The organism is Chryseobacterium daecheongense (assembly GCA_027920525.1).
Classification (GTDB): domain Bacteria; phylum Bacteroidota; class Bacteroidia; order Flavobacteriales; family Weeksellaceae; genus Chryseobacterium; species Chryseobacterium proteolyticum.
This window is the reverse complement of record CP115858.1, coordinates 115,343-346,028: the sequence shown is the minus strand read 5'-3', so window position 1 is coordinate 346,028 and position 230,686 is coordinate 115,343. Positions and strand designations below refer to the sequence as shown.

Genomic DNA, 230,686 nt, shown 5'->3' with positions numbered 1-230,686 from the left:
AATATTCCCAGAATTTTTACAATCAATGAAATCCTGTTCTACATCAACTTTACCACAAATAAAGTAGAAAAAATAGAAAAAGGAAAAATCACAAATTCCTATCAGGTCCCTTTGCTAACTGACAAGGATAGTAAGATTTTCTGGAGCAGAATAAACAATCAGCTTTTCGTGTTAAGCCATAATAAGTTTTACCTCTGCACCTATGAAAAGGAACAATTTATCATATCCGAGATCGTCAAAATGGGCGATATAAAAAATGACAACCTGATCAGTGTATATTATGATAAACGGTACAAGAAACTTTATCTCGGGAGTAGTACGGAAGGATTGCAGGTTATCAATCTTCATGATTTCACTACCGTCAAAGGATCTTCGCCGAAAGCAGAATCCGTCTTTTATGCTACCCTTCCTTACGACAGCGCTTCGGTCATTAATCCCTTTGGTGAAATCTACACCCGTAATGGAATGGTCCGTCAGAAGCATTTTAAAAATACAGCTCCTTTTTTTATGGCATACGACCGGCATGAAAACCTTATGATACGAAAAGACCGGGATTTAAGGATCTATAAAAAATCAAATTCGTACCGGGACTTCACTGTTTTAAAAGAGTTTTTTTTAAAAGATTTCTTTTTCGATGCAAAAAAATCTTATGCATTGGTTGCAAAACCCAAAAAGAATAGTGTTTCTGAATTTAGCGGAACATTTGAGATATACAAAGACAACTCCCTGCTATCTTTGGAAAGAAGAATTGTATTGGAAAGTGAGCCTACCAAATTTTTAAAGGTCGATCCTGATCATATTTTAGTCGGTACGGTAAAGGGTTTATACAATATCCGGTTGAGCACAAACCAAATGCATCCGGTAACCGCTGACCAGGAATTGTCTATCCGTAATATCATAAGGTCAAAAGACGGTAACTTGTGGATCACAACTTTGGGAAAGGGATTTTATTTACTAAAAAACAACAGGCTTATCAGGATGCCTTATGATGCTGATGGTAATATTTCATCTCCTCATACCATTCTCGAAGATCAAAAAGGTTTTTTCTGGATCCCTACCAATAATGGCTTATATAAAGTTCATGAAAGCCGGCTTCTGAAATTTGTTCAGGCCCCGGATTCTAAGGTTAATTATTACAGATTTTCAAAAGATTCGGGTTTCTTCACCAATGAATTCAATGGTGGCAGCAATGTAAGTGGCAATAAACTTAAAAATGGGGATTTTGTGCTACCTTCTCTGAATGGATTAGTATTTTTTAACCCCTTAAAAATCGAAAGTTACTACTCTAAAAACATCTACATCGAAAGAGCAATGATAGATAACAAAGAAGAGTCCTTTCATAAAACTCTTTTTCTTGAACAGAAATCCAGCAGATTAGACCTCTTTATAGACGTTCCTTATTATGCAAATCCCGACAATATTGTGATAGAAGCTAAAATTATGGGGCTTCCCAACGCAAAATGGGAATCCATCGGGAAAGACAGGAAGTTTTCCATTTCGAATCTGAGGTACGGGAATTATTCTTTCATTGCAAGAATGCTTGTTTCCGATAAAGGAAAATACATCTATAAAAAAATCAACCTCATCGTAAGACCTTATTTTTATCAGACCTTATGGTTTAAGATAGTGATGATATTATTACTATTCTTTGTGTTATACCTCCTTCTCAAATGGAGGATCCGGTTTTTGCAAAAGAAAAATCTGGAACTGGAAAAAATTATCACCGTACGTACCGAAAAACTTTCCGCTACCGTCGAAAAGCTTGAAACAACAAAAATTCAGCTTCATAAGGAAATCGAGCAGCAAAAAAAACTGATAGGTACCATAACACATGATATTACCACTCCTGTAAAATTTATTGCTTTAACTGCAAAGGAAATATTAGGGAATAAAGAATTCAATCAACAACGGACTGAAAAAGTGCTCGCTTCAATTTATAAATCCTCCGATCAGCTGTATAATTTTACGGCAACGCTCAAAGAGTATGCTGATATCTACAGCCACCACAGAACCGATAAAACGGAAACATACTCTCTGCATGATCTGATCACAGAAAAAATAGTGCTTTTCAGTACCATCGCTGAAAGCAATCATACATCCATTATTAACAATGCTGATCAAAAAATACATACCCGGATCAGTAAAAATATTCTGGCAGCCATTATCCATAACCTTCTGGATAACGCAGTAAAATATACAAGAGAAGGAACCATAACCATAGATGCTTTTACCGAGTACAGAAGCGTTATTTTAATTGTAGAAGATACCGGTTCAGGAATGGATCAGCAAAAAATAGATTATTATGAAGAGCTTCAGAACAACATCGAAAATGAAAAATTATTACTCCAAAAATATGGGATGGGAATCCATCTGGTGCTACAACTACTACAAATGATAGAAAGTAAAATAATCTTTACCAGAAACAAGACAGGAGGAACTACCTGCCGATTGATTTTAAAAAATAAAAAAAATGATTAAATACATTCTTATAGCTGATGATCATGATGTGGTTCTTACGGGAACAAGCCTGATACTGGAGTCCAGAATCCCTGATATATCCGTTGATCAGGCAGAAGATTACCCGGAAACTCTGGAAAAAATCTCCCAGCGAAAGTACGACCTGATTATTCTTGATATCAACATGCCTGAAAGTAAAAATAAAAAAATGATTTCTGAAATTAAAGAAATCGATCCGGATGTAAAAATATTGATATTTTCGGCCTATGAAGAAGAGATTGCCGTACAATACATAAAAGAGGGAGCCAACGGTTACCTCAGTAAACTGAGCAAAGTGGAGGAAATATCAGAAGCAGTAATCAGGATTTTCCGTGAGGGCTACTACTACCCTTCCGGTATTGTTAATCAATTACTACAGGACTCTCCGCTAGATTCCATAAAGAGGTTTTCGGAAAGAGAATATCAGATTTTTATTTTAATGGTGAAGGGATATGGAAATTTAGAAATTTCCAATGAGATGAACATTCAGATGAGCACCATAAGCACCTATAAAAAAAGGATCCATAACAAACTGAAGACCAATCATCTTGCAGATCTTATTAAACTTTATCAAAATTATACTTCCTGAAGTAAAATTTGCAAACACTGACAACTGATTCTTTTAGTTCTGCTTAAAAAAGAGTTAGTGATCCTGAGAATCGTGTAGAAAATTTTCTACACGATTCTTTATTTCATTCTACAGTCCATTACAGGCTCTTGTGGAAGTATTCCTATAATTTTACGCCTTGTAAATGATACTTTAATATCACGGACTTTTCCTGTTCTGATATAGGATTATTGACACATCAAAACCATAACCATAAACATTTAATAAATGAGTAAAAATTTTATCCCACTAGTATTATTCTTATCAACTATCACCTTTGCGCAAACGGGAAATGTTGGAATTAATACGGTAACCCCTGGCTCTACATTAGACATTAACGGATCGGTAGCGGCAAGTTATAAGACAGTTAATACGGCATCTTACAGTTTAACCGCCACTGATTTCCATGTTTCATATAATGGTAGTACGAATACGACATTTAGCCTTCCTCCCGCAATTAATGGCACCGGAAATTTTAAAGGACGTATGTATAGGATTACCAATAACAGTAATTTTACGATAACCATAAGTTCTGCTTTACCTGAAACAATTAATGGGAATACAAATATTCTGGTCCTTCCCAATCAAAGTGCACAGTTGATCAGTACAGGACTTATCGGAGCAAATTCCACATGGGAAAGCATAAGTGGAGTAACAAATACGGCCAGTAACGGTCTAAACCTTTCCGGGAATGATGTTAAGTTAGGAGGTACACTTTCCCAGGCAACAGACATCGTTACTACAGTAGGAAATAATCTGAGTATCACCGGTACTGGTAAAGTTTTATTAGGATCCAATACGATCCCGGCTGGTGCGGCTGATGCGAAAATTGTTATTGATAATGGCACAACAAACGGAGCGCTGCAGATTAAGGATGGAACACAACAATTAGGCTATGTATTAACCAGCGACTCTAATGGATTAGCTACCTGGTCATCTACTGTTACTACTGCGTTTGCCAATAACTGGACTTCTTATACGGGAACATTAGTAAATCCTTTCACAGCACCTACCGGCGGCGGCGGCCTGGTTACCGGAATATCACTGACTATCCCTGCAAAAGGATGGTATTTTATCCGAAGTGGCGTGGCCATCAATTCTGAGTGTAATGATTATTTCTTTTATATCAATGGTATTGGAGACGTATGGAGAAGTTATTGTGGCTCTAACACGGCAGCTTTTATGTTTCCCCGGGATCAAAATCGTGTCTTGTACTTCGCAACACCAGGAAATTATACCATTTTGGCCGGTAAAACAAATTTTATTATCCCTGCCAGTTTTAATGCGGGTAATCCTTCTTTTTATCTTGATTTTGTAAAGTTTCAGAATTAACAGTATAAATAATCAATAAATACATTCATCATCCAACTAACTTTTTGATCATTTTAACCACAATTTATATGAAAAGAAATTCAATTTTCCTGACTTTACTTGCCGCCATGAGTAGCACTCTGAGCTATTCGCAAACAGGAAATGTGGGTATCAACACTACCACTCCCGGGAGCACACTCACTGTGAACGGTTCATTTGCCGCTACGTACAGATCCGTTACAGCAAGTGGAAATGTCGCCCCTACGGATTACTATCTGGCCTACAGCAGCAATACGAACGGAACTTTGACGCTACCTGCCGCCATTATTGGTTCCGGTAACTTTGCAGGACGAACCTATCATTTCAAAAATACAGGGACAGCCGTATTATCTATTGCAGCCAACGGAGCAGAATTAATCGACAATCAAACAGGAGCAGGCGTTGGCACTGTTAATGTTCCCGCAGGTTACTATGCATTTTTTATAAGTAAAGGAACAACGACAGGAACAACATGGGAGCTTATTTTGCTTTCAAGCTCTGACAGCTTGCCCGCAGCCACCACCAGTTATCCGTTTTCTACAGTAAGCACCACAAGCAGACAGGATCTTACCGCCAGCACCGGTCCTTACATCAGAAGGGAAATCAATTATCCTCAGGGAACAGTAATCAACACGGGAAATGTACTGAATATCAGTAACGGTCGGTTTACTGCACCTTCAAACGGATATTATATGTTTTATGGTTCCACCCAATTTGATAACGGAAATATTCCGGGTACACCAAGTTTCGACTGGGTTGTATTGTATCTTATGAAAAACTATGCGGTGAGCACAGACAATATTTTGGTACAATCTTTCCAACCTGCTCCGGGTACACTGACGGGAAGAAATGTATCGTGTATCACGTATCTTAATAAAGATGAAACCGTAAGCATGGCAGCCGCCGCCGGAGTAACCGGCAGTCCAATATACCAGGTTGTCGTAAGCTCCTTTTACGGATATAAAATCGCGAATTAATTTATACAAAACCGCGGATAGATTCTAATAACACAACTGAAACTTAAACATGTAGAAATCCCTCATTTTACAAGGTTTCTTATTAAAAAACGACTGTCTCATTAGTAGACAGTCGTTTAATTTAAATCTCTTTATGGTGAAAATTTAACACTTATTGTGCAGTACCTTCAATTTATAATCTTAAATTTATTGACTAATCCTTAAAATAAATCAATTATGAATAAAACATTAACAGATACTTCATGAAATTTAACAAATAAAACTAAAACATAAAAAAATATGACTCCGTGAAAAAAATTTCACATTTAGTTTATTCTAAATTTTATAACCCAAAATAACAACCATGCCATAAACATTACAACATACAACCAAATCAAAAAAAACTAATATGCCAAACACAAACTTAACATCACAAACCCGAATCAACACTATCCTTCCTTTGTCCTCAGAAGAAAGGAACAAAATTTTGTACGAGTTCAATAAAACAAATTGGGACTACAAAAAGGAACAAACATTGGTTTCATTATTTCTCAAACAAGTTTCCCTACATCCGGATAACGTGGCTGCTGTTTATCAGGATCAGCATATAACCTACCGTGAGTTGGATGAAAAAAGCAACCAGATCGCCAATACACTCATTGCAAAAGGGATAACAGAAGGAATGTACATCCCTGTATGGCTGGACCGCTCCCTGGAATGGGTCATTGCAATTCTTGGAATATTAAAAACAGGTGCTGCTTATGTTCCTATAGATCCTGCCTATCCGGTAAAACGCGTAGAGTATATTCTGAATGATACTAAAGCAGAAATTATAATCACCAATCAGGTCCTCTCTCAAGATTTATCTAAAGACCCAAACTTCCACATATTTTATCTTGACCGTAAGGATGACCTCACTGATTCCTCCGTTCAGCATCCGGAGGTGATTACTCATCACAACACTCTTGCTTATACCATTTACACCTCCGGCTCCACAGGCAACCCTAAAGGAGTAATGATCACTCATGAAAGTATCCAGCATCTGGTAACCTGGCATAATGTTTATTTTAATGTCACCCCCACTTCTCATCTCAGCCTGGTGGCCGGTTTGGCATTCGACATATCTGTATGGGAAACCTGGTCGGCATTGACTTCCGGAGCGACCCTTTTTATAGCGGACAGCGAAGAGAGAACTGAAGCTTCCGCCCTGGCCAGCTTTTATCAGAAAAACAAAATTACCCACGGTTTTGCCCCTACTGTTTTGGTTCCGGCAGTCGTGGCACACACCAGAAATCATAATGATCTTCAGCTGGAATATCTTTTTACAGGAGGTGAAAAACTAAAGCCTGTACTCACCGATGGACTAAACTATGAACTTATCGATTATTATGGTCCTACAGAATGTACCGTATATGCTACTTTTAAGAAGGTTAAAGATCTTCACGGAAAATATGTTTCTTCCATTGGCAGGCCTATAGCAAATGCTAAAGCTTACATATTGGGAAATCAAATGGAACTATTACCCATAGGAGCAACCGGAGAATTATACATAGGCGGCACCTTACTGGCTAAAGGATATTTAAACAATGAGGAACTCACAGCTTCAAAATTCATTATTAATCCTTTTATGGAAACTGAAAAACTATACCGAACGGGAGACCTTGCCCGATGGTCCTCCGATGGAGAAATCCAGTTTCTGGGAAGAATGGATAATCAGGTAAAAATAAGAGGATTCCGAATAGAATTGGGAGAAATAGAACGCACATTCGATCGACTGGCAGGAATACAAGAAGCTGTAGTAATCACAAAAAATACTTCAGGGAATAACAAATATCTTGTCGCCTTTATTGTTTTAAAACCCGGAACATCAAAGGATATCCAGCAAATCAGGAGTTTTCTCAAAGAAGAATTACCCGGATATATGATCCCCGCCCAGATCATCTGTATCGACAAAATACCATTGACCGCGAATGGAAAAACCAATACGGACCTCTTAAGCAGCCTTGCAGAAAAAGAGGCAAAGGAACTTATCTCACACGAACCGCCAACAAATGAAACCGAGAAAATAATAGCTGACATCTGGTCATCGGAACTGGAACTTCCGGTTATCAATATCACTGATAATTTCTTTGATATCGGAGGAAATTCGCTTCTGGTTGCTGTTGTTGCGGTAGCTTTACAGGAAAAATTAAATATAAAAGTATATCTGCGCGATATTTATCAATACTCTGTTCTGAAAAAACTCAGCGATGTGCTTATAGCACGTGCTCACGAGGCAAGAGAAGCAATTCCTTCTGAAGACGTAGAACCTTATGTTGAATTACAACAGGACGTCTACCTGAATCCCGGCACCCGATTCAAGGATAATTTTGATCCAGAAAAACTGGAAAATCCATCTGCCATATTTCTCACAGGCGCCACAGGGTTTGTAGGAATCCATCTTCTTCAGGAGCTTTTAGATACAACGGATGCAGATATATACTGCCTGGTAAGAGCACAGGATGAATTTCATGCCATGGAAAAAATCAACCAGTGCTTTATTCAGTTTCATATCCCGCAAAATCACTCGCAGAGATCAAGGATTATTCCGGTTTTAGGTGATCTGGCAAAACCTTCTTTGGGTTTATCTGAAGAAAAATTCGATCTGCTTGCCACTGTTATTGATGTGATATATCATTCCGGAAGTTCGGTCAATTTTATTGAGCCTTATTCTTATATGAAAGCACCCAATGTAGATGGAATAAGGGAAATTATACGTCTGGCAGGAACAGAAAGAACAAAGTGCCTGGCTCTTTTATCTACAATTTCAGTTTATAGCTGGGGACATCTATTTACCGGAAAAAAGATCATGCTGGAATCTGACGACATAGAACAGAATATCATGTCGGTAAGTAAAGATATTGGCTATGTGCGAAGCAAATATGTAATGGAAGCTATAGCGGATCTTGCAGCCCGGGAAGGTCTCCCGCTGATTACGTATCGTTTGGGATATGCGATGTGTCACAGTAAATCCGGAGCGAGCGCACCTTATCAGTGGTGGTCCGGACTGGTAAAAAACTGTATAGAGTTTAAATCTTACCCTGCATTAACAGAACTTAGAGAAGGCCTGATCACCGTAGACTACATGACCCGGTCAATGGCTCATATCACGAAAAATAAAAATGCAATCGGCAAGAAATTCAATCTGATTGCCAGCCCTGAAACTAATCTGACGCTGGAGGATTTCTTTGGCCTGCTCAAAAAGAATTACCCTTATGAACTTACTCCCCTTCCCTATAAAGAATGGCGTAAGCATTGGGAAAATGATACCAAAAACAGATTGTATCCATTAACAAGCCTGTTTAAAGATAATATGCATGAAGGCCTGTCTACTGTGGAACTTTACCAGCATACTTACATTTGGGACTGTTCTAATGTAAAGGAGTTCCTCAAAGACTCAGACATTAAAGAACCTGTATTCAACAAACCTGTCCTTGATGCTTATTTAAAGTATCTGGGCATGCATTCTTAGTTTTTAGTTATGGTGTATCCCCGGCCAAGGCCGGGGATTTTTAATATAAAGTTATCTGAAAATCTGTTGTGCAAACTCATAAAGGCATCTTCTCCAGGTAAGCCATTCGTGATAAGTTCCTGCGGATCTGTATGAAGTATAGGGGTAATTATTCTGAGTAAAGAAATCATGCAGAATCTCATTGAATCCAAAGAATCGTGCTTCTTCTTTTTCCCCGATCCCGACAAAGAAATAAGGCTTTTTCCGTGACTTTAAAAGATGATCAACCGGCAGCTCCTTAAAAGGCTCATCTTCAGTTCCTCCATAAATTACAGGACTGAATGACCCGATGGCTGTAAACATTTCAGGATGACTTACCCCTATCAGCATCGCCTGATAGCTTCCACGGGAAAGTCCGGCAATCGCTTTTTTACCATTGGTTTTATACTTTTTTTCTACATAGGGAACCAGCTCCTCGATAAAAATCTTATCCAGATTTCGGGATGAAATGACTGTTTTGGAAGAATTATCCGCTAGTTTTTCTTCTTCCGGATTTAATGCCACTCCGTAATCCATTACGACAATCATTTTCTCTGCTTTTCTTTCTGCCAGAAGAGTATCAAGAATCCAGGCAATATGCCCCTGTCTTTCCCAACCCGTTATATCTTCTCCTGTTCCGTGGTATAGATACAATACCGGTAGTTTCTCTGATCCGTATCCCGGAGGAAGATAAACCTTAAAATTTCGCTTACCTTTTGTTATTCTTGAATTAAAACCATCCTCTATAATCTGTCCATGTTTTACATTCTTCTCAAAGAAAAAATCTTCTCCTGATGGAACTTCGATCCCGCTGGTCGGCTGACCGTAGCCAAAGTACAGCTGAGTATCCGGATCATTGACCCGCTTTCCATCCACGTTCAGCCAGTAATAATGAAATCCAATTTCAAGAGGACTTGTTGAAATATTCCAAAAACCGTCTTTATCTTTTGAGGCGGTAGATTTTATATTTTTCATACCATCCCCCCCCTCTAAAGTTACAGATTGAGCATCCGGAAAATACACCCGGAACTGAGCCTTCTTTTCAAAATCCAGCTTCGGAAAATCCTTTCCCGGTAATGCCGTTGTTGAAACACTGGAATTCTGACAAAATAGCATTGACGAAAACAAAACAGAAATGAGAAATATCTTTTGTAAATATTGCATTATTTTGATTTTAACATAAGAAAAATACGAACACTCATTTCTTACATTCCGTGTAAAAATCAAGTTTTTCTTATAATTTAATTCAATAATAAGAAAATATTCTTCTTAAATAAGTAAACAACAGAAAAAAAATCTTTTATTTTTTTGAAAAATTAGTTTTAATTCAAACTAATTTTAAGTATATTTGTTATACAACAGCGATTGATCAAACCTCCACTATACGTTAATATTCATCATATGCCCGTCACACAAAACAACATATCAGAATTAGCCCTGGAGCTTGGTTTGGCAATGAGTGAAATGAAAAGCCGTTTGCGACAGAAAATCCAGACCAGAATCAACGAGTATGATCCGGATCTTTCTTTTGAGCTTATAGAGATCCTTGGAGTTTTATCCCGGAATGACGGGATCAATCAGCAGGAGATAAGCAATAAAATAAGCAAAGACAAATCAAGTGTTACCTACCTGATCAACAATCTTGTAAAACGGGAATTGGTTGAAAGAATAGAATACAGCAATGACCGAAGGAATAAACAGATATTCCTTACCGCAAAGGGAAAGGAAATTGTAGAAATTGTTTATCCGTGGGCACTGGAACTGTATGAAAAAGCAGCCGGCAACCTTGGTATAGAGAAAATACAGGATGCTCTTTTCCTGGTAAAAAAAATGACAACAAATCTTGAATAACTGAGTTTAAATTTACTGATATGAGAACAATACTTGTACCTGTTGACTTCACATCAACTACCGAAAATGCTGTAAAACTTGCTGCAGAATGGGCCACACAATATCAATACACACATATTATTCTTTTAAAAACGTCACAGGAATCTGAATTTGACTATCTCCACATAGCCGAAGGTCATCTGCTTGTGAATGAAGAAAATGTAAACAGCCTCATTAAAAGTACAGAATTACTCCTTAGCAAATTAACAGGTATTATCACTGAAAAATCACCTGAAGTAACTGTTCTAAAAGCGGTAAGCGAATGGACACTTACGAGAAGCATCAATGAACTGCTGAAAGACCAGCCTTCTGTAGAACTGATCATTTTAGGAAGTGACGACCAGGCTTCTTCCGGTAACAGCTTTGTGTCTGAAAATATTATAAGTATTGCCAGAACCAGTCCTGTAAAAGCATTGATCGTTCCTAACGGTTACACCTACAGCACGATTAAAAATATTTTAATACCCTGTGATATAAACAGCATAACAAAATTAGACCGGCTGTTTCACCACAAATCCATCATCGAGCAGATGGATGTTCGCCTTATGTTTCTCAATATCAACACAAGAAAAGGGATCGATGATAATGAAGATAAAAAGAGAGACCTGGAAAAGTACATCCACCAATATTTAACCAAGATTCCGAGTACTATTCATTATTATTACGACGAAAATATTATCAACGGAATTCTGACTTTTGCCTCATCAAATAAAACGGATCTGATTATTGCGCTACCGGGAAGACATAGTTTCCTTTATTATCTGGCAAGCAGAAGTATTTCTGAAGGAATTTACCAAAATGTAAATCAACCTGTTTTGATATTAAAATAACTTCTATCTTCTATCTTTTATTTTCAAAAGCTGACTTAATCACATTATAAACAACAGAAAATAAGCAAACTAAAATAACGTAATGTATTTTTGATATAAAATAGTTGACAAAGTCAACTATTGATGTATATTTACATCATGAAACAACATTATATTGAACAAATAAGAGCCTTCAACAGGTATTATACACAGGTACTGGGATTACTCAACAAGGGTATTCTTGATGGAGACCTGGGTATTTCGGAAGTCAGGGTTATGCGTGAGATTTATTTCAATGCTGATGTAAGACCTACTGAAGTGGCCGCTACTCTGGGATTGGATAAGGGTTTTCTAAGCCGCATCCTTAAACGTTTTGAAAAATTAGGACTGACTATTAGAAAAAAATCAGGAGAAGACAACCGTTCCAGCGTGATTAGTCTTACAGACTTAGGACGCAGCACTTATGAAAAGATCAACCGTGATTCAGACATTCAAATAGAAAATTTATTTTCAGATCTTTCCGAGCAAAATCTGAAAACGGTCATTCGGAGTATGACCACGATTGATTCTCTACTTCATCACAGAGATAATCATGCAGTTATAGATCCTGTTATTATCCGACCTATTGAAGAAAAAGACAATAAAGCCTTAGCAGATATTATTCGTACAGTTTTTGAAGAGTTCAACGCTCCTCAAGAAGGAAGTGTATATGATGATCCCAGAACAAACCAATTATATCAGCTTTTTCAAGATGTAAACGCAGAATATTGGATAGTAGAATCTAATGATGTAGTTTTAGGTGGATGTGGCTTCTATCCTACCATAGGGTTGCCTTCTGCATGCGCAGAGATTGTTAAATTTTATCTTTCCAATCAATTGAGAGGAAATGGTGTTGGACAATATTTGCTAAAAATGATAGAAAGGAGAGCAAAAAAAGCAGGTTATAAGCAACTTTATTTAGAATCTTTTGAGGTTTTTAAGGGAGCAATATCAATGTATGAGAAATTGGAATACAAACATTTACACAGTTCCATAGGAGATTCCGGGCATTATGCAACAACTATTCATATGTTGAAGGATATCTCCTAATTTAAATATTAAAATTAGACAGTGGTGACATAGGCTATCGAAGTATGCTTGCATTAGTTCCTGAAATAAAATCAGGAATTGTTCTATTAAGCAACACTGATAATATAGATATTAATATTCGATATCCTATTGGATGAAACGGATCAATAAACATCAACGATCTTCTCAAAGACCTGCCTTCTGTGGAATTGATCATTTTAGGAAGTGACAACCAGGCCTCTTCTAGTAAAAGCTTTGTATCGGAAAATATTATAAGTATTGGCAGAACCAGTCCTGTAAAAGCATTGATCGTTGCTAACGGATACACCTACAACACGATTAAAAATATTTTAATACCTTGTGACATTCTCTTTCTATATCAATAAGTCAGACAAAAAACTATACGTCATAAGAACTAAAGTAATATAAATAAACATATTATATAAGTCCGGATTTATTATTTGTCTGATTTTTTTCATCTTATTAGTCACTTGCAATTAAAAAATAATTATATTTGCGATTCAATTACTACTGCATATGAAAGTGATAGTAGCCCTCACCAGTGTAATCATTGGTTAATCACCGGGCTTAAAACATAAGAACACTTTAAAGAACGAAGCCTCTTCGTTCCATATTACTATTACTTACTTTTAATTTTACATTTATGTCATATCATAAGAAAACCCCATCGAAGGGTTTGCGCTATTTCACATTGTTGAAACAATCATTACTGGGTACCGAAATGGATTATACGACCGGTAATATTAATAAAGCTGTTATTTTACTCGCCATTCCCATGATGCTTGAAATGATCATGGAATCGGTATTTGCACTGGTAGATCTTTATTTTGTAGGGCATCTCGAAAACAGCAGCTATGCCATACAAACAGTGGGCTTAACGGAATCTGTACTTACGGTAATGTACTCTATCGCAATTGGTATGAGTATGGCAGCCACAGCGGTGGTTTCACGACGGGTGGGAGAAAAAGATCCTGATGCAGCAGCACATGCCGGTATGCAGGCTATTATCGTAGCTTTTGCCGTAACCCTTGTCTTAAGCATCGCGGGGATGATTTATGCCGGGGATATTTTACGGATCATGGGAGCAAGCAAGGAAACCGTTGATGCTGGAGTAAACTTTACCCGGATCATGATGGGAAGCAGCCTTGTCATAATGCTATTATTCCTGATCAATGGTATATTTCGTGGTGCAGGAAACGCTGCTATTGCCATGCGGAGCTTATGGATTGCCAATATCTGCAATATCATCCTGTGTCCTATATTCATTAACGGCTGGGGTATCATCCCTGCATTCGGACTAACAGGAGCGGCTATGGCAACGGTTATCGGACGGTCAATGGGAGTGGTTTACCAGCTATTTTGCCTGTTTAACGGAAAGCATCAGCTAAAAATCAAGCTTCATCATTTTCGTATTGACTGGCCGGTAATAAAATCATTGGTTGGGATTGCAACTCCTGGTATACTTCAGTTTGTTATCGGGTCATGCAGCTGGATATTTCTTGCTGAGCTGGTAGCAACCACGGGTGGTGATCATGGATCTGCCGGTTATCAGACCGCATTGCGATTGATGATGTTCTTTATGCTGCCAGCCTGGGGTATGAGTAATGCTGCCGCTACCCTGGTAGGGCAAAACCTTGGAGCCAAACAATTTCAACGCGCTGAAGATTCTGTCCTGGCTACTGTAAAATACAATGTCATCTTCATGATCATTGTCACCATATTATTTCTCTTTTTTGGAGATTGGCTGGTTTCATTTTTCACCAATGATATCCAGATCAAAGAAGTTGCCCAAAAGGCTATGTGGATTATGAGTACCGCTTTTGTCTTTTACGGCATTGGTATGGTAATGATGAATGCCCTTAACGGAGCCGGTGACACAAAAACCCCGACATGGATCAATTTCTTTGGCTTCTGGTTTCTTCAGATCCCATTGGCCTATATCCTTACCAAACACGTAGGCATGGGACCAACCGGTGTCTTTATCGCAATACCGGTTGCGGAAACGGCCATCGCAATTACGACATTTATCTTTTTCAAAAGAGGTAAATGGAAAACGGTCAATGTATAGTCCCGGACTTATTATACCATAATTTTCTAAAATGAAGAGGCCACTCTATTGAGTGGCCTCTTTTAGTTAGGTCCAGCTGTTTTTAATTTGTAAATTAATGCTTGAAAAATTGAAGTATGGAAAATTTTTTAACCAAAAAATTTGGAAAGATCTTTAACCTCCAATTTATTGCTGAAGGATGGTGGTCTAAGGCATATAGTTTTACTGCTGAAGGGCAGCAATACATTATCAGAACAGGCAATCATGTACAGGATTTTATGAAAGACCATTGGGCTTTTATACATCTGAATAATACGAAAATTCCTATTCCTGAAGTTTTGGAATACGGAAATTATCATGATAATGTATACTACTGTATTTCAAGAAAGGCAAATGGTGATCCTTCCGATGAGATCATGGACCATCTTGATCATTATTCGCAAACAGAGCTTGCAAAAATAATCATCCGGCAATTGGAAAATATCCACCTGAGCGATACCACGAACCTCAGCGGTTGGGGCTTTACCGATCCCCAGGGAAAAGGTATGTTTCCAAGCTGGCAGCATTTTCTCTTATCATTTTATAATAGCAAAACGACTGCAAGCTGGCAACATCTTGCCCAGACCTCATGGCTTAACAGACAGCTTTTCACACATCTTATCGAAAAAATGAAAAGCTTTTTCCCTTATCTGCCCAATGAAAAATATATCCTTCATGGAGACTTCGGGTTTGATAATCTTTTACTGGACGGAAACCGAAAAGTAACCGCTGTTCTGGATTGGGCCGAAATGATGCTTGGCGACCCGCTTTATGATTTACTGCATATGAATGAACCCTGGATAAGGGATACTGGTCCTGATTTTCTTTCGATCTGGATGAATATGAAACCCGGGTATATCAATTTTGAGCATGTAGAAGAACGGCTACAATGCTACCGTATCCATTATACTCTTTTCCATCTGTATATTCATACTGTACGAAAAGAGCATGATGATTACCAAAAAATTGAAAACTGGGCCATAAACAATTTATAATTTTTAAATATTTAGGTTAAATTAGTTCAATAAAAAGGTCATTATATTTCAACATTACCCGTTACGATGTCTCCGTCACGTTGATAAGCTGCGATCATAACCCCTTTCGAAGTCACATGATTTTCTGTTAGTTTAAATGCTGAAGGAATTCCATTCTCATCAAAAAGTTTTTTTCCCTTGCCAAGGATCAACGGGTAGATTTTAAGCCTTAGTTCATCTACCAGATCATTTTCAAGCAACAGGTGAATTAGCTCGCTGCTTCCCCATACCTGAATATCCGATCCTTCTGTATTTTTAAGCATTCTGATATCTTCCAAAGTTTTTAAGAATACGGTATTTTTCCAATCAGATGTCTCCCTCTCTTTAGACAGGACATATTTTGTCCCTTCATTAATTGCAGTCCAAAAGTTTGCATGCTCAGGCCAATAGGATTCAAAAATTTCAAATGTTTTCCTTCCTAAAATATAATCTGAAGGCTTCATCTCTTCTTTCATAATCTCTCCAAAAAGCTCATCTCCATAGGACACTGTCCATCCTCCATATCTGAAGTTTCCGGAGGTATCCTCTTCAGGTCCTCCGGGAGCCTGCATAATACCATCCAATGTTATCATGGATAAAACGGTTATTTTTCTCACTTTATTAATTTTTTATGATGTATTAAAATTATTACGCTGATCCTTTAATTAAATTACTTTAAAAAAGCATTAAGGTAATTCAGTATGGTCGAAGTCTGCATCATAAGGCTGACATGGTTTTGACCCGGTACAATGGCTAATTGTGATTTTGGCAAGGCTCCAAAGTCTCCTGCAATACCTCCACCTAATAACTTATAGGTTTTTACAAGCTCAATTTTATCGAGGCCGTCGTTATCCCCAGCTATGATCAGTACAGGAGCTGTAATTTTTGCGATATTCTCATCTCCCATATTATAAGATTCCGATGCAGAAGCCATCATTTGCTCAAGAAATTTGGTCCATTTTGTCTTATCAGGAGCTACAGCATCATAAGCAGTTTGCATAGGACTACCATTAAAAACATCCGGTTTCATTCCCTTAAAAGCATTATTAATTTCCGGTAGCCAACCCGCGCTTTTATAAGTAGCAGAAATGATGACAAGATTTTTTAATCTCTTTGGACTCTGGATAGCAAACTCATAGGCGATGGCACCTCCAAAACTATAACCTACTACATCAGCACTCTCAACTTTAAGATAATCCATTACTTTTTCCACATCCTTTGCTAATGTAGCATGTGACAATTTCCTGTCCGAATAAGGTGTATGACCATGTCCCTGCAATTCTATAGCAATCACTTTCCTGGTTTTTGATAATTCAGGGATCAGTTGTCCCCAATTCATATCAATGGTCATAAAAGCACCATGCAATAAAACTACCGGCCTGCCCTCTCCGTATACTTCATAGTAAACCTTAGTTCCTTCTACCGGAACATACCCGCTTCCGGAAGGCTTGATTTTCTGTGCATACAAATGCGAAGCCGTTAACATCATAATTACAATCATGATCAATGGCTTACGAAACGTATCAAATTTGAATAGATTTTTCATAGTAATATTTTAATTTGGTTTATTTTTTTTGATCTTATCTCAAACAGATCAAAAAACTTTTATCCAAAATTACTAAGCCATTAGAAAAGTTCGCTTGCCATAGGGCAAGATTTTACTGGGGTAAACAGTTTTCTTTGCTGATCCTGTTTTTTGCGGGAATTCCTGTTATTTCTTAAATATTTTTTTTACTACATATCTATAAAATCAATGTAAAATCAATAGACAAATCATATTTTACCTGAAAATTTATCAGATAATTTTAGTGATGTAAATGAAATTTGATTAATTTTAACTCGAACTAAACTTAATTTATTATGAAAAATTTACAAAAAATCAAAAGAGAGGATTTGAAAACAATTAAAGGAGGAATTAACTGTCCTGGTGGCCAGATCTGCTTAATCGGTGGAAAATGGCAATGTATGCCATTCGATGGATGCGGTGGAGGAAACCAACCTTAATTTTAATTTTATCCAAATTTTATTATTATGAAAAATTTCACAAAAATTACAAGAGACCAATTGAAGAATATCAATGGCGGAGCAGTAGGTTGCTCGAATGATTGCTGCCCTCCTCCGGGAATTAAAAGATGTCCATCGGTAGTATGCTTTGCACCGTGTGAAATATTAAGTTAAAAGCTGAAAGGTGATCCGATCAATACGGTTCAATAACTTTAATAAAAAGCATCCTTTAGAAGTATCTAAAGGATGCTTTTGCTTAATCATCTGCACTCAATCATTTTTTCAGAGGGTATAACTTCTGTTTCCACAGACTATTCATTGACAAAAACAGAAGAAGTTCCAGGGCTAAGCTATTGTATTTTCATTCAAGATCATCGTTTTTATTTTTTTGTTAGCGGCTTCTAATGAGCTCCCTTCAAAATCTACTCCATTGAGTGTCATACAATTGATGTTTTTTATCCCCATTATGCTTAGTACAGTCTTAAGATAAGTAGTTTGAAAATCCATATGTTCATAAAATTCTCCAGGATCATACCCTGCATTTCCGCGAACCATCAACAGATAAGCCTTCTTATTTATCAATAGGCCCGTATAGGGATTTTCTGGTTTGTTTTTATTTACCAAAACCGTTTCGTTCACTCTTACCACCTGATCTATATATGCTTTTAGCACGCTGGGTACCGACCAATTATACATCGGGGCTCCCAATACGATAACATCAGCATTTTTCAGTTCTGCGACCAGCTGATTACTCACTTGTAATGTTTCTATATCTTCATCTGTTCTCAGTCCGGCAGGTTTAAAAGCTGCTGCAATCCATTTTTCCGTGACGTGTGGAATATTTTCCTGCCCTATATTCCTATAGACAATATGATCTTCAGGATGCCTTTCTTTCCATTCTTTAGTAAATACCTCTGAAAGATGACGGCTTAATGACCGTTCTTTTCTTGCACTGGCGTTAATAATTAATACATTGCTCATAATCTAAATTTAATAAGCTAATTAGTTTCTTTTATATTGAATCCTTTATTCAACTCGTGGATCCATCTTCTACGCAAAGGTATTTTGCTTTACATCCCCATTAAGGTACCAGACATACATATATAAGTAGTCCAGATAAATTACGATCCAGATCCCGATTGACCACATTAAAACAGTCGGTCCGTAAAGCATAACAAATTATTAATGATCCGTTTAAATACAGATAAATTAAATCACTTTTCTTTGTTAAAGTGAAAAGTACCGGGCATTTATTCTTAACGCAATCATTGGGGCATACTGCACGGATATCTTTTTACTTAAATAAAAATATTGTATGCTTTTAAACACTACCCTGCCTTTTTCTGGAGAATCAGAATTAACCATAGGCTTAGTGATCGTTTTTGCTTTATCCTTATTTGCTGTAGTTGTCTTTGAATTTGTAAATGGCTTTCATGATACAGCCAATGCAGTTGCCACAGTTATTTATACCAAAGCCCTTAAGCCCGTTATTGCCATCCCCTGGTCCGGTCTCTGGAATTTTCTCGGTGTTTTCACGGGTGGGATTGCTGTAGCGATGGGAATCCTGAAACTGGTACCCATGGACACGCTTATGACACTTCCCATAGCTGTCGGGGCAAGCCTGGTACTTGCTGTGCTAATTGCATCCATCATCTGGAATCTTGGAACATGGTACCTGGGTATTCCCTGTTCGAGCTCACATACCCTCATCGGTTCACTGATTGGTGCCGGTCTTGGTTTCAGCTGGTATTATGGAGGTGGTGTCAACTGGGAAAAGGCAAAAGAAATAGGACTGTCACTCATCCTTTCTCCTATTGTGGGTTTTGGACTGGCTATTCTGATAATGTGGTTCTTTAAATATGTTCTCCGCTATAAAGCATTGTTTCATATCCCGGAAGGAGAAAATGACAAACCACCTTTGGTGATCAGGGGCATTTTAATTACCACCTGTACTTTGGTCAGTTTTTTTCATGGAAGCAACGACGGGCAAAAGGGTGTCGGTCTTTTTATGCTCATCCTTATTGCATTCCTTCCTGCCAAATTTGCGATCAATCATGATATTCCCAATGACAGGATCATCTACACCCTGAATCATACAGAAAAGCTCGTACAAGGCATAGCCGATGCATCTATTGAAAACCGAAATGAACTGGTTTCCATAAGTCAACAGATCGAAGCTGTAAAAAAACAGCTGGCTTATAAAAGTGAAAAAGATAAAAAGGGGACCTATGCCTTCAGAAAACAGGTTGAAACCCTCGTAAAGTCCATTAAAATGATCAATGATAATAAAAAAATAATCATTGATGATACGAATAGGAGCCAACTTATGCATCAGGCAGCTGAGTTAAATAAACTTACTGAGTTTGCACCGGTATGGGTTATTATTATCATATCAGTTTCATTGGGATTGGGAACAATGATCGGCTGGAAAAGAATTGCAGTAACCATTGGTGAAAAGATTGGTAATGAACACCTGAATTATGCGCAAGGAGCTTCAAGTGAAATTGTAGCGACCTCAACCATCGGTATCAGTACATTTTTGGGGCTACCTGTTAGTACCACCCATGTATTGTCAAGTGGAATTGCCGGATCTATGGTAGCATCGGGAGGCAAGAATAACCTGAATGCAGGCACATTGAAAAATATCGGGATGGCCTGGATTCTTACTTTACCTGTTTCAATAATATTATCTTTGTTATTGTTTACACTCTTTCACCTGTTTATTTAATTTAACATGGTCTCCTTTTAGATTAATCAAATTATCATCAAAAACAAAAAAATGAAAAAAATACTGGTTGCATCCGATTTCTCTCACAGTGCCGGGAACGCTATGCTTTATGCATTATCCTTTGCTAAAGCTTTAAAAATGGAGATAACAGTTTTAAATGCCATACATCCCACAGAGGGAATCAATAATAATATTTACAATGTTGTCTTTATCGAGGATTATTATGCGCGAAAAAGAAAGGCTCTTCAGGAATGGACAGAAAGTTTTATTCAGAGTGAAGAATATAAAGACATTCCGGTTAAAACAATCTGTGATGTGGGTTTTCTTCGAAATGTGGTGACCAAATATGCAGAATACCATGAAGTTTCATTTTTGGTAATGGGGATTACAGGTGCTACGGGTATCAAGGGAATTGTAGGTAGCAACACCAGTATGGCGCTATCTAAAATCCGGATCCCTACTTTAATTGTTCCTATTGAAAGTGCAATGCCAGAAGTTCCTGTCATTACGCTGGCCACCGATTATAAAACAACAAAATTATCTGTAAGGGATGTTAAAGCTTTAAATCAGATTCTGAAAGTTTCTAAGCCTAAAAAACTTGAGGTTCTTCATATTTCTGAAAAAGAAACCAACCCTAAGGTTATAAAGAATGGTGAAAAAAAGCTCACGGCACAATTTCCCTCCGTAGAAATTAATTTCAATTATATCGATGAGGAGGGTAAAACATCAAATGGAATTATAGAGTTTATTGATAATAATGAAACAGACATTTTGTGTCTCGTTAAAAGAAATCATAATATTATTTACCGCTTATTTAGCAGCAGCACTGTAGAAGAAATTCTTAACAAATCCGTCAAAGCAATATTGGTACTTCATGCTTAATTAATATTGTTCATTTTTCATTTGTATCAAACCATCCTTTAATCTGCATAAGGTTAAAAGAAAAAATTAATATTAGTTCGCAATTATACAATTTTCATTTTCGATCAATCGGTTACTTTGTAAAAAAAATTAAAATGAAAAAAGTAGTTATGGTAAGCGTATTCATAGCGTTTGCCGGTTTTTGCAAAGCCCAAAATACAGATATGGTATCAAAAAGTGCCAGGAAAGCCATAGAATCAAGCAATGCCATCTATGCAGATCTCGCCAATAAGGACGATGGATCTATTCTTACCAGATATACTGAAGATGCATGCCTGTTCCCTCCCGGCGCTTCACCCGTGTGCGGACGGGAGCAAATAGCTTCATTCTTTAAAGGTGGACCTAAGGTACATGTTACATTTACAATTCAGCATTTATATGGGAATGATAAAACATTCATTACTGAAGAAAGCTTTTATGAAATGAGAGATCTTGACGGTAAGAAAATAGACGATGGAAAAGTAATGGTCATCTGGAAAAATACAAAAAACGGATGGAAAATGCATCGCGATATGTTTAGCAGTAATCATCCAGCGAAATAGGCTAAAAGCCTACATTGACAGCCTCTTGAAAATCTTTCCCGTTTTCAATTAGGAAACTCCGGGATTCTGAGGGAACAATACCCGTAAATCTTTTAAATTCCCGGATAAAATGTGCCTGGTCATAATACCCGCAATCATAAGCGATAGAAGTCAGTGATGACCGGGTATTAAGCACCAGATGCAGGGATCTGTTAAATCGGACGACGGAAGTAAAGGCTGCCGGACTGATACCGATATTGTTCATGTAAAGTTTTTGAATATATCTTTCCGATAGTCCGGAGCCTTCAGATAACCGGTTTAAATTTAATGGCTGATTATCAAAGGAAATCCGCTTACTAAGAGCCAGAACCATCGTCACTTTTTTCAATCGGTTTTCATTTTTTTTCATTTGCTGCAACAAAAAATCTTCTACTATTTTAATCTGGCCGGACAAGTCACCCGCCATTATAATACGATCATACAAGGTTTTACTTTCTGCTGTTACATCATACATATCAGTGGCATAGTTTGTAAATTCAGAGACCGGATCATCAAAAAATAAAGTGCTGGCATGAGGATAAATTCTTACGATCAGCACCGTCGTATTTTTCAGGACCGTAAGTCTTGTTGGAAGTGTAATATGCCCCAGTAACTCTACGGACGGGGTATCTTTTCTTTTGCCATTAATGATAGTCGCAGCTGATCCGCCAGAGATATTAATAATCAAATCGATATAACCACTGGGATAAAATACAGCATCCGTGATATCTTTACCAATCGTTACAACCGTATAATTCTTTACGTAAGGCGCTAAAACAGCTGATGGCAAAATCTGCATAATCGGAATAAATAATTAAGTAATTCGCTAATACAAAGCCTGTTAAAGTTATAAAAAAACATGACAGATCAAAAGAAAAACACATACTTTTTGGCCCTGGCTGAGATATATGATATTTGCGAAATTTTCATTGGTTACAGTAAAATAAAGATCCTGCAATTTTAAAAACGACAGGATTCTTTATCATCTAAACTATATACTTATTGATTTTTTTTAAAAAGTCCTGCTTTTAGGTTTGAGCCCAACGACCCCTCCGCCAGCTGAAGATAATTACGCTTACTCTGATCTTTTTCAATTTGTACAGTTCCTGTAGTCTGCACGTTTTTCATATCCAGAAAATCTGAGGAAGTTAAATCATTACCACCTATCGCACCGTCACCAAATCCTGCCATATTTTTATAGTCTGTAAAAATGCAATCAGAGGCTTTGTATCTGAGTGTACTTCCTTTTTCCCTTATCCATACCGTAGTCGTATTTGCAATGACATTATGATGAAAGTCAAAATAGTCACCATCAGTACCTTTTGTAGTCCAGACCCCACTGAAATACCCTCCATAAACCAATGAATAACGCATGGCACTTCTGCTTCCCTTAGGTCCTTCATTTTTCCAGAAAACAACAGGATTTTTGCAATTGAAAAATACACAATGATCAACCACCAGACCATATCCATTAGCTATAACTCCTACATGCAACGGCAATACATCCGGATTTCCGGTAAAAAGACACTGCGTTACCAGAAGATCATCTAATTTTTTGCCATCCCTCCAAATGGGATAAGACCGGCGTAAGTTTTTACCATCTATATAAGAATAGTCTGGGCTTCCCGTAAATCTAAGACCTTCAATAGTCACATGACTAACCTCCGGTTGTATGCCTCTTGCCTCTTCTCCTCCCACACCCGGTACAAGGGGTGCTGCTGTAACGACAACCGGCATTTTTTGAGGCCCCCAATGTAAATCATCAGGCATAATCTCCGCACGAATAACCAAACGGTTTTTAGGGGTATACTTATCGTTACTGAATACAACAGTCTCGGTGATCAGATGGATACCTTCCGAAAGAATGATTGTAGTGGATTCCTTTTCCTTATTTTGGTTGACGCGTCTTGCTGCTTCTGCAATTGTTTTCAGAGGTTGTTCTTTTATTCCGGAACTGGTATCGTTGCCGGTCCTGGGATTAACATATAATTGTTCTGCCTGTACTATCGCTACACTTATTATAAAAAGCAGAAAGCTGAGTATGTATTTTTTCATATTCCTTTTTTGGGTAAAATTAGGAACAATCTTATACTGCAAAAAGGTCATTTTAATTTTTAAATGGTCATTTTACAAACTCTTCCGGTATTGTTGAGGAGTGCTCCCCGTAAGTTTTTTAAAGAAGCGGTTAAAATTAGAAGGATCAGAAAAACCAAACCCGTAAGCAATCTCTTTTGCAGATTTGTTTTGATACAGCTCTTTCTTTATTTCTGAAATCAGTTTATGGTGAATCATTTGTTGTGCTGATAGCCCACTGAATTGCCTGCATATTTTGTTCAGAAATCCCGGACTGACATTAAGTATTCGGGTATAAGCCTCTACAGTCCTGTCATTTATAAAATTATTTTCCAGTAAAGATCGAAACCTGTAAAAATCCGGATGAACATAGGTATCCCCCTGAATATGATAAACACTTGCATAATAACGATTGAGAATGACAAGCAGCTGATATAAGACGGACCTGATCAGATGGCCACTGTCATTCTGGAGCTGCCCGAACTCCCCTTCTATTTCATGTAAAAGGTTCATACATTTCTCAAATGATACTTTCGGTATCTTCATCCCGGTTGGAAATGAATATTGATGAAAATATTGAAATCTATACAGGAACAGCTCGTCTGAAAAAAAGAGATAGAGAAAATCTTTATCAAAAAATAAAGTATATCCTTCTACCTTTTCTTTGATTTCCCAGCACCGAACTTGTCCGGGGCTTGTGAAGATAGCAGTTCCAGGAGTGATGGGAATCTTACTTTCATCCAATGTAAAGGTACCGGCTCCCTTTTCAATAAAAAGAATTTCGTAAAAACTAAGCTGGTGCAATGTGCTATCTAATACAAAATGATTTAATGTTTCAATACGACCAATATCTAAAAGCAACTCTAAACCATACTTGTAGGGAAGAAAGTGATACGTTTTAATTTTTGTGACCGGTTCCATTTCTTTTAACAACTTTTTCTTGCACCAATGATGGATTAAAAATACAAATTTCCGGAGTGTATATGGTAATGAACAAAAAATTATAATTCTATGATCAAAGATTATAGTATACAGCCAACCTGAAAAAAGCCCCTCAAAATTATTTGAAGGACTTTCTTCCTGAGTTATATGTCACATGATTTATGGTAAAAATGAAGAACCTATAGCTCCGGTTACAGCTCCGTATACAAGTCCACTAGCACCAACCGGTCCTAAAAAAGCACTAAAAGACCATGCAACCATTCCATATCCTGCACCACGCATATCTTTCTTGAATCGTGTATCACCACCTACTTTTGAAGTACTGTTTACAACGGAAAGATAATGATAGCCAACTCCATCGCCTTCCAATTCTGTAGGAAGCCAGAATTTTGATGAAGCTAATCCTGTTTCTAAACACGTTAATAGGATGTCTCTATCTTTCTGATTAGAAAGAGAATTGATTTTTAATCTAGTGTCATCCATTTCTTTTGATATTGTGGAAAACGATTTATTATCCCCTGATAAATCATCTAATATTTCATTATAAAGACCCACGGCTCTATCATCACTCAAATTGCTCATGATAACTTTATCCATCTCATCATCTGAAGTATTGGATATTCTGGTCGATATGCAATTCATATAGTCACTACTTACATTCGGAATATCCAGACTTGTCAAAATTTCTATGTCAGATTTACCAGGATTTTGAAGTGCGGTATTCACAGCCACTTCTAAAAATTTATTATGAAGTATCGCCACTTCCACAGGATCTATAGCCTCCCACTTTTGATCATCTCCTTCTGTTACTAATCCACAATCACCGGCTTTGTTACTTAAATTGGAATGTAAAGCTGATACAGAGTTGTTCTCTGTAGATTGTGAATCATCATTACAGGAAAATGAAATCATAAACATTGATATCAGAAGTAATGGTCTAAAGAATTTTTTCATGTTGTTTAAAATTTTAATGTTATTTATTTATTTTTATTTATAGTCATTAGTGTATTTTTTCTCAATCGCTTCTTCTATTTTCTTTGAGTAAATCGACCTTTGTCGTTTCTCAAATGATATTCTAAAACGAACTAATGCCACATTTACTTCATCAGAAGGTTTAGAGATATTCTTTGAAAAATTTGGTTATATTTTCTATCAGGCTTTTCGTGTTATTATTAATTCCATGATTGGCATCTTCATAAATCAGTAGTCTTGTTGAAAAATTATTTTCCTTTAAATTTTTAAACAATACAATTGCATTTTCAACATTTACCCTTTCATCATTGGCCCCATGGATAATCATATTTTTTACTTTTTTATTTTTGATCATAGGAATAGCAAGAACTGAAGAGCGCTTATCCATTTCTTTTTTCGAATTTTTCTCAAAATCAGGAATGAGTTTTTTGTAAAGCTCCAACATTTCCGGTCTGTCTTTTTGATTTAAATCAGCAATGCCTCCTACCGTAATATTTACGTTTACTCTGTCTGTTTCTTTTAGGACTAAAAAGTTGGTCATTGCTCCTCTGCTTACACCCAGCATTCCAACTTTTTTGGGATCAATAGTCTCCTGATGATCAATAATTTCAAATAATTTTAAGACATCTCCAATATCTTTCCCCCCAAATTCATCTTTTCCTTCACTACGGGCTCCTCCCCGTAACTGAGAGCCTATTACCACAAAGCCTTTAGCCGCAATTTTTGATAGAAAATCCGTTAATACTGGTAGAGTTACAGCTCCAAGTTCACCATTGCCTCCACGGTTGAAAATAATTACGGGATACTTCCCTTTTATTTTAGGCTCTATAAGAAACCCTCTTATTTTAAGATTGTCTTCTGATAAATAATTATATCCGAAAATTTTTACTGAGTCAAGATGTTGATATTCCGTTTTATAAACCTCTTTCCCTTCAGTATTTTTTACGGTGTACCCCCCTATTTTTTCCGGTTGTAATTCCTCAAAACCATTTGATAAATTTTGAGAGAAAACCAGATTCGACAGGATCAGTAAACAGAAATAAATAATTCTTTTCATTTTCTAAGTTTTTTTATTTGCTCTGGAGAATATTTTTGAGGATATTCTTCATACCAGGTTAGTAAGGTCTCTTCTCCCAGATTATCATACACCCTTTCATATAAACTTTTTAATCGGTCTGTATGGCTTTCAACATTAAATGTGTCATTATACCACTCCTGTTGTTTTCTTTTTTCAGGCTGATGATGTATAAAACGTCCAAAATGTGCAGAACAAAAGGCTTCATAGTCCTGAGTAAAAAGAATAAAGTTATGCCACATCTCATCAATTATTAAGGTAGAATCATCAATAAAAACATCATCAACGTGGTTACCCAGCCATAGCCATTTCAATGTTTCGTTAAATATCTTTAAAGCTTCTTCCTTCTCAATATTGTACATGGTTAAAAAACGATCAATAACATCATCATTTCTGTAGGCCAGCACATCATGTAAGCTTTTGTTTATCATAGTAAGTCTAGTTTTAGATAAGAAGGAATGATTGCTCATTCCTTCTTTTTTTAGTAATTAAGGAGCAATTGCAACAACTGGTCCGCTCGGATTGGTCGGGGAAGTTACTGTACAGATGTAGCATTGAGTAATAACAATCGGCTTAGGAGGTGCCGTGCATGCAACACCACCATAAATTCCTTTAAGACCTTCGATTTTCTTCTTCAACAAATCATCAATAACTTTCTTTTTTCTGTTACTTTCAGAACTCATAATTAATAAACAGTTTAATTTTCTCCTACTCTATTAAGCTTTTCGGATTTCGCTTTTTTTAACAGGGCAAACATAAATTTTAATTAGATATATTCATAGCATACACTATTTATATTTATAAATTTAGAGCATATTAAAGCACCACAACTATCTTAATTACAGAACGTTGATTTTTTTATAAAATGAAATTAGATCATTGTAATCATCCATGTTAAAAACTATCCTAAACAATATTGAAGAGAACAAAAAGTCCGGTTATAATAAGTGTAAATATGCAAATTATATAAAAATGGCTCTATGCGGCTGGATTAAAGATAATCTATAAAAAAGCTACACCGTTCAACCGATATAAAAAAATGACACCATTCATCTTCAATGGTGCCATTTGGTTTTTAGAGAATAAAGGTTTACTCCCGAATATCAATCCATCATCCGTTTTTTAATAATAATCAAAGATGGGTCTCTGGTTCAATTATTTTGAAAATAAGGCCTTTTTAAGAGCTAAGGCTCCCTGTTGCGAAGAGAACCTGATCGCCTCAATGTGATCAAGAGGATTAAGTAATCCGTAGTCATGAATAAATCCGTTATAGGTTTCGATAGTTACAGGTACTCCTGCCTCATCTAATTTTCTTGCATAGGCCAAACCTTCATCATGCAGAATATCATTTTCTGAAATCTGTACCAATGCAGGCGGAAGCCCTTTCAGTTTTTCCAGTGATGCCTGGAATGGTGAAGCATAATATTCTTTTCTTTTTTCCAGATCCGGAAGGTAATTATTCCACATCCACTTCATTAATGAAGCAGTTAAAAAACGACCATCCGCATAATTCTGCCATGATTCCCGCGTAAAATCAGCATCTGTTACCGGCCATAATAATAATTGGAATTTAATCTCAGGACCTCCTTTATCTTTTGCCATCAGGCAGAGTACAGCTGTCATATTTCCTCCTACACTGTTTCCTGCAACTGCCAAATTTTTCCCATCAACACCGATTTCAGCGCCATTTTCGGCCACCCATTTTGTAGCGGCATATATCTGGTTTATAGCTACCGGATATTGTGCTTCAGGAGAGGGAGTATAATCTGTAAAAACAGCAGCTGCATCACTGTTGACCACCAAATCCCTAACTAATCTCCTATGGGTAGGATAATCACCCAAAACCCAGCCCCCACCATGGGTAAACATAAATACAGGAAGCTTATCAGAAGAGGCATTGGCAGGCCTTACGATGTGGATGTTTACTGTAATACCATCTTGTGTAATTTCTCTTTCTGTCTCTACAATGTCAGAAAAATCGAACTCTACTGATTTTTGAGCGTCTATTAAAACTTGTCTCGCATCCTGAGGTGTCATCGTTTCCAAAGGTTTACCCCCGCTATTGTTAAGCGCGTCTAGAAATTCTCTGATTTCTCTTAAGATTTGCGGATCTTTTTCCGCAGGAAGAAATTGTGCCATAATAAAAATTTTAGTGATTAATATGTAAATAATAAAGACCTATCCGCGTATTTATTTTTGTGTTTTCACAAGCTCTTTTACAACAACTTTTGCCATTTCCTTAGAGCTGAATGGATTTTGCCCGGTCACGAGATTATTATATACGACAACATTAGAAGTCATGGGTATAAAAGCTTTTTTTAGATTAGCTCCCCGTTCTTTAATCGCTGCTTCCAAATTAAAAGGAACTTCTCTTTTTCTTCTCGCTATCGTTTCTTCAAACCAATCAAATCCAGTGATTGACTTGCCTTTGATCAGATAGTCACCATTGGACAGTTTTACGTTAAGCAGCCCTCCTACTCCGTGGCAAATAGCAGCTACCATTTTACTTTTTTCATACTGGTTTTTAATGATAACCTGTAAGGTTACATCATCTGGAAAGTCGTACATCGTAGCATGACCGCCCGCCAGATAAATACAATCAAAATTTTCGTTTTTTACTTCATTAAGACTTTTAGAGCTGTTTAATTCTTTCATAAACAAAGGATCCTCGTGGTAATTCCTGGTGATTGTATCCAAAACCAAAGGTTTTAAGCTTTCTGGATCAATAGGTACATCTCCTCCTTTAGGACTGGCAATAGTGACGGCCCAGCCTTTTTCTTTTGCAGCGTGATAAATATGAGTAAGTTCACTTAGCCATAACCCTGTTGCCAATCCGCTTGCATATTGATTTACATTTGTTACGATCAGTAAGAGTTTTTTCATCAGTATTTTTTTACTTTTAAATCTGCCTTCCAAATCCATTCTCTATAATTTATATTCAGCAGATTATTGATATATATGTGTTTTTTTAATGCCCAACAGAATATAATATCCTGTTTGAGAGACTAAAATATACAAAAAAAATCTGCTCACTGTAACCGAATCCATACAAAATGTAACCGAATCTCTGTTTATGAACAAAATTATATGACTAACTAAGATGATGAACACTCCAATAACAGTATTTGTTATAGATAATAATGAAACATTATTGCATGTTATTATTGAACTTTCACCTGTGCTGCAAGTATTCTTTTTGCCCATTCCTGATAAAGAGTATACCACACCCGATCACCGTTGGTACTATTACAGAGTATCACTATACCACTCTTGGTTGGTACATGTAAAAACATTGCAGCGCTCCAACCTTCATTTTCTCCGGTATGTCCTATAGTCCTTAATCCCTCGTAATTCATAAAACGATAGCCCAGGCCACTCTCTCCCTGGTCAGAATATGGTAAAACAGGTTGCTTCATTAATTCCAGCGTTTCTGGTTTTAAAACATTATTCAGATCATTTCGATTAGCTGTAAGGGATATTACGGCGAATCGGGCCAGGTCAACAATTGTTGTTTGCAGTCCTGCAGCGGCCTGCTCTGTGAAAATACGGTTATGTATCGGATTTCCTGATGTATCGTAAGCTGTGGCAGAGGTTTGTAATGTATCCGGCCATTCATAATCTGTATTTTTTAATCCAAGGGGCTTAAAAACATTCTCCTTCATGTAATATGCAAACTTCTCTTTTGTCTTTTCTTCAAGAAGCAGTTGTGCTAATGTATAACCTCCTCCCGAATACTCCCATTTCGTTCCGGGTTCACTTATCAACCGGACACTTTCACCATTTCTTTTTGTCTTTCCTGAAAGCGACTCTTCCAAACTCATTAAAGGTGTTCCCTGTTCCGCACCTCCATATCCATGTACCGAAAGACCGGCTGTATGACTAAGGATACGCCTTAATGTCACTTTTGAAACATTGTATTGGGATTCAGGCAATTTCCATCGCGTTAAATACTGATTTACAGGTTCATCTAATTTTAGATATTTCTTTTCACTGAGTTGCATAAATCCCCACGCAGAAAATACTTTTGAAACAGAACCAATATTAAATACGGTTTCCCTGCTGACAGGTTTCTGTCTTTTTACATCAGCAAATCCAAGATATTGTATCCATTTTACTTTTCCATTTTCAATAACGGCCACTGCCGTTCCGGGAACATTATTTTTTTTCATAGACTCCAAGCCTAATTTCTGGATTTTCATGTAGAGGGAGTCTGCCGGATTATTTCCAGTTGTTTCATTAAGCCGCCCGGTACCATACTTGCTTGAGCAGGAAAGAAAAAACGGTATAATTACAATAAATAAAAATTTGACATTCTTGATGCTTATATACATGTCGGTAGAATTATAAATTTTGTTTCGATTAAGCCAAAGTTTTTGGCAATCATCCGGTCATTTTTTGTATCCGGGGAAAATATATTAGTATGTACTATGAAAAATATAAATATTTGAAAACCGAAAATTCAGTAATTGCGATCAAAATCAAATATACTATTTAAATACACTATATTACTATTTTTTTAGATTTTTAAAGACAGGCAATACTATCATTCCAAAACTATTGATTCCAAATACAGGAAAACCGCTCTTTTAAGCGGCTTTTTGATTACTTTTTATGTTTGTAGTGAAGTTGTACCAAACCGGTTTCAAATGTTTTTACGGTAATAAATTCAAGTACCTGTTCTGGTCTTCTGTCATTAAAAAGTCTTGTCCCATCACCTAACAAAACCGGGACAACCGAAATTACAAACTCGTCTATCAGGTCTTGCTTCAATAATTCATTAATTATTTCCGCCCCGCCGTCGCAATAAATATTTTTACCGTTTTCTGATTTTAAACGCTCAACCAATTCGGTTAAATTACCCGTATAAAAAATCGTTCTGCCTACTTGCGGCCTTTCTGTTCTGGTAATTACATAAACATCCCGTTCCCCATTATCATAATGAGATGCTCCGATTTCATTTACTACATAATCATAGGTTCTTCTACCAATAATTATGGTATCAATTTGAGAAGTAAATTCCGTATAGCCATAATCTTCGCCTTCTTTCTCTACAAGTTTTAAAAAGCTTAAATCGTCATTGGGTTGCGCGATATAACCATCTAAGCTCATCGCAATAAAAAGTGATATTTTTCGCATTGTTTGAATTTTAATGTCTCTGCAAATTTACTTTTACCCAGCCTGGTATACTTTGTAAAAATGCGACAAATCAAAGTAACGATGGCAAAAGTCCTGTATTTCTTTTGATTTCATGGCTAAGGTGTGAATGGTCATAGTATCCACATTCAAATGCAATATCTAAGAGACTCCTGTTTTGATCCGGATTTCTGATCAGGTGCAAAGCATTCTGAAATCGGATTATATTGGTATATTCTTTTGGTGATATTCCGATAAGTCTTTTAAAATCCCTTTCCAATTGTCTTACGGACGTGAAATTCCTTTTTGCAAGCTCAGATATGCTGATTTTTCCTTTTGCAGAATGTATCTCGTTAAGTACAGGTTGTAACTTGTTGTTCTTATTCTGTAATCTAGCGGAAAAGAATTGATCAAAATAATGGAAAGTATTCTCTAATGCTTTGTCAACGTTAAAGGAATTTGATTTTTCAAATTCAATCGTGTCGTCTACCAGCTCATTCTGTGAAGTATAATTATAGAAATTGGCAAAAGCTGCCGGCTTCAGGCATGCACCGATTAAATGAGTATCGGTATCAATAAAACTATCTTTGAATGAAGTCATCGCTCCCACTACATAAGTTTTTCCGAACTCCATTACGACCGAACCGTTATCCGTCAAACAAGGATCTCCTACATTCATTAGTATACCGGCACAGCCATCCGGAAAAACTCTTTCCCACTGCTCTTCCTGTTCATTTCCTTTCAATTCCCAATAGAAATGAATGAAGGGTTCTAACGCTTTATGCGGATGTGCTTTTTTATACTCCATGGGTTTATTTTATAGCCCGATATTCTATTGCATTTCTTACTACCAATGCCTACAATCAGTCCAGATAGCCCTTGATTGTTTTTAAAACTCCAAAGCTGTCATTGGTACACGCTTCAAAATTGGCCACTTGCTTTACGTTCGGGTGTGCATTTTTCATCGCGTAAGAATATTTGGCATTCTTCAGCATTTCTATATCGTTCATATAATCTCCGAATGCCATCGTATTTTCAGGAGAGATTCCCAAAGATTTCTGAAGGATTTTCAAAGCGTTTCCTTTATTGATATCCTTATTCATAATGTCCAGCCAGTATTCTCCCGAAACAACCACTTCCAGACCAAATTCTTCAAATCTTTTCAAAACCGGATACAGATATTCTTCAGAGCCTTCAGGATGATAGACTGCTATTTTAAAGGCTGTATCATCAATTCTTTCAGTAAGATCATCCTTTTTCATATTTTCGGTATAATACTTTGAGAAAAAATCTACAAACTGCTGATCTTCGGTTTCATAATATGCCATTTTTTTAGCTGAGAGTACCGCTTTCGCTCCCGGTATTTCCCGAACCGCTTTGATGATCTCAACAATATATTTATATTCCAATATATCAGCAAAAAGCTCCTGATCTTTATAGATCACATAACCTCCATTTTCAGCGATAAAGCCGATCTCACTCTCTATATCCCCGAAATAATGGGTAATTCCCGGCATCTGCCTGCCACTCGCGGGAACAAATACAATATTTCTTTTTTTCAGTTCTTTATAAATATCCGAAAATTCAGGGCTCATTTCATGGTTGGAATTCAGAAACGTCCCATCCATATCCGTCACAATTAATTTAATTTGTTCCATAATTTTATTGAGAAAAAGAGATGTTATATTCTGTATGTATCAGAATTACCATCTGCATATTCTTTCCAAAGGTATTGATTTTATTATTTTTTCTTGTAATGAATCCGGGGCAGGTTTCTTAATATTGCCGCGCTTTGTTCCGGGGTAATGTCTCGCTGAGGCTCTGCAAGCATTTCATACCCTACCATAAATTTCTTTACTTCCGCACTCCTGAGCAGCGGTGGATAAAAATGCATATGAAAATGCCATTCCGGATGTTGCTTTCCGTCCGTAGGTGACTGATGAATTCCCGCAGAATAAGGAAATGACGTTTCAAAAAGATTGTCATAAATTGTAGTCAGTTCCTTGAGTATGGCTGCAAGTGATTCTTTTTCATCCTCAGAAAATGCTGCAATATTTTCTCTTTGTTGTTTACTGATAATCATTGTTTCATAAGGCCATGATGCCCAAAACGGCACTAATGCTGCAAAATTTTCATTTTCTGTGACCATACGTTCGCCGGCCGTTATTTCCTGCTCAATATAGTCCTCCAGCAATGTTCTTTTATTCTTTTCAAAATAAGATTTCAACTGATCCTGGGTTTTCTGAACCATTGCCGGAACTGATGACTGTGCCCATATCTGGCCGTGCGGATGAGGATTGCTGCATCCCATGATGCTTCCTTTATTCTCAAAAATCTGAATATAATTAATATGGTCGAAAGCTGCTAATTCAATGAACTGCGCCTGCCATGCATCCACCACATTTTTTATTTGTTCCACGGACATTTCCGGTAAGGTAAGGCTGTGGTCTTCAGAAAAGCAAACAACCCTGTTGATTCCACGTTCCGGAAGCAGGGTAAAAAATCCTGAATGTCCTTCTGAGAAATCAACCTCTTCATTAAGCAACGCCCCGAAATCGTTATTAAAAACGTAAGTCCCTTTATAGTCAGGGTTGCGGGCTCCGTTAGCACGAATATTTCCGGAACAGAGATAACAGTCCGGATCATAGGCAGGACGATTATCTGCTGCGGTCTTCTCTCTCTGTCCTTGCCAGGGCCGGTTTGCCCGTTGGGGAGAAACCAGTATCCATTCATTCAGGAGAGGATTGTATCTTCTGTGGGGATGTTTAGTACGGTCAAATGATGTATTCATTGGTGTATTCTTTTATCCCGTCTGAAATTTTAACTTGATACACTTTCATCTGAATATTAAAATGTTCAAGATATTTTTCACTGATGGCTTTAATCACTTCTTCAGCTCTGTTTTCCTGAATCAGGTTGATGCTGCAGCCCCCAAAGCCGCCTCCCATGATTCTTGCTCCCAGCACCCCTTCCTTTTGCAATGTGTTTTCAACCAAAAAATCAAGTTCAATGCAACTGACCTCAAATTCAGTGGACAGCCCCGTATGAGTTTCCGTGAGAAGTGTTCCCAGATATTCAATATTTCCTTCCGAAATTGCTTTGGCCGCCATTTCTACTCTTCGGATTTCTTTCAACAGATAGAGACATCTTTTGTATGAAATATCTCCCATTTCTTCCTTTGTATGATCAAGCATAGACAATGTAAAATCACGGAATTTTTCAATCTCAGGGAAATTTTTCCATAAGACTTTTTTCCCGTGTTCTACATCTCTACGTCTTTCGTTATAGCCGGATGTCAGATGACTATGCTTTACACAGCTGTCAAAAAGCAGCAGGCTGTATCCTTTAAGGTCGGCATCAAAATATTGATGCTCCAAAGAATTACAGTCGAGCATAATGACCTTATTTTCCTTTCCGAAAACGGAGGCAAACTGATCCATAATTCCGCACTGAACTCCTGCAAAAGTATGTTCTGATTTTTGCCCGATCACCGCGATTTCTTTCTTGGTGAGATGAAGGTCAAAAAGTCCATTGAGGATATAGGCAAAGCCACATTCAAGGGCTGCCGAAGAAGAAAGTCCGGATCCCATTGGAATGGTACTACTGAAGACAATTTCCATTCCGCAAAACTGGTTTTCTGACTTCTGCAACTGGCTGAAAACGCCCAGAATATAGTTCATCCACATTTGCGGTACAGGTTTTACCTCTATTGTGACATCAAATGTATATTCTTCTCCGAGGTCTTTGGCTATGATGGTACAAAAATTAGACTGTGGCAGCTTGCGGACGGCAAAACAAATGTATTTATCTATGGCAGCAGGTAATACAAAACCGTCGCTATAGTCTACATGCTCACCGATAATATTAATTCTCCCGGGAGAAAGGAAGATGTGTTCAGGTTCTGCTTTGAATTCGGTCCTAAACTTTTGTATGGTTGGGTTGATTAACTGTTCCTGCATATCAATCTCATTTGATCAACAGATCTGGGCTCATCTAAAGTATAAAACTACTGAATTTTAATAGAGAAGTTATACTTTTTATGCCCAATCTTATTTCATTTTTTGTGAATCTTTAATAAACTGGTCTAATCCTGAATCTGTAAGCGGATGTTTAAGAAGAGAAAGTATAGGAGCCAAAGGACACGTTACCACATCAGCACCAATCTTTGCACAATTGATAATATGCATGCTGTGTCGGACTGAAGCAGCAAGGATCTGTGTCTGAAAAGCATAATTGTCATAAATCTCCCGGATTTCCGATATCAGATGAAGGCCGTCCGTAGAGACATCATCCAGTCTTCCCAGAAACGGAGAAACATAGGTGGCTCCTGCCTTGGCAGCCAGCAATGCCTGTCCGGAAGAGAATACAAGCGTACAGTTGGTCTTTATTCCCTTTTCAGAAAAATAGCGGATGGCTTTAATCCCATCTTGAGTCATGGGTACTTTTACAACAATTCTCGGATGTAGTGCAGCAAGCTCTTCACCTTCCTTAACCATTTCTTCAAAAGTAATTCCTAAAACTTCAGCACTTACATCGCCATCCACAATGTTGCAGATATCAAGATAGTGTTGGTGTATGTTTTGTTTTCCGGAAATCCCCTCTTTCGCCATCAGCGAAGGGTTGGTGGTTACTCCGTCAAGAACTCCAAGGGCATGGGCTTCTTCTATCATCGCCAGATTGGCAGTGTCAATAAAAAATTTCATAAAAAGTGATTGTTATTTTATAAGTGTTAAAATTACACTTATATTTTAATAAATCATCATATGATTACACTTTTTTATTGTTTTGCTAAAAATTATTCCATGAAATAATTAAACTCTTTCCTGTATTGAGAAGGACTTTTTTGGATGTATTCCTTAAACGTTTTATTAAAATAACTGAAATTATTAAATCCGGATTCAAAGCAGACTTCTGTAATGCTTAAAGGCTGTTCAGCAAGAAGCTTGAGGGCATGGGTAATTCTGTATTCGTTAACAAACTGTGTAAAGGTCTTATTTGTGATTTTTTTAAAATAACGGCAAAAAGACGGTACTTTCATATTGGCAAGATCAGCCATTTCTTCCAGGGTTATGGCTTCTTTAAAATGATCTTTGACGTAATTGAATATAAGATTGATTCTTTCATTATCTTCAATCTGTGTCTGAAGGTAATATTTTCCCGCATTTAAAATCCTGTAATCCTGAGTAACAGCCAATTCATCCAATATTTTTAAAAATCTGCATAATCTGTCCAAAGAGGAAGCTTCATGCATCTCAACAATCTCTTTCCCGATTCTTTTTTTCACATCCTCCCCAAATACAATACCTGCTTTTGATTTTTCAAGCAAAGAAGAAATCCTTTGCATTTCCGGTATGTCCCAGATAGGTTCTCCTAAAAAATCAGGTTTGAACTGAATAACCATTTCATACTCATTATGCGTACTTTCATTGGTGAGTCCGCAATGCGGTAGATTGCTTCCTATAAGTACAAGATCTCCTTCTGAAAAATAAGTGATACTACTTCCAATCTGTCTTTTCCCGGAACCTTTGCATACAAAAATCAACTCAACCTCGGGATGGTAATGCCAGACATGTGATTTTATATTCTCATTAGTCAGAAATTTAAGGCTGGTAAAGCTGCTTCCTATAGTAGGTCTTACCGCCTCAAAAGAAGGATTTACATGTTTCATAGGCCAAATACAAATAATTTCATATGCAAAATTAACAAATAATATACTAATATCATTAAACAAGGTTAATATAGCACATAAATATGAAAATTTAATTATAGCCTGAGAATTATTGGTGCCCTAGCTTTGCAGTATTAATCCTAAAAGCCTTAACCCATGAGCACATTATTAAAAGCCGTATTTTTTGCAGGAGCCTTGTTGTTTTCAGCAAATGTAATGAGTAAGGATAGAGATTTTTCCCTTTCCTTTGGAAACGTACAAGCCAAAACATTAAATTTTGAGCTGTCGAACGCCAGAAGCGTATCTGTTTTTGTTTATAACAGTGCACATGATGAACTATTCTCCGAAAATCTTACGGATGGGAGCCATGTAATGAAAACATATGATTTTCAAAGCTTTGAACCCGGAACTTATTATCTGGTAGCAGAATCAGAAATGAAGATAGAGAAGTATAAAATACAAATCAGTTCCGATAATGTAATGGAAGTGGAAAAAAAGCCTGTGAGCTCAATCAATAAGCCTGAATATACCATTTCCGGTAATATGGCCAAGCTGCATATGTCGGATGTAAAGGGTCCCGTAAATATTTCAGTATATGATCTATCCAATACGACGTATTATACATCCACCAGAGAATATGCTGACGGCAATGTAGATATTACCTTTAATCTTAACCCACAAACAGCCAACCAATATATCATCCAGGTTGAAGAAAACGGAAATATTTTTAATAAAATAATTTCCCTTAGATAACCCGCTACATTTAAAGATCATTCATTCCAATTATTTGGATTTAAAATTTTACATAGCTATTATTATTTGAGGCCGCTCTTCTTTCCGATCCGGAAAAAGAACGGCCTCATTTTTTTAATTATGATGTCCCATATTCAATTTAATTTTTTTCAGATCTTCCAATTCGTGAACAGGGCGTTCGATGTCATAAGGAATCGGTTTTTTGGAAAAAGTCTGGAAATACAGCAGGCAGGCATCCTTCCACCAGACTGCATCTTTTGACTGAATCTTGAGTTTTGACTGAACATCAGCAAATCTTTGTTCATCTATATAAGGTTCCATCTTATCCCATACTTTCTGATAGTCCCTTACTTTTTTTACTCCGGAATCATACGTATAGCACAGCTCATCCCACAGTGTTTTTCCGTCTTTCATTGTATAATCCCACGGAACATGATGAAACCACAGGATAAGATTTTCCGGACAGGTTGAGATATTCCCATACCTTTCATTCAATGGTGGAAAATATTGCGAAACAGCATTACTTCCTGTTTTTGTTCTGTTAAAGCCCAATCCCTGAGCATCAGCTTGATGATAATAGACAGGTGACCAGTCCGGTCTTCCGCCTTTATAATCTCCCCATGGCTCTGGCCCATAGTGATGTCCGCCTGCAAAAATATGGTGAAGTCCCAAAGGCATCATATAATCCACAGCAGTTTCCCTGGAAGAAAGCATGATTTCCTTTATTGGATCCAGGAATTTCTGATTGTCTGTGAAGGTCATTTTAATCCATTCATCCGCAATCTGCTCTGAACTCAGCTGATGGTTCCATGCTAATCTTCCGAAGGCATACCAGTTGGCCTGTGCAAAATGATGCCCTGTCCAGTTGGTATCTTCTCCGATATTGGCAACAGCTGAAATGGCTGTCAATTTTGCGGGTCTTAACGTACCGTCTGTTATTTTAGCAATCGTAGATCCCTGACCGTCCGAGTAAGTATCACTTTCCAGTGTTTCCTTGAATAATGGAGCCAAATAAACCAAATGATTTGAAATGCCCAGGTATTCCTGTGTAATCTGAAATTCTACCATTTCGGAAGTTTTTCTTAATGCTCCAAAAAGTGGATTAAACGCTTCGCGGGGCTGAAAATCAACCGGACCGTTTTTAATCTGAATAATCACATTATCCCTGAATTTACCATCCAGAGGAACAAATTCCAGATAAGCCTGTTTGGCTCTGTCGTCTTTGCTCGGACTGTAGACAAATGCTCTCCACATCACGATTCCATGGTAAGGTTTCAGGGCATCAGCCATCATATTGGCTCCGTCTGCATGGGTTCTTCCGTAATCCTGAGGACCCGGCTGCCCTTCGGAATTGGCTTTCACCAAAAATCCACCGAAATCGGGAATTAACTTATAAATTTCAGCAGCTTTATTTTTCCACCACTTTTGTACATCCTTATTCAATGGATCTGAATTTTGCAATCCGCCAAGCACTTTGGGGGAAGAAAAATTCACGGAAAGATATACCTTGATACCATAAGGCCTGAAAATATCAGCCAGAACTTTGACTTTCTTAAGATAATCTTCCCTAAGCATATTGGGCGATGCATTCACATTATTCAAAACAACGGAATTGATTCCTACAGAAGCATTCGCTCTCGCGTATTCTTCATAGCGCGGAGAAATTTTCCCGGGCAGATCTTCCCATTTCCAAAGCGATCTTCCGGCATATCCTCTCTCAATGCTTCCGTCCAGATTATCCCAATGATTCAGAATCCTTACATCGTATGATGGCTTTTCAATACTGTTTAAGTGAGACAGGTCGGCTTTTATCTGCTGTAATCGCAAAATATGATAGACTCCATACAACAATCCTATTTCTTTCCCTGCAGAAATAACGATTTTTTCAGGGGTGGAAACAATTTTGTAACCGTCTTTCATATTTTTCTCTTTGTTTTCTGTACGAAGTTCCACCGCCTGCCCCTGCCAGTGGCTGCTCAGCTCTTTTCTGGCAATGTTCAGCGTGGGACTGTTCCCTTTGGAAGTAATTTTATCTGCCGATATTCCGTTTTTGGCAGGAAACCGGAGCCATAGCTGATTTCCGTCCTCCGCGAAGGCCAGTAACGGCATGATCAGAAAAAATAGAATGTTGAGTCTCAGATATCGCATTGAAAAATTTTAAATTATTAAAGATAACTATGATTGGTCTTCCAGACCTTCAATCGTCTTGATTTTCCCTTCCTGATCGTATTCCAGTTCAATCACTTTCATACTTCTCAACCATGTTTTGCCGCCACTCGGAACAGAATCATGGAAAAACAAATACCATTTCCCTTTGAATTCCACAATACTATGATGAGTAGTCCATCCTACCACCGGAGTAAGAATTTCACCCTGAAAAGTAAACGGCCCGTAAGGATTATCCCCGGTTGCATAGCAAATCAGGTGGGTGTCTCCTGTGGAATAAGAAAAATAATATTTCCCGTTGTACTGATGCATCCATGATGCTTCAAAAAAGCGGTGTTTATCTCCATGAAGCAGTGGTTTTCCGTTTTCATCAATGATGACAACGTCTTTAGGTGCTTCAGCAAATTCAAGCATATCATCGCTCAGCAAAGCTACCTTTGATTGGATTGCGGGTTCATCATTTTCTGGAATTACAGGAGATTCAAGCGCTTTATTATCTCTGTAACGCTGTAATTGTCCGCCCCAGATTCCTCCGAAATACATATAATATTTTCCGTTATCTTCAAAAATGCACGGATCGATGCTGTAACTGCCCATCATCGGATGCTTTTCAGGAATGAAAGGCCCGTAAGGTTTGTCGCTCACAGCAACCCCGATTCTGAAGATATCATTCTGATCCTTCAGAGGAAAGTACATATAATATTTACCGTCTTTGAACGCAACATCACAATCCCACAGCTGTCTTCCCGCCCATGGAATATCTTTTACCGAAAGTACTACGCCATGATCTTTAATTTCTCCATTGTCCACATCATCCATTGAGAAAACATGATAATCATTCATATCAAAGTGATCCCCGTTATCGTTTTCTTCAATTCCGCTTTCGCGGTCATGAGAGGGATAGATATAGATTTTATCTTCAAAAACGTGAACGGAAGGGTCTGCCATATAATCTTCCGGGAATAAATATTTTGATTTTTTCATTAAGTAAAAATTCTATTGATTTTAGTTTTTCTCTGCCAATTTTATTATTTTTTGTACTACTGGTTTCTCCTGGTCTTTCCTGTCAAAAAGTAACGGGTAATCAGTTCTTCCTTTCACTGGGAAATCGTTTTTCCAGGATTGCTTATCGGTAACACCCCATAAGGTTACTCTTCTTATTTTGTCTTTATGTTTCAAAAACAAACCAAAGAAATCAAGATAGCGCTTTTCCCATTTCGCTTCTACTTCCTTGGGAAGACCTTTGGTGTAAGGATTCATTTCTTTCTGATAGGCAAAGGTATCCGAAACATTGGCAGAGCTTCCCCACGGAGAAGGCAGCGCACTTATTTCCAGTTCTGTTATATTAACTTTAACTCCGGCATTGGAATAATCTACAATTGCTTTTTCATACTCATCCATAGAAGGGTTATCCATCCCGACGTGAGACTGCATTCCCACCCCATCAATGCGGATACCTTTTGATTTAAGCTTTTCAACCATTGTAATGACTGCTTTTACCTTTTCAGGATACCATTCATTATAATCGTTATAGTATAGTTCTGCATTGGGATCGGCTTCCTGTGCATACTGAAATGCCAAAGGAATAAAATCTTCACCCAGGATTTCGTAAAATTTACTTTTTCTGTAGGTTCCGTCTTCCATAATGGCTTCATTCACCACATCCCATCCTTTTACTTTCCCTTTGTAACGGGAAACTACCGTTGTAATATGGTTTTTCATGCGTTGTTTCAATACTTCCGGAGAGACATCCTTCCCATTTTTATCTGTAAAAAACCATTTTGGAAGTTGCGAATGCCAGACTAACGTATGCCCGATGATGAACATCTTGTTTTTTATTCCAAAATCGACAAATTTATCGGCATCGTCAAAGAAGAACTTCCCTTCCTGAGGCTGAAGGAACATAGATTTCATGCAGTTTTCAGCAACAATAGAGCTGAATTGGTTTCTGATGATGGCTACCGCTTTTTTATCTGTACCGTCAATCTGGGGAAGACTCATCGCCGTTCCGATGTAGAATTTATCCTGAAATGCTTTTTTTAAAGTACCCTCAGACTTCTGCGCCGACAGACCGGCAGCGGTAAGAGCCGCCAAACCTAGTAAAATACGTTTCATAGTAATCGTTTATTTTCTTCTTTCAGCCAGATCTTTTTCAATCTGAACTTCCATTTTTTTGTTGATTTTGTAGAATAAAAGCAGTCCGCAGGCAATGAAAAACGGTATGGATGGAAATATGCTCACAAGCATTTTCGCTCCTGCAGCCACTGTTTCAGGCTGAATAGCCTGTTCGCTCCCGTGTACTGAAATGTATCCGTATTTCCCAATGATCAAAGCGACCAGTGAGCTTCCGATGCTGAGACCTACTTTTAAGCCAACCATCATTGCGGAAAAGATAATAGCCGTTGCCCTGCGGTTGTTTTTCCATTCCGAATAATCGGCAACATCAGCAATCATGGCCCACAAAAGCGGCGTACTGATTCCGTAAAAGAATCCGTGTAAGATCTGTGACAAAAACATCACTTTTACTGCTTTCGGAGGGTAAAATATAAACATCAGGATGAACAATGTAGAGATAAATAATGAAGCAATAAAAGTATCACGCTTTCCAAATCTGTCTGCCAGCCTTTTAGAGAAAGTAATCCCGACGATCATCATGACAATTCCTCCTGCATTAAATAATCCGAATCCCGCAGACTTTGGATCTTCTCCGAAGAAATTCATCCCTGCAGAATTAAAAAATGCGGTAATCGGTGAGATAAAGCTCTTCAGGGCATTTTCATCCACATAGTTGTTAAAATAATATACATAAGATCCTCCTTTCATAGCCAATGTGATAAATATAAATGCGGTCACGGTAAGCATAATAATCCACGGTCTGTTCTGGAATAAATCTTTTAAATCTTCTTTCAGACTTGATTTCTGCTCCGGCTTGGGAATGATTCTTTCTTTGGTCGTAAAAAAAGTAATCAGAAGCATTATGGATCCGATCACCGCCAGCCATGTCATAACAGTTTCAATTCCCTGAGCTTTATCTCCGTGTCCTACATATAAAATGATGGGAAGCATAAATACCTGTACAAAGAACTGTGCAAACATCACGGCTACAAAACGGTATGAAGAAATACTGTTCCTTTCTCCCATATCTCCCGTAATAACACCGCTCAACGCAGCATACGGCAAGTTATTGGATGCGTATAATAGCAACAATAATGAATAGGTAACCGCTGCATAGATCATTTTACCCTGATAGGAAAAGTGAGGCGTGCTGAAAGCTAATAGTGCTGCAATACCAAGCGGTACGGCGGTAAATAAAATCCATGGACGAAATTTTCCCCATCGTGAGCTTGTACGATCCGCCAGTGCTCCGATAAGCGGGTTAAAGCCAAACCCGGCAATTAAACCTACGGTAAGGGTGATGACAGAGGCATCTTCTGCCTTGAGTCCGTAAATATCCGTATAAAAATAGGTTAAGTAGGTTACCAGGGTCTGAAAAACAAGATTGGCTGCCAGATCTCCCAGGCTATACCCTACTTTTTCTATTACCGATATTTTTTGCGGTTGATTATCCATTGATTGTAATAAGGTTTTCTATGTTAAATTAATTTTTTTCTGTTGTAAAAGGTGAAGCAGGCAGCCCATTTTTGTTTTTAAGATTTCCATCCGGGTTGTCTGCCCAGTCGTAACGTACATTGATAGGGCTGGTGACCTGGTCATTCCAGACAATGACTTTACTACCTTTAGCTTCTGCTTTGGCCCATTGGTAGCTGCCATCTTTCTGCTGTATGGCAAAACCTTTCAGTTCTCCCTGTACCAGATCATCTGTTCCGGGTTTAAAGGATAAAATAATGGTATTCCCTTCTGTTTTCATGGACTGATAAACGGGTCCGTCTGCAATAATCTTTTTACCTTCTGCAATTTTCAGGGCTTGTAAAGCCAATCTGTCACCTACTGTTTTTTTATTCAGCGGATGAATATCGTTCCATTCTCCTAAATCAATAGCTACTGCAAGCCCTGCGTAAGGAACATTGAGGGAAACCTGTCTCTGCTGCTCTCTCAGCTCAGCCCAGCCACTATCCAGAGGTTCATCTTTTTTCTCCATGAAATTAGCCAGCTGTACAATCAGGAACGGCAAATCATTCTTGTTCCATTTTGAACGCCAAAGTGAAATCATTGTTGATAGCAAATCTCCATATTCATTAGGTTTTCCTGTATTGCTTTCACCCTGATACCAGATAAATCCTTTGATTTTATAATTGATCAGCGGGTTAATCATGGCATTATAAAGTCCTAACGGTTTCCACCGGATAAAAGTTTGTCCGGGAGCCATTTTTTCCATTTTTGCTCCTATTTTATATTTCCACTCGCCTTTAAGATCTGTTTTTTGTCCGTCAATTTCGAGGTAATACGGTTTATCGGCAATAAACTGTCCCTTACCGCTTCCATTGATTACTCTTAGGGTAATGATATTCTTGCCTTCTTTTAAAACGCCTTTGGGAATGTCATACCAGCGTGGCGGATATTCATAGGTGACATTTCCTACTTTAATTCCATTGATGTAAGTAACATCAGCATCTTTTATCCTTCCCAGATTCAAAAATGCTGTTTTCTGATCCACTCCTTTTGGAAGAATAATTTCTTTGCGGAACCATACCGAACCGTCAAACGAGCCTTCCTGATCCTCCCACGATCCCGGTACCACCATGGTTTTCCATCCGGAATCATCCCCATTGTCTTTCTCCCAGTGCTGGTTCAACCCTATATCACTCTGATCAAGCTCTGCATACCATGCTTTGCTTAGGGATCGTTCCTGAGATTCTGTGGTTTTTATCAGGTCATCATTTTTCCATCTTTCTGCTTCAGTAAGATATTCCGGATATTTTCTCAGTGAGTTTTCATCCATCCAGGCCTGAACCGGAGAGCCTCCGAGACTGGTGTGAATGATTCCTACCGGAACTTTGTTTTTTTCATTCAGTTCTTTGGCAAAGAAATAGGCAACTCCTGAAAAATCAAGAATAGTCTGAGGGTTGGTACTTTCCCACTTCCCGCCGTCAAGATCATTTTGAGGCGCTTTAAAATTATATTTCTGCGGGACAGTAAAGAATCTTATATTCGGATTATTGGCATTTTTAATTTCATTTTCATACAGAGGTGTCAGCCTGCGCATCGGAAGTTCCATATTGGATTGCCCTGAAGCCACCCATACATCTCCAATAAGGATATCCTTAAGGGTGATCTCATTAATCGTCATGCTATATGGACCACCGGCATTAAGCTTTGGAAACATAAGGGTCCAGTTGCCATTCTGATCAGCCGTGGCATGATAGGTTTTACTGATAAACTTAACCGTAATTTTTTCTCCCGCATCTGCATATCCCCAGATTTTCAGATCCTGGTTCCTCTGAAGGATCATCCCGTCCGAAACCAAAGCAGGGAGCCTTACTTTTGCATGAAAACTGCAAATGGCTGCCAGAAAAAATAATAAGTATAGGGTTCTGTTTTTCATGGGAAAAATCTGTTTTTATTTTTAGTTCAGCTTGTATTGCTTTTCGTATTTTCCTTTCAGCAAACGGACTTCGATGATTTTAGCGGTCATCAATTTTTCATCTGCCAGGAATTTTACCGTTAGATGTTCTTTATTCTTTTCTGAATCCGGTATCGGAACAACCAGATATTGAGATAAGGCTCCGGACTTTCCGTTCAAATTCTGAGTAATGATGTTTTTACCGTTGATTTCAATATTCAGTACTCGATTGGCATTGGCATCAAAATAAAGCAGGTAAAGGAATGAAGCATTTTTTTCGTTATTTTTCATCTGATAGCTAAACCAGCCTTTGGCATCTCGGAAGTGCCGGTCTTCCATATAGCCTGTACCTGAGTCTTTGCTTTCTATAAAATGATCTGATTCCGGCTGCTGTTCTCCTAATTGGATTCTATCAGTTGTGATGACATCCAGTTCTTTGGTTTCCGATTCCTCTTTCGCCTTCTGTTTCAGCATATTTTCTATCCCGTTTTTGTCGGCCTGCGGCCAGTACAGAATATATCTTTCTGCCTGGATACTGTAAAACGGTACAAGCTCTAAACCTTTCCCGAATTTTTCCGACGGATAAAGCCCTGTAACGGCAAAGTTGAGCGGTTTACTGTTCAAAGGTGAAACATGGCTAACCACCTCGGAAGAATTTCCAAGGATAACTGGAATTTCGTTTAAAGGAATCTGCGGACCATGAGCAATATGGCCGCCTCTGCTATCGTCCGCAAGAAGTCCCTGTTGGTTTTCGGCACCGTATGTTGCGGCAAGCACTACAGGACCGTATTTAAATGCATAATAATTGGAATGGTCAGGAAGTTGTTCTGCAGAAAGATGCATCGGCAGGGCCATTTTCACAACATCTCCTTTTTTCCATCTTTTAGTCAGTGTAAAATAGCCATCGGAACCTCGTTGTACTTTCTCCTGTTTTCCGTTGATCAGAATTCTTACTTCCGAGGCTGTGGTCCATTCCGGACATCTTAGTTTTAAACCAAATTCTGATTTTCCTGCGGCATCAAAGATCAGTGTTGTTTCAGGAACTTCCGGGAAGTTGTTCACCTGACGAACTATCACTTTTTGCTGTTTCCAGGTCAATGTGGAAGGAATAAACAGGTTCACATATAAATCCTTATCCGACCGGGCATAAATCATTTCCCCGTATTTGGCATGATTTTCTATCCCTGATCCTACACAGCACCAGAAGCTGGTCTGAGGCTGTGAATAAACACGATAGTGTCCGGGACGCATCGGGGTAAAGTACACGAAGCCTCCCTGGTTATAATTTTCCGTGGAAAGGATATGATTGTATAATGCTTTTTCGTAATAATCGATATAATAAGATTCAGGCAGCGTTGCATAAAGCTCTTTCGTCAGCTTGAGCATATTATAGGTATTGCAGGTTTCCGGACCTTCTATACTTTTTATCATGCTGCTGAAATCATTGACAGGGTTAAAATGCTCACTGACACTATTTCCGCCAATAACAGACGATCTTTTCTCGGTAATATTATGCCAGAAAAAATCAGCGGCATTACTCCAGGAAGTATTATTTTCAAGATCAGCAATGCGTTTGTAGCCGATTACTTTTGGAATTTGTGTATTGGCATGAAGACCTGTAAGCTTATCTTCTCCCGCCAGAAGAGGATTAAGAATAGCCTGATGGGAAAAGCGATGAGCCAGTTGCAGATATTTTTTGTCATGGGTAATATCGTAAACATCCGCAAAAACTTCGTTAAGTCCTCCATGCTCACTGCGCAGCATATCCTGTATCTGTTCATCAGAAAGGCCTGACACTTCATTCAGCATCCAATCCGTAAGTCGGATCAACATTGTCTTTGCTTTGTCACTTTTTGCGTGCCAATAGGCATCGCGTAATCCTGCATATAACTTATGAATATTATACAAAGGAACCCAGCGATCATTCAATCCAAAACCTGAGGCGTGTATATTCCCCTGCTTTATTTCTTTCCAGATCTTTTTCCCGTTGGGAACCCCAGAAATGTATCCGTCCGGAGAGGCTTTCTGGCATCGTTCCAGCTCACTGATCATATAATCAATCCTCTGCTTGATTCCGGAATCACCTGTGGAAGCATACATTAATGATAGTGCAGAAATGTAGTGTCCTCCTATATGACCATCTAATCCGGTCTTTTCCCAATTGGGATAATTATCAGCTTTTGGCTTCAGCCCGGCTTCCTTAAGATAGGGAGCCAGCAATCTGTCCGGCTCCATCTCCATAAGGTATTTCCGGTCTGCTGTCATGGCTTTATTGAAAACACTCTCTGATAACCTTACAGTTTCCAAAGGGAAATAATGAATTTTCTCCTTTACCTGCGCTGAGGTAAATGAAGTGAAACACAATAAAATAACTGAAAATTTTGGTCTCATGAATAAATGTTAATTCAACATTTCTAAAATAATGGAAACAATCTATATACGAAACTTTTTTTGAGTCTGTTTTAGTTATTTTTTTATTTAAAACCTTTCACAAAGCCCGGAAAATAAAAGAAAAGCCACTACCTTATCATAAAAAATAAGATAATCAATTCACAGAAAAAGAAAACTTTGCAATCACAGGATTCCCTATGAAAATGAATTAAGAATACGTTTTAATAAAAATTTCAATGATATAGTGAATACCTTATCGTATTTTTAACGTTAAGCTATTTTAATTAATAATAATAAGTGTTAATTCTAATTTTAACACAATTTTAACATTAAATTCATATACATTTAACTGGATTTCATTGCTATTTTTCATTTTTAATCCCAGTTTTAGCTCCCAAAATACCTTTGTAGAATCGTTTTAATAAAAATAATGATTCAGATTTAAAAGTGTAAGAATTACATTTGTATAAGATCGTAAGTATAAAAGTTTTACCTTTGCATCAAAATATAAAAGATGACTGAGGATTACTCCCAATATCCCAAACACCTGGTTGCTGTTGACTGCATTATTTTCGGTTTTGATGGCGAAAATCTTAAAATCCTATTGGTAAAAAGAAATTTTGAACCCCAGATGGGCGAATGGTCCCTCATGGGTGGATTCATTGGCAGTGAAGAGACATCCGATGAAGCGGCCAACAGGGTTCTGTATACATTAACCGGTCTTGAAAATATTTATCTTGAACAGCTGAAATGTTATACGGAAATTAAACGTGAGCCTACAGCCAGAATCATGTCAATCTCCTACTATGCATTGATCAATATTGAAAAAGATATTCAGATCAATGAACAGTACAGTGCAGAATGGGTTGAGCTTCAGAAAGCACCGGATCTTATTTTCGATCATAACGATATGGTAAAGGATGCTGTAGCCAGGCTGCGGAGAAGAGCCTCCACCGGACCTATTGGCTTTGAGCTTCTTCCTGAAAAATTCACCATGAAGGATCTTCAGAATCTTTATGAAGCCATTTTTGACGAAAAATTCGATAAGCGTAATTTCACAAGCAAGATCAATAGCATGGATATCCTTGTCAATACCAATAAAAAGGATATGACCTCATCCAGAAAAGGTTCTTTTCTTTACCGCTTTGACGAAAAAAAATACACCAAGAAAATATCGCGCGGGTTTATGTTTAAAATGTAATTGTTTTTGATATTATGCAAATCATCTATTTAATATCTATACCCTGCACCTTTCCACAAATCTTCTATGACCTTAAGATAAATGAAATCTCGTTTTTTACGGGATTTTTTTTTGAGCTAACCTGGAAATTTCAGCTGGCAAATAAACATTTGCGCCTTTTTATAGAAGTATCATAAAGAAAATTTATGATAAGCTTTTCTATTTTCCCTTTCAAATAAAACAATTATAACTATTTGCCAATTATTATATTTATGATATGATTTTTTTATGTTAATTTTAACTAAAATATTACCATATATTTAAATAAATATGTATTTTTATACAAAACTAACAACAACAAATATCATTTATTTGAATTTTCATCATATCATGCTTCATGCGTGAAAAATGGAGAAAAAGAGAATAAGGGTTTTCATATCTGAAACCTGACAGAGATAGTCCTGTCATTTCCTCCCCGTGATTAATGCCGAAAAACCGCAACAGATTATAACACTTTGAGATAAGCAGTTTTTAGTCAATACGCCCTGTCCAGTCAACTATCCCATTAAGATTTAAAAAAATCGAGTATCTGCCTGATCCTTCTAAGGGTAAAGAGGAAAAAATCGATCACCAAAAACAAAATTAATAACCCTTTAATATATAAATTATGAGAACAAACACAATGTGGCTATTTATGGCCTTTCTGTTAACCATTCTTTCGGGCTGCTCCCGGATGGAGAAAACTTTACAAGAAGAACCTGAAAACAATGTAAGCAACAGCGCCAGCGCCAGGGCATTGGCAGCAACTCCAATGCTGCATGTTGGAGGCAGATACCTTAAAGACCCTTGTGACAATAACGTTATCTTACATGGGGTTGCCATAACCCCAAGCCCCTGGTTCAATGGATGTCAATATGGTGCGAATTCCGGCTACTGTACCTGGGATAATTACAATGTACAGGGTGCTCTGAACTACAACAAAGCTGTTATGAACAAGCTCAGCAGCGCTTCCGATGGCTGGTACCTCAATTACATCCGCCTTCATATTGATCCGTATTGGACCAATGATCCCGGACCGGCTATCCCGGAGAACGATATCTCAAGATTCAATTACAGTCGCCTGGTTACCTACACCGATCAGGTAATTATCCCACTGATCAACCATGCCCGCAGTCTGGGAATGTATGTCATCCTTCGCCCACCAGGTGTATGCCCAAATCGTATTGCAGTCAATGATGCGTACCATAGCTATCTGAAGACCGTATGGACTTTCCTGTCTCAGCATCCCGGATTAAAGAATGCTGACAATGTGATGTTTGAATTAGCTAACGAACCTGTTGAAATCCTGGGAACAAATGGTGCTTGGGGTAGTACGGGAAATGAGCATTTTGCAGCACTCAAAAACTTCTTTCAGCCACTGGTTAACATCATACGTAACAACGGAGCCAACAATGTTTGCTGGATTCCGGGTACAGGCTGGCAATCGCATTATCAAGGCTATGTCAATAATCAGATCACAGGTGGTAATATTGGCTACGCTGTTCATATTTATCCCGGTTACTGGGGTGGTCTCAGCAACTATCAATCCTTTCAGAACGCATGGAATGTAAACGTTAAGCCGATTGCAGACATTGCACCGATCGCCATTACCGAGACCGACTGGGCTCCACAAGGATATGGTACCTTCGGCATTGGTAATACCGGTACGGCAGGCGGAAGCGGATTTGGTGCCAATTTAAAATACATCGTGGATCAATCCGGCAATGTAAGCTGGAATGTTCTTGCCCCGGATAATCTCCTCCACAAAGGCGATCCTAATGCAGGAACAGCTTACAATAACGATTGGGAAGCCTGCGCTGCCCCGGTTAAACAGTGGTTTCAGCAATATGCATCCTCCAACTACCCCGTTGCCAACTGCAACACAAACAGTAGCCTGGTTAATAATGGTATTTATGAGATCGAATTTCAGACTGATGCCAACAAAGTAGTTGATCTGAAATCAGGAGAAGACGCCAATGGTGCAGTATTAAGGCCATGGACAAGGAATGGCGCTGCTGCCCAGCGCTGGGTTGCCATTGACGCAGGTAATGGCTACTGGCGTTTTGTATCCAAAGCCAGCACAACCAATCGTTGTATTGATCTGGCCAGCAATAGTAATACATTGGGAACTTCGATCAGGCTTTGGCAGAACTATAGTAATGACGCACAAGCCTGGCAGGTAGTTGCTGTCTCTAATGGTTATTACAAAATACTATCCAAGGTGGATCCTACACGCGGCTGGGATATTCCCAACTGTACCATGGATGGTAATTCAAACTTACATCTTTGGGATTATTATGGTACATCCTGCCAGCTGTTTAAGTTCAAATTTATTGCAATGAATTAAACATACATAACCAATTCTAAGATCAAAAAAAATAGGATGCTTTTTCAGCATCCTATTTTTTTGTTATGTATAATAATTTCTACCAAAACCTTACATACAAAGCCGTCAGTAAAAGCAGCGTCATTACAATCAATACTAAAGTTCTGTTGTCCACTTTAAACATCGTCACATCAATGGCAAAAGCTTTAGGATTTACTTTCGGACCTGCAAGACTGATCAGGATCATCGCGATTATCGTGATAAAGAATGACCATCCCATATTGATCAGGAAAGGAATCTCGGTAATGGTATGAACTACACCATTCTCCAGCTTTTCATAAGTGAATGCAGTATACAACCATGTTTCTTTCCCGAAAATCTCTACAGCAAAACTGTTGAAGAAGATCGCCAGGACAAAACCTAAGATAACTCCTACCAATGCAGCTGTACCGGTTGTTCTTTTCCAGAACATTCCCAGAAGGAACATGGCAAAAACTCCAGGACTGATAAAGCCCGTATATTTCTGGATGAATGTGAAACCGCCTTCACCACCAATTCCTAAAACGTCTGTCCAGGTAAAAGCCAATGCAACCATCATGGCAATAATAATGACCCAACGGCCTGTTCTCACCATCTGGATTTCGGTGGCATCTGTTTTAAGGTATTTTTTATAGATATCCAGCGTAAAAATAGTTGAAATACTGTTCACTTTTCCTGCCAGTGAAGCCACAATCGCTGCGGTCAAAGCGGCAATAGCCAATCCTTTCAATCCTACTGGTAAAAATCCTAATATTGCAGAGTATGCTCCGTCTTTTACCCCGTTGAATCCCGGAAGGTGTCCTTTTGAATATAAAACATAAGCGGCAATTCCCGGAAGCATTACGATCACAGGCATGAATAGTTTCAGAAAACCGGCAAATAAAATTCCTGTTCTTGCCGTCTTCAGATCTGCCCCTAAAGCTCTCTGGGTGATGTATTGATTACAACCCCAATAGTTCAGGTTAACAATCCACTGACCGGCAAAATACATTGCCAAACCAGGTAATACGACATACTTCTGTACATCCAGATTCTGAGGCATTGCCAACGTAGTTGTGGTGGTTGTTGGTTTTTGAAGAATCAGCTTAAAGTGCTGCGGAGCCTCATTGATCAGGGTATTGAATCCTGCCAGTGCATTTCCTACAGCCGCTCCGTTGATTCTCTGGTCTACAATCTGCAGCGCCATATACACCGTTGCAAAACCACCAATGATAAGAACTGCCACTTGTATAACGTCTGTATATCCTATCACTTTCATTCCTCCAAGACCGATCAATAGTGCCATAAGCAGAAGAGCGATCATAATCCCGTGAAGATGTTCTCCTCCCAGTAAAGTATCGATGGCAAGAGCACCCAGATAAAGGATGGAAGTAAGATTCACAATAACATACAGAAACAGCCAGAATACAGCCATGATCAGTGAAACCGATTTATTATACCTTCTTTCAAGGAACTGGGGCATGGTATAGATCTTATTCTTAAGATAGATCGGAATAAACCAGACCGCAATAATAATCAACGCAAGAGCAGCGATCCATTCGTAAGCGGCAACAGCGATTCCGACAAAGAAACCTTCGCCACTCATTCCGATAAACTGTTCAGCAGAAATATTGGAAGCGATTAAACTGGCTCCGATAGCCCACCAGGTCAATGACCCTTCGGCAAGGAAATAATCTTTACTTCCTGTAGATTCAGACTTTTTCTTTTTATAGATCCATAATCCGTAGGAAGCTACCACTACGAAATAGATCAGAAATATGATGATATCAATAGTTGCTAATTTTCCCATAGTTTATTTTTTAACGGAGAATTTATAGATGGTTTTTGACTGGTACTTCTGTCCGGGCTTCAGTTCTGTAGAAGGGAAAGAAGACTGGTTTGGTGAATCCGGGAAATGCTGGGTTTCCAGACAGAACCCTGTTCTGAATTCATTTTTACCGCCAGTTTTGGTATCAAACTTTCCGTCAAGAAAATTTCCGGAATAAAACTGCACACCGGGTTCATCTGTGAAGACTTCCATCAGTCTTCCTGTTCCCTGATGATAAACTTTGGCGATGCTTCTTAATCCTTTTCCATTTAGAATCCAGTTATGGTCATACCCTTTTCCTTTTTTCAACTGATCGTCGTCTGCATTGATATCTTTTCCGATGGCTTTTGATACCGTGAAATCAAAAGGAGTTCCTTTTACTGCTTTCTGCTCACCAGTAGGAATCAATGTTTCATTTACCGGAAGAAAATGATCTGCATTAATCTGCAGTTCATGATCAGTAATCGTTTTAGTAAAATTCCCGGAAAGGTTAAAATAAGAATGCTGGGTAAGATTTACCACTGTAGGCTTATCCGTCTCAGCCTCGTAAGAAATTTCCAAGGCGTTATCGTCTGTAAGCGTGTAGAAAACGGTTGTTGTTAATTTTCCCGGATACCCTTCTTCACCGTCTGCACTGGTATAAGATAATTTTAATGTCGGAAACTTTGCATCTTTTACTACCTCAATATTCCAGAATCTGGTATGAAATCCTTCTTTTCCTCCGTGAAGGCTGTTGGGACCGTCATTTTTATCGATTTCGTATGCTTTACCTTCCAGTGCGAATTTGGCATTGGCAATTCTGTTGCCGTATCTTCCGATCAAAGCCCCGAAATAATAAGGGTTGCCATCGAAATATCCTTCGGGTTTTGTAAAGCCAAGCACTACATCTTCGTATTTCCCATTTCTGTCCGGAGCGGTTAAGGATGTGATAATTCCCCCGAAGTTGATGACCTCAACTTTCATCCCGTTTTTATTGGTCAACGTATATTTTTTAATAGAATCGCCATTTGGCGTCACTCCATAGTCTGAAGTAGAAATGTTCTCCATTTTTCCTGAAATATCCTGTTTATTATTTTCTTTTTTGCAGCCGAAAATAATTAAAAATAATAAAATAAAAATGCCGTTATATGTTGTTTTTTTCATAATTATTTACATATTTTTTAAAATTAATTAACGATAATACATTTCATTCCAACGAAGTGTATTTTTAAAGTCACGCATTCTGGTATCTTCATCAATGACTAATGATTCAATTCCTGCTATCTCAGCAAAATCTTCCAGCTGTTCTGCTGAAATATTTTCACTGTAACATGTATGGTGTGCCCCTCCTGCCAGTATCCAGGCTTCTGCGGCCGTATATAAATCAGGAAGAGGTTTCCATAAAACCCTTGCTACCGGGAGTTTTGGCAACTCTTCTGTAATTTCCAATGCTCTGGTTTTATTGATCAGCAGTCTGAAATGGTTTCCAAAATCCATCAGGGCAGCATTCAGAGAATCAATATTTCCTCTGGAGTTAAAAACAAGACGAACCGGATCCGCTTTTCCTCCGATTCCCAGCGGATGGATCTCACATGAAGGTTTTCCGGCGGCCAGCACAGGGTCTACTTCCAACATATGGGAACCTAAAATAGAAGGATTGGAAGGGTCTAAATGATAGGTATAATCTTCCATAAAGGCATTTCCACCTTCAAGGCCCTGCCCCATTGTTTTCATCGCACGTACGAGTGCTGCTGTTTTCCAGTCTCCTTCGCCTGCAAATCCGTATCCTTTCTGCATCAGGCGCTGTACTGCAATTCCCGGAAGCTGCTCCAGCCCGTGAAGGTCTTCAAAGGTATCTGAAAATCCTTTAAATCCTCCGTCTTTTAAAAATTTTTCAAGTCCCAATTCAATTTTTGCGGCGGTGTGAAGTGAGCTTCTGTTGGCTCCTCCTTCCAAAAGGGAAGCTGCCATATGATAAGAAGATTCATATTCTTCCATAAGGCTTTTTATTTCTCCTTCGCTTACAGAATTGATAACGCCTACAAGGTCACCGATTCCCCAGGTATTGACTGAAAAACCGAACCGGGTTTCGGCTTCCACTTTATCTCCATCTGTAACGGCTACAAACCGCATATTATCTCCGAAACGTGCAAATTTAGCTCCTTGCCAGTCGTCCCAGCCTGCAGCAACGCGGCTCCAGTCACCGATCTGTTTCTGAACTCTTTCTTCTGACCAGTGCCCCACCACTACTTTTCTGTTCTTTCGGAGCCTGCTTACCATAAAACCAAATTCACGGTCCCCGTGAGCCGCCTGGTTAAGATTCATAAAATCCATATCCATCGTGGACCATGGAATATCTCTGTTGAACTGGGTATGCAGATGCAGAAGAGGCTTCTGTAAAATTTTTAGTCCTCTGATCCACATTTTAGCGGGTGAAAAGGTATGCATCCACGTGATTACTCCTATACAGTTTTCTGCATGATTAGCGGCTGCAATGGTTTCAAATATCTCTTCGGTAGTTTTTACCGTTGGTTTTACAATGACTTTTACCGGGATGAAAGAAGATTTTTCAAGTTCTGCCACAATTTTCTGTGAATGGTCTGCCACCTGGGCAAGTGTTTCAGGTCCGTATAAATGCTGACTTCCTGTGATGAACCAGACTTCTTTGGTATTGAGAGGTGTTAACATAATTTTGTTGATCGTTAATAGTTGTTATGTTGAAGTGTTTAGTGTTTAAATTCCTGTCCGTAATAAGCATTCTTGCCGTGCTTACGTTCATAATGTTTTTTGATGAGTGAGTCTTTCAGTCGTTCCGCATCAGGATTGATCTGTCTGGTGAGATAAGCCATTTCGGCAATGGTCTCCAGTACTTTGCTGTTGTAAACTGCTTTCTCTGCATTTTTCCCCCAGGTAAACGGACCGTGATTGCCGATCAGAACCATTTCTACTTCTTCCGGAGAGATCTGTTTTTCTTTAAAGCATTCCAGAATCTGTATTCCTGTATTGTATTCGTAGTTTCCTTCAATCAGCTCATCCCGCATAGGTGGAGCGCAGGGAATATCTGTCGTAAGATGGTCCGCATGAGTGGTCCCGAAAACAGGAATATCCATTTGTGCCTGTGCCCACGCCACGGAATAGATCGCATGAGTGTGGGAAATTCCACCGATGTTTTTCCAGTTTTTATACAGATAAGCATGGGTCTTGGTATCGGAAGAAGGTCTGAGTCTGCCTTCAATGACATTGGCGTCAAAGTCCAAAATCACCATGTCTTCCGGCTTTAAAATGTCGTAGGGAACACCGCTGGGTTTAATGGCAAAAATCCCTTTATCGCGGTCTACAGCGCTTACATTTCCAAAGGTATAGACCACCAGCTTCAGGGCATCCAGCTGCATATTCGCTTCATAACATTCTCTTTGGAGTTCTTTATAGGTATTCATTTTGAGCGTAATTCAAAAGGTTAATATTCAGGAGTTCTGAAGTTCTTTTCTGTTGTTTTTCAGTTTGGTACTGTATTCTACAAAATCAGCGAGCTTCTGGTATTGCTGCATTAATTCTCTGTAGTGCTGTACTTCTTCCGCTTTCGGCTGGTATTCCGCTTCAAATGCGGAGCCCATTTTCATGCTTGCTTCCTGTACGGTCGGATAAATTCCTGCTGATACAGCTGCATAAACAGCAGCCCCTAACGCAGGAGTCTGATCCGAAGCGGCAACAACAATCGGCATATCCAGAACATTAGCGAGTGTCTGCATGATAAACGGCGATTTCCTTGCTACTCCTCCGATTCCGATCACTTTATTGATTTTCACCCCTTCCTCTTCAAAACGGTCAACGATCTTCTTAGCCCCAAAACAAATGGCATTCACCAAAGCTTTGAAAATATGGGGTGCTTTTGTTCCCAGAGAAAGCTGACTGATCGCTGCTTTAAGTTCCTGGTCTGCATCCGGCGTTCTTCTTCCGTTTACCCAGTCCAATGCAATCGGAACAGTATCTGAAAGAGGAATTTTTTCTGCTTCAAGGGTTAGTTTTCTGATAAGTCCTGCCTCCATTTCATCTGCGAGCTTTGTCTTCTGTTCATCTGAAATATTTTCGGAATGCATCATAACCTGGTGAACCGGCCACATCAGGATATCTTTATACCATGCGAGCACATCTCCAAAGGCAGACTGCCCTGCTTCAAGCCCTATCAATCCGGGAATTACGGAACCGTCAACCTGTCCGCATATTCCTTTAACGGTTGTATCTCCAATAGCTTCTTGTGGGGCCACCATAATATCGCAGGTAGAAGTTCCCATGATCCTGATCAGTGTATTTTCTTCCACCTTTGCTCCTACTGCGCCTGAATGGGCATCAAAGGTTCCTACGGTAATAATAGTTTTGGTGGTAAGACCGGTTTTTGCGGCCCATTCTTCATTCAGATAACCAGCAATTTCATCTGAAGTATAGGTTTCCCTGTATAATCTTGCTCTGAGCGCTCCCAGAGAAGGATCAAGCCTGTTGAGGAATTCTTCTGAAGGCAGACCATCCCATGATTCATGCCACATGGCTTTGTGGCCAGCTGCACAACGGCTTCTTTTAAAGGTAGCCAGGTCTTTATGATCTGATAAAAGGAAAGTCAGATAATCACAGTGCTCCATCCAGCTATAAGCCGCATTTTTTACTTCTGCATCAGCTCTGCTGATGTGCAGTATTTTTGCCCAGAACCATTCTGAAGAGTAAATACCGCCTTCATATTTTGTATAATCTTCACCACCCCAGGTTCTTGCAAGGGTATTGATTTCTTCAGCTTCGCGGATAGCGGTATGGTCTTTCCATAAAACCATCATGGCATTGGGATTCTCTTCAAATCCCGGAACCAGTGCTAAGGCTACTCCATCACTTGTTACTGGTAACGGTGAAGAGCCTGTAGTATCAATGCAGATACTAACGATCTGCTCTGCTGGTATCCCGCTTTCTCTTACAACTTCTGAAATGGTTTTCTCCAGACCTTCAATATGATCTGAAGGATGTTGTCTGAAACTGTTGGCTGAGGGATTACAGAATTTACCTTCTTTCCATCTTTGATAATAACTGACTGAAGAAATTATTTCGGAACCGTTTTCAGTGTCAATAAGGACGGCCCGTACGGAATCTGTACCGTAGTCCAGTCCGATAACATATTTTTTCATGGTGGTGAAACGTTTTGATTATTGAGATTTTAAATTCTCGTGATGAGATAAAAACAAATATAAGATTCTATTTTAAATAAATGTAAAAAACACACTTATTTTTTATAACACACTATAAAACAGTTCATTAACTTGTTTTCACCTTTAAAATAACCAAAGAATTGGCCGGAATTTCTGTTGAAATTTCACCTTTTTTAGCTTCTGAATTCTCCTCTTTGGGTTTCACAGGTTCAGCATCGAAATTATTTTCACTGGAAAGCTGCGGGGCAGACAGAAGAATTTTGGTTACTTTTTTACCGATTTTCAGAGTTCCGGGGTTGATATTTACTGTTTTAGCCTGAGTATCAGCATTGACGATTTTAATAATGATTTCATAAGTTTTCGCGTCTTTTACTGCAGTAGCGTATAATTTTTCCTGGCCGGATACTGCTTTTCCGTTGCTTTCTATTTTCAGTACATCCGTTCCTTTATTGTTGGAGAATAATTTCTGAACATAATAATTCGGGGTTGCATAAGATTTCAGATTATTGAACCAGATGAGATCGGGTGTCCACTGCCAGCCATCAGCATGGGCAAAAAGTGGTGCGTAGGAAGTCATATAGACCACATCTGCGTTTCTTTCAAGACCGGTCATAAAAGCGGCTTCTGAAAGGGCCGTCAGCCAGTTATTTTTGTTATCAGGCTTTACCACACCTACAGACTGGGCTGCATATTCTCCGGCAAAAACTTTTGGCCCGGAGCGGTCATACTGGTCGTATCTGCCTGCATTTTGCATGAACCATTCGGGAGAATTGTAATAATGCTCATCGACAATCTGCGCATTAAGCTGCTTTAGTTCTTTCCAGCCATACTCGAAGAATTCGCCGTCAGGTGACGGTCCGCTTCCGGAGATGATCTTCATGTCAGGATATTTTGCATGAATGGCTTTTTCAAATACTTTATAGCGTTCGATATAATCCGCTCCCCACTGCTCATTTCCCACTCCGATGAATTTTAAATTAAAAGGCTTTGGGTGCCCCATTTCAGTACGGATTCTCCCCCATTTTGTTCCAGAATCTCCGTTGGCAAATTCAATCAGGTCAAGGGCATCCTGAACGTAGGGATCAAGGTCTTCCATTTTCACCAGTTCTGCTGTATTGAACTGGCATGCCATTCCACAGCTCAGAATAGGAACAGGTTCTGCACCCAGATCTTCGGAAAGCTGGAAATACTCATAAAATCCCAGTCCGAAAGACTGTCCGTAATCCGGTGTAAGCCGATGTGGAAATCCTGTGCTCCATTTATTGATGAGATATTCTCGGTCTGCAACTTTTCCAATTGTTTTTTTCCACTGATACCGCTCAGCCAACGTTCTTCCTTCTACAATACAGCCTCCAGGAAATCTCAAAAATCCGGGCTGCAGATCATATAATTTCTGAACGAGGTCTTTTCGTAAGCCGCCTTTTCTGCCTTTCCAGGTATCCTGCGGGAAGAGTGAGATCATATCCATGTTCACGATGCCGTTTCCGGTAAATGTAATCCGCAGCTTTGCTTTTTCTACAGTTTGTGGTGCTTTGAAAACGGCTGTATATTTCTGCCATCCCTTTCCTTTTATGAGCGTGGAAACTGATGAAATTCCCTTACCGTTTTCATCAACAAGACTTGCATTTACTGCAGCAATATTTCCTGAAACATTCTCCAGATCAAAACTGAAATCATATTGTTCTCCCTGATGAAGGCCTATTCCCCTGAATCCTTCATTTTCCAGAATATAATTTTTATCATTCAGAACAGTAATTCGTGCATAATTTTTATTGGTTTTGGCAGGGTCGGAATAAATGGTCAGAAACCCCGAATCCAGATTAGGAGAAAGTGTTTTTGTATTGGGCTGTTTCCAGCCTGTAAATGGTTCGTCAAATTCAAAGCTGCGGTTTTTAATCAGTTCCGCATACAATCCGCCATCAGCTGCAAAATTGATGTCTTCAAAGAAAATCCCATACATGGTGGGTTGTATTTTAACAGGTGCAGGAGTTTCTTTCAGATCCAGGTTATAGGTACGGACCGTATTATTCTGAGCTGAAAAAAAAGCAGCACTTAGGGAAATCGCGATGGAGAATATTTTATTTTTTGTTGTCATAGATCGTATATTTTGAAAGCTACAGTAGGATCCTACTTATCCCAATGAGCCCTGAATCAATTTTTATTTTACTTTTAACGAAACATTTTTCAATCCTGCATCATCAGAAGTTCCGCCATAAAAAATAGTATACTCGCCGGGTTTTGAAACCAGATCATCTGCTTTTTCATCATAGAAGGCAAATGACTCTTTGGAGAGGGTTAGCTGAATATTTTTTGTTTCTTTAGATTTGATTAAAGCTCTTTCAAAAGCCCTTAATGTTTTTACCGGTGCCTGGGCATCATTATTTCTTTTGATATAGACCTGAACCACTTCTTCTCCATCCCTTTCTGAAACATTGGTTACCGGAATTGTGATCGTCAACATTTTCGTTGGTACTGATCGTATTTTTGCTCAGTTTTGAATCTCCGTAAACAAATTTTGAATAACTCAGCCCATGTCCGAACGGATAAAGAGGCTTTTCCGTCATATAACGGTACGTTCTCCCCTGCATATCATAATTTTCAAATCCTTCGTGCTTGCTTGTCTTTGAAAGGGCGTTATCCAGCTGTTCAAGGTTTTTGTAAAAGGTAATGGGTAATTTTCCGGAAGGGTTATAATCTCCTGCCAAAACATCTGCTACGGCAGTTCCTCCGGATTGCCCGCCATACCAGGCATTTAGTAAAGCATCATAATTTTTCTCGTCCTGCTCCAATCCCAGCGCGCTTCCGGTGCAAAGAACAAAAACAACAGGTTTTCCGGTTTTTCTAAGCTCCGCCAACAGGTCCCTCTGGACTTTAGGAAGGGCAATCGAAGTTTTGTCACCTCCTTTGAAGCCTTCTGCATTCACCATCATCTCTTCACCTTCCAGACTCGGAGAAAGCCCGCCTGCGAAGACAATGACGTCCGCACTTTTCACCTTTTCCCTCACCGAAGCAAAATTAACAGGGTCTTTTCTGTAGACCTCAAAGCTGATGCTTACATATTTTCCTTTTTGTGTATGACGCAGTTCTATCTGATATTCTTTTCCTTTTTCCATTTTTACAGGAAACTCTGAAGGGTGTCTTGCATCAGGTCCTTTTCTTGTTGCGATTTCTTCTCCGTCCACGAAAAGGGTATATATATCGGAAGTGGAAGCAGAAAACACAACCTCTCCTGTATAGGTACTTTTGAAAATCCCTGAAATGATGGCTGAGGTATTTTCTCTTCCTACATTGGGTGCAAGCTGGGTTCCTCCAAAGCTGTTATAGCTGATGGCAGTAGAATTTACGGAAGTATTGGCCGGCTGCCCTTTGAATTCATTATTATTGAAAAACTCTACTTTCATTCCTTTTGCGCCGTTTTTCTGACTGATAAAATTCTGGTATAATGACGTTCTGGAAGAAGGATCTGTTACTTCGCTTCCTTTTTCGTAAATAATTTCAGCATTTGGAAATTTGGTTTTGATTCCGCCTAAAATCGTTACAATGGAAGAAGGGGTTCCATTATAGTTTCCTAACTGCATCAATCCGTCATCAGCATTCGGGCCTACGACGGCAATTTTTTTAATACTTCTGCTGAGAGGCAGAACATTGTTTTCATTTTTCATCAGCACAATTGATTTTTGTGCCATTTTCAGTGCCTGCTTTTTATGATCTTCAGAATCGACTACAGAATACGGAATGGTATTCCAGTGAACGGAAGATTTCGGATCAAGCATTCCCAGCTCAAACCAGCCTTTAAGAATTCTGCGCATCGACTCATCAATATCCTTTTCGGTAATCAGTCCGCTTGCCAGAGATTTATTCAGATTGTTATAGGTATCTCCGCATTCCAGATCCGTAGAATGTTTCAGGGCATCTGCTGCGGTTGTTTTTTCGTCAGGATGGGTGCCGTGGTATTTTTTCTGAAAGAAATCGGCCAGTGCCCAGCAGTCTGAGACCACCATTCCGTCATACTTCCATTTTCCACGGAGAATTTCAGTAAGTAAAGTATTGTTTGCACAACATGGCTGCCCGTCAAAAGCATTGTAGGCGCACATCACTTCTCTTACATTTCCTTCCTGAACCAATGCTTTGAAAGCGGGAAGGTACGTCTCATACAGATCTCTTTTTGAGATTTCTGCGTTATAAGAGTGGCGGTTCCATTCCGGTCCGCTATGTACTGCAAAATGTTTGGCGCAGGCGTGGGTTTTAAAAAATTTCGGGTCGTTTCCCTGCAAACCCTTTACTGCAGCAACGCCAAGAACGGAGGTAAGATAAGGGTCTTCACCATAGGTTTCCTGGCCTCTTCCCCATCTTGGGTCACGAAAAATATTGATATTGGGAGTCCAGAAGGTCAATCCTTCGTACCGCCCTGTTTTTAGAGCCTCATCAAAAGATCTGTTGTATTTTGCCCGTGCTTCATCAGAAATCATTTCAAAAGTTTTAAAATGCTCCGGAACATCCCATGTGGCCGCCATCCCGATTGCCTGAGGGAAAACAGTAGCTGTTCCTGCTCTGGCCACTCCGTGAAGTGCTTCATTCCACCATCCGTAGGCAGGAATTTCCAAACGGGGAACTGCCTGGGAATTGTCCATCATCATTCCTATCTTTTCTTCTGTTGTCAGCAGAGTAAGAAGGTTCTCTATTCTTTCATTAACCGGAAGATCCGGGTTTCTGAATGGGTATTTATAATGGCTCTGGGCAAAAAATAAAGGTGCTGTCAGTGTTGCACATAGCATTAATACAATTCTTTTCATAGGTAGTATAGTTTCAATAATGTCCGAAAAATGGTTGTTGATTTTGTGATTAATCATTTTCAACCCACTGATTTTACAGATTTTTACGGATAATTATATTTTCATTCTTATTTTATACAAATTGCCAGTATTATTCAGCAACAATGCAATGAAAAACAAATATAACGTTCTATTTTAAATAAATGTAAATAATACACTTAAATTAATAGTAAATCCTACTTACTTTTGGTTTTCATCTACCAAATTGTAGAAATAAAGCCACCATAAGCAGTGCTCATGATGGCTTTGGACTCAATTTACTCTTTGATCAATTTTTGTTTCACTACTGTATTATTTTTTTGAGTAACCTCAATAAAGTAAATACCGGCCGGGAAATCTCCCACATTAATTTGGTTTTTTCCTGAGTTTATCTTCAATCCGGACCTGATGACACTTCCTCTTCCATCAAAAATGGTGGCAGCTGCTTCTGACAAATCAGAATCAATGAAAAGGTCTGCTTTTACCGGATTAGGATATATTTTCACAACATCTTTTTTAGCTTCAGCAGAGATATTTCTGGCACTTAACGATCCGAAATTTAAAGGAAGAACATTGGCAGAATAGCCATTTTCTTCTGTAAGATATGCTTTGAAAGATCCTATTGCAGGCTCACTTCCGGCAGTTACTTTATAGAAGCCTGTTACTCCGTTTTCTGTTTTCAGCATATAAGCATTCGCCGGAACTTTGATGCCCTGGTAAACTCCGTTCATTTGATTGACCGTGATTGCTTTGGGTGTGGAAACATTTCCTGTACCGCTGAAAGTAATATTCCCTGTCGTATTGACGATTACCGGAGTGTTTGCAGGAATGATTCCGTTTGAAATTGCGGTACAGCTGATATTATTGGCATTCGGAGACATCATATAAGCAGTAACTCCGGAAGGTATATTAGCCTGGAATGGCAGGATCAGCACATCGTAACCATTAAATGTACGGCTGTAAGAGGCAGCATTGGCTGTGAAGTTAAACGGCACCTGAAAATCCATACCCTGACCGGAAAGGACAAGATTTGGACAAGCTGTACCTGAAATCACATTATTGGCGGATGAACTTACGTTTGAATTCACATAATAAATGCTGTTAGAGTTAGCACTCATAGGCTGCCAGTTATTGGAGGAAGTAACTCCTGCTGCATTTCTGAAGTCTACAGAAGTGTAGTAGCCATTTTCCAGTGCATCCATCAGATAGCTGTCGCTTGCGGAATAGGTTCCGCCGAATTTTGAGGCAATTTCATTACCCACATTGAAATAGACATCTCCCAGATTAATTGTAAGCACAGAGCTGTAATTGGAATTTCTCAGTCCTAAAATTCCTTTGCATCCATCTGTAAGCACCTGTCTTGAAATATCTAATGTGATATCGAAGTTTCCTCCCTGCGGAAAATTAATCTTGCCGTAGTTATATGATTTCGTTACCCCCTGGCTGTTGATGTAATATAAAGTCGTATTGTCCGAATAACTTTGTCCCGCTGTTGTATAGCTGTTTACATGCAGGATCAGTTTATTGTATCGGTCATTAAGCTGAAGATATCCGTTAGCCGCAGTCATATTATTACTGATAAGAGGGCTTGGATTGGAGAACGTCACCGTTGTATTGCTTATATTGAACCCTGTACCAAAAGCCATACTGGTAGGAGTCAGTGTTTCAATTTTATTATAATGGATGTCACCGCCTGTCATCAGAGAAGCAGATCTGTCCCCACTTTTATTAAAAACGAAAGTCATGACACTGGAAGGGCTGATATCAGCCGTTGGCCGAAACGTTGCTGTACTCAAAGAAATAGGTGTGGTAACCATATTGGATTGTGTATTGGTCAATACTTTTGTTCCTGAAGTTGTGTAAAAAGGCAAGTCAACCTTCAAGCTATACGTGTTCTGAGAAGGATTGATGACCATAAGAACAACCTGATTTCCATCCTGGGAAATATAAGAAGAGCCTTGTAAAACTCCGGTTTTGTCATCCCATTTAGCTTCTATTCTCGTCTTTCCTGTTGTGTACTTGGCATAATGTGAAAGAATATAGCCTCTTTTGGTCATTACACCTGCGGGAGTTCCGTAAGTTCCGTCACCCATTAAGCCATAATAGCGTTTGGCAGAGTAATGGATCCATGCATTGATATTACCCAATAAAGCATTGTTGACGCTGCTGGCAAAGGTAAATGCATCGGTATTCCAGCTGAAATCTCTTGCCGGCTGGGTAGATGATGAGTTCCAGTTGATCAGATATTCTGTCTGCCAGATTTCTTTGTTATAATTCTGAAATTGTTTGTAAGTAGACTGCATAAGCCCATATTGATGCCCGCCATACACTTCAAAATTAGCCATTGCTGTAGGATCCAGCAAAGCACTGGCAAAATTATCCGTAAATCCCACACTTTCCGGGGCAATCACTTTACAGTTGATAAGCTGTCCGTAATTTTTGATAAAATTAGTAATCTGTGCAGGAGTCCAGATGCATCCTTGATACTGTGCCATCTCATCCGGTTCATTTTGAATGGAGATATAATCAAGCTCTACTCCGTTGTTCTGGAGATAGGTAACAAAGCTGTTAAGATAAAGGGCATAATCCTGATAATTTTCCGGCTTTAAATATCCTACCTGCTGTACTCCGTTCGCATCAGTATACACTGCATTCACATGGTTATTGGTTTTCCAGGCTGCGGGCATTGTCCAAGGCGAAGCAAAAATGGTAAGTCCCATAGATTTGGCGAGCTGTGCTGTAGCCAGTACTGAGCTCCAGTTACTGCTGTTTTCGGGAATATACAATCTCATAATATTATATCCACCTTCACTGGAAGCGCCCCAAAGCGTCTGAATTTCTGAGGTAGACATATGGTTATAGGCAAACTGGGGACTGCAGACAAATCCTCCGAATCCTTTTATTTTCTGATAAGGAATATTCTTATCAATTTTTACGGTTGTAAGCTGCCCATACACCAGACAGCTGAAAAACAAACATATAGAATGAATGCAGAGAAGACTTAAATTTTTTTTCATAATGGTTTAGTTTTAGATAGTTGTGATTTTCGTAAACAATTAAAGTAAGGGCAATAGATTCCCCATCAAGACGGTTCATTTTCAAAAACCGTCAGGAAAATACCCTGAATGATATCAGGCAGCGATCTGTTAAATAAAGTTGCTTACAAAATCATTCGCTGTTCTTTCTCTTCATTCTCTGTGAGGGAACTGTATTTCAGATTGGAATGTGAATTAAGATTAGTGTTTCATAATTAAAGTGTTGTTTGTGGTGAGTATTGGTCACTCAGTGAAGCATTTCGCTTTCCGGAGCGCCCAGGTAAGAGGGTTTTAATCCTCCGGTGTTGATCAGGAGTTTTTCAAGGACAATACCGGGTTCCAGCACTCTGAAACGTAATGTATGTTTTCCAGCCTGCTGAACCGAATGTTTTGTAACAGATTTAATAATATGTTCTGACTGCCATCTTCCCAATTCTCCTTTGTAATGGCCATTGAAGTTGACAATTTGCGGAGTTTCATTGTCAAAAGAAATTTCATAGCGAAGTCCTTTATTATGATTAAAATTTAAAGTCGGGGCTAATAATAGCTGGACTTCAAACTCACCTTTTGATTCAAAATTGATATCATATTCAAGCCAGATATTTTCATCGCTTTTAGGATATGCATTCTGCGGAAAGGTTGTCACTCCCGACTTTGTTTTTCCAAAATCAGGAATCACTTCCCAATGGATTCGTTCAGAATTGCTCATTCTTGCAAAATTTTCTGCTTCAATGGAAACATAGCCGTTTTTCTCCTGAAATATCTTTTCTTTGGGAACCTCAGCTTCAGAAATATAGGTGACTTCAGGCATTATATTTTCTTTTCCGTCTGCCCAGCTTTTATATCCTATCCTCATCTGATCCATCATATGCTTCCATTTTCCTCCGGCAATCACATTATTGTATTGATTATCCAGATAAGCGTTTCTTTCAAAACATGCCTTCACTTTATCTGCGTAGAAATTGGCTTCCGAATCTTTTTTCGCTGCCAGTTCCCTGTTTTTTGCTACCGCATAATACATTTCGTATAAATTACTGCATGCATCAATCGGATACAAAACCAACTGATAATACGCATCCTGGTACTCAGCCGGAATCTGCTCTTTTAACCGTAAAGCTTCTACGGCCAATGCTCTGTAATCATTTAAAACCGTTTCAAATTCATGGTAATTCTCAAGGCTGTACGTTTTACTGTCAAGGGTTTCAGGAGTTACTCTTCTGTTGTATTTGGCATACAGATTAATCATCCCGGCAATTTCTTTGGCGTGTTTTCCACCAAACTGCTGAGCAGCCCATTTCTCAGTATATTCCAAAAGGTTTTTAGCATTAAACTGCTTCGGATTCCAGGCCATTTCCAGGAAAAAACTGATCGGAAACTCCATGGGTTTTAAATCTCCTACATTCACAACCCAAAGCTTATCTACTTTATGTTCGTAAGAAAGATTCATCTGTTCCCAGACTCTCTGGATGGGACTGATGTTGATCCATTTGGAGTTTCTCGGGCCGCCTACATAATCAAAGTGGTAATAGATTCCATAGCCTCCTTTATGCAAAGGTTTTGAAAGATCCGGAAGCTTTCTTACATTTCCCCAGTTATCATCACAGAACAGCAGGATTACATCATCCGGAACCCGCATTCCTTTATCATAATAGTCCTGAACTTCTTTATACAATGCCCACACCTGAGGTGTTTTCTCCGCTTTTTTACCTGTAACATCAGCAATGATTTTGCGCTGATCTTTTACAATTTTCTCGAGCAGGGAAATATTGGTTCCCTCTCCCATCGCTTCGTCGCCGTCACCCCGCATTCCCACTGTAACGAGCTTTTCCCAGTTTTTGCTTCTTTCGAGTCCGGATTTCCAGAATTTTTGCAGCACTTCTGTGTTTTTAGAGTAGTCCCAGACATTCGGGAGGTTATTTTTTTTGATATACCTGTGCCAGTCGGTTTGTGCCAAAGCCATAGGCTCATGGTGAGAAGTTCCCATCACAATACCCATTTCATTTGCTAAAGGGCCGCTCAGAGGATCGTCGTCATAGAATGCTTTCCCCCACATTGCCGGCCATATATAGTTTCCTTTAAGACGCAGGATCAGTTCAAAAACTTTTTCGTAAAATTTAGAATTAACCCCGCCAAAAGTTGCTCTTGCCCAGCCTCCAAGTGAAGGTTCTTCATCGTTAAGAAAAATGCCACGATACTCTACAGCAGGCTCACCATCGGTATAGATCCCTTTTTTAAAGTATACATTTTCTTTTTTCTCAACCGGAACATCTGCCCAGTAGTACCAGGGCGAAACACCTATCTGCTGAGACATTTCATAAACTCCGTAAATGGTTCCCCTTTTATCGCTTCCTGCAATCACAATGGCTTCGGAAATGCCCGGAAAAGGATTGCTGACATTCTGAATAATATATTTTTCCCTTTTCCCTGTTAATGCTTTTCCATCCAGCTTTTTTTGACGAATTAGATCATCAATAGTTTTGCTTTTACCTGCTTCACCAATAATGATGATCATTCCGTTCAAGCCAGAGTTTTGGGAAATAAGATGAGGCTGAACACCGGTTACTTTTTGAAAATCAGATTGAAGATTCGCAACGGCACGCAGAATTCCTTTATCCGAATCACTGTCTGAAAAAAGCATCAAACCTGAATTACGCTCTTTCAACACCACCGAATTTTCTGTCTTAGCAAAAGAAATAAATGGTTCGGTTGCTTTTACAAAAAATATAAACAACAACGTAAGAAACAACGAAATGTTTTTTGTAAAATTCATACTATATCTTTTTGATTTTAATTTTTAAATAAGTTCAGATCCACAAATTCTCCCATTCTCCTGTAGCCGATCTCATTGGGGTGAAGAAAATCATGATCGTGCATATCGTTTAAGATGACTTCCGGATTTTCACTTTGCATGTGTGTTGCAAAATCGATGACGGCATCAAACTTCCCGCTGTTCCTGATCCAGTCGTTTACTTTTTTCCAGGCCTCAATACGGAAAGGTTTGTCGTAAAATGACTTTCCGAAAGGAAGAATCGTTGCTCCGTACACTTTAATTCCCTTAGCATGTGCCTTATCAATCATCACCTGGTAAGCAGCAATCAGTTCTTCTGTTCTTTTGGAAGCGTCATCAGGATCTCTTGTTCCTCCTAGATCATTCACTCCTTCCAGAATGATCAACCATTTTACGCCCTGCTGATTGAGGATATTATAATCGAAACGGTCTAATGCCGTAGGGCCTAAGCCACCGCGCACCACACAATTCCCTCCAATCCCGAAATTAAGAACACTTACATTCCCGGTAGAAGGATTCGCCAGTAACCGCTGCGAAAAAATATCCGACCAGCGATTCTGTCTGTTGGTTCCCGATCCTCTTCCGTCGGTAATGGAATTTCCCATAATAGCCACCGCATACGAGGGTTCACCGGTCTTTACATCGATGTTAAAAAGCGAATACCAATGATCTGTTTTTACAGGATCTTTAAATACTGCTGAACTCGCCTGCTCACCTTTAACAATAAAAGAGGTTGTTCTTGAACCCGGATGTCCGGTGACAGATTGGGTTACTTTTGCATAGGAAATTGTAATGGCCAGCAGCGAATTAGGCTTCATATTAAAGTTCACTTCATCAGAATAAATATCAGAACCGGGAGCAATTTTAAAATTGTTTTTATTCTCAAACGTTAATGTCCTGATAGTGGCTGCATCCACATTGCTGCTATCGGACGGCACAGCAATGGAAACCGCTTTTACCGCCAGACTATCCATGGAATATTTGTTGGAAAAACGTAACCGCAATTTTTTTCCACCCACAGATACACGCACAATCTGACGCAAGGTATTTCCTGAAAGCCCCGGTTCCGGCGGAAGATTTTTGGGTTCCACCAATTGGGGAGCCGTTGCCCAGGTAGTGAGCCACTGGTCTTTGGATGACTGCTTTTCCAGACTACGGGAGGAAGAGCAGGAAACCAAAAATCCCGAAATGATGAAGAGGTATAAGTTTTTGAAGCGCATTTTTCCTTTTTTATTTTATTAATCTCTAATTTCTTACTACAAATCCTCCGTCGGGGATTTTCTCAGTACTGATAAACGGTTCTGCAGCATAGATCTGCAGGCAAAACCCAAACAACACAATAAGAAAAATATTTTTAAATGATTCATAATCAGTTTTTATTTAACCTTAAAAAAACTGTATTCTTTTAATCTCTTCAAACCTTATAGGTTTTAAAAACCTATAAGGTTTACTTCTTTAATTTTTCAGTACAAAACCACCCTGCGGCTGAATTTCAATCGTAAAATCACCTTTTGCATTTACTTTTACTTCTTTCTCTGATGTATTTCCTTTTGCATCATCATTGATAAGTTTCAGGTTTTTCCCGGCGAACATCGGAAGCTTTATTTTCAGTTTTTGGGATTGCTTCTCGGCATTTACGCCAGCCACATACCATTGATCCGCATGTCTTCTCGTAACCACAGCATATTTCCCGGGATAGCCGTCTATGAAAACTGTTTCGTCCCAAAGTGTTGGAACTTCTTTCATAAAGCTGAGCTGAAATTCCGGAGCATCGGTCAGGTTATTCGGCATGATGCCAAACATCTGAACGGGATTCTGAAACAGGACTGCCGTAGCCAGCTGAAAGCCGTCCGTAGTATGTCTTTTATTTTTATCCCTGTTGGATTTCGTTAAATATTTGTTGAGGAAAGTCCCGCCAAACTCCATGCTTCCCACTGTATTTCTGATGAAAGGATGAAGTGTGGCAAAAAAAGCTTCCTGTTTCCGTACATCTTCTGAGAAATAGAGCATTTCTGAGGCAAGAACGGCCTCACTTCCAGCATAATTCGGGTACATTACTTCCCAGCCTCTCGGTACAGTGGCTCCATGGAAAATAATGGTTAATCCAAAATCGTTGGCATCCGACAGAATATCTTCGTAAAGACGCATGGTTTCCTGTTTGTCTCCTCCAAAGAAATCCACTTTCAGTCCTTTTACACCGACATCTTTCAGCCATTTCATTTCTTTTTTCCGTTCAATGGATGAATTCATTTTGTTTCTCGGTCCCATCGGTGCATCATTGGCTGCTCCATTGGAATTGTACCAAAGCAATACCCCGACATTTTTCGATTTTGCATATTGAATAAGCTCTTTCATACGGTCTTTACCTATATTTTTATCCCAAAGCGCATCGATAAGAATAAACTGATATTTCAGCGCAGCAGCAAGGTCTATGAATTTCACCTGATCATCATAGTTCATACTGTTATCCTGCCACAGAATCCAGCTCCAGGTAGATTTTCCGAACTGATACTCCTGTGAAGGCTCGTACATCGGATCTACCACATCAAAAGGAATTGTGGTCTCCACAACAGGTCTTAAAGAATTCCCCACTGTAATTGTTCTCCATGGTGTCTTTCCGGGAAGAGAGACGGCTGCTCCGGTACTTCCGAAACCGTTATTTTCAGCAATATTCGGATACGCTACTTTGTAAAGATTTTTTTCTGCTGTGGTTTCAAGGTGTGAAGCACAATACGTACTGTTCACTCCTGTCTCGGAAAGCAATACCCAGCCCTCATTTCCAATATGGAACAGGCCAGGGAAAACGTATCCATAATCGGATGGCATTCCCAGCTCAGCATCAGCTTTATAACCACTTTCATAACTTGGCCCTGTACGGGCAAATCCCGTCATCGGCTTCATCATAGGTGAAAGAAAAGTGGTCGTCTGTGACGGGAATCTGTATCCTGTAGTTTCTGACTGTACCACAACACTGAGCCGTTCTTTCATCGGTGGAATATGGTAGCGGAAAGCAATATTGTTGTTGCTGACCTGAAATTCGATACTGATCTGATGCTGGTCTGCATTACTGAAGTTAACCAATAAAGTATTGGCCTTATAATCAATCTCAGATTTTTTGATTTTTTCATTCGTATATTTCTTAGCAACAATATCCTTTTTGCTGTCCACAAATTTCAGATCCTTTGAAAAATCGGACTCATTGGTTACCACGCCCAGCGGGGATTTTTCAAGCATTGCTTTTCCCTGAAGGATAACATCATATGACGTTTTCCCGTCTTCTGAAAAAACATGAAGCTTCAAATCTCCATCCGGACTTGAAATTTCTGCTACCTGCGCAAAGCCTTTGCTGATCAGAAACAGGCTGAATACGATATATAAAACTTTTTTTCTCATAACTCATTATTTTCAAGAAAGGTCCAGTAATCGAAATACATAATATCTGTTGAGGCTTTTCCATTGAATACAAAGTACAGATCATGAATGCCGGTAATCTTTTCAGCCATCTGAACTTTTACGGTTTCCCAGCGGTCATCTCCACCCGTCAGTGGAACCTTTACCGTTGCGGCAACCGGACCGTTCACAGCATCCAGATGAACGGTCATTGTGACGTCACTATTATGGGTAGTTCCTACTCTTGCAGAGAAGGCAGCAGCTCCTTTTTTCCGGAAATCAACATTCTTTACACTGCTATAAGCCCCATTTTTCTTTGCTTTGATAAAAACACCAGCCTCTTTATTCTGATAGGATTTTACATTTTCCGACCAGGCAATCATTTCTGCCTGATTGAATGAATAAGGATTAACTGTTGCTATAGCTTTTGTAATTCCGTTGGTCATTTTAAGCGGTGAAATGGAACCGTCTTTATTGAATGTAAGTTCTTCCAGACTTACCGATCTTGTAAAACCGCTTCCGCCCGGCAATGCCCCATTGTGATAAAAGAAATACGTTTTCCCGCGGAAATCAATAACACCGGGATGATTGGTGAATGACTTCCCTTCTGTAGGCATCACAATTCCTCCATATTTCCAGGGGCCCTGTGCTGTTTTACCTGTAGAATATCCTATGAATTCAGGAAGCGGACCGCCCGGCCAGAAAAGATAATACAGGTTTTTTCTTTTGTACAGCCATGGGCCTTCTTCGTATTTTGTAGGTCTTTCCGGGTTAGGTTTGCCATCCCTTTTTCCAAATGATTCTTCGGTCATCGGAACTTCTGTAATATTCCCGGAATAGGAGATCATATCTTCATTCAGCTTTACGTATTTAAGCTTAGGATTTCCCCAGTACATATGGGCCTGTCCGTCATCATCCACAAAAACCGTGGGATCAATATCCCCCCATTCGCTCTGAACAAGAAGTTTTCCCAGCGGATCATGAAAAGGTCCAAACGGACTGTTGCCAACGGCAACCCCTATAGCGCCTTTGTTATTGGTTTTGGACCACATCGGAACGTATAAAAAAAACTTTCCGTTTCTTTCTACACATTGTGCGGCCCAGGCATCACGTTTTGCCCAGTCGAAATCTTTATACGAGAGAATTGTTCCGTGATCTGTCCAGTTGACCATATCATTGGTGGAATATACTTTCCAGTCGTTCATGGTAAACCAGGTGGAATCATCCTCATCATGTGTCGTGTACACATACAGCCTGTCATTGTACACCATTGGTGCCGGGTCTGCAGTATAATTGGTCTGAATAATAGGGTTCTGCGCTGATAAGCCTTCGGAAAAGCCTATCAGACAAAGCCCCAGTATATATTGTATTGTATTTTTCATAGTCAGTTTTATTTTTTCTGAAAGCTCCAGTAATCGAAATTAAATAACTTTCTTCCTGCCGTAATATTTTTGCCCTGGAACACAAAGTATACATCGTGAACACCGGAAACAGATTCTGAAACTTTTGAGATGAGGGTTTTGAACTCTTCCCAGCCACCGGTTCTCGGAATTTCAATCTCAGCTATTTTTGGCCCTTTAATATCATCCAGATGAACTTCCAGGATACCGCCATCAATTCCTGCGGCAACGGAAGCTGAAAATGCAGAAGCCCCTTTTTCAAAATCTACCGAACGGACCTTGATATACCCTCCTGCTCTGGCATCGGAGACATACACTCCGGTTTTCCTGTTTTCGGAAGTGCTGCATTTTTCCGACCATGCCATAGTTTCGGCTTCGGTTCTCTGATATGGATTTAAGGTTCCAGCCGGAGCTACACCTTCTTTGGTCATTATAATCTTCGGAATAGTCCCGTCAGCAGTATATCTGAATTCTTCTACAGCCGTTGAGCGTCCGTAGCTTCCTCCGGCCGGCAATAATCCGGTATGGTAAAACAGGTAGGACTTTCCTTTGAAATCGATAATTCCGCCATGGTTGGTAAAGCTGTTAGTAGGCTGATCGGTCATTATTTTTCCCTGATATTTCCACGGCCCGGTTGGCGATGGACTGATTGAATAGGATAAACATTCTGTTCTTCCGGTCATTCCGGCGTACATCATATAATATTGATTGTTTCGCTTGTAAAGCCATGGTCCTTCTACATACACATCATCAAATTTTTCCTGTTTTTGCAGAACTTCATCACTTTTCCCGGGACGTCTCAGTCCACCGAAAGCTTCTACCGATTGCGGAATTTCTGTGATTTTCCCCTGATAGGAAGTCATATCTTTATTGAGTTTCACATAAAATAATTTACTGTTTCCCCAATACAGATAAGCCTGTCCGTCATCATCTGTAAAAACCGTAGGGTCAATATTATCCCAGGTTCCGGTTGAAATCAGAGGTTTTCCCAAAGCATCTTTGAAAGGCCCGGTAGGACTGTCAGACACCGCAACACCAATAGCCATATTGTTGTCAACAGTCTGTGCACAGATATACCAGTAGAATTTGCCATTTCTTTCAATACACTGCGCTGCCCAGGCCCTATCCCGCGCCCAGCTGAAAGACTCTAAAGAAATAGGCGAACCATGGTCTGTATAATTGACCATATCTTCCGTGGAATACACCCTCCATTTGGTCATCGTATAAAAATCAAATCCCGGCTGATCATCCCCTGTATAAACATACATTTTCCCTTTATAGACCATGGGAGCAGGATCTGGTGTAAAATGGGTCTGAATAACCGGATTCTGCGCAGAAATACCAATCCCTGCCAACAGAAAAGAAAGTGCGATATATTTTAAGTTTCGTTGATTCATATCTTAATCTTATTTATTTGAGTGAAATGAATTTATAATAAGCAACACCATGTGCCGGAATATCCAATGGAAGACTTTTTTTGTCTGTGTTGATTTCTGCAATATCCTTCTGTCTCCAAAGGTCACGAACCGTCTGAACACCTGAAATCCCTAATTTTTTGAAATCTTTATATGGCAGCATCACTTTTTCTCTTCCGAAATTGGCAAAAGCCACAGCTTTGCTTCCGTCCTCCAATTCTTTGACATAAATTCTGAGCTCACCAATGGTCTGCAAACAAACACCCTGTTTTCCCAAAACATCCTGATTGACGGCGATAACCTCATCATTCGTCAGAAGGTTTAAGGTAAAATCATCCAATTTCTCAAGATCACAGCCAATCAGCAACGGGGCTGAAAAAATGCTCCACAGACTCATATGAAGATACTGTTCATCAGGCTTCAACCGGCTCTGATGTGGATTTCCCCAACCGACAACGCCAACAACCAGCATATCCGGATCGTTCCGGTTTCCGGGTTTCGCAAAAGGAGCTGCCTTGTCCTGAACAAGGGCAATATTCTTTACGCTTGACCAGGTATCTGTAATATCGTTGGTAGTACGCCAGGATTGTGCATTGACCTCATCACCCCACTTCCATACATCACCCATTCCGTATTGGCAGAGGTTGTACACGATGTCTCTCGGCTGCTGTTTCAAAAGGTTTCCCATCAGTTTGAATGGTTTAACGCCTTTATCCAAATCCCCACCACCTTCAAAAGCAAGAGAAGGAACTTTATTGGGATCATTATCCGGCAGCCCGTCAATTACACCGCCATAGCTGCACCAGTCATATTTCAGGTAATCAACGCCCCATTTGGTGTAGCTTTCAGCATCCTGTTTTTCGTAGCCGTAGCTTCCGGCACATCCGCCACAGGTCCATGGACCGGGGGAAGAATAAATTCCCATTTTCAAGCCATTGTTATGCATGTAGTCTGCAAGACCTTTCATATCAGGAAATTTGGAATTGGTCAGAATATAACCGTTTTCATCACGCATTTTTCCCTGGAATGAAGGGTCTTTTCCATCTCTGTTATACTGCCAGGAATCATCGATATTGATATAATTCCATCCGTGATTGATTAGTCCCGACTTTATAAGGGCATCTGCTGCACGTTTCACTTTGTCGGCAGAAACTTCATGTCCGAAACAGTTCCAGCTATTCCAGCCCATTGTAGGCGTGAGAGCGATTCTGTCCCCACATTCTATTTTTAATTTTTTTGAAGCTGAACCTTTTGCATTCTTAGCATTCAAAGTCACTTCATAACTTCCTTTAGAATCTATTTTTCCAGTGATGATTCCGGTCTGTGAATCTATTGTTAAACCTTTCGGAAGGTTTTTCGCCATAAAAGTCATTGGTCTGTCGCCCGTTGCTGCAACCCTGAACAAAAAAGGTGAGCCAGGACGAACTCCATAAACGCCTGCTGAATTAATTTTTGGAGTTGCCGCAGGTTTTGGCGTTAAAATATAAGGTACTGACGAAATCGGGTTAAATGTTATCAGTTTTGCACCGTCCGCTGTTTCAAACTTAGCATCTGCCCAATCGGCGTGGTCATAATAAGGTCCGTTTCCGCCGTCTGTTACGACTAATTCTAATTGTTTTACACCTTCCAGCGAAACAGAAACAGGCTTTGCTTTATCGCCTAATTTCATGACCCCGCTAGACCAAAGTTTTTTGTTGTCGCCATAAATTTCAAATTCGGCAGCGGGATTCTGCCCTTTGATTTCATCATCCATTCCCACCATTGCGGTAAAGCTTTTTGCTTTCCCGTTTAATCTAATCAACAAAGAACTTTCAGCGTGAGTTCCGAAACCTCTTTTGAAAACTTCGCCGGCAATGGTTATAGGTTTTCCGTCTACCGAAGTATTGATGCCCGGTTTTCCGTGCCCCTGTGTTACAACGCTCAAATCCAACTGATCTAACCAAACAGTTGACTGCGCCTTGAAAATATTTCCCGACAGCAAAAATGTTACAGCAATTAAAAGTATTTTCGTCTTCAACATTATTTAAAAATTTGGATTTAATTAAATTTCCACCAATCGAAATAGAAAAGGTCTTTTTCTTCTTTAAAAACAAAATATAAATCGTGAATTCCTCTTACACTTTTCAGAGGTGTATTAATGGTTTTATATAAGTCGCCATCACCTTTTCCTGTAACGTTAACAACGCCAAGCACAGGTCCATTAAGAGCATCTGAACGTACTTCTATTTTTCCTCCATAGAGAGAAGCAACATTCACATCTAAAGATTTTACGCCTTTGGAAAAATCTACTCCCTGGATTTTAATATAATCACCATTGTTAATTGAAGTAACGATGATACGGTCTGTGATTTTTTTACCTCTGTTATAGGGTTGATTGCGTTCCCATTCTGTGACCATTTCTGTTTTAAGGCCTTCGCTGTAAGCCATCGTTTCTGCTTCAACTTTTTTATAAGGATTCAGAGTACCTACTCTTTTTGCGCCATCCGCAGTCCAGAAAGGAAGCCTCTGAATGGTTCCATCTGCATTGTAGGTAATTTCTGTGACACTGACAGACCGGCGTTCGTAATGCTTGCTCATGGTCTGCATCCTAAGCATATGATTGAATCCGAAAACATAAGATCTGCCTTTGAAATCTATAATACCGGGATGATTTCCGCTGGATCTCTGGTCGCCATCCATAATCACGCCTCCATAATTCCAGGGTCCTGTAGGTGATTTTGCCATGGCGTAACCAATCCCTTCCGGGCAACATTTTGATGCGTAAGCCATATAATAATGGTTATTTTTTTTCCAAACCCAAGGTCCTTCCTGATATTTGAAAGGATCTGGCTGGTCTTTCACCTTCGCAAACGAAGGGTCTTTGGTGATTGGTCCGGCAAGAGATATCATATCTTCATTCAGTTTAGCATACCAAAGATTCGGATTTCCCCAGTACAGATAAGCCTGCCCGTCGTCGTCAATTAAAACTGTGGGATCGATATCATCCAGAGAATTTTTGATCAAAGGCTTACCAATAGGATCGGTGAAAGGACCATACGGACTGTCCGCCACTAAAACACCAATCCCCATATTGTTCGGCATTGGACAATACATATAGAATTTACCGTTTCTTTCGACAACCTGTGGTGCCCAGGCACCGTTGTCGGTATTTACCCATTTAAAATCTTTGAGCGAAGCCACTACACCGTGGTCTGTCCAGTTGACCATATCTGTAGAAGTGTATAATAACCAGTCTTTCATTTTGAATCCGAAAGCATCATCCTCATCATGGCTCGTATAAAGATAAACCGTATCCTTATAAACCATCGGGGCCGGGTCTGCAGTATACTTGGTTTGGATAATCGGATTTTGAGCGAAAGAAATCTGGAAAAATCCCAATGCTAATATCAAACTTAAATTTTTCATACTCCTATATTTTAAGTTTATTTAAAATGGATATCTGTTTTTCCCCCGGAATAATCCACTGTTTTCTGCTGACCATCAGGAAGAATCAGGTTGAAACTCCTTGTCTCAATCATTCCTTTGTATTTACCTTTCCGGTCACCTATCGTTAGTGTTTTTGATTTTTCGTTCCAGTGAAAAGGTATTTCTGTATAGAATCCTTTTTCGTAATTATAGTTATCGAATTCATCTTCGTATACAATGAAATCGGTATCGCTTCCCGGATAAACTTTTATGGTAAGATGATCCCATTTTTTCTCCGTTGCATATTGTACATCGGGGCCTAACGGAATGATACTTCCTGCTTTTACATACAAAGGAATAGTCTGAAGATTAACAGATTTCTGAATTTCTTTCCCTCCACTGTATTTTTCATTGGTCCAGAAGTCAAACCAATCTGTTCCTTCCGGGAGATAAACTTTAACGGTTTTATTTTGGCTAAAATCTATGTTGGTAACGGAATTATCCTTATTGCTGTCGGTTTTATTCCAACCTTCATTTTCGTCAGTTTTAACTGCTTTTTCAGGGGTATATTGGGCATTGAGAACCGGCGCCACCAGCAATGATTTTCCAAAAAGATATTCGTTATTCATATCCCATGTTTTTTTGTCTGAAGGAAAATCCATGGAAAGGGCTCTCATAAAGCTGGACCCGTTTTTTGAAACATCATGGGAAACAGAATAGATATACGGTAACATGCTGTAACGCAGTCTGATGAATTTTTCTATCGCATCATAAACAACGTCTCCTTTATTCCCAAACTGATAAATTTCTCTCGCAACATCAGTTCCATGTGAGCGCATCATTGGTGTAAAGGTTCCATACTGCAGCCATCGGACATACAGTTCCTGGAACATTGGATTTTTTGAACCTCCATTTCTTTTGTAAGTACCAGCAAAGAAACCGCCGATGTCAGAGTTGAAATTCGGATTTCCTGTAAGACTGAAATTCAATCCTGCCGGCACCTGTTTGCGCAATGTTTCCCAGGAAGAATTGACATCTCCGGACCAGGTGTTGGCGGCATATCGCTGCTGGCCTGCAAATGCTGACCTTGTTAAAATAAAAACCCTTCTATCACTGGTGGTTTCACGCTGATGATCGTAAACACCACCTACCGTCATCAGCGGATACGCGTTTCTTACTTTTCTGAATGAGCCAAGATAGGTTTTAGTGTCCAGATCTTCCGCTTTCTGGCTGAGATGATCAGGTTCTGTTGAGTCCATCCACCAGGAATCTACACCAAGGCTGAAAACGCCTTTGTTCAGGTATTTCCAATATATATTTCTGGCTTCAGGATTGTACGCATCATAAACACGGACACCGGAAGGATAATTCATATCCGGAGGCCAGACCTCGCGGCCTGATTCAGGCCACGTGCTGATGTTAAAAAGCATTCCCTTTGAATCCATTTCACGGTACTGTTTGGTCATTGGTCCGAATGACGACCAGATGGAAACCGAAAGATGGGCATTCATATCATGGATCTCCTGTATCATTTTTTTAGCATCCGGAAAATCGGGGCTGATGAAGTCCATGGCATTCCACTGGTAATTATTTCCCCAGTATTGCCAATCCTGTATGATTCCGTCTAAAGGAACTTTCAGATCACGGTATTTTTTAACCACCTCTGTCAGTTCATCCTGGCTTTTATAACGTTCTTTACTTTGCCAGTAGCCATATGTCCATAAAGGAAGCATGGGTACGGTACCTGTAAGATCACGCATTCCGGCAACGACTCCATCGGCATTTTTTCCGTAGATAAAATAATAATCTATACCATCTCCCACTTCTGATGAGAAAGAGGTTTTCTGAGGTGTATCCGTAAATTGTGTGGGTGAATAGTTATCCCAAAAAACACCATATCCTTTTACAGACTGGAAAAAAGGCACAAAATCCCAGGTATTATTCTGAATCATTTTTACATCGGTATTCCGCTGGGACATTTTTTCATTTTGCAGAATTCCCAGACCGTAAATAGGTTCGTCTTTTTCAAGCTGAAAATCCTGTCTTACAGAATAAGTCTGCGTTCCGGCATCATTGAATGGCTTGAAGTCATTTGCGGTTTCTTTCAAAAGCTCTTTTCCGGATGGTAATGTATAAGTGATCACTCCATTTTTAGTATTAATAGAAAGCAGGAGGTCATTTGTTGTTAATGAAATAATATTATTTTTTTCTGAAACTGAGAATTTGATTTTCTGCTCCTGTTTAATGACCGACAAACTATTTTTGACAAATAATCTGCCTGCGGGATATTTAATAACCCTGATCGTATTTTCTCCATAAAATTTCACTTCAACATTCATATGATCAGCAGAAAACTTCAATCCTGAATCTGTTTTCTGATAAGCCTGTGCACTGACATTTACCATTCCGGAAAACATGATGACCGTAATGATAGAAGTTTTGGTGTTTATCTTTGTAAAGCCCATTTTATTTCAGATTTGAATTACTTTTCTTTATGCCTTTGACTTAAAAACATTATTTAAAAAGTACCTGGGCAAACTGATGCAGACTATTTCTCCAAACCGGCCATGTGTGGCCTCCCGGATAATCTGTGTACGTATATTTAATTCCGGTTTTATCCAGTTCTTTCAACATTTTCTGACCGTTTTCATAAGCAATATCATCTTTTCCGCCCATTGAAATCCAGAAATTTCTGATGTTGGATGAAAAAGCAGATTTATTTTCATTTAAAAATTTGTACTGTTTATCAGCAACATCCTGAAGCATTGGCAACATATATCCTGAGCTGAAAACTCCCAGACCGGAAAACATATCTGAATTCTGAATTCCGGCATACAGTGTATAAATTCCACCCATGGAAAGTCCTGCCAACGCACGGTTTTCTTTACCTTTTTTTATCCTGTAATTAGATTCGGCAAACGGAATGATGGATTCCTTCAGCTCTTTTTCAAACATCTGAAGATTGCGTTCTCCAAAGTTCCGGATTCCGCCCTGTCCGATATTCGCATCCGGCATAATGATGACCATTTTTTTTGCCTTTCCTTCCGCGATGAGATTATCCAGAATCAGATTAGTTTTGCCTTGGTTGGCCCAGCCGCTTTCATCTTCACCTCCGCCATGTAAAATATACAGTGCGGGATAAGATTCAGCAGGATTCTGGTCGTAACCCGGCGGGGTGTAAATAAAAACTCTTCTCCATGAGTTAGTGACTTTGGAATAGAAATTTTTAATACGGATATCTCCATGAGGGACGTCTTTTAATGCATAGAAATCATCTCCTTCGAAAGGAATATCTATTCCACTGGCATACCTTCCCATTCCGTAGAATGTTTCGCTGGATGGGTCAGCAACCGCAACCCCGTCAATCAGCAGGGAATAATAATGGAAGCTTCCGCTTTGCGCATCAGTTGTACCTTTCCAGAAGCCGTCAGCATCTTTTTTCAGGTCATATTTTTTCCCTAAATCGATCTGAACTTTTTGTGCTTCTGGTGCCTTCACTTTGAACATTACTCTTCCGTCGGGAAGGATTTGAGGATACTGGGCATTTCTTATATTAGTTGCTGCGGGAGTTCCCAAAACGGTAAATCCTTCAAACTTAGTTTTGTCAACAGGCTTAAACAACAGCTGTGAAAAGATGTATAAATCATTTTTCCAAACCTTAAAATCGTGGCCGCCTGGTTCTATATAAAAGATATGAGGGATTTTATTTTTTCTCAGATAATCGCTGGTTCTCTTGCTGAAAGGCATCAGCCCGTCTGCATCACCGCAGGAAATAAAAATCAGCTTCATCTTTAACGCATCCTGTGGATTGGGTAAAAGCTTATTGGGCTCTTTTGTATTGGGTGCAGAAGAAAATGCGCCGAGCCAGGCAAACTTATCAATGTTTCCGAAAGCAAAATTCTGTGTCTGTCCGCCTCCCATTGACAGTCCTGCCAAAGCACGGTTGTCATGGTCTTTTTTAACCGGATATTTTTTCTCTACAAACGGAATCAGGTCATTCAGCAGATCTTTTTCAAAAGTTGCGAAAGCCTCAACTTTATCCTGAGCCATTATATTTCCTGTCGCCCTGTCATCCTTCATCGCACGGCCGTTGGGAAGTACAACAATCATTGGCTGCAGTTTTCCCTGGGCATACAGATTGTCCAGAATAATATTGGGTTTTCCCTGATTGAACCACTCTTTTTCATCCCCGCCAATTCCGTGAAGAAGATAAAGAACAGGATATTTTTCATTTTTTTTGAAACCCGGCGGTGTGTAAATCAAAGCTTTTCTTGTTGTTCCAACAGTTTTTGACGGATATTGAATCGTGTCAATTTTTCCGTGAGAAATAGCAGCATTTTCCACATCGAAACCCTGCGGTGCCTGTTGATCAAGGGTTTGCGCGGAAACAAACATTCCCGACAAAACAAGTCCTAAAGCCAATATAACTGATTTATTCATGATTTTTATTTGTATTTTTCACACTTATTATTTCAGATAAAAAAATAATAGCGTATATTTTACTTACTGTTTACAACAGACTTTTATCTACTTCTGATTCTTATTTTCCGGCTTCATTGACTCTGAAAAAATCTACATCTACGAAGCCTCCGGTATTTTTAGTGGCATAATTGAAAACTGCGAATTTTGATCCCATAAAAAATCTACGGTAATCAAAGATCATTTTGTAATCTTTTGCCATTTCCGTCCAGTTCTTCTGATCCGTACTGTAATAAAAGTCTGCAAGATCTTTCCCGAGGTTAAAATCAGCATCGATACGAAGAAAAACTTTATCAGAATTAAGAGGAATCCGTTTTTTTTCTTCTTTTTTAACCCCTGTAATGGCTTTTGTTTTATTATCCAGGCTCACTTCGTTGGTTGAAAAAACAATGAATTTTTCTTCACCTTCCTTTACTACTGACAAAATCCCGGAATCCCCGTTGAAGGCACTGAAACCAGCTACATCTCCATCTTTCATTCCTTTAAGGTCCATTGCGACAACTGCTGAAGAAGTCGGCCCCTCCATTCTCTGGGTCAAAGTGTTGGGAGCCGCGTACAGATTGTCTACCACTCTGCTGGTTTTCAGTCTCAGAAAGCCTTTTCTTTCAGATAAAGACCATGCTTCATTCACCGGATTATGATTCCATTGCCACTGGATTTTCATTGTTTTACCAGAGAACTCATCGCTTTCCACCAGATGATTTTTGGGTTTGAACGGCGGAAGCGGAACTTCTCCTTTTAAAGGAACTTTTCCGTTATCTCCCAGTACCGGCCAGTCGTTTTCCCATTGAACAGGCAGCAGCAACGGAACGCGTCCCACTCCGTTTCTGTCCTGGAAAATAAGGGAATACCAGTTTCCGTTTTTATCATCTATCAAAGCGCCTTGCCCTGCATAGGAAAATCCTAAAAAATTATCTTCCAGAATTACTTTTTTCTCGTAAGGACCTGTCACTTTATCTGCCCTGTAGACTACCTGACGGCGTTTCCCGTTTCTTGGCCAGGATATCATCATCATATAATATTTTCCGTTTCTTTTGATAATCTGATTACCTTCCAGAAGTCCGGTTTCCGAAGCATCTTTCTGAAATACCTCAGTTCCATCCTGATTTCCGATCACTTCTTTAAAATCAGGACTCAGTTCAAAAACTTTATTGGAAGTGAAAACATATATCCTGTCATCATCATCAAAAAACAAAGACGCATCATGAAAATGCCGTGTTCTGGTGATGAGTTTCCATTTTCCCTTTTCGGGATGATCAGTCACATAGAAATAGGATTTGAAAGGTTCATCATTCGGAGAAAACAAAACGTAATATTTCCCTTTATGGTAGCGAATTGATGAAGCCCATTGGCCTCTGCCGTAAACGGTTCCGTTCAATAAATCATATTTCGAGTTGTCGTTCAAAGTGTCAAAAACATACCCGGACATTTCCCAATGTACCAGATCTCTGGAATGCATTACCGGAGCTCCGGGCATCAGATGCATGGTGGTACTGATCAGGTAAAAATCATTTCCGTTTCTGGTAATGGATAAATCCGGTGCATCTGCCCAGATGATGGGATTGGTAAAAGTTGTACTCTGCTTTCCGGAAGAGTTTACCTGGGCTGAAAGAAGATTCAGCCCGATAAACCCCAAAAAAGAAACTATATAAGATATTTTGATTTTCAAAATGTATGTGATGTTTGGTTTTACTCTTAGTTTTTCATTTTAAAAGGAAACACTTCGACGAGCTCAGTGTGACATTGCTAATACTAACTTAATTCGGGACAATATCATTGGAAGAGGTGCTGTACAGTCCGATAAGACTACCCGTAAAACCTCCCGCTACATCCGTAGAAAGTATATCTCCTGAAACTTGTCCTCCCAGATTTTTGAAATTTTTGCCGTCCAAAGAATAATTGAAGCTGATTTCATCTTTTTCTCCTGTAGCCTGAAATTTGATACTCTTTGAAAGTGAAATTTTTTCACTTGCAATCAATTTTGACTGTCCTTTTTCTGTTCTTTCCAATACGATGTAGAAATCTTTATCTTTTTTGGTAATTCCGAAAACGTAATTGAATGTTTCGCTTTGGTAGAGGGTAATTCCAGCCAATTCTTTTTCCGATTTTGGTTTATAATCCAAGGTTACGGAAGTTTCAAAATCTTCGTGCTGTAATCTGTGGAACAAAGATGAAACCGGAGCCAACGCTTTGATATTCGTTTCCATTGGGTTCACTTTTACACCATTTTTTGTTGCTGTAATGAAGTTTTCACGAGGACCACGCATCGCAATCCAACGGAAATCGAGGTTTTTATCGGTTAGTTTATCGTTGTATTTAAAGTTGCCGTTCGGGAAAAATCCGTTTTGCCCGGTTTGATTCTGAACGCCTTGTGGCATTTTCAATTTTGGTTTCATCGGAACCAGACCATTTTGGAAAACAGGATACGTTCCGCTCCAGTCTACAGGAAGAATGAAAGTTTCGCGGCCTTTGGTAACACGGTTGTTTACATTCGGACGAATTGCTAAAAATACGCCATACCATTGTCCGTTCGGACCTTCTACCAAATCTGCATGACCTGCCCAATCCACTTTTTCCTTTCTGTCTCTCGGAAAATATCTTTGCGTAAGAATCGGATTATTTTTAGCGGGAACAAATGGTCCTTTCGGAGAATCTGCCATAAAAATCACTTCGCTATGGTTGCCTCCGGTTCCGCCTTCTGCACACATCAGGTAATATTTCCCTTTGTATTTGTACAAATGCGGACCTTCAATCCAAATGGGTTTTTGAGAAAGGTCGACTCCACCGTTTACAATAATTCTGTCTGAACCTGCCACAACCTGATCTTTTTCAAGGTCGTAATCCCACATTTTAATAACACGGTGACCTTGATACTGTTCGGTTCCTTGTGGTGGCGCGTCGTTGTGAACGATGTAAGCTTTTCCGTCATCATCAAAGAAAATGGCAGGATCAATACCATCAAAATTCAGTTTCTGGACTTCGCTCCACCCTTTTGCCGGATCTTTGGTTTTTACGACCATATTTCCGATACCGCCTGCAATCTGGGTAGTGATCATATAAAATGTATCGTTGTGTTTATTGTATTTGATATCAGGCGCATAAATTCCATGAGAAACACCTCCTTTTTCCACCTTTAACTGAGAAGGTCTGTCGAGAACGTGTCCAACCTGCTTCCAATTGACCAAATCCTTGGAAGTGAAGATCGGAACACCAGGAAACATTGAGAAAGAAGAGTTTACCAGGTAATAATCATCACCTTTTTTGGTAATGCTGGGATCGGGATAACAACCCTGCAAAATCGGGGAATAGAACTCATCCTGTTTAAGAGGGTTGTCATTATATATTTTATCGTTTCCACGGTAGTTGAAGTCGGAAAAAGTCTGTGCAGAGAGGTTACTGATGGAAAGTAAAGCCGCCACTGCAATGACGTGGGTTTTATTTCTTAAAAAAACAGGATTCATTAGACTCTTTTTCATATATAGATTTTTTTAGTTTTTATTGTAATTATTTAATTTTAAATTGTTCCTTCAGAGCTTTTATTACTCCATCTTAATGTATACACCTTCCCTGCTTCTGTCGGGAAATCATAGATAAGATCAGTTTTAATTTCAACAGGATTCAATTTTGCTTTGTCAGAAATCAGAGGTTTCGGAGTTTCCGGAATTTCAAAAAAGGAGTTCGGGTTTTTACCTTCTGCTTTTTTCAGTTTTATATTTCCGGAAAGTTTCATTTCGTTCGGAAGTCTTATTCTGCAGTTTCCTCCCAATCCTGATTTTATTGTAATTTCTTTAGCTTTGTTGTTTTCCCAGATCATGCTGACTTCGAAATCTCCATAGGCTTTCAGCCCTGAAATGCTGCCGTTTTTCCACTCACCCGGAAGTGCGGGAAGAATATCTATGAAACCATTTTGAGTCTGCAGAAGCATTTCGGTAATCCCGGAAGTACAGCCGAAATTTCCATCAATCTGGAATGGCGGATGGGCATCGAAAAGATTCGGATATGTTCCACCTTTGCTGCCCCAACCGTCTTTTTCCACCAGCGTTAACTGATCTTTGATTAATTTATTGGCGTGATTTCCGTCTAATAACTTAGCCCAAAGATTGACTTTCCATCCCATTGACCAGCCCGTGGATACGTCTCCCCGGTGAATGAGTACGGTTCTGGAGGCGTCCAGCAATTCCGGTGTGGTAAACGGACTGATCTGGTTGGAAGGAAATAATCCGTATAGATGCGAAACATGTCTGTGGTTATCTTTAGGATCGTCCAGGTCTTCCATCCATTCCTGCAATTGTCCGTAACTTCCGATTTTCATCGGTGGTAATTTTGAAATAATAGTGTTCCAGACCTGAATTTTATCTGAATCTGTATTGAGAATCTGTGCCGCCTTTTTTGTTTTGGTGAACAGGTCGAACATCAATTGGTTATCCATTGTATTTCCTGCTGCCAGAGCACTTCCCTGGTGTCCCTGCGGAATATTTTCGGGGGACATTGACGGGCTTGCCACCAGCCAGTGATGCGCAGGCTCTTCAATCAGGAAATCTTCATAGAACTGTGCTGCAGATTTCAGAACAGGATAAATGGTTCGCAGATAGTTTTTGTCTCCGCTGTATAAATATTTTTCCCACAAATGCTGTGAAAGCCAGGCGCCTCCCATGGGCCACATTCCGGCGTTTGCAAAATCCACTACCCCTGTTATTCTCCAGATATCGGTATTATGATGTGCTACCCAGCCACGGCTGTTGTACATTGTTTTTGCCGTTTCTTTTCCTGTTTCGCTCAAATCTTTTATCATCCGGATCAATGGTTCATGCATCTCAGGAAGATTGGTCTTTTCTGCCGGCCAGTAATTCATTTCCGTATTGATGTTAATGGTATACTTGCTGTCCCAGGCCGGTTTATTGGAATTGTTCCAGATCCCCTGCAAATTCGCAGGCTGCCCACCCGGCTGAGAGGAAGAAATCAGGAGATAACGCCCGAACTGATAATATAATGAAATAAGCTCCGGGTCATAACCCGTTGCAAAATTTTTAATACGGACATCTGTGGGATTTTTTGCTGCTTCGGAAGTTCCTAAATCCAGATCTACTCTTTTGAAATAATTCTGATAAGCATTCAGATGGTTTTGAACTAAAGTTTTGAAACTCTTATTTGCTGCTGCTTCAATATACTTTCTGGCTTTTGCAACTTCATCTGTATTTAAATTTTTATAGTCTGTAAAATTAGTGGCTATGGAAATAAGAATCATGGCCTCATGAGCATTGCTTACTGAAATTCCGGCCTCTGAGACCTGAGTTTTGCCGCCTTTGGTCATGAGTTTTGCCAGTGCATTGAATTTCACCTGCCCCTGAATGCCGTCTAATGTGGAAGAAATCCCATCCATCTGTAAAGTAGTGGCATCAATGGCTTTGACTTCCTTTTTGAGCTCGCTGTTGAATTTTGCTGTAAAGTTCAGTGCATTCCTGTGATCTGAACTTAATTTAATGACAATCACATGGTCAGGAATTGAGACAAAAACTTCTCTTTTAAAATTAATGCCACCAGAGGTAAATGTAGTGGTTGCTATTGCTTTTTCAATGTCCACTTCTCTGTAATAATTTCTAATATCCTTAAGGTTATCCATATCCAGCATAAAATCACCAATATTCTGGAATGCTGAGCCGTGAACTGTTTTTGCTGTTAATCCTTTATCCGCAAGGATCTGGGCTCTTTTATAGTTTCCGTTAAATAAATAATATCGGATGGAATCCAGGACTTTTGGAGCATCCGGATTATCATTTCGGGAAGGGCCTCCGGACCAGAATGTCCCTTCGTTCAGCTGAAGCTTTTCCTGATAAGGGTCTCCATAGACCATAGCTGCCATGTTTCCGTTTCCTATCGGTAGAGCTTCCACCCATTGTTTTGCGGGTTTATCATACCACAGCTTATACTTTCCTCCTTTCTGGGCAAAGGAAAATATACTGATCAGAAGACCTATGGTGATGTAAAACCCGGATTTCATTTTTACTTTTTAAACTTCAAACTATATTATTGTTATACTAAACTGTTTTCTTTCTGTTGATCAACGAAATGAGTCCCCAGGCTGCAACATATGAAATTCCTGCAATAAAGAAAATAATATTGTAACCACCATTGACATTTCCTGCCTTTTTGAATGTGTCCAAAACGATCCCGATGAACAATGGAAAAATAATTCCTGCCGCTGAACCGAGCATTCCGCCAAAACCAATGACAGAACTAACATAGCTGTTGGGTAACTGGTCTCCGACCGTGGTCATAAGATTGGCTCCCCATCCCTGATGTGCGGCTGTTGCAAAAGCAATAATGATCGTAATCATCCACATATTATCTACGTATTTTGAGAACATGACCGGAACCACCATCAAAGCAAATAATAACATTGTAAAACTCCTGGCTCTTCCGATGGCCCAGCCTTTTTTGATCAGAAATGATGAAAGATATCCTCCGCCGATACTTCCGATCGTCGTTCCGCTGTAAATAATAATCAATGGAAGGGATGGTTTTGTTAAATCCATTTTGAATACATCCGAAAAATACGCCGGCAGCCAGAACATGAAGAAATACCAGATAGGATCAGTTAAAATTTTACCGATGGCAAATGACCATGTTACTTTATATTTCAGTAATTCCGATAAAGGAATTTTGGTTTTCTCTTCTGCTTTTTCAGCCTGATCACTTTTTATATACTGCAGTTCTTCTTTGCTGATATTTTTTGTTTTTTCCGGTACAGCATAAAATTTCCACCAAAGAACAATCCAAACCATACCTAAAGCACCGATCCATACAAAGGTCTGTCTCCATCCGTAATGTCCGAGAATGAACGGAACCAATAGCGGCGCTAAAATAGCTCCCACCGTTGCTCCTGAGTTAAAAATACCCGTTGCCAATGCTCTTTCTTTTTTGGGAAACCATTCAGCCACTGATTTGATGGCGGCAGGAAAGTTTCCTGCTTCACTGATTCCCAACGTGCTTCTCGCAATGATAAACCCGATGGTATTTTTAACAAAGCCATGTCCTATCGAGGCAAGGCTCCATACAATCAAGGAAACGGCATACCCTATTTTGGTTCCTACCCTGTCTATAAACCTTCCCATGGCCATATAACCTATAGCATAAGTCGTGGTAAAAGCCATGACGATATAACTGTAATCTTTTTCATCCCAGCTGAATTCTTTTTCCAGCACAGGTTTCAGCAAGCCCATTACCTGACGGTCAAGATAATTGATCGTAGTGGCGAGAAAGACAAGAGACAGCATCCACCATCTTATATTGCGGTTTTGAGGAGCCTGCATTGAGTTATTGATTAAGTTGTTGTAATAATTCTTTTGTTTTCAGCGTCAGTTCTTCTTCATTAACATCTTTTCCGATGAGAGAGCTTCCCAACCCTGCTGCTATGGCACCTCCATTGAGCCATTCTCTGATATCTTCAGTTTCAGCATGGATTCCTCCGGTTGGCATAAAATTCATTCCCGGAAAAACAGGTTTCACAGATTTGATGTAGTTCTTTCCTAAAGCATCAGCCGGAAATATTTTAACCAGTTTTAAACCGTTCTGAAATGCAATATTGATATCGGAAGGGGTCAAACAGCCCGGAATCAAAAGGATATTTCTTTCAAGTGCATGTTTTACCAATACTTCACTGATGATAGGTGTAATGATGAAATCTGCTTTTACGTTAGCATAATCATCCATTTCTTTTATGTTTTTTACCGTTCCGATTCCTAGCAGAAGTCCAGGAAATTCTGTATGGGAAACTTCTTTCAGTCTGGTAAAATTTTCCAGTGCCTGATGGCCGCGGTTGGTATATTCTATCACACGGATTCCTGCTTCGTATAAAGCTTTTATGATATTTTTTGAGACTTCAAACGATTCGTTATAAAACAACGGAACGATTTTCTGGTCTTTTATTTTTTGTACTATTTCACTCATAATGTTTCGATATTAATGCTTTCATCAATGGTATCTCCTTTTACAAAAAGCTTTTTAAAAGCAACTTTTGTCGCATCTTCCAGGATCTGCTGATCAGGATTTCCTTTTAAAATTCCATGAATTAGGGCGGCCATAAAAGAATCACCGCTTCCTACTCTTTCTTTAATGGTATCTGAGTTATATTTTTTCGAAATCAAAAGCTCATCAGTAAATAAGGTGGCAAAGTAATTCACCTGTTCTCCGTTTGTAAAACGGAAGGTATTCGCAATTTTTTCCACCTCAGGGAATTGTCTTCTGATTTCCAATGCTGTTTTTTCGGCCTGTTTAAGAAGGTTTTCATCATCGAAATTTCCGTTAAGCTCATATTCAACAGGAATATTGAGAAACTGCTCCACAGACCAGATATTTCCCATAAGAACATTCACAAAAGGCATCAGCTCTTTAATTTTGTGAGGATTCTGGTTTTGCCAAAGCAACGCCCTGTAATTCAGGTCAAGAGAAACCGTAATATTTCTTGTTCTGGCTTCCTTCATGATTTGCAGACATTTGTGGAATGCCTGGTCACTCAAAGCCGGTGTGATGGTACTGATATGCAGCCATCTTACCTCTGAAAATATCTCATCATCACTGAAAGTTTCAAAATCCGACTGGGTAAAAACAGACGGAAAACGGTCGTAAACCACTGAAGCGTTCTGCATATCTCCATCAGAAGAAAGGTAAAATGTTCCCATTCTCCCTTGAGTTTTTTCTGCAAGGATTTCTATTCCTTTATTGTTAAGCTGTGATTCCAGCTGGTTTCCTACGAAATTTTCAGGCAAAGCTGATAATAATTTCACACGATTCTTCCACTGCGAAAGTGCAGCTGCTACATTGTATTCTGCTCCGCCTATATACATCTTCAGAGACTGCTCATTCAGCCAGTTTCCTTCGGAATCCGGGGCAAAGTGGAGAAGCAGTTCCCCGAAACATAATATTTTCGATGAATCCTGCATGGTTTTATATTTCAAAATAATTTTTTGTATTGTGATAACAGATATCCTGGATGATCTTTCCTACCCATTTTTCGTCATCGGGAAGAAGACCTCTTTCCATTTCACTTCCGAACATATTGCATAAAAGCCTTCTGAAATAATCATGTCTTGAGAATGATAAAAGGCTTCGGGAATCAGTCAGCATGCCGACAAAAGTGCTGATAAGACCGATATTGGAAAGCGTATTCATCTGCTTGGTCATCCCGTCAAGCTGATCAAGAAACCACCAGGCTGCTCCAAACTGTACTTTGGATTTTATGCCTCCTTCATTGAAATTTCCGGCAAGAGTAGCCAGAACTTCATTAAATGCCGGATTCAGATTGTAAATAATGGTTTTGGCCAGTTTTCCTTCTGAATTCAATGCATCAAGCAAAACGCTCAATCGCTGTGCGTAATATGGTTCTCCAATGGCATCATATCCTGCATTGGCACCCATTTTCCTGAACATTTCTGAATTGTTGTTTCGTGTTGCTCCTACATGAAACTGCTGTACCCAGCCTTTTTCTGCATACATTTTGCAAAGTTCTTTCAGCAAATAGCCGCATAATGCATCCGGATTGGAAAATGTCGAAATATTTCCTTTCAGAAATTCTGAAAACTCTTTTTCAAGGCTATGATTCCATTTTGTAGTATCCGGGAAATATTCAAAGCCGTGGTCAGCTACTTTAGCCCCTGCTTCCACGAAATAGTTGATTCTGGACTGAAGTGCATTCAACAAGTCAGAAATTGATGCGATGGAAAAACCACAGACTTTTTCAAGCTTTTTAATTCCTGAAAGATATTGTTCAGGATTGATCATATTGATATAGGTATCAGGACGGAAAGCCGGAAGAACAGCTGTTTTAAACCCACTGTTTTTTAATGCTTTATGATGAACCAGATCATCAGCAGGATCATCTGTAGTACATAAGGCTTCTACTTTAAAATTTTCAATAATGGATTGTGGCAAAAAACCAGGTGTCTGCAAACTTTCATTCATGTGATGATACACTGCATCTGCATTATTGGATGATAAATATTCGCTGATTCCAAAAGGATTTTTGAGTTCCAGATGGGTCCAGTGAAATAACGGATTACGAAGGGTATAAGGTACTACCTCTGCCCATTTCCTGAATTTTTCCTGATCTGAAGCATTTCCGGAAATAAACTGTTCATCAGTACCAAAGTTTCTCATGGCTCTCCATTTGTAATGGTCACCATCCAGCCATATAGCGGTTGAAGAACGGAAATTCTGATTGGCAGAAATCACATCCGGTTCAAGATGATTGTGATAATCGATCACCGGCATATCTTTGGCATATCCGAAATACAGATTTTCTGCCTTTGCCGATTCAAGCAAAAACAATTCTCCGAAAACGTCTTTATTTTTAATGGAATTACTCATGATTTATTTTTACAACCCTGAATTTTAATTAACTTGTTTAAACTCTGCAAAACCACAAAAGTCACAAAAGCCTTATTTTAAAACACTTTAGCTCACTTAAGAAAGTTTAAAATAATTCTGCAGAAAAGTTCACATAAGATGAAAATCAAAGATTTTCACAACACTTAGGTGTCTACTTTTTAAAAACAGGACCTTGAATGAAACCATTAAGGTCCTGTTTACTGTATATGAAAAAATTAGTTTTTTTTATACTCCACTGAATGCGCTGAAGCCTCCGTCAACAGGAATCAATGCTCCCGTGATAAAACTTGCGGCATCTGAACATAGAAACTGTACAACCCCGTTCAGCTCTTCTACTTCTCCAAATCTCTGCATCGGTGTTTTGGCCATTACTTTTTTACTTCTCTCCGTTAAGCTTCCATCCGGATTCAGAAGAATTGCACGGTTCTGATCTCCAATGAAAAATCCTGGTGCCACGGCATTCACACGTATCTTATCTCCGAATTTTAATGCAAGATCAGAGGCCAGCCATTGGGTAAAATTGGTGATTGCTGATTTGGCTGCAGAATATCCGGCTACTCTTGTAATCGCTGAATAAGCAGCCATGGAAGAAATATTGATAATGTTTCCGCTCCCCTGTTCAGCCATTGCTTTTCCGAAAACATAACTCGGGTAAACGGTTCCGTTGATATTAAGATCGGTAACCTCTGCCCATCCTTTCATATCCATATCAAAAAATGACTGTTCGGGAGATAAGGTTGCTGCCGGAATATTTCCACCCGCTATATTGAGCAGAATATCAATACGGCCATACTTTTCCTTTATTTTCACTGAAGCGGCTTCAAGGCTTTCAATATCCATCACATTGGATTCTACAGCGAGTGCCTCTCCTCCTAAATCCTTAAGTTCTTTTACCCGGGCATCCAGTGTTTCCTGGTTTCTCCCCAGTGCAACAACTTTGGCTCCGCCCTCTATAAAACTTTTGGCAAGACTTCCTCCCAAAACGCCTGAAGCCCCTGTGATGACTGCTACTTTGTTTTTAATACTAAACAGGTCTTTCATTTTACTTTTTATTATTTATTACAAACGCAGTTTAATTTTTCTGTAATTCCGATTGTACTGTGGCCATTACTCCTTCTATCTGACCCAATGCCAGCATTCTTCCTAAAAATGAATAGCCGGGATTATAACCTTTGTCAATATCTTCGGTTAAAAGCCTTCCATGATCAATTCTCATAGGAAGATCAGGGTTTTCTTTTTCGAATACACGGATCACTTCAATAAGCTTTCCTCTTCCTCCCAGGTGATGAGCCTCGATGAAGTCACCGTTTTCAAAAACATTTGTACTTCTCAGGTGAACGAATTTGGTACGGTGGGCAAACTTCTTTGCAAGCTTAGGAACGTCATTCTGAAGATTAGCACTTAGAGATCCGGCACAGAACGTTAAACCGTTGTGTGGGTTATCAACAGCTTTCAGAAGCCAGTCTATATCTTCTTCATTGGTCACTATTCTTGGTAAGCCCAATAGTGAAAATGGAGGATCATCTGGATGTACGCACATCTGAATATTCCATTTTTCACAGACGGGCATTATTTTTTCAAGGAAATATTGCATGTTCTGGCGAAGTCTGTCTTTATCTATTCCATCATACAATGCCAATAAACTCTTGAATTTTTCTACAGGATTCAATTCACCTTCTTTGATATTTCCGTTTACGAATCCCTGTGTTTTTACAATGACTGAATCTATCAGGTCATTACTATCTTTTTCCGTTAAGGTATTTTTTAATTCTTCTACCTTCTGAAGGATCTCCGGGTTATAGTCGTTTTCTGCCCCTTCTCTTTGAAGGATATGAATTTCAAAATACGCAAACTTGGCTTTGTCAAAATAAAGTGAGGACGAACCGTCTTCCCACTCGTGAAAGAGGTCGGTGCGTGCCCAGTCGAGAACAGGCATAAAATTGTAGCAAACTGTTGTAATGCCTGCTTTACCCAGATTTTCAAGGCTTGAGATATAATTTTCTATTAAAGAGTCACGGTCTTCACCTCCGTATTTGATCGCTTCGCTTACGGGAAGACTTTCCACAACAGACCAGCGAAGTCCGTGGCTTTCTATATAGTTTTTATAATCATTGATGGCCTCCAGATTCCAGATTTCTCCGTTTGGGATATCATGCAGTGCAGAAACAATTCCTTCTACTCCTATTTGACAAAGCGTACTCAGTTCTATTTTGTCTTTTTTTCCAAACCAACGCCAGGTTTTTTCCATAATTTTTAAATTTTAATTCAGATAAACAAAGCAGGTGCTTTCACACCTACTCTGTTGCTGATATGAATGTAGAATAAAATTAATTGTATCCGGGGTTCTGATATTTTGCCTTGATATCTGCAGATACTTCCATCGCATCAATCTGATTCTGAGGAATAGGTCTCAGATAATGAAAAGGTTGTATCGTTCTTGTCACCGTTTGCGGATCATGATCTCCATAAGAAGCTCCCCCGATCTGATAGGTAGCCGCATAATCTCCCCACTTCTGTGTACGTACCAAGTCATACCATCTGTAGAATTCGCCGTAATATTCGCGGGATCTTTCTGCAAGGATATAATCAATGGTAATTACCGCTGGTGTAGCCGCAATCATAGCAGCACTGTTATCTGCTACATAAGCAGTATTCTGGGCATTATTGAACTTCCATTTTCCTGCACGGGCACGGATGACATTAATTAAACTTCTGGCTGTCATAGCACCTGAAGCTCCTTTTACTGCTGCTTCTGCTGCAATAAAATAGAATTCTGAAAACTTGGCAACGCTGAAAGGACGGGTTAATCCCGCATTCGGATAGCCTAAGCCATTCGGATCATCGGTACGATAAGTTCCAATTTTCCATAAGCCAGGGTATACAATCCTGCTGATTCCATTCGGTGCAATTACCCAATCTGCTCTTCCTGCCAGTGTTCCTGCTCCTACACCACTTTGTCCCGCTCCTGTAGGATAAGCCGGCAGCTGGCTGTCATCGTTAAGAAAGCTCAGGATAGCCCCACCCGGTTGTACCGGTAAATTATTGGCGTTATAAAGTACAGGAACCGTTGTAAGACCCGTTCCATTCTTGTTCCAGTTTCCTCTGTACGTGGTTACAAAAGTTCCATCATAACGGGAATCATTGGTTTTATCTGCAAAAGTATTTTTAATGACTCCCAAAGTAGGACACATACGAACCCAAGGACGTCCCAGTGATTGCGCCGCCTCTCTCTGTACTGAACTTACAACGTCTGCGCCAACCCAAGCCGTGGTTTTACTGCTTTTGATAGCCGTATAATTCCAGGTCTGCATCCATGCTGCAAAATTGTCCGGAGCCCAGCCTGATCCAAATCCTACAGGATCACTTTCATTATAGTAAGTACTTGACTGTATATGGTCTGCATAGAGCATCGATTCTGTGTTTCTGTCGTTTGAACCTACATTGACATCATAAAAAGTAGGCTGAAGCGCATAAGGTCCCGGGTTGTTGATTCCTTCCATTGCGACATCATAAGCCTGCTGGAAATACCATTGAGCATTATGTCCGTCAGGGTCAGTTCTTGTTGCTTCAGGGTAAGTCGGAATATTGTTAGGATTCTGCAGCCACCATCCATAAGTAAGGTAAGCTTTGGCAAGCATTAATCTTGCTGCATTTTTGGTTACACCACCTGTTACTCTCGGTGATGAAGGTAAATTTTCTATTGACTTTTTAAGATCAGCAAAAACCGTTTTTGTGTAGACTTCCGGCACGGTATTCCTTGCAGAATTCGTGGACGGAAGCGTATTATATTTCAATTCTCCTGCCCCTAAGTCCAAAGGAACTCCTCCATAGGTCTGCACTAGCATGAAATAATAAAATCCGCGGAAGAAACGGGCCTCGGAAATCATGGATTCTGCGATTCCGAACCCCGGTCCCTTTTCAATGATTCCATTGGCTGTATTGATATACGGAAACACTGAATTCCAAACCATACTAGTAGGAAAAGTATTGGAATTGATAATACCGTTTCCAGACATATCAAGTTCTTTAAAGTTACCATCCGCACTTTGGGCCCATGTTGATTCGTCAGTTCCATTCTGGCAATTGCTCATGAAATATCCATTACCGTACAATAATCTCATCTGTCTGTACAGAGAGGTAAATCCCTGATTAATTCCATCCGGTGTACTAAAGTAATCCGCTGTATATATTGATCTTGGCTGCTCATCCAGAATTTCATTACATCCTGTAAATGTTAGGGATAAAAAGATTGTTCCCAATACCAGTTTTTTGTTAAAATTTATCATGACAATACAGTTTTAAAAGGTTAAGTTAAGTCCCATTAAGTAATTTCTTGTGGAAGGGTTGTTGGTTCCTATAACAAGCTGACGGCTTTGATATCCGCTTACGGCCTGGTTTTCATTTCCGAAAGAGTTCGGTTCCGGATCCATTCCTGAGAACTTATGATAAGGAGAGAATAATACAACAGGATTTGTTACGGTAAAGTAAATTCTTAAGCCTGTGATCTTCAAATCCTTTAAAAAATCTTTGTTGAAATTATAGCCTAATGTAATCGTACGGAGCTTAAGGTAAGAAGCATCAAACATCGCTAAAGTAGAAGAATACTTCGGGTTATCACCGCTCAAATGGCGTCCCGGACGAGGAAAATAAGCTCCTGTGTTATCTTCTGTCCAGTAGTCTACATCGACGTTGTTCCCTCTACCTGTTAATCTGTTAAGATAACTTGCAGATCCGTAAATGGTACTTACCAGGATTCCTCCGTTTTGGAAAGCCCCTACTGTGCTTAGTTCAAAGTTCTTGTAGGCAAAACGCATATTGAATCCTCCCTGAAATTTAGGAGCGGTATCAAAAATCTGCCTGTCATCAGGTCCTATTGCCCTTACCGGTGTTCCGTCAGGATTATAACCTCCGGTGTAAAGAACTTTGATAGATCCTACTACATCTGCAGCAGTTCCCGGTTCCAGAATGCTTTGATAGGGATCTCCTGCCTGCCAAAGGCCTACATACTGATAATCATATAACGAATTGATATTATGACCTACAAACCAAAGATTATTCACATCGCGTGTTGTTCCGGATGCAAGAGATAAAATTTTGTTTCGGTTGGTATAAAAATTAACTCCGGCTTCCCATGTAAACCCATCCGGATTATCGAAAATGACACCGTTTAAGGAAACTTCAAAACCTTTATTTTCTGTTTCCGCTACATTGGAAACAATGGATGACCATCCGCTTGTTGCCGGAAGACTCTTCTGTGTCAACAGGTCATATGTATGGGTTTTGTAATACTCCACACTCCCCGTAAGGCGGTTGTTCAATAAACCGAAATCAAGACCGTAGTTTTGCGTTTTTGAATATTCCCAGCCCAGGTTCGGATTTGGTGGCTGACTTCCATAGATCCCTGTACTTCCTGCACTTCCAAAATTATAAGGAGCAACACTAAATCTTCCCATAGTAGAATATGGATCTACTGCCTGATTGGAGGTCTGTCCCCATCCAACCCTGAATTTAAGAAGATTAATGGCTTTGATATTCTGCATAAAGGATTCATTGGTAACATTCCATCCTAATGATAATGCGGGATATGTATGCCATTTGTTGCCGGGAGCCAGTCTGGAAGATCCGTCTGCACGAAGTGTTGCTGTCAGCATATACTTGTTATCATAGGTATACATTACCCTTCCCATTGCAGAAAGAAGACCCGTTTTCCAGTAGATCTGGTCTTCCGGTCGTACGGTAATATCTGCCTGAGGCGATTGTCCCAGATTATAATACTGGAAAAAATCTGCAGGGACATTCTTTGCGCTCATGTATGAGCTTGTATACTTATTTCCTTCTGCGGAATATAATCCTACGGCATTAATTTTATGCTTTCCAAATGTACGGTCGTAGGTTAAAAGGTTTTCCAGGACCCAGTGATAGGTTTGGTTATTCCCTCTTCCTGCAGCTGAAGGCCCAAGAGGATTCGTATTAAATACTCCTACCCCAGCATAATTTCCACTATTTGAAGTACGGAAATCCAAACCTACATTCAATCGGTATTTCAGTCCTTTGATCGGAAGATTGGCTTCCCCGTAAAGGTTGTTGTAGGATGCAAAAGATTTGGTTTCGTCAATATATTTATCTCCAAGACTTTCCAGGCTCCCTCTGGTATAAATCCATGTCTGATCAATACCTCCAGCCGTGCTCATTACCCTCTTCGGGCTTCCGTCCGCATTGTAAGGATTGGCAATTGGAGAAAATCCCAGCACTGCTCCCGGATTTACCCCATTTCCTTCAGAGATTGAATAATTGGTATTGGATGTAAAACCAAATTTAAAAACAGAGCCTACCTGCTGGTCAATAGCCATTCGCAGGGCAAATCTTTCATAACTTTGAATAGGGATCAATGCATCTTGCTTGAAGTAAGATAACCCTACATTATAATTTCCTCCGTCTGTTCCTCCTGAAACCCCGATATCATGACTGGTCATCATCGCCGGTTTGTAGTACAGGCTTTGCCAGTCCGTATTAACACTGTTGCTTTCATCAGCACCATTTGAATATAAAGGTGTTGTATTTCCTGCCGGAATCGCATAAGCACGCAACTGTGCAAACTTAGGACCATCCATCATAGGATATTTTGAAAACAACGTCTGAACTCCCGTAAAGGTATTGTAAGTGAATCTGGGTTTCTGCCCTTTTGCTCCTCTATTGGTTGTAACGAGGATAACTCCGTTTGCTCCTCTGGATCCGTAAATCGCTGTAGCAGAAGCATCTTTAAGGATGTCAATACTTTTGATATCACTTGAACTTATATCTCCCAGTGATCCTACGAAAGGAATTCCATCCAATACAATCAACGGATTATTATCTCCTGTCAGAGATCTTGTTCCCCTGATACGGATCTGCATGGCAGCACCCGGTTTTGTAGAGGTTTGTGAGATATCTACCCCTGCCGTTCTTCCCTGTAATGCCTGAGTTATGTTAGCAGAAGGTACTTCACGCAATGCATCTCCTTTTACCGTGGCCACAGAACCTGTAACCGCCTCTTTTCTTTGTGTTCCATACCCTATTACAACAACTTCATCTATTTTCTTTTCTTTAACTATCGTATCCTTTTTAACCTGTGAATATGCTATGCCGGAAGGCAATAAAGTCATTGCAAAAAATAATGCTGCTTTATTGCTTTTATTGAAATAAAATCGGTTCATAATTATTATTTTTAGTATTAGTTATTGAATAAAAGGCTGATTAATAATTATAGTTTGTAAAGTCCTTAGTGTTTACAAGCCTTTTATTTTTTATTATATATGCATATTCACGATGGCTTCAAACAATTCCTGTTTTCCGCTTTTTGGCTGTGGTTCGCCGATTTCGTGAGCTATTCTCTGAAGATCTTCCAGGGTAAGTTTACCTTCCTCGAAAGATTTTCCATTCCCGTTATCAAAAGAAGCATAACGATCTGTTCTCAGTTTTTTGTAATCAGAATTTTCCAGGATATCAGCTGCTGCAAGAAGACCTTTTGCGAATACATCCATTCCTGAAATATGAGAAATGAATAAATCTTCAGCATCTATAGAATTTCTTCTGATTTTCGCATCAAAGTTTACTCCACCGGCTCCCAGGCCTCCCGCCGGAAGCAGTACAAGCCACGCCTGAACCATGTCGTAATAATCGATCGGGAATTGGTCGGTATCCCATCCGTTCTGATAATCTCCTCTATTGGCATCAATGCTTCCTAAAAGTCCGGCATCTACAGCTACCTGAAGCTCATGCTCGAATGTGTGCCCCGCCAACGTAGCGTGATTCACTTCGATATTCAGTTTGAAATCTTTATCCAATCCGTAATGTCTCAGGAATCCGATCACTGTTTCGGAATCATAATCATACTGATGCTTGGTAGGTTCCATTGGTTTTGGCTCGATCAGGAATGTTCCTTTAAATCCTTGCTGACGCGCATAGTCTCTTGACATGGAAAGAAAACGGGCCAGGTGATCTTTTTCACGCTTCATATCCGTGTTTAAAAGACTCATATATCCTTCTCTTCCACCCCAGAAAACATAATTTTCTCCTCCCAATGCTATCGTTGCATCTATTGAGTTTTTCACCTGAGTTCCTGCGCAGGCCACGACGTCAAAATTCGGATTGGTAGAGGCACCGTTCATGTATCTTTCATGAGTGAAAACATTGGCTGTTCCCCATAGAAGCTTAATTCCTGTTTCCTGCTGCTTTTGTTTTGCATATTCTACAATAGTCTGAAGGTTTTTCTCATAATCCTTCCAGTTATTAGCAGGATCTACCAGGTCGATATCGTGGAAACAGTAATAATTGAAGCCCATTTTGGACATGAATTCAAAACCAGCGTCCATTTTATGCATGGCTCTGGTCACTGCATCATTTCCGATGTCCCATGGATGGTGGATCGTAGGACCTCCGAACGGATCACTTCCGTTTGCACATAAGGTATGCCACCAAGCCATTGCAAATCTGGTCCAATCTTTCATAGGTTTTCCCATCACAATCTTTTCAGCATCATAATATCGGAATGCCAACGGGTTCTTACTTTCTTTTCCTTCAAACTTAATTTTTTCAATACCCGTAAAAAACTCTTTTGTACCTGTTAAAGTGTTCATATTTATTTGATTATTTTTAATTTGTTTTTTTAATTTTTGCGTAGGAATTCCCTTCTCACTGGTTCTTAAAAGTCAGTAAGAGGATGAAAAATACGGTTGTAATTGCTTTAGATTATTTCATTAAGATGATGTTTCCATCGCGCATAGGCTTCTGTATATTGTTCTTGTTTTTCGTGTTCCGGCTCTATCACCGCTATCTTTTCAAGTGAAGAAAATGCTTCCCTGGAATCTGAATAAAATCCAATTCCCATTCCAGCAGCTCTTGCAGCTCCCACTGCTCCATCGGTATCATAAAGTTCAATGACCGCATTGCTCACGCTGGCCAGAGACTGGCGAAAAATTGAACTTAAAAACATGTTGGCATTTCCTGCACGGATGACCTGTATATCCATTCCGATATTTCTCATGATATCCATTCCGTATTCGTAAGAGAATACAATACCTTCCTGCGCCGCACGCAGTATATCTCCCTTAGTGTGTATATTGAAATTGATTCCGTGAATAGAACAGCTGGTATCTTTATTTTCCAGTACCCTTTCAGCACCGTTTCCAAAAGGAATGATACTTAACCCTTTTGAGCCAATAGGTGAAAGCGAAGCCATATCATTCATATCCCCATAAGAAGAAAGTGAGGTTGCGAAATTATGCTTCAGCCAGGAATTTAAAATACCGGTTCCGTTGATACATAGTAAAACTCCAAGCCTGATCTGTTCAGGTGTATAATTGACATGGGCAAATGTATTTACCCTTGATAACTTATCATATTCCAGCTGATCCAGAACGCCATAGACAACTCCTGAGGTTCCTGCTGTGGAGGCAATTTCTCCGGGATTAAAAACATTCAGGGAAAGCGCATTATTCGGTTGATCACCTGCCCTGTAGGATATAGGTGTCCCTTCTTTTAAGCCTAATTCCTCAGCTGCTGCTTTGGAAACCGTTGCCTGGATACCAAATGTAGGTACGATTTCAGGGAAAAAGCTTTTAGGAATACCATAGTAGTTTATGATATCTTCCGAAATGCAGTTGTTTTTAAAATCCCAGAAGATCCCTTCTGATAATCCCTCAATGGTTATTCCGATCTCCCCTGAAAGTCTCATAGCAATGTAGTCTCCCGGGAGCATGATTTTATCTATCTTTTCAAAAATTTCAGGCTCATTTTCTTTTACCCAGGCCAGCTTTGATGCTGTAAAGTTTCCGGGTGAATTCAACAAATGAGACAGGCATTTTTCTTCTCCTATTGTTTTAAAAGCTTTTTCGCCGTAAGGCACAGCACGGCTGTCACACCAGATAATGGATGGCCTTAAGACATTCTGATCTTTATCCACCAGAATCAGACCATGCATCTGCCAGGTAATTCCAATTCCTTTGATATCTTCAGCATGTACACCGGATTCATGCATCACAGCTTCATGTGCCAACCTCAGATTGGTCCACCAGTCGACTGGATTTTGCTCTGCCCATCCCGGATTTATAGCAGTGATTTTCATTTCTTTTTTGGGAGAAAATTCAGAAGCAATCACTTTTCCACTGGATGCCTCGATGAGACAAACTTTCACAGAAGAACTGCCAATGTCATAGCCTAGTAAGTACATAATTTTTTAAAAAGGTTATTTTATAAGTTTTGTATTGTTTTTCTTGTAAATCTTAGCGTCAAATCTGTAGTACCTTGCTGCACGGTGTGACACATCTTTTTGAATTTCATCCAAGGGAACAATATAGGGGAACGAAGAAATTTTTTTATGAAAATTCTTGATGTCAATATTTTTTTCACTTAATGCACTATAGAGCTGATAGAGCTGTCTGATGGTGAATCTTTTCGGCAGCAGCTCAAAAATGATAGAGAAATCAGATTCAATCCATTTTCTGATCTCCATTAGAGATTCACTGATAATTTTGTTGTGATCGAAAGGCAATCCCGGAACTTCATCAATAGGATACCAGTCTACGGTATCATATTTTGTACTGTTGATCTTGTGGTCTATTTTACAAAGAGAAAGATAAGCCACTGTAATGATCCTGTCTATATGATGTTTGTATTCCTGATCCATCCATTTGATATCATGCGCATTACTTGCTCTCATGGGATCTGCAAAGCATTTGAACTGTTTGAGGACCATTTTTTTAATCCCTGTAAGTTCATGCAGTACTCTTTGTGCAGCATCATCCACATCTTCGTCGCTGAAAATCAAACTTCCGGGAAGCTTGATTTGTTTTTCCAATGGTACATCATCTACATGACGTTGTACTAATAATATATTCAACCGGTTTTCATGGTCAAATCCAAACACAACGCAATCTACAGAGACGTAGGTATGAATAAAATTCTGATTCATTAGTTTGTTAACATTTTGGTAACATTACAAATATAAAAATTCATCTGAATAAAAAAAATAAATCCATCATTATCTACTGCTTATCAACACATTACATATCGAATTTTTATGATATGAATTGTATAAAAATTATGATAAGGTTATCATTAAAAATACACTTACTTATTTCATAAGACATGAGTTCACAATTAATTGCAATATCACAACACCAAAAAGAGGATCATTTTTTTCTGAATAAATATTATGATAAGAAGAATTAATTTTTTTTTCATTTTAGCTGAAAAAAAAATGTAAAAAAGACACTTTTTATTATGAAAAAGTAAATAAAAACCTATTTTCATTCACCAATTTTCCGCTCTAACAGCAAAAAATTATGAAACAATAAATTTAAAAGGTGTGATTATTTGATCTGGTATCCGTCAAAAAAATCCAATTATAACTTGGAATTGCCAGATGATTTCGATATCATCTACTGCTATCAAAAGACAGGCAAGATGTTTACTATGAAGAAGAAAATTAGTGTTGAAAACAAAAAATATATGGCAACTTTATTGTCGGTCATTAATTGCAAAGAAACTTATATTCTGCAGTGTCCATCTCTGGACACCACAGAATATTAAATCTTTTACTGATGTAATAGTCCGGAGAATCTGAACTATGTAATTTCTTCATTACTATTTCCTGGCTTAGCTCTCATCCTTTGTATTCTTGACTAAGCTGATTCCAGCAAAAAAGAAAAGTAAACCGATAATTCCCACCACGATAATCGGCATATTGGCTACACCTTTGGTGATTAAGCCATTTCCTACATAAATAAGGCCACCTATCCCAAGTAGGGTTAATATTGTCCCAAAAATTCTTTTGACGTTCATGATATTATTTTTTATTAGGTTAGTATCCTCTATTTTTGACTTGCTGGCATTTTTCATTTCCCAGCATATTTATCAATTATCTTTTTAAGGTCAATTCCCTTTCCTAGCACTGGCTTAAATATATCGCCTTCACTTTGCAATCGCTCCAACGTATTGAAAATATGAAAATCACTCATTTTAAGTCCCTTTTTAACTTCATCCCAATGCAGAGGCATAGAAACAGTCGCCCCAGGTTTTGGTCGCACAGAATACACCGATGCAATAGTTGCATGAGGCCTGTTTTGTAAAAAATCAAGATACATTTTTCCCTTACGGTCTTTAATGACCCGTTCCAAACTTGTATAATCAGGAAGTTCTTGATGTACCAAGGTGACTATTACGCGAGCAAACTCTTTGGACTGTTCATATGTATATTTATTTCCCTACGGAATATAGATATGAAGACCGGTCGATCCACTTGTTTTGCAGTAAGAATCTATACCCATATCATCTAAAATCTGTTTTGTAACCTGTGCGGTTTCGATTACCTGATCAAAAGAGTTTTTATCAGGATCGAGGTCTACGATACAGTATGTCGGATGTTCAGGTTTTTTTATTGTACTATTCCAGGGATTCATCTCTATACAGCCAAGATTTGCCATATATAACAATGTTGCTTCATCTTTCCCAACAAGGTAGTGCTTGTCCTCATTATCTGTTTCACTCCTATACAAAAAAGTATCAGCCCAGTCCGGTGCTGTATCTGTCACATTTTTAAAATAAAAGCTTTTACCTTCAATACCATTGGGAAATCGGTTCATACTCTGAGGGCGGTCCTTTAAATAAGGAAGAATAAATGGTGCTACCAGGTAATAGTAATTGATCAAATCGCGTTTAGTAATTTTTGCTTTTGGCCAAAAACCTTATCCAGGTTTGTAAATTTAAGTTCGTGCTTATTGACGGTTTTCACCTGTGTCTTTTCAGTAGGATTCAATAAGGTTTTCCTTTTCATTTTGCCAGCAGGTTTTATTATTTTTTCATGATGTTCATCAGTAATCTGAGCTGTATCAATTTCTTTTTCAAGAATAATTTCCATTGGGTCTTTATCTTCCCGCATCCCCTCAAAGGAAGGGTGACGCATGACTCCATCACTGGTCATTTCTGTAAAACTTACTTCACAGATAAGTTTAGGCTTTAGCCATGTAACGGAAGCATGAGGGGGATTAGGCCGAAATCGGGAAGGTTTGTTGACATCGGGCTCCTCAGAAAAAGGAGGCTTATTAGTGAACAGTGGTTTAAATTGTTCCATCATCTCCTTCTGCAACTTGTCATTAAATCCTGTGCCCACTTTTCCTTTATACACAAGATCTTTACCTTCATAAACTCCTACAAGGATGCTGCTAAAAGATTTTCTGGAGTCATCATTCAACGTAAAACCTCCAATAACCACTTCCTGTCTTTTATTGGCTTTGATCTTAAGCCAGTCCTTTGTCCTTACATGTACATGGTACAAACTATCCTTCTTTTTGGCCATTATGCCTTCAAGTCCCATGTTCTTTGCAGCTTCCAAAAATTCTATCCCGGAAGTATAAAATGGTGTACTGATTTTTATTATATCATTCTCCTCTAATATTTCTTTTAGAATTTCCTTCCGCTGACATAAGGTAAGGTCTGTAAGGTCCTTTCCATCATGCCATATAATGTCAAAGACATAGTACAGTAAAGTTCCGTCTGCCTCACTGCGCCAGTTTTGTAATGATCCGAAGTCAGCCTTGCCATCCTCCCCTACAACGACTATTTCTCCATCCAAGATAACATTAAGATTAAGCGCCTTGAGCGAATCATATACCGGATAAAATTTCTCGTTAAAGCTTTTGTCATTACGAGATTTGATCTCAACCTTGCCCCCTTTTAAAAAGGACACTGCCCTGTACCCATCCCATTTCACTTCATAGAGCCAATTTTTATCTTCAAAGGGCTTATCCACAAGTGTAGCAAGCATTGGTTGTACATGATTGTAAAAAGCCTTCTTTGGCGCGCCTTTTAAAATCTTATCCACATCAATATCCTCCTTCTCTGATCTGTTTGAGCTTAATTGTTCCTCAATGAGTTCTGGAGTCGTTTTTTTTTCAGTAGTCTTATCTTTGAGCCTACTCTCCTTTTTTACATTAGGTTTTCCATAAACTTTATCTGGAGATTTTTCCATCTGGACTATTGTCTTTTTGGAAATCACGGATTTATCTTTTAATGTAATATCCCTGGTCGTTGCGTATTTATCTTCAAGCTTCATCAGAAGCCAGCTATTCTCGCCCCTACCATAAGCTTTTACCAAGGCGAATTCTCCTTTTAGTTTTTTACCATTTAGCTTTATTTTCAACTTACCGGCATGAAGTTGGTGCAATAGATTTTCCTCCTGCTTTTTCAAATCTCCTTCCACTGGCTCCGAAGGTTCATAAGTACCTTCGTCCCAAACAATCACCGTACCCCCACCATACTGTCCCTTTGGGATAATACCTTCAAAATCCCGGTAATCATATGGATGGTCTTCAACCATCATAGCAAGTCTTTTAATATTCGGATCCAGGGAGGGTCCTTTAGGAACCGCCCAACTTTTTAACACTCCGTCCATTTCAAGACGAAAATCGTAATGAAGATGGGAAGCATCATGTTTCTGAACAACAAACCTCAATTCTTTGCCAGATGACTTACCCCCAAAGGGTTCGGGAGTCTTTTCTTCTGACCGCTTTTCACGATATTTTTCTAAAGCCATACCAATTGTTTTTTAAGTTAATGGATTTTAGAATCTAAAAATTTGGCCGCACTTAACAAATGCACAGCTGACACTCTAATGATGCAAGTATTGCTATTTTTGGTGACGCTTCCTTAAGTAATCTTCTAATGTTTTTCGGTCATTAGAACCGGTTGCTTTTATAGCACCAACAACGGCTTGTGAGGTTACTCTCATTTTTTCCTTGAAATACTGGATTTCATAATTTTCTGAACCACTTACCTGTTTGCGGTCTTTTTTCCCTTTTTTAGATTTATCGTCTGTCATGGTTTAATATTTTAAGTGATTTACATTTGGTGATTAAAAAAAATACAAATATTACGCCGTTACGTATTATTTATTTTTACATAAGATAACCAAAACTAAAAAGTTTAAAAACAGAAGACTTATGAATGAAAATTGTTGTATAAAAATAAATTAGTGATCAAAATCGGATCTGTCAGACTTTACAGCAATCTGTTTCTTAAAGCTAATATATTAACTGGGGGTTGTAAAATTGATTTCAGTAACCATGTATTCACAGGCAAGAAAAAATAGCATTAAATTATATTTCCTTTTCTTTAATAAGTATTTCCTGCTGTATTCAGTTATAATATGATTTTACTCATAAAAACTATAATGGTATTAATTATACTTTGATAATCAAATTTAAAACTGCTATGAATACTAGGAAATATTTATCTCTTACCTTGAAAATCTGGCGACAGAAAAATAGAAAAAGTAAAGGAAAATTTGAAGTATATAAAATTTCTGGTGTTTCTACCGATTCTTCCTTTCTGGAAATGCTGGATATACTTAATGAACAGCTAATTTATGAAAATAAAGACCCTGTTGCTTTTGATCATGACTGTCGTGAAGGAATTTGCGGAATGTGTTCTTTATACATAAACGGAAGAGCACATGGTCCGGACACAGGAATTACAACATGCCAGCTCCATATGAGGATGTTTAACGATGGAGACACTATTATCATTGAGCCATGGAGAAGTATTGCATTTCCTGTTATCAAAGACTTAATGACAGACCGTAGTGCTTTTGACAGGATAATGGCAGCAGGTGGATTTATTTCTGTCAACACTTCAGGAAATACGCTGGATGCCAATGCTATTGCTATTCCCAAAGAGAATGCTGATAAAGCAATGGACGCTGCCGCCTGCATTAGCTGCGGAGCATGTGTAGCTTGTTGTCCGAATGGTGCTGCAATGCTTTTTGTTGGTGCTAAAGTTTCTCATTTTGCATTACTGCCACAAGGAAAGATTGAAAGAAAGAGGAGGGTTTTAAATATGGTAAAAGCTATGGATGATGAGGGATTTGGAAATTGCTCTGTCATTGGAGCATGTGAAATTGAATGCCCCAAAAGTATTTCACTGGATACTATCGCTAGAATGAACAGAGAGTATATGAATGCCTGGCTTAGTGAAGAATAGGGCGAGATTCTGCATTGTAATTTTAATTATTTAATAATGATTTTAGTAACCGGAGCTACCGGAATTCTCGGTAGGGTAATTGTTTTGGAACTTCTCAAAAGAGGCAGAACTGTGCGTGCCACAAAAAGAGACTCCAGTGATTTGGAAGAAGTGAAACAATCATTGAAGTATTACTCAGAAAATGCTGAAAGCTATTTTAATAAGATAGAATGGGTGACGGTAGATTTACATAACAAGGAAAGTCTGCAAAATGCACTTAAAGATGTTCAGGAGGTATATCATTGTGCCGCGAAGGTAACTTATGATCCGAAAAAACAGAAAGATGTTACCCAAGTCAATGTTGAAGGAACTGAAAACATAATTGAATGCTGCCACCGTTTCCATAAAATAAAGTTTCTGTATGTAAGTTCGGCAGCTATTTTCAATAAAGGAAAATGTGAAAAACTTATTGATGAAAATTCAGATCTTATCAGCGGTGAAAACAATACAATATATGCCATCTCAAAATGCAATGCGGATAAAGCGGTGCTTGATGCATTTCATCAAGGTTTAGATACCATTATCATTAATCCGGGGATGATTATCGGAAGTGGTAACTGGCAAAAAAGCAGTGGCGAATTCTTACAAGTTTTTGCTAACAGATTGTATTCTTTCCCTGGCGGAACAGGATGTGTAGATGTAAGGGATGTAGCAGAAATCGCTATCGAACTGATGGAAAAAAATATTTTCGGAGAACGTTTCATCATCATTTCAGAGAACAGAAAGTACAGCGATCTGTCTAGACTAATTAAAAAGACGGTTAATCCTTTTATTTTATCTGAGAACATTTTAAAAATAGGGAGAATTTTAAATATTCTTTCTGGAGGATTAATCCCAAAATTAAGATTACTGACCAAAGCAAACATAGAATTTTTAACCTCTTTCTCAAAAATGTCTAATGCTAAAATTGTAAAAACTTTGAATTATGAATTTATTACTGTGGAAGACAGCCTCGATTTCCATATCAGGAATTTTCTGAGTAAAAAAGAATGAAGCAGCACGTTCTGTTGATCAAACAAATGGACAGATACAACAAGTTCAACGCCATTCAGATATTAATTAAACTCCTGTCAAAAGAAATTGTGGCTGCTCTTGAAAGTTTCTCTTAATCTACTATCATGGTACTATTATCATTAAAAAAAATTGAGCCTTCCTGCAAACCAATAGTACTCGTTTTTATATACAGCATTTCTACAGCAGGTTCTCTACCTCTACTTTTATGATTTTAAGGGACCATTTTCAAATTAAGGCTGTATTAGAGTTGTACATTTAAAGCATCAGTTTTGGGATACAGCTCCAACTTTTTGTAAAGATGATTTCTCCTTTATAAGCAGAGAAGTAAGTAAAATTTTATAAGCAGAAAGCCTAACTGATATATGCCAAAATATTTTTTTGAAACCCATAATACTGTGTTTATTTTCCCACTTTTATTCTTAAAAAGGCTGATAATTCAGTCTCTATCATGTATCAAGGGAAAACTGTAGATTAATCGTATTGTCAAACCAATTTTACAATAGAGTAATTCGAGTTTTATGAGTGACTTCATAATGGTACGAATTAATACAAAATTTTTCTGTTAATTATTTTTACAATTTTTTCTTTTTCCATACGTTTGATAGCTTTTATGGCAGTTTCTACACGAATTCCTGTAAGACTGGCAAGTTGCTGTCTTGTAAGAGGTACTTGGAAAGAGAACGTAGCTTGCTCTTTTTGAAAACTTTTCATGTAATCCATAACGCCAATAAGCCTTTCCTCCGGACTTTCCAGAGAATTTTTTTGAAGCATAATATATTTGTAATACAGCCCGTCTGATAGCTCTTTGCAAAAATTAAAAAAGAGAAGTGGATGCTTTGCCAGCATCTCTAAAAAATCTCGTTTACTTAATCTAAGAATAGTACTGGGAGTGATAGCTACTGCACTCATTGGGTATGGTTTATCATCAAATAAAAGCGACTCACCAAAACTTTGTCCATCAAATAGAATATTCTGGATAAATTCTTTTCCTTCGGCATTATAATTATTCAGTTTAACTTCACCCTTTACTATTTGATAATAATATAACGGTGCGCCTCCCTCGTGAAAAATCGTTTCTTCTGGATTGTATCTTTTTAACCCAGCACCAGCTGAGCTTAAAATTTCTTCGCTAATAACATAATCTTTTTTTAACTGTTAATAATTTTAAATAATCATCTTCGTAAAAACTTATTTGGTAAATAAAATGTGTAAAAATGCTTCATTAATGGATCATCAAAGTCGATAACGAGTAGCTGTAGTTATTAAAGCATAACATCCGGTATTTTACAGCTCTTGAATCTATTTTTTATGGCAATTTTAAAGTGATTTAAAAACTACTGCAGAGTTATCACAAATTTTTTGAAGTGCTTTTGAAATTTCATTCATCCCCAAAAACAATACATCCTGCAAATCTTAATTTGCAGGATGTATTCATGTTTTTACGCTTTCAGAAAAACTCTTGTTAAGCATTTGCGGAGAGTGAGGGATTCGAACCCCCGGACCTGTTACAGTCAACAGTTTTCAAGACTGCCGCAATCGACCACTCTGCCAACTCTCCCTGAACTCCGGCTATGCCTTCGTTTTCAGTGGTGCAAATATAGAGAGTTTTTTATTTCTGGCAAAATATTTTTAGCAGTCTGTGAATAAAATATTAAAATTTATATACAAATGCATTAATATTCATCCCCGCTCCTACTGAAGCAAACAAGACTATATCTCCTTTATCAATATCATGAGAATCCAGTTCATCTTTAAGGATCATGCTTAGTAATGAAGGGATTGTTGCCACACTGCTATTACCTAGTTTTTTGATAACCATAGGCATAATATCTTCGGGCATAGGTGTATTGTACAACTGATAGAATCTTTTAACAATAGCTTCATCCATTTTCTCATTCGCCTGATGGATGATAATCTTATTCAGCTGATCAATTCCATAGCCACTGTCATCCAGACATTTCTTCATTGCATCCGGAACATTTGAAAGAGCAAATTCGTAAATTTTACGCCCATCCATTTTAATATATTTGGTATCCGGGCATTTGTCATTGTTGTATGATTTTCCGAAATATAAATAATCTTTTTCGGTCAGGGTAAAAGAGGCTGAGATATGGGATTTTATTCCGTTTTCTTCCTCAGAGATCTCCAGAATGGCTGCCCCTGCCCCATCTGCATAGATCATACTATCCCGGTCGTGGATATCCACTACCCGGGATAAGGTCTCAGCTCCGATAACCAGGCATCTTTTGGCAATACCGGATTTAATGAATGCATTGGCCTGGATGATTCCTTCGATCCATCCGGGACATCCGAATAATACGTCATAGGCGACGCAAAAATTATTTTTGATGTTTAATAGGTGTTTCACCCTTGAGGCAAGACTCGGAACCGTATCGGACTGAACAGTTCCAAAGCGGACGTCCCCAAAGTTATGGGCAAATATAATATAATCCAACGTTTCAGGATCAATTCCTGCATCTTCGATAGCTGCTTTGGCAGCAATAAAGCCCAGATCGGATGTAACCTGATCATTGCTTGCATATCTTCTTTCTTCAATGCCCGTAATCTCCTTGAGTTTACTGGCAATAATAGCATTACTTTCTTTTAATGACTCGCCGCTTTTGTTTATAAAATTGTGTTTATCAAAGAATAAATTGGTAATGGTTTCCGGGGGGATGTAGTTTCCTACACCAATGATTTTACTGGTCATCTAAAAGTTATGATCTATTAATCCATTTTTGATTTAAGAATTAATTCGATAAATATAACGATTAATTATAAAAAAAAGTATTTGAGATTAGAGATTGTCTTCTTTTTTTACTTAATCTGTTATGCATGTCATAAGCATTTACTGAATTTTAATTCACTAATGCACCTCTTATAAAAAATAAAATAATCTTTAACTGGGTAGGAATCAATCATCAACCTGGCATCAAAACTCTTAATCTTATAAAATCAAAGAACGTTATGCCTCAGCCAACACTTCTTTTGTTTCATAATTTCTTTCCCAATCTTCCAATAAATTTAAAATGGGCAAAAGAGCAAGTCCCTTTTCCGTGAGGGTATATTCAACCCGTGGTGGCAGTTCTTTAAATTCCTCTCTGATTAGCAGTCCATCCTCTACCATTTCTCTTAGCTGGTCGGTAAGAACCTTACGCGAAATGACATGAATGCGGGCTGCAATCTGTCCAAACCGTAATTTTCTGTCATTAATTACCATAACAATGACAGGCTTCCATTTACTTCCCAGGGAAGACATAGCCTTTACCAGGGGACAACAGTGCTGGGTTATTTTATTTTCTTTCATAAGTTACAAGCCGGTTACTATCGTTTGTTACGACAAAGTTACCACAATTTTTTTTCTAATAGGTACAAAAACGAATTATTATTAGTTACTTTGTGTAACAAAAGAATAAAAATTATTAATAAAAATTAATAGAAAATGAGTACAGACGCGTTATTCACTCCATTTAACTATAAAAATCTACACCTTAAAAACAGAATTGTAATGGCTCCCATGACGAGAGCACAGTCGGATAATGGTGTACCTACACAACAAATTGCAGATTATTACGGCCGTAGAGCAGCCTCAGAAGTTGGATTAATCCTTTCTGAAGGAACTGTAATCAATCGCCCTGCCTCTAAAAATATGCAGAACATCCCTGATTTCTACGGTACTGAAGCATTGGCAGGTTGGAAAAATGTAATCGACCAGGTTCATCATAACGAGGGTAAAATGGGACCACAGATATGGCACGTGGGCGACACCCGTTCATCTGACGACTATCCTTTGGTTCCTATGGAAAAAGCTTCTACTATGTCTCTGGAAGATATTCAGGACACCATAAATCAATTTGCAGCTTCAGCGAAATCAGCTAAAGATTTAGGCTTCGATTGTATTGAGATCCACGGTGCTCACGGTTATCTTATCGACCAGTTTCTATGGGAGGTTACCAATACAAGAACTGATGAATATGGTGGTAAAACAATAAAGGAAAGAACCCGCTTTGCTGTAGATGTAGTAAAAGCAATCAGAGCGGCTGTAGGAGAAGATTTTACAATTATCATCCGACTTTCGCAGTGGAAACAGCAGGATTATAAAAGCAGGCTGGCCACAAACCCTTCTGAGATGGAAGATTGGTTGCTTCCTTTAAAAGAAGCGGGAGTAGATATCTTCCATTGTTCACAACGTCGTTTCTGGGAGCCAGAGTTTGAAGGTTCGGATCTTAACTTTGCCGGATGGGCAAAAAAAGTAACCGGCCAGCCAACGATTACCGTAGGATCAGTAGGACTTAAAGGTGATTTCATGTCGGCATTTGCGGGTGAAAGCTCAGAAAAATCTGACCTTACTGAATTACTGAGAAGATTAGAAAGACAGGATTTCGACTTAGTGGCTGTAGGCCGTGCTTTACTGAACGATTATCAGTGGGTGAAAAAAGTAAAAGAGGGAAAATTAGAAGAACTTTCAGGCTTTGCAGCAGAAAGTATGGGAGTTTTGTATTAAACCGTTACAACAATTTCTTTGTTTATATATAAAGTTTTCTTCAATAACCGGAAATCTAATCTCCAGATGATTTCCAATGTGCAAAAAGGATTTCAGAAGTATTCGGAAATTACTGGCATAAAAAACCTTCAAGTTTAAGACTTGAAGGTTTTGTTTTTTTAATAAAGTTGTTCATTATTTCACCACGGTCGCCTCGAGCTCCACGGTTAAAGTTTCAAACAATCCTGTTACCTCAAGCATGGTAACTGCCTGTTCAATACCATGCCTGGCGATCCACTCCTGAAGGATAGGAAAATGAGGCCACAGCTCTTTCGTAGATGTGGTGTAAATATTTAATCTGACGATTCCTTTGCATTCATAACCCGCAGTAGTAATTACTTCCTCCAGATTGGCTATAGCCTGTTCCAGCTGGGATTTCATATCCTTCGTACTTGAAGTTCCATCCGGATCAATAGCTGCCTGCCCGGAACAGTATAAGGTAGCTTCTGCATTTTTCACTTCTACAGCCTGGGAATAGCTTCTTTCTTTTTGCCAGTTCCAGGGATTAATTGTTCGCTTTTCCATTGTTGTTTGTTGTTTATATTGTTGTAGCAAAGTTGCAATATATCCACTGGAACAACTCTTGACATGGATCACGATTATGAAGTGATGAAGATCACTCCTTTATAAAGAAAAGCGGCTTAATGTTTCCCTCGAAACGCCAAGATAAGCAGCCAAAAGAGATTTAGGCACACGCTGAACCAGTGCCGGATATTGTTTAAGCAGCTGATCATACCTTTCTTTCGTAGAGGAGGTCATCATCGAAAGTATACGTTGCTGGGCTGATATAAAACCAAAGTAAGCTTTCTCAAGAAAAAAATGTTCCATTTTGGGAATCTCACTGCATAGTTTTTTATATCCCTCCAATGTTAAACAAAGAACTTCCGTATCTTCAACGCATTCCAGAGACATCGTTGCTCTGGATCCTGTGTAAAAAGCTTTGAAATCACTCTCCCACCAGTCTTCCATGGCAAAGCCTACAATATGGCTTTTATCGGTATCATCAGTATATACCAATTTTAAAAGCCCTTTTAGAACAAAATAATTGCAGGATACAGACTCCCCTTCCTGAATCAGGAATTGGTACTTTTTATATTTCTTCCTCGTGAAATACGAGGAAATGATGGTAAATTCCTCATCACTTACCGGAACAACTTTTTCAATATGTATTCTTAACGGATCCTGCATCTGTAGTAGCTTCGAAAGTATAAAAATACTACTTTTACTTTCTTTATCATTTTAATTTGATCAGAATGGTCACGTTTTTCCCCTCTGATGGGTCTTAAATAGAAAAGGCATGCAGGAAAATTATCGTCAGCTATTGACTTACGCTTATAATATTACAGGTTCATATGAAGATTCACAGGACCTCGTGCAGGATGTTCTGGAAAAATACATTTCATTGGATAAAACAGAAATCAGGAATGAGAAGAATTTTTTAATAAAAAGCACCATCAATCACGCTATCAATTTTAAAAACAGGCACACAAAAAAGATGGTATATGGAGAGTGGCTTCCGGAACCGTTGTCTTTTGATAATGCGGAAAACAGACTTATTCAGGAACAGACTGCCCGTTATACTTTGCTTGTTCTTTTAGAAAAACTAACGGTTAAAGAACGTGCTGTCTATATATTAAAAGAAGCTTTTGACTATTCCCACCAGGAAATCGCACAACTCCTTGATATCTCTGTTGAAAATTCAAGAAAATTACTGAGCAGGGCAACGAAACACCTTCAGAATATCGAGTATAAGCCAGATCACATCAACTTTTCGATTTCCCATGAAACCCTTTCTCAATATCAAAAAGCATTAAGCGAAGGAAGCATCCCGATGCTTGAGGAACTTTTACTGAACGACATCAGGCTTTCTGCAGATGGCGGACAGCGTGTCCGGGTGATAAAAGCAGTGGAAGTAGGAAAATCAGCTACAGCTACCCTTCTTGCCTATGTCCAGCAGCAGTTTCTTAACCACAAACCTTTTACTTTTCACAGGTTCAATCATCAGCCAGCCATATGTTTCTGGAGGGAAAATCTGATATACAACTGCCATATTTTAGATGTTGATCGTGATGGCAGAATCCGGGAGATTTATTCCATAGTAGATCCGGAAAAATTAAAAAGATTAACATAAACGTCACGTTTCCGAGAAGCGGTGTGTCTTTAAAGAAAAAGCAGAACATGACAACACTACTTCGCCTCGACAGCAGCATCAGGATAAATGATTCCTATTCCCGTTCCATGGGTGATTATTTTACAGAACAATGGAAAGTAAAATATCATGACGGAAGGATTATCACGAGGGACCTGACCTTACAGCCTATTCCCCACCTGACCCAGGAAACACTCAATGGATTTTTTGATGACTCATTACATTCAGGACACATCGGATTGTCCGATCTGCTTATAGATGAGCTGTATTCCTGCGATGACATCCTTATTACCTCTCCGATGTACAATTATGGAATTGCCTCTTCATTAAAAGCATATTTTGACCTTATAGTCCGGACGAAAAAAACCTTTGCCTATGGCACCAATGGAATAAAAGGGCTGCTGACCGGTAAAAAAGCATATCTCATTACGGCACTGGGTATTCTTCAACCTGCTTCTCAGGAAAAAAATCCTATTGAAATTCAGGTCACAAGCATATTAAACCAGCTGGGTATCTTAGATATAAGTTATTTTCCGATGGATGGAATGGTAGATCCGGAGCAAGCAGCTATAAAAATCCAACAACAAAGAAAGCAGATTAATCAACATTTAAATCAATCAGATTATGCAACAGATAAAACAGACTATAGAAAAATTCATTAAAGCAGGTGACACCAGTGATACGAATCTTATGGACGAAGTTCTTCACAAAGATTACCAGAATATTCAGGATGGATTTTTCGAACAAAAAGGGATTTTTATTATTTCCAAAGAACAATACATTAAGTACATCAGCAATAAAACCTTTGGCGGAAAACCAAGAACCCTTACTTTTGACTCAATTGAGCAAAAAGGGAATATTGCTATTGCAAAACTCAGCCTGGAGAGCGATGTGCTCCGCTTTTCATCTACCATTACATGTGTACAGGAGGATGAAGAATGGCAGGTCATTACCAATATTCCGGTGATTGAAAAGAAGTAAATTTCACCGTAACCTTACTTACAGCCAGTGTAGAAAATATCGATACCGGCTGTAAGTGTAATATTGGCTTTTAAACTATAGAAATTATCCGGGACAATATGTTTAGGAATTAAAAAAAATTAAGAAATTTGCAATAAAATTTACTTCATCATTTGAATGTTAAACTGAAATTATAATGACTGCCCAACCTGTTATAGCCATTCTTTTTCCCGGAGACATGGGAACACAAATCTCCAAAACCTTAATCAAAAATAAATATACGGTTATCACCGCAGGTGAAGGAAGATCGCAAGTGACGCTCCAAAATATTAAAGATGCGGGAATCCATGATGTGAATACTCTACAAAACATAGCGGAACAGGCAGATATTATTATTTCATTGGCAAATCCTGAAGCAAGTCCGAAGGTGGCAGAAAATATAATCGGCCATCTCAAAAACACGGATAACCGACCTGTCTTTATAGACCTCAATTCCAATACTCCTCAGATTGCTTTAGCTATTGAAAAAATGTGCAGTACGTGGAATATCAGATTTGTAAACGGAGCGGTAATGGGTGCTTCCAAAGATGTTCCGGACCAGGCAACGTTTGTTGTAAGCGGTATCTGGAGAAACTTATTTGCAGAACAATTCGGCGGGATATTTAAAATAAAAGATGCCGGTGAAAAAACAGAAGCAGCTTCAGCTTACAAGCTTCTGTTTTCAATGGTCAATAAAGGAATGAACGCTTTGTTTTTTGAAACAATGATCGCTGCGTCTCATTATGGCATCCTTGATGAACTGAATGAAAGCCTTCAGGCATTTCTTCCGGGAACGTATCAGGATCTGATTAAAACAACTCCTACTTACCCACAGCATATATCAAGAAGGATTGATGAAATGAAAGGTCTGACCGATATGCTCAGAAGTGAAGGACTTCCCCATACAATTGCTGCCGGTACCGCTGAAACTTTTGAAAGGGTTGATGAATCCGGTATTTTTAAAAACGAAAAATTTGATGGTGTTACAGAAGCTTTCAGGAGTTTTAAAAAATTAAAATAAAATTCAGCCAACTGTAATCATTATTTATAAGTCCCGAATATCCTGTCCCAGATGGAAGTGTAGAAACCAAAGTTTTTAGTTTCATCTACATGATGTTGGTTATGGAATTGTGTTGTTCCTACAAAATACTTGTTAAACTGAGGTGGGAAAAACTCTTTATTCAAATGACCAATTGTTCCCCAAATGAGATTGATAAGAAGATACAGACTAATGGAGAGAACAGAAAAATCGTAACACACCAGTACGGCCAGTATCATCAATCCAAATCCTATTGTTTCTGCCGGATGCAATACAAAAAGGCTTAAGAAGTTGGTGTTAACATGTTCATGATGTCTTCCATGCAATCTTTTATAAAAATAAGGTGTATGGGCAATAAAATGGAAAAAGTACATACAAAGATCCATCAGTAGGATTAAAGCCAGGACCTCTAAAAAAAAGGAAACCGCTGAAAACCTATTTCCTAATGTAATCCAATGATTTTTCCAAAGGAAAACACCACAGAGCATTACTAAGCAATTACAGAGAATGGTTACGAAGCTCAGATAATAATCCGACCGCATGACAGGATGACTATGCTCCTGTAGCTTATTTTTGGGACAGGTCTTTTCAATACTCAGATAAAGACTTATTGAAAAAAGATACAAAGCGATATTTACAGCCAGGCTAGCCCCTACCCAATCCAACCAGGTCAACCGTTCCAATATTTTTATATATTCGGGAAATCCCGATCCGCTGAAATTCAAAAATCCGTTCTCTATCATGAAGTATAAAAGTATGAATTTCAGGGCAACGGACGAAATGAAATGCGTAGTAATTTTACTGCTGAAATATCGCTTCTTATATTAAGAATTCTTTATTTGCTTATTTCCGGAACCGGCTTTCAAGATCATGTAAGCCAAACCTAAACCCAGTCCCGCTGCAATGGCTAATTTTGTCTTTTTGGAAGGGACGGGCAGCATGGTTTCCCCATAAATGCGGTGAGGCTCTGACGAAGGCTTTAAAATATTACCCGAATCAGGTGGAGCATTTTTAGCTTTCATCATCATTCTCATCCCTGCAGAAGCTACATTAATGATCGGTTTCGGAAATAATCCGTAGATATTTTTAAGAAGTAATGAGGTAAAATCGGGAAACAGATCTTTTCTGGGGTTTTTAGCCAACTCTACAATTTTTTTGGCTGTGTCCCGGGGATCTGCTGCAAACGGCGGAATTTTAAAATCCAGTCCGGAATATTTTGCCGAATGCATATTTCCGGTGGATCTTTGAATCTGAGGATAAATATTACAAATATGAATATCCGGATAATCGGAGATCTCTCCCTGAAGACAATCCATCATACCGCGAATTCCGAATTTTGTTGATGAATAAACAGCACTGTAAGGAGCCGGCATAAACCCACCGATAGAAACATTATTAATTAAGATTCCCTCCTGCTGCTTTTTGAAGATGGGGAGCGCACTGTAAGCCCCATGCATATATCCGAACAAATTTGTTTTGATGACCTGCTCATTGAGTTCCATGGGTATTTCTTCAAATTTTCCGCTTGCCATGACACCGGCATTATTTACCCAGATGTCAATTCTTCCGTTAAATTGAATGGCTGTTTCAGCAAGATGAGCAACTTCTTCAGCTTTTGAAACATCTGTAGGTATCCCTATTACCGCCACTCCAAGATCCCTGCAAAGACTCACGGTTTCATCCAGAGCTTCTTTACCGCGGGCAGCAACTACAATATTACATCCTTCCAGTGCAAATGCTTCCGCAGTAGCTTTACCAACTCCACTACTTCCTCCGGTAATGACTACGGTTTTCCCTCTTATACTCTTTTTTAATTTAGTCTCAGATTTCATTTTGTAATTGATTTGGTTAATGCTTATAATCAACCTATTATCATGCCATAAAAGGTAATCTAGTCCATTAATATTCTAATTTTTATATGTTTTTTATAATTAAAAAGTTCAAAACAACTATACTACAACTATAGATCAAGATCGAATAAAGCAGCTTTACTATAGTGTATGCGGATATAAACAAGAAGGTATAAAAACCTCTGTATCTTTTAATATACTACGTAATTGATTTTATCCACTCCGGTGTTTCCTGTTTTGGGATCAAAAGCATAAACGATTATCTCATAATTTCCCGGTGCAGAAATAGAAGTGTTCCCTTCAAATAGGTTGGTAGAGACCAGTGATAAATTGATTTCACTTACCCGTTTTCCATCTTTATTAACTAAGGCTTTAGTTTCAAACTTATCGGAATCCCATACACCACCTTTATCGATCACACAACCGCACATCATAACAATATTGGCCTGTATCTGAAAAGGCTTTCCACTGATTGAGCTTAATCCGATATATTGATGCGTTCGGGGCTTTAAAATATCAATAATAAACCCGGGTATTTCCAGGATGATCCCGTCGCCCAGAATATCTTTTCCAGGAATAAGCCATATTTCCGTGCTTACTTTCGCCTGTGCCTGTTTATGATTGAATGGTGAAAACACTTCTATACTTACAAAAGTAGGTTCATCAATATTAACCGTAGCCAGAAATTTACCGGTTGCATCATCAACAATAGAACTATCTCTATGTTTTGGAGCTTTCATGATCAGATCCGTATTTCCTGTACTGCCACTGGTTTTTCCTTCAGCCAAAATGGTATTATTGATCTTATTCCTTACAATCACATACGCTCCTCCCAGAGAACTTCCGATGAATTTAGCATCTTTAGCTTTCGCTCTGATGGTTATTCTGGTCTCTTTTGCAAAGGAAAATACGCAAAATACCGAGAGAAGAATGATAAGGTATTTTTTCATGGGTTTTTATTTTAATTGGTTTTTATACTCCTGTTTGAAGCGATAATAAAAGGAGGTCTCCTCCAAAGAGGTTTCAATAGTATCAAGGTATTTTAAGATCGTGAGATCTTCCTGCAATACTTTGAGAATGGCAGCCTCACAGCTGTTCCAGAGCATTTCAAATTCGGGCATTAATCTTAATGCTTTGGGAGAAAGTGATACGATCTGTTTTCTTTTATCCGAATCATCTTTTTTTACATCCAGATAATCTTTGGCTGCCATTTTTTTTACCGTGACCACAACAGACGGATGGGAATACCCCAGACTTTCAGCAATATCTATCAGAGATAATTCTCCTTTATCCCTTAGGATCATAAATATCAGATACCAGTTGGGCTCTATGTCGTAATCAAGATCTTTATAAAGTTTCTTCACACTGTAAGCCATCTTTTCACTGATCCTTTTAAACCGGGAATCAAGTGCCTTATAGCCAAGCTCTTTTATGAAATCATTGTTCATGGAATTGTACATATTGGACATTCAAATATATAAAAAATATATACAACTATATAGGCGCCTATATATTTTTTGAAAAAAAAATACAAGACCATGAATAGAAATAAAAAATCCTTACTTTGTCAGGTAAGGATTTTATACATCCGGTATGATAAACACGCTTTTTTATCCGGTTTATCCCTTCAGGTATTTAGCTACCTTTTCTTCAAGATCATCCAGGTTGAATGGCTTGGCAATATAATCATCAGCCTGAGCGCTTTCCGCCAACGCATTGATATCATTGTTAGCCGTTATATAGATCACAGGGATCTTTTTGAACTCTTCATGGTTTTTCAGAAGTTTCGTCGCCTCTACTCCCCCGATATTGGGAATCCAGTTATCCATCAGAATCACATCCGGCTGAAACTGTGATACCTTATCGATGATATCATGCGACGTTTCTGAAATCCCTACTTCATAACCACTTTCTTCAAAAATGATGGTTGCAACGTCCAGGATCGTCTTGTCATCATCAAAAATTAAAATTTTCTTCTTACTCATATATATTAGCTTTAATTTAAAACCGGTTTAATTGATTAATGCACTCTGCAAGATTTTCAGGAGTAATGATGAGATCATAGCTCACTCCTTCCACTGCATGTCTGGGCATATAGTTAACCTCCGCGGTATCCGGATCCTGGATCCACACCCTTCCATGATTTTTTTTAATATACTGTAAACCTTCTACTCCATCGGCATTAGCACCGGATAACAATATTCCGACAAGACTTTTCCCATATATTTCTGCAGCTGACTTAAAGGTTACATCAATCGATGGACGTGAATAATTCATTTTTTCCGAACTATCAAGAGATACCAGCTCTTTGCTTTCAAATAAAAGATGATAGTCGGCCGGCACAATATAGATCTGATTATTATTTATTTCTGTTTTATCTTCAATTTCCGTTACTTCTATAGAAGAAAACTGCTGCAGCAAAGTCGGTAAAATGCTTACGGATTGAGATTTACGGTGAACAACCAATATAATGGGAAAGCTGATCTTATGATCCAGCTTTTTCACCATATCTAATATCACTTCCAAGCTTCCCGCAGAACCTCCTATGACAACGAGTTCAATATTCTCTTCTATTTCTTTCATATAAAATATTAATGATGGTCTACTTTCTTCCAGATCCGCTGATCATCGGCCTGATGATAATATCTGTTCAGATTCGAAAATCTAAGAGTTTCTTTCGAACCTAAAGCAAGATAGCCCAGATTTTCAAGGCTATCGTCAAACAGCTGAAAAACACGCTCCTGTAAAGCTTTATCAAAATAGATGAGCACATTTCGACATATAATCAGCTGAAAACTGTTAAAGGAGCTGTCTGACACCAGATTATGGGTAGACAAAATCAATTTCTGTTTGAGACTTGAATCAAACATTGCACTGTCATAATTGGCCGTATAATAATCTGAAAAATCTTTTTTACCTCCTGAAAGTATATAATTCTCTGAATACAATTTCATCTGTTGCAGAGGAAAAACTCCGGCACGAGCTGTTTCCAGCACAGAAGGGTTAATATCCGTAGCATAAATCAGTGATTTCTGATAAAGACCGGCTTCCTTCAATAATATGGCCATGGAATAAGCCTCTTCCCCGGTTGAACAGCCTGCCACCCAGATTCTGATTAAAGGATAGGTTCCCAATTGGGGTAAAATATTTTCCCTTAATGCTTTGAAAAAATAGGGATCACGAAACATTTCCGTCACATTCACCGTAATTTCCTCGATAAAGTGCTTCAGATAATCCGGATCATTAAGCACAGTATATCTTAACTCTGCAAAACTTGTAAACTTATCGATCAGGCAGATCCTGTTTACCCTTCGTTTAAACGAAGCCCTGCTGTACATGGAAAAGTCATAACCATACAGTTCATAAACATCTTTTATCAGATGCTCTACCTCTTCATCCTTTACAATACTTGGTTCCAGCATCTACGATAGTTTTTCAATGGCAGTTAATAAAAGATCGACATCGATAGGCTTTTTCACATAATCCTGTGCTCCAACATCAAGACATTTCTGGCGGTCTTCCTTCATGGCTTGTGCCGTCACGGCAATAATGGGAACCTTACTGATCGAAGGCGTTTCGCGGATAATCCTGATGGCTTCATAACCATCCATTTCCGGCATCATCATATCCATCAATACAACCCCGATCCGGTCGTCTTTCTGTAAAAGTTCAATGGCTTCCTGCGCCATTGTACAGCTCTCCATTTGATATCCTCTGGCTTTCAGAGTAAGTTTAAGTGCAAATATGTTTCGCGGATCGTCATCCACGATCAAAATCTTTTTTTTCATCAGAAGTGAGTTTTTTTAGCTTTCATATAACCAAACACGCAACAAAGATAATAACTGATCTACATCCACAGGCTTTGATATATAATCTGATGCCCCGGCGGTAATGCACTTTTCACGGTCGCCTATCATGGATTTTGCCGTAACGGCAATGATCGGTAATCTGCTGAACGCCTGTTTTTTTCTTATTTCCTGTATGGTTTCATAGCCATCCATTTCCGGCATCATCATGTCCATCAAAACAGCATCAATATCCGGATGTTCTTTAATCTGTTCTAAAGCCTGCTTCCCATCCATCGCAAGGATGACTTCTACTTTGTATTTTTCCAACGTTTTGGTTAGTGAAAATATATTCCGTACGTCATCATCCGTAATCAGAATCTTCTTTCCACTTAATACTTCAGTAAGTGATCCGAGATTTTTGTTTCGCGGTGCTTCTGTACTTTTCTCTTCAACCAAATGTAAGAATAAACCGACTTCATCCAATATCCTTTGGTATGAATGTGCCGTTTTAACAACAATAGAGTCAGCATATTGTTTGATCTTCAACTCATCAGAGGAAGACAGGTTGTTTTCTGTAAAAATAATGATCGGAAGATTTTCAAGGCCTTCATAGCTTTTGATTGATTCTATGATCTTATATCCTTTTCCTCTTGCCGGTCCCACATCCAGGATAACACAATCTACCTCAGCTTCCGTAAGCGCCTTTATACTGTCCTCCACATTATCTTTCACCGCCAGAGAAATATCAAAATTGCTTAAGAAATATGACAATGCGCTGGCATGTTTAGCATTCTCCTCTACAATAAGAACTTTTTGAGGTGATTTTCGAAGGGCTTCTTCAATTTTTTTAAATACATCCGTCATCTGTTCAAGGGCCACAGGCTTATTGATAAAGTCAATGGCTCCTCTCATGATACTTTCCTGCTTTTTAATATGCAACGAAGACATCATGTGCACCGGAATAGGTTTGGTTTTTGGGTTGGATTTCAACTCATGCATTACCTGCCATCCATCTTTTACCGGCAGCTGAATATCGAGTAAGATAGCTAAAGGATGATATTGTAATGCTGCAGAGAGCCCATGGTCTCCTCTTACAACCACTACTCCTTTATAATTTTGTCTGTGGGCATACTTCAGAAGTGCCTTTGCAAAGTTGGTATCGTCTTCGATGATCAATATAACTTTGTCATCCTCCGTAATATTATCCCGGTCATCTGCTATTTCTTCAGGAATTTCCAAAACCGTAAGCGGTTGTTCCGGTTCTTCTTCATATCCTGCAATGTTCTTAATCTCCTCTACATCTTCTTTTATGATCTCTACCAATTCTTTATCAAGTGATACCTGGACCGTTTCTGAGACCGCTTTTACCGGAATCGTTAAACTAAATTCACTTCCTTCGTTAACAACACTGGTAAGCGATAATTCCCCACCCAATAATTTGGCAATCTCACGGCTTATGGATAATCCTAAACCTGTCCCACCGAATTTACGCTGGGTAGATCCGTCTGCCTGCTGGAATGCTTCAAAAATAATTCTTTGCTTATCTTCCGGAATTCCGATTCCCGTATCTTTTACGCTGAAGGTAATAAAGTCTTTATTTTTAGGATCTTTTTTAATGAACAGCCCCACGCTTCCTTCCTGTGTAAATTTGAAAGCATTGGAAAGCAGGTTACGTAAAACCTGATCCAATCGTAACCGGTCCGTTTCTATAGACTTTTGAAGACCTTCTTCTATTTCAAGGTCAAATCTGATCCCTTTTTCATTAACCAAAGGATTGAACAGGTTTCGCAGGTCATTCACCACATCTTCCAGGGCAACGTCATCATATTCCAGAACCATTTTCCCGGATTCAATTTTAGCAAGATCCAGGATCTCATCGATCAATGTTAGCAAACTTCTTCCTGAACTCTGGATTACTTTCGCTGACTCTACCTGGTCCTCATTGAGATTTTCTTCCGGGTTCTCTACCATTAAACGGGAAAGAAGCAGGATAGAATTAAGAGGAGTCCTCAACTCATGCGACATATTGGCTAAAAATTCTGATTTGTACTGCGTACTTAAAGCCAGTTCTTCCGCTTTTTTCTGGATCTCTATATTACGTTCTGCAATGAGGTGATTTTTTTCTTCCAGTAATTTTGAACGCTCTTCCAGTTCTGCATTCGTCTGCATAAGCTCTTCCTGCTGAACTTTCAGTTCTTCTTCTGAAGCCTGAAGCTTTTGTGTCTGCGCCTCGAGTTCAGTATTCAGGTTTTCAAGTTCTGCATGCTGTACCTGAAGTTCTTCTGATTGTGCCTGCGTCTCTTCCAATAAACGCTGTTCCTTTTCACGACCTTTTGCCGCACTTATGGCAGTTGCTATATTCCTGCAGCTATCTGCGAAATAATTGATTTTATCCTGATCGAAATTTGTGGTTGAGCCTACTTCCAAAACTCCGATACTCTGCCTGTCCAGAGTAATAGGGATTACTACGAGTCCATTAATCTTTAATTTGCTGCTGGCAAATGTTGCCGCAAAATCTTCGTCATTAAGGTCGTTATATACCTTTGTTTTCTTCTGAAGAAAGACCTGTCCTACCATTCCTTCTCCCGGTTCGAAAGATTTTTTCATATTATCTTCCAGCGCTACAGCACTGTTCAGGAATAATTTACCTTCATCAAGCAGGTAGATGGCACCATTGGTTCCTCCTCCGTATTCGATAATATGATTCAGGGAATTGGTAACAACCTCTTTAACAGACTTATTCCCAACCAGAGATTCATTCAGTAAAGCCAATCCTTTCTGGTGCCAGTCGCTTCTGTTTATTTTATCAAAGGATTTCTTTAGGGAGTCCGTCATATTATTCAGTGATTCCACAAGATCTCCAAGATCATCCTGTACATTATCCACAGCCCTTTGACTATAGTCTCCGTTGGCAACTCTATTGGCAATCTGCTGGATTGCACTTACCCGTTTTGTGATTTCCAGATCTTTTGCTTTCAGCTCTTTTTCAAGCTTATCTCTGCGGAGAAGGTCACTTCTTAATTTAAGATAAAAGAAAGTAGTTACCACTATGGCTGCAAGTGCTGAAAAAATGATAAAAATAACAGTGGTGTTTGAGGAACGGTTAAGATCTTTGTTTTTTATTTCAAGCTGAATTTCTTCATACCGTACAAAATCACTAACGATCTTTCTGCATTTGTCCATATAGGATTTGCTTAAAATAAGCTGATCCTGCGTCATTACGATTCCTTTGCTCCTGTTTTCAACAAATTGCTTAAGGTTACCGATATTCGTGTTCACATTATATTCCAGATCCGCCAAACGCTTTAGCTGTGCCTTATCTTTAATGTCTAAGGATTTAGCATAGGCAATTGCTTTAGGATAGGCTGCAACGCTTCTGTTATAGGGTTCCAGAAAATTTTGCTTGCCGGTAAGCTGGTATCCTCTGTTGGCAGTTTCTGCATCCAGAAGGGAAATTAATATATCTTTTACTGCAGTAATGGATCTTCTTGTACGGGAAAGGCTTTCGCGGTTTTCCATCTGTTTCTGAATGCTCCAGTACGATGCTACGGAACTTGCTATTAAAATTAACAGCGAAAGCCCGACTCCAAATTGCAGATTTCTTATAACTTTTTGTGGCATAAAAAATTAGTTTAAGGGTAAAGTGAAGTAAAATGTGGAACCTTCATTGACAATACTTGATAATCCGATTGTTCCATGGTGCTGCTTGATGATCTCTGAACAGATATACAAGCCTATTCCCATTCCCTGAAATTGTAGTGACGATTCTTCTACACGATAAAATTTCTGGAATACTGCCTTTTGTTTAAAATCAGGAATCCCGATTCCAAAATCGGTAACACTTACTTTTACCTGGTCATCATCTACAAATGTAGTGACAATAACCTGGTTATTTTGTGGTGAATATTTGATGGCATTGGTCAGGAAATTGATCAATACCTGCTCTATACGAATTTCATCAAACGGAATAAGGATATCCGGTATTTCCCCGTGACGCTGGATTTTTACCTTATTTTCATCATGAGTCTGAAGTATGGTTTCGATAGCATTTTCAATTATCTTCTCAAGATTGGAAGGTTTCCTGTTGATCTTCAGCTTCCCGTTCTCAATTTTAGAGACATCCAGTAAGTCACTTATAAGGCTGTTCAATTTTTCGATCTGATCCTGGACCTTGGTTACATATCCTGCTTCTGCACTGTCTTTGTCAAGTTTTAGCTTGCGTTCCAACAACTGAACATACGCTTTAATGCTTGTAAGAGGAGTTTTCAGTTCATGACTGGCAATACTCAGGAATTCATCTTTCTCATTTTCTACCCTCTTCTGATCATCAATATCCGTAAATGTTCCTACCCAGTTTTTGACATGGTTACCTTCATAAACCGGTGATATTCTCAATAAATGATACCTGTATTCTCCGGATTCAATATTTTTTATCCGCGTCTCAAGCTGAAGTGATTTTCCATTTTTCCTTGAAATTTCAAATTGCTCCTTTATATCTAAATCATCAGGAAAAGTTTCGGGGAAGTTTTTATCAGATGTTGAATACTGATACCATCTGCCGTTGACAAAATCGATGATCCCTTTATCATTCAACGTAAATGCAATTTGCGGCAAGCCTTCCAGCATCAGATGAAAGTGATCAATCTGAGACTTCATAGTAACCTGTGACTCTCTTCTTCCTTTTACCTCAAGCTGTAAACTCTGCTGAGTTTTTTTCATTTCAATATTCTGCTCCTGCAGATTATAAAATGTTTTAACTTTCAGTAAAAGAATTTCGGGATCTACCGGCTTGGTGACATAGTCCTTACCTCCGGAAGCATATCCTTTGGTGATAAATCTCTTTTCTGTATTTACCGCTGAAAGAAATATAATAGGAATTTCTTTCGTTTTACTATAACCTGCAAATATTTCAGCTACCTCAAAACCATCCATTCCCGGCATCTGAACATCGAGAATAATTAGGGCATAATCATTTTTCAATGCTTTCCCTAATGCTTCTTCACCGGAATTAGCAGTATCTACCTGAAAATCTTTGGATTCTAATAGTTTCTTTAATGAGTAAATATTGTTTTGGTTATCATCGACAATTAAGATCATAAAGCACAAATAATCTAATGGGAGTTAAGTCCTCAAAAGTACTCACAAAATCCCAAAAAATGATTGATTTTCTTAATAATGTTCTTAAAATCAATTATCCATTAAAAAACCAACCAATAATACAATTATCAGCACACATTCATTACAAAATACCAATTATTCCTTAATTAAAATACTATTTAACCGAATTTAACTCAATATAAAATCAAAAAAAACCTGTTTACTGAACCATTATAGATACCACATTTTATCAATTAATTTTCCGGCTCAGGTTTTTATTCGTAAAAGTTGAGTCGCGGGACCCTATTTTTAAATAGGTACCCTTTATTTATTTTCGGTTAACCCTTTCCCGTTTAATCTTTCTAATATTATGGGTAAGGTGCTTTCTGATCTCAATATGTCTTGACCTGTAGAGTTTAATGCAGGTTTCCAATCTCTTTTTTATACTAAGATACTCTTCATACAGCGCTGATAATTCCGTGTTCATCATAACAATTTCATCTGTATAGGTCCTGTCCTGATCGGGAGATTGCTTTAAAAGCTGCTCCAGATCATTAATTCTCTTGATTACTTCCTGGTGTATTTTTGGCTCTATTCCCTGCATAGTGAATTCAATTTTAAAAAAATATAGTTTGATTTGGTTTTTTATTTTTAATATTTAGTGTTTACCCATAGATAAAGGCTTTTCACTTTCTGTAATTATTTTTACCTGATGCGTTAAAGTTTCGAAATAAGCGGATTTAGACGACACCTTGCCTAAAGCCGATTGCAATAAGGTTTCATCAGCCTGCCCTAAAGACTTCAGAGGCAAAGATGCATATTCATCTACAGGAAACTGCGGTGAAATTCCATTGCTGTATTCTCCCTGTCCGTTAGCATTATATACTTTATAGATGACCGGGTGAAGCTGCCAGGAAATCTTTTTAGGTTTCCGATCATCCGTAATAGCAAATCCAGCCATATCTTTTCCTAGCGTTTTCCCTCCCATCTGTATCACCTGCATATAAGGTTTTAGATTATTGATAACGATTTCCGAGGCTGAGGCCGTACTTCCCGAGGTAAGTATATATACTTTGGTCAACTGCAGATTATTGGCATGGAGTGTTGTGAAATTCAGAGCGGCAGGGTCATAGGCAATTTGTTCGGCAAATGTTTTTTTCACCTCCCCCCCATTTTTATTTCCTTTATAGGTTATAAAAGGAGAATTGCCCGTTATTCCGGAAGGGATCATTGCACATAATGCGGCCGCAGAAGCTACTGATCCTCCATAATTATACCTGAGGTCCACGATAAGATCCTGTACACCGTTAGCTTTAAATTCTGCAAACTTCTGATTGAGACTGTGAGACATGCCATCCGGAAAATCATAGATGTATAAATACCCTGTCTTTTTTCCGTTTTGTTCAAAAATTTTAGATATAACAGGCTGGCTGAGCGAAAATCCATAGTACACTTTTATATCTTTTTCATCAATTACGTTTCCGTTGTCCCAATTACCTACGCTCAGGTCCAGCGTAGTATTGTCCGGAATAGAATTTAAAAGACTTTCCGCATTCGATGCCGTAATCTCACTTCCATTGATCTTCTTAATGATCATCCCTCGTTTCAGGCCTGCATTCTGAGCCGGAGAATCCTGTAATACCAATTTTATCACAGCCGTTATCTGACCGTTAGCAAGCTGCAATACTGCATAATCAAAGCCATACATGTTGCGGACCGTCCGCAGGTAAGTAGAAGCATCTTCCGTATTTACAATGCTTGAAAAACGGTCATTCTGAGATAGGAGGCTTGCAAAAAATTTTTTTACAGGAAGATGATAATCCGGTTTTGCAGGCATCTGATCCTCCCAGAAATAATAACGTTTCATGTTTTCATGAACCCAGACATTGACAGACTCTACGCTTCCGTCGGGAAAATCAGGAACAGATTCTTCCTCGGAACGGCAGGAAACGATAACTGCTGAGCTTAAAAATAATAAAACAAGTAGGTAGGATTTTAAAAATTTATGCATGATCTTATCCGAATGATTTTTTATTTTACAGGTAGTCTGCGATGTCAATATCACCAATAATCTGAACAGTACCGCCTTCCGCTTTTTCCTGCAGCACGATCATATTAGCTCCGATATCCTGTTTTATTTTTACTCTAATCGTTTGTGATCCAAAATAAGGGTCAGTACTTCCAGGCTTGTACAACTCCAGATAAACGGGAGCAGTAACACTGAAAAAGCTATACATTTTAAGTGAAGAGAAGTTATTTTTTTCAATATTTTCAAATTCAGCGAGAACATCTCCATTCTCTTTTTTGAGTATTCCTTTCACACTTTGTAATGTAGTATGGGAATATTGTCCTAGATTCGGAAAAATAAGCTCGAAACCTACCTTCCCCAGGTTAACCTGTGGCTTTACTGCATAGGTCTGAAGATAGATCCCGGGCAGATTGAAGAAATTCAGATTTTTATACTGATCCACTGTATTAAAATCGATGTTATATTTTGCGATCTGTTTGCCGGTTTCATGGTTAAAGATCTCAATCTGATCTGTTTCCCCTTCATCCACGACAAAGCTCAGCTTTGTTTCTATAGTATTGGTATAAGATGTACTTCCATTAATGCTTACCGGTTTTCCATTAAGCCGGAGCTGCAGTACATCCGGTTTTGAATATCCCTTGACACTGATTTCTGCAGGTTTCTGTGATTTATCATAAGGTTGCAGCACATCATCGGTACACGATATCAGACCCGTAAGAACAGCAAAGGCGATTATTTTTTTCATTGTATGATTCATTATAAAAATTCGATTTAGAAATATTGCCCTTAGCACGCAGAGGGCAATACTTTTAAATTCTATAGTAAGCAGGAAAGGCATATATCCTATGATGATGGTTTTGATATGGTTATTATTTTGCATTTGTAAAAATTGAAAATAAGAGACTGCCTTCCTGCATCTAAAACATTATTTTTTGATAAATTTCACTTTCTCAGAAAGCACTCCATCCGAAACCACGGCGATATAGCTTCCGGAAGATAAAGTCGTAACATTAATTTCTCTACGGTACTGCGTAGTAAGAACAGATTGTCCGGCCATATTGAAAACAGTCACAGTAACACTGTTTTCTTTCAGGGCTGGATTAAGTTTTAACATCAGTGATGAGGATACGGGATTCTGCATCACCATAGTAAGATCTTTTGCTTTTTTTACATCCTGTGTTTTTAGAACTGAAGTATAGATCGCCATTTCGTTGATGTTGATATTCTGTACATTGGTATCATCAGCCGCATATCTGTTCGACCATAATCCGATGTAGATTTTTTTTCCTGCAAAAGCAGAGAGATTAACAAGGCTTTCAACAAACTGATTGAGGTCCGACGGGAAAGGATTAGCAGTTCCTCCTGCTGCAATTACATATGGGCTGGGAACATTATTGCCGTTTGCATCTACTGCCAATGCCTGAAAATCCGATAATTCAGGGACAGGCTTTTGTGCAGTACTCACATAGATGTACAGATATCTCTTTACCACCTGATGTGTTGTTCTCTGACGTCCTATGTATGCTGCTAATGTAATCGTTCCTGAAGATGAAGTGAGGTCAATCTCCGGAGAAATAGCCCAGTCATTTTCTGTAGCGAAACCGGCCACATTTCCGGAAGGAACATTACTGATTGAGTAACGAAGAGAACCAGCCCCTCCATAAGCCAAAGAAGTACCGTTATGGTAGATGTTCGGTCCCTGTACCCATCCATTTCCGTTTCCGTTCAGATCATGGAAAGACCATCCCTGCATATCACTTGTTGAATTAAAAGAATTAGTCCATACAGGATATTGTGCAGACACTAATTTTGATAAAACCAAAACAGATAGTAAAATTACTTTTTTCATTCTATGAATTTTAAAGTTGATTTAAAAAATGGGATGGCAGGTAATGCCACCCCATGTTGATCAATTATTGTACAATTGAGAAATTATATTTTGTCCATGTACCCTGGAAATCTCCACAGTTTCTTGGAGAAACGTTCCATGCTGTAGCCTCGTTAAAGAATGGCTGAGACATTCCCCAAAGGTTAGCAGGATTACTTGTTGAAGTAGTTACTCCAGGAATAGTAAGAGCAGCAGTGGTAGTACCGATCTTAGAAGCAGTAGCGAATGTAAATCCATGTGCCTGTACTCCTGTAAAGCTAAGGTCTGCAAGATTTACCGGAGCACTGCTCTGAGTTTCCAATAAAATTCCGATAGGATAACCTGTAACAGTAGCATTATCTAAATTCAATTTACCGTTTCTTCTTACGTGGATGGCATTTTCATATAATCCACCTTTTAATGGGCTGCTAGCACCAACAATTGTAAGATTCTTAACTGTAGGACGGGTAAATGGAGAAGCAGTAGAACCTGTTCCATCGTTATCAAGCTCGATACCGTTCGTATCAGAAACTCCACCACTTTGACTGTGCGTTGAGTTGTAATCAGCTAAAGCTAATGCACAAGTAATTGTTCCTGAATATCCGAAATCGAAATCGAAGTTATCATCGTCCGGAGCGAAAGATACAAGGTTTGAAGCGTTTACAGTACCTCCGAAGAATTCAAAAGAATCATCTTTACCATAAGATACCTGGATGTGGTCTAGTGTAGTTCCGTTACCTACTCCACCTAATGTTAATCCGTTGATTTCGTTTCCTGAGTTAGGAGCGAAAAGGTCGAATCCACCGAATTCGATACGTGCATATTTAATAGTTCCCCCATTATGAGCGGCATTCGTACCTCCATATTGGTAATCAGTACCTGTTAACCCTTCGATAACAGTAGTTGTAGGCTTGTTTGTAGGAGCATCTCCCAACATGATAACCCCTCCGAAATCACCTGGAGTTGCTGTAGTATCTTCATCTCCGTCCAATAATCTGTAGCTTGTAAAGATGATCGGCTGAGAAGCAGTTCCTGTAGCGTTTATTTTCCCAGTTTTAGCAATAACCAAAACTCCTGTAGGTGTATTTGTTGTATTAGGTTTAGCTTTAATGAAAGTACCTGGCTGGATAGTCAAAGTAGCTCCACCTTTAACAGTTACGATTCCATCAATTTCAACCACTCCACTCCATGTAGTATTGGTAGTAATAGCACCACTTACTGTAGTCACAGGAAGTGCAGAAGCAGTTAAATATTCTGCAGAAGCAGATTGCATTTCAAATTTAGAAGAATCTGATAAAGAATCATTCTCACGACAAGCTGTTAAAGATAAAGCTGTTACAGCGATTAAAGTTAATTTTCTCATTGTTGTAAAATTTAGAAATATGGATCCGGTTATTTTGTTTTTTGGTCCGGATGATTCCTGTTTACGGGATATTCACCTTTATCTCCGTGATTTGGTTACACATTGTTTTTAAAACTCCATTTCACCCAGGGTGCAAGTGAATAAAGCTTCCCCTTAAAATCCTACCGGACGGGGAAATCCGGTATTTCCATTTTTTGACTGAAAGTTCACTGATGTGCGCATCAACAGATCTATCGATTCAGATTTCAGGCTATGGGAACCTGTGACATGGCTTATAAGATCTCATATATACTTTTGTTAAAAGTTCTTTTATATTTAAAAACTATAACTTACTGATAAACCGAACTGTCTACCATTGTAAGCCCGGAATAATATTTTATCAATTCCTTTATCATATTTATCCGTTGCTCCCGGTAAAAGTCCTAAAGATTCTCTCTGGGTATCAAAAGAACTTCCGTTTCCTTTGGATACTGAGTAAGAATTGAAATTATTATAATACTCCCTTACTCTGTTGAACAGGTTTCTGACATTCAATTTGATTTCCAGGTTCTTATCTTTCAATAGCTTATAGGAAATCTGTGCATCCGCTACGGCATAAGGACGCTGGATCTCTTCTCCAATGTAAGCATAGCCCACTGTAACGTACTGATCTCCTTTAGCATTGTACAGGAAACTAAGTCCTAAACGATCTCCATTGTACAGCAGCCCCAGATTATAGGCATACGGTGTCTGCCCGTAAAGGGGACGATCTACTTCATAAGTGTCATCGGTATCCTGAGTTTTATACCGGTCTTTAAAAGCTATAACCTTAGTATCGTTATACGTGAAATTTCCGCTGATAAAAAGATCTTTCAGGAAGCTTTCGGGTCTGATAAAGCCAAGGCTCTTTCTTACCTCTACTTCAAATCCTTTCAGCTTTGCATTTTTAGAGTTTCCGTTGTAAAGGAAGAGGTTTCCCTCACTCGAAATATAACCTTCACGCTCTATCGGTCTGTCGATATTTTTATAATATAAACCTGCAGAAATAATTTCTCCAAGACCCGGAAACCATTCAAACTTAAAATCGTAATTATTAATGACTGCTGATGTCATTTCGGTATTGTAAATAAGCCCGTTCGCCACAGGATCAAAATAAGGCAACCCTGTTCTTTCATTAAACTGAGGACGAATGACAGACCTGTTATAAGCCAGCCTTACATTGATACTGTTGGAAGGACTGTACGTAAAATTGGCTGATGGCATCCACTGCCATGGCTTTTCTTCAATCGGTTCTTTGGTAACGCTTTTAGGATCATTCGGATCCTGTTGCTGAGAAATAAGATCATACTTAAAATATTCTGCCCGTACTCCCCATACCAGCCTCAGCTTATTTTTCCAACGGTTATCAAACATGATGAAAGGTGCGTGCTGGGAAACTTTCCCTTCATATTTATCATTTTTATACAATGCTTTGGTTTGCCACCCGATTCCTCCGGGTACATAATGAGATCCGTCAAACCATCCTGAAAGTGCTCCATACATGATCAGCATATTCTTTTCACTATTCGGAACATCGCGGTTTTCATCTACCCTCAGGAAAAACTTCTGTTGCTGGTTGGTATTGCTTTTTGAGGCCCCTGCATACCCCACCTTAATATCATTTTTAAAATTTCCGGCATCCATACTCCATTTAAAGGCAACTCCATAATTATAATCCGTTTCTTTATTTGCAATATATCCCCTGGCGAAATTATTCCCGGAATTATAGATCTGGTTATAACTCAAAATTTCGTTGCCGATAAAGTTATAATTGGTCTGATACTGTGTATAATCTTTTGTATCTGAAGTGACACCAGTTCTTGCTGCAAACCAGCTGATTTCTTTATTTCCTATTTTATGGTTCCCCTCCAGCTTGTTCTGCAATAAAGTCTGATAAACCGGATAATCCGTAGTTTCTGTTATAGGCTTATCTAAAAATTTAAGGTCTGTGTTGGGAGGAACGATCCCATGGTAAAAATAGTTGTAAGCATCCGAGGCATCCCCGTTTCCGCCTGTATATTCATTCCATCCCGTAATCCTTGTCAGAGTCTGGTCATAAATATGGGTATAGGAGTTGCGGAATGAAATCCTGTTTTTCCCAAGCTGTAATCCCAGATTCAACATGGCACCGATAGTGGAGTTATAGCTGTACGAGGCACCTTGATTCCTGAAATTAAAGGTATTGACCGGTGCTATTCCCAATTGTTCCCAGTTATTATTCACTCCGCCTACATTATCCAGCCAGCCACCTCTGGCTGTATTTTCAATATCCAGTTTATTCTGTTCATTTCTGGTGGTAATCGCAGCAGCAAATCCCCATTTATTATTATTTTTCAGTCTGTAATTTCTTCCCAAAGCAATCTGCATATTGGAATTCAGATCTGCTTTGGTAGCATAATTGGTAAAATTATCATTGGTAAACCTTTTGGATTGTTCAAAAAACAAGGGATTATTCCAATCCATGGCTTCCAAACCTTTAGGGAAATCCCTGGTTCCATCATCATATCCCCAATAATCATATTTTCCTCTTTTCTTTGATAAAAACTCTTTGAACGTAGAGACGTCATTATATGAAGTTCCCAGATTTACCGTGGTAAAATTTTCGTTCGGAATATCTTTCGTTCTCACCTCCACATATCCTCCGGCAAAACTTGCATTCATATCCGGTGTAGCCGTCTTGCTGATCACCACGCTTTCCACCATGGCCGTGGGGATGATATCAAATGAAAAATTCTGGTTATAAGCTTCTGTACTAGGCAAATTGATTCCATCCATGGCAGCGGTATTCCAACGCTCCCCCATGGAGCGGACCACTACATATTTATTATCTATCGTGGTTACCCCGGTTACTCTTTTTAATGTTCCTCCTACATCATTGTCCGGTGTTTTTGAAATCTGTTCAGCAGAAATCCCGTCACTCATCTGTGCGGCTTTCTTTTGCTGAGCCAGAAGTCCTGCCTGGGTATCCGCTTTGCGTGTTCCTGTAAGCACCACTTCCTTAATATTCATTTCTTTATCGGAAGAAATATGCTTCATGGCAAAAGAAACAGTATTGATATCGTCATTACTGATTTGCAGTTTCTCCACCCTTAATGAGCTGAATCCCGAAGCCTTTACACTTAGGGTATAAACTCCGGCAGGAATGCTGATACTAAAATCCCCGTTGTTATCCGTTACTGCCGTTTTACCTGCTACACTTACTTCTGCTTTTACAATGGGATTTCCTACCTCATCTACAATTTTTCCTGTAAGCCTTCCGTTTCCCCGGGCAGAGGATATGGAAGTATTCAGGCCCTGATATTTTACTGAGATCAGTTCTCCCCTCTGGCGTACTGCTACAGGTAGATTGTCTGTAATATTTTTCAGGCAATCGTTCACAGGAAGGTTATCACATTTTACCTCTCTCACTTTAAGATCATTTATATCAGCTTTTGAATAGACCAGACGCATTCTTGTTTTATCTGCAAATTCTTCCAATGTATTGATCAAAGGCTTTCCGGCCGGGGCAGAAAAGGACACTTTCATCGTTAACTCCTGCGCGTCTACTGTCGTGGCAAAAAAGATCACCGCTACCGTAAGACTGCATTTCAAATTTCTCATGTTTTTAACACCACTTTTCATTATTGACTGACTCATAATTCTTCGTAAACTCTATCTAAATTAATCCGGTTGCTATTTTTTTAATATGTAAGTGGTATTGTTTTCTTTTTGTACCTCAAGCCCTGTGATAAATGCCAATGCTTCTACATTTTCATCCCAGTTGCTGCCGGTAAGGTCAGCAGTAATTTTTTTTTCTGCTATTTCTTCCGGATATCTGATACTTATTCCATAATTTTTATATAGTATTTCCATGATGCTCCTAAACGAAACATCATTGAAAGTCAGTGTCATTAGTACTGAAGTCTTTTTTCCCGATTGCTTATTTATTTTTTCATTTATCACAGCAGCAGTATGGGCCATGCCAAAATTTGTCCACCTTTGGTTTGGAGTCAGGTAAGAAACTGCAGTTCCGGGTGAAGAAACAGCTACTTTACCTTCATAAAGTTCCACGGTCTTTCGTTCTCCCCGCTGCATTACCTTAAATACCGTTCCCATTACCCTTGTGCTGAAGCCATCCGCACGAACTATGAATGGATGTTTTTTAGATTTAGCTACTTTAAATACAGCATCACCCTGCAAATCCACCACTCTGGTATCAGCGGGAAAAGATTTTTCGACAGTAAGCTTTGCACCCGGTAAAAGCATTACTAAAGATCCGTCCTGAAGTTTTATCGTTTGATTGTCATTGATCGCAACATATACATCCGGCTTTATAAAAAACATATACCCCAGGAAACCTGTAAGACTAAACAGCAGAAGCAATACAGCGGCAGCCCTGTACATATTTTTCTTAAGAGAAAATATATTCGCCTTATGAGATTGTTTAAAATAAGACTCAAGACCGGCCAATACTTTTAGCTTAGACTCCTGAATATGTTTTTTATCCAAATCTTTAATAGCTTCATTTTTCCATAGTTCAAGGATCACCGATTCTTTCTCTGAGATCTCATCACCAGACACTTCCCTGCTCCATAACTTAAAAACAAATGTCTGTGCCTTGCTGTATTTCAATTTCTTCACTGTATAATGTTGTTGTATTAGTTTTATATTTTTGTATTAATTCTAATCAATACCCTCACTTATAATACTAGGCAAAAAGACAAACTTCCCAAACCCTATTTAACATTTCCTTAATATCGCGTTTGTTTTTTCAACAAAAACACTTGCTTTATGAACAATTCGATACATTATAGGTGGAAAAATGAAAATATTTTCAGAAATATTTAATCTTATAGGTTATATAATTCACAAAACATTAATATTAGTTTAGGTAAATTTGTAACAGACATTATGAAACCTACAGACTATACTTTATTAAAAAAAATAAAATCGGGCGACCGGCCTGCTTTTGCGATATTGTATGAAAGATATTGGGATAGTTTCTATACAATGATCTTCACACGGACAAAGGACAGGGATGCTACTGAAGAGCTGTTGCAGAACCTCTGGATCAGGATTCTGGAAAATCCGGAGTTTGTACAGACAGATGAGGAGGAAAGTGCCAAAGGTTATTTATTTCGTTTCATCCATTACCGTATTTTGGACTATTATGCAAGCATCAGGAAGATCCAGGAAGTATATGTAGATGAAAGCGAAGATTTCTTAGCCGAAATCACAGACGCGGAATATGCGGAAATACTGGAGGAAAATGATATTACGGAACTGTTTGCTATGATCGATGAAGTGATTTCCCAACTTACTCCCACTGAACAAAAAGTATATGACCTTAGAATCCGCAAGAACATGTCTGTGGTAGAAACTGCTGAAGCCCTTAATTTAAGCAATAAAACGGTGAGTAATAATTTAAGTAAAACCCTGAATGAAATCCGGGAAAAGCTTAATCCCAATTATGAATCTTCCAAAAAACTTGTTTCCCTTCTGATTCTTATGGAAATGATGCCCAATCTGTATTCTTAAAATCATTTAAATCTGATATAAAAATCCGGTCCTGTTTCACAGGGCCGGATTTTGTTATACTTACTTGTTATTTCCTGTTGAAAAAAATCCAAGATCAATACCTGAAATCATTTTTTCATTTTACGATTCTCATTATTTAACCGATGAATTTGTGGACCCATTTGCTGTAAGGATCTCATTGAGGACTTTTTTTCCATATTCATTATCAGGATTCAGGTCTATTGATTTCCGGTACATTATGGCAGCCTGACTTTTATTTCCTAACTTTAATAATGCTTCTCCGTAACTATCGTACGCATTCCAGCTATTGGGAAACAAATAAACATTCAGTTTAAAAATTTCGGAAGCATTTTAATATCATTTTCAGACATCATCCGATACCCCCAATTATTAAGTTCAGCTTCCTGAGGCTTGAAATCCGGATTCTTTTTCTTTTCCGAATTAACCAGTTCTATTGCCTTATCAAAACCAATCTTTTTTAGATGAAGTCTAAGATAAGTAAGCGGATCAGATTTAATAATTTCCGGATAATATACTCCGGCAAGCTCTTCCAGAAATTCTTCAGGATAACTTCCTGCTAAATTTGTGAGCACAATAATGGCAAGATGATCATCCGGATATACCAAAAATGCAGATCTTCCTCCTCCTGACATTCCGATAGCCTTGTGTTTTGTCCTGAATTTCGTCAATCCCCAACCGGGAGACCACATAGTCTGACTTCCATTGTTCATTTTTATAGGTTTCCACATTCTCTGCAGAGATTCTTCTGTCTTCAAAAGCTTTCCACTCTGCAGCGCAATGATCCACATGGCCAGATCCTCAGCCGTACTGTTCAGCCCAGCTCCGGTTCTGCTATAGGGAGGAAATATAAAATAGTCGTTGACTAGCTTTTGCCGATTCCCATTTTCTCCTTCGGTCATATTCCTGTAACGGTAAGTGGGTGCAAAGTGAGGAATAACATCCTTGGAATCTCCAAATAATGTATGCGGCATTCCGACTTTTTGAAACTGTTCCTCTTTAAAAAACTGATCAAAAGACTTCCCACTCAGTTTGTTTATAATCTTTCCCAGTAGATAATAGTTCGTTTGATTGTAGCTAAACTGCTCACCTGTCTTGAATTCCATAGGCAATCCCTTAAGTTCGTCCCAGATTTCTTTTTCAGTTTTCGATGTATCACCGGTAGCCGGATCAAATAACTTGAGTATCTCAGGAAAACCTGAAATATGAGTCATCATTTGTTCTATGGTCACTTTCTGCCATTGTTCCGGAAGATCATCCAGATACCGGGACACGGGTGCAGACAAATCAACTTTGCCTTGCTCAGCCAGCTGCATAATAACGGTAGCGGTAAATACTTTCGTACAGGAGTTAATAGCAAAAACAGTCGTATCTGTAACCGGAACCTGATCCTGTACATTGGCAACTCCGAAAGATCTTTTCACTATCACCTTACCCCCCTTAACTACAGCGATTTGTAGGCCGGGAATTTTGCGTTCTGCCATTTCTCTTTTAATAATGACTTCAATGGCTGAAGCTGTTTCCTGGCCATATCCATAAGAAGAAAATATACAAAGAATGAGTAAAAAGAAACTTTTCATGTCGAGGCATTTGTGATAAGACAATATAAACCTGCAATATATTACAAAAAAAGGCACCGAAATATGATTTTATAAAAGTCAAATCATAACCGGTGCCTTTAATTACAAAAAATAGTAGAAAGAATTACGGCTTATTCTTTAATAATTTTTTTAGAGATCGTTTCTTTATCTGTTTTTACCTCAATAATGTAAATACCATTGGCATTCGAAGACAAATCTACACTCGCTTCGTTGGTGTTTATCGTTCCGCTTTGTATCTTTTTACCTGAAAGATCATACACATTGAAGGTTGAGTTTTTAGGTGCTTTCAGTACTTTAACCACATCTTTGGTAATGGTAGGAGCAATGATTAAACTTTCGGTTTTTGCAATTCCTCTCTCACTTGTTGCAAGAACTTGTTCACTGTAGCCTGTAACAATAATTGAATAATCCTGAGGGGCCCCTGCTCCGGCACTATTCACCAGATTCCCTTTATTTGTGATTTCTATCCTGTAATTTCTACCTGCAACCGGAGCATCAATGACTACCTGTTCCACGTTATCCACCGTGTTATCTCCTTTGGTTGCCGGGGTCATAGGACTAGCAGCATCAAGTTTCCATGGAGTATAAACCGTATTATTCGTCGTATCAATGATTCTCAGATCCAGATCATTCACCAATCTTGAGCTTCTGTTGTTATAGACTTGTCCCCAGGTTAGGTTCGCAGGAACATTGTAAGCAGGATCAATCCAGGATATGGTTACTTTTAGAGGTTCAGTTCCTGATGCTTTTATCACTTTTGTGTTGGCAACACCGTTATTGAGAGTTTCATTATTGAAAACTACAGTATTGTTTGCTTTTCCAACCAATAGCTCAGCGCCTTTTTTTGCATTGATATATCCCCAGCCAAACCATGGATCAGGACCTACATTACCTGCTTCAGAAGCAGAATGAACCATTAAAGTTTTAGCACTGGCAGCATTAAGAAGCTGATCAGAAAATAGATCTTTGTAAATCTGGGACCATAAACCGATTACTCCGGTTACCACCGGGGCGGAATAAGATGTTCCACTTCCATAATCATATTTCACACTTCCCGTAGTATCTTCTGCTGTAGAAGCTGAAAACACATTTGTACCCGTGGTTGTGATATCCGGTTTTATTCCACCGTCATCTCTTGGTCCTGCACTGCTGTAATCAGAATGCACCACATCCGAAGGAACAGAATATTTAAAGTTATTCGTAGAGATCACATCTGTAGCGCCTACCACAATAATATTTTTGGCTAATGAGCCTTGACCTATACAGTCATAGCCTTGTGCACAATTATTTGCAGGTAAAGTATCTGTAGAAGCAAACTGAACCAGATTACCATTGCTGTCTCTGTAATACTTTGGAAATGTTGTGGTTCCTGGCATTGTAGGACCATATCCAAAAGAATTCCCTGCTGATTTTACTATAATATAAGAAGGATTACTGTATACGATCTGATCATAATTCTGATCATTGGATAAATAAGATCCCTGAGTATCAAAAGAGGTATCAGGACTATCATAAGCACCATTCCATAGCCAGACATTGCTTCCGTTAGCATCTTTTACTACATCCCAACCTGGATTAACCCCGTAAGAATGATTGGATATTTTAGGCTGTGCAATTAATATTTTTTGAAATACATTACTTGCCGCTGTATTTCCCGGTAGTACTGTTTGAGCAAATCTATATGAATCTACGGTTGAATTTACCGCAACTCCCTGGATATTTCCAGTAACTGCCGCACCATTTAAAGTTCCTGAAATGGTTAATGCCCTGCTTCCTATAAATCCGGCAACTCCTGTTGAATGTGCACTGTAGATCTGAGTTGAAGCTTCTCTATTGGTAATTCTACCAACTGCATTATCAAATGCGGGATGAGCAGCATAAACCCTTCCTCCGTCAAAGACCGTAAATTTAATATTCTCTCCTTTGTATGCATTGGTAAGTCCCGCTACACTACCCGCTGTGTTCAGAGCGTCAGCATTGGCATTCTGAACTTGTCTTATATCCTGTTGTTTGTAGAAGTAAGGCTTGCCATCAGGTAGAAATCCTGCCAGATTGCTTCTTTGCTCTTCAATTTCCTTTTGATTGGCTGCTCCTTTAGCGGAACCATATTGTTTGGCTACATATGAATCAAACCTGTCGTTGTTTTCTCTGTTTTGCTTTTCGAATTCTTTTTGTAAGATATCATTGGATTGAGCACTCGCAAGACTAACCATCAGGGTGCTGATTACAAGTAATTGTTTTTTCATTAGTGGTAAATTTAAATATGTTTTTTAAGTTAAAAATCAATCCAAAAAGAGCATCTTTTACAGCTCAGAAAAGCACTTCACCAAAATCCATCCTGCATTTAATTATTGTCCTTTATTTTCTAATAATCCATGAATTATTTATTTTTTTTGAAAGGATCACGTTTTATTAATGCAATTTAATTGCAATAATAATAAAAATTTTTTAAAAAGCAACAAAGTTGCAATTAATATTCAATAAAAAATTTCCCTTCTTCCGGCTTATAAATGATTTATACATTACATAAGAATAAGTTGAATAAATTAAACACATAACATCAATTTTGTAAATTTATTATCTGAATATGGCTGCAAATATAAAATATACTTTCAATTAGTCTACTAAAATAGTAGACTTTTTTATTATGTTAAATACTTCCCTTTTTTTGATCAGCCTAAAAAGATCATAAAAACAGTAAATTCAGATTTTCATATATTCACAAAATGTTTGGACCTATAAAGACATCTTTTAAGTTTAAACTGACAGAAATAAAATTAATACGATGGAGATAAGATCAGCACAGTCATTTATTGATTATTACGAAAAAGTACGGTCCCGAACCCTTCGGCTGCTGGAAGTTATCCAGCCGGAACATCTTGATTTTTCATATAAACCGGGAAAGTTTACCATAGGCGACCAGATCAGGCATATTGCTGCCATTGAACGTTATATGTACGGAGAAACCATTGCAGGAAGAAGGAGTGCTTATCAGGGCTGCGGAAAAGAGCTGGCAGATGGTTATGACAACATCCTGAAATATTTTAATGAAATGCACCGGCAGACTATCGATATTATAAGCCGGCTATCGGATGAAGACCTGTATAAGAAGTGTCTTACTCCCGCGAATCAGGAAATTACAGTATGGAAATGGCTGCGGGCAATGCTGGAACATGAAATCCACCACAGAGGCGAACTTTATATTTACCTGAACCTGTTGGATGTAAAAACACCTCAGATTTATGGCTTTTCGGCAGAAGAAGTACAGGAAATGAGTGTGAAAATAGAATAAAGATATTTTTCTTAATTGCATATTGCCCTTATCCTCTCCTCCGATCAGGCTATTATACACTGATCTTATACACACATCTCTGAGCTCCGGACAGGATATGCTTTACCCTTTCTACTTTATAGTCCAAACCTATCAGGTTCTGAAAATTGGATAATTCTGCCCGGCAAAACCCCTGGCATTCACTTGCAGCTGCACAGATCGGACAATGGTTTTCTATTAAAAAATAATCAGCTCCTTCCTTTGTCCATTCTGCCATATATCCCTCGTCATTCCTTATTTTTGATAGAATTTCCAGTCGGTCTTCCAACGATTTTGCTTTCGTAAGTGCTTTCTCGTACCTCTGATACGTTGTCTTTTCCCTGTCATTGATCAATAAATCCAGTGCATTATCTCCCAATAGATCTTTTACAGACCTCAGAAGCTGTACGGTAACATCAGCGTGGGTATCCGGGAATTGTGAAAGCCCCCTTCGGGTAAGGATATAATAAGTGGAAGGACGCCCCACTCCTTCACTCCTGATAACAGACTTAATAAGTCCTTCTTTAACAAGATTTAGCAAGTGCTTTCTCGCCCCTTCCTTTGTTATGGAGAGTTCTTCAGAGATCAAAAGCGAAGTAGCTTCCCCTCTCATCTTTAAAAACATCAGAATACGATCTGCTGCCGGTTTTTTCATTTGGCAATATATAGGTTGTTTTATTTCTTACAACAAAGATAGTCATTTTCTATTATATCGGTTTTATAACGACAAATCAGTCATTTATAATATATGGGAGGACTCAATAGGATCATTAATTAAACAACCTAAAGGTTGTTTAATTAAAATAAATGTTTACCTTTGAAACACATTAATAAAAAATCAAAGTAATGAACGCATTTACCCTACCCCAGCTACCGTATGCTTACGATGCATTAGAGCCTTTTATTGATAAAGCAACAATGACCATTCATCATCAAAAACATCATCAGGCATACGTTGATAATCTTAATGCTGCCTTAGAACAGGCCGAAGAAAAAGAGACTGATCTGGATTCTCTTCTACAGAGGATCAGTGAGTACAGCCCTGCTGTAAGAAATAACGGCGGTGGACATTTTAACCACTCTTTATTTTGGGAAATCCTCTCTCCTGAACCTAAACTTCTTCCTGAGGGAAAACTTGCAGAGGTAATCGACTCCACTTTTGGAAACCTAGATACCCTTAAAACTGAGATAAAAAAAGCAGGTCTGGGACAATTTGGGTCGGGATGGGTTTGGCTCTATGTAAAATTCAATGGTTCGATTGCTGTAAGCTCAACCCCTAATCAGGACAATCCTATGATGGATATTCAATCTGCCAACAGAGGATTTCCAATATTGGGAATAGATGTTTGGGAGCATGCTTATTATTTAGCCTACCAAAATAAAAGAGCAGATTATCTGGATGCATTCTGGGCAGTTCTTGACTGGGCATCAGTAGAGAAAAAATATGAAGAAGCTCTCTCAAAAATCAAATAACATTCCTAGAACAAAACAGGTTGCCTACTTATGAACCAGAATATTTTTATTAATAAAGCTGAGGCTTCGGGAATCATTCCATTTGATCTTTTGGATTATAAACCCACTATAGAGATTGTTGAGTTTGATCTTAAGGATCATCTCTTTATGGGAATGATCCTCAAAGAAAAAGAATTTAAAGAGTCCCTGTCATCTATTGATTTCTCGGTGTACACTGGAAAAGCCGTCGCTGTTATCTGCTCTACAGAGGCCATCATTCCACCGTGGGCATATATGTTACTGATGGATAAATTATCCGGGTATTCTGTTTACACAGATATACGCAGTTCAGAAGAGATCCTTCTGGATCTTTGGAAAAAAGAACTTCAAAATGTAGAACCGGAGCAGTATAAGGATCTTAAAATTGTTGTTAAAGCAAGATCCGAAACTTCTCCTGCTCTTTATCTTTTAATCACCCAGCTTATGAAACCATTTGTCAAAAGTCTGATGTATGGTGAAGTAGGCCTTCCTAAAGTCATATTAAAAAATTAAATAAAATGAAAGCAATTATCTTCAACGGCGCTTTGGAGAGAAGACCAAAATCCACTTCAGGGATCCTTTCCAAATATTTTACGGACAAACTTGAAGAACTGGGCATCATTCATGAAACATTTGCCCTCGCTGATTCCGGTATTCCACTTTACGATATTACCCTTACCAAAACACCATTGGCTGTAGAGCGTATGACCCAATTGTTCCTGGGAGCAGATATTCACTTCTGGCTCGCTCCTCTCTATCATGGAAGTATTCCGGGGGTAATGAAAAACTGCCTGGACTGGCTTGAGGTAACCGCTGACAATGAACAGCCTTACCTTACAGATAAGACAGTAGGCCTTGTATGCTGGGCAGATGGTTTACAGGCCATGCAGGGAATCAACGCAATGGATTCTATTGCCAAATCGTTACGGGCATGGCCTCTGCCTTACAGTGTTCCTATGATCAGAACGTCCCTGTTTGATGCGGAAAATAAAATCTCTCCCCTTTATTCTGATAAGCTGGACAGATTGATCAGCATCGCAACCACAAACAGGATAGAAAAAATAATTTATTCCAAAGTATAAAGAAAACATCGGGATTGATAATATAAAATCCCGTACCTTTATTAAAGAATCTAAACGATTGATATCATGGCTATAACAATAACGGATGCGTGCATCAACTGTGGAGCCTGTGAGCCGGAATGCCCGAACTCTGCAATTTATGAAGGTGCCATCGACTGGCGTTGGCAGGATAAAACAAAGCTTTCCGGGAAAACTATTTTTCCTGACGGTACGGAAGTAGATGCCAATGCCTATAACCAGGCTATTTCTGATGATGTTTATTATATTGTCCCGGGAAAATGTACAGAATGTAAGGGTTTCCATGAAGAGCCTCAATGCAAAGCGGTTTGTCCGGTAGACTGTTGTGTTGATGATCCTGAACATCGGGAAAGCGAAGAAGTTTTATTTAGCCGTCAGCGGTTTTTGCATACCTGAGATTAACAAAACCATAATCTTTAACAGCTATTTCCTACATAAAGATTTGAATGTAAAATAAAAAGCCAACTCTACAGAGTTGGCTTTTAGTATAATGAGCATCTTAATGCATCTCTATTTTATTCCTTAATGATCTGGCTTACCTCATCAAATTCACGTTCAATAACCGGATCAGGTTTATAGGTAGCCAATGAAACAATAACATTGGTGATGAATGAAAGTGTAAATCCGGGAATCATTTCATACCAGTCTTTCAGTGGATGCTGAATATACACCCAGCATAGGATGGTTATACCTCCGGCCAGCATTCCTGCCAAACCACCCTGCCACGTTGTCTTTTTCCATAAAAGAGATAGTAAAATCAAAGGACCGAATGCAGACCCGAAACCTGCCCATGCATTTCCCACAAGATTAAGAATACTATCCTTTGGATTCAATGATAATAACATAGCAACAACAGCAACTAACAGAACGGAAAGCCTGCTGGCGATCAGTAATTGTTTTGAGGTTGCTTTTTTATTCAGAAAAGCTTTGTAAATGTCTTCTGTTAATGAGCTCGAAGTAACCAGCAACTGAGACGAAATGGTACTCATTACTGCTGCGAGAATCGCTGTAAGCAAAAATCCTGCAATAAACGGATGGAATAGTATCCTTGAGAAATAAATAAAAATAGTCTCTGCCTCAGTTTTTGAAGCATCAAATTTCATCATGGTATTTACATCAAACTTTTGCAGATAAGCAATTCCTACCAACCCTATTGCTAAAGCGCCAGCAACAGTAAAGATCATCCATGTGATTCCAATTCTTCTTGCTTTGATCAGATCTTTCGGCTTATCGATTGCCATAAAACGAACCAGGATATGTGGCTGCCCACAGTATCCTAATCCCCACGCAAGAAGCGAAACAATACTCACCGTGGTCCTTCCCTTAAACAGGTCCAGGTACTTTGGGTCTTTTGCTTCGATCAATGAAAAAGTTTCCTGAACGCTTCCTATCTCAGAAATAGCGACAATTGGTACAATGACAAGCGCCAGTACCATAATTGTTCCCTGCACAAAGTCCGTTAAACTCACTGCAAGAAATCCTCCTAAAAATGTATATAATACCACAACCAAGCTCGTTAATAATAAACCGGCAGTATAGTCCATCCTGAATGCGGACTCGAATAATTTCCCCCCTGAAACCATTCCTGCAGAAGTATACAGGGTAAAAAACACAAGAATAAAAATAGACGAAGTTATTTTGAGAAGGTGATTTTTGTTTTTAAATCTGTTTTCAAAAAATACCGGAAGTGTAATGGAATTCTGGGCAACCTCTGTATATACTCGGAGTCTGGGTGCGACAATAATATAATTGAGATAAGCCCCTATCGTGAGCCCTATCGCGATCCAGGCACTGGAGATTCCGGTAAAATACATGGCCCCGGGAACTCCCATCAGCAACCAGCCACTCATATCGGCAGCCCCGGCGGATAGCGCGGTAACAGCTGCTCCCATTTTTCTTCCTCCTATTAAAAATTCCTCTGAATTACTGGTTGATTTCCTGTAAGAATAAATACCTATGCCAATCATCAGCAACAGGTATAATCCGACAGAAATTGCTTCATATACTTGCATATCATTTTTTTTACGACACCGAATATAACCATTTTCTGAAAAACAGATGTATAGCTGTTCATACAAATCCTCCTGAACAAGCAGGAAAAGTGTTTATTTTACAAGTTTTTGGGCCCTTCTCAGATTATCAGAGGCCTGCAAAATCTTATTCTTCAGGATTTTATTATAATCCGGATTGTTCAAAAGGAACTGATTGACAATTTCAAGTGCCTTTGGATCCTGATAATTTCCGAATGCAGAACGAAGCCAGTTATCAGGAAAAAATATGTCTCCGGTTTTTTGTATTTCCTGTAACAATTCTAAAGTTTTTGGAAGATAGCTGATAGAAGTCTGCTGTCTCAATGGGTGATGTAAATATCCTACGGCAGCCCCCACGGCAGATTCATTGGTTCTGTTTTGTTTTTCGGATAAGCTTTTGAAAAAATCATCACGGGTTTTCTGATCTGAAGATGCCGCTTTCATAATGATCTTAAAACGGTTGATCCGGTCCGGATTTTTAATACGAGCTAACTGTTCCTGCAGGAGATCATTATTGTTGTTATTCCTTAATGATAAAGAAAGCGCAAGTCCTGTATAATCTTCATCATTCAAAGACACACCTTCGGGTGGAGTTTGTGATTTCCAGATGGCATACAAATTATCATACGCTTTTTTAGATTGAAAGATTCCTTGGTATCCGTCAAAAAGAATTTTTTTATTATTTTTTGTGGTTTGCACCTGTAACGCTTTCCATAAGGTATTTTCTAAATTTTCCGATTCTTTTATCCGCTGAGATTCCGGTAAAAATTCCCAGTAAATACCCGAAATATATCCCATGATAAGACGTAGATTCAGCTCAGAAGTTTCATTTTGAAGTTGTGCTGTAAAAAAATACAACAAATCCTGTGGACTAATACCCGTTCCTCCCAGCATATTTTCATATAATGAAATATAGGCGCTCGCTCTGTTGACAGGATCTTTAACCAGAGAAAAGTTGGACAGCATTCCTTTGTCTATACCGAATATGCCGTATCCAATACCGGAAGAGTTCTGCAGAATGAAAAGAGGTTTCATTTTTCCTTTTAATGCTGTAATTTCCTGCTGTCTTCCTGAAATTTTAACTTCTGTTTTTTCAACCCTGTCCGGATAAAATAAAGCAATCTGGAACTCCTGTGGCCAGGATTTATGCTCTTTTCCATGCTCGGGATGTTGTAAGATCGTAAAATGATCAATCGTATTCCCTTTATATTGTATTTCATTATCAAAAACCGGTCTTCCGGGATCATTCACCCAAACTTTATTCCAGCTTTGTAAATCCTCATCTGTATATTGGTCCAGAATCCTTATAAGATCCGGCCAGGTTGCATTGCTGTATGCATATTTCTTAAGGTATTCATCAATTCCTTTCCTGAAATTCTCCTCTCCTGTTAACAGCTCCAGCTGTCTCATCATAATGGGGGCTTTGTTATAAATAATAGGACCGTACATCATTCCTGCATTTTTCAGATTATCCAGAGTCTGACGTATCGGATTCGCTCCCAGAGTCCTGTCTACAGAATAAGCAGCCGGAAAGTGTGTCGTTAAAAACTTGAGATCATACACACTTTTATCTGATGCAGCTCCGGTACTTTTGTCTGCCATAAAATTGGCAAATACCTCTTTCATCCAGACATCGTTGAACCAATCCATTGTCACCATATCTCCAAACCACAAATGGGCTACTTCATGGGCAATAAGATTGGAACGACTGTTTAACTGATTTTGGGTGGCATTTTTATCTAAAAACAAGGTTGAGTTTTGAAATAGTATAGCCCCGGGATGCTCCATACCTCCAAACTGAAAATCGGGTACCGCAACCATTCCATGCTTTTGGAATGGATGTGGAATGTCAGTCCATTTCTCATAGTAAGCCAGGGAATTTCGGTAGAGTGTGAATACAGAGTCCATACTGTTCTTAATTTTCACAGAATCCGTTTCACGGTATAGGATTTTAGAATCTTCCTTTCCGATTTTTGCTGTAAAATCTTTAAAATCTCCGGCAGCAAAAGAAAATAAATAGGTTGGAAGCAGGTCTGAAGCTACAAAATTTAATGTTTTTGTTCCTTTCCGGATACTTGTTTCTTTCAGTTTTCCATTGGCTAAAGCATTCCATTTTTCAGGAATCGTAAGGGACAACGTGTAACTGGCTTTCAGATTGGGCTGATCAAAACAGGGAAACATAGTCCTGGCCCGGTCTGGAACAAAAAGAGTATATAGATAACCATCACGTCTGTTCAACGCTGCATCACCTGCGAGAAACGTAAAATGAATCTCGTTAGCTCCTGGTTGAAGAAATCTGGATTCAATAATTATATGTTCATTTTCCAGAACCGGTTTTACGGCCTTACCGTTTACAGATACAGAAATTAAAGATGCAGCTTCTTCCTTAAAGTCTATTTGTAACGGAGCTTCATCCTGTTTTTTATAGGTAAAATGCAGAATTTCATTTGCCTTTATCCTTTCGGATTTGTTTTCTGGGATGTTTAAACTAAGCTCATATCTGATGCCGCTTAATATATTTTTTCTGAACTGTGCTAATTCGTAAGAAACTCCTTGTTCTACCCTTGGCGGGGATTTCATTTGTGCCTGAGAATAACTAGCAAATGCAACAATAAATAACGTCAATAATCCTTTTTTCATAGATCAAATATAAGAATTGATCGGAAATTAAATGCAGCTAAAAGATAACTGAACTATAATTTTACCCAAGCTATTCCGTATTTCTATACCGACTTCAGGAAAATTGTAATAGAGTTTCTATCTTCCTTTCGCTTTATCTCCTCTCAATGTCATTACCGTACTGGTAATAGCTGCGACCATTTTACCTTCCGTGTTGGTGATCTCACAATGATAAACCGTGATCGTTTTGCCAGATTGTATGGGTCTTGCGTAAGCAACCAGCCTGTCCTTCCAGGTAGGCCTGAAGAAATTAATTTTCAATTCTATACTCGTAAAGCTTTCTCCTTCATTCATTAAAGTAGAATGAGCAGTCCCAATCGCAGCATCGGCTAACTCACAAAGCAGTCCACCATGTACAGTTCCCTGCTGGTTTCCATGAAACTCGGTATCAGCATCGATAGCTACTTTTGCTTCCCCCATTGATATTTCTTTAATCTGAAAACCTAAAGTTTTGGATATGGCGGTCGGATAGATCTGATACGTTTCGTATTCTTTCACATCTTCACCATTTACTACTTTTTTAAGATAGTCCAGAATTGGAATTTTTTGCATGCCTATTATTTTGGAAACTAAAAATACAGATAATGTCTATAAGACTTGTGCATACCGTATTTGGTTTTTTCCATACTTTCTATAGAAAAAAGGTATAAGATTACAACAATGAAATAATATGGACATAACAAAGTCGATGATGATCAATCCATACTGCTCATACCTCAAAGGCTTTTTAATCCTGATTTTGCAATTCCCTTATTTCAGCATAGCCATCAAATTCATAAATTGGGCAGGTTTTCATTATTTCTACCGCTTCGTCAAAATCAGTACACTTCAACAACAAATACCCTCCAACGATTTCATGATGATTCTTATAGATTTCATTGGTGACTGTATTTCCATTATCTTTTATCATTCTTCCTTCTAATGTTAAGCCGCTCCCACCTTCCAGTTTTCCCTTTTGTCCCCAAGTCGAAAACCAATTCTTCCAATTTTCCTGATGAGCTTTAATATCATCATCAGAATGTTGTATGGTCCTTCCATCAGGCTCTCTAAATAATACGATAAATTTTTTCATTGTTTTATATTTAAATGGAATGAGTGAATCATAGCATAACTTTTAAAATTAGCTTTTAATGATTGGTATCAAATACCTATTAAGATCTTTACATTTAAAAAAGATACCTCCGATGCCTGTTACTTTTTTCATGTTTATTGTTTTAGTGTTTAATAATTTGAAAAGTTTTTAAAATTATTAATTTTTTTAATCTGCCATCCAATATTTTTATCATTTCTCAGTTATTTTCATGAATAACAAACTATTAATCCTATAACAAGATGATTCAAATCCGGTAAATGGTCGATCCGTAAACCTAAGACCATGATGCAAAACTCACAATTGTTTGAAAATTAACAGTGATAAATGTATTTTACAAATCAAAATACCTATTTTCGCGATGCATATTTTCAAAGGACGTATTTCTAAGTTAAAAATATTCACTAAAAACTATAAAACTGTGACTTACCTATTCCTCAAAAACCTCTTCCTGAGTTAAATTAAACTTCCTTTTCAATCCTTGTAACAATCAACCATTAAACCCTACTACTATATTTAAAAAATCTACTACTTAAATAATAAACTGAATGCAAACATCTTTTTTTAAAATTGCGGCTGCCTCAGCTGCACTCTGTTTCAGTACGGTCGTTTTAGCGCAACAAAAATACACGGTTAGCGGAACGATCAAGGATAAAAAAAACGGAGAATTGTTGATTGGGGTTACCGTAAAAGTAGCTGAAGATCCTTCGATAAATGTGGTTGCCAATGAATATGGCTTCTACTCTTTATCGCTACCGGAAGGAAATTACACCATGGTCATTTCATATCCGGGATACAGGGATTTTGAACAGAGCATCACGGTAGATAAGAATATCAAGCTGGACCTTCCGCTGAACCAGGAGGAAGAAGAGAGAACAGCAAAGATTGATGAAGTGATCATCTCCGGAGTAAAAAAAGATAAAAACCTTTCTACTGCCCAAATGGGTACCGAGACTTTAAGTATTAAAAATATCGAGAAGCTTCCGGTTTTATTCGGTGAAAAGGATGTTATGAAAACCATTCAGTTGTTGCCGGGGATCAAAAGTAATGGTGAGGGAAGCAGTGGATTCAGTGTTAGAGGTGGAGCTACCGATCAAAACTTAATTTTACTGGATGAAGCACCTGTTTATAATGCTTCTCACCTGTTGGGTTTTTTCAGCACATTTAACAGTGATGCCTTAAAGGATGCCAGTATCATCAAAGGAAACAGCCCCGCACAATACGGTGGTCGCCTTTCTTCTGTCATGGACGTGAAAATGAAGGATGGAAATAATAAAGATTATAATATCAATGGAGGAATTGGTTTGATCAGCAGCAGATTAAGTGTGGAAGGTCCTATTCAAAAAGAAAAATCATCGTTTATAGTTTCCGGAAGAAGAACGTATGCGGATTTATTTCTAAAAGGAAGTGAAGATTTTAAGGACAGTAAGCTGTATTTCTATGATCTGAACTTAAAGGCCAATTATCAGATCAATGATAATAACCGACTGTATTTATCCGGATATTTTGGAAGAGACGTTTTGGGAATCGGGAAGACCTTTGCGACAGATTGGGGAAATACAACCGCTACTTTGCGATGGAACAGCATCATCAGCAGTAAATTATTCTCCAACACTTCCCTGATCTACAGCGACTATAATTATAAAGTAAGCCTGGAAAGTAATGATAATAAATTCGGACTGAACTCAGAGATCCAGGACTGGAACCTTAAACAGGATTTCACGTGGTTTGCCGGAAACAAACATTCGGTTCGTTTTGGCCTACAGTCCATTTACCATACCCTGACACCGAGCAGTGCTTCAGGAACAAGTGTCAGCAGCTTTCCAAGAAATCCACGGTATTCGTGGGAAAATGCCATTTATATCAACGATGATTTCAAAGCAACCGAAAAGCTGACCATTAATTATGGTGTGCGGCTCTCTACATTCAGTGTTTTAGGTGGAGATACATTTAATAGTTATGATAACGGTGTTCTTACGGACAGCAGATATCTTGAAAAAGGAAAATTCGGGAAAACATATGTAAATCCGGAACCGCGTATTACAGCCAATTACAGGATCAATGAAGTGAGCAGTGTAAAAGGAGGATACTCCAGAAACACCCAGAATCTGCATCTTTTGAGCAATAGCAGCAGCGGAAACCCTACAGATCAGTGGATCGGGAGCAGCTATACGGTAAAGCCCGAAATTGCAGATCAGGTAAGTGTAGGCTACAGCAGAAATTTCAATAACAACAATTACGAGATTAATGCTGAGGTGTATTACAAATCAATGAAAAATCAGATCGACTTTAAAAACGGTGCGCAAATTACCTTTGATACTGCAGCAGATGTAGAAAGTGAGTTATTATTCGGAAAAGGAAGGGCTTATGGTCTGGAATTGATTGCAAAAAAGAAAAGCGGGAAATTAACAGGCTGGATCTCATATACATTGTCTAAAACAGAGAGAAAAATCAATGGGATCAATGATAACGAATGGTACAATGCACGAATGGATAAAACCCACGACTTATCCGTTGTGGCCACCTATCAGCTAAACCCAAAATGGTCCTTTTCCGGGTTATTTGTTTACAGCACCGGAAATGCGGTAACTTTTCCTACCGGGAAATATGAGCTGAACGGACAAACCGTTTTCCAGTACAGCAGCAGGAATGCGGATAGAATGCCCGCTTACCACAGGATGGACCTAAGTGCTACTTATGAGCCTAATTCCACCAAACGGTTCCACGGATCTTGGTCATTTGGTATTTATAATATATATGGTAGAGAAAACGCCTATACTATTACTTTTGAAGACAATCCAAATAATCCGGGAACTACGCGTGCTATGCAAACTTCATTATTCCGTTGGGTACCTAATATTACTTACAATTTCAAATTTTAAATCATGAAGAATATATTTTTTATCATATTATCCTTGTTTTTATTGACCTCTTGTCAAAAAGAAATAGACCTTGATCTGGCTGATCAGAGTGGAAAGATCGTCATTGAAGGAAACATTACAGATCAACCTGGTCCTTATATTGTAAGAATAACAAAATCAGTAGCGGTTACCGAAAATAATTTGTATCCTGCTGTTACCAATGCACAGGTGATTGTAAGCGATAACACGGGACAGACAGAAACCCTGCAATATATCGGAGACGGAAAATATCAGACGACCAACTTCAGCGGAGTATCGGGAAGGACTTATACTTTAAAAATACAGGCTGAGGGACAACAATATACTGCTCAAAGCACTATGCCTGCAGCTGTAAGTTTCGATGGCCTTACTCAGGATTCCTTTGTATTCGGAGGAGAGACCACTTATACCCTTTTGCCTCTTTTCACGGATCCTGTAGCCTTGGGAAACCGTTATCTTTTTAGCTTTACTATCAACAGCAAGCCTAAAAAGACGCTTGAAGTATTTTCAGATAATATCAATAACGGATTACTGAATCAGCGCCCTTTGTTTCTTCCCAATGATGACGAAGACGGAAACAGCCACAAGGTTGTAGTTGGTGACACCATCCATGTAGAAATGCAATCTATTGATAATAATGTATTCACGTACTACAGTGCATTGCTTCAAATCATTGATGGAGGCGGCCCCGGTGGTGGAGTAACTCCATCCAATCCGCCGAGTAACATCAGCAATGGTGCTTTAGGTTATTTTTCTGCTCACACTCTGAGTAAAAGAAATGCTGTAATTCAATAATTTATAACGATTGAACCAAAAAAAGGCTATTCCGAAAATCCGGGATAGCCTTCAATATAATCAGTGTTAAATAGGTTTTTATTTTTCTGCTGACCCGTTTTTATAAACCGGATTCCAGCACTTTTAATAATTCAGTCTGCTGAATAAGATCATTCTTACTGCTGATGAGATTATAATTGGCCTGGAGCCAACCGTTCCTAACAACGAAGAAGGTATAGGCATCCATTAAACCCTCTTTGTATTTTTCTTCCGATTTCTGAAATGACAGTTTCTGATTTTCAAAATTGAGATCCAGAAGATGGTATTTTTCCTGTGCATTCAGAAACTGGGCTTTTATGGAATTGATGGTTTGTGTGAGATTATTAATTACCAGTTCTTTGTCATAGTTGGAATTGATAGCATTCAGTTTTGCGATCTCAACATTTGTTTTTACCTGAAGTTTATTGAAAACGGGAATACTGAGGCCGAAACTAAGGGATTGATTCTTATTTTGTCCGAACTGATCAGAAAAACTAAGGGTCGACGCATTATCTTTTCCCAAAACCTTATTATAAAAAGTTGACCAGCTATAGGTTCCGTTCAAAGTTGGCCAATATCCGGCTCTTGCTACCTCTTCCTTTTTTTTCTGTGCATTAATCTCCGCCATCACCGACTGGTAAGCCGGATTCTTTTCTAAAAGCCTTTTTGTAAAGTCGGGATCCTGAAATTCACTTTCTGAAAGAGGATTCTCATTATCCATGACAAAATCTATCGAATCTTGTGTTACCGCCATAGCATTGAGAAGGTTAATCCTTGACAGGTCACGCTGGTTCTTGGCGGATACCCATTGCTCCTGTAAAGTTCCTAAATTGGCTTTTATATCATAGATATCGCTTTTGGGCCTGTTGCCAATCTCCACCTCCTTTTCAGTCCGTTTAATCTGCTCTTCAATGCCTGAGATCTGGGTTTCCAGCACTTCCAGCCAGCTTTTGCTGTTCTGATACGTGAAGAACATCTGTATAACATTCAGCTTTACTTCATTTTTAGCCTGCGCAAGCTTGTAGGTACTGGTTTCTTTATTCAATTTAGAAAGAGAGATATTCAGGAAATTTTTCCAGTTGAACAGTTCCCAATCCGCCCTTGCGTTGAATTGATCGTATTGTGTATTAAGAGCTTCACGCTGATTACTGGACTGGTTGATTGAAGATCCGAAACTATACGTGTGGTTTACCCCTGCTTCTATTGTTGGCAGGAGCATTCCTTTTGATCCGGTGATCAGCCTGTCATTCTTTTCTACGGCAACAGCGGCCTGTTTTATTGACGGATGATGCGTAGATGCATAATCCAGGCACTGTTGCAGGTTCCAGGTTTGCTGTCCCGGATACAGGCTGATAAAAAATATGAAAATGAAATTTTTCATGAGTTCGTTCTGATTTAAGTAGATTAAAAATATAGTATGATTGCGCTACTTATTCATATTTAAGATACTTTACAAGATTGACTTTTGTAGCTTTGTACGCTTTTATACTTACCACGGCAAATGTCAATGCAAGCAATACACAGAAACTGACGATAAATGGCCATAACGGCATATCAATTCTGTAGGCAAAGTCTTTCAGCCATTCGTTCATCAGGTAGTAACATATAGGTACACTGATCAATACTGCAATTATGGCAATCCAAAGAAACTGTCTGGTCAGTCCGAAGACCAAAATACGGTCAGACGCACCTAAAGTTTTCCTGATCGCTACTTCTTTCAGCTTTTGTTCGATCATCAGGGAAGAGAGAGCAAAAAGCCCAAGCAGAGCCACCATAAGCACCATGGCATTGAGAATAGTAAATAAGGTCTGCTGTTTCTGATACTGTACAAAGGTTTTCGCAAATTTCTGATTTACAAAATAGTATTGGAACGGATATCCCGGCTCAGCTGAGTTTTCCCAGTATTTTTTTACCTTGTTTACTGTTCCTTCAATATCATCAGGTTTTACCTTTACCTGGATACTTTGCAGAGCATACCTGTTTGCGGCAGTTTCTTTGTAATGGAAAAATGCAATGGGTTCTACTTTAAATTTTAAACTTTTAAGATTAAAATCTTTAACGATCCCAACAATCCTATATTTTTTATTGTCGTCGAATCCCGGATTTAAATTTCGCGCCAAAGCTTCCTCATCGGTCCAGCCAAACTTTTTAACAAATGCTTCATTTACGATCAGACTGTTAATTGTATCTGAGGCGAGATTAGGGTTTAGCCAGCGTCCTTTTAACAATTTCACTTCCATAAACTGCAGGTAGTTGTAATCCATGGAACTATAGTTTGTATTAATAGTCTCCTGCATATAATCGATATTAGCACTTTTCTTCCTGCTACTCCCCGCAACTGCATCTCCAAAGGAAACCGCTTCTACTCCATCAATTTTAGAAATTTCGGACTTCAGACGCTCATACTTCAGCCACGGTTTAGGATCGTTTTCATTGAAGGTTATCAGCATGATTTGCTTTCCATTAAAACCAAGATCTTTGTTCATCATATATTTTACCTGACTGTTTACAATAAGCCCACCGATGATAAAAAACGAAGAGATCATCAACTGAAGGGTAAGAATTCCGTTTCTTAACCATATCCCGTGCTTACTTCGTGAAAAATTCCCTTTCAGTGTTTCAATAGCTTTAAAGCTGGAGAGATAAAAAGCCGGAATAAGTCCTGACAGCAAAGTAACCAAAAGTACCATGATCAGGGAATAAAGAAAGACATGCCAGTCATTCAGCTTTATTTCTTTATCAAAAAACTTATTAAAGCTCGGAAGCAGGAGTTCCGTAAGCACCAGCGAAATAAAATAGGATACCATGCAAATTATAAAAGTCTCTAAAAGAAATTGTCTCATCAGTGAAGACCTTGTTCCTCCGATTGCCTTTCTCACTCCTACTTCTTTGCCTCTTTGAGATGCTTCTGCTGTTTTTAGGTTAATAAAATTAATAGCAGATAAAACAACGATCAGTACAGATAAAATAAACAAGATCAGCACAGTTTTAAAATCTCCTGCAGCCAGCGGGGAAGATTTCGCATGGAGTTTTATCTTATCAAGTGGAGTCAGTAAAACGGTGTTGGGGCCATATTTTTCGAGAAATTGCTGGGTGCTGATTCCAGAATCTTTTGCGTCTACCGCTGCCCTTACTTCAATGATGTCTCTTTTAAATTTCTCACTGAAAACCGACGGATCCACTCCCTTTTTTAACATGAAGAAACATGCATAACGATAGTCGTTCCAGTGGTCACGGTCACTTCTGAACTGTTCCACAGGATTAATGATAAACTCCGGTTTTATCTGCGTATTTCCTTCCGGAAGTTCGTATACCGCGGTAACGATATAGTCTTTATTTTCAATCTTTACAGATTCCCCCGCAACATTTGTCTTTCCGAACAGCCTGATAGCCGTCTGTTTGGAAATAGCAATAGAGGTTTCTGTTTTTAAAGCATCTTTTGCTCCTCCTGAAATAATCTTAAAAGGAAAAAAATGAAAGAAGCTTTCAGATGCCAGAAGACCGTCCTGCTGAAATGCTGTATGGTATTTTGTAGTCATTTTATTACCAATTCCGGTACCAAAGAAAAGAACGTAATCCTGAACTTCGGGAATTTTCTTAAGGGCATTGAATGCCATAGGATAAGAAATACTGCTGCGGTAAGAGTTCTCTGCCTTAGAATAGGTTTGAAAGGCATAGATATCATCTTTTTTAGGATTCCATTTTTCATAGGATTCCTCATCATTCCAATGCATCAGGATCAGCATAAATCCTGTAAGCCCTATCGTAAGTCCAAATATATTGATAATGGTGGACAGCGCATTTTTTTTATAATTGACGAAAGCAATTTTAAGCCAGTTCTTGAACATAATTCTGTTGTTATTAATAATGGATGGTACAGATCATTTCCATGATCTTCATGGGTACACTGAAGGATTTTGATTTATCCGAATTCTTTAGCATCCGCCTTAGCGAATACATCTTTTCTCTGAGAAGCATGTTCCTCATTAAAAATCTCTCCATCTTTCATAGTGATGATTCGGGAAGCATATCCGGCATCATAGGAAGAGTGTGTTACCATAACAATGGTAGAGCCTTCTCTGTGAAGTTCTGCCAACAGGTTCATCACTTCGTTTCCATTAGAACTGTCCAGATTCCCCGTAGGCTCATCGGCAAGGATCAGTTTGGGCTTGGTGACGAGGGCCCTGGCTACGGCTGCTCTTTGCTGCTGCCCTCCCGAAAGCTGTTGGGGATAATGTTTGGCCCGGTGGCTGATATTTATCTTTTCCATAATTTCTTCCACCTTCTTTTTTCTTTCTGAGGAGGAAACCCCATTATAAATCAAGGGCAGTTCAATATTTTCATAGACGGTAAGCTCATCTATCAGATTAAAATTCTGAAAAATGAAACCTATATTCTTTTTACGGACATCCGATTTACCTTTTTCGCTAAGTCCCACCATTTCCACTCCTGAAAACTGATAAGAACCGGCTGAAGCGGAATCCAGAAGTCCGAGAATATTGAGAAAAGTAGATTTTCCACAGCCTGAAGGTCCCATTACAGCAAGGAATTCTCCTTCTTTAATGCCCAGGCTTAACTGATTTAATGCATGGGTCTGAACATCTTCTGATATATAAATTTTTGAAAGGTTATGAATATTGATCATGATAATTTGATATTTAATTGTATTATGTATTGTTGATAAATCCCTGATATCAGGTTCATTAGAGAAGCTTTTTGCCTAAATTGATGAATCGGCTTCATCTCTGTAACAATATGAATTAAAAGTATTCATATTTTTACTTTTTTATGGTGAGTATCTCATATTTTTTAAGATCTGCATAATCTGATATGATTACCGTTTCTCCTTCATGAAGCCCCGATTTCACTTCATAATATAAAGGGTTTTCCCTACCCAGGCTTACGTTTCTCCGTTCCGCTTTATTTCCTTTAACCACAAACACCCATTTCCCATTGGTATCTTTATAAAAATTCCCTTTTGGAATCATGGTACTCTGTGTATCTGCCGAAAGTTTTAGTTTTACTCCGAATGTCATCCCTATTTTGAGGTTTTCAGGCTTTTTGTCCGTGAAATTAAGCTCTGCTGAAAACTGCCCGTCTTTTACTTCAGGAAGTATTTTGGTAATCACCACCCCATCTTCCTGTCCGTTATTATCCAGAACTCCTTTAATTCCGTTTTGCAGTTTGTTGATGTAATATTCGTCTACTTTAGCTACCAGCTTATAGCCGTCCATCAGATCTATTTTTCCAATGCTTTGGCCATTCGTAAGGTTCTCACCTACCGATATTGTGAAAGATGAAAGTCTTCCGGAAGCCGGAGCCATGATCAGGAAATTATTTTTGTTGGAATGTAAGATCTGTAAGCTTTTATCCATCTGGTTTATCGATGTATTAATTGCCGACATTTGAGCGTTTCTGGAATTTTTTTCACTGGAATAGCCTTTTTCTACAATTGATTTCCTTTGTTTCTGGTACGTAAGATTCTGCACACTGATGTCATAATCTGTTTTCTTCCCGATCTCTGCATCATAGAGACGTTTTTGAAGGTTAAAATTCTGTAGGGCTGTATTATAATCATTCTGTGCCTGCAGCAATTCCTTATCCTGAGCCAGCTCCTGATTTTTCAGTTCCAGAAGTGTACTCCTCATCTGGCTGATCTGCTGCATGATCCCTGTTTCCTGATTCATATAGCTGAATTCGGTATTCGGATTGTAGACTCTTGCTATCGGCTGACCTTTGGTGACCATCTGACCGTCTTCAGCAAATATTTCCTTAACCGCTCCTCCTTCCAGAACATTTACAAATGAAGATTTAAGCGATTGTGTCTGCGCATTCACCATCAGCATATCTTCAAATTTCCCTCTCGTAACCTTATCGGTCTGGATATCTTCTGCCGAAACATTATACGTCTTTTTCTGGCTGCTGAAATACATCCCGGAAAGCGACAAAACAGCTATAGCTCCCAATCCCCCTAAAACAAATTTTAATTTCGATTTCTTTTTTACTATTTTCGTATCCATAATAAAGATAACTCTTTTTGTTACAGTAAATTACACAACACAGATGCCAGAAAATTATACTTTTATAAGTGTCTGATAATCTGAAATAACATTAATAAGCGGAGTTGATCAGGTGTTCATTATCGGACACTTTTTGTCCGATAATGAACATTTTTAATAGAAAAGAATGAGTTTTAATACAATCAACAAATACCGATATGCGAAAAAAAGAAGCGCACATTCTCATTGTAGATGACGACGAAGACATTTTGTTTTCTGCAAGAGTCTGGCTTAAAAAATTTTTCACAGAGGTCAGCTGTCTCAGTAAGCCCGTACAGATTATGAAATTCATGACTGAAAACCAGGTTGATGCAGTAGTACTGGATATGAACTTCAGAAAAGGTTTTGAAAGCGGCCAGGATGGTTTGTACTGGATGAAGGAGATTAAAACACTTGAACCTCAGCTTCCCATTATTCTTATGACCGCTTACGGCGAAGTAGAACTTGCGGTTGAAGCTTTAAAAAACGGTGCGTCGGATTTCATCCTGAAGCCGTGGAATAATGAAAAGCTCTATGCCTCTGTGAATCTCGCTGTAGATATTTCCAGAAAAAATAAAAAGCTGAGTCAGTGGGAAAATATAAATCAGAAAAACCATCAGTATCAGCTTGATAGTCATTCTCCGAAAATGCAGGAGGTCTTAGAACAAATCGAAAAAGTGGCCCCTACGGATGCCAATGTTCTGCTTCTGGGAGAAAACGGGACGGGAAAATATGTCCTTGCCGAGTCTATTCATGAACAATCGGAGAGAAAAAATCAGCCTTTTGTGCATATTGATCTTGGGAGTATTTCCGAAAGCCTTTTTGAATCAGAATTATTCGGTTATAAAAAAGGAGCATTTACTGATGCCCACCAGGATTACGCCGGAAAAATAGAAAATGCACAAAATGGAACAGTTTTTCTTGACGAGATCGGAAATCTACCGCTACAGTTGCAGACAAAATTATTAAGCCTTATTCAGAACCGGAAATTGTCGAGATTAGGTGAAACCAAGGAACGCTTACTGGATGTCCGTTTTATTTTTGCCACTAATGAAAACCTTAAAAAAGCGGTAGCTGAAAATCGCTTTCGCCAGGATCTTTACTACCGTATCAATACCGTGGAAATTCATATCCCTGCTTTAAGGGAAAGACAGGAAGATATAGGTCTTCTGGCTCAGTATTTTCTGGACCGCTATAAACAGAAATACCATAAACCGAACCTGGAACTTACGGAAGGTTTAATGCTTACCCTTATCAATTATTCCTGGCCGGGAAATATCCGGGAGCTGGATCATTGTCTTGAAAGAAGTGTTATCCTGTCCACCGATCATCGTCTCCAATTGCTGATGCCTCAGCCGGAGGAGCAAGAGCAAACCATTATCAATCTTAATATCGAGGAAATGGAAGAAGTACTGATCAAAAAGGCATTGAAAAAACATACCGGGAATATTTCTCTGGCAGCCGAAGATTTAGGTCTTTCCCGGGCTGCACTTTACAGGAGAATGGAGAAATTTGGGATATGAGTGGTAGATGGTAGAAATTAGAGGTTAGAAAGTAGATTTTAGACAATGTATTAAAATTATGAATAAATATAAATATTGGTGGTTGCTTTACCACTTTCTGGCAATCATGAGCGGAATTGCTACCTATCATTTTTTTTTACAGGAAAAATGGTTTAATGCGAGTCTTTTTGCCGGAATAATGGTGCTCTTTGTTATTTTGATCAACCAATCGCAGATTACTTTAGCATCAAAAACAGAGAAGATTATATCTTCTATCAGAAAAAAAGATTTTTCATTATTTCCCAAAGAGGAAGGAACAGCGCTTTTGGATAGCAGCATCCGTTTGTACTACCAAAGCAAGGAAGAACAATTTTCCCTATCGTCCTATAAGCTTCTGTACGAAAGTATTCTGGATCAGATGGAAACAGGACTCATGATCCTTTCCGAGGAAAATAAAAACTGGGAAGTATTTTATGTGAATGAAGCTTTTCTTACAAGCCTCCAGGTTCCAAGATACAACAGCTGGAGCCTGTATGCATCTAAAGCCCCTGAATTTTTTAAAATTATTGAGGATACAGGATACAGCAATTCTCAGGAATTTTTTGATATTTCTATTCGTGGAAATTCCAAGCAGTCCTTTTCATTAAGAACAAAACAGGTAAAAAATCCGCAACACCGTTTTTACATCATCACCCTGGAATCCGTTCAGAAGATCATAGAACAAAAAGAGAAGCTCGCATGGAATAACCTGATGAAGGTGATTTCACACGAACTCCTCAATACACTGACCCCCGTAAACAGCCTGATCCAAAGCCTGGAATACATCAGTAATCAGGAAACCGTAGATAAAGAAGACCAGCAGGAAATGAAAGAAAGCCTGATGATCATTAATTCCAAATCAAAACAGTTGCTAAGCTTTGTTGATGATTACCGCCAGGTTGCAGAATTACCCAAACCCGTTCTGGCTTCTGTTTCCCTGAAAAAAATAGTAGAATCTGCATTAAATTTCCTGAAACCGGAATTTGAAAAGCAAAATATTTCAATCGTCCGCGAAATTGAAGATTTCAGGGTTCTGGCGGATGAGAAAATGATAGAACGCAGTCTTATCAATTTGTATCTCAATGCGATATTTGCCGTTTCTGAAAAAGCAAATAAAACCATCACAACCACTGTCCGATCTCAAAATAACCGCATCATTATCGCTATTACCGACAACGGATCGGGCATTACTCCTGAAATTAAAGACAAGATCTTCCTTCCTTTCTTTACAACAAGAGCCAGTGGTTCCGGAATCGGGCTCACACTTACCAAAAGTATACTGGAAGCGCATGGAGGGTATCTCAATTACCAGGCACTGAATGAGGGCAGCAGTTTTGAATTATGGTTTTTAGTATAACTGCTTTTCAATTGTAATTGGAAAACCTAAAATACTCTGCTTTATTCAACCAGGCTTATCTGCTCAAAGATTTGCCTTTTGGACTTTTCAAATATCTCTCCGCCGAACTCTTCATTGTCCAGAGAAAAAAGGGTTATATCTTTTACTCCCATAATCCCGAATATAAACTCCAGATACGTGGTCTGAAAATTCATATGAGCATTTTTCTCTCCTGCTCCATAGCCTGTATCTCCCCTGCTGGACAGTATAAATATCTTTTTATTTTCAAGTAAGCCTACATAATCGCCATCAGGAACTCCTGATCGGAATTTCCAGGTTTTATTGAATCTCATCACCTGGTCGATATAGGCTTTCAAACCACTGGGAAGCGACCAATTATACATTGGTATGGCAATGACATAAATATCATGTTCTTTCAGTTCATCCACCAGTTCATCACTCAGCTCCAAGGCTTTATGATCCGCTTCTGTCCTGTCTGCAGGCTTGGTAAACGCCCCGGCAATCCAGGATTCATCAATTCCGGGAATCAACTCTGTTCCTACTTCCCTGTAGGTAAATATATCATGAGGATATTTTGATGTCCAGTTGTCTGCAAAAAGCTTTGACAGTTTTCGGCTGTGTGATCTTTCATTTCTTACGCTTGCGTTGATGATCAATACTTTTTTCATATGCTTCGTTATTATAATGAAGCAAAATTCCAGATTATAAAAGAGAGAAAAATTGACCTAGTTCAAGAGGATTTATTTTTTTTTCGCAGTCTGCTAATAAATTCTGCCGACACTCCCAGATAGGAAGCAATCAGATACTGCGGAACCCTGGAAGCGATATCAGGATATCTTTCAAGAAAATCAAAATACCTGTATTCTGCATCATATACATTATGGTAGATCAGTCTTTTTTGCAGGACCCCCAGGTAACTTTCAAGGATAAGCCGGAAATAACGCTCAAGTTGTGGAATAGCCCGCAACAGATTTTGAAATGAATGGTAATTGATCTGTAAGACCTTGGTTTTTTCAAGAGCCTGGATATTGTAAATAGAAGTTTTCTGTTTAGAAAAACTATCGATATCACTGGCCCACCAATCGTCAATAGAGAAATAAAGAATTTCTTCATTACCATTCTCGGAATTGATATAAAATGCTTTCACGAGACCAGAAACCACATAATTATCATACCGGCAGACATCCCCGTTTCTCAAAAGATAATCTCCCTTTTCCAAAATTTTCTCTGTCCAGAAACTCTTAAAAATTTCAGTCTCTTCCTCTGTTAAAGTAACATATCTGGAAATATTTTTCAGTAAAGGGTTTTCCTTCATAAGCGATCTTTAATGAGATGATCAACAAATGTACAGAATATTCCAATCTATTCATGGTTTATAAAAGATCAGGTAATGAGTTAATGCATGAGCACTCTCCATTTCATATATCCCAGAAAAAAATTACCGCGAATTGTGCTATCATCCCTGTAAGTTCTTCATTGATTGCGTACCTTTAGTATTCTATTTTTGTGGCAATAAAATCCTTTTACAATGAGAATAGTAACAATAGAGGAACACGTGTCCTTTCCTGAAATGTCCCACTTTCTTCCTGACGGTATAACGGATAAAAAGCAGCCATCGGGTCCGGCAATGAGACTGATGCCTATGTTGTCGGATATTTCCGGACAACGACTGGAATCGATGGATCAATCGGGTATATCCATGCAGGTCCTTTCTGTAGAAAATACCGATGTCAATTTACTGGATCAGTCATCTGCTCCTGCATTTGCTTCGCAATATAATGATTTGCTGGCGGAGAGAATAAAAGATCATCCTGACAGGTTTGCGGCATTTGCCCATCTTCCGATGGTGGCTCCCTCTGCTGCGGCTGATGAGCTTGAACGCACCGTAAAGACTTATGGTTTCCGCGGTGCTATGATCCGCGGACTTACCTGTGGAGAATTCCTGGACGCTCCTAAATTTGCACCTGTTTTTGAAAGAGCTGAAAAGTTAGGAGTTCCCCTATATATACACCCCGGAATCCCACCAAAACCTGTCATGGATGCTTACTACAGCAATATAGGCACAACCTCCGGTTCTTTTGATGCTCTTGCCTGCTGGGGATGGGGATGGCACTCAGAAACAGCTATTCATGTACTGCGACTTCTGATAGCCGGAGTTTTTGATGATTATCCCAAACTGAAAATAATCATAGGCCATATGGGCGAAATGTTGCCGATCATGTGGGACAGGTCCAATAAGGCTTTTCAGCCGGGTAATGGAGGCCGTAATCAAAGAACAATGGCTGATACATTCAGAGAGCAGCTTTATATAACAACGAGTGGTTTCTTCACCCAACCTCCTTTGCAAATAGCATTGGATACGATAGGCATAGATCATATTATTCTATCGGTAGATTATCCTTTTAGTGATAATCAGATGGGTATTGATTTCTTACACGGCATAAATCTTCCAGCTGAACAGATCGCAAAGATTGCCCATGGAAATGCAGACCGCATCCTGGGACTTTAATAATTGATTACATTCTCTATGCAAAATATTCCCATCCATCAATTACAGGAAAAAACTGATCATAGTTTTTTAATTTCACGATTTGGCCCTGAGCAGATCAGTCGGAAGCATTCCAGAGATCTTGGGGCACACCGTGACGATCATTATATATTTTTTATGATGTTGAAAGGCTCCGGATCTACAATTGTAGACTTTGAAAATAAAATTATCCGTGAAAAACAGCTGTACTACATTTTACCGGAACAGATTCATTACCGGATTCAGTCGAGAAAAGCTGAAGGATGGTATATCGCTGTAGATCCTTCATTGGTGGACCCATCATGCCGGAATACTTTTGAAAGCTGGCTGGGCTTTCAGGAACCTATTGATCTTCGTCCGGAAGATGCGGAAGATATGGATCAGCTATTGAATATTTTACATAGAAAAACAGATCATTCTTCCGGGGATAAACTCAATTTAAATATAGCTTACTCATTACTGCGTTCCTTTTTTGAAATGGCAGCAGATGTTGTTCGTATCCGGGAGAATTCTGATGCCAATTCAAGAACCGCTGAACTGTCCTTTCAATTCAAAAATCTTCTTAACAAACATATCAGGAAATATAAAAGTCCTTCCGATTACGCAAAAATGCTCCATATTTCAGAATCATACCTGAATGAATGCCTGAAAAAATATACGGGTTCCCCTGTTTCATTCTGGATCAGGTACAATATAATTCTTGAAGCTAAACGGCTTTTATACTTCAGTGACCTCAATGTAAAACAGATTGCAAATGACCTGGGCTTCGAAGATCATTCCTATTTTTCACGCTTTTTCTCTAAAGAAACGGGAATGACAGCCCTTAATTTCCGTAAAAAATTCAGAGATTAATTTTTCTACTGACATACTCTTGTCACAACCTGAGCTTACTTTTGTTCCAGGATATTATTAAATTCAACAAACATGAAATTAACATCATTAAGAATTATCACAAAGGACATTAAGCAATCCGTGCAGTTTTATGAGAATGCAATGGGACTGACAGCTCAATGGTATACAGAAGATTTTGCAGAGCTCTCTACAAGTTCTATCACTTTAGCTATAGGAAGCACACGCACCATGACGCTCTTCAGTGAAAACCTCACAGCATCTACCGGAAGCAAAAGCAGCATAATAGAATTTATTGTCGACAATGTAGACGATGAATATGAGAGAATTAAAGGAATTACAAGCGAAATTGTCCAGGAGCCCACCACCATGCCGTGGGGTAACCGGTCACTTTTATTCTGTGATCCGGACGGAAATCTGATCAATTTTTTCACACCTGTTTCTCCGGAAGCAATTAAAAAGTTCAGCTAAAAATTTATATTGAATCATCATATCCTTCATTTTCTAACTAACAGCAAACTCCTGCTTCTTCGAAGCAGGAGTTTTTTATTGATCCGATGTGTAAATTCAGTACGGCTTACTTAATCAGCCACATGGTCTCATTAATATTATCACCAGCCGGATACTGCTTGGTGATAGCATTGTTAAGATTGGTATTGTTATTATTGATTTCCGAAGAAGGATACATCCATCTTTTAGGAATCTTGCCGTTGTTCAGAATTCCGGGACCATCAGTATTGAAGTGAGGAAAACCTGTTCTTCTCTGATCATAGAATATTTGCCACCCCGTATTAAAAAACAAGGCCGTATGCTTCTGATCCATGATCTGTTCGATCTCTTTTCCAGGCTGCAGATTAATGGTTGGCTGAGCCAGATAAGCTGCTACATCTGTAGGACTTATTTTATAGAAAGTCATGGATGCATTAATGGCATTCAGGTAGTATGTATTTGCGTTTGCATTGATCCAGCCTCTTACGGCCGCTTCGGCCAAAACAAATTGGAGTTCAGCATATCCCATTAATAAAGAAGGCTCATTGATCGGATCATTAAAATATCTCGGATTAATTCTTGATGCCAGACCATTGGATGCTTTGGTAGAATTCTGCCCCAGATCCCCACTTCCATATAATCCGTCATAAAAGCTAAACGGATCTGAAGGACTTGTCCCAACTGTACTTGTTTTCTTTTCAGCCATTTTAAATAACCTTGGATCTTTGGAAGTCCTGAGTTTATCTACAAAACTTTGCTCCATATAATAGGCCGTCTGCAGATCATTACTATTAAAAAACGGATACCGGTTATTTACAAGATTATAAAACGGTAATGCACCACTGTCATTGCTGGATTCCATCACAGGATTTTGGGCCGGATTATTGATAATATTGGCAAAAGTCTGTTTTACATTCAGATCCGGATCATCTGCTTTTTTAGAAAGATCCATCAAGATCCTTAATCTGTAGGAATTGATCAGTTTTCTCCACTTAAGCAAATCTCCATTATAGATTATGTCCCCACGGATCGGAGTATTCAGATTGGAAAGCTCGGTATTGGCTAATGCCAGTTCATTAAGGACGTTTTTATAAATGCTTTTCTGGTCATCATATTTCGGATAAAAATTAGCCGTGTTTATCGCCTCACTATAAGGAATATCACCAAATGTCTCGGTTAAGGAGATAAAATAATAAGATTTAAAGAAGCGGGCCAGTGCAATATATTCCTTTCCTCCTTTTTTATTGGCTTCCTCCACCATCTTTTCCACCTGCTTGATGTTGTCATAAACACCAAATGATCCTCTTTGCCAGTTGTAATACTGCTGCGCATTAACTCCGTTGATATAGGTAAGTTGTCTAGATGCAAGAGCTGCTTCCGCCTTAATCGTACTGAATGCATTCACTTCGATTCCCGGAAGGATGTTTTCCGCATCTACACTTTTAGAACGGTTGGGATCATCATGGAAATCATCTACCCTGCTGCAGCCCGTAAGTCCTATTAAAGCAGTCAGCAACACTATATATATTTTAGCTACTTTCATTTCTATCGTATTTTTATCATTAGAATTTTACATTGAGATTAACTCCAAAACTTCTTGTTGCAGGAGTCTGAAGCTGGTCGACACCAGAATCGGGATCTACATTTTTAATCTTTGAAGCCAGCCAAAGGTTTCTACCGATTAACGAAACACTCGCTGATGATACTCCTAATTTTTCGGCAAAAGATTTTTCAAAATTATAAGTAACCGTGATCTCTCTCAATTTGATAAAGGTTTGCTTATAATAATGGTAATTGCTTTCAAAAGCATTGCTGGTACTCTGCATATAAGCATTGTAGTTTACAGCAACATCATTGGGAACAAAAACGCGGGTATCGGATTTTATATTACCATTCTGGTCATATGTTATAGAACCGCTTACCACTCTTACACCCGGTGCTATATAAGTATTGTTTCCGGCATTGGCATCATCCCTATACTGATTAACTGTTCCCGGCGCAATCCCTCCCCACCACATTTTCTGATTGGTAGTGGAATACATGGTTCCTCCAAGTCGGCCATCAAATAATAAGGAAAGTGAGAAGTTCTTGTAGCTGAAATTATTGGATAAACCATAAGTCCAGTCCGGATCAGAATATCCCATATTGCTTTCAAAGGGTGCTGTGGAATTCACGGGATATCCGTTTTGAAGGACCAATTGCCCTTCCGGTGAAGTTTCATAAGGCATGGCAGTCAGTTTATCAGCTCTCTCTCCTACCCGGATGAAATTGTTCCTTCCGTTGGCAGCGTTATAGATTGTTGTATAATCTTTACCACCATAAGCTTCTTTTAAATACTTCCGGTAGTGGCTCAAATTCAGCTGTGTACTCCATCTGAAATCCGATTTCTTAATGACATCCGCATTCAGGGTAAACTCTACCCCTTTTCTTTGAAATACATTTCCGTTGGTTAGGTACGTTTTATATCCTACTCCCTCAGACAGAGGAATACTCGCCAGATTATTATAATCCCGGGTTTGGTAATAAGCAACGTCTAAATTAATTCTGTTTTTTAGAAATGAAATGTTCGTTCCTACCTCCCATGAGTTCGATGTTTCCGGCTTTATATTACTGTCGATCAACACGTCCCCGAAAACAAATGTTGATTGTCCGTTCCAGCTGATATCACTTTTTTCAAATGCAGAGATATAACCATACGTATCGTTGGCCAGCTTACCATTGGAAACCTGGGCCAATGATCCGCGAAGTTTGGCAAAACTGATCCAATCCGGAAGCGTTACCAGTTGGTTAAGCAATACTGATCCGGAAACAGACGGATAGAAATACCCGTTATTTCCTTTCGGAAGTGTGGATACTTTGTCATATCGGGCAGTCATATTCAGGAAAAATGCTTTGTAAATTTCCATATCTACGTACCCGTATACGCTGTTGATCTGTTCAAATTCTTTCCGGTTTCCTGCTTTTGGAGCAAATAGCGGTCCTATACTGTTAAAAAGATTATACCATCCCGGGCTTACCAATCCATCAGTACGGATCTCACTATTTTTCTGTTCCCTGTAGAAATTAGACACATATCCTTCACCGGTTAATGAGAAGTTTTCTGAAAAGCGGTTCTGGTATTTAAGTCCCAGTTCTGAAGTAATATCAAAATAATTTCCGTTAATCTGCGTATAGTTTCCTAATGACTTATTTCCATACCCTATATAGCTTTTAGGCTCTCTATATTCGCGGTTCAGGGCATACACATTTGTCCCCACTCGGGCTTTAGCTGATAATTTGGGAATGATCTGGTATTCCAGGTTTACATTTCCCATTACATTATCCTTATAGTAAGGCCTCAGGTATTCATACGCCTGAAAATAAGGATTGTTGTAGTAAGAAACATTGTAATGCCTTTGCTGGTATCCTTCTTTTCCGGCTACCCAGTAATTTCTCAGGTCTCTTACATCTACATCGGCACCGGTCCATAATACGAGATTATAAAGATAGTTCGTAGGTCCGTATCCTACTTCCGGGAAGTTGGAGGTATATTCTTTATTATAGGTTAAAGTAGAATTAATCGTAAGCTTTTCAATAGGATTTACGGATCCTGCCAGACTGATTGACGTAGTTTTCAGATCGGTATTCGGAACGATTCCCTTCTGATAAATATTAGAAAGGGAAAGTCTGAAAGTTGCTTTTTCACTTCCCCAGTCCACACTCAGGTTATTGGACTGGATAACGCCGGTATCAAAGAAGTTTTTAATATTATTCTTTCCGCGGGAAATCCATGGTAAGGGTATCGGTTTTCCGGTTGCAGGATCAATCGGACTATTGTATTGCGGAGTTTCATAATATCCACTGGGTGTTGTAGGATCTTTCTGGTCTAGCTTAGGACCCCAGATCCATCCGCCACCTTCACTTCCGGAACCACTTCCGTCTATATAGGCATATTTCCCGTTATTTCCTCCCCCGTATGTTGTCTGCACTTTAGGAATACGGATAAAAGAAGTCTGAAACATGGTGGAATTATTAAATGAAATACTCATTCTTCCTTTCTTACCTTTTTTAGTGGTAATCATGATTGCTCCGTCCTTTCCCACTGATCCGTACAAAGCAGAAGCTGTAGGCCCTTTCAATACACTGATATTATCGATATCATCCGCATTGATCCTCCACAAATCAGCGGTCCTGTCTGGAACACCGTCAATAACAATAAGCGGCTTGGCACCCCTCAGGCTGATTCCCGGATCCTGAAAAAGATCCGTACTGTTCTTAACATTCAATCCGGCTACCCTTCCGGAAAGGGAATTGATGAAATTCGGTTCCTTTGCTTTTTCAAACACATCGCCTTTCACCTCCTGTACTGCATATCCCAACGTTTTTTTGTCTTTTTTGATCCCAAGTGCTGTAATAACAACCTCATCGATCTTTTTCTCATGGGTCTTTATGGTATCGGCGCCATCTATTTTCTGTACGTTCTGGCCATAGACTTCCAGGCCTGTGACTAAGCCCAGGCCGATTAAAAGATGTAATTTCATAAGTAGATTCCTTATTTATTTTGTTGAGTGATCCACGTATTCAGAAAGCCTTCTTTGGTTTTCAGAACAATCTTGTAGATATCGGAATGATCGAGTTTTTGTTTTGAGATAAACTTACCGCTGCTCAGATCTGCCTGTCCCAACAACTGGTAATAGTCTTTACCACCGGTTTTGAAATTATTGGTAGTGGTCACATACACCTCAGCAGATTCCTTCGTGGGAGTTACCACTTTCCATGTTACTTCCAATGTTCTGTCGGTTAACAAAGAGGCTTTCAGCTGGCTTACCGCTCTGTTTTTAAGCAAATCGATTCCGTCCATTTCCTGTTGAACATTCTCAGGTACTTTGATACCGAGAAAATCAGTCATCGTAGGAAGAATATCTGTAATCGCAACACGATTATTTTTGGCATATGCGTTAATATTGGGTTTATTGATTGCAATCCAGGTATCCCGTTCTCTATCACTTTGCCCGCCATGCCCTTTTCCGTTACTGGCAGATCTTCCATGATCCGTTGTAACGATGAATAACCAATCCTCTCCATGCTTTGCCTCACGTTCTTTTACGGCATCATATATTTTTCCGATCAGCCTGTCCTCGAAGGAGATTGCCTTATACAAAATATCTCCATCTCCGTGGCGATGTCCCATATCATCAGAGAATTCCAGGTATACCCAAGACAAATCAGGGGCATTTTCTTTAATATAGCTTGCTGCTTTTCCTGCCACCAGGCTATCGATCTTACGGATATATCCGCTTTGTTTGTCGTGTGGAAATTTCAAGGTATCCTTTTCCAACCCATCATAAGAAAAATCCATTTTTATCTTTCCTGTGGCCGCCAGGCCTTCACCGATCAGCTTCGTACGGTTGTCTTCCCAGGTTGAAAATACAGCTGTCTTTTTGCCGGGATACTGATCTTTAAAAAGCCTGAAAATGGTTGGATAGCTATAATTAGGATCTTTAATATCGTTATCAAAAACATGATGCTTATTCACCCAGGTTCCTGTCAGCAAACTATTGTATCCTACTGCTGAAATCGTGGGCGTTTCACTGTACCCTCCTTTTTCTCCTCCTACATACGCTTTCAGGAGTGCACCGTCTTTTTTAATCTTTTTAAGATTGGGGATTTCAGATTTGTCCAGCATATCTTCAGCGATACCATCTACAATAATAAAAACTACTTTTTTTTGCGGCGAATGTTTCTGTGCGTGCCCGGTAATACCGGTGAAAGAAAGAAGAATAAAAAGGGAAGTTTTGAAAAGGTTCATGCTACATTTTTTATTGGGGCAAAATTCTATAAAAAACACAGACTATCTTTTAACAAACCATTAACAAGTTTAAATAATATATTAACTTTCATTAAAATCTTACTCCTGTTTATAGAAGATAGAGAACACTTGTCAACTTTTTACAAAAACATTATTTAATAAAAACTTCAATTTAAATTCATGAAATTTTCTAAAATAGAATTTAAGATAAAATAATTTACACTAAACCTCTAAACACATGATTATGAAAGGCTTTTAAACGGAATATTTTTTTTTACTTGTTATAATGAAGGTAAAATTATTCTTAGTTTAAAAATAATCGTTGTTTCACTTATTCAGGGATTTGGAACTATTATCTCTATACTTATTTATCGTTTTCTAATAAAAAGTAGATAAAATCTTTTTTTACTTGTCACCCATCTTTTCCATTGCAGTCTTTATTTTCATTAGCATTTCAATGGCATTTGGATTTTTAGGATTCAGGGAAAGTGATTTTCCGTAATTGATAATAGCCGAATTATAATCTTTCGCCACAAAGCAGGCTTCTCCAAGGCTATCGAATAGATTTGCATCTTCCGGATACATTTCAGTTGCAAAAGTAAAAATCTTTATTGCAACATCCACCTGTTTTTTATCCCGCATCCATTCATAGCCGATATAGTTACTGAGCCAGGCTAATCCTGATGTTGATCTGTATTGTTCAATTTCTGTTTTTGATTTTCCTGCTGTTCCTTTTGCCCAGAGATCTTTTAAGTATCCTGCCGGATCGTTCGGATCATTGTATCTTTTGTAAAAAGCCACTCCTTCAGATGAAGAAGGGAAAAGTTCAGCCATCATGTATGAATGAATTCCTTTTTTCAGTTCTTCTTTAAGATTGATCATTACGGAATATTCATAATCGTGGTGAAAAAACAATTGGATCGTTCCTTTGCTTAGATCATACACATTGGTATATTGGGTATCTTTCACATGCATTTTATCCATAACAGAAGAACAAAAAAGAGAAGTCCCATTGGGATGGTTGGTTTTCAGGAAATTTACTCCATTCATATAATAATCCAACTTCTTCTTGTCTTCTTCTACTGTATTTTTGGTAGGATTAAAATTCGACTGGATATAATATTCCTGTTTTCCAAGGGTCAATGCACCCCCTTCCACAAGAAGGTATTCACCCGTTTTATCAACAAACATCATAACACTTGATGTCAGGAAGCTCATATCAATGGTTGACAGATAATCTTTTACCTGATGAACGTTATCATAACTGCTCATCACATGCTGAACGATCTCGGTAACAGGTTTTTCAATTTTCCCCGGCTGTTTGGCAACAGGCAGTTCCGGAGTAGCAAAACCATCAAAAACCAATCCCGCTTCATTCATTGCGCCTTGTGGAAATCGGTTGATAAAACCTACATAAGCCACTCCGTATGCATTCTGCATTTTAGGTTCAAACCATATCTCGGAATTCGGACTTACCCAATCTTCGTTGTTGCCAACGATCGTCCTTCCTTTGTGCGTCATTTTAAACATACTGCAACAGTATGCCGTATGGCTCAGAATAAGTAATAGAAGCGTTAATAATTTGATTTTCATGGATTAGTATTTTGTGACCATCAAATTTAATTAAAAAAATACTTTATAAAACATCTTGTAAACTCACATTATGTAGAGACTAGCAAGATACGTACTGACAAGGGGGAATTTCCATTTATCACTCCAAACTTTGCCGGAACAAATTTTATATCTTTGAAAATTAAATTAAAAATTTACAGATGAAGTTAACGTTTAAACTTGCTTCTCAGCTGGATTGTGATTTATTAACGAAAACAGCTAAGACAGCCAAACAACATTGGGGATATTCAGATGAATTAATCGAGAAATGGCATGATGATTTGGCTGTTACTCCCGGCAGCTTTATTGATAGAAAAATATATAAATGCTATTCTGCTGATCAATTTATAGGGTTTTATATTCTAAAGGACAAAGGAATATTTACAGAATTAAACGGATTATGGATACTTCCTGAGTTCCATGGGAATGGTTTTGGAAGGGAAATTATGGATCATGCAAAATCAGAAGCGCTTCAATTAGGATATAGCTATATGGAGCTGTATGCTGATCCATATGCAGATGGTTTTTATCAAAAGATTGGTGGTAAAATAGTTGGAAAAATTGATACGCTGATTAAAGACAGATATTTAAATACATATCGCTTCGAATTAGAATAACATTAGAAAACAATAGAGAAGGAAGGAATATATAGTTGTGTAGATTTCAGCTTAAAGACACAGACTTTGCACAGGCTAGTAATATCTTTATAGTAGATTTTAATTCTCATCAAAGTGAGCAAATTAGATTTGGTGACCAAAATAGGTATTATGATGCCTGGACGACACAAAAAGAATTTCCTTCAGGATCAAGCAATACGACATAGTCAGCATTCGGTTCATAATTCCAACCTTCAACTTGACTAGCGCCAATGTTAAGCAAACGTTTTACCTCTTCCTCCTGATTCTCTGTTATTAAATCAATATGATGCCTTTTTGGTTCGTCGGAACTGGTTAGTTTCAACGACAATTGCATACCTATACCATCCTTGGGTACTAAAATTGCAAAATCAACATCGGGATCTCGTTTCAGTTCATAATTTAATGCCTTACACCAAAATGTGATGGCTCGATCAAGATCCTTTACGCCCCAAACCATTGAAAGTATTTTTAAGCCCATTAGTCTGCATTTTTTTATTAAACTATTGCCTTTTTCAGGTCACAATACCATACAAAATTAGATTTTTTATTTAAGATCTCCCGTCTTATCGTAATTTCAAGGTTGCTTGCATCAGTTGATCACTTCAGCAACCACCTCACTCCCCTTCTGCAACAAATCCTTCCTATACTTCATCCCCCACTCACCCATCGTATCAATAATCGTATGGAGACTTTCTCCAAAACAGGTCAGTTCATAATCTACGGAAACGGGCATGGTATTATTCTGGGTTCTTTTGATCAGGTTATTCATTTCCAGTTCTTTTAATTCCTTGGAAAGGGTTTTTGACGCGATGCCTTCTACCTGTCTTTTCAGATCCATAAACCGCATTTTTCCTATATAGTACAAATGGCTTATGATGAGCGTTTTCCATTTCCCATCCAGCAGATACATGGTATCACGTACGCCACGGATGTGGTTTTGGCATTTTATTGAGATCTCAATTTTATCTTTTTTCATACCCCGAAAATTAGACTTTAAAATTACGGAATTATTTGTATTAAAAGTCACCTGGTTACTTTTTTGTAACTGGTTACCAACGGGTAACAGGTGTGTTTTGGAAACCAAAACGCCCTAACTTTGTTCCATCAAAATGAGATAAAAACCTCAACAATTTTTAATAAAAAACACTCAACATTATGTCATTACAAGAAACATTACAATGGAGATTTGCCACAAAAAGCTATAATGGTAAAACAGTAGAAAATGAAAAGGTCGACCAGATCCTGGAAGCGATCCGGATGTCGCCTTCAAGTTCCGGTCTACAGCCTTTTAAGGTTTTGGTGATCACCAATCAGGAATTAAAAGAAAAGTTATATCCCGTATCATGGGAACAAAAACAGATTCTTCAGGCTTCTCACCTGCTGGTTTTTGCAGCATGGGATGAGTACACTCCGGAAAGAGTAAACACCTTTTTCGAATTTAGTAATAAAGAACGCAACCTGCCTTCCAGTGCCACCGATGACTACCGTTTAAAGCTTCTCGGCATTCTGGAAAAAAGAAGTAAAGACCAGCATTTTGTGGGTGCTGCCCATCAGGCTTACCTCGCATTAGGATTTGGCCTTCTTGCCGCAGCCGATCTGAAAGTAGATGCCACTCCTCTGGAAGGATTCGACAGTGAAGCCTATGATGAGATTCTTAATCTTCGTGAACAGGGATTAAAAAGTACGGTTCTCCTGGCGCTTGGATACAGAGATACAGAAAATGACTGGCTGGTGAACCTGAAAAAAGTAAGGAGATCCAATGAGGAGTTATTTATTGAGATTCATTAATAAGTGGATTTGGTTAATCGCAAAGACGCAAAGATTTTTTAATATGCTGCTGTTTTTAAGGCGCAAGAAAATCAAAGATTTTCGGCAAAGAGGATATAACGTTTACCTAGAATTTTATGGAACGAAATTCTTTTGGCTTCAATAATCATATTTACTAAGCTATACCCTATATACACTAATACTCAATATTGTCATTCCGTAGGAATCTCAGCACACCCTTATAAAAACTAGGGTTTAGATTCTTACGGAATGACATAAATGGGTAGAATACAATTGAATTGTAATTAGTAATGATATAAAATACTGGGTTTCTCGCACTTTAACAACATACAGATGGTAAAATAATTGTGCCTTCGCGTTTAACAAAAACTCCATTAATTTTATTACGACAAAAAAAGCAACTTCTCGATACGATTTTTTCAAAATCTACTCGAAGTGACGTTGCCTTTTTCCTTATATTCTACAAATAGTAGTCTACCATCAAATCGGGTGTTTTTCGAAATACAGGATGTAATCCTGCGAACGTAGTTCAGGAGAAAAATGTATCGAGATCAATTGTAAATATGTTGATAAAATGATATAGTCTGATTAATCGCCAAGACACTAGAAAATAACATATTTTCGGTAAGCAGAATACAAATTAATTTCAAAATTTATTGTAAGTTAGCATCATTACAGTAGATCTATGAAAAACATTTTCCAAATTTTTATTTTCATATTTTTTATGCAATCTTGTCATCCACAAGAATTAAAAATTGACTACGAAACAATAGAAATTGATATTCCTGGAAGTCCTGGCCCCTGGTTAAAACATAATTCAAAGTATTATTGCTATTTTCAGACTGATAATGATAAATTCAGTTCTGGTTCGAATCACAACTTTTATATTTTAGATGAGGAAGGAAAAGTTAATTCTAAAATAAGTGTTCCTGAAAAGCTCCAAACCTATTATTATGATTTATATATAAAAAATGATTCCATCTTTACCACAGAATATTATAATCACCATACTTTTTATCTTGATGAAAAAAATAAAAAATGGATTGAAACTAAAAAAGGAATTGATCTGGTATATGAAGATAAAGAATATACAGTATATACTCGCGACTTCGGAGAATGGGGTGGAGTAACTTGGTTCAAAGATAATTTAACTCATAAACAATATGAAATAGCAGCAACAAATCCCGTGATCAACAAATTTGATAATGCTTATTATTTAACGACAAGTAAATTCATCCTTAAAATATCAGATCCTAAAAAATTAGAAATAAGTAAAGAAGCTTACGATTACAAAAAAGCAGTATTAGCAGAACGATATTTCAGAGAAGGGAGCAACTCAATGAAAGGAGGTGAAATTATATATATTGATACTACTGATGTTAAATCTAAATATTCGATAGCAACCTCTTTTATAGCAAACAATAAATTTTATCATTTATTTAACGATGGTATTTCAACAAAAATCGGAATAGTGGAGAATAAAAAGTTAACACCAGTTCTTGATCTTAAATCTGATCTACGTCCCTTCAAATGGTATTACGATACAAGAAACCCAATACAAAACAATCAATATCAAACTATTCAGTTTTCTATTAAGGGTAAAAATAATTTTGGGATTATTGAAATTAACAAAAATCACATCAATGTAACTTCATTCAAAAATTCTTATAAGGAACCTATTATGGGTGAAGACCAGACAAAGGAGTGGGTTGAAACAAATTTCGATTACTTCTATTCTAATTTAAATACTTTATCTTTAAATCAAATTGATGATATTGAGCAAAAGGAAAATGCAAGAGACCTAACCCAACGTCACAAAATCTCTCATTATATACTTGATGGAAAAGATATAGAAACTCCTAGAATTTATCGAAAAAAAGAAAGCCCATTTATTCATCTGATAACGATGTATTATTATACAACGAGAGAAAAATCAATTGAGCTGATAGAATTCCAATGGGGTATTAAATCACATTTTGACAGTGTAGAAGAATCTCAAACTACTCCTAATATTGATACACAAAAATTATATAAATCAAAATTTGACTGGCTCTTTGCTTTTCTAATGCAAAAACTAGGAAAGCCTATTCTAAACAATCAGGATAAAGAAAATGCTACTGTGAAATGGAAAAATGGTAATAAATCTGTTGAATTATCCCTTAGTAAGTACATTTTTGAATTAAGACTATATAAAAGCTAAGAGCCTACCAACATGGTAAGCTCTTAACCATAAAAACAAAAACTACTCACTCAAAAACGCCACAGCCTTCGCCACAAACGCATCATGATTCTGAAAGAAAGACGCATGTCCTGAATCCGGGAAAATCACGAGTTCCGCATGCTCCAAATTTTGTTTCATATTCTGTGCATTCTGAACCGATACGGGAAGGTCATTTTCCCCGTGAACGATAAGCACCTTATTTTTGATCATTTTTATTTCTTCAAGAGCGTTGGCATCAGGTTGCGCCCAACTCAGAACAGCCGTAAACTGAGCATTGGAAGTCGCATCGCTTAATGCAGGATCCCGATCCGTTGTACGAAGCTGAATCCTCTCATAAGATAGCTTTCCTGCCGCAATACTCGCTGCAGATTGGGTAAATCCAAATTTCAGGAAAGATTCTTCAGGACTTAATCCTGCAGTTCCGGCAATGATATTCGGCAAATTGGATAATCCGATTGCACCTTTAGGTCCGGTACCTGTTAAAATAACTTTATTGATGAGTGCAGGTTGCGTTAAAACCACTCTTTGTGCCACAAATCCTCCCATCGAAAAGCCCATAATATTTACTTTCGTCAGGTTGAGTGCCTTGATAAAAGCAATGGCATCATCGGCCATCCCCTGCACGGTATTAGGGGTTGTTCCCTGGGAAGAAGCCACGCCCTGGTTATCGAATATAATGATCTTATATTTCTGAGCCAGCCCGTCTGTGACTGCCGGATCCCAGTCGTCCATGGAGCCTCCCAATCCCGGTAATAATACCAACGGTATCCCTCCTTCTTTTCCCCAGGTACGATAAGCGATGTCATTCCCCTTTACTTTTATAAATTTTGTTTTGGCGTTGCGGTGGTTCACCATCTGGACTTCCTGGGTGATGATCTCACTTTCTTCACTGCATGACACAGTTGCCACTGAAAATAGCGTTACACATAAAATACTTGCTGCTGAAATGGTTCTGAATGCTTTCATTGTTGTTTATTTTTGTATGATTATGGTGCAAACATAAAGCGCACAAAAAGGCGGAACACTTACAAAGTACGCCAAACGGACAATTTCAGGGGTTAATCAGACATTTACCTCACTTAAAAAAGCTTCTTCCCTACCGTTTATTTCCATGAAATGCCTTTCTGCCGATTTTCCGCAATCTGGCTAAGTGATCCCTCAATCAGGCTACATGAAACTTATGCTATAAGCTGAACTTTGCGACATCAACTTTAAATAAGAATACAATGAAATCAAGAAAATTGAGAACTCTCGAAGTATCGAGTATCGGTTATGGCAGTATGGGACTCAGCCAGGGGTACGGATCAGTACCAGAACGGAAAGAATCCATAGAGTTACTTCACAATACCTATGATCTGGGTTGTACTTTTTTTGACACTGCAGAAGCCTACGCCATGGGAGCTAATGAAGAATTACTGGGTGAAGCTTTAGCCGGTTTCAGGAATGAGGTGAGCATTGCCTCCAAATTCTGGATTCAGGATAGCATAGAAAATTATTCCACAGAAAAACTAATGGGAGTGATCCGAAATAAAATAGAAGGCTCATTAAAAAGATTGAAAACAGACCACATCGAACTTTATTATCAGCACCGTGTAAACAAAGATATTCCTGTAGAAGATATAGCCTGGTGTATGGGTGAGCTGATCAGGGAAGGAAAAATACTGGGCTGGGGCCAATCACAAGCCACGGAAGAAGAGATCAGGAAAGCACATGCCGTAACACCCATTACCGCAATTCAAAGTGAATACTCTATTATGGCCCGGCAGTTTGAAAAAAATGTGATCCCGACCTGCGGAGAACTGGGAATCGGTTTTGTAGCCTTCTCGCCTCTGGCTAACGGATTTCTATCCGGTCAGGTAAACGCAGATACATCATTTACCGGAATTGATGCCCGTAGAGTAATCACCCGATTTCAGAAAGATAACATTCTCGCAAATCAGCCTCTACTGGATCTCTTGCATGGGTTTGCCACCATGAAAGAAGCAACTCCCGCGCAGATCTCCCTGGCGTGGATGCTCCATAAAAATGATTTTATCGTACCGATTCCGGGTTCAAGAAATTTAAAAAGGATCCGCGAGAATATAGAATCTTCTGATATTGTCCTTACTGAAGATGAATTTAAGCAGATAGAAACAGCACTGGCTACCATTCAGGTTCATGGCGACAGAAAAGATGAAGATCTGGCAAAACTAAGAACATTAAAAGATTAAACTGATAATAGAAGAGTCGGTTCTTTAAGGCAATTTATTTGTAAATTGTAAAAGAATTTCTGATCAGATACAATTATTTAAAATGGATAAAAACATTCCACAAAAATTTGAATCTTTATACGACTTGCATAAGGTGTTCGGGCTTCCCAAGCCCGTACATCCTTTGGTAAGTTTTATCAATATCAGAGACATCCGAATCAATCCGGATGAACTTTCCCCAACCATGATGTTGAATTTTTATAAGATCGCCTGCAAAACAGATCTATGCAGCCACGCACGGTACGGGCAAAACTATTATGATTTCCGCGAAGGAGGACTGGTATTCACGGCCCCCAACCAGATCTTTGAAAGCCCGGATGACCAAACGAATTCCGGCTTTATCCTGCTTTTTCATCCCGATTTTATATTGTCTTATCCTCTGGTAAAAAAAATAAAGGAATATGGCTTCTTTTCCTACGCTGCCAACGAAGCTTTACTTCTCTCGGAAAAAGAAAAGGAAACCATTTTATCAGTTTTTAAAATCATTGAAGAAGAACTCAATAACCGGATCGATGATTTCAGCCAGGATGTAATGATTGCACAAATAGAGCTTCTGCTAAGCTACAGCAACCGGTTTTATAAGCGACAGTTTATTACCCGAAAAGCAGTGAACCACGGTATACTTGAAAAATTTGAAGAAGTTCTTGATCAATCCTTCAATAATTCAAGCCTATTGGAACATGGAATTCCCACAGTTCATTCCCTAGCAGAAAAACTGAGTATTTCCCCCAGTTACCTGAGCGATCTTTTACGGTCGCTAACCGGACAGAATACCCAACAATATATTCATCAGAAACTCAGCAATCTTGCAAAGGAAAAACTGTCAACCACCCAATTATCAATCAGTGAAATTGCTTATGAGCTTGGATTTGAGCATCCGCAGTCTTTTAGTAAGTTTTTTAAGAAAATGGTGAAGGTAACGCCTATTGCATTTAGGGAATCGTTTAATTGAAGATTTTTTTAATCTGCGAAATGCCTCATAAATTGGGGTTGGATAAACCGATTTTATATTCTTTTGTCTTGAAACAAAAGAAACAAAAATTCAAGACTGGAATCTTCGCTAAAAATGAATTCTGTTCTCTAAAAATTCTAAAACTTGCGCGAGTTCAATATGAGCTGTCCGATTCGGTATGGTTGTCGCACTTCGAACAGTAGAATTTTCTTTACGTTCACAGAAATCATTTTCTTTACGCTACAGCTTCCTAGGTCGGTTTATAAAGATGCAGTTTAAAAAATATGAAGCTATTTTATTTCTCACGTGTTTTCAATTATGTGTTTTCCGGCTACAACAAAGTGTGTTTTGGCTACGTAGAGAAATCCTGTTCTTTCCAACTTTGTAGTGTTAAAAACAAACAGGAAATGAAAGTATTTGTAACAGGAGCTACAGGATTTATAGGCTCTGCAACAGTAAAAGAATTACAATCCGGCGGACATCAGGTTATAGGATTAGCCCGTTCTGAGGAATCCGCGGAAAAACTAAGGAAGTCCGGTGTAGAAGTATATTACGGAGATCTCAGTCAACCAGAGACATTGATAGAAGCAGTTGAAAAAGCTGACGCAGTAATTCATCTTGGATTTATCCATGATTTCAGCAAATTTAAAGAAATGTGTATCCTGGACGGAAAGGTCATTGAAACGATCGGCTCCGTACTGGAAGGAACGCAAAAGCCATTTGTTATTACTTCAGGAATCGGTGTGCTTAAAAAACAAGGTATGATTACGGAAAAAGATATGCCGGAAGGTAATAGCATTCCAAGGATTATTACAGAACATGCAGCAGACAAAGTAGCTGCTAAAGGAGTTCAGGTAGCCGTTGTCCGTCTTCCCCCTGTGGTGCATGACCTGGGAGATAAAATTGGCTTTATTCCTTCGTTGATTGGAATAGCAAAAGCAAAAGGTTTTTCTGCATACATTGACAGCGGTACGAATTTCTGGCCTGCAGTACACCGTAAAGATGCGGCCAAACTCTTCCGACTGGCCGTAGAAAAACATTCGGTTAACGGAATACGCTACCACGGAGTTGCAGAAGAAGGCATCGAATTTAAAAAGATCGCCGAAACGATAGGTACAAAACTGGGTATACCAGCACGTTCCATTTCAGCAGGTGAGGTAGCAGATCACTTTACCTGGTTTGCCCATTTTGCAGAATTTAATGTCCTTGCTTCAAGCGCTGCAACACGGGAAATATTAAATTGGGAGCCAAATGAAATCGATTTGCTATCGGATTTACACGGAGAAATTTATTTTCCTGCCCAATAAATTGTAAATTTACTATACCACATCAGGGAAGAGTATGTGAAAGCTATTTACATATTCTTCTCTTTTTATACCCTAAAAGATTATGTCGGCAAAAGAACCCATAAGGATCAAAACAATTTCACAGTTTCATGCTTTGCGTGGCTTACCAAAGCCTAAACATCCGCTGATCAGCATCATTGATTTTAGAGATATGCAAAAACCCGATAAAGGAAGTGAAAGCCTGGTATTTGATTTTTACTCCCTTTCAGTAAAAAGAAATATGAACCATAAATACAAATATGGACAGCAAGACTATGATTTTGATGAAGGCATATTATTTTTTATGGCTCCGAACCAGGTACTCCGGATTGAAATGGACAACCAGCCACGTCCCGCTGAAGGCTGGATGCTGATGATCCATCCTGATTTTTTATGGAATAAACCCCTGGCTAAAACTATAACCCAATATGAATTTTTCGATTATTCCCTGCATGAAGCCCTTTTTCTTTCTGAAGATGAAGAGCAGATCCTTCAGCTTCTGATAGATAATATCCGAAAGGAATACAATACTAATACAGATAAGTTCAGCAGTGATATCATGGTTTCATTACTGGAAACGCTTTTTAATTATTCAAACCGATTTTACCAGCGCCAATTCATTACCCGTGATAAGGCACATCATGAAATCCTTGAACGGTTAGAAATCCTACTCAACCAATATTTCAACAGTGAAATGATCATAAATAATGGCATCCCAAGTGTTCATTATATTTCCGGAGAGCTCGGTATTTCTACAGGATATCTGAGAACATTACTCCAAAACCTTACCGGACAAAGCACCCAACAGTTCATTCATCAGAAGCTGACCGAAAAAGCAAAGGAAAAACTCAGCACGACAGGCAGCACCGTAAGTGAGATTGCTTATGAATTAGGATTTGAGCACCCACAGTCTTTCAGCAAATTCTTTAAGAAAATGACGAATACCACTCCGCTTGGATTTAGGGAACTTTTTAACTAACCATTATACCTTGCCAAGGTTAGGCTCTGCTATTTATTATCAGACCCATTTATAAACAATCCAATAATCCATTATTCTATCTGAAAAATCCTACGGTGTTCCCAACCTTCATCGCTTTCAAAGCTTCAATTGCTTTTTCTGCATCATGTTTTGCAACAAAAATATGATCATGAAAATAAGCTGCCACCACATTGCAGCTAATACCTTCGTGCTTGAGTGCGTTAGCGAATGCAGCCGTAAGCCCCACGGCTTCAAGTGAGGAATGAATACTCAAAGTGATCCATGAAGAAACATAATTGTATTCCAAATTCCATTTTTCAGCGACCGGCTTTTCCAGAACAACGGTTATGGCTTCTTTTTCACGAAAGAAAAATACAAGTTTTTCTATATCCGGAATCTCATGTAAGTAACCTACTTTGCAAAAAACATATTCCCCTGAATTCAGCACCGGTTCCATATGTTGCAGCAATATTTTTAAATCTGTTTCTCCTGACATCTTTTTTTGTACAAAACTACAGGTTAAGCCTTAGGATTTATTTATCAATTGATAAAAAATGCTCCGTGATAGTTATTTAATGGAACTATGAACCCCGATACATAAAATGCTCATTGAATTAAACCGTGAAATAGGAACGGCAAAATTAACGCCCCTGGAATTCAGGGGCGTTAATTAAAAACTTTTATTTTATTGTTTTTAAAATCCTAATTGCATTTTCATTACCCGGATTGATTTTCAGTACTTTCCGGTAATTTTCCAAAGCTTTATCTTTTTGTCCTGCTTCAAGGTAGGCTTCCCCAAGACTGTCATAAGTATTCGCACTTTGAGGATACAATTGGGTATTGACACGGAAAAAATCTATCGCATTGGTATATTTCTTTTCGCGAAGTAAGGTATAACCGAGACCGTTAATATAGTCTTCGGAAAGCATTTCATTATCAGCATCTTCTTTTTTTGCTTTTTTGTAAGCTTCCAGACCTTTTTCAAAATATCCTTCAAGAATCAATTCCAATGGTCCTTTCTCATCTCTCGCCAATTGTGGGTTTTCTGAACGGATGGTTTTATTCAGGAGTGTTTCCACCAATTCAAGTTTTCCTGTCTTTGGGTTAGTCCTAAAACTTATTTTAAAATTCCAGTTTCTTAGCGCATAGTTATTTTCCCCGATTTTAAGAAGTTCAATCGGTGTTTCCATATTCACCTTCATCATCAGTTTTCCCTTTTCCTGATATACCCTGTAAACACCATACTTACTGAATTTATATCGACCGGTATTGCTGAAGTCCTCTTGTTTTAAAGGTAAAATTTTAAGAATAGGAGCCATAAATTCCGGCCACTGATATTCAGTTGCCACAGAACGTATGACCTCATTGATAAACTGAGGTTTGTTGGTATTGGTTAATACTACAATTCCATCCCCACTTGTTTTACTCGCCGTAAAGAGGCTGGAAAAACCTTCATTCCAGCCACCGTGGGAAAAATATACCTGATTGCCATAGGTCTCCAGCACAACACCTAATCCCTCAAAAGTTTCAATGTAAGGAGTGGTAAATGTTTCCGCCATCTTTTTGGAAATAATGGTATTACTTTTACCATTCAACGTATTCTGGATATCGACCACAAAACGGGCATAGTCTTCTGCTGTGGACCATAAACCAGCGGCGGCCTGTTCAGGATAGATATGATATCTGCCCTGGACTTTAGTTCCGTTTTCTAAATATGCTGTTGCGGCAATTACGGATTGAGATTCTGGCAAAGGCTGAGTGAAGCTGCTGTTCTTCATTCCGAGAGGCATCAGGATTTTTTCCTTCATCAAAGTTGCAAAATCCTTTCCTTCAATATCTGTAAGTATTTCCTGCAACACAGTATATCCACCTCCAGAGTAACGAAAAGATTTTCCGGGAAGCTTATCCACCTTCACAGCATCGGTATTGGCAGGCTTTTCTCCGTTCAACACCTGAATCACTGTAGGGAGAGGTTTTCCTGCCTCGTATCCGGGGAATCCATGTACGGTGAAACCGGCTGTATGGCTAAGAATATTCCTAAGCGTTACCGGCTTCTGTTTTGTCCACTCATTCTCAGGAATTTTCCAGGATTTCAGATATCTGTTCACATCAGCATCGGGATCTATTTTTCCTTCTTCTACCTCCTTTAATGCAGCATAAGCCGTTACAGGTTTACTCATAGAAGCAACCTGAAATAAGGTAGCGGTGGTAGCTGGAGTTTTATTTTCCACATCTGCGAGTCCATATGCTTTGGTCCATATCACCTGGTAATTTCTGATTACGGCTATACTGACGGCTGGAATATTATAAAACTTCATTCGGTCTTCCAGTTTCCATGCAGATTCTCCCTCAAATCTCACGGCAGGTAATAAACCTGATTCTATCCGGGCAATTTCATTTTTCAGCTGAGCATCTGTCTGTGCAGATAAAGAACTGGAAATCAACCCCATAAATAATACAATATAAAAACGAGTTCCGGTTTTCATAATTTTTAATTAATAGCCTAAAAATAAGTAAGTATTACGAATATCTGCGGAATTAATTTTATAAGATACCTATTATTATATTCAAGGTTGTCAAATTCATCCCATAGATTGCTGATACAGTTCCTGTAGTGTTTTATTTTCCGATCCTTGAAAAAAATCTAATGAAAAGAAAGACACCTCATTTCTTTTTTGCCTTTTGAACCACTTTATTATAAGCAAGACAGAGGTCTATATAATATTGAAAATCTTTGTTTTTATGATATCCTTCTTTACTCACAAAAATATACCCTTTTGCTACCCTCTTCCCATGAATCATCGGGCGGCAATACTCTTTTTCCAGCTCCAGCTCTGCTTGTTGAGGGTCGATCCTGCATAAGATCTCCTCATTACGAACTCCGATGCATAGTTTATCATCTACCATAAAGCTTAATCCCTGGAACATTTTTTTCTCAACCACATTATTCTCATGCATCAATGTTTCTCTTATCCGGTTTACCAGTTGTTCGTTGTACATGATTATTTTTTTAATTCTTTCAGATTACAAAGCATTATTATTCCATCATCTTTTTAATAGATGTACATACCTCATCAAGCTCTTTGCGATCCGGAAGGATTGAATATCTTTCACCAAACCGCAAACCAAAACCATCATTACGGAATCTCGGGAAAATATGCAGATGGGTATGAAAAACCTCCTGGCCGGCAGCTTCACCATCAGCAAGAAAATAATTGATTCCTTCAGATCTTATATCCGATTTCCTGAGGGCCCTATTAATTTTAGCAGCAACATTGAACATTCCTGAAGTAAGATCTTCGTCCAGTTCCGCAATGAATTCTCTGTGTATTTTCGGCACTACCAATATGTGTCCCGGATTAACGGGCTGGATGTCCATAAAAGCAATTACCTGATCATCTTCGTGGATGATGCTTGCAGGGAGTTCTCTGTTTATTATTTTACAAAAAATACAATTGTTCATAAGGGCTGGAAAGTTTTTATAAAAATAGTAAAACGGAAATGATCATAAAATACAGGATTGTTTATTCAACAAAAAAAAGATAAATCTAGTTACGGTTTCCTGTTTTGGCCTGCCGCACAGCCTGGTTATCTTTTATATTCAATCGGTAGACCAACGTCAGGCGATATCGGGCGGCATTAGGGATATTGGTCTGGTTGATCACATAATCTGCTCCGGTGGTTATGCTGCTTAGTTTACGTAATTCAAAAAGATTACTCACATCAAATGTGACGGTCGCCCTGTCTTTTAAAAAAGTTTTGCTGCATCCAAAGTCGATACTGTGTACCGCATTAGTATGGGTTTGGGCTGTTGCATTGGCCCCCCTGAAATTATATATTGTCTGGAAAGAAAGTTTATCCTTCAGTTTAAGCTGAGCACTTAAACGGGCAGTCAGTGTAGTTCCTGAAAAATCAAAAGTCTGTTCCCGATAAGATCCTTCCTTTGCATAATGAAACAGGTTGAGCTCTGTATTCAGCTGAATCCATTTTAACGGATTGTATAATACGGACAGCTCTATTCCACTCCGGGTTTCTTTATGAATATTTACAGGCATGGTAATAAAAAGCCCTTCAGCATTCCTGTACGTGTAATCCTCAATTATCCCCTTGTTTCTTTGGTAGTAAACCGATGGATTAAAAGTAAGCGTCTTTGTGTTCTTTAGAAAAGAAAATTCCACTACCTGTGCATATGACGGATTAAGATCCGGATTTCCCACATAACGGCTGCTGAGATCTGTCAATTCATTAAAAGGATAAATCATGGTAAGGGACGGCCTGTTGATCCTCTTGCTATAGTTGCCCTGCAAAGTCGTATTCCCGTTAAAATGGTAACTTAGGTTTAATGTTGGAAACAAACGGGTGTAATTTTTATTGCTTGTGTAGGTTCCCATACGGTCTTCAATTCCTATTTTGGTAAGCTCACCACGTAATCCTCCCTGATAACTAAAGGCTCCTTTCTTACCTGAAAACTGAACATAGCCACTTCCGATCAGCTCTTTATATAAAAGGTGATTATCAATCTGATCAATGATCTCCCAGCCTGAAATATTTTTCTGCTCAGCAATGAAATCACTGTTGACCCTGCGGTCCTCCAATTTTAATCCGTATTCAATGGTAGAAGTACTGTCCAGCGGGTGGATCATATCCGTTTTGATCATAAAATCCTTACTGCTTCCTACTGAACCTGTCCTGATCAAAGGCAAGCCAGCCGCCAATGGGAAAACCCTTCGCGTTTCAAGATTCCATTCTTTATCACTGTCCCAGAAATCATACTGCATATCGACAGTAAATTTCTTGCCGGGCTTATCAAAGCTTTTGGTATAATTAAACTCCAGCTGATTGTAGCTCCTCTTTTCCCAGGATTCTCCATTGCGTGTGACACTGCTGTCTGCCAAACTATTTCTCCCAGAGTACAGATAATTCATACGGGTCTTATCATGATCACGTGTTGAGTTCCGGAGAAAAGCAGCAGTAAGGCTGTTCTGATCATTAATTTGAAAATCTGCTCCAAAATATAACAGTTTAGCATCGTCATGCCTGTTTTCATCCTGTCTCTGATCCAGGAAATAAGAGGCATCGGAAAGTCCTGAAGACTGCTGCATGGTGTATACCCCCACATAATCAGACAACCTGAGTCCGTACGTAGCAAATAAATTGAGTTTATTGGATTTAAAATTCAGACTGGGACTTATTCTGGTTTCATTGGGAATACCTCCAACCACACGCAACTGGCCACTAAAACCTGCTTTTTTATTCTTTTTAAGGATTATATTGATAATGCCGGCTGATCCGGCTGCGTCAAACCTTGAAGAAGGGTTGGTTATCACTTCTACCCGTTCTACCTGATCTGCCGGCAATTGCTCCAATGCATTGCTTTGCGTTAACCCTGTTCTCCGTCCATTAATCAGTATGAGGACATTGTTGTTCCCCCGTAAACTGATCCCGCCACCCGGATTTACACTTACGGAAGGGACCCTGTTTAACAAATCGGTAACTGCTCCCGATTGTGACAGAACATCCTTACCTACTTCAAAAATCTTTTTATCAAGCTTCAAACTGACCGGGCCGCGTTTCCCTGTTAAAGAAACCTCTTCTAAAAGCTTTGCATCAGGTTCCAGGAGAACAGTTCCGACATGTATTGTCTCCGAGTTTACCTGTATCTGTTTATGGCTTTCCCGATAACCAATCAGGTGATAAACAATGCTATAATTTCCCATGGGAATTTGATCCAGCCGGAATGCTCCTTTGCTATCTGAGATAGCCACTGCAATGGATTTATCGTTACTGTCCTTTAATGTAACGGTCACATCGGATAATGGCTGTCCGGAATTTTCGCTGATGACGCCTTTTATCATGGCTTGCTGGGCAAAATAAAGCGGAGCTGCCAACATGATCAGAAAGATGATTATTAATTGTTTCATGAAGTAAAATTAGAGCGTGCTCATGTCTGTTTAAAGTAAAAACATGTGAACCGCTCCAGAGGCTTTCGAACAGCAATCCGGAAGATTAGACTCAACTATTACTTCTGTAAACTTCTCTCTTTTACCACTTAATCTTATAGCTGAAAAGCCAGTCGTTTCCTTTTGATCCAAAAAGATTGATGAAAATTCTAATCATAGTTTCCCGGATGAATTGCTTAAAACCGTTTACCACTACTTTATCCTCTCCCCTTCTTCTTCCTTCAAGTACAATTTTTTCTACCCGAGGTCTGCGCTCTTGTTCAAATAGTGAAAATGCGGACAGACATTCTTTTTGATCTCTGAGCAATTTAGCCAGCAACATTGCGTCTTCCAAGGCCATAGACGCTCCCTGTCCGGAGTTTGGACTTACCGCATGGGCTGCATCTCCTATCAGTATTATTTTTCGATGAGACCAAACAGGAAGAAAACGTACATCAAAAACATTGACGCGTATGTAAGAATCTGCATTATTAATGATATCCGATACCGGAAAACTATAGTTTCCATATTGTTTATTCAAAACTTCCTTTTCCTCATCCACATGAATGTTTTTCAATTGATCTTTAGACCAGGGCATTTCGTAAATGACGTTGGTCCACCACATTAATTCTTTATCGTTTGCTCCGCTAAAGCCAAAGAAACCGTTTTTGCCATAAATAAAATTAATGTTCCTGAACTCCCTGTCTGTTAAACCTGCCAGCTTATCTCTCGAAATAAAACCGGCATGCGAAATAATCCCGGTAAATTCCGGTTGAATTTCAGGGGCGACGGACTTTCTGACCTCACTATTGATCCCATCTGCTCCAATCAACAGGTCCCCGATTGATACAGTATCATCATCAAAGGAAACGATCACTTTCCCATCGTCAGTCTGGACAATATCTTTTACTTTCTTTTCAAAATAAAGCGGGATATTCTTAGTTCGGACAGCTTTTCTTAAGATATCTACCAATGTCTGCCTCTTCATACTGACTGCAGGTTGCGGAAACTTCTGCAGATCTGTAAACAGCATTTTTGCCAGCCTTTTTCCTTTGGAATTTCTAAAAACTCCTTCATGAACGGGACATCCGCTTTGAATAATTTCCTCTGCCAGACCAAGCTCTGCCAGTACATTCATTCCGTTTGGTGCTATATTCAGGCCACCACCCGCAGTTTCCTCTCGTGATCTTAGTTCAAAGATTTCGGAGAAAATACCGATTTTTTCAAGGAATAATGCCATGGCAGTACCAGCAATTCCGGCACCTAAAATAATGGCTTTTCGATTCTCTTCCATAACTGATCGGTTTTTGTTTACTTTGTATATAATTAAGTTTGATTTTATTTTACTTATGAAATATTTTACAAAGTAAAATAAATTATTTTACACCAACAACAATGAGCAGAAATAAAATAGAACAAATCGGTGAAAGACTCAAAGAACAAAGTACCCATGCTGTTAGAAGGAGCAATCTTATCGCCGCTCAATTGAAAATCAATCCTACCGATCTTGAAGCTTTGGAAGTCCTTTTACGAAACGGAAAAGCGACTGCTGGAACACTTTCCAGCGAAACAGGAATATCAGGAGGAGCCGTTACCAAAATGATCGATCGCCTTGAAAAAGCAGATTTTGTAAAAAGGGTCCTGGATAAATCTGACCGAAGAAAAGTAATTATTGAGCCCAACTTAAATACCATACAACAAAGGGTATTCCCGTTATACGCTCCTTTAATAGCTGCTACAACAGAATTATTCAAAACATATTCTGACCAGGAACTCGATATTATCAACGGTTTTATGGAAAAAATACTTCAGATAAGCAGTGATGATCTGAACCAGATGACATCGGATCTGTAATATGATGTGATAAATAAGTCTATGTATCTGCAACCTAATTAAAAACATGCAAACAGCTCTACAGACTTTCAAACGACAACCAGGATTTATCCATTACCTTGTATATTTACATTATGCATAAGGTCCTGCTTTTATTGGTATTCCTGAACCTGGTGAATATCCCGGTTATTCAGAATGATGAACCTGTATCGCTGTATAAAACAGGAGATGATCCGGCCTGGGCAGCTAAGAACTACAATGACAAAAACTGGTCACGGGTAAGAGGAGATACTTCTGATAAGATATTCTGGTCACGGACCCGTCTTGATCTCCGGCAAGTAGAACCTGAACTTACGCCTTTAGGACTTCAGATCGAATCTTTTGGCGCATTTGAAGTATATTGGGATGGTGTTTTTATCGGAAACAACGGACAATTACCTCAAAATGGAAAACCTGAAACCCCAGGTTCCGAAAGCAGTTATTACAGAGTTCCGGACAGCCTGATTTCACCGGGTTCCCATATTGTTGCATTGCGAACTTCTCAATCATTACTTCCTCATGTACATCGTGACATTGGATTTAAGATGAATAAATACACGACCTTATTAACCAAACCCCTGGTTACCATGTCGTACATGAATCTCATGGCAGGAGCTTTTCTTATTGCAGCAGTCTATTATTTTTTCCTGTACCTGAACAGCAGGCGAAGACCTCTTGATATCCTTATTTTTGCAACCACCTGCCTTTTATTTTTTGTTTTACTGATCATGGAATACCTTAAATTTCATGTGGTTATTCCCTACTCTCAGTTTTTTATCCGCCTGGAAATTATTGGATGGCTCACCTTTGCCAATGCGCTTTTGGTTCCCTGGTATTTTATTATTCAGTTTAATTTTAAAAGAGGAAAGTGGCTCATGGCAGCCCTTCTGGTAACGCTCTTATTATTATATGGATTTAATTACGGTCATTACGACCTTACCGCCAGATTGTACAGTCTTGCAATGCTCATTACAGCTATTATTGTTGTTCTGAACGGTATTATCCAAAAGGAAAAAGGAGGTTTTATCGTACTGGCAGGACTCTTGATCAGTGGCTTGATGCATAAATTTATTTTTTACGACTATGGGCTCTTTATTAGCTTTACGATCATTGTTTTAAGCATGCTTTACCTGCACTCGATCCGGACCAGTGTTATTGAAGCCGAGCACCAGCAGGCTGTATTGCTTTCTTCAAGGCTGCAACTGGAACTGCTGAAAAAAAATATCCAGCCTCATTTCCTGAGAAATACCCTGACCTCTATGATGGATTGGGTCGAAGAATCACCAAGGGAAGGATCGCGCTTCATCCAGGCATTGGCCGCAGAGTTTGACATTATGAATGAGATTTCCGAACAGACCCTGATTCCCATAACAAAAGAGCTCGAACTTTGCCGGCAGCATCTTTCAGTCATGGGTTTCCGGAAAGAGATAAACTATAAATGGGAGCAAAACGGAATAGATGAAACGCAATTCATTCCACCCGCCATTATTCATACTTTACTGGAAAATGGCATTACCCATAGCGAACCATTACCCGGAAATATCATTACATTTAAACTGAGTTACTCCTTATCGGGAAATCATCACGAATATGTATTCGAAACCATTGCAAAAAACCGTGAGGTATTCACAAGCCGGAGTGGCGGCAACGGACTTAAATATATCCGTGCCCGTCTGACAGAAAGTTACGGACAAAACTGGGTATTCAAATCCGTTCAAACAGAAAACGGCTGGCTATCGACCATTCAAATTACAAGATCATGAATATACTGATTATAGAGGACGAATCAAGGATCGCACATCGCCTGCAGCGTATGACAGCAAAATTCTTCGAAAACAGACCTGTTCGGATTACAGTTTGCGATTCTCTGCAAAAAGGACTTTCCCAAATAGAACACGATCTTCCTGATCTGCTGCTTCTCGATCTGAACCTCAATGGTGATAATGGTTTTGAAGTATTGGAACATATGGTAGCCTCTTCTTTTCACACCATCATTGTTTCAGCCAATACCGATAAAGCAATCACTGCCTTTGCATACGGAGTACTGGACTTTGTTCCCAAGCCTTTTGATGAGGACAGGCTTTTTCAGGCCCTTAACCGTTTTAGCAGCCCTTCCATAAAGTCGGGTGACGACATCCAATACCTGGCTGTGAAGAGATCCGGACAAATACGGTTGGTGAATATTTCGGATCTGATTTATATAAAAGGAGCCGGAATTTATACCGAGCTTCACTTAAAAGATGGCCGGCAGGAGCTTCACGATAAATCTTTAGAGCTTTTACAACAGCTTCTTCCGGGAGAATTTGAGCGGATTCATAAATCCTATCTTGTCAATCTGTCTCAGGCTGAAAAGATCACCATAAGCCCCGGCTCCCGTTACGGCTTATTGCTTAAAAACGGAGAAACCCTTCCGATTGGCCGTTCAAGATACAAAGAGCTCAGAAATAAGACCATTTGATTGTTATCATTTTATTTTATCCATCCTACTTTCTTCTTCCAGGCTTCCACCTCATTTTTTCTTTTGCTAAAATCTTCAGGTGGCAACTGATTTTCTCTTTTTACCTGTTCGCGAATTATGGCCGCTTGCTCTTCGAGTGTGTTCAGCCCAATAGATTTTCTACGTTCATTAACTTTTGCGATATTGTCAACAAAATTCGGGACCATTTCTCCGTTCTCATTCCAGTCAAATTGGGTTCCGTATAGCTGCGGCTTTCCTTCAAACACGGCAATCCGGTCACTAAGATAGGCGAGGTTTTTAGGATCGGCCTTTTGTTCATCTACTGCGTCTTTTAATAACCGGACGCATTTTCTCATGAATTCAGGCTGGCCGATAGCATGCTGTATAATCAGCCAGGCAGCTTCACTGGCTTCCTTACCCAATTTGTCAATACCGGGGTAACCAATAATATCCATGATATCATTTAGTTTTTTCGCATTCCTGCTATGCAATTGTTCCATTTCTTTATGATATCCTTCCCCGAGTTCCCCTCTTTTGATAAGCTGATCACGCAATTCGAGATCTTCATTTTTTAGTTCAATAATTCTTTCTGCAAAATGGTTATGGCTCATAATAAGTTTTTAATAATATTTACTACAGGTATTTTTGATCGCTTAATACCTATCTTGATCTGCCTTTATAAATATACTCTATATTTTAAACTAATCAATTGAACTCTGACACTCCCGGGAAACTTTCTAAAACTCCGGAATGCGGATTAGGGAGAAAGATAATTAACACAACTTTAACGCCTTTACTTAAATTCGGAAGCTGTGATTTTAATACATAAAGCCGTACTTTGCAGCCTAAAAAACAACGAAAAAGATGGGGCTATTTGATATGTTTACACAAGAGATCGCAATGGATCTTGGAACCGCTAACACACTAATTATACATAATAACAAAATCATCATTGATCAGCCCTCGATCGTCTCTATTGACCGTACAACGGGAAAACCAATAGCAGTCGGAGAACAGGCGAAGCTTATGCAGGGGAAGACCCATGAAAATATTAAAGCAGTACGTCCGCTGAAAGACGGTGTGATTGCTGATTTTCATGCTTCCGAACACATGATCAAAGAATTCATTAAACAGATACCGGGAATTAAGGGAAGATTTATACAGCCAGCACTTAGAATTGTCATTTGCATTCCTTCAGGGATTACGGAAGTGGAAAAAAGGGCTGTAAAAGATTCTGCATTGAAAGTGAATGCAAAGGAAGTTAAGCTGATCTATGAGCCAATGGCCGCTGCAATTGGTGCGGGTATTGACGTTCAGAATCCGGAAGGAAATATGATCGTAGATATAGGCGGCGGAACGACTGAAATTGCAGTCATTGCACTGGGTGGAATCGTTTGCGACAGATCGCTTAAAATAGCCGGAGATGTCTTTACCAATGATATTGCTTACTTCCTGAGATCCTATTACAATCTGTATGTTGGAGAGAGAACAGCTGAAAGAATAAAAATCGAAATCGGATCTGCACTGGAAGAGCTGGATTATCCTTTGGAAGACATTCCGGTACAGGGAAGAGACATGATCACCGGGAAACCTAAAGAGATCATGGTGAATTACAAAGAGATTTTTAAAGCCCTGGATAAATCCCTGATGAGAATTGAAGATGCGGTGATGGAAACGCTTTCCCTCACTCCGCCTGAACTGGCAGCAGACATCTATAAAACGGGAATCTATCTCGCCGGAGGTGGTGCCCTTCTTCATGGACTTGCAGATAGAATACACAAAAAAACAGGATTACCTGTATGTGTGGCGGAAGATCCTTTGAGAGCCGTGGTACGTGGTACAGGTATTGCGCTTAAAAACATCAATAAGTTTAGCTTTCTGATGAGTAACTAATATTGACCGGAATAAATAGCAAAAGGCTTTGAATACATATTTAAGGCCTTTTTGTGTTGGGTAAAAAACAACAATATTACAAATGGTTAAAATATATTTATCACCTGGCATTGAATTGTTTTAATTAAAATTTTATATTTGCCGAGTACATAATTTGCATCCGGAGTATAAGAAAAGCAGTACCAAAAAGGAAAAAGTGTTCCAACATATCATTACCCCAAAAGCCATGAAAACTTTAAAAACAGCCTTATCTGTATCTATTTTCAGTCTTGTTCTTACTTCCTGCGCTACAATGCAGCGAACCGATCTGTATTTTGGAACTAATATCCCGACCGGAGGCAATGTAACCCAGCAGCAGTGGAAGGAATTTTCTGACGGGGTTATTACCCAATACTTCCCTGAAGGATACACAGAAGTAGATGCTGTCGGGAAATGGATGGACACCCAGACCAAACAAACCATTTCCGAAAATACCAAGGTGGTGACCTTTCTCGGTAAACCCACCAAAGAAAGAAATGCTTCCCTCGACAGTATTACACAAAAGTATATTCGTCAATTTCACCAGCAAAGTGTACTGAGAATAGATAGCAAGCCCAAAGTAAAATTCATCAGTAAGACATAATCTGTTTGTAAATTACTCTTTTCCTACATTCATCCTTCAGGAAACTCCTGGTGTACCCTTTTCATTAGAAAAATCATTAGTAACTGATTTTACTTATATTTTTTACAAGTAAGCTCAAAGTGAAATTCTTTTCTTCAAAATCCTCATCATCATTCATATAAAAGAACGACCAAAAAAGTGAAATGACTTTTAATATGTAATTCCGGATCAATAGCCTTAACTTGGCAGGAAACTTGGTAAGTAAAACAATAAAGCCGATCACGTTAAAATATAAACGGAAATACAATGGTAACGATCAACAATTTTGAAGAATATAAGTCCTATGAAGGAAAAACCATAGGTGTTTCCAACTGGCATCAAATAGATCAGGAACAGATCGATAAATTTGCTGATGCAACTTTAGACCGGCAATGGATACATGTCGATCCGGAAAGGGCAAAAAAAGAAGGACCTTTTGGATCAACCATAGCCCACGGGTATCTCACTCTTTCTCTTATCCCCTATTTATGGAAGCAGATAGCGGATGTCCGTAATGTAAAAATGGAAATCAATTACGAAATAGAAAGCTTCAAATTTGGGCAGGCTGTACGTGTTAACAGCGAAGTACAGCTACAAGCCACCGCAAAAATGATATCCAACCTCAGAGGAACTGTTAAAGCGGTGATCCAGGCTAAGCTGATCATTAAAGGTGAAGTGAAACCCGCATACACCGGTGATGTTATTTTTCTTTACCACTTCGCTTAAAAACAGGAAGAATTCATTATTTTCATCCAGTAAACATGAATAATGTTTAATTGCATTCTATGAAAGACCACGAATTACATCAGCTTACTGATCTTCTTTTCAAATCCGGGAAAGAAGAAAAATACGGACCCAAAAGTGTAATAATCGAAGAAGGAACGGTTTCGCGAAAGTTCTATTATTTAAAAAAAGGAATTCTGAGAGGCTGGACTCATTATGACGGTAAAGAAGTCACATTTCAATTCCTTTTTGAAAATCATATTTTTTGCTGTTCGGAGAGCTTCTTTTATCATCAGCCAAGCTCTTATACAGTGGAAACGATCGAAGCATGCAGCCTTTTATCAGTAGAAAAAACGGATATCGATACATTATCCGAAGACATTACCTTCGTGAATCTCTTTAATAAATATCTCATAAGCCGGGTAAATGATTACCAGCAGTTATTGATCTCTCAGATCCGGGAAAAGCCGGAAATGCGCTACAAAAAGCTTCTTGAAGAAAATCCGGAAATCATCCTCCGTATTCCTCAGCATTTGATCGCGTCTTACCTCGGTATGACGCCGGTCAGCTTAAGCAGGATCAGAAATCGATGAACGCTTCATTTCTTTACAATTGTTAACGACGGATCACTTACTTCCAGGCTACATTTGTTGAAAATTATATCAACAATGGAAAAATTAATACAAGCCGTATTCAAAGAAGTCATAGAAAACAAAAATTATGACGAATCCCTGATCAACAAATACTTCAGTGAAGATTATATTCAGGAGGTAGATGGCGTAACGCTGGATTTTAATTCTTTTAAAAATCATATCCGGAAATTAAAGGAAAAAGTAGTTGAGCAAAAGGTAGTGTTTGACAATATAATAAGTGATGAAAATTGCGTGATTACAAAGCATTATGTGACTAGTATTCTTCAGAATGAAGAGATAGTAAAACACAAAGTCTTTGCAGAATTCAAATTCAAAAATGACAAAGTAGTCCATTGTGACGAACTGACTTTCCTTTTAGAAGGTGATTCATCTGAAAAAAAATTAGGTTCTGAAGTTTGATCTATTTCGGGATATAATCTCAAACAAAAAGAGCCTTCTCAGGAAGGCTCTTTAAACGAAAGTATAAAAAACTGTTCTTTAATTTCCAAAATTCACAAAATGCGGAATATCGGTCGAAAAGTTATTGATTGGTAAAAGATTATTTCGGTTGCTGTTAAAATCAAAAACCGAATTATTATCAAACGGAACACGCGGATAATAAGTAAAAGAGATCTGGATCCTGTTGAAAACCAGAAAAGGATTATTGATCAGAACACCAATTCCTATTTTTGTGTTGGCTGTTGTTTTCAGTAATTTGTCATCAGGCATACCCAGCCAGCCCACTGCGGCGGTTAAATACGGGCTGAAGTGAAAATTCTTCCAGGTTTTATTAACGAACAATTGAAGCTGATATCTCAGAACCAGTTTCTTAGTCCCGATATAATCCGAGTTATAAACCGGAAATTCATCTGAAGCCGAAAGATTAATTCTGTCTTTGTACGAATAGTTATGCTGTGGATTTCCCAAAGCCAGGGTCGGAGAGAAAAAATGTCTCACCTTGGCAAATTTCCAATCCATCAGATGGGTAAAATAAGTTCCATCCAACCGGAAGGACTCGCGATTTTGATTGTCTTCATTAAAAAACCTTCCAAACTCAGCTTTTAAATTAAAATATCCCAGCCTGGTAAAATTACCATAAGATGCCGCAACTCCCACATATGGTTTTACGTCGTTATTTCTAGACAATCCCCCGGCAGTCAAATTCAACGATTTACCATAAGCAATATCTTCAGGCAAATCATATTGAAAAATATTTTTCTGAACCGAAAAATTTCTTTGGATAAACCCGATAGACATCAGGAAACTGCTGTAAGAATTAAAATACTGATACCGGTCGATTCCCGGGCTGTCTTTATATTGATAGTTTTGAAACCTCCCGATTATGGCAATATTACTGGAGACTTTTTCATTCGGATCGGATGAAACAGGAATCTGATATCCACCCCATACATCCTGGCTATATACCTTGATCTGGACTTCCGGATATGTTGTATCATTCTCTACAGGAAGTAAAACATGCCTCATGAAATATTCCAGACTAACACCACCGGCCCATTTGGTGAGCGGTGAGAAAAAGTCTCTCCTGACATTGAAGTTGATTCTTTCATTTTTAAAAAAATCCCTCTCCCCCAGAATCTGTGCATCAACATAGGACCCGAAAAGGTTATAGGCCGTGTAACTTCCCAAAAGGTAGTTTTGCTTTTCTTTAGAATCGTTTCGGTAAAGGAAATCGAAGGTATGTCCTAATCCCAGAACATTTTCTTCCGTAACTCCAAGGCCGATTTTACTTCCCGAGTAGCTTAGCCTGGGTTTTAAACTCCATGAGTCGAGAACCCTTACCACCACATCAATAGAATCATTGTTGGAATTACTTTCCTCAACACCGATATGAACCCTGTTGACGAAAGCCATCTTTCTCAACAAACGTTCGGATTCATAGAGTTTCTGCGCATTATACTCTTCCCCCTCGTGAAAAAGCAGGTAATTATTAACCGTAGAAGTCCTGGTATTAGGATGAAGGTGATTGGTGATCCAGTCGTACCATTTAGATTGCTCTTTGGTATCCTTGGAACCATATCCAAAGGGGTCTATCGTTTCTATACGGATATTTCTGATGTATTTCCTGTTATATTTCTCCTGCGATAGCTTTTCAGTTCTGGACTTAACAGAAGTAGAATCCGCTTCTCTACGGAATATGAGACGGTGAAAGAATTTGGTCACTTTATGATGATCCGAAAATTCTTCTATTTTGTAATAAAGAGAATCTTTTTTTTCCTGTGCATTTAAAAAGAAAAAACCACCAAACAGCAAAATTAAAAATATAGTAGATCTAGTCATTAGTCATCAAAAATTCAATAAGCTTGATAATATCAATTTACAAGCCAATAAGAATTAAAAAAGTACTAAATTTTATTGAAATCATATCATCTTTCACTCCAGGAAAGATGAATGCATCTGCAGATAGCAAATGAAAAAATCATCTTTTGGTAGAAGTTGAACTCAACAAATTTAAAATCAACCCATTACTTTGTTATAGATCAACTGGCAATTTATTGCGCTTTGAACCAAAGTAAACAGCAAGCAAAATGCTGGGGTGTTGAACCGTAATAGCGCAAAAAACTTTTGTCGAAAACTAATTCAAAAGCGACCAGATGAGAACCCCCGCACCGGCATAGGCCGCTACCGTAATGATGTCAGCTATGGGCTGCGAAAATCTTTTTTCAGCAATTCTTTCGGCATTAATCTGATTCTTATGAAATTTTAGAATTTTCTTAGGATTATGGACCGGATGCGCAACCAGACTATCACTTTCCCATCTGTCCACTATTACTTTGTAGGTTTTGCCGTCTGCTTCAATCCTCACATTTTTATTAGGTGAGAGCTTCTCCTGAACATTCACAGGAGCGGATACTTGTTGCAGATTCAGATTTTGGGAATCAGCGTTTGGATTTTTCGTTTGCGCAGGAGCATTATTACCAGAGCTCATTTTAGATGCCTGCTTATTGTCGGCTTTGGGATTGGCCTGTTTTTTTACCTGATAAGTATAGCAACTCACAAGAGAAAATGATAGGAGGATACAATAAAAATTCTTTCGCATGAGTCAAATTTAAGAAATAAACGCAAAAATCAGTATTTTCTTTTGAAAGATCCTGTGATATTATTACCAAAACAAAAAACACTGTCAACAATAATATTTCCATGTTTTTAAATGTATTGATTTCGGCCTTTAGGAGAAAGGGTTCAGGTCATTTGTTACTCCTGATTATCAGTTATGATCAAGAACAAATTTTAAGTTTGCAAAATCCGTATCGGCTTCCACTAAAGTACAAATTCCATTACTGTAGGTATAAGTAGTGGAGTTTCCGTTGGGCAGATCGATTCTGTACTTTCCCGAAGTAATCTTCCGGACAGGAATCATTTTTTGGAATTTCTCCGAAAAAACAGATTTTATATTTCCCGGTTCATTAAAATACAAACTTGCCGTCGAACTGAAAATTGACTGTTTCAGCGAGCCATTCGCTCCATCTTTATCCGAAAGATGATAAAAACTTCCATTCCAGGTAGCGGTATTGTTCACCTTTAGTTTTCCGTTCATTGTCCGGTAAAGTCTGGCTTGCTGAAGGATATTCTGTTTAAAGGTAACCCCCATTTTGTCGTAAACTTCAATACTGTAAAGAAGCTTTACTTTCGCCCTGGATTCAAAAAGATATTCAGTGACATCATCTTTTAAAGAACGCTCCACATGGATCTTGCCAATCATTTTATTATCCTTAATGATGGAATAGTTCAATTCTTTGTTAATAGGTGGTGCCATGAAAGGTTGAAAATAATTGTACACCATCACCGTAAAAATCATGAGTGCTTTCATAATAAAATATTTATGAAGCAAAATTAGTCCGGGAAAAAGCTTAAAATGTTCCGGAGGATAAATGTGAACTTATTATTTTTAAATAATTTAAACAATTGAAAACAAGATACTTGAATATAAATCTTCGTTCTGATTTATAATCTTGAACTTTGTTTTTCAGGTAATTTTACTAAGCTTAGTAACTGATTCATATTGCTGTGATACAATTGACTTAGGATACATATTTCTTCACATTCTTTCCAATTTAAAAATGTTCTGTTATTGCCAATATTTTACAGGATAATTTTCATCAAAAAAACTAAAAAAAGAAATGATAATTTTTAATACGACGAGTTCTGTCGCTGTACAAAAGTACCTTTGTATTAGAGATAAGATAAAGAATCCCGGGAAATTAATTGTCTTACTAAACCAAATTTTAACCTAAAAACAACTTTTTTACATGATGTTTAAAAAACAACTGATAATCATTTTTTTTCTTTCTTTTTTCATTTCCTACGCGCAGAATGAATTTACTACGCTCTGGAAACCAAATGCAAATGGCATTATTGATCATTCAATAAAGTTTGGCGGCACAGGAACCGATTATACCATTTATTGGGAAGAAGTAGGATATCCTCAGCATAACGGAATCATGAATTCTGTCACTTCTAACAGTAACAATCCTATAACCATAAATTTCGGACCTTCATTACATACAGATCCTTTGCAGGCTACCTACGAAGTGAAAGTATCCGGCGGTAACGGATTATTTTATGGGTTCAGGGCCAATACCGGCATTATGCCTCCTGAGGGAAATCAGGAGCTCATAGAAGTAAGTCAGTGGGGAAATACTACATGGCTTCAACAATTCGAAAGTGCATTCGCCAACTGTCCCAGTCTTAATGTAACGGCAGCAGATACTCCTGACCTTACACATATAAACAATTTGTCACAAATGTTTCTAAACTGTTCATCTTTGACAGGGCACACTTCATTTTCTTATTGGAATCCATACAATATTACGGATATGAGCGGTATGTTCAGCGGAGCTACTCTGTTTAATCAGAATATTGGAAACTGGGATACAGCAAAAGTAACCAATTTTAGTGGCATGTTTTCTTCTGCTTCTTCTTTCAATCAAGATATTTCTTCCTGGAATACAATGTCCGGAACTGACTTCTCTTCTATGTTTTCGGATGCTACTTCTTTTAATCAGCCATTAAATTCATGGAATACGGAAAATGCTACTAATTTCCGTTATACATTCTATAATGCGAAAGCATTTAATCAGCTTCTTAATAACTGGAATACAGGTAAAGTAAAAGATTTTGAGCATATGTTTGAAAATGCAGTATCATTCAATCAGCCCATTGGAAATTGGGATGTAAGTAAGGTTGATTATATTGCCGGATTTAATATGTTTTCGGGTGCTTCCCATTTTGACCAGGATATTTCTTCGTGGAATATCAAGCTTCAAAACTTCAGCTGGAATGCAATCTATTTCGGATTTAAAAATGCCGGCTTATCATGTACAAATTACAGCAAGTTTCTTATTGCTCTGAATAATAATCCTACATGGGCGAACTCAACAATAACATCCGGAACTATAGATGCAACAGGACTTGTTTATTCTACACCGCAGGCTATGCTGGCCAGAGCTCAGCTGATCAATAAAGGCTTTAATATTATCGGAGATTCCTATATTGCCGGTTGTTTTCTATCAACAAGAGAAGTTTCACCAAAAACTAAAACCTCCGCTTATCCTAATCCAACAACAGGAGTGATTAATGTGGAATCCTCATCAGACGAAAATGTTCATTTATATGATATCAACGGTAATCTTATTAAAAATATAATCTTTAGAAAGGGGAAAAACACGATCGATCTTACTGAATATCCGTCGGGAGACTATTTCTTAAAAGGTGATACGATTCTAAATAAGATAATCAAACAATAGTAGGTTAGTTAACAATTAGAGTCAGCTCCAAAGTCATTGTACTTTGGAGCATTTTAAATATTATATTTGTGTAAGTTAGAAGAATTACTATAATGACGATCAGGAAACCTTCGAAGTTGATTTAAATCTGTAAGATGTGGATGAGCAATGAGCGTGACCCGCGCGCCAGCGAAAGCAGCTAAAGAGACTACCAGAAAAGTGTTCAAAATAATTATAGAAAATCTATCACAATTCTCTTCATTCCATCGTTTTTTGAGATTTACATTTCATTTTTAATATTCTGATCACCCCACAAATAAATTCTTAATTTCCAAATGATGGAATTCTATTTTATTCTTTTGGGTTATGTACATCAAGAAATAAAACCAATGATTTAAAACTTCAATTCTGTATTTTCCCATTACAATGATAGCAGAAGTGCTATTTGAATATTTTAGAAAAGAAATTCATTAAACTGAAAGAGTGCTTTGGTTTAATTAATCTTCTATTTGTCTCTTTTTCAGTAAGTATATTTTCAATTTTTTTTGGGTCATTTTTTTTATAATAATCTATTTGTTTCTCTAAAAATTGGTTATACCAATCTAAAAAAGATAATTTTTCATTTTTTATATTTGTTAGCGGCATCATTCCATTACATGATACTCGATAATCACCCCAAACATTCCCATATTCTTCTCCATTAACAATCAATATTTCAAAATCTCCACATCCGCAATCAGAAATCAATATAACTCCATTTAACAAAGAATCATATTCAAAATGGTTTAGTTCATCATCTTCTTTTTTTTCTGTAAATGGAAATTCTTTTTGTAAATCATTTTCTAAAATACGGTGACGTAAATCATTATATTGATTTAAAGGAAGAAGTCCTTCATTAGGCCCAAAACCAAAACAACCTACATTTGTTACAAAATCAATATATTCTTCTGGCAGCTTAATTTTATGGTTGATTTCGAAAAGTTCTATTTCTTTTAAAGTTAAACATCTTCCAATTTTGAAATTACCTTTAGGGTTTAGTTCAATTAATTTTTGAAGATTTTGTTTAACTTTTTCTAATTTTGATTTCATGAAGAGTTTGCGTTTAATATTTCTGCTAATGTTTTGGGCTTTGCGTTAGGGAAGAAATCGAAGCAAAAAGCCTACGTTATTATTAAAGTAATTGATTCAGCTTTCGGAAATATTAGTAAATCTGCCCAAATAACAACTGTTTATGTTTCTTTGTGGATGATATACCGATTCTTGATCCTGTTAATAATTCTGTAATGAGTTCAGCTTAATTCAGTACGCAGCGAGTTCCAAATTCAGAATATGAAGAAAAAGTTTGCACATTATTAACGCTTATCTCATTAAATCGTTTTTTGAGATTATAATTGATCTATTAAGTTTTGAATTTGTTCTTTGTTTTCCGGAACTTTAAAAAATTCATAAACTTTGTTACCAAATTCAGTGTCATTATACCCCCATTCTTCGGCTATATTTTTAATTTCAGTTGGCAAAAAATTAAATGCAACGACTAAACTATCTTTGGGTAAATTAATATTAGTTGAATCGTAGACAGCATCATGAAATCTATCTAAGTTTTCTAGTGTCAAATTCTCCATCATTTTATCTTTTTTGAGATTACCTTATTATTTTTTGTAGCTCTTTAAGCAATAATTGTTTTTCTGCTTCAGTCAGGTCATTCCTACTTCCATCCAAAGCATATTCAATATGATGAACATCTTGTTTACACCATTTTATCATTCTGTTAATTCCTGTTTTAGTAATTACTCCTTCGTTATTTTCAAATTTTGGAGGTAGTGAAAGATGCACCAATTTGGTGTAATTTTTCAATGCAAGCACCAATTTGCTATTATTTAAGCTTTGTTGCAATCCATATTTTATAAAATGAGTTTGGTCAGAGCTAACAGCTTTAATTTGTATCCCATCAAACTCTGTCTGATCGTACTCATCAAATACCCACCATAAATATTCCTTACCATCAACAGAAACTTTGCTCTTATTTTTCTTACTTATTGCCATCTCTTTTTATTTTATATTCTAACTTCTTGGATAAGTTTTGCATCTTTTTTTGAGATTAGTTATTTCGCTAATCCATAAAGGTATTGGTTATTCCTGTTGAAATGTGCTCGATAAAAACTTTCTTACTAATTATATCGGAATTAATAATTGCTAATACAAAACGATCTATCTCTTCAATTAGGTTGACTACAAAGTTAATATTAAAAAACGCTAGAGGTTTGCCTTGTAAAAATTGATATTCTACACCATTATAATCTACATTAGTACTGGCTTTTGTGTGGTACCCCTCGAAGTGAATTGTGTTTCTAGTGTAAATCAATAATGTTGCAAAGTCTTGATACTTTGAATCAATATTTAAATGTGTAGTTAATTTTTTAAGAGTTTCGAGTAGTGAGTATTCTTCTTTTCCTTGATCTTTTGCTATAATTCTCGCAAAGCTTTCAAATCTTAAATATATACGGTGAAATAGATTCTCTCTAATGTTATTAGCAATGATGCTTAATTTATTATTTAAAAAATTATTCATTTCTTCTTCAGTTCGAAAATTTAGTGTTTGGATAACTGGGATGTTTGGATAATTTTCAACTAATAAATCAACTAGAAGCACTGCGGTTTCAATTTCAGAGATCATACAATTATAGAAATGAGTTCTACAGTCGTTCTCAACATACATATTGTGATTGATTGATTTAAATGAAATCATTGTTTTCCGACATAAGGATTTATAAATTTCAAGTAACTCTGGTGTAGTTGTTGAGTAATGTTTCAATTCCATTTATTTGAGCAATATTAGTTTTTGAAAAGTAAGGTTATTTATCGTTTTGTGAGACTTTTTTATATATTTTAAAATTTATATTATGGAAATATTTATTATTGTTTTTAAACTACAATCCCAAATTTGTAGGATTAAATGGCCACTTTTTACTTTGATCATTCCATGAATTAATATTATTAAGCATCCTCATGTAAGATTGCGGTTGAGAAGCTTCCATCACAGTCTTCCAAGATGGTGAAAGGAATTGAGCCATATTTGGTTTTTGAACTGTTCCCAAAGATTCCCAAGTTTTGAAAAGATTGTTCTGAGAACCGTATATTTCCTCACCTAATCTTTTGCTTGTTTGCCAAGAAGACTCCCTATCTCTTACACTTTGATACTGCCATTCGTCATTATTTGAAATGATTTTTTGTTCTTCTTCGACCATCTCTTTTGTTACTTCAATCTTGACTATTTCAAAAGCTTTTGTTAATTTATTAGTTAAAAATATTGAATTTTCTGAGTTAACTCTATCTTTGAACTCTTGTGCCAACCAGTCATTTAAATGTGGCTCCTGTTTGAATATATATCCATAATCAGAATCTCTTGTTATAATAATTACAGATTTTCCCGAGGTCTTAGCACACTGTATTATCCACTCCCAATTAATAGCATCACCGATTGAGTTATCGCTATCTTTTCTTGGGGGATATCCTAAATCAAATCGTTTTCTGGCAGCTTCAGCTATAACAGTATTTGCTATATTATCGCGGTTAAGATTAAATTCTGATTTATGAACAAATATCTCTTCAAGTTTTTTATAAACTTGGTCATGCTCCAAAGGATTTGTCAAAATTGCTGCAAATTTGTCCTCCAGCTTTGATTGGTAATCGTTTAATTTTTTTTTTGTCTCATTAAAATCCTTAACTTCTTCTTCAACTGTTAAGATATGTGGCAAGCTCAATGAAAAATTTCTAGTTTTAATTAGTTCAGTATAAGTTTGTCCAAAAACAATTTGTCTGTTTTTTTTAAACTCCATTTCTATTTGAGTTGTAATAATTATAGAGTCTTTGTGTTTCAGTATTTCATCTAATAATTTTATTGAAACATCAGAATTTCTAATCCTATAAAAATCTAGAAAAACATTTGTATCTATAAATATAAGGGAGTTAATAAAATCAGAAACTTTTTCCACTTCATTTTCTACACTTTCTGTCTGAGTTGATTTGTCATCTATTTTTTGAGGTACATCCTCATTATTATTTTTTTTCATTTACATTATGGTTATTTTTTATCAATTTTTTTTTGAGATTGCTTATATAAATTAAAATATTATTCAATTATCTCTGGGAATTTCGTAAACATCATAGAATCCCACTTTTCTCTTACCTGATTTATTAGTAATAAAAATTTCTTTTGCTTTTTTATTTTTGATTTCTTCCATGTTTGATATAAAAGGATCAAAAACATATGATCTCATATAACCTAAATTAAATTCTTTATCATGCACATTTACTTTTACTTCAGTATTTGCTCCAAAAAACATTATATGCTCTTCTTTATTAATATTTAAAAATCCTTTATCAAAACTTTCATCAAGAACAGCCCTTAGTGGTGGTAGTGGCAATTCAACAAAAGTATTTTCCGCCTTCGCTATTATAGATTCAAGTGTGTGATAGTTATTTTCGTTAATGTCGTTTCTACTTATGTCCTTAAATCTTATCATGTGCAAAGTTTCAACTTTGCATAACTTTTCAAGATAGTTAATATAGAACTTTAAATCTTCTGGGATTTTATTTGCGATGAGTTTTTTTGTAAACACAGATTTTCCGTTTACCAAAAATGAAAAGCGAACTCCTTCAATAATTTTAGCAAAAGCTTTATAATATTCCAAAAGTACTCTTGGATTTTTAATAACTTCAACTATTTCAGATTCATAATTTATATTAGCTCCCTTAGCTCTTGGCATAAATGCAATAGACCCTTTGGCTACATCTGTTTCAAAGGACAATACAACTTTCTCTTCTATTATATCTTTATATACTTTTACATTAAAATCTATTACAGACATGCCATCTTCAAAAATAATATCAATTTTACCTTCATACGAAGGAAGTTTCATAATGTATAAAAATTCCATGTTTGATAAATCTTGAAGTTTGAAATTATCTACATGCATGACAAAATCAGATAATTCAGTTTTAGGAATTCTGAAACTTTTTTCTGTGGTATTCCCTTCCATAAAACTTTTTAATTTACTAATAAAGTCTTTGTTATTTTTAGTTGTAAAATGTATTTTCTGTTTTAAGACACCATCAACTTTTTCTATTTTTTCAATAAAAAAATTCGAGGCCGTATTGGTGCCTACTGTTACATTATATCCTAGCTTTTTAGTAAATTTGTATGTACTATCAGTTGAAACTTTATTACTTTTTAGGTCTAAAAGTATATTCTCATTTATATGTTCAAAAATTAAAGGAAATAATTCTTCTCCAGTTCCCTCAATAAAATTTATACCGTAGCTACTTAGCTTATTTTTTTTAGGTTGTGTTAACGAAGGAGCAATAAAAAATACCTCTTTTTTATTGTCACCAAGTTGTTTTAAAATATCAGTAAAAATAAAATCGATATTGGCATCTTCTAAAGAGTAACCTATAAATAGGATACAGTTTGATGCCATTTTATCTTTTACCGCATTCCAAAAAATGGAATTTTGACTATTAGGGTTAAAGAAATTCGTATAATCTGTTTTTCTAATGATTATTGAATTACTGTCAGCTAAGTGTCCATGAATTTTATATATATGTGTTTTTTTAGGATCAGCTAAACTAATATGACTATTATTATATAAGACTTCACCATTTTCCTTGTAAGCACCTTCAAAAAGTCCGTCGTAATTTGTTGTTATAATTGTCTTAAAATGAGGAATTGATGAAATTATATCGTGGACAAAAGTAGACACTGGCAGCTTTGTATAATTATCTTTCAATATTTTTATAACTTGATTATTGCTTTGATATAAGTGAAAAATATCATCAGTCAAATCTGCTAATGAACGTGTCGGTTCAATATATTCTCTTGCACTAGCTGATAAACTATTGTAAAAAATACTTTGAAGTTGAGCTCCCATAGGATATCCGGCATATTTTGATAAACCTGCTCCAGCAAAAAGAATCACATCTTCTCTGCTAATTAATTCCAATAACCTCTCTAAATTTGGTGTTTTCTGCATTAGTAGTTATTTTGCACTAAATATTATATTATTGATTATTTGATCTTACTATACTAACTTTTAACTATTTTATAAAAAGTTGCTTTACTTCCAATATTAAAAGCTTTCATAATTTCCTCAATTGGAACATTCTTACTTTCATAAGAGCTCTTTACTAAAGGAGCAATCTTTTTATATTTTTCAGTCATACCCTTTGGTCTTCCTCCGTTTTTACCTCTTGCTCTCGCAGACTGCAATCCAGCATTTTTTCTTTCAATCAAAACATTTCTTTCGTGTTTAGCTAAAACACAGAAAATCTGGAAAATTAATTTTCCACTTGCTGAACTTGTATCAATGTTTTCCGAAATAGATTTAAAATGGATTCCTTTTTCGTTCAGTTCTGTCACAAACTGAATTAGCCCAACTGTAGTCCTCCCGATCCTGTCTAATCTCCACACGGTTAATGTATCCCCTTTTCGTACGAAATTTAATAAATCGTTAAGTTGCGCCTTTTCTGATTTAACACCACTAACCTTGTCAATAAAAATTTTTTCAATTCCTAAACTCTTTAAAGCATCAGTTTGTAAATCAAGATTCTGTCAAACTTGCTTACTCTTGCATAACCAATTAACATAAGTTCACTTTACTCATTTATCTCAAATATACTGTAATTTGTTTTCGTGTACAACGAAAATGAACTAAAAACAGAACAAAATAGATATGCTAGCGAGATATTAACAGATGTACAGGAAACCGACCATATTTCCAAAAATGTTACGGTTTAAAGGCATCAAGAAACCTATTCAAATATTGAGAGTAATTCCTAGAAACTTAAAATACAGCAATTTCCAAAAACAAAAAATCCCACAAATCAAAGATTTGCAGGATTTACCTATTTTTTAATGCCAATTGAAAACTTCCGTTTTCGCATTTTGCGGAGAGTGAGGGATTCGAACCCCCGGACCTGTTACAGTCAACAGTTTTCAAGACTGCCGCAATCGACCACTCTGCCAACTCTCCCTGAACTCCGGCTATGCCTTCGTTTTCAGTGGTGCAAATATAGAACGTTTTTTAATTCTGACAAAATAATTCCCTGATAAATTTTAACAAAATAAAATAATCAGCTAGAAATCAATCGGATTAATTTCCTGGGATTGTCTTTCTGTGTTTATTGATCAACAAACAGGATAAAAAATAAACGCACCAATTCATGATGCGTTTATGATATGATGTATTGATTCAAGTATTAATGCAGTTCAGCAAGATACTTTTCAGCATCCATGGCTGCCATACATCCGCTTCCCGCAGCTGTAATGGCTTGTCTGTAGATATGATCCTGAACATCTCCTGCTGCAAAAACACCAGGAAGATTGGTTCTTGTTGATCCTTTCTCCGTTTGAATATACCCGTTTTCATCCAGATCAATTTGTCCGGCAAAAATATCTGTATTAGGTTTGTGACCGATGGCAATAAAGATCCCGTGCACATCCACGGTAGATTTTTCCTGAGTCTGGTTATTGATCACCACAGCTCTTTCTACCAGGTTATTCTCCCCTTCGATCCCGATTAATTCATGATGAAACTTCACTTCAATATTCGGTGTATTCTGAACTCTGTGAACCATTGCTTTTGAAGCTCTGAACTCATCCTTTCTTACCAACATGGTTACTTTATTCACCAATTTTGCCAGATAAGTAGCTTCCTCAGCAGCTGTATCACCCGCTCCTACTACCACTACGTCTTTTCCTCTGTAGAAAAATCCATCACAGGTTGCACAGGCAGATACTCCTCCTCCATTATATTTTTTCTCATCATCCAGCCCCAGATATTTTGCAGTAGCTCCTGTAGAGATAATTACTGTTCTTGCCAGGATTTCTTTGTTTCCCGCATACAATTTATGAACACCACCCACTTCCTTAGAAAATTCAGCCTTTGTGATCATTTCATAATGAACTTTGGTGTCAAATCTTTCTGCCTGTTTCTGCAAATCCATCATCATTTCAGGACCTGTAATACCTGCAGGATATCCGGGAAAGTTATCAACCTCCGTTGTTGTTGTTAATTGTCCGCCCGGTTCCAAACCTGTGAACAATTCAGGTTTAAGATCTGCTCTTGCTGCATAAATTGCCGCTGTGAACCCAGATGGCCCTGATCCAACTATTACACAATCTAAAATGTTTTGCTCCATAATTTACTTTTCAAAAAGATTAAAATTAAAGTTCGCTAATTTCGTAATTTTTAATGTTTTATTAAAGGAATTTTAATGATACTTGTCAATAATCAATATGTCGATTGTCGATGGATGTGGTATGGATTATGAGACGCTGGTTTCGGGTTCATCAGAGTTTCAAAATTGCTTAATCGCGAAATCGCTTTATATGTCAACATAAGCAATCTCCGACTTCTCAACGCTCTATAAAAATCTTACCCCCGTAACTCTCAACTCTCAACCAACCTACACCTTCATCTTAAACTTATCCACATTAATAATCTTATATACCAGTTCCTTGATCAATTCTGCTTCGCTCATATTCACGGCACCAAGCCCCTTTCCTTTCATATCGAATTCCCTTAAAATAGAAATGACCCTTGTGGCATGTTTCAGAGGATATAGCCTGGCTGTCTCCGCATAATCTTTGATAAAATACGGGTTAATTCCCATCTGAGAGGCGATAACCTGTGGTGGCTGCCCTGCCATCGTCTGGTAAATAATTACATTTGAAAAGTAATTGTACAAACTGGCCAGCATCATCACAAAAGGATTATTCTTGGGATTCTTTCCCATAAAATGGGCAATTTTAAATGCTGCATTGGAATTCTTTGTTCCTAAAGCCTTCTGAAGTTCAAAAACATTGAATTCTTTACTGATCCCGATGTGGTTTTCAACGATCGTTCCGTCCAGAACTTCTCCTTCCTTTAGAATGATCTTTAATTTTCCAAGCTCATTGGCGATCCGTGAAAGATCATTTCCAAGATATTCCGCTAAAAGATGGGAAATATTAGGTGCTGTCTTAATGTTCAGTTTGATGCATTCATCAGCAATCCATTTAGGAAGATTATTCTCCCGGATCGATTCGCTCAGGAAAAGAGCCTTTGCCTTGTCCAATGCTTTTGTTACTTTTTTCCGGCTGTCCAGCTTTTTATGCTTGTGGGCAAAAACAAGAACGGTGGAAGGTACAGGGTTTTCAACATAAGCTTCCAGGATTCTGCTTTCCTCTTCATTCAGCCTGAGATCCTGCGCTTCTTTTACAATGATCACCTGCTTGTCCCCCATCATAGGAAATTGTCTTGCCAGCGAAAGAACTTCCTGATAGGTAGTATCTTTCCCATAGCTCACGGTCTGGTTGAAAGCTTTTTCATCCTCTTCCAGAAAGTCGTGTTCAAGAGCCTTTACGGCAACATCAATAAAATAAGGTTCATCTCCGTGGAAAAAATAAATCGGTAAAACTTCTTTATTTTTAATATTTTTGAGGATTAAATCTAATTCTTTCATCTTTTAATGGAACTTCCAAAACTGAATTTTCAGGAAACTTTTGATTTTAAATTCAAGAAAGACAAAGATAAGTTTTTTATTTATGACTTGGTTCGTAAAACTTACCTTTTGCTTACCCCTGAAGAATGGGTAAGACAACATTGGATACATTATTATCTTACTGTAAAATCCTACTCCGTATCTGCTTTGGTTACGGAAAAAAAGATCGTTTTAAACGGTCTCACAAAAAGAGTTGACCTGCTGATCACAGAAAAAGCCAAGCCTATTGTTTTGGTGGAATGCAAAGCTCCCCATATTAAACTGACGGAAAAAACTTTTGAACAAACGGCAAGATATAATTCGATCATCGGAGCTAAAGAAATTGTCCTTACCAACGGCCTTCAGCATATCAATGCTTATTTTGAGAATGAGCAGTATCAGTTTTATAAAGCGGATCATTAAAATTCCATTTGCCATTCAACACATCAGCAATCGATTGTATATGAATCTTCCCGTTAACTAATAGTTCACAATTTTTAAACACAGTCTATAGTTCATAAGAGTATAAATCTCCCTACATTTAAGCTACAAAAATTGTAAATCATTAAATAACAAAGCACTTAAGAGATTCAGTTGAATGTAAAATTCAGATGATAAAGCTATTGTGCGGTTAGTAAATATTGAGCGTATTACTATGAACATCAGGAATATTATATTCGATTTCGGGGGCGTTTTAATGGATTGGAACCCAAGATATTTTTTCAGAGACTATTTCAATGACGATGATAAAATGGAATATTTCCTTACCCACATCGCACAGTCGGAATGGAATGAGGAACAGGACCGGGGAAGAAGCCTTATGGAAGGAACCAACATTCAGGTTCAGAAATTTCCGGATTGGGAAAGAGAGCTTAGAGCCTATTATGACAACTGGCACGTTATGCTGAAAAGTGATATCCCGCAGAATGTGGAGGTTTTAAGAAAACTCAGCAAAACCAATTATCATCTTTACGGACTCACCAACTGGTCTGAAGAAACATTTCCTTATGCTCTTGAAAATTATGATTTCTTTCAGCTTTTTGATGGAAAAATTGTGGTTTCAGGAACCGAAAAACTGATAAAACCGGATCCCAAAATATGGCATCTCCTACTGGAACGTTACGATATCCATGCTCATGAATCTGTTTTTATAGATGACAATCCAAAGAATATTGAAATGGCAGAATCTTTAGGTTTTCATACCATACAGGTATATCCTACAACAGATCTGGAAAAAGAACTGATCGGTTTGGGATTGAAATTCTAATAAATAACGGCTTAACAATGTTTTAATGGTTCTTCTAATAAGTTATTTTTATTAACTTAGATGAGGATTTTGATACATTTTTGTTACTTTATTGAGGAGAAATCCCCTCTCTTTACATGCAGTTTCAAGATCGTATCTCATCCATATTCCTTCAGCTATTAAAGAATAATTAGTGTAATTAAAATAACAAAATATGATACGTTCCATCTTATTAACCATCCTTTTTATGACATCGGGAGCATTATTCAGTCAAAACTTAAAACCCGTTTCTTATCAGGACGGCTCACAGAAGCTCAATGGCCTTGTAACATCCAATGCCGGAAAAAAGCTTCCGGGAGTACTGATTTTACCCGCCTGGAAAGGAATTGATGACGAAGCCAAAACAGCTGCTGTAGAGCTTGAAAAACAAGGTTATATTGCGTTTATTGCTGATATTTATGGTGAAGGGAATATTCCTGCCGATAATGACGCAGCCGGAAAAGCAGCGGGACATTACAAACAAAATTATACGGAATATCAAAAACGGATTTCATTGGCGTTAGAACAGCTTAAAAAGAGCGGTGCATCCACTGGGAAAGTAGCTGTGATCGGCTATTGTTTCGGTGGAACCGGCGCTTTGGAAGTTGCCAGGGCCAATATGCCTGTAGCCGGTGTTGTATCGATTCATGGAAGCATTGGTAAGGACCAGACAAGAAAGAACGGTCCGATCTCAACGAAAATGCTGATTGAAAATCCGGCAGACGATAAAGGAGTTACCCAACAGGATTATGATAACCTGGTGAAAGAAATGAACGACGGGGCTGCTGACTGGCAGATCATCACCTATGCTCATTCAAAGCATACGTTTACTGATCCAAAATCTCCTGATTACAATGAAGTGATGGCTAAGAGAGCATGGAACCATACCCTGATGTTTTTGAAAGAAATTCTGAAGTAACTTTTATATGGACAATGTATTGATCTGGCGATACAACAACCTTATATTGCCAGATCAATATACTGTCCGGTTTCTTATTAATGGCTACTCTTCCCTGTTCACCAGTTCCATGGAAAAGGCAGGAAGACAGATCGCAATGTATTCACAGGGCTCAGTAAAAGGATTACTGTAACGTACTCTGGCTCCCTTTTCCACAAGAATGCTTTGCCCCTTTTCAAGGATGACCGTTTCACCGTCAATTTCAAACTGCTTTTTTCCGGAAACAATAATGGTAAATTCATCAAACTGAGGAGTCTGGTGAGGTTCGCTCCAACCGGGAGGTGCTACCATATGAGCAATTGATATATCTGAATTGTTCGTAGAATTTCCCCAATGTTCCTCAATGAGTTTCCCATCTGTAGTGGGAACGATAAAAGGGGATTTCTGAATTTTGTATTTTTTCATTTCAGCCAGCTTTCTTTTTTGATTTCGTACACAAAGTTGGTCCGGGTAGGTTCTGCAAAATAAGCAACCTCTTCTTCTCCTGTTTTTATACCTCCCAATCGTTCCATAGCAATCTGGGAGCGGAGATTTTCTTTTCCTACATGGAAATGAACTTTATCCACGAACTGAAAAATGTAATCCAGCATTAGTTTTTTCACTTTGGGATTGATGCCTTTTCCCCAGGATTTTGTTCCATAAAACGTATACCCGATAAAGATGCTGCTGTCATCTTCGTCGTAATTATAATAACGGGTGCTTCCCAATACGTCTCCCGATGCTTTATCAATAATTTTAAAAGCACCTTTACTTTCCATCGCTCCCTGAAAAAAGCTTTCAAAAACGTCTCTCTTGTAACGGTCTTTGTTCGGGTGTTGTTCCCAGACCTTAGGATCTGAAGCCACCTCGTATACAGATTCAAAATCCCCTTGTACCAAGGGGATTAATTGAAGTTCATCATTTTCTAAAATAGGTTGAACAGAGAAATTCATACGTCTTAGCTTTTGGTTTTAGCTGCGTCGGTTTCTATTTTCTTGATTTCTTTCAACTTATCAGAAATTTTGATCACCGCATCTAATTTTGCCGGCTTCAAAGCAACTTCTGCCTGAGCCATATCCCACTTAATAACCAAATTTCCGGAATTTTCATCGGTAGGGTTTAATGTAATTTCAAACCATTCCTGCTTATCTGCTAATTTATTTACGGGTACGGTAACGTCTACAACATCCTGCTTTGGATCATAGGTGTACGCGCCCCACTGCTGGAAATCTTTATTTAAAATAACTTTCCATTCTTTTTCTGTTGGAATAATGAATAGTCCATAAGTTCCTGCAGGAACTGTTTTTCCTCCAAAGTTAACGGACTGTCCGAAAGTAATTTTTGTCGAAGAGTTTGCTCCTGCTCTCCACACCTGTCCATAAGGAACCAATTCACCGAAAATTTTACGGCCTTTCACTCCGGGTCTTCCATAATCGATCGTAATCTTAGACATCGAAAATTGTTGTTCCACTCTCTGACGTGGACTTGCTGCCGGTACAGAATAATCCTGTGCAAAACTTAAAGCTGAAGCAGACAGGCAAACTGCGAATAGTAATTTCTTCACGTGTAAATTTTTGCCTAAAATTACGAAATCAAAATAAAACAGCCCTCCCCATTCTTAATAATTTTTGCTTTCGCACTATTAATTTTTAAGACTTTCCAATACTTTTTTTGCCTGCTCGATATGCCTCAAATGATGGTAGATCACAAAACGTAAAGTGTCTCCCAGCTTCAGTTTAATAAGCTTTGAAATACTGATGCTCGTTCTGGTCTTTTCAAGGTTAATATCTTTAGCTTTCTCAAGCAGTCCGAGTAATTGATGCTGTTGTTCAATAAAATCCTTTAACACGTTCTTATCCAATTTACTGTGAATGGGATTCATTGTTTTGAATGTTTTCATTGGATTAAGCTTCTCTTTTGGAAGCATTGACTTTGCGAAGTAGTCCCCTAAAATTCCAGGTAAAAAAGTAACTTTGGATGGAAATTTTGAGGATAATATCCTACGTTGGATTTCCGGAATATAAAATTGACCATACCGGTTAAGGTGCGCTATACATTCCAGTACAGTCCAGGAGTTTTCAGAGGTTCTGTAATTGAGTTCCTGATCCGTTCTATTGAGAAGAGTTTCTACGTACCGGGTGTTATTTTGCGTAATTTCCTTTAATTCTGATAATAATTGAGCGGTAAGAATTTTCATTGATCCTTTTTCTACAAATTTCAGGATTAATCCATTCTGAAATCTTGATTGAACTCAAGATTTCTTTAGCCTCGATAATGTTTCGGGGCTCATGCGCAGATAATTGGCAATATATTTATTGGGAATCTCCTGAAACAGCTTCGGACTTCTTTTCAAAACCCTTTCAAAACGCTCACGGGGAGAATAGATCAGGAGATCTTTTTCCCTTTCAATCTGTTGCAGAACGAGATCTTCCAGAACATGGGTCCACCAATTCAGATGCTGATCATCCGACCGGATCAACTCATAAAAATTATTCTTGGAGGCTATTTTTACTGTAGTCCTTTTTATAGCCTGGATGTAAAAATCAGAGGGTTTTTCCGATAAAAAAGAATCAAGTGAAACAATAATGTTCCCCTTATATCCGAACCTGACGATCCGTTCTTCATCCTCATCCATGATAAAAATCCTTACACTTCCTTCTTGAACAAAGTAAATATGGGTATCAGTCTCTCCTTTTACTTTTAAAAACTGGTATCGCTGAATGGTTTTCTGAGCCTGAAATAAACCGGCATCGATCATTGTTTGGATGGTATTTACAGAACTCATAAATTCCGGATATTTGTTATGATGTGTTCTATAAATTTAAATAAAAAATCAGAATAAGATCGCTTTTTCCAGCTCCAGTAATTTTTGTTTTCTCCAGATGCCACCGGCATAGCCTACCAGATCACCATTAGACCCGATCACCCTATGACAAGGAACCAATATAGCTATTTTATTAATCCCGTTGGCGGTTCCTACAGCACGTATAGCCTTTGGATTTCCTAAAACCTCAGATTGCTGCTTATAGGTCCTGGTCTCTCCTATTGGAATTTCACGTAGCAGCTGCCATACTTTTTCCTGAAACTCTGTACCCGTTATGTATAACGGAACATCAAAAGACTTTCGCCTTCCCTCAAAATATTCCTGTAATTCTCTTTCGAGCTGCTGGAAATGTTTGTTTTCTCCCTGAACGATTTCTGCATTGAGGAATTTTGACAACGAAGCAAACTGCCGGTCCATATTTTTCCGGTCTGTAAATTCAAGAAGACAGATTCCTTCATCAACAGCACAGGCAAACATGGTTCCTAAAGGTGTTTCAATCCTTTTAAGGTCAATAATCTTCTGCCTTCCTGTATGTTTTGGGGAGACTCCTACTATATTTTTAAAGCGTTCATTAAAACCACTCAGACTTTCATAACCCGAGGCCATTGCGGCATCGAGAATACTTTCCCCGTTTTTAATCCTTTTGAAAGCCTTATTTACCTTCAGTTTCCTTTGAAAAGCATGAAAAGTGATCCCGTGATTTTTCAAAAACCAACGGCGAACTGTTACAGGCTCTATATTTCTCGCGATTAAGTCGGAGTCCTTGATTTTCACCGATTCATCACCCATTAATTCATTCAGCAATTCCCGGATGTAGGATGGTGTTTCATTGAGTTTTTCTAGCGGCCTGCATACTTTGCATGCTCTGTAACCATGTGCGATAGCGTCTTTCGTGTCTAAAAAAAACTCCACATTTTCTCTTTTGGGCTTTCTGGCAGTGCAGGTGGGACGGCAGAATATTCCGGTCGTTTTTACGGCCATCCAGTACGTTCCTTCAAATGTGGAATCCTTTTCCAGGGAAGCCTGATACATTCTGTCTTCTGTAAGCCTCATTATGATATAAAAATAGATGAAAAGCTTTGTTTTGCAACAACCTCGCGGCCCACATCTTCCAAACGATCATAAATGTATCCATTTAAAAAACTACCGGAGGAAATTCTTTTAACATTAAGCGTTTTTAAAGTTTCAAAATCGGGTAATTCCGGCATACACATAACATTAATAGGAGTCTCCGTGGAGTTCACAATGGTTTTGATATCCTCTTCATCGGTAATACACGGTACAAATATCCCATCCACTCCCAGTTCTTCAAAGATCCGGATTCTTTGCAAAGTTTCTTCAACAGGATTTTCAATTCCCATCAAAAAGGGATCTGTGCGGAAATTGATGAAAATTTCAACAGCATTGTCTTTCAGTTTTGAAATAACAGGTCGGAATTTCTCATAAATCTCATCCTGTGATAGTAATCTCCTTTTTCCGTCCACCACGATACTGTCTTCAATATTAATCCCTACAGCTCCGGCAGCCGACAGTTTGGAAATATTGGAAACGATCTCATCGGTTGTATTTCCATAACCCGATTCCAGGTCCACAGATACAGGAATATGAACAGATTTCAGTATCCTTTCAGCCATATAGAAATACTCATCAAAACTCATCTCTTCTCCATCCTCGTACCCCAAACTATGGGCTACCGCAGAGCTTGAAGTGGCTAAAGCTTTATAGCCCAGCTTTTCGTATACTTTCGCGCTTTGTACATTCCATACATTTCCCACCAATAAAGGTTCATTACCATGATGCAGATCTCTGAAAATTTGAATATTTGTCATTTCGCTTTTTTTTATAAAATTAAGTACTGTGGGGTATATTTTGCAACCGAAAAATGAACAAGTATTTTTATTCTTTTATATTTCAAAAATAAAGGTTAATTTCTATACCGAAATCTTTTATCCATGCTGACAAAAATAAAATTCATACTCTTTTTCCTTATTGACCTCACTACTCTTCACGCACAGGAAACAATTCCTTTCAGATTAACCAAGCACAATAATATTATTGTAAAAGCACTGGTTAATGACAAGGATTCACTAGATCTGATGTTTCAGATTGCCATGGAGGATGCTTCAATATCCCCTCAACGAACCCGGAAGGCAGATCATATTATCTTTAATAAGGATGAAATCAGTGATAACAACAGGGTGCAATTGGGAAAAATCACCTGGAAAAATGTACGTTTTTTTGATAATGAACTGACCGGACATGAAGCTGACGGAAAGTTCGGAACAAGAGCTTTCTCCGGAAAGGCCTTCAAGATCGATTATGACCATAATCAGTTTGTAATTTATGATCATCTACCCGATCTGGAGGGATTTCAGCCTATAAAATTATATCTGGAAAGGGATCAGTTGTTTATTGAAGCAGAAAATATAATCGATGGGAAAACGATTACCGGCCGCTTTCTGTTACAATCGGGATATTCCGGTGGACTTCTGTACAATAATCAGTTTGCGGAAGATAACCTGCTGGATAAAAAATTAAAAATAACGGGCGAGAAAACATTAAAGAATTCCAGCGGAAAAAGTGTGATCACAAAACAAGGAATTTTACCTGAGTTTAAAATCGGAAATACAACATTAAAAAATGTTTCTGCAGGATTCTTTGCAGGAGATCTTAAAACGCAAAAAGTAAGTTATTTTGCAGCAGACCTGATCAAAAGGTTCATATGGATATTTGATGCAGACCGGAAAACAGCTTATATTAAACCCAGCCGGTATTTCTCCGATCCTTATTATAAAATCAATTAAAAATAAAAAACTAGCTAATGTTGGGCATTCTATAGTTATATTACAGAGGCTGAACTCATCATAGACATGTAATAATTGGCACAATGCAATGAAGTGATCAATATAATTTCTTTATCAGGAATTTCTTCAAAAGCTTCGGAGGTAGCGATCTGGTATTCATAATCGGGGTTATTCCACTTAAAATTAGGTTTCATCACTACATATTCAGAACCCTCTTCATCCACAAGCACGAAAGATTCTTTAAAAATCCCTCTGTGCTTAAAGGCATAACTTTTTTTACAATCATTAAAATGGGTCTGAATGACGATTTCTCCGTTCCAGTTCATTCTGAACTTCAGCAGAACACGATCATGGTATTTCAGTTCAATCGTTGTTCCCCAAAAACCTTTAGGTTCTATTACATAATGGGAATAATCCGCCAGGTCAATGACTGCATTGAACTTAAACCAGCTATTATAAGAAAGTTTTCCAATTAATTTCTCATCTTTTGTCACTTCAAAAGATAAAGCATTATTTGATTTTGCGTTATATTCTGCCATGGTTACTTTTGATTTGATGGAATTCCTATTAGTTTTTTTACAATTTTAACAGCCTGAATTTTAACGCTCTAATTTATAAATAAATCGGCAAAAAAAAACTAATATGTTTACATCAACTAAAAACCCCGTAAAAAATTTACGGGGCAAAAATTATCTGTTTTTTTTATATCAAAATATCGATTATTCTTTTATCGTATTCAGGAAGTCCTGGCTGTTGACCAGCTGCTCTACAAGATTGTCGATAGCCGGTGGCAGGAATTTTTCAAATTTGGCTCCTTTTGTGTTTGCCTTTCCTGTTATCAGATCAGTCCAAACCACTTTTCCTTCATTGTCAATCAACTGAAACTTTACGGTGATCTGAGGGATCAGCTGAACAGTAGAGAATCCGGAAATGGCTTCGTAATCCATTTTTTGTAATTCTGATTTTAACGTAAAACTTTTATTATCGTTGCCTAAGTTAACATTCTTTTCTTTAAGCCCGTTTTTTATAGCGTCCGTAAGGATTTCTGAAACAGGTTTTTCAGCCATATAAGCACCGGACATGGTTTGGTTGTACATGTTTTTCTTATAGAAAATAACTTTATTATCCTGATATCCCCTTGTATCTTTCATAGGATCGATCTGAACAGTCTTACTGGAAGCTAATTTATTATCAATTTTTAACCCTGATTGATAATTAATTTGCTGAACAGAATTAGATAATGCACAACTCGTTAAAGACGTCAACGAAACACCTAAAACAAAAATTTTAAATTTTGATTTCATTCAATTTTATTTAATAAATTTTAACGGGCTAATTTACATATTTATCAATTTCCTTTTACCTACTCTCTTTAATTTTTCCAATGTTTATCGTACATTAAAATAAACCTAATAAAATATTCGCCAAAAATAAAAACACACCTTAAATTATTCATTAAAGTGCGTTTAGAACTATGGTAAGAAAAATGTCCGAAGTCATTTTATGATAACCCTTGTAATATCGTAAACCTTATATTGTAGAACCAAAACTTTACTCAAGATAATATTGATTGAAATCAATAGAGTCTTTTGGTTTATTTAACCCCGTCTTATTTTTAAACTCCTTATCAATTACAAAATTCTTTTCTGTAATCATTACCTCTTCACTGTTTTTGAACAATTTTAAAAGTTCAATTTTATATTGTGAATGTAATGTTTGAAAATATTTACCATACAGACACATCCCAATTTCTTTTTCAGCGAACTGTTTTCCAAATGCTGTGGTTGGTTGTGGTTTTATATAGGAATCCCTTAGTTTCCAATCATCAAAATAATAGTCTCTGTAAGTATATTCACAATCGAGTACTTTGATTGTTACGGTCTTATAGGGGTTTTCAAATAAAGCATAAAAAAATGCGGTTAAGAAGACTACTATACACACTCCAACAATGAGAATTCTTTTATTTTTCATATATTATATTGATCCGAGAAAATTAAAATCCGAAAATATTTTAAAAATTTCTTCAATACATTGATTCAAATAAAATAGTGAATCATTCAAATTTACACAATGATTTCTTCATTATCTCTATAAAATTTATTCTTTACAAAAAAACGCACCCTAATTACTTAGGGTGCGTTTTACATTTATTTTTTCAGGAATTACATCGCTTCCATTTTGAAAGTCATGCTTTCAATTACTTTTAGAATTGCTTCTACAGTATCCATGGAAGTTAAACATGGTACTCCGTTTTCAACACTCATTCTTCTGATCTGGAAACCGTCTCTTTCAACTTGCTTCCCTTTTGTCATGGTATTAACTACATACTGTACTTTACCTTTCTGGATCAGGTCGATAAGGTTGACATCCTCTTCTCCGATCTTGTATCCTATTTTACAAGGAATTCCTTTCTCTTCAAAGAATTTAGCCGTTCCTTCCGTTGCCCAGATTCTGAATCCGACTTCATGGAATCTTGCCGCAAGATCAGCAGCCTCTTCTTTATGCTTATCAGCTACAGTGAAGAGAATAGAGCCATGCATCGGAACTTTTCTTCCTGCAGCGATCAAACCTTTGTAAAGTGCTTTTTCCAGAGTTGTATCTTTTCCCATAACTTCTCCTGTAGATTTCATTTCAGGTCCCAGGGAGATATCAACTTTTGTTAATTTGGAGAAAGAGAACACAGGAACTTTTACAAACACCCCTTCTTTATTAGGTACCAGTCCGTTTTCATATCCAAGGTCTTTTAGTTTCTGACCTAATATTGCTTTTGTTGCCAGATTAGCCATCGGCACATCCGTAATTTTTGAAAGGAAAGGAACTGTTCTTGATGAACGTGGATTTACCTCGATCACATATACATTTCCTTCAAAAAGAACATATTGGATATTCATTAATCCGATCACATTAAGGCCTTTTGCCAGCCTTTGTGTGTAATCTACCAATGTATCAATTTCTTTTTGAGAAACATTCTGCGGTGGATACACTGCGATAGAGTCTCCGGAGTGAACCCCTGCTCTTTCAATGTGCTCCATAATTCCAGGGATAATTACAGTTTCCCCGTCACAGATGGCATCCACTTCCACTTCTTTTCCGGTGATGTAGCGGTCTACCAGTACCGGATGTTCCGGGCTTGCATCTACCGCAAATTCCATATAGTGTGCCAGTTCTGCTTCTGTATATACAATCTCCATGGCTCTTCCTCCCAACACATAACTTGGTCTTACCAACACCGGATATCCGATTTCATTGGCAATCTTTATTGCCTCTTCTTTCGAAGTTGAAGTTTTTCCCAGTGGTTGAGGAATTCCAAGTTCCTGAAGCGCTTTCTCGAATTTATCTCTGTTTTCAGCTCTGTCAAGATCTTCTAATGAAGTTCCCAGGATCTTCACTCCATGGCTGGCCAATTTATCTGCAAGGTTAATCGCTGTTTGTCCTCCGAACTGTACAACTACTCCTGTTGGCTTTTCCAGTTCGATGATGTTCATTACATCTTCTTCCGTCAGAGGTTCAAAATACAGCTTATCTGAGATTGAGAAATCTGTAGAAACAGTCTCAGGGTTGTTATTGATAATGATTGCTTCATATCCCATTTCTTTGATCGCCCATACTGAATGTACCGTTGCATAATCAAATTCTACCCCTTGTCCGATTCTGATAGGTCCCGAACCTAAAACAATAACCTTTTTCTTATCTGAAACCACACTTTCATTTTCCTCCTCATAGGTTCCGTAGAAATATGGGGTTTCACTTTCAAATTCAGCTGCGCAGGTATCCACCATTTTATAAACCGGCATCACCCCGTTTTCTTTTCTGAAGTTGAAAACTTCACGCTGTGTCGTCTCCCAAAGGTGGGCGATATTAAGGTCTGCGAAACCTAATTTTTTAGCCTCAATTAAAGTCTCTTTATTGAATTTATTGTCCGCAATAACTTTTTCGAAATCAATAAGCTTTTTGATCTTCCATATAAAGAATTTGTCAATTTTACTCCATTCTACGATCTGTTCCCAGTCATATCCTCTTCTCAACGCATCCCCGATGATAAATAATCTCTCATCATCACAAACTCTGATTCTTCTTTCGATTTCTTCTGCTGTAAGCGCTTCTGCCTGTTTTTTCTTTAATCCGAGATGTCTGATTCCTGTTTCTAGAGAGCGGATCGCTTTTTGTAAAGACTCTTCAAAATTTCTTCCGATGGCCATAACCTCTCCGGTAGCTTTCATCTGAGTAGAAAGTCTTCTGTCAGCAGTTTCAAATTTATCGAACGGGAATCTCGGGAATTTGGTTACCACATAATCCAGTGCTGGCTCAAAAC

Annotated in this window: 196 protein-coding genes and 2 tRNA genes (2 of these 198 cut by a window edge); 59 read left to right on the top strand and 139 right to left on the bottom strand. The window is 38.3% G+C overall.

The features are described 5' to 3' along the window. From PFY10_01475 to PFY10_01455, 5 genes are all read left to right on the top strand, one after another. On the top strand, positions 1-2,478 hold the 3' portion of the coding sequence (locus PFY10_01475) for an ATP-binding protein (GenBank protein WBV57110.1). It extends 537 nt beyond the left edge of the window; only the last 2,478 of its 3,015 coding nucleotides appear in the window; the start codon falls outside the window, past its left edge; the stop codon is at positions 2,476-2,478. Beyond that, a complete protein-coding gene (locus PFY10_01470; protein WBV57109.1) occupies positions 2,471-3,085 on the top strand; it encodes a response regulator transcription factor in 615 nt (204 codons plus the stop codon). The genes PFY10_01475 and PFY10_01470 overlap by 8 nt, the downstream gene beginning before the upstream one ends. A 246-nt stretch (positions 3,086-3,331) precedes the next feature. Beyond that, entirely contained in the window at positions 3,332-4,435 is a 1,104-nt protein-coding gene (locus tag PFY10_01465) for a hypothetical protein (protein WBV57108.1), read from the top strand. A 68-nt stretch (positions 4,436-4,503) separates the two neighbouring features. Beyond that, a complete protein-coding gene (locus tag PFY10_01460; GenBank protein ID WBV57107.1) occupies positions 4,504-5,430 on the top strand; it encodes a hypothetical protein in 927 nt (308 codons plus the stop codon). 388 nt (positions 5,431-5,818) lie between these two features. Further along, the gene (locus PFY10_01455) at positions 5,819-8,920 is read left to right on the top strand and encodes an amino acid adenylation domain-containing protein (protein ID WBV57106.1); all 3,102 of its coding nucleotides are present in this window, start codon (positions 5,819-5,821) and stop codon (positions 8,918-8,920) included. 51 nt (positions 8,921-8,971) lie between these two features. Here PFY10_01455 and PFY10_01450 read toward each other — a convergent pair whose 3' ends face one another. Beyond that, positions 8,972-10,102, bottom strand: coding sequence for an alpha/beta hydrolase-fold protein (locus PFY10_01450; GenBank protein WBV57105.1), 1,131 nt, complete (start codon positions 10,100-10,102; stop codon positions 8,972-8,974). 237 nt (positions 10,103-10,339) lie between these two features. Here PFY10_01450 and PFY10_01445 point away from each other — a divergent pair, with 237 nt between their 5' ends. The 6 genes from PFY10_01445 to PFY10_01420 all read left to right on the top strand — a co-directional run bounded on the left by PFY10_01445 (position 10,340) and on the right by PFY10_01420 (position 15,807). Next, positions 10,340-10,789 carry a MarR family transcriptional regulator gene (locus tag PFY10_01445; protein WBV57104.1) on the top strand — a complete coding sequence of 150 codons (450 nt, stop codon included), beginning with the start codon at positions 10,340-10,342 and terminating at the stop codon, positions 10,787-10,789. Between the two features lie 20 nt (positions 10,790-10,809). Then, a complete protein-coding gene (locus tag PFY10_01440) occupies positions 10,810-11,658 on the top strand; it encodes a hypothetical protein (GenBank protein ID WBV57103.1) in 849 nt (282 codons plus the stop codon). A gap of 138 nt (positions 11,659-11,796) precedes the next feature. Beyond that, a complete protein-coding gene (locus PFY10_01435) occupies positions 11,797-12,726 on the top strand; it encodes a helix-turn-helix domain-containing GNAT family N-acetyltransferase (protein ID WBV57102.1) in 930 nt (309 codons plus the stop codon). Between the two features lie 182 nt (positions 12,727-12,908). After that, positions 12,909-13,091: a hypothetical protein gene (locus PFY10_01430; GenBank protein ID WBV57101.1), complete on the top strand. Its 183-nt coding sequence runs from the start codon at positions 12,909-12,911 to the stop codon at positions 13,089-13,091. Between the two features lie 278 nt (positions 13,092-13,369). Next, a complete protein-coding gene (locus PFY10_01425) occupies positions 13,370-14,794 on the top strand; it encodes an MATE family efflux transporter (protein ID WBV57100.1) in 1,425 nt (474 codons plus the stop codon). Between the two features lie 116 nt (positions 14,795-14,910). Then, complete coding sequence (locus PFY10_01420; protein ID WBV57099.1) at positions 14,911-15,807, top strand: aminoglycoside phosphotransferase family protein; 897 nt, start codon at positions 14,911-14,913, stop codon at positions 15,805-15,807. A gap of 41 nt (positions 15,808-15,848) precedes the next feature. On the opposite strand, the gene PFY10_01415 is transcribed toward PFY10_01420, so the two are convergent. Beyond that, on the bottom strand, positions 15,849-16,442 hold the full coding sequence (locus tag PFY10_01415) for a dihydrofolate reductase family protein (GenBank protein WBV57098.1): 594 nt from the start codon (positions 16,440-16,442) through the stop codon (positions 15,849-15,851). Between the two features lie 53 nt (positions 16,443-16,495). Beyond that, positions 16,496-17,371, bottom strand: a complete 876-nt coding sequence (locus PFY10_01410) for an alpha/beta hydrolase (GenBank protein WBV57097.1) — start codon at positions 17,369-17,371, stop codon at positions 16,496-16,498. 314 nt (positions 17,372-17,685) lie between these two features. Between PFY10_01410 and PFY10_01405 the strand changes: the two genes are divergently transcribed. Both PFY10_01405 and PFY10_01400 read left to right on the top strand, forming a co-directional pair. Further along, positions 17,686-17,829, top strand: coding sequence for a hypothetical protein (locus PFY10_01405; protein WBV57096.1), 144 nt, complete (start codon positions 17,686-17,688; stop codon positions 17,827-17,829). A gap of 27 nt (positions 17,830-17,856) precedes the next feature. Then, positions 17,857-18,003: a hypothetical protein gene (locus PFY10_01400; GenBank protein WBV57095.1), complete on the top strand. Its 147-nt coding sequence runs from the start codon at positions 17,857-17,859 to the stop codon at positions 18,001-18,003. A gap of 171 nt (positions 18,004-18,174) precedes the next feature. On the opposite strand, the gene PFY10_01395 is transcribed toward PFY10_01400, so the two are convergent. Continuing rightward, positions 18,175-18,810, bottom strand: a complete 636-nt coding sequence (locus tag PFY10_01395) for an NAD(P)H-dependent oxidoreductase (protein ID WBV57094.1) — start codon at positions 18,808-18,810, stop codon at positions 18,175-18,177. 334 nt (positions 18,811-19,144) lie between these two features. On the opposite strand from PFY10_01395, the gene PFY10_01390 reads away from it, so the two are divergent. The 3 genes from PFY10_01390 to PFY10_01380 all read left to right on the top strand — a co-directional run bounded on the left by PFY10_01390 (position 19,145) and on the right by PFY10_01380 (position 22,020). Beyond that, positions 19,145-20,557 carry an inorganic phosphate transporter gene (locus PFY10_01390; protein ID WBV57093.1) on the top strand — a complete coding sequence of 471 codons (1,413 nt, stop codon included), beginning with the start codon at positions 19,145-19,147 and terminating at the stop codon, positions 20,555-20,557. 51 nt (positions 20,558-20,608) lie between these two features. Further along, positions 20,609-21,439 (top strand): universal stress protein, encoded by an 831-nt coding sequence (locus PFY10_01385; protein ID WBV57092.1) that lies wholly within the window; start codon positions 20,609-20,611, stop codon positions 21,437-21,439. Positions 21,440-21,573: 134 nt separating this feature from the next. Beyond that, positions 21,574-22,020: a hypothetical protein gene (locus tag PFY10_01380; protein ID WBV57091.1), complete on the top strand. Its 447-nt coding sequence runs from the start codon at positions 21,574-21,576 to the stop codon at positions 22,018-22,020. Between the two features lies 1 nt (position 22,021). Here PFY10_01380 and PFY10_01375 read toward each other — a convergent pair whose 3' ends face one another. The 17 genes from PFY10_01375 to PFY10_01295 all read right to left on the bottom strand — a co-directional run bounded on the left by PFY10_01375 (position 22,022) and on the right by PFY10_01295 (position 37,901). Then, positions 22,022-22,837 (bottom strand): AraC family transcriptional regulator, encoded by an 816-nt coding sequence (locus tag PFY10_01375; GenBank protein WBV57090.1) that lies wholly within the window; start codon positions 22,835-22,837, stop codon positions 22,022-22,024. Between the two features lie 200 nt (positions 22,838-23,037). Further along, positions 23,038-24,093 carry a hypothetical protein gene (locus PFY10_01370; protein ID WBV57089.1) on the bottom strand — a complete coding sequence of 352 codons (1,056 nt, stop codon included), beginning with the start codon at positions 24,091-24,093 and terminating at the stop codon, positions 23,038-23,040. A gap of 72 nt (positions 24,094-24,165) precedes the next feature. Continuing rightward, a complete protein-coding gene (locus PFY10_01365) occupies positions 24,166-25,032 on the bottom strand; it encodes an AraC family transcriptional regulator (GenBank protein ID WBV57088.1) in 867 nt (288 codons plus the stop codon). A gap of 180 nt (positions 25,033-25,212) precedes the next feature. Further along, entirely contained in the window at positions 25,213-26,007 is a 795-nt protein-coding gene (locus PFY10_01360; GenBank protein ID WBV57087.1) for a hypothetical protein, read from the bottom strand. Between the two features lie 160 nt (positions 26,008-26,167). Next, positions 26,168-27,082: a prolyl oligopeptidase family serine peptidase gene (locus PFY10_01355; GenBank protein ID WBV57086.1), complete on the bottom strand. Its 915-nt coding sequence runs from the start codon at positions 27,080-27,082 to the stop codon at positions 26,168-26,170. After that, positions 27,079-27,531 carry a hypothetical protein gene (locus tag PFY10_01350; protein ID WBV57085.1) on the bottom strand — a complete coding sequence of 151 codons (453 nt, stop codon included), beginning with the start codon at positions 27,529-27,531 and terminating at the stop codon, positions 27,079-27,081. Before PFY10_01350 ends, PFY10_01355 begins: the two co-directional genes overlap by 4 nt. Positions 27,532-27,588: 57 nt before the next feature. Continuing rightward, positions 27,589-27,783 carry a hypothetical protein gene (locus PFY10_01345; GenBank protein ID WBV57084.1) on the bottom strand — a complete coding sequence of 65 codons (195 nt, stop codon included), beginning with the start codon at positions 27,781-27,783 and terminating at the stop codon, positions 27,589-27,591. Between the two features lie 472 nt (positions 27,784-28,255). Next, positions 28,256-29,239, bottom strand: coding sequence for an alpha/beta hydrolase (locus PFY10_01340; protein ID WBV57083.1), 984 nt, complete (start codon positions 29,237-29,239; stop codon positions 28,256-28,258). 51 nt (positions 29,240-29,290) lie between these two features. Further along, positions 29,291-29,983, bottom strand: coding sequence for a type 1 glutamine amidotransferase domain-containing protein (locus PFY10_01335; GenBank protein ID WBV57082.1), 693 nt, complete (start codon positions 29,981-29,983; stop codon positions 29,291-29,293). A 278-nt stretch (positions 29,984-30,261) separates the two neighbouring features. After that, a complete protein-coding gene (locus PFY10_01330) occupies positions 30,262-31,299 on the bottom strand; it encodes a serine hydrolase (GenBank protein ID WBV57081.1) in 1,038 nt (345 codons plus the stop codon). 403 nt (positions 31,300-31,702) lie between these two features. Beyond that, positions 31,703-32,236 carry a dihydrofolate reductase family protein gene (locus PFY10_01325; GenBank protein ID WBV57080.1) on the bottom strand — a complete coding sequence of 178 codons (534 nt, stop codon included), beginning with the start codon at positions 32,234-32,236 and terminating at the stop codon, positions 31,703-31,705. A gap of 70 nt (positions 32,237-32,306) precedes the next feature. Beyond that, positions 32,307-33,041 carry a helix-turn-helix transcriptional regulator gene (locus tag PFY10_01320; protein WBV57079.1) on the bottom strand — a complete coding sequence of 245 codons (735 nt, stop codon included), beginning with the start codon at positions 33,039-33,041 and terminating at the stop codon, positions 32,307-32,309. Positions 33,042-33,096: 55 nt separating this feature from the next. Further along, complete coding sequence (locus PFY10_01315) at positions 33,097-33,891, bottom strand: HAD family hydrolase (protein ID WBV57078.1); 795 nt, start codon at positions 33,889-33,891, stop codon at positions 33,097-33,099. 83 nt (positions 33,892-33,974) lie between these two features. Further along, a complete protein-coding gene (locus PFY10_01310) occupies positions 33,975-35,024 on the bottom strand; it encodes a UDP-glucose--hexose-1-phosphate uridylyltransferase (GenBank protein WBV57077.1) in 1,050 nt (349 codons plus the stop codon). Further along, positions 35,008-36,192 carry a galactokinase gene (gene galK / locus PFY10_01305; protein ID WBV57076.1) on the bottom strand — a complete coding sequence of 395 codons (1,185 nt, stop codon included), beginning with the start codon at positions 36,190-36,192 and terminating at the stop codon, positions 35,008-35,010. Before galK ends, PFY10_01310 begins: the two co-directional genes overlap by 17 nt. Positions 36,193-36,282: 90 nt before the next feature. After that, a complete protein-coding gene (gene fsa / locus PFY10_01300) occupies positions 36,283-36,936 on the bottom strand; it encodes a fructose-6-phosphate aldolase (protein WBV57075.1) in 654 nt (217 codons plus the stop codon). Positions 36,937-37,028: 92 nt separating this feature from the next. Further along, complete coding sequence (locus PFY10_01295) at positions 37,029-37,901, bottom strand: AraC family transcriptional regulator (protein WBV57074.1); 873 nt, start codon at positions 37,899-37,901, stop codon at positions 37,029-37,031. Positions 37,902-38,057: 156 nt separating this feature from the next. Between PFY10_01295 and PFY10_01290 the strand changes: the two genes are divergently transcribed. Then, complete coding sequence (locus PFY10_01290; protein ID WBV57073.1) at positions 38,058-38,654, top strand: hypothetical protein; 597 nt, start codon at positions 38,058-38,060, stop codon at positions 38,652-38,654. Positions 38,655-38,768: 114 nt separating this feature from the next. On the opposite strand, the gene PFY10_01285 is transcribed toward PFY10_01290, so the two are convergent. From PFY10_01285 to PFY10_01260, 6 genes are read right to left on the bottom strand one after another with little or no spacing between them, the layout of a single operon-like run. Further along, complete coding sequence (locus tag PFY10_01285) at positions 38,769-40,802, bottom strand: alpha-glucuronidase (protein WBV57072.1); 2,034 nt, start codon at positions 40,800-40,802, stop codon at positions 38,769-38,771. Positions 40,803-40,829: 27 nt separating this feature from the next. Further along, the gene (locus PFY10_01280) at positions 40,830-41,804 is read right to left on the bottom strand and encodes a glycoside hydrolase family 43 protein (protein WBV57071.1); all 975 of its coding nucleotides are present in this window, start codon (positions 41,802-41,804) and stop codon (positions 40,830-40,832) included. Between the two features lie 21 nt (positions 41,805-41,825). Continuing rightward, positions 41,826-42,935, bottom strand: coding sequence for an endo-1,4-beta-xylanase (locus PFY10_01275; GenBank protein ID WBV57070.1), 1,110 nt, complete (start codon positions 42,933-42,935; stop codon positions 41,826-41,828). A 9-nt stretch (positions 42,936-42,944) separates the two neighbouring features. Beyond that, a complete protein-coding gene (locus tag PFY10_01270; protein WBV57069.1) occupies positions 42,945-44,390 on the bottom strand; it encodes an MFS transporter in 1,446 nt (481 codons plus the stop codon). 28 nt (positions 44,391-44,418) lie between these two features. After that, the gene (locus PFY10_01265) at positions 44,419-46,323 is read right to left on the bottom strand and encodes a sialate O-acetylesterase (protein ID WBV57068.1); all 1,905 of its coding nucleotides are present in this window, start codon (positions 46,321-46,323) and stop codon (positions 44,419-44,421) included. 21 nt (positions 46,324-46,344) lie between these two features. Further along, positions 46,345-48,732: a glycoside hydrolase family 127 protein gene (locus tag PFY10_01260; GenBank protein WBV57067.1), complete on the bottom strand. Its 2,388-nt coding sequence runs from the start codon at positions 48,730-48,732 to the stop codon at positions 46,345-46,347. Positions 48,733-49,246: 514 nt separating this feature from the next. Here PFY10_01260 and PFY10_01255 point away from each other — a divergent pair. Together PFY10_01255 and PFY10_01250 are read left to right on the top strand one after the other, a co-directional pair. Then, entirely contained in the window at positions 49,247-49,933 is a 687-nt protein-coding gene (locus PFY10_01255; GenBank protein WBV57066.1) for an NUDIX domain-containing protein, read from the top strand. Positions 49,934-50,579: 646 nt separating this feature from the next. Continuing rightward, complete coding sequence (locus PFY10_01250; protein WBV57065.1) at positions 50,580-52,298, top strand: RICIN domain-containing protein; 1,719 nt, start codon at positions 50,580-50,582, stop codon at positions 52,296-52,298. A 79-nt stretch (positions 52,299-52,377) separates the two neighbouring features. Here PFY10_01250 and PFY10_01245 read toward each other — a convergent pair whose 3' ends face one another. The 37 genes from PFY10_01245 to PFY10_01065 form a co-directional block, all read right to left on the bottom strand. Then, positions 52,378-54,105 carry a sodium/solute symporter gene (locus PFY10_01245; protein ID WBV57064.1) on the bottom strand — a complete coding sequence of 576 codons (1,728 nt, stop codon included), beginning with the start codon at positions 54,103-54,105 and terminating at the stop codon, positions 52,378-52,380. Between the two features lie 3 nt (positions 54,106-54,108). Next, on the bottom strand, positions 54,109-55,266 hold the full coding sequence (locus tag PFY10_01240; GenBank protein ID WBV57063.1) for a galactose mutarotase: 1,158 nt from the start codon (positions 55,264-55,266) through the stop codon (positions 54,109-54,111). Between the two features lie 27 nt (positions 55,267-55,293). Further along, complete coding sequence (araA, locus tag PFY10_01235; protein ID WBV57062.1) at positions 55,294-56,790, bottom strand: L-arabinose isomerase; 1,497 nt, start codon at positions 56,788-56,790, stop codon at positions 55,294-55,296. Positions 56,791-56,828: 38 nt separating this feature from the next. After that, complete coding sequence (locus tag PFY10_01230) at positions 56,829-57,539, bottom strand: L-ribulose-5-phosphate 4-epimerase (GenBank protein WBV57061.1); 711 nt, start codon at positions 57,537-57,539, stop codon at positions 56,829-56,831. A gap of 27 nt (positions 57,540-57,566) precedes the next feature. Further along, a complete protein-coding gene (locus PFY10_01225) occupies positions 57,567-59,267 on the bottom strand; it encodes a ribulokinase (GenBank protein ID WBV57060.1) in 1,701 nt (566 codons plus the stop codon). Between the two features lie 127 nt (positions 59,268-59,394). Next, on the bottom strand, positions 59,395-61,383 hold the full coding sequence (locus tag PFY10_01220; protein ID WBV57059.1) for a carbohydrate binding domain-containing protein: 1,989 nt from the start codon (positions 61,381-61,383) through the stop codon (positions 59,395-59,397). Between the two features lie 63 nt (positions 61,384-61,446). Further along, entirely contained in the window at positions 61,447-61,749 is a 303-nt protein-coding gene (locus PFY10_01215; protein ID WBV57058.1) for a fibronectin type III-like domain-contianing protein, read from the bottom strand. Beyond that, entirely contained in the window at positions 61,667-64,081 is a 2,415-nt protein-coding gene (locus PFY10_01210; protein WBV57057.1) for a glycoside hydrolase family 3 C-terminal domain-containing protein, read from the bottom strand. The genes PFY10_01215 and PFY10_01210 overlap by 83 nt, the downstream gene beginning before the upstream one ends. A gap of 296 nt (positions 64,082-64,377) precedes the next feature. Beyond that, positions 64,378-67,116 carry a T9SS type A sorting domain-containing protein gene (locus PFY10_01205; GenBank protein ID WBV57056.1) on the bottom strand — a complete coding sequence of 913 codons (2,739 nt, stop codon included), beginning with the start codon at positions 67,114-67,116 and terminating at the stop codon, positions 64,378-64,380. Positions 67,117-67,381: 265 nt separating this feature from the next. After that, positions 67,382-69,904 carry a glycosyl hydrolase 115 family protein gene (locus PFY10_01200; GenBank protein WBV57055.1) on the bottom strand — a complete coding sequence of 841 codons (2,523 nt, stop codon included), beginning with the start codon at positions 69,902-69,904 and terminating at the stop codon, positions 67,382-67,384. A gap of 17 nt (positions 69,905-69,921) precedes the next feature. Next, positions 69,922-71,142: an SGNH/GDSL hydrolase family protein gene (locus PFY10_01195; protein ID WBV57054.1), complete on the bottom strand. Its 1,221-nt coding sequence runs from the start codon at positions 71,140-71,142 to the stop codon at positions 69,922-69,924. 235 nt (positions 71,143-71,377) lie between these two features. Beyond that, a complete protein-coding gene (locus PFY10_01190; protein WBV57053.1) occupies positions 71,378-73,315 on the bottom strand; it encodes a glycoside hydrolase family 97 catalytic domain-containing protein in 1,938 nt (645 codons plus the stop codon). After that, positions 73,312-74,694, bottom strand: a complete 1,383-nt coding sequence (locus PFY10_01185; protein ID WBV57052.1) for a glycoside hydrolase family 43 protein — start codon at positions 74,692-74,694, stop codon at positions 73,312-73,314. Before PFY10_01185 ends, PFY10_01190 begins: the two co-directional genes overlap by 4 nt. A gap of 8 nt (positions 74,695-74,702) precedes the next feature. Then, the gene (locus tag PFY10_01180; protein WBV57051.1) at positions 74,703-76,109 is read right to left on the bottom strand and encodes a glycoside hydrolase family 43 protein; all 1,407 of its coding nucleotides are present in this window, start codon (positions 76,107-76,109) and stop codon (positions 74,703-74,705) included. Positions 76,110-76,122: 13 nt separating this feature from the next. Further along, positions 76,123-78,147: an NPCBM/NEW2 domain-containing protein gene (locus PFY10_01175; GenBank protein ID WBV57050.1), complete on the bottom strand. Its 2,025-nt coding sequence runs from the start codon at positions 78,145-78,147 to the stop codon at positions 76,123-76,125. 17 nt (positions 78,148-78,164) lie between these two features. Next, on the bottom strand, positions 78,165-79,532 hold the full coding sequence (locus PFY10_01170; protein WBV57049.1) for a glycoside hydrolase family 43 protein: 1,368 nt from the start codon (positions 79,530-79,532) through the stop codon (positions 78,165-78,167). Positions 79,533-79,549: 17 nt separating this feature from the next. Then, complete coding sequence (locus PFY10_01165; protein ID WBV57048.1) at positions 79,550-81,997, bottom strand: DUF5110 domain-containing protein; 2,448 nt, start codon at positions 81,995-81,997, stop codon at positions 79,550-79,552. 49 nt (positions 81,998-82,046) lie between these two features. Then, complete coding sequence (locus PFY10_01160; protein WBV57047.1) at positions 82,047-83,972, bottom strand: alpha/beta hydrolase-fold protein; 1,926 nt, start codon at positions 83,970-83,972, stop codon at positions 82,047-82,049. A gap of 100 nt (positions 83,973-84,072) precedes the next feature. Then, complete coding sequence (locus tag PFY10_01155) at positions 84,073-85,680, bottom strand: glycoside hydrolase 43 family protein (GenBank protein WBV57046.1); 1,608 nt, start codon at positions 85,678-85,680, stop codon at positions 84,073-84,075. An 88-nt stretch (positions 85,681-85,768) separates the two neighbouring features. Further along, positions 85,769-87,487, bottom strand: coding sequence for a glycoside hydrolase family 43 protein (locus tag PFY10_01150; protein WBV57045.1), 1,719 nt, complete (start codon positions 87,485-87,487; stop codon positions 85,769-85,771). Positions 87,488-87,525: 38 nt separating this feature from the next. Beyond that, positions 87,526-90,009 (bottom strand): glycoside hydrolase family 95 protein, encoded by a 2,484-nt coding sequence (locus tag PFY10_01145; protein ID WBV57044.1) that lies wholly within the window; start codon positions 90,007-90,009, stop codon positions 87,526-87,528. 37 nt (positions 90,010-90,046) lie between these two features. Further along, positions 90,047-91,321 (bottom strand): MFS transporter, encoded by a 1,275-nt coding sequence (locus tag PFY10_01140; GenBank protein WBV57043.1) that lies wholly within the window; start codon positions 91,319-91,321, stop codon positions 90,047-90,049. A gap of 4 nt (positions 91,322-91,325) precedes the next feature. After that, positions 91,326-91,958, bottom strand: a complete 633-nt coding sequence (locus PFY10_01135) for a bifunctional 4-hydroxy-2-oxoglutarate aldolase/2-dehydro-3-deoxy-phosphogluconate aldolase (protein WBV57042.1) — start codon at positions 91,956-91,958, stop codon at positions 91,326-91,328. Next, positions 91,955-92,950 carry a sugar kinase gene (locus PFY10_01130; protein WBV57041.1) on the bottom strand — a complete coding sequence of 332 codons (996 nt, stop codon included), beginning with the start codon at positions 92,948-92,950 and terminating at the stop codon, positions 91,955-91,957. Before PFY10_01130 ends, PFY10_01135 begins: the two co-directional genes overlap by 4 nt. Positions 92,951-92,954: 4 nt before the next feature. Beyond that, positions 92,955-94,373, bottom strand: a complete 1,419-nt coding sequence (uxaC, locus tag PFY10_01125; protein ID WBV57040.1) for a glucuronate isomerase — start codon at positions 94,371-94,373, stop codon at positions 92,955-92,957. A gap of 246 nt (positions 94,374-94,619) precedes the next feature. Beyond that, positions 94,620-95,435: an SDR family oxidoreductase gene (locus tag PFY10_01120; protein ID WBV57039.1), complete on the bottom strand. Its 816-nt coding sequence runs from the start codon at positions 95,433-95,435 to the stop codon at positions 94,620-94,622. 31 nt (positions 95,436-95,466) lie between these two features. Beyond that, complete coding sequence (gene uxuA / locus PFY10_01115) at positions 95,467-96,642, bottom strand: mannonate dehydratase (protein WBV57038.1); 1,176 nt, start codon at positions 96,640-96,642, stop codon at positions 95,467-95,469. Positions 96,643-96,721: 79 nt separating this feature from the next. Next, positions 96,722-98,680 (bottom strand): RagB/SusD family nutrient uptake outer membrane protein, encoded by a 1,959-nt coding sequence (locus PFY10_01110; GenBank protein WBV57037.1) that lies wholly within the window; start codon positions 98,678-98,680, stop codon positions 96,722-96,724. Positions 98,681-98,692: 12 nt separating this feature from the next. Further along, positions 98,693-101,587, bottom strand: a complete 2,895-nt coding sequence (locus PFY10_01105; protein ID WBV57036.1) for a SusC/RagA family TonB-linked outer membrane protein — start codon at positions 101,585-101,587, stop codon at positions 98,693-98,695. Positions 101,588-101,680: 93 nt separating this feature from the next. Further along, positions 101,681-103,009, bottom strand: a complete 1,329-nt coding sequence (xylA, locus tag PFY10_01100) for a xylose isomerase (protein ID WBV57035.1) — start codon at positions 103,007-103,009, stop codon at positions 101,681-101,683. Between the two features lie 107 nt (positions 103,010-103,116). Continuing rightward, entirely contained in the window at positions 103,117-104,601 is a 1,485-nt protein-coding gene (locus tag PFY10_01095) for an FGGY family carbohydrate kinase (protein ID WBV57034.1), read from the bottom strand. A gap of 15 nt (positions 104,602-104,616) precedes the next feature. Next, on the bottom strand, positions 104,617-105,342 hold the full coding sequence (locus PFY10_01090; GenBank protein ID WBV57033.1) for an NUDIX domain-containing protein: 726 nt from the start codon (positions 105,340-105,342) through the stop codon (positions 104,617-104,619). 686 nt (positions 105,343-106,028) lie between these two features. Continuing rightward, positions 106,029-106,271, bottom strand: coding sequence for a hypothetical protein (locus PFY10_01085; protein WBV57032.1), 243 nt, complete (start codon positions 106,269-106,271; stop codon positions 106,029-106,031). Next, positions 106,268-106,582: a hypothetical protein gene (locus tag PFY10_01080; protein WBV57031.1), complete on the bottom strand. Its 315-nt coding sequence runs from the start codon at positions 106,580-106,582 to the stop codon at positions 106,268-106,270. The genes PFY10_01085 and PFY10_01080 overlap by 4 nt, the downstream gene beginning before the upstream one ends. 54 nt (positions 106,583-106,636) lie before the next feature. Then, positions 106,637-107,080 (bottom strand): hypothetical protein, encoded by a 444-nt coding sequence (locus PFY10_01075; protein WBV57030.1) that lies wholly within the window; start codon positions 107,078-107,080, stop codon positions 106,637-106,639. Further along, a complete protein-coding gene (ligD, locus tag PFY10_01070; GenBank protein WBV57029.1) occupies positions 107,077-108,963 on the bottom strand; it encodes a non-homologous end-joining DNA ligase in 1,887 nt (628 codons plus the stop codon). Before ligD ends, PFY10_01075 begins: the two co-directional genes overlap by 4 nt. A 93-nt stretch (positions 108,964-109,056) precedes the next feature. After that, positions 109,057-109,248 carry a DUF3606 domain-containing protein gene (locus PFY10_01065; GenBank protein WBV57028.1) on the bottom strand — a complete coding sequence of 64 codons (192 nt, stop codon included), beginning with the start codon at positions 109,246-109,248 and terminating at the stop codon, positions 109,057-109,059. A gap of 392 nt (positions 109,249-109,640) precedes the next feature. Between PFY10_01065 and PFY10_01060 the strand changes: the two genes are divergently transcribed. Together PFY10_01060 and PFY10_01055 are read left to right on the top strand one after the other, a co-directional pair. Further along, positions 109,641-110,408 carry a succinate dehydrogenase/fumarate reductase iron-sulfur subunit gene (locus PFY10_01060; protein ID WBV57027.1) on the top strand — a complete coding sequence of 256 codons (768 nt, stop codon included), beginning with the start codon at positions 109,641-109,643 and terminating at the stop codon, positions 110,406-110,408. 36 nt (positions 110,409-110,444) lie between these two features. Then, a complete protein-coding gene (locus tag PFY10_01055) occupies positions 110,445-111,440 on the top strand; it encodes an SDR family NAD(P)-dependent oxidoreductase (GenBank protein WBV57026.1) in 996 nt (331 codons plus the stop codon). Positions 111,441-112,004: 564 nt separating this feature from the next. On the opposite strand, the gene PFY10_01050 is transcribed toward PFY10_01055, so the two are convergent. The 4 genes from PFY10_01050 to PFY10_01035 form a co-directional block, all read right to left on the bottom strand. Then, positions 112,005-112,532, bottom strand: coding sequence for a Crp/Fnr family transcriptional regulator (locus PFY10_01050; GenBank protein ID WBV58977.1), 528 nt, complete (start codon positions 112,530-112,532; stop codon positions 112,005-112,007). A 402-nt stretch (positions 112,533-112,934) separates the two neighbouring features. Continuing rightward, positions 112,935-113,019: transfer RNA gene (locus PFY10_01045), tRNA-Ser, on the bottom strand. 93 nt (positions 113,020-113,112) lie between these two features. After that, positions 113,113-114,171: a ketoacyl-ACP synthase III gene (locus PFY10_01040; GenBank protein WBV57025.1), complete on the bottom strand. Its 1,059-nt coding sequence runs from the start codon at positions 114,169-114,171 to the stop codon at positions 113,113-113,115. A gap of 255 nt (positions 114,172-114,426) precedes the next feature. After that, on the bottom strand, positions 114,427-114,768 hold the full coding sequence (locus tag PFY10_01035; GenBank protein WBV57024.1) for a helix-turn-helix domain-containing protein: 342 nt from the start codon (positions 114,766-114,768) through the stop codon (positions 114,427-114,429). A 135-nt stretch (positions 114,769-114,903) separates the two neighbouring features. Between PFY10_01035 and PFY10_01030 the strand changes: the two genes are divergently transcribed. After that, positions 114,904-115,965, top strand: coding sequence for an NADH:flavin oxidoreductase (locus PFY10_01030; protein ID WBV57023.1), 1,062 nt, complete (start codon positions 114,904-114,906; stop codon positions 115,963-115,965). 174 nt (positions 115,966-116,139) lie between these two features. On the opposite strand, the gene PFY10_01025 is transcribed toward PFY10_01030, so the two are convergent. Together PFY10_01025 and PFY10_01020 are read right to left on the bottom strand one after the other, a co-directional pair. Next, positions 116,140-116,529, bottom strand: coding sequence for a RidA family protein (locus PFY10_01025; protein WBV57022.1), 390 nt, complete (start codon positions 116,527-116,529; stop codon positions 116,140-116,142). A gap of 99 nt (positions 116,530-116,628) precedes the next feature. Continuing rightward, positions 116,629-117,192 carry a Crp/Fnr family transcriptional regulator gene (locus PFY10_01020; protein WBV57021.1) on the bottom strand — a complete coding sequence of 188 codons (564 nt, stop codon included), beginning with the start codon at positions 117,190-117,192 and terminating at the stop codon, positions 116,629-116,631. Between the two features lie 109 nt (positions 117,193-117,301). On the opposite strand from PFY10_01020, the gene PFY10_01015 reads away from it, so the two are divergent. The 4 genes from PFY10_01015 to PFY10_01000 all read left to right on the top strand — a co-directional run bounded on the left by PFY10_01015 (position 117,302) and on the right by PFY10_01000 (position 120,173). Beyond that, positions 117,302-118,135 (top strand): sigma-70 family RNA polymerase sigma factor, encoded by an 834-nt coding sequence (locus PFY10_01015; protein WBV57020.1) that lies wholly within the window; start codon positions 117,302-117,304, stop codon positions 118,133-118,135. A 47-nt stretch (positions 118,136-118,182) separates the two neighbouring features. Then, entirely contained in the window at positions 118,183-118,815 is a 633-nt protein-coding gene (locus PFY10_01010) for an NAD(P)H-dependent oxidoreductase (GenBank protein WBV57019.1), read from the top strand. Continuing rightward, positions 118,778-119,134: a nuclear transport factor 2 family protein gene (locus PFY10_01005; protein WBV57018.1), complete on the top strand. Its 357-nt coding sequence runs from the start codon at positions 118,778-118,780 to the stop codon at positions 119,132-119,134. Before PFY10_01010 ends, PFY10_01005 begins: the two co-directional genes overlap by 38 nt. 175 nt (positions 119,135-119,309) lie before the next feature. Then, the gene (locus tag PFY10_01000; GenBank protein WBV57017.1) at positions 119,310-120,173 is read left to right on the top strand and encodes a DUF1932 domain-containing protein; all 864 of its coding nucleotides are present in this window, start codon (positions 119,310-119,312) and stop codon (positions 120,171-120,173) included. Positions 120,174-120,193: 20 nt separating this feature from the next. Here the strand turns inward: PFY10_01000 and PFY10_00995 are convergent, their stop codons facing one another. From PFY10_00995 to PFY10_00915, 17 genes are all read right to left on the bottom strand, one after another. After that, positions 120,194-120,934, bottom strand: a complete 741-nt coding sequence (locus tag PFY10_00995; GenBank protein ID WBV57016.1) for a sterol desaturase family protein — start codon at positions 120,932-120,934, stop codon at positions 120,194-120,196. 81 nt (positions 120,935-121,015) lie between these two features. Beyond that, positions 121,016-122,023, bottom strand: a complete 1,008-nt coding sequence (locus tag PFY10_00990) for an SDR family oxidoreductase (protein ID WBV57015.1) — start codon at positions 122,021-122,023, stop codon at positions 121,016-121,018. Positions 122,024-122,232: 209 nt separating this feature from the next. After that, positions 122,233-122,991 (bottom strand): hypothetical protein, encoded by a 759-nt coding sequence (locus tag PFY10_00985; protein ID WBV57014.1) that lies wholly within the window; start codon positions 122,989-122,991, stop codon positions 122,233-122,235. Positions 122,992-122,997: 6 nt separating this feature from the next. Further along, the gene (locus PFY10_00980) at positions 122,998-123,489 is read right to left on the bottom strand and encodes a MarR family transcriptional regulator (protein ID WBV57013.1); all 492 of its coding nucleotides are present in this window, start codon (positions 123,487-123,489) and stop codon (positions 122,998-123,000) included. Between the two features lie 171 nt (positions 123,490-123,660). After that, complete coding sequence (locus PFY10_00975) at positions 123,661-124,026, bottom strand: response regulator (GenBank protein WBV57012.1); 366 nt, start codon at positions 124,024-124,026, stop codon at positions 123,661-123,663. 16 nt (positions 124,027-124,042) lie between these two features. Continuing rightward, positions 124,043-124,624, bottom strand: a complete 582-nt coding sequence (locus tag PFY10_00970) for a chemotaxis protein CheB (protein WBV57011.1) — start codon at positions 124,622-124,624, stop codon at positions 124,043-124,045. An 8-nt stretch (positions 124,625-124,632) separates the two neighbouring features. Beyond that, positions 124,633-125,463 carry a protein-glutamate O-methyltransferase CheR gene (locus PFY10_00965; protein ID WBV57010.1) on the bottom strand — a complete coding sequence of 277 codons (831 nt, stop codon included), beginning with the start codon at positions 125,461-125,463 and terminating at the stop codon, positions 124,633-124,635. Next, the gene (locus PFY10_00960; protein WBV57009.1) at positions 125,464-125,829 is read right to left on the bottom strand and encodes a response regulator; all 366 of its coding nucleotides are present in this window, start codon (positions 125,827-125,829) and stop codon (positions 125,464-125,466) included. 15 nt (positions 125,830-125,844) lie between these two features. After that, the gene (locus PFY10_00955) at positions 125,845-129,450 is read right to left on the bottom strand and encodes a response regulator (GenBank protein WBV57008.1); all 3,606 of its coding nucleotides are present in this window, start codon (positions 129,448-129,450) and stop codon (positions 125,845-125,847) included. Between the two features lie 6 nt (positions 129,451-129,456). Then, complete coding sequence (locus PFY10_00950) at positions 129,457-130,926, bottom strand: response regulator (protein WBV57007.1); 1,470 nt, start codon at positions 130,924-130,926, stop codon at positions 129,457-129,459. Positions 130,927-131,254: 328 nt separating this feature from the next. Further along, entirely contained in the window at positions 131,255-131,530 is a 276-nt protein-coding gene (locus PFY10_00945) for a hypothetical protein (protein ID WBV57006.1), read from the bottom strand. A 54-nt stretch (positions 131,531-131,584) separates the two neighbouring features. After that, the gene (locus PFY10_00940) at positions 131,585-132,937 is read right to left on the bottom strand and encodes a S41 family peptidase (protein WBV57005.1); all 1,353 of its coding nucleotides are present in this window, start codon (positions 132,935-132,937) and stop codon (positions 131,585-131,587) included. Positions 132,938-132,962: 25 nt separating this feature from the next. After that, positions 132,963-133,700 (bottom strand): hypothetical protein, encoded by a 738-nt coding sequence (locus tag PFY10_00935; protein WBV57004.1) that lies wholly within the window; start codon positions 133,698-133,700, stop codon positions 132,963-132,965. Positions 133,701-133,880: 180 nt separating this feature from the next. After that, entirely contained in the window at positions 133,881-134,804 is a 924-nt protein-coding gene (locus PFY10_00930) for a T9SS type A sorting domain-containing protein (protein WBV57003.1), read from the bottom strand. Positions 134,805-134,868: 64 nt separating this feature from the next. Beyond that, complete coding sequence (locus PFY10_00925) at positions 134,869-136,185, bottom strand: hypothetical protein (protein WBV57002.1); 1,317 nt, start codon at positions 136,183-136,185, stop codon at positions 134,869-134,871. A gap of 315 nt (positions 136,186-136,500) precedes the next feature. Next, the gene (locus tag PFY10_00920) at positions 136,501-139,803 is read right to left on the bottom strand and encodes a TonB-dependent receptor (GenBank protein WBV57001.1); all 3,303 of its coding nucleotides are present in this window, start codon (positions 139,801-139,803) and stop codon (positions 136,501-136,503) included. A 72-nt stretch (positions 139,804-139,875) separates the two neighbouring features. Next, positions 139,876-140,823, bottom strand: coding sequence for a FecR domain-containing protein (locus PFY10_00915; GenBank protein ID WBV57000.1), 948 nt, complete (start codon positions 140,821-140,823; stop codon positions 139,876-139,878). Positions 140,824-141,093: 270 nt separating this feature from the next. Here PFY10_00915 and PFY10_00910 point away from each other — a divergent pair, with 270 nt between their 5' ends. Continuing rightward, positions 141,094-141,720: a sigma-70 family RNA polymerase sigma factor gene (locus PFY10_00910; GenBank protein WBV56999.1), complete on the top strand. Its 627-nt coding sequence runs from the start codon at positions 141,094-141,096 to the stop codon at positions 141,718-141,720. A 132-nt stretch (positions 141,721-141,852) separates the two neighbouring features. Here PFY10_00910 and PFY10_00905 read toward each other — a convergent pair whose 3' ends face one another. The 3 genes from PFY10_00905 to PFY10_00895 all read right to left on the bottom strand — a co-directional run bounded on the left by PFY10_00905 (position 141,853) and on the right by PFY10_00895 (position 145,585). Then, entirely contained in the window at positions 141,853-142,038 is a 186-nt protein-coding gene (locus PFY10_00905) for a hypothetical protein (protein WBV56998.1), read from the bottom strand. An 8-nt stretch (positions 142,039-142,046) separates the two neighbouring features. After that, positions 142,047-143,318 (bottom strand): serine hydrolase, encoded by a 1,272-nt coding sequence (locus PFY10_00900; GenBank protein ID WBV56997.1) that lies wholly within the window; start codon positions 143,316-143,318, stop codon positions 142,047-142,049. Positions 143,319-143,449: 131 nt separating this feature from the next. Further along, positions 143,450-145,585 carry a S8 family peptidase gene (locus PFY10_00895; GenBank protein WBV56996.1) on the bottom strand — a complete coding sequence of 712 codons (2,136 nt, stop codon included), beginning with the start codon at positions 145,583-145,585 and terminating at the stop codon, positions 143,450-143,452. A 539-nt stretch (positions 145,586-146,124) separates the two neighbouring features. Here PFY10_00895 and PFY10_00890 point away from each other — a divergent pair. Then, positions 146,125-146,631: a DinB family protein gene (locus PFY10_00890; protein WBV56995.1), complete on the top strand. Its 507-nt coding sequence runs from the start codon at positions 146,125-146,127 to the stop codon at positions 146,629-146,631. 52 nt (positions 146,632-146,683) lie between these two features. Here PFY10_00890 and PFY10_00885 read toward each other — a convergent pair whose 3' ends face one another. Then, positions 146,684-147,304: a transcriptional regulator gene (locus PFY10_00885; protein ID WBV56994.1), complete on the bottom strand. Its 621-nt coding sequence runs from the start codon at positions 147,302-147,304 to the stop codon at positions 146,684-146,686. A 191-nt stretch (positions 147,305-147,495) separates the two neighbouring features. Between PFY10_00885 and PFY10_00880 the strand changes: the two genes are divergently transcribed. From PFY10_00880 to PFY10_00865, 4 genes are all read left to right on the top strand, one after another. Then, positions 147,496-148,122 carry a superoxide dismutase gene (locus PFY10_00880; protein WBV56993.1) on the top strand — a complete coding sequence of 209 codons (627 nt, stop codon included), beginning with the start codon at positions 147,496-147,498 and terminating at the stop codon, positions 148,120-148,122. A gap of 30 nt (positions 148,123-148,152) precedes the next feature. Further along, positions 148,153-148,653 (top strand): DUF2480 family protein, encoded by a 501-nt coding sequence (locus tag PFY10_00875; protein ID WBV56992.1) that lies wholly within the window; start codon positions 148,153-148,155, stop codon positions 148,651-148,653. A gap of 5 nt (positions 148,654-148,658) precedes the next feature. Further along, entirely contained in the window at positions 148,659-149,222 is a 564-nt protein-coding gene (locus PFY10_00870; GenBank protein ID WBV56991.1) for an NAD(P)H-dependent oxidoreductase, read from the top strand. A 66-nt stretch (positions 149,223-149,288) separates the two neighbouring features. Beyond that, on the top strand, positions 149,289-149,636 hold the full coding sequence (locus tag PFY10_00865) for a 4Fe-4S dicluster domain-containing protein (GenBank protein ID WBV56990.1): 348 nt from the start codon (positions 149,289-149,291) through the stop codon (positions 149,634-149,636). 119 nt (positions 149,637-149,755) lie between these two features. Here PFY10_00865 and putP read toward each other — a convergent pair whose 3' ends face one another. The 4 genes from putP to PFY10_00845 all read right to left on the bottom strand — a co-directional run bounded on the left by putP (position 149,756) and on the right by PFY10_00845 (position 155,021). Next, positions 149,756-151,252, bottom strand: coding sequence for a sodium/proline symporter PutP (gene putP / locus PFY10_00860; protein WBV56989.1), 1,497 nt, complete (start codon positions 151,250-151,252; stop codon positions 149,756-149,758). A 93-nt stretch (positions 151,253-151,345) separates the two neighbouring features. Next, the gene (locus tag PFY10_00855) at positions 151,346-153,910 is read right to left on the bottom strand and encodes a M1 family aminopeptidase (GenBank protein WBV56988.1); all 2,565 of its coding nucleotides are present in this window, start codon (positions 153,908-153,910) and stop codon (positions 151,346-151,348) included. Between the two features lie 117 nt (positions 153,911-154,027). Beyond that, a complete protein-coding gene (locus tag PFY10_00850; GenBank protein ID WBV56987.1) occupies positions 154,028-154,501 on the bottom strand; it encodes a PaaI family thioesterase in 474 nt (157 codons plus the stop codon). A gap of 175 nt (positions 154,502-154,676) precedes the next feature. Next, positions 154,677-155,021, bottom strand: a complete 345-nt coding sequence (locus tag PFY10_00845) for a YciI family protein (GenBank protein ID WBV56986.1) — start codon at positions 155,019-155,021, stop codon at positions 154,677-154,679. A gap of 566 nt (positions 155,022-155,587) precedes the next feature. Here PFY10_00845 and PFY10_00840 point away from each other — a divergent pair. Together PFY10_00840 and PFY10_00835 are read left to right on the top strand one after the other, a co-directional pair. Next, positions 155,588-157,921 (top strand): TonB-dependent receptor, encoded by a 2,334-nt coding sequence (locus PFY10_00840; protein WBV56985.1) that lies wholly within the window; start codon positions 155,588-155,590, stop codon positions 157,919-157,921. A 3-nt stretch (positions 157,922-157,924) separates the two neighbouring features. Continuing rightward, positions 157,925-158,734 carry a DUF4249 domain-containing protein gene (locus PFY10_00835; protein WBV56984.1) on the top strand — a complete coding sequence of 270 codons (810 nt, stop codon included), beginning with the start codon at positions 157,925-157,927 and terminating at the stop codon, positions 158,732-158,734. A gap of 100 nt (positions 158,735-158,834) precedes the next feature. Here PFY10_00835 and PFY10_00830 read toward each other — a convergent pair whose 3' ends face one another. The 4 genes from PFY10_00830 to PFY10_00815 all read right to left on the bottom strand — a co-directional run bounded on the left by PFY10_00830 (position 158,835) and on the right by PFY10_00815 (position 164,772). Beyond that, a complete protein-coding gene (locus tag PFY10_00830; protein ID WBV56983.1) occupies positions 158,835-160,133 on the bottom strand; it encodes a TolC family protein in 1,299 nt (432 codons plus the stop codon). 49 nt (positions 160,134-160,182) lie between these two features. Then, positions 160,183-162,600, bottom strand: coding sequence for an ABC transporter permease (locus PFY10_00825; GenBank protein ID WBV56982.1), 2,418 nt, complete (start codon positions 162,598-162,600; stop codon positions 160,183-160,185). Between the two features lie 74 nt (positions 162,601-162,674). After that, positions 162,675-163,397, bottom strand: a complete 723-nt coding sequence (locus tag PFY10_00820) for an ABC transporter ATP-binding protein (protein ID WBV56981.1) — start codon at positions 163,395-163,397, stop codon at positions 162,675-162,677. A 133-nt stretch (positions 163,398-163,530) separates the two neighbouring features. Further along, positions 163,531-164,772, bottom strand: a complete 1,242-nt coding sequence (locus PFY10_00815; GenBank protein ID WBV56980.1) for an efflux RND transporter periplasmic adaptor subunit — start codon at positions 164,770-164,772, stop codon at positions 163,531-163,533. Positions 164,773-164,969: 197 nt separating this feature from the next. Between PFY10_00815 and PFY10_00810 the strand changes: the two genes are divergently transcribed. Both PFY10_00810 and PFY10_00805 read left to right on the top strand, forming a co-directional pair. Next, positions 164,970-166,313: a sigma-54 dependent transcriptional regulator gene (locus PFY10_00810; protein WBV56979.1), complete on the top strand. Its 1,344-nt coding sequence runs from the start codon at positions 164,970-164,972 to the stop codon at positions 166,311-166,313. Positions 166,314-166,371: 58 nt separating this feature from the next. Next, positions 166,372-167,688 (top strand): ATP-binding protein, encoded by a 1,317-nt coding sequence (locus tag PFY10_00805; GenBank protein ID WBV56978.1) that lies wholly within the window; start codon positions 166,372-166,374, stop codon positions 167,686-167,688. 41 nt (positions 167,689-167,729) lie between these two features. Here PFY10_00805 and PFY10_00800 read toward each other — a convergent pair whose 3' ends face one another. Continuing rightward, on the bottom strand, positions 167,730-168,356 hold the full coding sequence (locus tag PFY10_00800) for an NAD(P)H-dependent oxidoreductase (GenBank protein WBV56977.1): 627 nt from the start codon (positions 168,354-168,356) through the stop codon (positions 167,730-167,732). Between the two features lie 62 nt (positions 168,357-168,418). Beyond that, complete coding sequence (locus tag PFY10_00795; GenBank protein WBV56976.1) at positions 168,419-169,003, bottom strand: Crp/Fnr family transcriptional regulator; 585 nt, start codon at positions 169,001-169,003, stop codon at positions 168,419-168,421. A 213-nt stretch (positions 169,004-169,216) separates the two neighbouring features. On the opposite strand from PFY10_00795, the gene PFY10_00790 reads away from it, so the two are divergent. From PFY10_00790 to PFY10_00780, 3 genes are all read left to right on the top strand, one after another. Continuing rightward, entirely contained in the window at positions 169,217-170,197 is a 981-nt protein-coding gene (locus PFY10_00790) for an amidohydrolase family protein (GenBank protein ID WBV56975.1), read from the top strand. Positions 170,198-170,215: 18 nt separating this feature from the next. Next, positions 170,216-171,067 (top strand): helix-turn-helix transcriptional regulator, encoded by an 852-nt coding sequence (locus PFY10_00785; GenBank protein ID WBV56974.1) that lies wholly within the window; start codon positions 170,216-170,218, stop codon positions 171,065-171,067. A gap of 72 nt (positions 171,068-171,139) precedes the next feature. Further along, the gene (locus tag PFY10_00780) at positions 171,140-171,535 is read left to right on the top strand and encodes a VOC family protein (GenBank protein WBV56973.1); all 396 of its coding nucleotides are present in this window, start codon (positions 171,140-171,142) and stop codon (positions 171,533-171,535) included. A gap of 106 nt (positions 171,536-171,641) precedes the next feature. On the opposite strand, the gene PFY10_00775 is transcribed toward PFY10_00780, so the two are convergent. The 4 genes from PFY10_00775 to PFY10_00760 form a co-directional block, all read right to left on the bottom strand. Beyond that, on the bottom strand, positions 171,642-173,096 hold the full coding sequence (locus PFY10_00775) for a SusD/RagB family nutrient-binding outer membrane lipoprotein (protein ID WBV56972.1): 1,455 nt from the start codon (positions 173,094-173,096) through the stop codon (positions 171,642-171,644). A gap of 19 nt (positions 173,097-173,115) precedes the next feature. Continuing rightward, positions 173,116-176,073 carry a SusC/RagA family TonB-linked outer membrane protein gene (locus PFY10_00770; GenBank protein WBV56971.1) on the bottom strand — a complete coding sequence of 986 codons (2,958 nt, stop codon included), beginning with the start codon at positions 176,071-176,073 and terminating at the stop codon, positions 173,116-173,118. 11 nt (positions 176,074-176,084) lie between these two features. Continuing rightward, the gene (locus PFY10_00765; GenBank protein WBV56970.1) at positions 176,085-177,341 is read right to left on the bottom strand and encodes an alkaline phosphatase family protein; all 1,257 of its coding nucleotides are present in this window, start codon (positions 177,339-177,341) and stop codon (positions 176,085-176,087) included. A 405-nt stretch (positions 177,342-177,746) separates the two neighbouring features. Beyond that, positions 177,747-178,934, bottom strand: coding sequence for a hypothetical protein (locus tag PFY10_00760; GenBank protein ID WBV56969.1), 1,188 nt, complete (start codon positions 178,932-178,934; stop codon positions 177,747-177,749). A 179-nt stretch (positions 178,935-179,113) separates the two neighbouring features. Here PFY10_00760 and PFY10_00755 point away from each other — a divergent pair, with 179 nt between their 5' ends. Beyond that, positions 179,114-179,569, top strand: coding sequence for a GNAT family N-acetyltransferase (locus PFY10_00755; protein WBV56968.1), 456 nt, complete (start codon positions 179,114-179,116; stop codon positions 179,567-179,569). A gap of 148 nt (positions 179,570-179,717) precedes the next feature. Here PFY10_00755 and PFY10_00750 read toward each other — a convergent pair whose 3' ends face one another. Beyond that, positions 179,718-180,068: a VOC family protein gene (locus tag PFY10_00750; GenBank protein ID WBV56967.1), complete on the bottom strand. Its 351-nt coding sequence runs from the start codon at positions 180,066-180,068 to the stop codon at positions 179,718-179,720. Between the two features lie 111 nt (positions 180,069-180,179). Next, the gene (locus PFY10_00745) at positions 180,180-180,566 is read right to left on the bottom strand and encodes a helix-turn-helix domain-containing protein (GenBank protein WBV56966.1); all 387 of its coding nucleotides are present in this window, start codon (positions 180,564-180,566) and stop codon (positions 180,180-180,182) included. 179 nt (positions 180,567-180,745) lie between these two features. Between PFY10_00745 and PFY10_00740 the strand changes: the two genes are divergently transcribed. Further along, on the top strand, positions 180,746-181,378 hold the full coding sequence (locus tag PFY10_00740) for an NAD(P)H-dependent oxidoreductase (protein WBV56965.1): 633 nt from the start codon (positions 180,746-180,748) through the stop codon (positions 181,376-181,378). A gap of 685 nt (positions 181,379-182,063) precedes the next feature. Beyond that, complete coding sequence (locus PFY10_00735; GenBank protein ID WBV56964.1) at positions 182,064-183,578, top strand: hypothetical protein; 1,515 nt, start codon at positions 182,064-182,066, stop codon at positions 183,576-183,578. A gap of 42 nt (positions 183,579-183,620) precedes the next feature. On the opposite strand, the gene PFY10_00730 is transcribed toward PFY10_00735, so the two are convergent. Further along, positions 183,621-184,565, bottom strand: a complete 945-nt coding sequence (locus PFY10_00730; GenBank protein WBV56963.1) for an alpha/beta hydrolase — start codon at positions 184,563-184,565, stop codon at positions 183,621-183,623. Between the two features lie 260 nt (positions 184,566-184,825). Here PFY10_00730 and PFY10_00725 point away from each other — a divergent pair, with 260 nt between their 5' ends. The 4 genes from PFY10_00725 to PFY10_00710 all read left to right on the top strand — a co-directional run bounded on the left by PFY10_00725 (position 184,826) and on the right by PFY10_00710 (position 189,104). Continuing rightward, positions 184,826-185,809: an aldo/keto reductase gene (locus PFY10_00725; protein WBV56962.1), complete on the top strand. Its 984-nt coding sequence runs from the start codon at positions 184,826-184,828 to the stop codon at positions 185,807-185,809. Between the two features lie 82 nt (positions 185,810-185,891). After that, on the top strand, positions 185,892-186,800 hold the full coding sequence (locus tag PFY10_00720) for a helix-turn-helix transcriptional regulator (protein WBV56961.1): 909 nt from the start codon (positions 185,892-185,894) through the stop codon (positions 186,798-186,800). A gap of 407 nt (positions 186,801-187,207) precedes the next feature. Beyond that, positions 187,208-188,107, top strand: coding sequence for an SDR family oxidoreductase (locus tag PFY10_00715; protein WBV56960.1), 900 nt, complete (start codon positions 187,208-187,210; stop codon positions 188,105-188,107). An 82-nt stretch (positions 188,108-188,189) separates the two neighbouring features. Then, on the top strand, positions 188,190-189,104 hold the full coding sequence (locus tag PFY10_00710) for a helix-turn-helix domain-containing protein (protein WBV56959.1): 915 nt from the start codon (positions 188,190-188,192) through the stop codon (positions 189,102-189,104). Positions 189,105-189,180: 76 nt separating this feature from the next. On the opposite strand, the gene PFY10_00705 is transcribed toward PFY10_00710, so the two are convergent. The 6 genes from PFY10_00705 to PFY10_00680 all read right to left on the bottom strand — a co-directional run bounded on the left by PFY10_00705 (position 189,181) and on the right by PFY10_00680 (position 196,337). Further along, positions 189,181-189,600: an ACT domain-containing protein gene (locus tag PFY10_00705; protein ID WBV56958.1), complete on the bottom strand. Its 420-nt coding sequence runs from the start codon at positions 189,598-189,600 to the stop codon at positions 189,181-189,183. Between the two features lie 184 nt (positions 189,601-189,784). Continuing rightward, on the bottom strand, positions 189,785-191,590 hold the full coding sequence (locus PFY10_00700) for a beta-lactamase family protein (GenBank protein WBV56957.1): 1,806 nt from the start codon (positions 191,588-191,590) through the stop codon (positions 189,785-189,787). A 178-nt stretch (positions 191,591-191,768) separates the two neighbouring features. Then, positions 191,769-192,104, bottom strand: a complete 336-nt coding sequence (locus tag PFY10_00695; GenBank protein ID WBV56956.1) for a TfoX/Sxy family protein — start codon at positions 192,102-192,104, stop codon at positions 191,769-191,771. A gap of 37 nt (positions 192,105-192,141) precedes the next feature. Next, on the bottom strand, positions 192,142-192,567 hold the full coding sequence (locus PFY10_00690; GenBank protein WBV56955.1) for an HIT family protein: 426 nt from the start codon (positions 192,565-192,567) through the stop codon (positions 192,142-192,144). An 85-nt stretch (positions 192,568-192,652) separates the two neighbouring features. Further along, positions 192,653-195,025, bottom strand: coding sequence for a TonB-dependent receptor (locus tag PFY10_00685; GenBank protein ID WBV56954.1), 2,373 nt, complete (start codon positions 195,023-195,025; stop codon positions 192,653-192,655). A 121-nt stretch (positions 195,026-195,146) separates the two neighbouring features. Continuing rightward, positions 195,147-196,337: an FAD-dependent monooxygenase gene (locus tag PFY10_00680; protein WBV56953.1), complete on the bottom strand. Its 1,191-nt coding sequence runs from the start codon at positions 196,335-196,337 to the stop codon at positions 195,147-195,149. 101 nt (positions 196,338-196,438) lie between these two features. Here PFY10_00680 and PFY10_00675 point away from each other — a divergent pair, with 101 nt between their 5' ends. The 3 genes from PFY10_00675 (at position 196,439) to PFY10_00665 (ending at position 199,373) form a co-directional block, all read left to right on the top strand. Continuing rightward, a complete protein-coding gene (locus PFY10_00675) occupies positions 196,439-196,897 on the top strand; it encodes a MarR family transcriptional regulator (protein WBV56952.1) in 459 nt (152 codons plus the stop codon). 113 nt (positions 196,898-197,010) lie between these two features. Next, positions 197,011-198,678 carry a histidine kinase gene (locus PFY10_00670; GenBank protein WBV56951.1) on the top strand — a complete coding sequence of 556 codons (1,668 nt, stop codon included), beginning with the start codon at positions 197,011-197,013 and terminating at the stop codon, positions 198,676-198,678. After that, on the top strand, positions 198,675-199,373 hold the full coding sequence (locus tag PFY10_00665; GenBank protein WBV56950.1) for a response regulator transcription factor: 699 nt from the start codon (positions 198,675-198,677) through the stop codon (positions 199,371-199,373). The genes PFY10_00670 and PFY10_00665 overlap by 4 nt, the downstream gene beginning before the upstream one ends. Before the next feature lie 11 nt (positions 199,374-199,384). Here the strand turns inward: PFY10_00665 and PFY10_00660 are convergent, their stop codons facing one another. After that, positions 199,385-199,984, bottom strand: coding sequence for a hypothetical protein (locus PFY10_00660; protein ID WBV56949.1), 600 nt, complete (start codon positions 199,982-199,984; stop codon positions 199,385-199,387). Between the two features lie 253 nt (positions 199,985-200,237). Here PFY10_00660 and PFY10_00655 point away from each other — a divergent pair, with 253 nt between their 5' ends. The 5 genes from PFY10_00655 to PFY10_00635 all read left to right on the top strand — a co-directional run bounded on the left by PFY10_00655 (position 200,238) and on the right by PFY10_00635 (position 203,681). Next, positions 200,238-201,266 carry a rod shape-determining protein gene (locus PFY10_00655; protein ID WBV56948.1) on the top strand — a complete coding sequence of 343 codons (1,029 nt, stop codon included), beginning with the start codon at positions 200,238-200,240 and terminating at the stop codon, positions 201,264-201,266. A 226-nt stretch (positions 201,267-201,492) separates the two neighbouring features. After that, positions 201,493-201,888 (top strand): DUF3574 domain-containing protein, encoded by a 396-nt coding sequence (locus PFY10_00650; GenBank protein WBV56947.1) that lies wholly within the window; start codon positions 201,493-201,495, stop codon positions 201,886-201,888. 285 nt (positions 201,889-202,173) lie between these two features. Beyond that, positions 202,174-202,632: a MaoC family dehydratase gene (locus PFY10_00645; protein ID WBV56946.1), complete on the top strand. Its 459-nt coding sequence runs from the start codon at positions 202,174-202,176 to the stop codon at positions 202,630-202,632. A gap of 59 nt (positions 202,633-202,691) precedes the next feature. Beyond that, positions 202,692-203,222, top strand: coding sequence for a Crp/Fnr family transcriptional regulator (locus PFY10_00640; protein ID WBV56945.1), 531 nt, complete (start codon positions 202,692-202,694; stop codon positions 203,220-203,222). Between the two features lie 75 nt (positions 203,223-203,297). Beyond that, positions 203,298-203,681, top strand: a complete 384-nt coding sequence (locus PFY10_00635) for a hypothetical protein (protein WBV56944.1) — start codon at positions 203,298-203,300, stop codon at positions 203,679-203,681. A gap of 78 nt (positions 203,682-203,759) precedes the next feature. On the opposite strand, the gene PFY10_00630 is transcribed toward PFY10_00635, so the two are convergent. From PFY10_00630 to PFY10_00620, 3 genes are all read right to left on the bottom strand, one after another. Beyond that, the gene (locus tag PFY10_00630; protein ID WBV56943.1) at positions 203,760-205,559 is read right to left on the bottom strand and encodes a hypothetical protein; all 1,800 of its coding nucleotides are present in this window, start codon (positions 205,557-205,559) and stop codon (positions 203,760-203,762) included. Positions 205,560-205,854: 295 nt separating this feature from the next. Continuing rightward, a complete protein-coding gene (locus PFY10_00625; GenBank protein ID WBV56942.1) occupies positions 205,855-206,319 on the bottom strand; it encodes a hypothetical protein in 465 nt (154 codons plus the stop codon). Positions 206,320-206,487: 168 nt separating this feature from the next. After that, positions 206,488-207,090, bottom strand: coding sequence for a hypothetical protein (locus tag PFY10_00620; GenBank protein ID WBV56941.1), 603 nt, complete (start codon positions 207,088-207,090; stop codon positions 206,488-206,490). Between the two features lie 439 nt (positions 207,091-207,529). Between PFY10_00620 and PFY10_00615 the strand changes: the two genes are divergently transcribed. Beyond that, on the top strand, positions 207,530-209,026 hold the full coding sequence (locus PFY10_00615) for a BspA family leucine-rich repeat surface protein (GenBank protein WBV56940.1): 1,497 nt from the start codon (positions 207,530-207,532) through the stop codon (positions 209,024-209,026). A gap of 420 nt (positions 209,027-209,446) precedes the next feature. Here PFY10_00615 and PFY10_00610 read toward each other — a convergent pair whose 3' ends face one another. The 10 genes from PFY10_00610 to holA form a co-directional block, all read right to left on the bottom strand. Beyond that, a complete protein-coding gene (locus PFY10_00610; protein ID WBV56939.1) occupies positions 209,447-210,094 on the bottom strand; it encodes an SMI1/KNR4 family protein in 648 nt (215 codons plus the stop codon). A 296-nt stretch (positions 210,095-210,390) separates the two neighbouring features. Beyond that, positions 210,391-210,630 (bottom strand): hypothetical protein, encoded by a 240-nt coding sequence (locus PFY10_00605; GenBank protein ID WBV56938.1) that lies wholly within the window; start codon positions 210,628-210,630, stop codon positions 210,391-210,393. 16 nt (positions 210,631-210,646) lie between these two features. After that, positions 210,647-211,048, bottom strand: coding sequence for a hypothetical protein (locus tag PFY10_00600; GenBank protein WBV56937.1), 402 nt, complete (start codon positions 211,046-211,048; stop codon positions 210,647-210,649). A gap of 67 nt (positions 211,049-211,115) precedes the next feature. After that, positions 211,116-211,679, bottom strand: coding sequence for a hypothetical protein (locus PFY10_00595; protein WBV56936.1), 564 nt, complete (start codon positions 211,677-211,679; stop codon positions 211,116-211,118). A gap of 253 nt (positions 211,680-211,932) precedes the next feature. Continuing rightward, the gene (locus tag PFY10_00590; GenBank protein ID WBV56935.1) at positions 211,933-213,075 is read right to left on the bottom strand and encodes a PIN domain-containing protein; all 1,143 of its coding nucleotides are present in this window, start codon (positions 213,073-213,075) and stop codon (positions 211,933-211,935) included. Positions 213,076-213,138: 63 nt separating this feature from the next. Further along, a complete protein-coding gene (locus PFY10_00585; protein WBV56934.1) occupies positions 213,139-215,034 on the bottom strand; it encodes an SIR2 family protein in 1,896 nt (631 codons plus the stop codon). A 53-nt stretch (positions 215,035-215,087) separates the two neighbouring features. Further along, positions 215,088-215,555, bottom strand: coding sequence for a recombinase family protein (locus PFY10_00580; GenBank protein ID WBV58976.1), 468 nt, complete (start codon positions 215,553-215,555; stop codon positions 215,088-215,090). A gap of 393 nt (positions 215,556-215,948) precedes the next feature. Beyond that, positions 215,949-216,033: transfer RNA gene (locus PFY10_00575), tRNA-Ser, on the bottom strand. Between the two features lie 226 nt (positions 216,034-216,259). Then, positions 216,260-217,201, bottom strand: a complete 942-nt coding sequence (gene trxB / locus PFY10_00570; protein ID WBV56933.1) for a thioredoxin-disulfide reductase — start codon at positions 217,199-217,201, stop codon at positions 216,260-216,262. Positions 217,202-217,468: 267 nt separating this feature from the next. Then, a complete protein-coding gene (gene holA / locus PFY10_00565) occupies positions 217,469-218,506 on the bottom strand; it encodes a DNA polymerase III subunit delta (protein ID WBV56932.1) in 1,038 nt (345 codons plus the stop codon). Positions 218,507-218,512: 6 nt separating this feature from the next. On the opposite strand from holA, the gene PFY10_00560 reads away from it, so the two are divergent. The 3 genes from PFY10_00560 to PFY10_00550 all read left to right on the top strand — a co-directional run bounded on the left by PFY10_00560 (position 218,513) and on the right by PFY10_00550 (position 220,728). After that, entirely contained in the window at positions 218,513-218,947 is a 435-nt protein-coding gene (locus PFY10_00560) for a type I restriction enzyme HsdR N-terminal domain-containing protein (protein WBV56931.1), read from the top strand. A 232-nt stretch (positions 218,948-219,179) separates the two neighbouring features. Next, positions 219,180-219,791: an HAD family phosphatase gene (locus tag PFY10_00555; GenBank protein ID WBV56930.1), complete on the top strand. Its 612-nt coding sequence runs from the start codon at positions 219,180-219,182 to the stop codon at positions 219,789-219,791. 193 nt (positions 219,792-219,984) lie between these two features. After that, a complete protein-coding gene (locus tag PFY10_00550) occupies positions 219,985-220,728 on the top strand; it encodes a dienelactone hydrolase family protein (protein WBV56929.1) in 744 nt (247 codons plus the stop codon). 84 nt (positions 220,729-220,812) lie between these two features. Here PFY10_00550 and PFY10_00545 read toward each other — a convergent pair whose 3' ends face one another. The 7 genes from PFY10_00545 to PFY10_00515 all read right to left on the bottom strand — a co-directional run bounded on the left by PFY10_00545 (position 220,813) and on the right by PFY10_00515 (position 225,399). Beyond that, positions 220,813-221,172, bottom strand: coding sequence for a cupin domain-containing protein (locus PFY10_00545; GenBank protein WBV56928.1), 360 nt, complete (start codon positions 221,170-221,172; stop codon positions 220,813-220,815). Next, the gene (locus PFY10_00540) at positions 221,169-221,699 is read right to left on the bottom strand and encodes a GNAT family N-acetyltransferase (protein ID WBV56927.1); all 531 of its coding nucleotides are present in this window, start codon (positions 221,697-221,699) and stop codon (positions 221,169-221,171) included. Before PFY10_00540 ends, PFY10_00545 begins: the two co-directional genes overlap by 4 nt. A 5-nt stretch (positions 221,700-221,704) precedes the next feature. After that, a complete protein-coding gene (locus tag PFY10_00535) occupies positions 221,705-222,310 on the bottom strand; it encodes a DUF2911 domain-containing protein (GenBank protein WBV56926.1) in 606 nt (201 codons plus the stop codon). Between the two features lie 78 nt (positions 222,311-222,388). Next, positions 222,389-222,943 carry a DinB family protein gene (locus PFY10_00530; protein ID WBV56925.1) on the bottom strand — a complete coding sequence of 185 codons (555 nt, stop codon included), beginning with the start codon at positions 222,941-222,943 and terminating at the stop codon, positions 222,389-222,391. Between the two features lie 54 nt (positions 222,944-222,997). Next, positions 222,998-223,531 carry a Crp/Fnr family transcriptional regulator gene (locus PFY10_00525; protein WBV56924.1) on the bottom strand — a complete coding sequence of 178 codons (534 nt, stop codon included), beginning with the start codon at positions 223,529-223,531 and terminating at the stop codon, positions 222,998-223,000. A gap of 48 nt (positions 223,532-223,579) precedes the next feature. Then, positions 223,580-224,623 (bottom strand): methylated-DNA--[protein]-cysteine S-methyltransferase, encoded by a 1,044-nt coding sequence (locus tag PFY10_00520; protein WBV56923.1) that lies wholly within the window; start codon positions 224,621-224,623, stop codon positions 223,580-223,582. Next, the gene (locus PFY10_00515; GenBank protein ID WBV56922.1) at positions 224,623-225,399 is read right to left on the bottom strand and encodes an isocitrate lyase/phosphoenolpyruvate mutase family protein; all 777 of its coding nucleotides are present in this window, start codon (positions 225,397-225,399) and stop codon (positions 224,623-224,625) included. The genes PFY10_00520 and PFY10_00515 overlap by 1 nt, the downstream gene beginning before the upstream one ends. A gap of 123 nt (positions 225,400-225,522) precedes the next feature. Here PFY10_00515 and PFY10_00510 point away from each other — a divergent pair, with 123 nt between their 5' ends. Further along, entirely contained in the window at positions 225,523-226,374 is an 852-nt protein-coding gene (locus PFY10_00510; protein WBV56921.1) for a hypothetical protein, read from the top strand. A 35-nt stretch (positions 226,375-226,409) separates the two neighbouring features. Here the strand turns inward: PFY10_00510 and PFY10_00505 are convergent, their stop codons facing one another. The 4 genes from PFY10_00505 to carB form a co-directional block, all read right to left on the bottom strand. After that, positions 226,410-226,913, bottom strand: coding sequence for a hypothetical protein (locus tag PFY10_00505; protein WBV56920.1), 504 nt, complete (start codon positions 226,911-226,913; stop codon positions 226,410-226,412). A 180-nt stretch (positions 226,914-227,093) separates the two neighbouring features. Beyond that, positions 227,094-227,678 carry a hypothetical protein gene (locus PFY10_00500; protein ID WBV56919.1) on the bottom strand — a complete coding sequence of 195 codons (585 nt, stop codon included), beginning with the start codon at positions 227,676-227,678 and terminating at the stop codon, positions 227,094-227,096. 247 nt (positions 227,679-227,925) lie between these two features. Then, entirely contained in the window at positions 227,926-228,345 is a 420-nt protein-coding gene (locus PFY10_00495) for a hypothetical protein (GenBank protein ID WBV56918.1), read from the bottom strand. Positions 228,346-228,536: 191 nt separating this feature from the next. Beyond that, positions 228,537-230,686 carry the 3' portion of a carbamoyl-phosphate synthase large subunit gene (gene carB / locus PFY10_00490; protein ID WBV56917.1) on the bottom strand. It continues 1,033 nt past the right edge of the window, so the window shows 2,150 of its 3,183 coding nt (coding positions 1,034-3,183); its start codon lies beyond the right edge, outside the window; its stop codon occupies positions 228,537-228,539.

Bases quoted from the DNA above. Each gene is read 5' to 3' on its own strand.
- PFY10_01400 (WBV57095.1), top strand. From the start codon at position 17,857: ATGAAAAATTTCACAAAAATTACAAGAGACCAATTGAAGAATATCAAT.
- PFY10_00840 (WBV56985.1), top strand. From the start codon at position 155,588: ATGCAAACATCTTTTTTTAAAATTGCGGCTGCCTCAGCTGCACTCTGT.
- PFY10_01000 (WBV57017.1), top strand. From the start codon at position 119,310: ATGACTGCCCAACCTGTTATAGCCATTCTTTTTCCCGGAGACATGGGA.
- PFY10_00810 (WBV56979.1), top strand. From the start codon at position 164,970: ATGCGAAAAAAAGAAGCGCACATTCTCATTGTAGATGACGACGAAGAC.
- PFY10_01345 (WBV57084.1), bottom strand. From the start codon at position 27,783: ATGAGTTCTGAAAGTAACAGAAAAAAGAAAGTTATTGATGATTTGTTG.
- PFY10_01185 (WBV57052.1), bottom strand. From the start codon at position 74,694: ATGAAAAATACAATACAATATATACTGGGGCTTTGTCTGATAGGCTTT.
- PFY10_00620 (WBV56941.1), bottom strand. From the start codon at position 207,090: ATGAAAGCACTCATGATTTTTACGGTGATGGTGTACAATTATTTTCAA.
- PFY10_00715 (WBV56960.1), top strand. From the start codon at position 187,208: ATGAAAGTATTTGTAACAGGAGCTACAGGATTTATAGGCTCTGCAACA.
- PFY10_00650 (WBV56947.1), top strand. From the start codon at position 201,493: ATGAAAACTTTAAAAACAGCCTTATCTGTATCTATTTTCAGTCTTGTT.
- PFY10_00995 (WBV57016.1), bottom strand. From the start codon at position 120,934: ATGATAGAGAACGGATTTTTGAATTTCAGCGGATCGGGATTTCCCGAA.
- PFY10_00935 (WBV57004.1), bottom strand. From the start codon at position 133,700: ATGAAAAAAATAATCGCCTTTGCTGTTCTTACGGGTCTGATATCGTGT.
- PFY10_01130 (WBV57041.1), bottom strand. From the start codon at position 92,950: ATGCAGGATTCATCGAAAATATTATGTTTCGGGGAACTGCTTCTCCAC.
- PFY10_01210 (WBV57057.1), bottom strand. From the start codon at position 64,081: ATGAAAAGAATTGTATTAATGCTATGTGCAACACTGACAGCACCTTTA.
- PFY10_00990 (WBV57015.1), bottom strand. From the start codon at position 122,023: ATGAAATCTGAGACTAAATTAAAAAAGAGTATAAGAGGGAAAACCGTA.
- PFY10_01205 (WBV57056.1), bottom strand. From the start codon at position 67,116: ATGAAAAAAAATTTAAGTCTTCTCTGCATTCATTCTATATGTTTGTTT.
- PFY10_00830 (WBV56983.1), bottom strand. From the start codon at position 160,133: ATGAAAAATTTCATTTTCATATTTTTTATCAGCCTGTATCCGGGACAG.
- PFY10_00510 (WBV56921.1), top strand. From the start codon at position 225,523: ATGCTGACAAAAATAAAATTCATACTCTTTTTCCTTATTGACCTCACT.
- PFY10_00870 (WBV56991.1), top strand. From the start codon at position 148,659: ATGAAAGCAATTATCTTCAACGGCGCTTTGGAGAGAAGACCAAAATCC.
- PFY10_00920 (WBV57001.1), bottom strand. From the start codon at position 139,803: ATGAGAAATTTGAAATGCAGTCTTACGGTAGCGGTGATCTTTTTTGCC.
- PFY10_00525 (WBV56924.1), bottom strand. From the start codon at position 223,531: ATGAGTTCTGTAAATACCATCCAAACAATGATCGATGCCGGTTTATTT.
- PFY10_00980 (WBV57013.1), bottom strand. From the start codon at position 123,489: ATGAACAATGATTTCATAAAAGAGCTTGGCTATAAGGCACTTGATTCC.
- PFY10_00645 (WBV56946.1), top strand. From the start codon at position 202,174: ATGGTAACGATCAACAATTTTGAAGAATATAAGTCCTATGAAGGAAAA.
- PFY10_00950 (WBV57007.1), bottom strand. From the start codon at position 130,926: ATGATCTTAATTGTCGATGATAACCAAAACAATATTTACTCATTAAAG.
- PFY10_00835 (WBV56984.1), top strand. From the start codon at position 157,925: ATGAAGAATATATTTTTTATCATATTATCCTTGTTTTTATTGACCTCT.
- PFY10_01450 (WBV57105.1), bottom strand. From the start codon at position 10,102: ATGCAATATTTACAAAAGATATTTCTCATTTCTGTTTTGTTTTCGTCA.
- PFY10_00695 (WBV56956.1), bottom strand. From the start codon at position 192,104: ATGTACAACGAACAACTGGTAAACCGGATAAGAGAAACATTGATGCAT.
- PFY10_00555 (WBV56930.1), top strand. From the start codon at position 219,180: ATGAACATCAGGAATATTATATTCGATTTCGGGGGCGTTTTAATGGAT.
- PFY10_00760 (WBV56969.1), bottom strand. From the start codon at position 178,934: ATGAAAATCAAATTATTAACGCTTCTATTACTTATTCTGAGCCATACG.
- PFY10_00825 (WBV56982.1), bottom strand. From the start codon at position 162,600: ATGTTCAAGAACTGGCTTAAAATTGCTTTCGTCAATTATAAAAAAAAT.
- PFY10_01320 (WBV57079.1), bottom strand. From the start codon at position 33,041: ATGGAGTATAAAAAAGCACATCCGCATAAAGCGTTAGAACCCTTCATT.
- PFY10_01020 (WBV57021.1), bottom strand. From the start codon at position 117,192: ATGCAGGATCCGTTAAGAATACATATTGAAAAAGTTGTTCCGGTAAGT.
- PFY10_01225 (WBV57060.1), bottom strand. From the start codon at position 59,267: ATGAAAAAATATGTTATCGGACTGGACTACGGTACAGATTCCGTACGG.
- PFY10_01275 (WBV57070.1), bottom strand. From the start codon at position 42,935: ATGAAACGTATTTTACTAGGTTTGGCGGCTCTTACCGCTGCCGGTCTG.
- PFY10_00895 (WBV56996.1), bottom strand. From the start codon at position 145,585: ATGAAAAAACAATTACTTGTAATCAGCACCCTGATGGTTAGTCTTGCG.
- PFY10_01015 (WBV57020.1), top strand. From the start codon at position 117,302: ATGCAGGAAAATTATCGTCAGCTATTGACTTACGCTTATAATATTACA.
- PFY10_00540 (WBV56927.1), bottom strand. From the start codon at position 221,699: ATGAATTTCTCTGTTCAACCTATTTTAGAAAATGATGAACTTCAATTA.
- PFY10_01120 (WBV57039.1), bottom strand. From the start codon at position 95,435: ATGAAAGACCTGTTTAGTATTAAAAACAAAGTAGCAGTCATCACAGGG.
- PFY10_01405 (WBV57096.1), top strand. From the start codon at position 17,686: ATGAAAAATTTACAAAAAATCAAAAGAGAGGATTTGAAAACAATTAAA.
- PFY10_01365 (WBV57088.1), bottom strand. From the start codon at position 25,032: ATGGAACCGGTCACAAAAATTAAAACGTATCACTTTCTTCCCTACAAG.
- PFY10_00670 (WBV56951.1), top strand. From the start codon at position 197,011: ATGCATAAGGTCCTGCTTTTATTGGTATTCCTGAACCTGGTGAATATC.
- PFY10_01285 (WBV57072.1), bottom strand. From the start codon at position 40,802: ATGCGATATCTGAGACTCAACATTCTATTTTTTCTGATCATGCCGTTA.
- PFY10_00610 (WBV56939.1), bottom strand. From the start codon at position 210,094: ATGAAATCAAAATTAGAAAAAGTTAAACAAAATCTTCAAAAATTAATT.
- araA (WBV57062.1), bottom strand. From the start codon at position 56,790: ATGTTAACACCTCTCAATACCAAAGAAGTCTGGTTCATCACAGGAAGT.
- uxaC (WBV57040.1), bottom strand. From the start codon at position 94,373: ATGAGTAATTCCATTAAAAATAAAGACGTTTTCGGAGAATTGTTTTTG.
- PFY10_01395 (WBV57094.1), bottom strand. From the start codon at position 18,810: ATGAGCAATGTATTAATTATTAACGCCAGTGCAAGAAAAGAACGGTCA.
- PFY10_00755 (WBV56968.1), top strand. From the start codon at position 179,114: ATGAAGTTAACGTTTAAACTTGCTTCTCAGCTGGATTGTGATTTATTA.
- PFY10_01160 (WBV57047.1), bottom strand. From the start codon at position 83,972: ATGAATAAATCAGTTATATTGGCTTTAGGACTTGTTTTGTCGGGAATG.
- PFY10_01325 (WBV57080.1), bottom strand. From the start codon at position 32,236: ATGCGAAAAATATCACTTTTTATTGCGATGAGCTTAGATGGTTATATC.
- PFY10_00730 (WBV56963.1), bottom strand. From the start codon at position 184,565: ATGAAAGCATTCAGAACCATTTCAGCAGCAAGTATTTTATGTGTAACG.
- PFY10_01145 (WBV57044.1), bottom strand. From the start codon at position 90,009: ATGAAATCCGGGTTTTACATCACCATAGGTCTTCTGATCAGTATATTT.
- PFY10_00640 (WBV56945.1), top strand. From the start codon at position 202,692: ATGAAAGACCACGAATTACATCAGCTTACTGATCTTCTTTTCAAATCC.
- PFY10_01390 (WBV57093.1), top strand. From the start codon at position 19,145: ATGCTTTTAAACACTACCCTGCCTTTTTCTGGAGAATCAGAATTAACC.
- PFY10_01360 (WBV57087.1), bottom strand. From the start codon at position 26,007: ATGAAAAAATTCTTTAGACCATTACTTCTGATATCAATGTTTATGATT.
- galK (WBV57076.1), bottom strand. From the start codon at position 36,192: ATGCAGGAACAGTTAATCAACCCAACCATACAAAAGTTTAGGACCGAA.
- PFY10_01240 (WBV57063.1), bottom strand. From the start codon at position 55,266: ATGAAAAAAACAACATATAACGGCATTTTTATTTTATTATTTTTAATT.
- trxB (WBV56933.1), bottom strand. From the start codon at position 217,201: ATGGAGCAAAACATTTTAGATTGTGTAATAGTTGGATCAGGGCCATCT.
- PFY10_00800 (WBV56977.1), bottom strand. From the start codon at position 168,356: ATGAAAAAAGTATTGATCATCAACGCAAGCGTAAGAAATGAAAGATCA.
- PFY10_01445 (WBV57104.1), top strand. From the start codon at position 10,340: ATGCCCGTCACACAAAACAACATATCAGAATTAGCCCTGGAGCTTGGT.
- PFY10_01010 (WBV57019.1), top strand. From the start codon at position 118,183: ATGACAACACTACTTCGCCTCGACAGCAGCATCAGGATAAATGATTCC.
- PFY10_00790 (WBV56975.1), top strand. From the start codon at position 169,217: ATGAGAATAGTAACAATAGAGGAACACGTGTCCTTTCCTGAAATGTCC.
- PFY10_01215 (WBV57058.1), bottom strand. From the start codon at position 61,749: ATGTTGACGATCACAATTCCGGTAACCAATGTTTCAGAAAGGGATGGA.
- PFY10_01030 (WBV57023.1), top strand. From the start codon at position 114,904: ATGAGTACAGACGCGTTATTCACTCCATTTAACTATAAAAATCTACAC.
- PFY10_01340 (WBV57083.1), bottom strand. From the start codon at position 29,239: ATGGCACAATTTCTTCCTGCGGAAAAAGATCCGCAAATCTTAAGAGAA.
- PFY10_00780 (WBV56973.1), top strand. From the start codon at position 171,140: ATGAAATTAACATCATTAAGAATTATCACAAAGGACATTAAGCAATCC.
- PFY10_01375 (WBV57090.1), bottom strand. From the start codon at position 22,837: ATGCAGATTTTGCCATCAGCTGTTTTAGCGCCTTACGTAAAGAATTAT.
- PFY10_00515 (WBV56922.1), bottom strand. From the start codon at position 225,399: ATGACAAATATTCAAATTTTCAGAGATCTGCATCATGGTAATGAACCT.
- PFY10_00985 (WBV57014.1), bottom strand. From the start codon at position 122,991: ATGAAAAAATACCTTATCATTCTTCTCTCGGTATTTTGCGTATTTTCC.
- PFY10_00520 (WBV56923.1), bottom strand. From the start codon at position 224,623: ATGAGGCTTACAGAAGACAGAATGTATCAGGCTTCCCTGGAAAAGGAT.
- PFY10_01310 (WBV57077.1), bottom strand. From the start codon at position 35,024: ATGAATACATCATTTGACCGTACTAAACATCCCCACAGAAGATACAAT.
- PFY10_01195 (WBV57054.1), bottom strand. From the start codon at position 71,142: ATGCGCTTCAAAAACTTATACCTCTTCATCATTTCGGGATTTTTGGTT.
- PFY10_01005 (WBV57018.1), top strand. From the start codon at position 118,778: ATGCAACAGATAAAACAGACTATAGAAAAATTCATTAAAGCAGGTGAC.
- PFY10_00625 (WBV56942.1), bottom strand. From the start codon at position 206,319: ATGCGAAAGAATTTTTATTGTATCCTCCTATCATTTTCTCTTGTGAGT.
- PFY10_01470 (WBV57109.1), top strand. From the start codon at position 2,471: ATGATTAAATACATTCTTATAGCTGATGATCATGATGTGGTTCTTACG.
- PFY10_00505 (WBV56920.1), bottom strand. From the start codon at position 226,913: ATGGCAGAATATAACGCAAAATCAAATAATGCTTTATCTTTTGAAGTG.
- PFY10_01190 (WBV57053.1), bottom strand. From the start codon at position 73,315: ATGAGAAAAAAAGTTTTATATATCGTATTCAGCCTGTTTCTGATCAGC.
- PFY10_00910 (WBV56999.1), top strand. From the start codon at position 141,094: ATGAAACCTACAGACTATACTTTATTAAAAAAAATAAAATCGGGCGAC.
- PFY10_00545 (WBV56928.1), bottom strand. From the start codon at position 221,172: ATGAAAAAATACAAAATTCAGAAATCCCCTTTTATCGTTCCCACTACA.
- PFY10_00585 (WBV56934.1), bottom strand. From the start codon at position 215,034: ATGCAGAAAACACCAAATTTAGAGAGGTTATTGGAATTAATTAGCAGA.
- PFY10_00725 (WBV56962.1), top strand. From the start codon at position 184,826: ATGAAATCAAGAAAATTGAGAACTCTCGAAGTATCGAGTATCGGTTAT.
- PFY10_00900 (WBV56997.1), bottom strand. From the start codon at position 143,318: ATGAAAAGTTTCTTTTTACTCATTCTTTGTATATTTTCTTCTTATGGA.
- PFY10_00615 (WBV56940.1), top strand. From the start codon at position 207,530: ATGATGTTTAAAAAACAACTGATAATCATTTTTTTTCTTTCTTTTTTC.
- PFY10_00705 (WBV56958.1), bottom strand. From the start codon at position 189,600: ATGTCAGGAGAAACAGATTTAAAAATATTGCTGCAACATATGGAACCG.
- PFY10_00560 (WBV56931.1), top strand. From the start codon at position 218,513: ATGGAACTTCCAAAACTGAATTTTCAGGAAACTTTTGATTTTAAATTC.
- PFY10_01280 (WBV57071.1), bottom strand. From the start codon at position 41,804: ATGAAAAAATCAAAATATTTATTCCCGGAAGATTATATGGCAGACCCT.
- PFY10_00940 (WBV57005.1), bottom strand. From the start codon at position 132,937: ATGCATAAATTTTTAAAATCCTACCTACTTGTTTTATTATTTTTAAGC.
- PFY10_00690 (WBV56955.1), bottom strand. From the start codon at position 192,567: ATGAACAATTGTATTTTTTGTAAAATAATAAACAGAGAACTCCCTGCA.
- PFY10_00855 (WBV56988.1), bottom strand. From the start codon at position 153,910: ATGAAAAAAGGATTATTGACGTTATTTATTGTTGCATTTGCTAGTTAT.
- PFY10_00655 (WBV56948.1), top strand. From the start codon at position 200,238: ATGGGGCTATTTGATATGTTTACACAAGAGATCGCAATGGATCTTGGA.
- PFY10_01085 (WBV57032.1), bottom strand. From the start codon at position 106,271: ATGAAAAATGCCAGCAAGTCAAAAATAGAGGATACTAACCTAATAAAA.
- PFY10_00700 (WBV56957.1), bottom strand. From the start codon at position 191,590: ATGAAAACCGGAACTCGTTTTTATATTGTATTATTTATGGGGTTGATT.
- PFY10_00960 (WBV57009.1), bottom strand. From the start codon at position 125,829: ATGAAAAAAAAGATTTTGATCGTGGATGACGATCCGCGAAACATATTT.
- PFY10_00635 (WBV56944.1), top strand. From the start codon at position 203,298: ATGGAAAAATTAATACAAGCCGTATTCAAAGAAGTCATAGAAAACAAA.
- PFY10_01460 (WBV57107.1), top strand. From the start codon at position 4,504: ATGAAAAGAAATTCAATTTTCCTGACTTTACTTGCCGCCATGAGTAGC.
- PFY10_00945 (WBV57006.1), bottom strand. From the start codon at position 131,530: ATGCAGGGAATAGAGCCAAAAATACACCAGGAAGTAATCAAGAGAATT.
- PFY10_00775 (WBV56972.1), bottom strand. From the start codon at position 173,096: ATGAAAGTAGCTAAAATATATATAGTGTTGCTGACTGCTTTAATAGGA.
- PFY10_00820 (WBV56981.1), bottom strand. From the start codon at position 163,397: ATGATCAATATTCATAACCTTTCAAAAATTTATATATCAGAAGATGTT.
- PFY10_01370 (WBV57089.1), bottom strand. From the start codon at position 24,093: ATGAAAAAATACATACTCAGCTTTCTGCTTTTTATAATAAGTGTAGCG.
- fsa (WBV57075.1), bottom strand. From the start codon at position 36,936: ATGAAATTTTTTATTGACACTGCCAATCTGGCGATGATAGAAGAAGCC.
- PFY10_01270 (WBV57069.1), bottom strand. From the start codon at position 44,390: ATGGATAATCAACCGCAAAAAATATCGGTAATAGAAAAAGTAGGGTAT.
- PFY10_00590 (WBV56935.1), bottom strand. From the start codon at position 213,075: ATGAAAAAAAATAATAATGAGGATGTACCTCAAAAAATAGATGACAAA.
- PFY10_01440 (WBV57103.1), top strand. From the start codon at position 10,810: ATGAGAACAATACTTGTACCTGTTGACTTCACATCAACTACCGAAAAT.
- PFY10_00925 (WBV57002.1), bottom strand. From the start codon at position 136,185: ATGAGAAAATTAACTTTAATCGCTGTAACAGCTTTATCTTTAACAGCT.
- PFY10_01150 (WBV57045.1), bottom strand. From the start codon at position 87,487: ATGAAAAAGAGTCTAATGAATCCTGTTTTTTTAAGAAATAAAACCCAC.
- PFY10_01200 (WBV57055.1), bottom strand. From the start codon at position 69,904: ATGAATTTTACAAAAAACATTTCGTTGTTTCTTACGTTGTTGTTTATA.
- PFY10_01420 (WBV57099.1), top strand. From the start codon at position 14,911: ATGGAAAATTTTTTAACCAAAAAATTTGGAAAGATCTTTAACCTCCAA.
- PFY10_01170 (WBV57049.1), bottom strand. From the start codon at position 79,532: ATGAAAAATTTAAGTTTGATATTAGCATTGGGATTTTTCCAGATTTCT.
- PFY10_01350 (WBV57085.1), bottom strand. From the start codon at position 27,531: ATGATAAACAAAAGCTTACATGATGTGCTGGCCTACAGAAATGATGAT.
- PFY10_00955 (WBV57008.1), bottom strand. From the start codon at position 129,450: ATGCCACAAAAAGTTATAAGAAATCTGCAATTTGGAGTCGGGCTTTCG.
- PFY10_01055 (WBV57026.1), top strand. From the start codon at position 110,445: ATGATTTTAGTAACCGGAGCTACCGGAATTCTCGGTAGGGTAATTGTT.
- PFY10_01380 (WBV57091.1), top strand. From the start codon at position 21,574: ATGAAAAAAGTAGTTATGGTAAGCGTATTCATAGCGTTTGCCGGTTTT.
- PFY10_00710 (WBV56959.1), top strand. From the start codon at position 188,190: ATGTCGGCAAAAGAACCCATAAGGATCAAAACAATTTCACAGTTTCAT.
- PFY10_01250 (WBV57065.1), top strand. From the start codon at position 50,580: ATGAGAACAAACACAATGTGGCTATTTATGGCCTTTCTGTTAACCATT.
- PFY10_00495 (WBV56918.1), bottom strand. From the start codon at position 228,345: ATGAAAAATAAAAGAATTCTCATTGTTGGAGTGTGTATAGTAGTCTTC.
- PFY10_01090 (WBV57033.1), bottom strand. From the start codon at position 105,342: ATGAATCAGAATTTTATTCATACCTACGTCTCTGTAGATTGCGTTGTG.
- PFY10_00745 (WBV56966.1), bottom strand. From the start codon at position 180,566: ATGAAAAAAGATAAAATTGAGATCTCAATAAAATGCCAAAACCACATC.
- PFY10_00675 (WBV56952.1), top strand. From the start codon at position 196,439: ATGAGCAGAAATAAAATAGAACAAATCGGTGAAAGACTCAAAGAACAA.
- PFY10_01465 (WBV57108.1), top strand. From the start codon at position 3,332: ATGAGTAAAAATTTTATCCCACTAGTATTATTCTTATCAACTATCACC.
- PFY10_00795 (WBV56976.1), bottom strand. From the start codon at position 169,003: ATGAAGGAAAACCCTTTACTGAAAAATATTTCCAGATATGTTACTTTA.
- PFY10_01265 (WBV57068.1), bottom strand. From the start codon at position 46,323: ATGAAAAACAGAACCCTATACTTATTATTTTTTCTGGCAGCCATTTGC.
- PFY10_00850 (WBV56987.1), bottom strand. From the start codon at position 154,501: ATGCAAAAAATTCCAATTCTGGACTATCTTAAAAAAGTAGTAAATGGT.
- PFY10_01245 (WBV57064.1), bottom strand. From the start codon at position 54,105: ATGGGAAAATTAGCAACTATTGATATCATCATATTTCTGATCTATTTC.
- PFY10_00815 (WBV56980.1), bottom strand. From the start codon at position 164,772: ATGGATACGAAAATAGTAAAAAAGAAATCGAAATTAAAATTTGTTTTA.
- PFY10_00660 (WBV56949.1), bottom strand. From the start codon at position 199,984: ATGAGCCATAACCATTTTGCAGAAAGAATTATTGAACTAAAAAATGAA.
- PFY10_00770 (WBV56971.1), bottom strand. From the start codon at position 176,073: ATGAAATTACATCTTTTAATCGGCCTGGGCTTAGTCACAGGCCTGGAA.
- PFY10_01255 (WBV57066.1), top strand. From the start codon at position 49,247: ATGACTGAGGATTACTCCCAATATCCCAAACACCTGGTTGCTGTTGAC.
- PFY10_01060 (WBV57027.1), top strand. From the start codon at position 109,641: ATGAATACTAGGAAATATTTATCTCTTACCTTGAAAATCTGGCGACAG.
- holA (WBV56932.1), bottom strand. From the start codon at position 218,506: ATGAAAGAATTAGATTTAATCCTCAAAAATATTAAAAATAAAGAAGTT.
- PFY10_00720 (WBV56961.1), top strand. From the start codon at position 185,892: ATGGATAAAAACATTCCACAAAAATTTGAATCTTTATACGACTTGCAT.
- PFY10_01355 (WBV57086.1), bottom strand. From the start codon at position 27,082: ATGAAAAGAATTATTTATTTCTGTTTACTGATCCTGTCGAATCTGGTT.
- PFY10_00750 (WBV56967.1), bottom strand. From the start codon at position 180,068: ATGGGCTTAAAAATACTTTCAATGGTTTGGGGCGTAAAGGATCTTGAT.
- PFY10_01435 (WBV57102.1), top strand. From the start codon at position 11,797: ATGAAACAACATTATATTGAACAAATAAGAGCCTTCAACAGGTATTAT.
- PFY10_01035 (WBV57024.1), bottom strand. From the start codon at position 114,768: ATGAAAGAAAATAAAATAACCCAGCACTGTTGTCCCCTGGTAAAGGCT.
- PFY10_00930 (WBV57003.1), bottom strand. From the start codon at position 134,804: ATGAAAAAAGTAATTTTACTATCTGTTTTGGTTTTATCAAAATTAGTG.
- PFY10_00965 (WBV57010.1), bottom strand. From the start codon at position 125,463: ATGCTGGAACCAAGTATTGTAAAGGATGAAGAGGTAGAGCATCTGATA.
- PFY10_00605 (WBV56938.1), bottom strand. From the start codon at position 210,630: ATGATGGAGAATTTGACACTAGAAAACTTAGATAGATTTCATGATGCT.
- PFY10_00765 (WBV56970.1), bottom strand. From the start codon at position 177,341: ATGAACCTTTTCAAAACTTCCCTTTTTATTCTTCTTTCTTTCACCGGT.
- PFY10_01095 (WBV57034.1), bottom strand. From the start codon at position 104,601: ATGTACTTACTAGGCTATGACATTGGCAGTTCTTCTGTGAAAGTTTGT.
- PFY10_01135 (WBV57042.1), bottom strand. From the start codon at position 91,958: ATGAGTGAAATAGTACAAAAAATAAAAGACCAGAAAATCGTTCCGTTG.
- PFY10_00500 (WBV56919.1), bottom strand. From the start codon at position 227,678: ATGAAATCAAAATTTAAAATTTTTGTTTTAGGTGTTTCGTTGACGTCT.
- PFY10_00890 (WBV56995.1), top strand. From the start codon at position 146,125: ATGGAGATAAGATCAGCACAGTCATTTATTGATTATTACGAAAAAGTA.
- PFY10_01175 (WBV57050.1), bottom strand. From the start codon at position 78,147: ATGTTGAAGACGAAAATACTTTTAATTGCTGTAACATTTTTGCTGTCG.
- PFY10_00885 (WBV56994.1), bottom strand. From the start codon at position 147,304: ATGAAAAAACCGGCAGCAGATCGTATTCTGATGTTTTTAAAGATGAGA.
- PFY10_01230 (WBV57061.1), bottom strand. From the start codon at position 57,539: ATGAATACCTATAAAGAACTCCAAAGAGAATGTTATGAAGCGAATATG.
- PFY10_01330 (WBV57081.1), bottom strand. From the start codon at position 31,299: ATGAAAATCCAGAAATTAGGCTTGGAGTCTATGAAAAAAAATAATGTT.
- uxuA (WBV57038.1), bottom strand. From the start codon at position 96,642: ATGGAAAAAACCTGGCGTTGGTTTGGAAAAAAAGACAAAATAGAACTG.
- PFY10_01335 (WBV57082.1), bottom strand. From the start codon at position 29,983: ATGAAAAAACTCTTACTGATCGTAACAAATGTAAATCAATATGCAAGC.
- PFY10_01410 (WBV57097.1), bottom strand. From the start codon at position 17,371: ATGAAAAATCTATTCAAATTTGATACGTTTCGTAAGCCATTGATCATG.
- PFY10_00600 (WBV56937.1), bottom strand. From the start codon at position 211,048: ATGGCAATAAGTAAGAAAAATAAGAGCAAAGTTTCTGTTGATGGTAAG.
- PFY10_00805 (WBV56978.1), top strand. From the start codon at position 166,372: ATGAATAAATATAAATATTGGTGGTTGCTTTACCACTTTCTGGCAATC.
- PFY10_01025 (WBV57022.1), bottom strand. From the start codon at position 116,529: ATGGAAAAGCGAACAATTAATCCCTGGAACTGGCAAAAAGAAAGAAGC.
- ligD (WBV57029.1), bottom strand. From the start codon at position 108,963: ATGGCTTTAGAAAAATATCGTGAAAAGCGGTCAGAAGAAAAGACTCCC.
- PFY10_01110 (WBV57037.1), bottom strand. From the start codon at position 98,680: ATGATAAATTTTAACAAAAAACTGGTATTGGGAACAATCTTTTTATCC.
- PFY10_00845 (WBV56986.1), bottom strand. From the start codon at position 155,021: ATGAAAAAATTTATCGTATTATTTAGAGAGCCTGATGGAAGGACCATA.
- PFY10_01290 (WBV57073.1), top strand. From the start codon at position 38,058: ATGAGCACATTATTAAAAGCCGTATTTTTTGCAGGAGCCTTGTTGTTT.
- PFY10_00530 (WBV56925.1), bottom strand. From the start codon at position 222,943: ATGAAAATTCTTACCGCTCAATTATTATCAGAATTAAAGGAAATTACG.
- PFY10_01385 (WBV57092.1), top strand. From the start codon at position 20,609: ATGAAAAAAATACTGGTTGCATCCGATTTCTCTCACAGTGCCGGGAAC.
- PFY10_01040 (WBV57025.1), bottom strand. From the start codon at position 114,171: ATGACCAGTAAAATCATTGGTGTAGGAAACTACATCCCCCCGGAAACC.
- PFY10_00880 (WBV56993.1), top strand. From the start codon at position 147,496: ATGAACGCATTTACCCTACCCCAGCTACCGTATGCTTACGATGCATTA.
- PFY10_01065 (WBV57028.1), bottom strand. From the start codon at position 109,248: ATGACAGACGATAAATCTAAAAAAGGGAAAAAAGACCGCAAACAGGTA.
- PFY10_00685 (WBV56954.1), bottom strand. From the start codon at position 195,025: ATGAAACAATTAATAATCATCTTTCTGATCATGTTGGCAGCTCCGCTT.
- PFY10_00740 (WBV56965.1), top strand. From the start codon at position 180,746: ATGTCATTACAAGAAACATTACAATGGAGATTTGCCACAAAAAGCTAT.
- PFY10_01165 (WBV57048.1), bottom strand. From the start codon at position 81,997: ATGGGCTTTACAAAGATAAACACCAAAACTTCTATCATTACGGTCATC.
- PFY10_00680 (WBV56953.1), bottom strand. From the start codon at position 196,337: ATGGAAGAGAATCGAAAAGCCATTATTTTAGGTGCCGGAATTGCTGGT.
- PFY10_00735 (WBV56964.1), top strand. From the start codon at position 182,064: ATGAAAAACATTTTCCAAATTTTTATTTTCATATTTTTTATGCAATCT.
- PFY10_00665 (WBV56950.1), top strand. From the start codon at position 198,675: ATGAATATACTGATTATAGAGGACGAATCAAGGATCGCACATCGCCTG.
- PFY10_01425 (WBV57100.1), top strand. From the start codon at position 13,370: ATGTCATATCATAAGAAAACCCCATCGAAGGGTTTGCGCTATTTCACA.
- PFY10_00865 (WBV56990.1), top strand. From the start codon at position 149,289: ATGGCTATAACAATAACGGATGCGTGCATCAACTGTGGAGCCTGTGAG.
- PFY10_00630 (WBV56943.1), bottom strand. From the start codon at position 205,559: ATGACTAGATCTACTATATTTTTAATTTTGCTGTTTGGTGGTTTTTTC.
- PFY10_01295 (WBV57074.1), bottom strand. From the start codon at position 37,901: ATGAAACATGTAAATCCTTCTTTTGAGGCGGTAAGACCTACTATAGGA.
- PFY10_01140 (WBV57043.1), bottom strand. From the start codon at position 91,321: ATGCAGGCTCCTCAAAACCGCAATATAAGATGGTGGATGCTGTCTCTT.
- PFY10_01315 (WBV57078.1), bottom strand. From the start codon at position 33,891: ATGGAACAAATTAAATTAATTGTGACGGATATGGATGGGACGTTTCTG.
- PFY10_00595 (WBV56936.1), bottom strand. From the start codon at position 211,679: ATGATCTCTGAAATTGAAACCGCAGTGCTTCTAGTTGATTTATTAGTT.
- PFY10_00875 (WBV56992.1), top strand. From the start codon at position 148,153: ATGAACCAGAATATTTTTATTAATAAAGCTGAGGCTTCGGGAATCATT.
- PFY10_01105 (WBV57036.1), bottom strand. From the start codon at position 101,587: ATGAACCGATTTTATTTCAATAAAAGCAATAAAGCAGCATTATTTTTT.
- putP (WBV56989.1), bottom strand. From the start codon at position 151,252: ATGCAAGTATATGAAGCAATTTCTGTCGGATTATACCTGTTGCTGATG.
- PFY10_01180 (WBV57051.1), bottom strand. From the start codon at position 76,109: ATGAATCAACGAAACTTAAAATATATCGCACTTTCTTTTCTGTTGGCA.
- xylA (WBV57035.1), bottom strand. From the start codon at position 103,009: ATGAACACTTTAACAGGTACAAAAGAGTTTTTTACGGGTATTGAAAAA.
- PFY10_01260 (WBV57067.1), bottom strand. From the start codon at position 48,732: ATGAGACCAAAATTTTCAGTTATTTTATTGTGTTTCACTTCATTTACC.
- PFY10_01455 (WBV57106.1), top strand. From the start codon at position 5,819: ATGCCAAACACAAACTTAACATCACAAACCCGAATCAACACTATCCTT.
- PFY10_00785 (WBV56974.1), top strand. From the start codon at position 170,216: ATGCAAAATATTCCCATCCATCAATTACAGGAAAAAACTGATCATAGT.
- PFY10_00550 (WBV56929.1), top strand. From the start codon at position 219,985: ATGATACGTTCCATCTTATTAACCATCCTTTTTATGACATCGGGAGCA.
- PFY10_00975 (WBV57012.1), bottom strand. From the start codon at position 124,026: ATGAGTAAGAAGAAAATTTTAATTTTTGATGATGACAAGACGATCCTG.
- PFY10_01220 (WBV57059.1), bottom strand. From the start codon at position 61,383: ATGACAACAAAAAATAAAATATTCTCCATCGCGATTTCCCTAAGTGCT.
- PFY10_00970 (WBV57011.1), bottom strand. From the start codon at position 124,624: ATGAAAGAAATAGAAGAGAATATTGAACTCGTTGTCATAGGAGGTTCT.